Genomic DNA, 228,213 nt, shown 5'->3' with positions numbered 1-228,213 from the left:
CGGTGAACCTTGCATTCTGATCCGTCGCGAAACCAGCCCCGAAGACATTCGCGGGATGCATGCGGCCAGCGCGGTTTTGACGGAACGAGGCGGGATCACCAGCCATGCCGCCGTGATTGGACGCGGGCTTGGCCTGCCTTGCGTTGTTGGCGCGTCTTCGATGAAGCTGAACCTGAAGAAAAAGCAGATCACCGCGCCGGATGGCCGGGTGTTCAATGCAGGTGACGAGATCACACTGGATGGGTCAAACGGCGAAGTTCTGGCGGGCAGTGTGAAAATGCAAGAGGCCGCGCTGGACGAAACCTTCAACAAACTGCTCGACTGGGCAGAGCAGGTCGCGGATATCGGCATTCGCGCCAATGCGGACACGCCAGCGGACGCGCAAACCGCCCGCAATTTTAACGCCCATGGCATCGGGCTGTGCCGCACGGAACACATGTTCTTTGATCCCGGCCGCCTGACCGTGATGCGTGAAATGATCTTTGCCGAAACCGGCGAGGATCGCCGTGCGGTGCTGGAACGGCTTTTGCCGATGCAGCGGGATGACTTCACCCAATTGTTCCGCATCATGCAGGGGCAACCGGTGTGCATTCGTCTGTTTGATCCACCCTTGCACGAATTCCTGCCCGCCGATCGGATTGGCCAGCGCGAGCTGGCCGAGGCGCTGAACCTGCCCTTGTCGGATGTGACCCGCCGCATCGAGGCAATGAGCGAATACAATCCGATGCTGGGTCTGCGCGGTGTGCGTCTTGGCGTCACCGTGCCAGAGATTTACGAGATGCAGGCGCGGGCGATTTTTGAGGCGACGATTGCGGCAAGCAAGGATGGCGAACCTGTCGTGCCTGAGATCATGATCCCGCTGGTCAGCGCCAAACGCGAGGTTGAGCTGATCAAGACCTCCGTGGATGCGGTGGCGGCGGCGGTGCGCACCGAAAGCGATGCCAGCTTTACCTACCGGTTGGGTGTAATGGTGGAAACGCCGCGTGCGGCGTTGCGCGCGGCGGAAATTGCACCGCATTGCGCCTTTCTCAGCTTTGGCACCAACGATTTGACCCAGATGACCTATGGGTTGTCGCGCGACGATGCCGGGCGGTTCATGTCCGATTATGTGCAACAGGGGGTCTTCCCAGAAGATCCGTTTCATGTTCTGGATATTGAGGGTGTGGGCGAGCTTTTGCAGTTGGGTGCGGAGCGCGGGCGGGCGGCGCAGCCCGGCCTCACGCTGTCGATCTGCGGTGAGCACGGCGGCAACCCCGAATCGATTGCATTCTGCCGGGAATCGGGGTTCGATTACGTTTCTTGCTCTCCATTTCGTGTTCCGGTAGCAAGGTTGGCTGCTGCACAACTCGCAATTCAGCACAAGATCGGGTAGAAATCCCCAGCGGATCAACAATACCGGCCAATTTTTTCCACAAATGTCGCACCCGTTAACGGGTGGGTTTACCAGAACGCGGATTCTGGATAGGCGCTCAGCTGAGTTAACAGCACACGAGGCGCAGCATGCGTTGGTTTCAGACTTCGATTTTCGCGGCACTTTTGTCGGCCATTGTGATCACGCCTGTGGTCGCAACAGCCAACGCAGAAAAGGCTGAAGAGCTGGCAAAAGTAGAGGCAAAAGGCCTCAAGTCTGCCGGGGACAAACGATTGAAGTCGTTGGTGACAGCACCGAAAGAAGCCAAGTCCAATGTCGAGTTTTCGCGCAAGTGGATCGACGCACAGCCAAAGGCCTCAGGATCGGCACAGTGGCGTTGTCTGGCCGAGGCGCTTTACTTTGAGGCGCGTGGTGAGACCGTTAAGGGCCAGTTTGCTGTGGCCGAGGTGATCCTGAACCGGGTGGAAAGCAAACGCTTTCCCAGCACCCCTTGCGGTGTGATCAATCAAGGGACGGGCCGCAAGTACCAGTGTCAGTTCACCTACACCTGTGATGGCCACAAAGAGGTGATCGCAGAGCCGCGCGCCTTTGCCCGCGTGTCCAAAGTGGCCCGCGCCAGCCTTGACGGCAAAGCGCCGGAGCTGACGGATGGCGCCACCCATTACCACACCACGGCGGTCAAACCGCGCTGGTCGCGCGTTTACACCCGCACGGCCCGCATTGGTGTGCATCTGTTCTACCGTCACACATGGCGTACTGCGTCCAACTGATTTTTGCCCAAAAGGGCGTGTTCCGGTGCTGGTCTGCCGGAAAAATGGCTGCTAATGCGGCTCGGATCGGCTATGCCCGCATCTGAATACACCCATTGAAGGCCAGAACCATGTCGAACGAAGTCCGCCTTGCCTTTGCGCATCCCTCAGAGCGTGCAGAGGCCATGGCCGATGACACCCCGCTGGATCGCATTTCCCTGCGCGATCATATCGTCGAGGTCGAGATCGGCGCGTTTCAGGCTGAACGCGGCGTGACCCAGCGCATCTGCTTTAACGTCGTCGTCGAGGTGCAGCCGCTGACCGGACCGATTGAAGACGATGTGGACCGCATTCTCAGCTATGACCGTGTGACCGAGGCGATTGCCGCCGAACTGGCTGTGGAACGTCTGGCATTGCTTGAAACACTGGCCGAACGGGTTGCGGATCGCATTTTGTTGGAACCGCAGGCGATGCGGGCCTTTGTCCGCATCGAAAAGCTGGACCGTGGCCCCGGCGCATTGGGGGTCGAGATCGTCCGCGCCCGCGTGGCAGCGGCACCCGTGGCCGAGGTGGCCCAGGAGGCCCCGCCGCAGCCTCAGATGGTGTTTCTGGGCAATGCCGCAATAGCCTCGCCCCATTTGACCGGCTGGTTGGATCAACTGACCGCGCAGGGCAAACCACTGATCATTTGTGTCGGGCCCGCGGATGCGGCAGCGCCGCAGTTGTCGCACAAGATGGCACAGCGCCGGATTGATCTGTTGGCGATTGAACAAAACGCATGGGTTCTGGCGTCCAAAGACGACCGCTGCGTTGTGGTGGACACGCGCACCGAACTCGACTGGGCGATGAAGAATGGGCAGACCTGTGTCTGGGCACCGTCCAAGATTGTACTGGATTCCGTTGACACCCCCTCAGCGCAGCCGCGCGATGCGGTGGCGCTGGCCGCGTGGTTTGCCGCCTCGATGGAGGCCGAAGATATGCTGGTGATCGGTGCCGATCTGCCTGATGCCGCAACGGTGCCGCTCAAGGCTGTTCCGGTCGACCAAGGCACGCTGTGACCGGGCGCGACTACTTCCGCCCGCTTGTGCAGTGCGGCCCGGCGCGGCCCGATCATGCGCTAGAGCTTGCGGGGGGGTGGGGCTGGTTTTCTGAAGTCGAAGTGCTGCGCCGGGGCGCGTCCGCCCGGATCATTCCGGCACGAGACCTGCCAGCAGAGGCCGCAGGCCGCCTGACCACGACGCGCCCGCAAGTGGCGATGATGACCATGGACCGCCCGCGGGTGATGGGCATCTTGAACACCACACCGGACAGTTTCTCGGATGGCGGCGTTCACGCGGCGGAACAAGACGCCGTGCGTGCCGGATTGCAGATGCAGGCGGCAGGCGTTGATCTTCTGGACATCGGCGGCGAATCTACGCGCCCCGGCGCAGAAACCGTGGCTGTGGACGAAGAAATCCGCCGCACCGCCCCTGTGATCGAAAGCTTGCGCGCCACAGGCGTAGATTTCGCCATTTCCATCGACACCCGTAAGGCGACCGTGGCCGAAAGCGCCATGCGGGCGGGGGCAGATCTGGTCAATGATGTCTCGGGCCTGACCTATGATGATGCGCTCGCGCCTTTTTGCGCGGCGCGATCCTTGCCGGTCTGTGTGATGCATGCACAAGGCGATCCCGAAACCATGCAACAAGATCCACGATATGATGATGTGTTGTTGGATGTGTTCGACTACTTGGCGGGCCGCATTGACTCGCTTGAGGCACAAGGCATCCCGCGCAGCCGGATCATCGCTGATCCCGGTATCGGCTTTGGCAAGACGCTGGATCACAACCTGACCCTTCTGGCGCGGCTGAGCCTGTTTCACGATCTTGGGGTGCCGATCCTGCTGGGCGCATCGCGCAAGCGGTTTATCGGCACCATCGGCAATGCCCCACAGGCAGATCACCGCGCACCGGGGTCGATTGCGGTTGCCCTTGCAGGTCTTGCCCATGGTATTCAGATCCTGCGTGTGCATGATGTGGCGCAAACGATACAGGCAATTGCGCTGTGGCGGGCTGCCATGGCAGGAAGACAGGCATGACAAAGCTTTTTGGCACAGACGGCGTGCGCGGCACCGCCAACACCTATCCTATGACCGCCGAGATGGCCCTGCGCATTGGCGCGGCTGTGGGGCAGTATTTCCGGCGTGATAACAAAGGCGTGCACCGCGTCGTGATTGGCAAGGATACGCGGCTGTCGGGCTATATGTTTGAAAACGCACTGACCGCCGGATTGACCAGCACAGGTATGAACGTGCTGCTGTTGGGGCCGGTGCCGACCCCGGCGGTGGGGTTGTTGACCCGGTCCATGCGGGCCGATCTGGGCGTGATGATTTCGGCCAGCCACAATCCGGCCCATGACAACGGTATCAAATTCTTTGGGCCTGACGGGTTTAAGCTGTCGGATCAGGCTGAGGCCGAGATTGAGGCGCTTGTGGCCGAAGGAGTTGAGCCCTCTGACGCCGCAGACATCGGCCGCGCCAAACGCATCGATGACAGCCGCTTTCGCTATATTGAGCGGGTGAAATCTTCCTTCCCGCGCCAGATGCGTCTGGACGGGCTGAAGGTGGTGATTGATTGCGCCAATGGCGCGGCGCACCACGTCGCCCCGATGACATTGTGGGAGCTGGGCGCAACCGTGATCCCGGTGGGCGTGGCCCCAAACGGGCATAACATCAACGAAGGCTGCGGATCGACGCATCCACAATCGGCGGCAGAAACTGTTGTGGCCCACGGCGCGGATGTCGGGATCTGTCTGGACGGTGATGCCGACCGGGTGATCCTGATCGACGAAAAAGGCAATGTTGGCGATGGCGATCAGTTCATGGCGCTGATGGCCGCCCGCTGGGCAGAAGAAGAGCGGCTGAAGGGCAACGCCCTTGTTGCAACGGTCATGAGCAATCTTGGATTGGAGCGGTTCCTGGACGCCCGCGGTCTGCGGCTCGAACGCACCAATGTTGGCGATCGCTATGTGGTTGAACGGATGCGGCAGGGTGGCTTCAACCTTGGCGGCGAACAATCGGGACATATTGTGATGACCGATTATGCCACGACCGGTGACGGACTGATGGCGGGCATGCAGTTTCTGGCGGAATTGGTGCGTGGAGAGCGCAGGGCGTCAGAGCTTTTGCATCAGTTCGATGCGGTGCCGCAACTCCTTAAGAACGTGCGCTTTGGCGCGGGACAGACACCGCTTGATATGGCCCCGGTGAAGGCCGCGATTGCGCAGGCCGAGGCGGATTTGTCCGGTGGTGGGCGGTTGCTGATCCGCAAGTCGGGCACAGAACCTTTGGTCCGGGTGATGGCAGAGCACGAAGATGCGGCGCTGATGGAGCGTTGTGTGGATGGTGTCGTGGCGGCTGTGACAGAGGCCGTCGGCGGTTAAGTCCCGGCCCGGCCAAACAACCGGCGCAACGCGCCGAATTGGCTGATCGCAACACCGGCCAAGATCAAGACCATCGCATAGAGCAGCGAGGGCGGCATTGGTTCGGCCAAGATCCACGCGCCCAGCACCACAGACCAGACCGGCACCTGATAATTGACCAAAGACATAAAGACCGGACCGGCGCTGCGCACCACCAGCACTCGCAGAATATTGGCGGCGGCGGTTGGGATCAGCCCTAAAAAGGCAAGCACAACAAGGGTTTGATTGTCGGGCAAGGGCGGTAGGCCTTCGGTGATAAGGGCCAGCGGCACGGTGATCGCAGAGGCGATCAACAGCAAGACAGTGGCAAGACCGATCGGGTCAACCGCTGGAAGGCGACGCATCAGGATCGAGCTGATGGAATAACAACAGGCCGCCCCAATACAGGCGGTACGCCCTATGGGTTCCAGCAAGCCACCCGAGGTCTCAAAAGCCTGCCCGCCGATCAGAACCACAACCCCGCAAAATCCGATGGCAAACCCGATAGAGCGGCGCAGGGTCAACCGTTCGCCGGGCACAAAGAAATGCGCCAGCACCAGCATGATCAGCGCGGTTGAGGCCATGGACACACCCGCAAAGCCAGAGGTCACATGTTGTTGGCCCCAGGCCAGCAAGGAAAAAGGCACCGCAGAGCTGGCCGCGCCAATTGTGAACAGGGCCGCCCGCTGTGGCCCGCTTAATGGCGCTCGAAACAGCGCGAACCCGCGTAAGCCCCATACGGCCACCATGACCAGCGCCGCAAACACAATGCGCGATGCCGCCAGCCAGAACGGGGTGATGCCGCGCAGCGCGACTTCGGTGACCATAAACGTGCCGCCCCAGACAAAGGCAAGCGTGGCCACCATCAGCCAGCTATAGACGGTGATGCGCGGGGTGGTGTCAGGTGCCATTGTCGTCGATCACATAAGGAGAGGTTGCAGGCGCACCCTGCGCAGTGACATAGCGGCGTTCGACAGTTTCGCCCGCATCATCTCTGGCAAAATGTAGCACTCTGTCATGGTCTGGATAGGTCACGGTGTCGCCGCTGCTGCGTGTGCCGATGACCAGATAGCTCAGCGGTTTGTCAGATCTGTTTTGAACACAATGCCCCAAGGGGGCTCCAGCCTTGAAAGTTGCGGCGTCACCAGGGGTTAGCTGATGTTCTTCATCCCCCTCAAGCACCGTCGCAATGCCGTCCAGAACATAAATCATCTCGTCCTCATGCGCGTGCCAATGCTTGACCGATGACGCCGATCCCGGTGGCAGGGTTTCGACAAAAGCGCCGAACTGGCTCAGCCCGCCGCTGTCGGAAAAAAGGATCGCCTCGAACGGCCCGCAGGGGTTGTTCTTGCCATCACCGCTATCGCGTTTTGCGTCGGCTTTCTTGATGATGGGCATTTTGACTGTCCTTGACCTAGGGGTGATGCGTCCACGCAAAAGACCCCGGCAGAGGGGCGGGGTCAATGAGTTTCACTTCGCCATGGGGCGAAGGATGGCTGGCCTGTTTGCGTTAGCGGGCCAGTCCGAGTCTACGGGGAATCCGAGCTTGCAGATTTACCAGCCGTTGAACCTTGGCCAGAACCCGCCTTGCAGCAGATGGTATCCCTCATAGCCACCCGCCGCTGTGAGGCAGGCATGTCCGGGCAAGATCCGCACCTGTGTGCCAATGGGCAGGCGGTCAAAAATCGCCGGGTCTTTGACCGTGACCGTTCCGTGTTCCTGATGCACGGTGTTGATGCTCAGCCCTAGCGGGGTCAGATCTTTGGCATCGCACAGCCAGCCAAAGCGGGCATCGGGCAGAAAGATGTTGGCGCCAATGTCCTTTGACATGGCCAATGCGCCCGCATCGACGGTCAAAACGCCCGCGCTGCGGTTGTGGCCAATCACGGTGGCCAGAACAGTCAACGCGATATCCTCACGCTCGCAGACGCCGCGGCCAAATTGGCTCAGATCCCAGACCATGTAGATCCCGCAACGCATTTCATCGATGCCATCTAGGTTTTCTGCATGCAGGACCGTCGGTGTCGACCCGGCAGAGACTATCGGCACCTCAATCCCGGCGGCCCGAAGACGCTTTGCCGCGGTGGTGGCGGCGTTGACCTCATCATCTGCAATCTCTTTGATCCGCGCGATCTGGTTGGTGCTGTAGGAATGGCCCGCATGGGTCATGATACCCGCAAGTTGGCCGCCCAACACCCGCGCAATACCCTCCAAGTCGTTGTTACCGCTTTCGATTCCGCCGCGATGTTCGCCGCAGTCAATCTCGATCATGGCACGGTTGGGCAGGCCGCTTTGCACCAGGGCCTGCGCCATCTCGATCGAATCGAGGGTCAGTGTCAGCTGCTTGCCGGTTTCAGTGTTGATCCGCCGGACGTGATCAAACTTGTTGGGTGTGATCCCCGCCGCATGCAGGATGTCATCAAAGCCCGCGCGGGCAAAAACCTCGGCCTCGCGGAGCGTAGAAACCGTGATCCGCGCCATCTTTCCGTCCGTCGCAAGTTTGGCCGCTTCAATGGATTTGAGCGTTTTCAGATGTGGGCGCAAGGCGACACCGCGGGCCGCGCAATGGCTGCGCATCTTGGCGGCATTTGCCTTCAACCGCTCCTGGTCGAGGATAAGGCAGGGCGTTTCCATGTCCGCGAATTGCATGGTGTCTTACTCCTGAAATACGGTGGCCTCGGCAGAGAAGGCCCAAAAAAAAGCGCCCAGCAGAAAGGGCTGCTGGGCGCTGAATTGTCGTGATCTAAAGCCTTAGTTCTTGGCTTTGTCGACCATCTTGCCGGCAGAGATCCAAGGCATCATGTCGCGCAGCTTGCCGCCGACGACTTCGATCTGGTGCTCGTCGTTTGCACGGCGCGAGGATTTGATTGTTGGCTGGCCAACAGCGTTTTCCAACATGAAGTCACGCACAAATTTTCCGGACTGGATGTCGCTCAGAACCGCTTTCATACGGGCCTTTGTCTCGTCATATGGCAGAATGCGCGGGCCGGAGACGTACTGGCCGTACTCAGCTGTGTTGGAGATGGAGTAATCCATGTTGGCGATGCCGCCTTCATAGATCAGGTCCACGATCAGTTTGGTTTCGTGCAGGCATTCGAAATAGGCCATCTCAGGCTCATAGCCCGCTTCGACAAGTGTCTCGAAACCCATGCGGATCAGCTCAACGATACCGCCGCACAGAACGGCCTGTTCGCCAAAGAGATCGGTTTCGCATTCTTCGCGGAAGTCGGTTTCGATGATGCCAGAACGCCCGCCACCGATGGCAGAGCAATAGGACAGGCCGATTTCCAGCGCCTTGCCGGATGCGTCTTTGTCAACGGCCACAAGGCAAGGCACGCCGCCGCCTTTGGTGTATTCGCCGCGCACAGTGTGACCGGGGCCTTTTGGCGCCATCATGATTACGTCGATGCCTTCTTTGGGTTCAATCAGGCCAAAGTGGACGTTCAAACCGTGGGCAAATGCGATTGCTGCGCCTTCACGGATGTTGTCGTGAACATATTTTTTGTAGGTTTCGGCCTGCAGTTCGTCGGGCATGGTGAACATGATCACGTCGGCCCATGCTGCGGCTTCGGAGATTTCCATAACCTTGAGGCCTTCGCCTTCGGCTTTTGCCTTGGAGGCAGAGCCGTCGCGCAGGGCAACAACGAGGTTTTTCGCACCGCTGTCACGCAGGTTCAGCGCGTGGGCGTGGCCCTGAGAGCCATAGCCGAGGATGGCGACTTTTTTGTCTTTGATGAGGTTAACGTCACAGTCACGGTCGTAATAAACGCGCATTTTGGCGGTCCTTTCGAGGTCATAAATCTGAGGTTCAACATACCCATTGTTGTGAGAGGGGCCATTGCTGTTTTATGAGTTTATTTGGCCAAATGAAGATGATAATGCGTGATATGTGAGAAAAGTGGAAAAATCATGCTTGATGACATGGATCGCCGTTTGTTGCGCTATTGGCAGGCAGAACCAAGCCTGAGCCCGGGTGAATTGGCCGAACGTTGCGGCATGACACCGGGCAAGGCGGCGCGGCGGATTGCCAAGATGGAAGATGACGGCATCGTGCAGGGGGTGAGCGCGGTGGTGAACTGGGCCGCGCTTGGCTATGCGGTGGAGGTGTCTTTGCGGGTGACGCTCGACAAAACCCAAAGCAATGCCTTTGACGCCTTTCTCGCCGAGGCGCGACAGGTGCCCGAGGTGATCGAGGTGCAGACCTTTCTGGGCCGTGTTGATGTGCGCCTGTCGATCATTGCCCGTGACATGGCCCATTATCAGCAGATTTACCGCAGCCGCATCCTGACCCTGCCGCATATTGCGGACATTGAGGCCTTGATGCAGGTGGCGCGGATCAAATCAGAACAGACTTTGCCGATATGATTGATCTGGATGACATTGACCATCAGTTGATCCGGTCACTGGCGCGGGACGCGACACAAAGCGCCTCTGCATTGGGGCGGCGCTATGGGCTCAGCCAGCCTGCCACATGGCGCCGCATCCGGCGGCTTGAGGAGGAGGGGATCTTGCGCGGGCGCAGGCTGCGGCTGAACGCAGAAAGCCTTGGCTTTGGGGTGACGGTGTTTTTGGGCATCAAACTGGCCACCAAAGGGCGCGTGAGCCTTGAGGATTTCGAGCGTGCGGTTGCGGCGATCCCCGAGGTGCAGACGGTGGAGCATGTGCTGGGCCTCTATGATTACCGTTTGCGGGTTGTGGCGCGGGATTTGCCGGATTTTGAACGGGTGCTGCGGCGGCGCATCATGACCTTGCCCGGCGCGGGTGAAGTTGAGGCCAATGTGCTGCTGAGCGAAGAGCGCCTGCCGGGGCCGCTTGGTCTTTAGGCGGGGTGCAGAAGGGGCCAGACAACCATGATTTTCGTGTTAGCATGATCCCAAGGAGGAGCCATATGCCCCAGATCAAAGCCAATGCTGCCTTGCAGACCGTCATCACCACATTCGAATGCTCGCCCGGAACATGTCAGGATTTGCTGGACCTGCTGACGCAGGCCTATGCCGAGTTTATCTCGAAACAACCGGGGTTCACCGGCGCGGGTCTGCATGTGAATGACGCGGAGACGCGGATTGCGAATTATTCCCAATGGGCCACCCGCGATGATTTCAAGGCGATGCTGCGCACCGACGAGATGCGCCGCCGCAACCGCGAGATTGCCAAGCTGTGTACCCGGTTTGAGCCGGTGATGTACGAGGTCGCCGCCGCCTTTCCCGAATAGGGGTGCAGGGCAGGGGCGCTTGAGTTATGCATTGTGTAAAACTTGAGTGCAAAGGATCGCGGCATGTTTATTCAGTTGCTTTTGGGAAGTGGTTTGATCGCGATCACGGCCATTGCCGCTGCGATGTCGTGGTGGGGGTTGGAGCTGGCACTGGCGCGCAGTCACCGCTGGGTGATCCGTCCGCCGCACGGGCCTAAGCTGACCATTTTGTTGTCTTTTGCGATGCTTTGGACATTGGTGATGATGACAGCGGCGGTCTGGATCTGGGCCGTGGCGCTGTGGTTGTTGCAGATTTTTGTGACCTTTGAGGCGTCGGTGTATTTCTCGCTGGTCGCTTTCACGACGCTCGGCTTTGGCGACGTCCTGTTGCCGGTGGAATGGCGGCTGCTGGGCGGGCTTGCTGCGGCAAACGGCCTTTTGATCTTTGGGTTGCTGACTGCGATGTTGGTCGAAACCCTGCGCCAGATCCGCACCCGCCAGCGCGGCGGATCGGTCTGACGGGCCGGGCGCCAATTGCGGCTATGAAACCCCAGGGCCTGCGCGGCGAGGGATGACCAAATCAGAAGGGGAACAACCTATGGCTTTGCTCGACACAATTGACCCAAGCGGGTTGGATGAGTTTTCCGTGGTCTTCACGGACCGGTCGCTCAACCATATGTCCGCCAGTTTTCAACAGGTAATGCGCGATATCTCCGAGTTGATGAAGGAGGTCTACAACGCCGATGCGGTGGCCCTGATCCCCGGCGGCGGCACCTACGCGATGGAGGCCGTGGCGCGCCAGTTTGCCCGTGGCGCCGAGGTATTGGTGGTGCGCAACGGCTGGTTCTCCTATCGCTGGAGCCAGATCATCGAAAGCGGCGATCTGACCGGCAATGCCACGGTGATGAAAGCGCGGCCGCAGGGCAATGCGCCGCAAAGCCCCTTTGCGCCTGCACCGATTGAAGATGTGATCGCGGCCATTCACGAAAACAAACCGCAGGTGGTCTTTGCCCCGCATGTGGAAACCAGCGCCGGGGTGATCCTGCCCGATGATTACATCACCACGATGGCGCAGGCGGCGCATGAGGTTGGGGCGCTGATGGTGCTCGATTGCATCGCGTCGGGTTGCGCGTGGGTGGACATGAAAGCCCTTGGCGTGGATGTGGCAATCTCGGCGCCGCAAAAGGGGTGGAGCGCCTCACCAAGTGCGGGCATTGTGATGATGTCCGCCGCCGCTGAGGCGCGGCTGGCAGAAACACAATCGGACAGTTTCGCCATTGATCTGGCGAAATGGCGCAGCATCATGAAGGCCTATGAAGATGGCGGTCATGCCTATCATGCCACAATGCCGACCGATGCCTTGCGGGCGTTCCGCGATACGGTGGTCGAGACCAAGGAATACGGATTTGACCGCTTGAAAGAGGCGCAATGGCGGCTTGGTGATGGGGTTCGGGCGATGTTGGCGGCCAAGGGCGTGACCTCGGTCGCGGCGGATGGCTTTGGTGCGCCGGGGGTCGTGGTCAGCTATACCTCCGACCCGCAGGTGCAGAACGGCAAGGCCTTTGCCGAGAGGGGCATGCAGATCGCCGCTGGTGTGCCGTTGCAGGTGGGCGAGCCGGAGGGGTTCAGCACATTCCGTCTGGGGCTGTTTGGTTTGGACAAGCTTTATGATGTGGACGCCACATTGGCGCGGCTGGCGGCTGTGTTGGATGAGGTTGTTTGAGGGGGTGGTTCTTGGGGGGGAAATGTCGGCTTTGCGGACAAAGTGACGTTGGCGCAACGCTCTTTTTTTGATAAAAGCCGCCTGCGAAGTACCCTAAAGAAAGTGCTGGCCAGATGAAGATGAAATGCAGGCTTGGAGAGCCGCATAATGGTTGGCTCCCTTTCAATTTGACTATCAACGATTATCGGCTCGAAATTGAGGTTTCAGATGTACCCCAAAATCCTGTTGATAATCTGGTCACAGGATTAGGTCGGGCGCTGGATGGCCTTGAGTCCGAAACTTGGCTTAATTTAGAGCCCGCTAGCTATTATCTAAGATTTACGCCCGTTTCATGCCAAGGAATCTGCTTCCGCATAGAATTCGCTGACCAAGATACCCAACAGCGGAAACACCGAACAACAGAGCTTGAACTAAGAGGAACCAGAGAGGAAATCATTCTTCCGTTTTGGCGGGCAGTCAAAGAGTTCGAGAGCCATTCCTTTTCGGAAAGTGCTTGGCCCAGAACCGATGGTACCGCACTCACAATGCTAGAAAAAACTATCAAGAGCTAGTGAGAGCAAAGGGCTCATAGTTGCCATCTGACAACGCAGGTCGGGTTTCGAAGGATAGCTGCCGCCGAATGTGCGGAGCGAAGTGCCATTCCTCGCAGGTCCGAAAGCTGGATGCTGGTTTTGGGCCGCGCTAGCTTAGGTTGGAAGTCTGAACACTCGCTTAAACCTCTTGTCTGCGTCCAGATCATCAACCAATTTTGCGACAGCTCTCCATTCTGACCATTTTTGACCGGCAAGACGGTATTTTACTGCGATAGTTCGAAAATCCGCGTAGGCAACCAAGTATCTTTTGTTTCTTTCAGAGAGTTCTGCGCTTAACTCGATGAGCTCTTCGGTAGCTTCATATTGTTTCCGGGCGTTTTCCAAATTTCCAGAAAACAACTCTATGTCAGCGAGCAACAAATTGAAGCCAACTGAATGTGGGGCCCGTTGAACCAAATTTTGCGCCGCCTTTTTTGCCTTGGAGAATTCGCCTTGTCGAGCGAGCTCTTGCGCCCGGTAAACTCGAAAATTGTTGATTAGTCTCATTTGAATTTGGTCTCGTAAGTCCTTGCGGAAGCTAGCACCTAGCCTGTGCCAGTCAAAAAGATTTAGATGAGGGCTCAAGGCCGACATCTGGCAGCTTCGGTAAGCCTTGCCAACCGGTAAGGTGGGGCACGACATATAGGAGCGGCAGGCGAAGGGCGGCTGTGTGGACTAAGCGGCTGCCCATTCTTGTGATCTGGTGGCTTATGTCCTAAGCCTCGTCATACTCGCCCAACGTGTGCAAAGCATGAGGCATAACATGAAACGACTCTACTTTTCTTTCGCCGTTGTTTTGTTGGTAGCTTCGTATGTATCGTACTACCGATTTTATGACGAAATGTATTGGCCGGGGTCAGCGCATGAAAGAATCCAAAGTGCTGCTCGTGCAATACAAGAAAACGGCAAAACGGTAGGTGGGTGCTATTCTTCTCAGAATGCCTTAAATATCGCAGATAAGGCTCCAGAAGCCCTCAAAGCCTGCTTGCTACTGATCGAGCCGATAGGTGAATTCATTGAAGAGCACCCTAGAGAATACATCAAGCGCTTCTACCGTGCACAACAAGGGGGGCGCGTGTGCGAAATCACGCTCTCCACAACTTGGAATGAACAAAGGATTGTTGGTTCGGACTGCTACTATGGGTTGTTCGAAGGCAGTTCCTACGAAGGAACCGGGATGACCGACGATCCATTTGGATAACAAAAGTCGTTCCTGTAACTCTGGGCTCAAAACGGACATCTGGCAGCTTCAGTCTGCGAAAGGCGCTACACAACAAGAACAAGCGTCCCCCGAGCCGACCAACGTGGTGGGATGACCCAATTACCGCACCCCGAGGCCCATTTGCATCAGCATTTTACGCACCTGCGGCATCGCATAAAGTGCATTGAGACCGGCCGCGCGGGCGTCGCGGGCCAGAGGGCTGCTGGCTTGGCTGGCGCGGTTGAGCAGATCAATGCCGCGCACCCGCAGTTGGATATCGGCATAGCGGGCCTTGTGATATTTCTCCAGCATCGCCGCATCGCCCAGCGTTTCGGGATGCGCCACTGCCAGATCAAGCAGGCATGCCAGATCATTGAGCGACATGTTCAGCCCCTGCGCCCCGATAGGCGGCACCACATGGGCGGCCTCTGCGATAAGCGCCAGACGTTCGCCGCTGAGCCGGTCCGCGTGTTGGTTGATGATCGGCCAGACATTGCGCGGGCTGGCCAAGGTGAGAGGACCAAACAGATGGCAGGACCGCTCTGACATTTCGGCCTCGAATGCGGCGGTGTCCGTTGCTGCGCGGGCGACTGTCAGGGGGCCATCGTCCATCCAGACCACCGCCGATGAGGGCATGCTATTCAGATCGGGCAGGGGCACCAGCGTGAACGGCCCGCCTGTGCGGTGCACCTCGGTTGAGACATTTTCGTGTGGGATCGGATGGGTCACGGCAAAGGCCAGTGCCTTTTGCCCATAACGCCGGGTGCTGACGGAAATGCCTGCCGCCTCGCGCATCGGGCTGGCGCGGCCATCGGCGGCGACCACCAGTTTGCAGCGCAGGCGGCTGCCATCGGTCAGGCCCACGCGGGCCTCTGCGGTGCGGGTGAACAGCGATGTTGTGCCAGTACCGGGCCGGAAATCCACATTGGGCAGATCATCCAGCCGCGCCACCAGTTCCCGGCGGAGCAGCCAGTTGGGAAAGTTCCAGCCGAAGGGCTGGTCCGAGATGTCGCTGGCATCAAATTCGCGGGTGACGCGCGGTTCAGCCACCTCGCCGCCCGCATCCACGATCCGCATGATTTGCAAAGGGGCCGCATGGGGGGCAAGCGCGGGCCATATCTCGGCCGATTCCAGCACCCGCCGGGCCGGTTGCAGGAATGCCGTGGTGCGCATGTCGGCGCCTTGTGCATCCTTTTCGACAACGGGCGGGGCCGGATCCACACAGATCACATCAAAACCAGCGGTGCCAAAGGCCGCCGCTGCCGTCAGCCCGGCAATCCCGCCACCCGAGATCAGAATATCGCAATCAAAAGCCATGAGTTACACTTATGCTTTCACCCGTTCGAGGAAACCCCGAAGATCATCGGTATGGTAGTCAATATGCGCGGCATGCTGTCGCGCAGGGGCCACATGCACCGTGCGCATGCCCATTTCAAAAGGTGCGGACAGGTTGCGGGCATCATCCTCAAACATCGCGGCACTGGCGGGATCAAGCCCGTCGGCGGCGAACACTTTGTCAAAGGCTTCGCGATCCGGTTTGGGCAGAAAATCGGCGTGTTCAACGCCATAGATCGCGTCAAACAGGCCAGAAAGCCCCCGCGCGGCCAGCACCCTTTCGGCATAGGGCGCACAGCCGTTGGTATAGACAATGCGCCGCCCCGGCAGGCTGCGGATTTCGGCGGCCAAGTCGGGATCGGGGGTCAGGCTGTCCATGGAAATATCATGCACGTCCACCAAATAGGGCGCGGGATCCACGTCATGTTCGCGCATCAACCCGGCCAATGTGGTGCCGTGTTCGTGCCAGTATTTGCGGCGCAGACGGTCCGCCTCGGGTTGGTCCACCTTGAGTTCCTGCATCACCCAGTTGGTCATGCGCACCTCAATCAGGTCAAACAGCCGCGCCTCGGGCGGGTACAGCGTATTGTCCAGATCAAAGACCCAAGTGTCGATATGAGAGAAAGCATCACGTGGCATATGTTTGGCTTAGGCGCTTGGCGGGCGCTTCGCAAGGGTGCTGCGGGCTTGCGCCGAAAGGATCAAACAGTAAGGTGGCGGCAATCAAAGGAAGATTGCCATGGCCGCGCCCAAACCTGGATCAACAGACGCTTATTCGATGATACTTGAGGCCATCGATGTGGGCACCTATCGCCCCGGTGATCGGCTGGTGGAAAGTGAATTGGCAGACCGCTTTGGCGTGTCACGCACACCGGTGCGCGAGGCGTTGCAGCGGCTTGAAACCCAATCGCTTTTGACGCGGGACGGGCGCAGCTTGATCGTGGCGTCGTTGGATCACAACCAAACCGCCGAGCTTTATGTGGTCCGCGGTGAGCTGGAGGGGCTGGCGGCCCGTCTGGCCGCGCGCCATGCCACCGAGGAAGAGGTGCGCGTGTTGCGCGAAATGGTCGAGGCGGACAACAAGCTGGTTAATGACCCTTCGGCCCTGTCGCGCAGCAACCGCCGGTTTCACAAGCAGATCCATCTGTCCTCGCACAACCGCTATCTGGTGCAACAGCTTGACCTTTTGTACCGCTCCATGGCGCTTATGGCGACGACATCCCTGGCCGCCGAAGGGCGCGGAGAACTGGCGCAGGCCGAGCATGACAAGATCGTATCAATGATCGAAGCGCGGGATGAAGATGGCGCAGATGAAGCGTTGCGCAGCCATATTTCGGTGGCTTTTGTGACCCGGCTCAAGCAAGAAGCGGCGCGGCGCGAAGACGAAGGATAGGCCCTTCGCCTTGGCGCGATGCGTCGCTGGTTAGCTGAGATGGGCAGCGTTGGCAGGCAAATGCGGTTGCGGGTCCGGCGTCACGCCGTGTTGTGTTTTGTCCCAGAAAAACGGGCTCACCACAAATTCATGCAGCGCTTTGAACGCGGCCAGCGCCCCCAGCGGGAAATAGAAGGGCGTGGTGAAGACCCAAGGCATCAGATGGCGATGTCTTTCGCCAGAAGTGGCGATCATCCCGATCAAAAGGTTCAACGTTTCTGACAGGATGAACAGGGTCACCATTGCCCAAAGCATGCCATTGCCCATGGTCATTGGCACCGGATGCGGTAGCCCCGCCAGCGCCAGCCAGAATGACCACAGCAGCGGCGCGGCGGCAAATTGGGCAAAGGTGGCAAGCAGCATGGTCTGCACACCCATAAACCGCAGCCACCCCAGATCGCGTAGCAAGGCCGCCGGATCGCGCATATGCACCGACCATGTGATCAAAAACCCCTTGAGCCAGCGCGAGCGTTGCCGCACCCAAGGCCACGTTCGGCAGTTGGCCTCTTCGAACGTGACGGTATCTATCAGCTCCGTGCGGTATCCGTGCCGGGCCAGCCGCACACCAAGATCGGCGTCTTCGGTGACGTTGTGGGCGTCCCAGCCACAGAGTTTCTCCAGCAGATCCCGGCGGAAAAACAATGTTGTCCCGCCCAAAGGCAACACCAGCCCCAGCCGCGCCACGCCGGGCAAAAGCACCCGCCACCATGCCGCATATTCGATTGTAAAACAACGTGATAGCCAATTTGCGCTGCTGTTGTAATAATCCAGAACCCCCTGCAAACAAGCGACATCCGGCGGGGCAGATTGGAAACGGGTCACAACCTTTTCGATCTGATCGGCCTCGGGCGCATCTTCGGCGTCCCAAACGCCGATGATCGATCCTTGGCAAAAATTCATCGCATAGTTTAGGGCCCGTGGTTTGGTGGTCAATTGATTGGCTTCGGGCACCTCGATCACGCTGATCCATTCGGGCAGGGTGGTGCGCGCCAATGTCTCTCGTGTCAGATCATCTGTGGCCTCAAGCACCAGCACAATTTCGAGCAGCGATTTGGGGTAGGTCAACCGTTCAAGCCGTTTGATCAACGCGCCGGCGATTTCTCGTTCGTGCAACAGCGGGACCAATACGGACACGCGCGGCATCCGAAATGGCACAGTTGGCTGAGTCCGGGATTGGCGCGGCGTCCGGTAGCGGTGCATCAGTTCCGCCCAAAGAGCGGCAGCCTTCAGCGTGGTAGACATCACCAAAGTCACAACCGCCATCAGCATCAACACGCTCAGCGTCCAAAGCGGTGTGTAGATCAGTGCAATCATCAGACCTGCAATGATCGCCACAGCCCAATTGCGCCGCCTTGGTCCGGTGATCTCCCACATGCGGCAGCTTTCTGCGGCGGGCACCTTGCTGGCGGCCTTTTGTGCGAGTTCAGCACCATACAGGCGGTTGATGTGTTGTTTGATCTGCGCAGGTGCGGCGATAGCTGGGAACATCCGCTTTCCAGCGTCGCCCATGCATAGGCGTAACCGGTCAAAATCGCCCGGATCACTGGTGGCGACAAGGACAATGCCATTCAGTGAAATCCACGGAACCACCTGAAATTGCAGGCAAATCGAGGCGGGTAGATGATGGGCCATCAAAAAGGTCGGGGGCTGTTCATCCAGATCGGCCAATTGCGCTGCCGATTGGCGCGACAGGGCCAGCAAAACCTCGTCGCGCGTGGCTAATCCTTCGGCAACAAGCACTTCGCCCAAGGGCGCATCGACATGCCGCTGAAGATCCAGCGCATGGATCAAATCCCGATCCCCGATCACCCCCGCCGCCATCAGGTGTTGCCCCAAAGGCAGCCTTTGTGTGACCGGGCCTGCGATCTGCGGGTCAGTCAGCGCCAACCGAAGATTGCTCATAACCAAATAACCTAACCTGAGACACAGGTTAGCTTTGGCCAAACAGGGTTAATTTTCCCTTAACCAGAGTAAACTCTAGCCCAAAACCGGGTCGCAACGCGCCTCAGGCGCGGTTTTCCATCGCGTCGGCAAAACGCTCGAACAGGTAAAAACTGTCCTGTGGCCCGGGGGAGGCTTCGGGGTGGTGCTGCACCGACCAGACCGGGCGATCCGCCAGACGAATACCACAGTTGGACCCGTCAAACAGCGACACATGGGTTTCCACTACCCCTTCTGGCAAGGTCTGGGCATCCACGGCAAAACCGTGGTTCATCGAGGTGATCTCAACCTTGCCGGTGTCGTTGTCCTTGACCGGATGGTTGGCGCCATGGTGGCCGTGGCTCATCTTGATGGTTTTGGCACCCAAAGCCAGCGCAAGCATTTGATGCCCAAGGCAGATACCAAAAACCGGCAGATCTGTCTTGTCCAGCACATCGCGGATCATGGGCACGGCATATGCGCCTGTTGCCGCCGGATCACCGGGGCCGTTGGACAGGAAAACCCCGTCAGGATTATGCGCCATCACATCATCATAGGATGCCGTGGCGGGGAGCACTGTTACATCACATCCAGCCGAGGCAAGGCAGCGCAGGATGTTGCGTTTTGCACCATAATCAACCGCGACAACCTTGTATTTGGGGTTCTCATTTGGGGCATAGCCATCAGGCCAGGCCCAGCGGGTTTCATTCCAGCGGTAGGATTGGGCGCAGGTCACTTCCTTGGCCAGATCCATGCCTTCCAATCCGGCAAAGGCGCGGGCCTTGGTCACCAGATCTTCAATGTCGAAATTGCCCTCCGGATCATGGGCGATGGCCACATGTGGCGCGCCGCTTTGCCGGATGGCGCGGGTCAGGCGGCGGGTGTCCACGCCACCAATGGCGATGCGGCCCCGCGCCGAGAGCCATTCCGACAAGGTCTGCACGTTGCGCCAGTTGCTGGGGTCCGTCGGCATCCATTTGACCACCATGCCCGCGGCAACCGGATCACCGGTCTCGTCATCCTCGGGGTTGGTGCCGGTATTGCCGATATGGGGAAAGGTGAAGGTCACGATCTGGCCCGCATAGGACGGGTCGGTCATGATCTCCTGATAGCCGGTCATTGCTGTGTTAAAACAAAGCTCTGCAACCGTTTCACCGGTGGCACCAAAGCCCATGCCGTAGAAAATTGAACCGTCCGCCAGTACAAGACAGGCAGTCGGGCGAGGTGAAGTGGGCGCGGACATGGGCAGCCTCCGGGCGGGATGTGTATGGATAAATCTGCGCGAACCTAATGCCGGGGCGGGCTGTGGTCAAGCCTTGTTGAAAAATGAGATTTCGTTGAAAAACAATATCTTAGATGCTTTGATGCCCATTGCCTGCCGCGCAGTCTACAGGTATGGTCCGAAGCTTAGTATCGATCAGAGCACAGGACCGACCCCATGACTTTGCGCACCCGCATCTCAGATGCCCTTAAACAAGCCATGCGAGACAAGGCGGCAGCACGGCTTTCGACGCTGCGCCTGATCAATGCGGCAATCAAGGACAAGGACATCGCCAGTCGCGCCACCGGCAGTGACGATGGCGCAAGCGAGGCCGAAGTTCTGGCGATCCTTGGCAAAATGGCCAAACAACGGATGGAATCGGCGCGGGCCTATGAAGAGGGCGGGCGTCTGGATCTGGCAGAGCGGGAGCGTCAGGAAATCACCGTGATCGAAGAATTCCTGCCGCGGCAGCTTGACGATGCCGAGGTTGAAGCCGCGGTTGAGGCGGCAATTGCAGAGGTCGGTGCCTCCTCCATCCGGGATATGGGCAAGGTCATTGGCCTGCTCAAAACCAAGTACACCGGGCGGATGGATTTTGGCGCTGTTGGGCCCAAGGTGAAGAACCGTCTGGGTTGAGTTGTCCACAAGGCAGCGTTTGGTACTTACATTATTCTTAACAATGGCTTGATGGCGTCACCTCATGCGCCGCATGAGGTGTTTGTCCACAGGCATTAGCGCTTAATTTTCTGGCTTCTGTGCGATCAGAAACACGGCTTTACGCTTGCCGGGCCGCCAGCAGGTATGGATCTTCAAGCCCGCATCCTGCACCGCGCTTTCCAGTTCACGTTTGCGCAAGAAGTTGATGCGCGGGAGCAAGCCAACCGCCCGTCCGGGCCATGCGATCAGTTTGAATGCAGACATCCCTTCGGACATGCAGATGGTGCTGGTCACGAGATAGCCACCGGGGGCCAGCATATCGGCCATGTTGGCAATCACCTTGCGATGATCCTTGACCAGATGCAGCAGGCTATGGGCCATGATCATGTCATAGGGTTGATCAGGGTGCGGGACATCCTCGGCGGCACATTCGACAAAGGTGATGTTGGACACCGAAGCATTCCATGCCTTTTCACGGGCAATATCCAACATGCCCGATGACAGGTCCGTCGCTGTGATATGCGCGACATTGGGCGCATGATGAATCGCCGTAGACCCGGTGCCACAGCCAATCTCAAGCACCTGCATGTCTCGGCGCATCAATGCTGCGGTTTCGCGCAGCTTGCGTTCATAGTTTTCAACGTCGGAAATGGTGCTGCGGGCATAGCCGGGGGCCATACGATTCCAGAACCGGCTTTCGGGGTGAGGTTTGCTGAGATTGGTCATTGGAGGTCCATGCATTTGAGGCTTGCGGATTGGCTACATCATAAGAAAATTTTGGGGAATTGACTAAATCTGGTGAATTGCTATGCAAATTTGTATGGATTGGCGATTGATCAATTTCGATTGGAACAGGGCGCGGGCGTTTTTGGTCACCGCCGAAGAAGGGTCGCTGTCTGCCGCGGCGCGGGCGCTTGGCCTGACGCAGCCGACCTTGGGCCGGCAGGTGGCCGCGCTGGAAGAAGAACTGGGAGTGGCCTTGTTTGAGCGGGCCGGGCATGGGCTGATGCTGACGCCCTCTGGGCTTGAGATGATGGATCACGTGCGCGCCATGGGGCAGGCCGCTGGCGGGCTGTCGCGTGTGGCATCGGGGCAATCGCAGACAGCGGAGGGGCTGGTCAGCATCACCGCCAGCGAGATCCTGTCGGTCTATAATCTGCCGCCTGTTTTGGCCAAGTTGCGGCAGGCGCATCCGGGCATTCGCATTGATATCGTGGCCAGCAATGAGTTGCGGGATCTGCGCCGCCGCGAGGCCGATATCGCCCTGCGCAATGTCCGGCCCACCGATCCGCAATTGATCGCCCGAAAGCTGCGCAATGGGCGGGCCAGCCTCTATGCCGCGCGGAGTTATGTGCAGGCGCAGGGGCCGTTTGAAACGCTCAAGTCTCTGGTGGCGGCCGATTTTATCGGCTTTGCTGACAATGATGTCTTGATTGACGGCTTGAACGCGGCGGGCGTGCCGGTGACAGCAGACAACTTTGTTCTGACCAGCGCGACCCATCTTGTGCAATGGCAAATGGTTCAACAGGGGCTTGGTATCGGGATCATGACCGACGATGTGGCGGCGCAGACGGCGGATGTGGTGCAGTTGATGCCGGGGATTGATCCTTTTGAGATCGAAACTTGGCTGGTGGCGCACCGCGAGTTGAGCACAAGTCGGCGGATGCGCATTGTGTTTGATTATCTGGTTGAGGCGCTTGGCTGATCGGGAGGCAGACGGCGTTGCAGGTCTTCAAAAAGGGCGATGCGTTCGTCCTCGGACAGGAAGGCACCGATCTCGACCTCGCGCCCCTTGCCGCGCAGGGTCACGTAATGCGGGACCGGCCCGTCGCTGTCGTATTTCGTGACCTGAGCCCAATAGCGGTTGCATTCCCAGTCTTTCACATCGCCTTTTGCCGTGGTGTGGCGCAGGTGGGTCATCTCCTGATCGAGGGTCAGCACCTCTTCGATCAGGCGGGATTTGTGATTGCGTTGCAGGGCAAAGTACATCCCCGCCACCGCCAGCAGGACAAAGGGCAACAAACCCCACAGCAGCGCCGTGCCCAGCAAGGGCAGGGTCGGGATGAGGATCAGCGTGAACGTCACGAGGATGAAACCGGCAAAGCCGCGTGGCGGCAGCGATTGGTGCGGCCAAAGGCGCAGTTGCTGGGGTATCTCGCCGGGCTGTGTGGTCCATTTGTAGGGCATTGGATCCGTGCCTTTGATTGCGTGGAAGGCCAAAGATAGCGGTGCGCGGCGCCGGGGCAATGCGGCACGGCGCAGCAGCGTTCAGGTGCCGATCAGATCCCAGCGATTGCCAAAGATATCGCGGAACACGGCGACGGTGCCGTAAACCTCGTGGCGCGGTTCTTCTTCAAAGGTGACGCCAGCCGCCAAAAGCCGCGCATGATCTTCGGCAAAATCATCGGTTTGCAAGAACAACCAGACGCGGCCCGCACCTTGATCACCAATCGCGGCGGTCTGCCGCGCGTCCGCCGCCTGGGCCAGAATGAACCCCGCACCGCCGCCGGGCGGTGTGACCCGGACCCAACGTTTGTGCCCCTGATCAATATCTTCGCTGAGTTCAAACCCCATTTGCCCGCAGTAAAAGGCAATGGCGGCATCATAGTCGGGGACAATCAAGGTCAGGGCAGAAAGGCGCATGGCATGTCAATGCAAGGTTCGCGCCAGATGATCAAGGCAGGGCATGTAGGAAGGCAGGATCAGTTGCACGCAGCCGCACCAGCCCCCATATTGCCCCTATGCAGCCAGACCCAAACCTCAGCAGTCATGACGCCATCGCCGAATGGCTTGTCCTTCAGGGCATCTATGGAACCTCGCAGGAAGATCTGCTCGAAGGGTATTGCACCCGGATACTACAGGCCGGATTGCCGGTGCAGCGGGTGCATGTGGCACAGCGGGCCTATCATCCCGAGTATGGCGGTTTTGGCTATAACTGGCAGCGCGATGCCGGCATGGACCGCGCTTCCTATGAACACACAGAAGCACCGCTGGACGTCTGGTTGGCCAGCCCGCTTTATTATCTGCTGAGCGTAGATGAAGCCGATTTGCGGATCAGCCTCGAAGACGGCGACCCGCCCGCCCGGTTTCCGTTTCTGTCCGAATTGAAAGACCGCGGGTGTACCGACTATTTTGCCGCCAAGGTCAGCTTTGAACAGCCGCGCAATTCGCTGGCCACCAACCCGGACGATCCTGCCGAGGGATTGATGATGTCCTGGACCAGCGACAGCGAAGGCGGGTTTTCAGCTGAAAATCTTGCCACCTTGCGCCGGTTGTTACCCTACTTGGGGTTGGCGCTGAAATCGGCGTCGAACCGGCAAATGGCCAGCGATATTGTACAAACCTATCTGGGCGCGGACGCCGGCGAACGGGTTTTGTCGGGCGACATCGTGCGCGGCTCGTCCGAGACGATACATGCGGTGATCTGGTATTTCGATCTGCGCGGCTTCACCAAACTGTCGGAACGGATTGCCGGTCACGCGGTCATTGATATGCTTAACGACTATTTTGGCGAAGTTGTCGGGCTGGTCGAAGGGCACGGCGGTAACGTCTTGAAATTTATGGGCGATGGCCTACTTGCGATCTTTGACTGTAGCAAAGATGCGGGGGCGGTGGACAACGCGCTGGAGGCGGCGATCCAGGTGGGAGAGCGGATGGCGGCGGTCAGCGCCCGGCGGGCAGCAGACGGTTTGACCACCACCGATTACTCTCTCTCGCTGCATGTTGGCGATGTGCTTTATGGTAATATCGGCGGCAAGGCGCGGCTGGATTTCACGGTGATCGGCGCTGCGGTCAATCAAACCGCCCGCATTCAGGGCATGTGCGGGCCGTTGGATCGCAATTTTATCATGTCCGCGCAGGTCGCGCGGCAGGTGACAAGCCGCAAGGCGCAGGTGGTCTCGCTTGGCCCCTATATGCTGCGCGGGGTCGAAGGGCCGCAGGAATTGTTCACGCTTTATTTGGGCAGTTAAACGCAGGGCGGCGGTGAACCGCCCCGCTGATGTCCCTTATTCCAACTCGACCAACAGGTCTTTGGCGTCGATCTGACCACCGGCTTGCACATGCACGGCTTTGACAACCGCGTCACGCTCGGCGTGGATGCCGGTCTCCATCTTCATCGCTTCGATGGTCAAAAGCAGATCGCCCGCATGCACGGTTTGCCCGACCACAGCCCCGACAGAGGCCACAACCCCCGGCATTGGTGCGCCGATGTGATTGTCATTGCCCGCCTCCGCCTTTGGCCGTTGCAAAGTCGTTGATTTGACCAGACGGTTCGGCACCCGGATCACACGTGGCTGGCCATTGAGTTCAAAGAACACCTTAACTTCGCCATCCTCGGTGGTCTCGCTCATCGCTTGCATGCGAATTTCGAGGGTCTTGCCGGGGTCAATCTCGGCAGAGATTTCTTCGCCCGGTTCCATGCCGTAAAAGAACGTCTGCGTGGGCAGGGTGCGGACCGGGCCATAGCTGCGGTGGCGTCCCATGTAATCAAGGAAGACCTTGGGATACATCAGATAACCGCAGAGATCCTCATCGTCGATGGCCATGCCGTCCAGCTCTGCCGACAGCTCGGCGCGGACGGCTTCGAGGTCAACCGGCTCAAGGTGTTTGCCGGGGCGTTCGGTGTTGGGCGCTTCGCCCTTGAGCACCTTTTTGACGATCCCGTCAGGGAAGCCGCCGGGAGGCTGGCCCAAATTGCCGCGCATCATGTCGATGACACTGTCAGGGAAGGCCACATCGGTTTCGGGGTCTTCCACATCGGGGCGGCTCAACCCTTGGGACACCATCATCAGGGCCATGTCACCCACAACCTTGGAGGAGGGCGTCACTTTGACGATATCACCAAACATCTGGTTCACATCCGCATAGGTGCGGGCAACCTCGGGCCAGCGGTCGTCAAGGCCAAGCGAGGCGGCCTGCGCTTTGAGGTTGGTGAACTGACCGCCGGGCATTTCGTGCAGATACACCTCGGAGGAAGGGGCCTGCATGCCGGTTTCAAAGGCGCTGTATTGGCCGCGTACGGCCTCCCAATAGTCGGAGATTTCGCGCACCGCGTTCATATCCAGCCCGGTGTCACGGTCGGTGTGTTTGAGCGCCTCAACCACAGACCCAAGCGTCGCCTGAGAGGTGTTGCCGCTGAGCGCGTCCATGGCGCAATCCACCGCATCCACGCCTGCGTCCGCTGCGGCCAGAATGGTGGCGCTGGCGATGCCGGCGGTGTCATGGGTGTGGAAATGGATCGGCAGACCCACCTCGGTCTTGAGCGCCTTGATCAGCACCCGCGCCTGCGCCGGTTTCAGCAGCCCGGCCATATCCTTGAGGCCCAGCACATGGGCGCCCGCGGCCTTCAGATCCTTGCCCATCTGGACATAGTATTTCAGGTCATATTTGGCGCGGTTCGGGTCAAAGATATCGCCGGTGTAGCAGATTGTGCCTTCGCAGACCTTGTTCGCCTCAACCACCGCGTCCATCGCAACGCGCATGTTCTCCACCCAGTTCAGGCTGTCAAAGACGCGGAACACATCAACACCGGTGTCGGCGGCTGTGGCGACAAATTTCTGCACCACGTTGTCCGGATAATTGGTATAGCCCACGCCGTTGGAGGCACGCAGCAACATCTGGGTCATCACATTGGGCAGGGCGGCACGCAAGTCGCGCAGGCGTTGCCACGGGCATTCCTGCAAGAACCGGTAGGCCACATCAAACGTCGCGCCGCCCCAGCATTCCATCGAGAACAGCTGTGGCAGGTTGGCGGCATAGGCCGGGGCGACCTTGATCATGTCATGGCTGCGCATCCGCGTGGCGAGCAAGGATTGGTGGCCGTCGCGCATCGTGGTGTCAGTGATCAACAACTGGCGTTGTTGGTCCATCCAATCGGCCACGGCTTGCGGGCCTTTTTGTTCCAACAGGTTGCGTGTGCCCATCATCGGCTCTGCCGTGGTGGCAGGCGGTTTGGGGTCGCGCAATTGCACCGGCGGGCGCGGGGTTTCCTTGGTTTCAGGATGCCCGTTCACGGTGATGTCGGCGATATAGGTCAAAACCTTGGTGCCACGGTCCTTGCGCTTCTTGAACTGGAACAGCTCGGGCGTCTCGTCGATGAATTTGGTGGTGTATTCATTGCTCAAAAACGTCGGATGTTTCAGCAGGTTTTCCACAAAGGCAATGTTGGTGCTGACGCCGCGCACACGGAATTCGCGCAGGGCGCGGTCCATCCGCGAGATGGCTTTTTCCGGGGTCGGTGCCCAAGCGGTGACCTTGGTCAGCAGGCTGTCATAATAGCGGGTGATTACCCCGCCCGCATAGGCGGTGCCGCCATCAAGGCGGATGCCCATACCGGTGGCCGAACGGTAGGCGGTGATACGGCCATAGTCAGGGATAAAGTTGTTGAGCGGATCTTCGGTGGTGACGCGGGTTTGCAGGGCGTGACCATTGAGGCGGATCTCGTCCTGGGCGTTTTTGCCTGTGGCCTCGGCAATGGTCTTGCCTTCGGCGATCAGGATTTGTGCCTGCACGATGTCGATACCGGTCACCTCTTCGGTGACGGTGTGTTCCACCTGTACGCGCGGGTTCACTTCGATGAAGTAGAATTTGCCGGTTTCCATATCCATCAGGAATTCAACGGTGCCTGCACATTCATAACCAACATGGGCGCAGATTTTGCGGCCCAGCTCGCAAATCTCTGTGCGTTGGTCTTCGGTCAAGTAGGGGGCAGGAGCGCGTTCCACGACCTTTTGGTTGCGGCGCTGCACCGAACAATCGCGTTCAAACAGGTGGTAGATTTCCCCGTGTTTGTCGCCCAGGATCTGTACCTCGACGTGGCGGGCGCGGATGATCATCTTTTCCAGATAACCCTCGCCATTGCCAAAAGCTGCTTCGGCCTCGCGGCGGCCTTCGAGCACTTTTTCCTCAAGCTCGGCCTCGCCGTGGATCGGGCGCATGCCGCGTCCGCCGCCGCCCCATGACGCTTTGAGCATCAGCGGATAGCCAACCTCGGCCGCTTCGGCGCGGATCGCATCCATGTCATCGCCCAGAACTTCGGTGGCCGGAATGACCGGAACGCCGGCCTCCATGGCCACGCGGCGGGCCGATGCCTTGTCGCCCAATGCCCGCATGGTTTCGGCCTTGGGGCCGATAAAGGTGATGCCGTTGTTTTCGCAGGCATCGACAAAATCGGGGTTTTCCGACAGCAGGCCATAGCCGGGATGGATCGCATCCGCACCGGATTCCTTGGCCACGCGGATAATCTCATCAATCGACAGGTAAGCGGCCACTGGCCCCATGCCTTCGCCAATGCGGTAGGCCTCATCCGCCTTGAACCGGTGCAGACCCAATTTGTCCTCTTCGGCGTAGATGGCCACTGTTGTCTTGCCCATCTCGCTGACGGCGCGCATGACGCGAATGGCAATTTCGCCGCGGTTGGCGATCAGGACTTTGGAAAAATCGGGCATGGGGCAGATCCTCGACGATTGAATTTCGCCGCACTTTAAGGATGCTGCGATGCAGCGCAATCCCTCCTGCGACGGTTTTGTAACAATTGCGAAAGGTTTCGTAAGGATTGACGCGGGGCGCAAGCTGCCGCGGCGTCAATTTTTCCTTTACGGGGCTGGTTTTACAGGATTTTCCGTTAGCGCCATCGGGGCGGGCAGGTTTTTTAGGTCTGTCGCACCCAATTGGCCCATATTGGCGCTGAGGTCTTTGGAAAGCAGATCAATCAGGTGATCAACACCCTTTGGACCAAGTGCTGCAAGCGCGAAATGAGCAGCGCGGCCCAGCATGACATAATCCGCGCCGAGGGCCAGCGCACGCAGGATATCGAGGCCGCTTTCCACGCCGCTGTCAAAGATCACCGGCAGGTTTGTTGCGGCGCGAATGCCCGGAAGCGCGGCGATGCTGGAGGGGGCACCGTCGAACTGGCGGCCCGCGTGATTGGAGACCCAGATGCCGTCAACACCAAGGGTTTGCAGCTGTGCTGCATCTTCGGGGCGCAGCACGCCTTTGATGACAAAGGGACCGTCCCAATGATCGCGCAGCCATTTGACGTAGTCCCAATCCGGCGCCGTGCGCAGCAGGTAACCCACATGGGCGGTGGGCGACAGATTGGCGGTGGCGTCGCTGGTGTATTTGTCCAGCATACGCATATGCGGCATGCCGCGCCGGACCATACCCATGGCCCAGGCCGGGCGCATCGCCACCTGAGCCATCAGGCGGGGCGTCAGCCTTGGCGGATTGGTCAAGCCCGAACGCACCTGCCGTTCGCGGCGGCTGGCCACGGGCACATCCACGGTCAGGATCAGGGTGTTGAACCCGGCGGTTTTCGCCCGCTCCAGCATATCCTTGCGGATCTCGGGATCGCGCGGCGGATACATCTGGAACCAGCCGTGGTCTCCGAGGTGCGGCGCGAGGTCTTCGGGGCTTTGCGTGGCGACCGTTGACAGGGAATAGGGAATGCCTGCCTTGGCCGCCGCGCGGGCGAGGTGGCCTTCGGCATCTGGCCAGATCAGGCCGGACATGCCAATGGGCGAGAAGCCAAATGGCAGCGGGAGCGTCTGGCCAAAGAGGCTGGTGCTCAAATCCGGTGTAAATTCGCCCCCCAGCACCGCAGGCATCATGCCGATTTGGTCGAGGTCCGAACGGTTGCGGGCTTTTGTCGCCTCATCTCCGGTGCCGCTGTCGAGGTATTCCCAGACAAATTTGGGAATCCGTCTTTGGGCGCGGCGGCGCAGGTCAGACAGGGCGGGGTAAGTGGCGTGCAGATCCATAGATGCATTTGCGCGAAGGATGAGGCACTTGTCTAGCGCCAGTTGGGGGCCAGCCCGCAAACAAGACAACATTGGGGGCCAGCCCCCAAACAAGACGACATTGGGGGCCAGCCCCCAAACCCCCGGAGGTATTTCGGGCCAAAAAGGGAGATGGGTTGGGAAAAATTGGGGGGAACATCCCAAGAACATGGGTTTTCCTGTGCGGTGAAAGCGGGTAGGTTAACCGCCATGAGCAGTTTTGATGAAATGGACGCCTTTGAAGGCGCATCTTTGTCCGCACGTGCAATGGCGGCGCGGCCCCAGCCTTATCTTGACGGGCTGAACCCCGCGCAGCGGGCAGCGGTGGAGCAGATGGACGGGCCGGTGTTGATGCTGGCTGGTGCGGGAACGGGCAAGACCAAGGCCCTGACCGCGCGGATTGTGCATCTGATGAACACCGGGCGGGCGCGGCCAAACGAGATTTTGGCGGTCACATTCACCAACAAGGCGGCGCGGGAAATGAAAAACCGCGTTGGGCATATGTTGGGTCAACAGGTTGAGGGGATGCCCTGGCTTGGCACCTTTCATGCGATCTGTGTGAAACTGTTGCGGCGACATGCGGAACTGGTTGGTTTAAAGAGCAATTTCACCATTCTGGACACCGATGATCAGCTGCGACTGCTGAAACAGTTGATCCGTGCCGAAAGCATCGACGACAAGCGTTGGCCGGCGCGGATGCTGGCGGGGATCATTGATGGCTGGAAGAACCGGGCGCTGACACCAGGCAAGGTGCCGGCGGCGGATGCGGGTCTGTACAATCATCGCGGAACAGAGGTTTATGACCAGTACCAGCGGCGTTTGAAAGAGCTGAACGCGGTGGATTTTGGTGACCTGCTTTTGCATATGGTCACGATTTTTCAGACCCATCCGGATATTCTGGAGCAATACCAGCGCTGGTTCAAATACATCCTTGTGGACGAATACCAAGATACCAACGTGGCCCAATATCTGTGGCTGCGTCTGCTGGCGCAGGGGCATCGCAATATCTGCTGTGTGGGCGATGATGATCAGTCAATCTATGGCTGGCGCGGGGCCGAGGTGGGCAATATCCTGCGGTTTGAGACGGATTTTCCCGGTGCGCATGTGGTCAAGCTTGAGCAGAATTACCGCTCCACGCCGCATATCCTTGCCGCTGCCTCTGGCGTGATTGCGGGCAATGAGGGGCGTCTGGGCAAGACCTTGTGGACCGAGGCAGAGGACGGCGAGAAGGTGCGCCTGATTGGTCATTGGGACGGTGAGGAAGAGGCCCGCTGGATCGGGGATGAGATCGAGGCGATGCAGCGCGGCACCCGCGGGCAGGACGCGATCAGCCTTGATCATATGGCGATTCTGGTGCGGGCCAGCCATCAGATGCGCGCCTTTGAGGACCGGTTCTTGACCATTGGATTGCCCTATCGGGTAATCGGCGGGCCGCGATTTTATGAACGTTTGGAAATTCGCGACGCGATGGCCTATTTCCGTGTTGTGACGAGCCCTGACGACGATCTGGCCTTTGAGCGGATTGTGAACACGCCCAAGCGCGGGCTTGGTGACAAGGCGCAGCAAAAGATCCAGGTTACGGCCCGTGAACATGGCACCAACCTTGTGGAAGGGGCGCGGATCTTACTGGCTCATGACGGGTTGGGCGGCAAGGGCGGTGCGCAGCTGCGCCTGTTGGTGGATGGCATTGACCGCTGGGGCCGGATGGTGGGCGATGAGGCGATGTCTCACGTGGAATTGGCCGAGATCATTCTCGACGAAAGCGGCTATACCGGCATGTGGCAGAACGACAAAACGCCCGAGGCGCCGGGGCGATTGGAGAACCTCAAGGAACTGGTCAAAGCACTTGAGCAATTCGAGAATCTGCAAGGATTTCTCGAACATGTCAGCCTGATCATGGACAATGAAAGCGATGACGGCGGCGCAAAGGTGTCGATCATGACCCTGCATGCGGCCAAGGGGCTTGAGTTTCCTGCGGTGTTCCTGCCCGGCTGGGAGGATGGTTTGTTCCCCTCACAGCGGTCGATGGACGAAAGCGGGATCAAGGGATTGGAAGAAGAGCGGCGGCTGGCCTATGTCGGTATCACGCGGGCCGAGGCGATTTGTACGATTTCCTTTGCCGCGAACCGGCGGGTGTTTGGGCAATGGCAAAGTTCCATGCCGTCGCGGTTTATCGACGAATTGCCAGAGGAAAACGTTGAGGTGCTGACGCCTCCGGGTCTTTATGGTGGGGGCTTTGGCGCGGCGATGCCGACCAGCAATCTGCATGATCAGGCGGCCGAGGCGAATGTCTATAACTCGCCGGGATGGCGGCGGTTGCAGGCGCGGGCCGGGGAGCGGGGCATGAGCCAGCCCAAAGAGACCCGTAATGTCACAATCGATATGAACGCGGTCAGCAGTTTCACGATGGGCGAACGGGTGTTCCACCAGAAATTCGGCTATGGTGCGGTGATCGGGATTGAAGGCGACAAGCTGGAGGTCGAATTTGAAAAAGCGGGCACAAAGAAAGTTGTGTCCCGCTTTTTGTCAGGTTGCGATGATGTGCCGTTCTAAAGTCTGATCAATCGGGGGAATGGGTGTCGATGACACGGCATTTGTCCAATCCCTTGGACTGCGCCCATTTGCGCCCCTCGATGCCAAGTGATGCCAAATCCCTTGCGCTTTGAGCGTTGCAATAGGCTTTGGCGGCTTCGTTTGCTTCGGCCGCGTTGGGCCAGCCAAAAGACACGCCATAGCCGTTTGCCCCGTTGATCGCGAAAGCGCCGAATTTTCCGTTCTTCTGGCGTTTGGGATACCGGGTATTGAATTCCTTGGCTGTGCGTTGGCTGAGCCCGCCGAGTTGGGTTGCGTTTGGATCGGTGCCTTTGGGGTAAAGCAGCGCATAAAGTTTGCAGGTTTTACCCTCTGATACGATCTCGCAGCCCTTTTTGGCAGCCGCTTTGGCCGTGTCCAGGTTGTGGAAATTACGGGTCCAGAAAAAGTTGTCGGTGCCGGGGACCACATAAAACGCGCCGAAATAGGCTTTCTTTCTGCTGTAATTCTTGAGCGCTTTGCGCTGACCGGTGGTCAATTCAACACCGGGTACTTTTGCCATGTTTACGGCATTGCCAAAGGTTTTGACCTCCGAAATAGCCGGGCCTGCAAACACAGCAGCACATAAAAACACAAATGACATGCGGGATAGGCGCATAAAATTCTCCTCTCGCTTGAACTGACTATAATAATGCTGGACAAAACTTATTTTGCAATTCTAAATTATCGTGTAACAATAATTATTATGGGTACAGCATGACAAAGATACGTCGATTGTCCACATTTGCCTTGATCTGCATTTTGCCGATGCTGGTCTATTATCCCTATGAGGCGCTCAGTTGGAATCTGGATCTGTCATTTCTGGACTGGGGGCGCTGGACACGAAATGACCGCTGGGTTGACCCCTATGCAGAGATCCCCCTCACGACGCGCATTGTTTTCTTTTGCGTCTGGCTTGTGCCGACTGCCTTGGGGTGGCTGGCCTATGCAACGGGCGCGTCAATGCTTTGGCTGCTTCGCGGGGGTACGGTTTTTGATTTTCGTATCGCAAACCGGTTGGTTTGGGTGGGGCTTTTGATCTTTGGCTCTGCGACCGCTTCGCTTTTGGCAGGTGCGGTTAGCCCGATGATACGCTCCTGGCACAATGCGGGTGGTCATTTGCCCCTGCGGTTCTGGTACGACAGCGGCAATATCGGTCTGGCCTTTAGTGGATTGGCGTTCTTTTTTCTTGGGCTGGTGATGCGCGAAGCCATTCGGATCGCCCGCGAGAATGAGGAGTTTATCTGATGCAGATCATCGTCCGGCTTGATGTGATGTTGGCCAAACGCAAGATGAAGTCCAAAGATCTGGCCGAAGCGGTGGGGATCACCGTGCAAAACATGAGCTTGCTCAAGTCCGGCAAGGTCAAAGGGGTGCGGTTTGAAACGCTGGCCAAGATTTGTGAGGTGCTGGAATGCCAGCCCGGAGACCTGCTTGAAGCGGCGCCCTGAGGTCACCTCTGCCCCCGAAAACGAAAAACAGCGACGCCTTGGGAGGAAGGCGTCGCTGTTTCTATGTCGGCCCGAAGCGTCGAGGGAGGGTCGGCTTCGGGTCTATGCGCAGGGTCACGCAGCATCAGGGAGGAGGAAGGTGATGCGGACCTCTGCTTTGGACGCAAGGGCAGGGAGGTGCGCTGCGTCCAATCTGGGTGTCTTAGACGCGGGAGGCTTCGAGCGAAACGCGGCGCAGGTCAGAGCGGTTCAGGCCCAGATCGGCCAGTTCACGGTTGCTCAGGGCGCTGAGTTCATCAAAGGTTGCGCGGTAAAGACGGTGTTGTTTGTAACGTGTTGCTGCGCCTTCGAAAAATGCACCGATTTGTGCAAATACGGAAGGGTGAGCGGCGGTTGTTGTGTTCATGTATGCCATCGGGGCACCTCGTATATGTTTGACGTTATCGTCTTGTCTGATGAGGGGTACATACGCCTTTCCCAGAGCCTTACAACGGTTGTAAGGGCAAACCCGATATGCAGTTTTTGCATGGGCGACGCAGGGGCAACCTATTGTTATTAAAATGGAAACGAACGGCGGTGCGGATGACGCGCTGTGCGGTTGTCGGGTGCAACTGTTTTGGAGAGGGGGGAGAGGAGAAAGAAAGGGCGACGACATTAGGGAGGAGGAAAATGTCGCCGCCAAATTCAAACAAGCCCGGGAGGAGGTAGGCTTGTTTGGTAACTTTCTCAAGGCACCTTGCGGCGTCCTGATGCATTCAAGATGGGGTAAATGCTGCATCTGCACAATAATTAAATTTGCAATGCTGCCATGCAGCAATCGCATGGATTGCAACGGACCACTTGCGCGGCGCGCAGAACCATCGCGCAAAACGCCGCGCCCCTCTTGTGATTTGGGCAGAACCTGCCATTTCAGGATCAAACAAGAGGAGAGTTCGCCATGTCCATCACCAAAGCCGAGGTAGAGGCCGCGCTGGCCCGTGTGGCCCTGCCGGATGGCAAAAGCATTCTGGATCACGATCTGATCCGTGCATTGACGATCGACGGGGATGTGGTGCGCTTTGTGATTGAGGCGCCAAATGCTGATGTGGCCCGTTCCATGGCGCCGCTGCGCGATGCGGCAGAGAAGGTCGTGGCGGATTTGCCCGGTGTGTCTCAGGCCACTGTGGCTCTGACGGCGCATGGCCCGGCGGCGAAACCCGCAGCGCCGCCATCGCTTAAGGTCGGCGGCCACCCCAAGCCGCAGGACGGTCCAACCAAACCCTCTGGCGTGAAACGCATTTTGGCCATCGGATCGGGCAAGGGCGGCGTTGGCAAATCCACCGTCAGCACCAATCTGGCTGTGGCGCTGGCACGGGCCGGGCGCAAGGTTGGTCTTTTGGATGCCGACATCTATGGGCCCAGCGTGCCGCGCATGATGGGTATCAACAAAAAGCTCGCCAGCCCGGATGGCAAGACGATCATTCCGTTGCAGGCCCATGGGGTCACGCTGATGTCCATCGGGTTCATGATGGAAGAGGGCAAGGCCGTAGTCTGGCGCGGACCAATGCTAATGGGCGCCTTGCAGCAGATGCTGGGTCAGGTGGAGTGGGGCGAGCTTGACGTGCTGCTGGTTGATTTGCCGCCGGGCACCGGCGATGTGCAACTGACCCTCTGCACCAAATCTGAGCTGACCGGTGCGATTGTGGTCAGCACCCCGCAGGACGTGGCCCTGATCGATGCCCGCAAGGCATTGGACATGTTTGGCACGCTCAAGACACCGGTGCTGGGACTGATCGAGAATATGTCGATGTTTGTTTGCCCTGATTGCGGGTCTGAGCATCAGATCTTTGGGCGCGGCGGTGTGGCGGATGAGGCGGAAAAGATCGGCGTGCCATTGTTGGGCACCTTGCCGATTGACCTTGAAACCCGGCTTGCAGGCGATGGCGGCACACCGGTGGCGGCGGGCGACAGTGCGATGGCCAAGGCTTATGGGCAGATCGCCGAAGGCTTGATCAAAGGTGGCATGGCCTAAGCGCAGTAGGCGCATATTACCCCAATGTGCGCCTTTCGATCAGGTGGCCATATAGGGTTGTCAGCACTGAGACGAAGACCAGGCCTTCGATCAGGTAAACACAAGCAGCGATCAGAGCTGAGGCCACGGCGGCCTCAGGCAAGATCATTGCGGCCAGACCGTTGATGCCGATGTTGATCGCCGCCAACAGGGCCGCAACCCCCCAAAGCGGGCCGGCAATGGGTGCCGTTTCGCGCCAGCTTTCAAAGATCCGCATAGAGTGACCCAAAGCGGCGGCGGGCAACACAACGGAGAGCCGCAGCGCAATCCAAACAAAGACCACACCGGACAACAGCCCAATGATCAGGCCCAGAAAGGCGCTGCCACCCAGACCTGCGGTCATGCCGATCACCGCGCCAAGGGCCGCGGTACCAATGACGATGGGAACCGTGGCAAGCAATTGCATCAGCCCGACAAGGATCGCCCGCCAGACATAAGACAGCACAATCGACGGGGTCGGGCGCAATTCATCGACATTGTCTGTCCCGCTGAGCAAGACATGCCGGTGCCACAGGATCGCCATCAGCACATACCCCAGCAAAGCACCAAGCCCGAATACCGCGAGCAATCCAATCTCGCCCGCAGAGGGCAGGATCATATCCTCAGGGTCCGCTTGCAGGGCGGCGATGGTATCGGGCAACAAGACCACGGACGCCAACGTGCTGCCCAGCACCAGCAGGATGGCAGGCATCACAACTTTGAACGTTGTGCCGGTTTCGAACACCAACATGCGAATGGCATGTGAAATCAGCGCCAGTGCGGTGGTCATCTCAAACTCCTTTGCCAAAAATCCCGTAATGCGGGTCGGCCCGCCTGTTTTGGCGGTTTGGCGCGGTGGACGCAAGGTAAGGCAGGATTTACCGCCGGTTAGGCGGGCAGAGCTGGGATCAGATGGCACACATGGGATCTGATGGGATCGCCTATGGGAATGGATGGGCCATTCGCGGATCGGCGGCGCGGAATTTGCCCGAAACCTGCTGAAACCGAATCAATTTCACGGGAATGAGGTTGAAATCTGGCTTAGTTTACAGATATCTATGAGAACAAGAAGTGAACATTGCATGTGGATAAGTTTGTGGGTGAAAATTTCTGGGAAATTACCCCACCTTTTTCAATTTGCTCGGTCGCTACTATATGTAGTGTTTCGAGCGTCGCTTACTGCAAGTTGAGCCAATTTTTCGAAGCTGAAACTCTCTAAATCTTGTTTTTGGACCTTGTGCAAAACCATATATTGTGCGGATAGGGCGTAAAAAATGTAGACACCCATGATTTCCCGTGGCATCCCTTGTTCATCGGATGAGAACGGGACACGGGGCACCAAACGACCCCAAACAATAAAAACCACGCAGGTTTCATACAGGCCCTCGATTTCATCAGACCAAGAGATCCGGCGCGCGAGCGAGCAGACATCCCCCCAGGTGGCGCGCGCAGTCGGACTTCCCCGCAACAGCGGGACGAGGGCGGCGGGTTGATCAGTGGCAGCAGATCAACCCGCCGTTTCCATTTCAAACACCGGGGGACATTCGCGGGGGCGCGACAACAGCAAGGCGCAATCAAGCGCAGGCAGGACAAAGACAGTGAGCCGCAGGTTCAGAGGCGAGAGCCAACACAAGGTCGATACGAAGGGGCGGGTGTCTATCCCGGCCTCTTTTCGCCGTGTGCTTGAGGCTGGCGACCCGAACTGGAAGTCGGGCGACAACCCCGAACTGGTCATTGTCTATGGCGATCACCGCCGCAGCTATCTGGAATGCTATACAATCGACGCCATCAACGAGGTGGACGATAAGATCGACGCGCTGCCGCGCGGATCTATGGAGCGTAAGATGCTTCAGCGTCTGTTCCACGGGCAGTCTTTTCCCACCAATGTGGATGAAACCGGGCGTTTGGTCCTGCCGGCCAAACTGCGCAAAAAGATCGAGCTGGATAAAGAGGCCTTCTTTATCGCGGCAGGTGACACCTTCCAGATCTGGAAGCCCGAGACCTACGACACCGTAGAGCGGGCAAAAGAGGAAGAGTGGTTAGATGAATTGCCCGAGGACTTTGATCCTCTGGTCTTTCTGGACGGAAAGTCGGGGGAGTAACGGATATGGCTGCTGCGGCCACTGATCATCCCTCTGCCCCACACACCCCAGTATTGTTGCGCCCGTTGTTGGCGGCTGTTGCGCCGGTTGAGGGCGTTTGGCTGGACGGCACTTTTGGCGCTGGCGGCTATACGCGCGGCCTGCTTGAGGCGGGCGCGGATCGTGTGATTGGCGTGGACCGTGATCCGCTGGCCTTTGAGATGGCGGCGGAATGGGCGGGCGATTATGGCGACCGCATCGTGATGCAGCAGGGCGTGTTTTCGCGGATGGATGACTATGCGCAGGATCTTGATGGCGTTGTGCTGGATCTTGGGGTGTCCTCGATGCAGCTAGATCTCGCGGAACGCGGGTTTTCGTTTATGAGGGACGGCCCGCTGGACATGCGGATGTCACAAGACGGGCCATCGGCGGCAGATCTGGTCAATGAGGCCGAAGAAGAATTGCTGGCCAACATTCTGTTTCAATACGGCGAAGAACGCGCCAGCCGCCGCATTGCCAAGGCTATTGGCCGTGCGCGTGCCGAGGCGCCGATCACCACCACGCTCGAGCTGGCATCGCTGATCGAAGGGGTTCTGCCGCGCAGTAAACCGGGGCAGTCCCATGCCGCCACGCGCAGCTTTCAGGCGCTTCGGATTGCGGTGAACGATGAATATGGCGAATTGTTCCAAGGCCTTATGGCCGCCGAGCGGGCGCTGAAGCCCGGCGGGCAATTGGCCGTTGTTACCTTTCATTCTGTAGAAGACAGAATGGTCAAACGGTTCCTGACCGCGCGGTCAGGCGGGGGCGGCAACGCAAACCGCTATGCCCCCGAGATGCAGCGCGACGCGCCGCAGTTCACCGTGAAATCGCGCAAGGCGATTGGACCGGATGCCGAAGAATTGGCAGACAACCCGCGCAGCCGCTCGGCCAAGCTGCGGGTGGCGACACGCACCGACGCGCCCTCGGGCGGCGTTGATGCAAAATCCATCGGGATGCCGATGGTAAAGGGGCTCTGATCATGCGAGCGGTGTTATACATCCTGACGTCTTTGGCGGTGATCGGTCTGGCCTTCTGGGCCTACCGCGAGAATTATGCGACCCAATCGGCACTGAGTGAGGCAGACAAACTGCACGCCAGCATCCGGCAGGCCCATGCAAGGCTGGCGGTGTTGCGGGCCGAGTGGGCCTATCAGAACCGTCCGGACCGGTTGCGCGATTTGTCGGTGATCAACTTTGACCGGTTAGGCCTGCTGCCCTTGCAGCCTGATCAGTTCGGTCTGGTGGATCAGGTGGCCTATCCGCCTGCGCCGCTGTTGCCGATCACCAACCCGGTGGATGTCTCCACCATGAACTCTGGCACTTCTTCTCAGGATGATCCGCTATGATCCGCACGCCGCTCCGCCCGCTTGCCCGTATTCTGGATGCCCGCCTGAAGGGCGAAAACCCCGATGCGATTGAACGCGAGAACAAGCGTATCCGCCATGAGCAGATGCGCGATCAGTCGCGGCAACGCGCAGAGGGGCGGTTGTTGATCATGGGCGTGTGTTTCTTTTGCGCGTTCTCCGTTGTTGGCGGGCGTATGGGCCTTTTGGCGATGTCCGAACCGGTTGAGCCGCGCACCCATGCGCCGGGCGCCGTTATTTCGGCCAGCCGTGCTGATATTGTCGACCGCAACGGCAGCCTTTTGGCGACAAACTTTGACACCCATGCGCTTTATGCCCAGCCGCGGCATATGGTGGATCCCAATGCCGCCGCCGAAGGTCTGGTCAAGGTCTTCCCCGATCTGGATCTGGCGCGGCTGAAAAAAGACTTCTCCGGCAAGCGTAAGTTCTTGTGGATCAAAAAGAAAATCAGCCCGGAGCAGATGCAGGCCGTGCATGATATCGGTGATCCCGGTCTGCTGTTTGCGCCGCGCGACATGCGGCTTTACCCCAATGGCAAGCTGGCCGCGCATGTGATGGGCGGTGCCAGCTATGGCAAGGAAGGCGTGCATGCCGCCGAGGTGATCGGCGTTGCGGGTGCTGAAAAGTACTTTGACAAATACCTGCGCGATCCGGCCAACGGGAACAAACCGTTGCAACTGTCGCTGGACCTAACGGTGCAGGCCGCAGCCGAACAGGTGCTGTTTGGCGGTATGAAACTGATGAATGCCAAAGGCGCGACATCGGTATTGATGGATGTGAAAACCGGCGAAGTGATCAGCGTGGCGTCTTTGCCAAGTTTTGATCCCAACGACCGCCCGCGCCCTGCTGTTGAGGGCGATGCCTCTGACAGCCCGCTGTTCAACCGGTCTGTGCAAGGTGTCTATGAACTTGGCTCGACCTTCAAGATCTTTGCCGCCGCGCAGGCCGTTGATCTGGGGCTGGTGAATCCGGACACCGTGATCGACACCAAAGGCCCGATGAAAGTTGGCGGTTTCCGCATTGGCGAGTTCCGCAACAAGAACTACGGCAAGCTGTCTGTCACTGACATCATCGTCAAATCCTCGAACCGAGGCACCGGGCGGATGGCGCTGGATATTGGCGTGAAACGCCAAAAAGAGTTCCTCAAAAGCCTCGGGTTCTTTGAACCGACAGGCTTTGAGATTGTCGAGGCCGCAGGGGGTAAGCCCTTGTTGCCAAAGAAATGGACGGATCTGTCCAGTGTGACGATCTCTTACGGGCACGGGATTTCCACCAGCCCGATGCATCTGGCGGCGGGTTATGCGGCCATCGCCAATGGCGGTTTCAAGGTGGAACCGACATTGATCAAACAACCTCGAACCAAGATGGGCGAGCGGGTGATGTCCTCCAGCGCGGCCAAATCGGCCCGCATGATGTTGCGCAAGGTCGTCAGCAAAGGCACCGCCAGCTTTGGTGAGGTGCCGGGCTATCACGTGGGCGGCAAGACCGGCACAGCCGACAAACCCAAGCCCACGGGCGGCTATTATGAGGACAAGGTGATCGCCACTTTTGCCTCGATCTTTCCCGCGCATGATCCCAAATATGTGCTGATCGTAACGCTGGACGAACCTGTCGAAAGCTCGGGTGATAAACCGCGCCGCACTGCCGGTTGGACGGCGGTTCCGGTGGCGGCAGAAATGATCCGGCGTGTGGCGCCGCTGTTGGGGGTGCGACCAACTGTTGAACCTGCAAACAACGCTGTGCTAACGCTGACCAGCAGCAACTGACAAAAGACATTCCTATGGCCAGCCCGTGCGTTTCCCTCTCCTCCCTTGGTCTGACGGCGCGGGGTGGCGCCAATCCTGACATTACGGGTATCGCTGTGGACAGCCGCGCAGTGAAAGAGGGCTATTTGTTTGCCGCCATGCCCGGCAGCCGGGTGCATGGGGCGGAGTTTATCCAATATGCCCTGCGCATGGGCGCGGTTGCGGTTCTAACCGATGCTGAAGGGGCTGAGATTGCCGCAGAGGAACTGGCCGCTGCTGGCGCTGCCGTGGTCATCACAGACGCCCCGCGCGAGGCTCTTGCCCTGACCGCTGCAATTTGGTTCGGTGCCCAGCCCAAAACCATGATCGCGGTCACGGGCACCAATGGCAAAACCTCGGTCTCGACATTCGTGCGGCAAATCTGGATCGAGATGGATCTGCCAGCGGTCAATCTGGGCACCACCGGCGTTGAAGGCGCATGGGCGGCCCCGTTGGCCCATACCACGCCAGAGCCGATCACCCTGCATCGCACGCTGGCTGAGGCTGCGCTAAACGGGATCACCCACGCCGCGATGGAGGCCTCGTCACATGGGTTGGATCAACGGCGGCTTGACGGTGTGACCCTGCGGGCGGCTGGATTTACCAATTTCACTCAGGATCATCTGGACTATCACGAAACCTTCGAGGCCTATTTTGACGCCAAGGCCGGGCTGTTTTCGCGGGTTCTGCCCGAAGATGGCACGGCGGTGATCAACATTGACGATCCCAAAGGCGTGGACATGGCCGCAATTGCCAAGGCGCGGGGGTGCGAGGTGATCACCGTGGGCCGCGATGGCGGTGATCTGCATCTGACGGCACAAAGGTTTGATGCCACGGGTCAAGATCTGCGGTTTGATTGGCGCGGCAAGACCTTTCAAAAGCGTCTGAACCTGATTGGCGGCTTTCAGGGCGACAACGTGCTGCTGGCGGCGGGGCTGGTCATCGCTTGCGGTGGTGATCCGGCGGATGTGTTTGACACCATTCCGCATCTGACCACAGTGCGTGGCCGGATGCAGCTTGCCGCCACCCGCGACAATGGCGCAGCGGTGTTTGTCGATTTTGCCCATACGCCTGATGCGGTGGCGACTGCTCTGGCGGCAATGCGGCCGCATGTGATGGGGCGGTTGATTGCCATCGTTGGGGCAGGCGGCGATCGCGATGCAGGCAAACGCCCTTTGATGGGGGCCGCAGCGGCACAAAACGCCGATTTGGTGATTGTGACCGATGACAACCCGCGCTCCGAAGATCCGGCGAGCATTCGCGCAGCGGTTTTGCAAGGCGCGCCTGAGGCAACCGAAGTGGGCGACCGCGCCGAGGCGATCCTGCGCGGGGTCGATATGTTGGGGCCTGGGGACGCTTTGCTGATTGCTGGCAAAGGCCATGAAACCGGGCAGGTCGTTGGCGATGACATCCTGCCTTTTGATGATGTGGAACAGGCCAGTGTGGCCGTTGCGGCACTGGACGGGAGACTGGCATGACACTTTGGACCAGCGCAGAGGCGCAGGCGGCAACGGGCGGTACGGCGCAGGGCGTTTGGTCTTGCACAGGCATCTCCATCGACACCCGCACGCTTGAACCGGGTGATTTGTTTGTGGCGCTTAAAGATGTACGCGACGGCCATGACTTTGTGGCGAATGCCTTGGCCAAGGGCGCAGCGGCAGCATTGGTCAGCCGCGTGCCAGAGGGCGTGGCGCCGGATGCGCCTTTGCTGATTGTTGAGGACGTTTTGACCGGTCTGGAACAGCTTGGCGTGGCAGCGCGAGCACGGACCGCCGCTAAAGTTGCCGCAATCACCGGCAGCGTTGGCAAAACTTCGACCAAGGAAATGCTGCTTTCGATGCTGGGGGATCAGGGGCGGACCCATGCGTCCGTCGCCAGTTACAACAATCATTGGGGTGTGCCGCTGACGTTGGCGCGGATGCCGCAAGACACAGAATTTGCGATCATCGAGATCGGCATGAACCACCCCGGCGAGATTGCACCGCTGGCCAAAATGACCAAGCCGGACGTGGCCATGGTCACAACTGTTGCCGCCGCGCACCTGGAGGCCTTCGAGGATGTGGCTGGTATCGCCGTCGAAAAGGCATCGGTGTTCGAAGGATTAGCGCCGGGCGGCGTTGCTGTGATCAACACCGATATCGAACATGCCGCGATCCTGATGGCCAAGGCCGTTGATTGCAAATTGCGCGATGTGGAATTTGGCACCCATGCGATGCATTTCAAATTGAACGACGTGCAGGTATTGGCCGACACAACCGTGGTGCAGGCCGAAGCCAATGGCACGCCGCTGTTGTTCAAAATCGCAACACCGGGGCGGCATTTTGCGATGAACGGGCTGGGCGCATTGGCGGTGGCCGAGGCAATGGGGGCCGATCTGGCCCTGGCGGCGCAATCGCTGGGCCGCTGGTCACCCTACAAGGGGCGGGGCGTGCGCGAGACGGTGCAGCTTGATCCGGTAGAAAACCACCTGACGCTGGATCTGATTGACGACAGCTACAACGCCAATCCGACGTCGATGGCGGCCTCGCTTGAGGTGCTGGCCGCCTCTGCCGTGGGGCAAAATGCGGTTCACAACCGGGCAGGGCGGCGCATTGCCATTCTGGGCGATATGAAAGAGCTGGGCAGCGACGAGATCGCGCTGCATGCGGGACTTGCGCATCTGGAAGCGATGGAAAACGTCGATGTGGTGCATTGCATCGGGCCGCTGATGAAATCGCTCTACGATCTTTTGCCCGAACACCGGCGCGGCGACTGGATGGAGAGCTCCGCCGAGATGCTGACCGGGCTCACGGGACGGTTGCATGCCGGTGACGTGGTGCTGGCCAAGGGATCACTTTCGATGAAACTGGGCGCTGTTGTTGACGCCATACGCAAAATGGGCCATCGCAACGGCCAGAGTTGAACAGGGCCACGCGGCCCTTGGATCATGAGTAAGGACGCATTTTATGCTCTATTGGTTGACCCTGCTGTCGGATGGTGGCGACTTTTTTAACCTGTTTCGCTACATCACCTTCCGGGCCGGCGGCGCGTTCCTGACGGCGTTGATCTTTGGGTTCCTGTTTGGCAAGCCCTTGATCGCCGTGTTGCGCCGCAAGCAGGGCAAGGGCCAACCGATCCGCGATGATGGCCCAGAGGGGCATTTCGTCAAGGCGGGCACGCCGACGATGGGCGGGCTGCTGATCGTAGGGGCGCTTTTAACTTCGACCCTGCTGTGGGCGCGGCTCGACAATCCGTTTGTCTGGCTGGTGCTGTTTGTCACCATGAGCTTTGCCGCGATTGGCTTTGCCGATGATTATGCCAAGGTCAGCAAACAAAACACCGCCGGTGTCTCGGGCAAGCTGCGGCTGTTGTTAGGGCTGATTATCTCGGGCATTGCGGGCTATTGGGCGGCACAATACCACCCTGAGGCGCTGCAGTACAAACTGGCGCTGCCGGTGTTCAAGGACACGCTGATCAATCTGTCGGTGCTGTTCATCCCCTTTGCCATCATCGTGATTGTGGGCGCGGCCAATGCGGTGAACCTCACCGATGGTCTGGACGGGCTGGCAATCATGCCGGTGATGATTGCCGCCGGCACCCTTGGCATCATTGCCTATGCTGTTGGCCGCGTGGATTTCACCGAATATCTGGATGTGCATTACGTGCCGGGCACCGGGGAAATCCTGATTTTCACTGCTGGCATATTTGGCGGCGGACTGGGCTTTCTTTGGTACAACGCCCCGCCTGCGGCAGTGTTTATGGGCGATACCGGATCACTGGCGCTTGGCGGCGCATTGGGCGCGATTGCGGTGGCGACCAAGCACGAGCTGGTACTGGCGATTGTCGGCGGTTTGTTTGTGGTCGAAGCGCTGAGCGTGATCATTCAGGTGCTCTATTTCAAACGCACCGGCAAGCGGGTGTTCCTGATGGCACCGATCCACCACCATTATGAGAAAAAGGGTTGGGCCGAGCCGCAGATCGTGATCCGGTTCTGGATCATTTCGCTGATCCTGGCGATGATCGGGCTGGCGACGCTGAAAATCCGGTAAGGGTCTGATCCTAGAAAATCGACCAGTTCATCTGGCGGGCAAGGATCGCCAAGGCTTCGGTGCCTTTGTGCGAATTGCCATAACGGTTGAGCCCCGGCGACCAGACCGCGATGCTGGCCTGACCGGGGACGATGGCCAGAATGCCGCCGCCAACCCCGGACTTGCCCGGCAGGCCCACACGATAGGCAAAATCGCCCGATCCGTCATAGTGGCCGCAGGTCAGCATCAGCGCGTTCAGACGCCGGATGCGCCCGGCAGAGACAAGACGCGGCAACCCCGGTGCATCGACAAGGAACCGGCCCGCCATGGCCAGTTGCCGGACGGACATCTCTATCGCGCAATGGTGAAAATAGGTGCCCAGCGTCAGCTCGGGCGCATTCTTGAGATTGTCAAAAGACGCGAGGAAATGCGCCAAAGCAAAGTTGCGATGACCAAAGGCGGTCTCTGACGCGGCCACAGCGTCGTTGATGTGGATGTCATCGGTGCCAGCGGCGGCGCGGACAAATTGCACAATCTCCGCCAAAGCCTCGCGCGGGGGGCGGTGGCCCAGCACCTCGTCCGTGGTCACGATGGCGCCGGCGTTGATGAAGGGATTGCGCGGGCGGCCTTGTTCCTGTTCGAGCTGCACGATAGAATTAAAGGCGCGGCCCGAGGGTTCGCGGCCAACCCGCTGCCACAGCTGATCGCCCGACCGACCAAGGGCGATGGCAAGGGTGAAGACCTTGGTGATGGATTGCACAGAGAAAGGCACTTCGCTGTCGCCCGCCACATGGCAGGTGCCGTCTGCCGTGACCACGGCAATGCCAAACTGGTGCGGGTCTACATGCGCCAGTTGCGGAATATAGGCAGCGACATCGCCCCAATGGTCATCCTCGCGCATGCGCCCATTGAGGCGCGACAGCAGGCCGGGCAGGTCAAGGGCATTTGATCTTGGCATGGGCGGGTCTTTCTGGCGGAGGCGCATGTGGTTCGGTCGAGGTTGGGTAGCAGGGGCAGGCGGGTGTTTCCAGTGGCGGCAGGGGGCCAGCCCCCATCGCGGCAGGCCGCGATTCCCCCGGAATATTTAGGGCCAAAAAGGGACAGGGTGGATGGTCTTCGCCGCGCCCTTGCGCCATCTTGCCTGCAAAAGAAGGGGATGGCGATGATTCCGGTGCAAGGATTGGCGGGGACGCAGGTTGCGGTTTTGGGGCTGGGCCGGTCGGGGCTTGTGGCCGCGCGGGCCTTGGCCGCAGGCGGGGCTGTGCCGCTGTGCTGGGATGACAATCCGGCGGCGCGGGAAAAGGCCGAGGGTGAAGGGTTTGCCTGTGTTGACCTCAAGCGCGTTGGTTTTGAGGGTATTGCCCGGCTGATCGTCAGCCCCGGCATTCCGCATCTTTACCCTGATCCCAACCCAGTGGTGGCCGCGGCACTGGAGGCAGGGGTGCCGGTGGACAATGACATCGGCTTGTTTTTCCAAAGCTTTGCCACCCGCGATTGGGACAGTTTTGACATCAGTCCGCGGGTGGTGGCTGTCACCGGATCGAACGGGAAATCCACCACATCGGCCTTAATCCATCACATTCTGGAGCAGGTGGGCCGGCCATGCCAACTGGCGGGCAATATTGGGCGCGGAGTTCTGGATTTGGACCCGGCGATTGACGGCGAAGTGGTTGTGCTAGAACTGTCGAGCTATCAAACCGATCTGGCCCGCAGTCTGACGCCGGATGTGGCGGTGTTCACAAATCTCAGCCCGGATCATCTGGACCGGCATCATGGGTTGGGGGGATATTTCGCGGCCAAGCGGCGGCTCTTTGCAGAAGGCGGACCGGACCGTGCAGTGATCGGTGTGGATGAGGCCGAGGGGCGTTTTCTGGCCGGTCAGTTGACGGAGGGGCCAACCGATGACCGGGTGATCCGGATCAGCGTGGCGCAAAAGCTGACCGGGCCGGGCTGGCAGGTGTTTGCCCGCAAGGGGTTTTTGTCTGAGTACCGCAAGGGCAAACAGGTGGCGTCGGTTGATTTGCGCGGGGTTGCCGGGTTGCCCGGTGCGCACAACCATCAGAACGCCTGTGCCGCCTATGCGGCCTGCCGGACGCTGGGTCTGGCGCCCAAGGTGATCGAGGCGGCGTTCCACAGCTTTGGCGGTCTTCCGCACCGATCCCAGACCATCGCCGAGAAAGATGGCGTGCGGTTTGTCAACGACAGCAAGGCCACCAACGTGGACAGCGCGGCCAAGGCGCTTGCGGCGTTCAGCAACATCCGCTGGATCTGCGGCGGGCTTGAGAAAGAGGGCGGTCTTGGCGGGCTGGCCGGGGCCACGGGCGGGGTACGCAAAGCCTATGTGATCGGGCGCGAGGCGGCGGGATTTGCCATGCAACTGGACGTGGAGGCCGAGGTTTGCGGTGATATGGCGACGGCGGTTGCCCGCGCGGTGGCGGAGGCAGAGGCGGGCGATGTGGTCCTGCTGGCCCCGGCGGCGGCGAGTTTTGACCAATACGACAGTTTCGAGCGGCGCGGCGATGATTTTGCGGCGCAGGTGACAAAACAGCTGGGCTAGGTCAGGCCACCTGCGCGGGCAGCGGCCATTGCAGAAGACCATGCCCATTGGAAGTTGTAACCGCCGAGCCAACCGGTCACATCCACGGCTTCGCCGATGAAATAGAGGCCCGGAACGGTTTTTGCCATCATGGATTTGGAGGACAGTGCATCTGTGTCTACCCCGCCGAGGGTCACTTCGGCGGTGCGGTATCCTTCGGTGCCGGAGGGGACCATTTGCCAGTTTTGCAGGGCGTCACAGAGGGCCATGAGCCGCGCATCGGACCAATCGGCCAGATTTCCGGTCAGGTCATGCATCGCGCCAAGATGATCTACCAATCTGGAAGGCAGGTGGGCGGACAGTTCGGTGGTGAAATTGCGGCGGCCATAGTTTTGACGCTGGTCTCGGAGCGCGTCGAACAGCGCGGTGTGCGGGTCCAGATTGACGGTGATCGGCGCGCCATCCTGCCAATAGGAGGAGGCTTGCAAGACCGCTGGTCCTGACAGCCCGCGATGGGTGAAGAGCAGTGCCTCATCAAAGCTGGTGCCGCCAGCGCCTACACGGGCAGGGACCGCGGTGCCTGAGATCGGGGCGAACCGCGCATCGGTGAATGTGAAGGGCACCAATCCCGCGCGGGTCTCTGTCACCGGAAGGCCAAACGCAGCGGCGACATCATAGGCAAAGCCCGTTGCGCCCATCTTGGGGATGGATTTTCCGCCTGTTGCGATCACGAGGTTATTTGCGGTCACTGATGTATCGCCCTCAGGTCCATGCAGGGTCAGGGCAAAGCCGCTAACTGTCTTACGGATGTCTGTGGCATGGCTTTGCAGGTGCAGATCGACACCGGCCTTTTGCATCAACGCGCGCAGCATGGCGATGATCTCTTTGGCGGAGACATCACAAAAGAGCTGGCCCAAGGTCTTTTCGTGCCATTTGATGCCGTGTTGATCGACCAGTTCAACAAAGTCCCATTGGGTGTAACGGGCCAGGGCGGATTTGACGAAATGCGGATTGCCAGAGAGGAAACTGCCGGGATCGCAATACATATTGGTAAAATTGCAGCGCCCGCCACCGGAAATGCGGATCTTTTCACCGGGCGCCTTGGCGTGATCAATCAGCAGCACCTTACCGCCCGCATGGGCTGCGCACATCATGCCTGCCGCGCCTGCACCTATGATTGCTGTATCCACCTGCATGGGGCGGCTCTGCCTGCTTTGGTCGGGGTGGTCAAGATGCTGTGAGGGGGATTGCCGCCCCGGTATGGGGCGTTAAGTCGGTTGAGAAACGCAAGAAAGGACAAAACATGAAAACGCTAGAGGCCGGACAGGCATTCCCCACCATGACCGCAGAGAGGCTGGGCGGGGGGCAAGTGAACCTTGGCACGCCCTCAGATGGGTTCGACTGGCAGATGGTGGTGGTTTATCGCGGGCTGCATTGCCCGATCTGTAAAAGATACCTTGCCAAGCTCGAAAATCTGGCGCCGCAATACCACACCGAGGGCATCGAAGTGGTCGCAGTGTCTGGCGATCCTGAGGAAAAAGCGCAGGCGATGGTGGACGAAAAAGAACTGACCCTGCCGATGGGGTATGGGCTGAGCATTGCGCAGATGCGAATGCTTGGGCTTTATGTCTCGGACCCGCGCAGCGCCAAGGAAGCCGACCGGCCCTTCCCCGAACCTGGCCTGTTTGTGATCAACGAAAAAGGCAATGTGCAAATCCTTGATGTGTCCAATGCCCCCTTTGCCCGGCCAGAGCTGGAGGGCATCCTGAACGGCATCAAATTCATCCGCGCCAATGACTATCCGGTGCGCGGAACCCACAGCGCGGCGTAATTCGCGGAGAACTGCCACCGGGGGATCATCCTCCGGTGGAAATCCACTAGATTACAGGGGCTTTTCGCGTTATGCTGCCTTTTAGACCCCGAAAAGGGGCGACGTGCCGGGCAGAAGCCAGGACGCGGCAGTTGAAGGCAGTGTAAGGCAGAGCCCATGACAGAAATGGTCTATGGTGCGGTCCCGGTACGGGATGGCGAACCGATTCTTCCAAAATGGTGGCGTACAGTTGATAGATGGGCGATGTCCTGCATCCTCATGCTGTTTCTGGTTGGCATGTTGCTGGGGCTTGCGGCATCGCCGCCCTTGGCCGCCAAAAACGGGTTTGAACCCTTTCATTATGTGCAGCGACAGGCGTTTTTTGGCGCTCTGGCGATGATCGCGATGGTGCTGACCTCGATGATGTCGCCGGTTCTGGTGCGGCGGTTGGCGGTGCTTGGGTTTATTTGCGCCTTTGTGGCGTTGGCGTTGCTGCCGTTTCTGGGTACGGATTTTGGCAAGGGCGCGGTGCGCTGGTATTCGCTTGGCTTTGCCTCGATCCAGCCATCCGAATTTCTCAAACCCGGTTTTGTCGTGGCGGCGGCCTGGATGATGGCCGCAAGTCAAGAGATTAACGGTCCTCCGGGGCGGCTGTGGTCTTTTGCGCTGTGCATTGCGATTGTGCTGATGCTGGCGATGCAGCCTGACTTTGGGCAGGCCTGTCTGGTGCTGTTCGGTTGGGGCGTGATGTATTTTGTGGCTGGTGCGCCGATCACACTGTTGGTCGGTATGGCTGGTCTTGTTGTTGTTGCTGGCACGGTGGCCTATTCCAATTCCGAACACTTCGCCCGGCGCATTGATGGCTTTCTCAGCCCCGATGTCGATCCCACAACGCAGCTTGGCTATGCCACCAATGCGATCCGCGAGGGCGGGCTCTTTGGTGTGGGTGTGGGCGAGGGGCAGGTGAAATGGTCCTTGCCGGATGCGCATACGGATTTCATCATCGCGGTGGCGGCCGAAGAATACGGGCTGATCCTCGTTCTGTGTATTATCCTGCTGTATTCCGGTGTGGTGGTGCGGTCGCTGCTGCGGCTGGTGCGCGAGCGTGATCCATTTATCCGGCTGGCGGGCACGGGACTGGCTTGTATGTTTGGGGTTCAGGCGATGATCAATATGGGTGTTGCAGTGCGTTTGCTGCCGGCCAAAGGCATGACCTTGCCGTTTGTCAGCTATGGCGGTAGTTCGGTGATTGCATCCGGGATCGCGGTTGGCATGTTGCTTGCCTTTACCCGCACAAGGCCCCAGGGCGAGATTTCTGATATACTGGGCCGCGGCCGGGCACGCTGACCGTGCCAGAGGGCGGCACAAGGAGACGGCCATGACGGCACCGCTTTTGATTATCGCAGCCGGAGGCACCGGCGGGCATATGTTCCCCGCGCAGGCGCTGGCCGAGGTGATGCTGGCCCGCGGCTGGCGGGTGCGCCTGTCGACGGATGCGCGCGGGGCGCGTTACACGGGTGGCTTCCCGGATGCGGTTGAGATTGTGCAGGTCAGCTCGGCGACCTTTGCCCGTGGCGGTTTGGCGGCCAAGGCAATGGTGCCGCTGCGCATCGGTGCGGGGGCGCTGAGCGCTATGGCGCGGATGCTGCGCGACCGGCCTGCGGCGGTTGTAGGATTTGGCGGCTATCCGTCCATTCCGGCGCTGGGCGCGGCTTGGGCCTTGCGGCTGCCGCGGATGATTCATGAACAAAACGGTGTCCTGGGCCGGGTGAACGAGGTGTTTTCCAAACGCGTCGATGCGGTGGCCTGCGGCACATGGCCCACGACCCTGCCCGAAGGGGTGGAGGGCGTGCATGTGGGCAATCCGGTGCGCGGTGCGGTACTGGACCGCGCGGGCGCTGGCTATATCGCGCCGGGGGACTATCCGATGGAACTATTGGTGATGGGCGGCTCGCAGGGCGCGCGTATCCTGAGCGACGTTGTTCCGCCTGCCATTGCCAACCTGCCGATGGAGATGCTGCGCAATATCCGGGTCAGCCATCAGGCGCGGGATGAGGATGGTGAACGGGTGTCCGCGTTTTATGCCGAACACGGAATTTCCGCTGATGTGCAGCCGTTCTTTGACGATGTGCCGCGCCGGATGAGCGAGGCACAGCTGGTGGTCAGCCGCGCGGGCGCCTCTTCGGTTGCGGATATTTCGGTGATTGGCCGGCCCTCGATCCTGATCCCCTTTGCTGCGGCCACCGGCGATCACCAAACCGCCAATGCGCGAGGTCTGGTAGAGGCAGGCGCGGCAATCATGGTGCCGGAAGACGCGGCGAACCCCGAAAGCCTGACAGAACAAATCCACATGGTGCTTGGCAACTCTGATGCGGCCATGCAAATGGCGCTGGCCGCGCTGTCGGTCGGCAAGCCCGAAGCGGCCGAGGCATTGGCACAGATGGTCGAAGCGCTGGCCCAAAAAGGAAAACAGACATGAACGCAGCCGCCACCAAATTGCCCACCGATGTAGGGCCCATCCATTTTGTCGGTATTGGCGGCATTGGCATGTCCGGCATCGCCGAGGTGTTGCTGAACCACGGCTATACCGTGCAGGGCTCTGACCTGAAGGCCAGCAAGATCACCAACCGGCTGGTCGAATTGGGCGCAACGGTGTTTGAAGGCGGTCAAAAGGCGGAAAACATCGAACATGCCGAGGTTGTGGTGATCTCATCCGCGATCAAGCCGGGCAACCCGGAGCTTGACGCCGCGCGCGCCGCTGGTCTGCCGATCGTCCGCCGGGCCGAGATGCTGGCCGAACTGATGCGCCTGAAATCCAACATCGCGGTCGCAGGCACCCATGGCAAGACAACAACCACAACGCTGGTGGCGGAACTGCTGGTCAAAGGCGGGATCGATCCAACGGTGGTCAATGGCGGGATCATTCACGCCTATGGGTCCAACGCCCGGATGGGGCAGGGCGAATGGATGGTGGTGGAGGCCGACGAAAGTGACGGTACTTTCAACCGCCTGCCGGCTACCATCGCGATTGTCACCAACATCGACCCTGAACATATGGAACATTGGGGCGATTTTGACACGCTGCGGCAGGGTTTTCTTGATTTTGTGTCGAACATTCCGTTCTACGGGCTGGCTGTGTGCTGCACCGATCACCCTGAGGTGCAGGCGCTGGTGGGCAAGATCACCGACCGCCGTGTTGTGACTTATGGCTTCAACGCGCAGGCCGATGTACGGGCCAGAAACCTGCATTACAAAAATGGCGTGGCGCATTTTGATATCTATCTGCAAGCTGAAGACATCGTGATCGAGGATTGCAGCCTGCCGATGCCGGGGGATCACAACGTCTCCAACGCCCTATCGGCGGTGGCCGTGGCGCGGCATCTGGGCATGAAAGCCGAAGAGATCCGCGGCGCATTGGCCAGCTTTGGCGGCGTTAACCGCCGGTTCACAAAGGTGGGCGAAGTTGATGGCGTGACGATCATTGATGACTATGGCCACCACCCCGTTGAGATTGCCGCCGTCCTTAAGGCCGCGCGGCAAGCGACCGAGGGTCGTGTCATCGCGGTGCATCAGCCGCACCGTTACAGCCGTCTGCATGATCTTTTTGACGACTTTTGTGCCTGCTTCAACGATGCGGATGTGGTTGGCATCGCCGATGTCTATTCCGCCGGAGAAGACCCCATCGAAGGGGCGGACCGCGACGGTCTGGTGGCTGGTCTGATCCGCCACGGCCACCGTCATGCCCGCGCCGTGCAGGATGGCGATGATCTGGCGCGGTTGGTGCGTGAACAGACAAGTCCGGGGGACATGGTTGTCTGCCTTGGCGCTGGTACAATCAGCGCTTGGGCCAATGAGCTTCCAGACCGGTTGAAAGCCATGAAAGGCGCGGCGGCGTGACCTTGCTTTGGCTCTGTGTGTTGTGGGTCTTTGCCTCCGTTGGGGTGGCGATGTTGCCCATGCGGCGGCAATATGTGCCGGGGGTGGCGCTTTTGCTGGCGGCACCTGTTCTGATCGTGATGATCGGATTGCAGATGGGCTGGCTGATTGCGGCACTGGCGCTGGCTGCATTTGTCTCAATGTACCGTAACCCGCTGAAATTCCTGATCGCAAAGCTGCGCGGGCAAAATCCGCAGGTGCCGGAATGAGTCTTTCCCTGACGTTGGCCTGTTTGTGGGCCGTAGTGGCCAATGTGCTGGCCATGACACCCAGCAAAGACCAGCATTGGCGCAACGCCTATATTCTTATCGCATTGGGCCTGCCGGTCGTGGGTTACGTTGCCGTTCAACATGGGCCTTGGGTGGCGCTTTTGGTTCTGGCGGGGGCCTGTTCGGTGCTGCGCTGGCCGGTGATCTATCTGGGCCGGTGGTTGCGCCGTGTGGTGCTGCGCCGGGATGGCGCGGCGGAATGAGCCTGCTGGTTGCCTCGCTTGTTGCGGTGCTGGCGGTCTGGATGGCAGCTTGCGCTTGGACTGGATTTCATTTCAATATCAAACGGTTCATTGCGGTTTTGATCATCGGATTAGGGCTCAATATGATCTGGATGATGGGCTGGCTGAACGCGCATCCCTTTGAGATCAACGCGTTGATTGCCCAGGCCTCGGCGGTTCTTTATGCGCTTTGCGCCTTTGGGGCGGGTTGGTTTGCTGGACGCATTCACCGCGCTTGGGTGGCCAGCCGTGTGGACCAAAGCGATGTTTGACCCGCACCAGATTTGCCGCTAGTCCCGCGACATGACTGATGAGAATTTCCCCCCCGTGCGCGGCAAGCTGACGCCGCAACGTCCCTTGAACGATCTGACCTGGCTGCGTGTGGGCGGGCTGGCAGATTATCTGTTTCAACCGGCCGATTTGGACGATCTGCGCGATTTCCTGCGTGAATTGCCGCAAACAGTGGCGGTTTTCCCCATGGGCGTGGGCAGCAATCTGATTGTGCGCGATGGTGGCTTGCGGGCTGTGGTGATCCGTCTGGGGCGCGGTTTTAACGGGATCGACGTGGACGGTGATCAGGTCACCGCAGGCGCGGCGGCGCTGGATGCCCATGTGGCCCGCAAGGCGGCGGACGCAGGGCTGGACCTGACATTCTTGCGCACCATTCCGGGCAGCATCGGCGGTGCAGTGCGCATGAACGCTGGGTGCTATGGCAGCTATACCGCCGATCATTTTGTGTCGGCCAAGGCTGTCACTCGTGCTGGAGAGCTGATCACCCTGACAGCTGATAATCTCAATTTTCGCTATCGTCAAAGCGACTTAGCGGCTGGCGCGGTGATCGTGAGTGCCACCTTTGCTCCGCCAAAGGGCGATCCAGAGACATTGCACGCCCGTATGGAAGATCAATTGCGCAAGCGCGATGAGACCCAGCCGACCAAAGACCGCAGCGCGGGCAGCACATTTCGCAATCCAGCTGGCTTTTCCAGCACAGGCAAGGCCGATGATGTGCATGATCTCAAGGCATGGAAGGTCATCGACGACGCAGGCATGCGCGGGGCCCGTGTTGGCGGCGCCCAGATGAGCCCGAAGCACTCCAATTTTATGATCAATGCCGATCAGGCCACCGCCGAAGATCTGGAAAGATTGGGCGAAGAGGTGCGGAAAAAGGTTTACGCAACCAGTGGGATAAGGCTAGAATGGGAAATCATGCGCATCGGTGAATTTTTAGGCGATCCGGTGCCTGAGGCATAAGCCGAAAATCGGCAAATAAACTGAAAATAAGGGCCGCAAAAGGTCCGGGACAAAAGGCACTCCGGTGGGTACGTCGAGCAGGACAACCCCGACAGTGGCGGTATTGATGGGTGGCCCCTCGGCAGAGCGCGAGGTCTCGCTGTCCAGTGGGCAAGCCTGCGCAGCCGCACTAAGGGAACGGAACTACAAGGTGATCGAGGTCGATGCAGGCCCCGACCTTGCTGCCGTTTTGACACAGATAAAACCAGACGCTGTTCTCAACTGCCTGCATGGCCGTTGGGGCGAAGATGGCTGTGTGCAGGGTTTGCTGGAATGGATGCAGATCCCCTACAGCCATTCGGGGGTGCTGTCATCGGCGTTGGCGATGGACAAACAGCGCACCAAAGAGATTTACCGCAGTGTTGGCCTACCGGTTGTGCAAAGCACAATTGCCGCCGCCGATGATGTGCGCCGCGATCACGTGATGACGCCGCCCTATGTGGTCAAACCCAACAACGAAGGATCCTCCGTTGGGGTCTATCTGGTGGGCGCGGAAAACAACGGCCCGCCGCAGCTTGGCCCCGAAATGCCAGAGTTTGTGATGGTCGAAGCCTTTGCGCCGGGGCGCGAATTGACCACCACAGTGATGGGCCAGCGGGCGTTGACGGTGACGGATATCCTGACCACCGGTTGGTATGATTATGACGCCAAGTACAAAGAGGGCGGATCATCCCATGTGGTGCCTGCCGATGTGCCGGCTGAAATTTTTGAGCTCTGCCTTGAGTATGCTTTGCGGGCGCATAATGCTTTGGGGTGCCGGGGTGTCAGCCGCACGGATTACCGTTGGGATGAAAGCAAGGGCGCCGACGGTTTGGTGCTGCTTGAGACCAACACGCAGCCGGGCATGACTGCCACATCACTGACGCCGGAACAGGCTGCGGCTTGCGGCATCTCTTTTCCCGAGCTTTGCGCCTGGATGGTGGAGGACGCGACATGTTCCCGCTGACCCTGCGCCGCAGCTCTGCCAAATCGGCCAAGGCCAAGGCCGATCCCGCGCCATCGCGCTGGTCGTGGCGCATGCAGCGGTTGATGCTGACGCCGGGGTTTCGGCTGGGTCTGCGGGCCGGGGTTCCATTTTGCCTGACCTTGATGGCCGCTACGATTTACCTGTCGAGTGAGGAACGCCGCGAGGCGATTGCGCTTGCGGTGTCCGATGCGCGGCGCAGCATCGAAGAGCGCCCTGAATTTATGGTCAAGCTGATGGCTGTAGATGGGGCGACAGGGGCGCTTGCCGCAAATGTGCGGGCGCTGGTTCCGGTCGAATTTCCCGCCAGTTCCTTTGACCTTGATGTGACAGAGTTGCGCCAGCAGATCACCGATCTGGACGGCGTCAAGAATGCCAGTGTGCGGATCAAACCGGGCGGAATTTTGCAGGTGGATGTGACACCGCGCATTCCGGTTGCGGTTTGGCGCACCGAAGATGAATTGGTTCTGGTGGATGAGGGCGGCGCGCGGGTCGAAGTGATTGGCAGCCGCGGCGCACGTCCTGATCTTCCATTGATCGCGGGACCGGGCGCAGAAGCGCAGGTACCGCAGGCGTTGCGCCTGATCAACGCAACCGCGCCGATTGGAAAGCGCCTGCGCGGTTTGGTCCGTGTGGGCGAGCGGCGCTGGGATGTGGTTCTGGACCGTGATCAGCGGATCATGTTGCCCGAAACCGGCGCGGTACAAGCGTTGGAACGGGTGATCGCTCTGGAAGGCGCACAAGAGGTTCTCAGCCGTGATGTGTTGGTTGTGGATATGCGGTTGGCCCAAAGGCCGACCGTGAGGATGAGCGAAGAAGCCACAAAACAATGGTGGCAGATCAAACAGATTTCGGGCCAGTGATGCTGGACCTGCGACATGAGGCGGTGAGACGATGACAAATCTATATGACAGCCAACGGTCTATGCGGCACATGCGAAAACTCGCCATGCAGCGCGGTGTTGTGGCCGTTTTGGATGTGGGCAGTTCCAAGATCGCCTGCCTTGTTCTGCGCTTTGACGGGGCGGGGCAGTTGGGCGATGAGGGCGAGATCGGATCGCTGGCCGGGCAGGCGGGCTTTCGGGTCATTGGTGCCGCCACGACACGGTCTCGCGGGGTCCGCTTTGGTGAGATCTGCGCAATGGGTGAAACCGAACGCGCCATTCGCACTGCCTTGCAGGCCGCACAGAAGATGGCCGGCATCCGCGTCGATCACGTGATCGCCTGTTTCTCCGGGGCAGAGCCGCGCAGCTATGGGCTGGATGCGCAGATCGAATTGGATGGGCAAACCGTGTCCGAACAGGATGTCGCGCATGTTCTGGCTGGCTGCGAGGTGCCGGAATACGGCGAGGGCCGCGAAGTGATGCATGCGCAGCCGGTGAACTTTGCGCTCGATCATCGGTCTGGCCTTAGCGATCCGCGCGGGCAATTGGGCAATACACTGTCAGTGGATATGCATATGCTGACGGTCGATGCGGCAGCGGTGCAGCATCTGGCACATTGCATCAAGCGTTGTGATCTGGAACTGGCGGGCATTGCTTCTTCTGCCTATGTGTCGGGGATCTCAGCGCTGGTTGAGGACGAACAAGAGCTGGGCGCGGCCTGTATCGACATGGGCGGCGGATCAACCAGCGTGTCGGTGTTCATCAAAAAACACATGATTTTTGCGGATAGCGTGCGCATGGGCGGCGATCACGTCACCAGCGATATTTCGATGGGCCTTCAGGTGCCGACGGCCAATGCCGAGCGCATCAAAACGTTTTATGGCGGCGTGCACGCCACCGGGATGGATGACCGCGAGATGATCGAAATTGGCGGCGATACTGGCGATTACGAACATGACCGGCGCACCGCCAGCCGCGCCGAACTGATCGGCATCATGCGGCCTCGGGTCGAAGAGATTCTGGAAGAGGTGCGCGTGCGCCTTGATGCGGCGGGCTTTGACCATCTGCCCAGCCAACAAATCGTTCTGACAGGCGGCGGCAGCCAGATCCCCGGCCTTGACGGGCTGGCGAGCAAGATTTTGGGACAACAAGTGCGCCTTGGCAGGCCCCTGCGTGTGCATGGGTTGCCGCAAGCCGCAACCGGGCCGGGCTTTGCCTCGGCGGTGGGGCTTTCGCTCTTTGCGGCGCACCCTCAGGACGAATGGTGGGACTTTGCGATACCGGCGGACAGCTATCCGTCAAAGTCGCTCAAGCGCGCGGTTAAATGGTTCCGCGACAATTGGTGACCGCAATATGCGGTGGAAGGCCCGAAATGCATGGCAAATCGGCGAAAAAATGCCCATATTTAGCTGGTTTTAATCGATTAATGGGTGACGGTGCGGGTGTAGACCGTTAAGATTACCCGCAATTGGTGGCGAAATAAGCCTGCGAACGTGGGCACATAAACAGGCGGACAGCATTATGACACTCAATCTTTCCATGCCGGGGCATGACGACCTGAAACCACGGATCACCGTTTTCGGTGTGGGCGGGGCAGGCGGCAACGCGGTCAACAACATGATCGACAAATCGCTTGAAGGCGTCGAATTCGTGGTGGCGAACACCGACGCGCAGGCCCTGCAACAAGCCAAGGCGGAAAGTCGGGTGCAGCTGGGCATCAAAGTGACCGAAGGGTTGGGCGCGGGCGCGCGGGCCACAGTAGGCGCCGCGGCGGCCGAGGAAAGCATTGAACAGATCGTGGATCATCTGGCGGGCGCACATATGTGCTTTATCACCGCTGGCATGGGCGGCGGCACCGGCACCGGAGCGGCCCCGATCATTGCCCAAGCGGCGCGTGAACTTGGTGTTCTGACCGTTGGCGTTGTGACCAAACCTTTCCAGTTTGAAGGCAACAAGCGGATGCGTCAGGCCGAGGAGGGCGTTGATGCCCTGCAAAAGGTCGTGGACACGCTGATCATCATTCCAAACCAGAACCTGTTCCGTTTGGCCAATGAAAAGACCACCTTTACCGATGCCTTCTCCATGGCGGATGATGTTCTTTATCAAGGGGTTAAAGGCGTTACCGATCTGATGGTCCGCCCCGGATTGATCAACCTCGATTTTGCCGATGTACGCGCCGTTATGGACGAAATGGGCAAAGCCATGATGGGCACAGGCGAGGCCGACGGCGAAGATCGCGCCATTCAGGCCGCCGAGAAAGCCATTGCCAACCCGCTGTTGGATGAAATCAGCCTGCGCGGTGCAAAAGGCGTATTGATCAACATCACCGGCGGTCAGGATCTGACCTTGTTCGAACTGGACGAAGCGGCCAACCGCATTCGCGAAGAAGTCGACCCAGATGCCAATATCATCGTCGGCTCCACGATGGACGACACGCTGGGCGGCATGATGCGCGTCAGCGTTGTGGCCACCGGGATCGATGCCGTTGAGGTCAACACAGATATCCCTGTGCCGCGCCGCTCTATGAGTGCACCTTTGACGCCGCAGACCGTGGCCGAAGAGGCGCCTGTCGATGTGGCTGAAGAAACACCAATGGTGGCCGAGGTCGCACAGGCCGAAGATCAGGCCCCGCTGTTTGAAGATCTGGACGTGCAACGCGCCGCCGAGGAAGAACAGGTGGATCACCTGTTTGCCGAAGAAAACGCCGATGCGGACGATCTGCCTCCTCCGGCCTATCAGCCTCAAGTCGCAGCTTTTGAACCACGTCAGGAAGAAAGTCTTGAGGCCGAGCCTGATACCTTTGTCGCACCACGCGCCCCGGCCCCCGGAACTCCATCCCCAGAGGCGCTGGCGCGTCTGCGGGCCGCGGCCCAGAAAGCCGCACCAGAGCAACAGCAAGCCCCCGCTGCCGCCCCGCAAGCGGCACCGCAGGCGGAGAAGCCACGCTTTGGAATCAACTCGCTGATCAACCGTATGACCGGCCATGCAGAAGGCGAAGCGCAGCAGCGTCCAGCCCGCCAGCAACCGCAAATGCAGCCTCAGCACGGGCAGGCGGCCGCCGCGCCTCAGCCACAAGAAACCTCTGATCCCGATCAAGAACGGATCGAGATTCCTGCGTTTTTGCGGCGTCAGGCAAACTGATCGCCTCACAAATGAGCCATGAAGGGTCGCTTTTCAGCGGCCCTTTTTCGTTGTAAATCAGCGATCTAGTTTGCCGGTGGCGTCTTTGCGCTCAATCATTACAGCCATGTTTCAGTCCGTTACAAAGATTGAGTTGAGGCTGCGGTGTCTGCCGCTTACTTCCATGGCAACCGCTGCGGCGGGATTCGGATACAGGCGGACTGCGTGCAGAACACGATCAAATCTTCCATCAGCTTTACGGGCAAAGGCCTGCACTCCGGTGCACCGGCCACCGTGACCGTGCGCCCCGCCGGGGCCCATCACGGCATCTGGTTTTCCCGCAGCGATGTTTTGGTTGGTGACCGTCTGATCCCCGCCCGTTGGGACGCGGTGAACCGTTCGCCATTGTGTACCAAGTTGGAAAATGCCTCTGGTCTGGCCGTTTCGACGGTTGAACATTTGATGGCGGCGCTGGCCGGTTGCGGCATCCACAACGCGATGATCGACATCGACGGACCCGAAGTGCCGATCCTTGATGGTTCTGCGATCCCGTTTGTGCGCGGCTTTATGCAACGCGGCATTCGGCAGCTGTCCGCGCCCGTGATGGCGTTTGAGGTGCTCAAGACCGTTACCGTTCAGGACGGCGAAGCAACCGCAACAATCGCGCCAGCGGACACGCTGCGCATTGATTTCGAGATTGATTTCACCGATGCGGCCATTGGGCATCAGAAAAAGTCTTTGGTGATGAACAACGGATCCTTCGCCCGTGAACTGTGTGACAGCCGTACGTTCTGCCGTCAGGCTGATGTGGATGCGATGCAGGCCAATGGTCTGGCGCTGGGTGGCGATTCTGGTGAAAACGCGGTTGTCTTTGACGGTGACCGCGTGATCAGCCCCGGCGGCCTTCGCTATGCCGATGAACCCGTGCGCCACAAGATGCTGGATGCCTTGGGTGATCTGGCTTTGGCCGGTGCGCCGATTTTGGGCCATTACACCGGATTTCGCGCAGGTCATTCCCTGACCAACACCTTGCTGCGTGCGCTCTTTGCCACGCCCGGTGCGGTGCGGTTGATCACTTGTGATGCACAGACAGCAGCGCGGTTGCCGGGTGCAGGCCTGATCTGGGACGAAATTCCGCAGGTTGCCTAACAGTTGTGATCTTGTGTGATCATAGCGCTATTGCCATTGAAGCATGGCTCAAGTGCATGTAATTCCTTACAGATAACGACGACGGTGTGGCAATTCCTCGGACTTTTCCCTGCGGGACACCACAAAGTGCGGAATCGGCGTTTTGCAACGCAAATTATTGTGCTAGGCAAGGTCGCAAGAAGGGTCGGGTGACCATGTGTTTAACGATACAAAGGGTGGGGGCATGACAGTGGCGGGGTCGCGTAAGCGGATGATCGGTGCGGTGCTTGTGGTTGCGGCTTTGACGGCTTGCGGCGCACGGGATGCCGGGCGCACCACGACGAATTTCTTCAACCCTCAGGAAATCCCGCTTGAGACCTATTCCGCCGAGCAGATCTTTGAACGGGGCGAGTTTGAGCTGAACCGCCGCCGCCCTAAAGAGGCCGCGTTCTATTTCGCCGAGATTGAGCGGCTTTACCCCTATTCAGATTGGGCCCGCCGCGCATTGATCATGCAGGCCTTTGCCTATCACAAGAACAAAGACTACCCCGACAGCCGGTCTGCCGCGCAGCGTTTCATTGATTTTTACCCTGATGATGACGATGCCGCCTATGCGCAGTATCTGCTGGCGCTGAGCTATTACGACCAGATTGACGAAGTGGGCCGTGATCAGGGTTTGACCTTTCAGGCGCTGCAATCGCTGCGTGACGTGATCGAGCAATATCCGGACAGCGAATATGCCAAATCCGCGATCCTGAAATTTGATCTGGCCTTTGACCATTTGGCTGGCAAAGAGATGGAAATCGGCCGCTATTACCTGCGCCGCAATCACTACACCGCTGCAATCAATCGTTTCCGCGTTGTTGTTGAGGATTTCCAGACCACGACCCACACTGCGGAAGCTTTGCACCGTTTGGTTGAAGGATACCTGTCGCTTGGTCTGACCAATGAGGCCCAGACCGCCGCAGCGATCCTTGGTCATAACTATCAATCCTCGGATTGGTATGAGGACAGCTATAAACTGCTGACCGGGCAAGGGCTTGAGCCGAAGTTCTTTAAGGACAACTGGCTGGGCAAGATTTACCGCCAGACCATCAAGGGCGAGTGGTTGTAACGCGTGGGGTAATTCCCCACTCTACGGGCTGATCTGATGCTGCGCGGGCTTGATATATCGGACATGCTGATCATTGACCGGCTGGAGCTTGGCTTTCAACCGGGGTTGAATGTGCTGACCGGTGAGACCGGGGCGGGCAAGTCTATCCTGCTGGATTCATTGGGTTTTGTTTTGGGCTGGCGTGGGCGTGCCGATCTGGTGCGCCAAGGAGCGGAGCAGGGCGAGGTCACCGCATGGTTTGATCTGGCCGAGGGCCATCCGGCCCGCGCGGTTCTGCAAGAGGCAGGGCTGCCGGACGGCGATGAGCTGATCCTGCGGCGGATCAATGGACGGGACGGGCGCAAGACCGCCTGGGTCAATGACCGGCGTTGCTCGGGCGAGGTGTTGCGGGCGCTTTCGGAAACCTTGGTGGAATTGCACGGGCAGCATGATGACCGGGGTTTACTTAACCCGCGTGGGCATCGCGCCATTCTGGATGATTTTGCGGGCAACGGGGCGGCACAGGCCAAGGTGCGCAAGGCATGGTCGGCCCTTGCAGCGGCGCGAAAAGCCGCCAAGATCGCCGCCAGCGAACGCGAAGCTATTGAAGCCGAAGAAGAATTCCTGCGCCATGCGGTCGCCGAGCTGGACAAGCTGGACCCGCAAGAGGGCGAAGAGGCGACGCTGGATACCAAACGCCGGATGATGCAGAGCGCGGAAAAGATCCGCAGTGATGTGGTCAACGCCTATGAGATGATGGGCCAGAACGGCGCAGAGCGGCATATGGGTGATGCGTTGCGCTGGCTTGATGGGGCGGCGGCACAGGCCGAAGGGGCGCTTGAGGCACCGATGGCGGCGCTAAACCGTGCGATGGTGGAACTGGATGATGCCATGTCCGGCGTGGCCGATGCGATTGATGTGATGTCGTTTAATCCGATTGAGTTGGAAGAGACCGAAGAACGCCTGTTTGCCATCCGCGGACTGGCCCGCAAACATGACGTGGCTCCTGATGAGTTGGCAGGCTTTGCCGATACCCTGCGGGCCAAGCTGGATGCGCTGGATGCGGGCGAGGCGGCGCAGGCGGCGCTGGAGCAAGAGGTAAAGGATGCAGAAGCCGCCTATGAGGCGGCGGCGGACGCCCTGAGCCGTAGCCGTGCCAAGGCGGCGGCCAAGCTGGACAAGGCAGTCGCAGCGGAACTGGCCCCTCTCAAGATGGAGCGGGCTGTGTTTGAAACGCAGATCACCACCGAAGAACCGGGACCGGACGGCCGTGATGGCGTGTCTTTTACCGTGGCCACAAACCCCGGTGCGCCTGCTGGCCCGCTGGGCAAGATCGCATCAGGCGGTGAACTCAGCCGGTTTTTGCTGGCGCTCAAGGTCTGTCTGACCCAAGGCCAAACAGGTTTGACCATGATCTTTGACGAAATTGACCGCGGCGTGGGCGGCGCAACCGCCGATGCGGTCGGGCGGCGTCTTTCGGCGCTGGCCGAAGGCGGGCAGGTTCTGGTTGTCACCCATTCACCGCAGGTGGCGGCCCTCGGGGCGCATCACTGGCGCGTGGCCAAGGGCGTGGCCAAGGGCGTCACAACCTCAACGGTGGTGCCGCTGGCCCCAGAGGAACGGGTGGATGAAGTGGCGCGGATGTTGTCGGGCGATGTGATCACCGACGCCGCCCGCGCCGCCGCCGAGGCCTTGTTGGCGGGGTAGGCGGGATGGGGCAACGTCATAAGTCTTTGCTCCGATCTGTGCGATCCCTTATGGCGGTGGTGTCATGACCCAGCGCCCGCCTTCCTTTCTGGCAGAACAATTTGATCAGGCGGTCTGCGCCTGCCGCGATGGTATCAGGGTCATCCGCACCCGTGGTCCGGGCAAGATTACCTTTTGGTTTATTGCTCTGCTGATCGGCATCGCCGCAGGATTTGCCGCGCTGTTTTTTCGAAAAGGGATCAATTGGTTACAGGCCGCTCTTTACGGCACAGAAGATGTGCAGAACCTGCACAGCTTTCTCACGGGGTTGCCGTGGTATTACATCGTTCTGATCCCGACCATTGGCGGTTTGATTGTCGGGCTGATCCTGCATTTCTTCACCCATGATGCGCGGTCGCGGTCCGTCAGTGACGTGATCCTTGGCGCCGCGATGCATGATGGCCGTGTCGAGACCCGCGCCGGTCTGGCCTCGGCCCTGTCGTCGATGATCACGCTCAGCACTGGTGGGTCGTCAGGCCGTGAAGGGCCGGTTGTGCATCTGGCGGGGGTTATTTCCACCTGGGTCAGCCGCCGCATCAACGCGGATGGCATCACCGGACGGGATCTGCTGGGCTGCGCCGTGGCGGCGGCGGTGTCGGCCAGCTTTAATGCGCCCATCGCCGGGGCGCTCTTCGCGCTGGAGGTGGTCTTGCGCCACTTTGCCGTTCATGCCTTTGCGCCCATCGTCATCGCCTCTGTCGCAGGTACAGTCATCAACCGCTGGGAATTTGGCGGCGTCACTGAGTTTATCCTGCCGACTTACGGCGATCTGCAATTTTACGTCGAACTGCCCGCGTTTTTGCTTTTGGGCCTCACCTGCGGTCTGGTCTCGGTCATCCTAATGCGCGGCATCTTTTGGGCCGAAGATTTTGGCGATGTCATAGAAAAGGCAACGAAACTTCCGCGATGGCTGCGCCCGGCGGTGGCGGGGGCGATCCTTGGCGTGATTGCGATCTGGTTCCCGCATATTATTGGCGTTGGCTATGAGACGACCTCACATGCGCTGACCGGGCAGTTGGTGCTGCATGAGGCGATTATTTTTGCGGTGCTCAAGGTTGCGGCGGTGTCGATCACCTTGGGCGGGCGCATGGGCGGCGGGGTGTTTTCACCCTCGCTGATGATCGGGGCACTGACGGGGCTTGGCTTCGGGCTGATTGCAACGGGGGTGTTTCCCGATGTCTCCGGTTCATCCTCGCTTTATGCGCTGGCGGGCATGGGTGCGGTGGCTGCTGCGGTGCTTGGTGCGCCGATTTCCACCACTTTGATCGTCTTTGAACTGACTGGGGATTGGCAGACCGGCCTCGCGGTGATGGTTGCGGTCAGCATGTCCACCGCGCTGGCCTCGCGCATCGTGGATCGCAGTTTCTTCCTGACCCAGATTGAGCGGCGCGGCATTCATCTGGCAGCGGGACCGCAAGCCTATCTGCTGTCGATGTTCATGGTGGCGCGGATCATGCGCCGCCCCGATGATCCGAGGGCGGCGGATGACGCCGCTTGCTGGGATCTGATCAACGAAGGCACCTATATCGACGGTACGGCGACACTAGAGGCGGCGCTGCCGGTGTTTGAGCAATCAGGGGCGCGGTTCATTCCGGTCGTAACACTCAGCGCCGATGCGCCGCCCGAACTGCTTGGGGCGCTGTTCCACGTCGATGCGCTGAAGGTCTATAACAGGGCCTTGGCCGCCACAGCGGCAGAGGAACATTCCTGATCTAGTGCCAGATCAGATCTGCTCAACGGTGATCTCTTCGATGGGATAAAACGCCAGATGATCCTTGATCGCGGCCACGGCCTCATGCGGATCTTCATAGGACCAAACGGCATTTTCAAGCGTCCGGCTTTTGGTCACCACTGAGAAATAGTGGGCATCGCCCTTGTGCGGGCAATGGGTGGTTTTGTCGGTGCTGTCGAGAAACGCCATCGCGATATCGCCGCGCGGGAAATAGATGACCTCGGGATAGTCGCCCTCTTGCAGGATCAGGGCGTTGGTGGTCTCGCCCAGAACGGCACCACCGGCACGCACGGTCCAATTGGCATCGGATTGTGTAATTGTGATGTGATCGGCCATGCTGTTTCTCCCCACAAGCGTTCATCTGCCCCTTCAGATCGGGGCCGTGGCCGCATCCAACCATAGTTTTGTAACAGGCGATACCCGCGGTCCGATTTTTTCTGCAACCTCCGCATGGTAGGCGTTAAGCCATGTCCGCGCTGCAGGGTCCAAAAGCGCAGGCACAATCAGCCGCCGGTCGATGGGCGCAAAGCTGAGCGTGCGCCAGTGCAACATCTTGCGGTGCGCGTCGCCGCCGGCCAAATCTGGCGCATCTTCGACCACCAATAGGTTCTCGATGCGGATGCCAAATGCGCCCTCGCGGTAGTATCCCGGCTCATTCGACAGGATCATGCCTGTATCCAGTGGCACATGGCTGACCTTGCTGAGCCGTTGTGGCCCCTCATGTACGCTGAGGTAAGCGCCAACACCATGCCCCAGCCCATGATCAAAGTCCTGCCCGGCCAGCCATAGTGGCATCCGGCCAATCGCCTCGATGTCACGCCCCGCCAGCCCGCGCGGCCAGCGCAGGCGGCTCATGGCGATCATCCCGGACAACACACGGGTGAAGGCGGCGCTGGCCTCCTCGGGCGGGGTGCCGATGGCAATGGTGCGGGTGATGTCGGTCGTGCCATCCAGATATTGCCCACCCGAATCCAGCACCAACAGATGCCCGTCCTCAAGGCGGCTGTCGGTGTCTTCGGTGACGCGGTAATGCATGATCGCGCCATTGGGGCCGGTGCCCGCGATGGTCTCAAAACTGATGTCTTGCAGCGCGTTGTCCTTGCGCCGCGCGGCCTCCAGCTGGCTAACCACCTGGGTTTCGGACAGGCTGCCAGCGGGCTGCGCGTCGAGCCACGCCAACACCTCGCAGAGCGCCGCACCATCGCGCAGATGCGCCTGAGCCGATCCGGCAATTTCGGCGGCATTCTTGCAGGCTTTGGGTAGGGCGCAGGGATCATCGCCAAAGGCAGCTGCATCGCCCAAAGCTTCGGCAAGGATGACCGGGACGCTTTGCTTTTCAATGCGCACGAGGTCGGTGATTTGTCCCAGAAAGGCGATCAGCGTTGCAGGGTCATGCACCGTGACCTGCGGACCCAAATGGTCCAGTGCCGTCTCCAGCTTGGACGCGGCGGCGAACAGATCTACCGCACCGTCCTGATGCAGCACGGCAAAGCCATGCATCACCGGATTGCGCGGGATATCCGCGCCGCGCAGGTTCAGCAGCCAGCACAGGCTATCGGGCAGGGTGATCAAGGCCGCCGCATGGCCCGCATCCTGCAAGGCCTTGCCCAGCCGCGTACGTTTATCCTCATGGTTTTCCCCTGCAAATTCAAAGGGGTGCACCTTGGCTGGGGCCATTGGCGGGGCTGGTTGATCTGTCCAGATCCGGTCCACCAGATTGGCGCAGGCCCGCATGTCAATGCCGGTGCCGGACAGCGCCTCAGCCAGTTGTTCCAGCTGCCCTGCGGTGTGCAGCCACGGGTCAAATCCGACCACGCCGCCACCCGGCAATTGTTCCTTGAGCCACTGCGCCAAAGACACTTCTGGCCAAGGCACCGGCGTAAAATCCGCTGCGACCTGCGTCTTGACCTGAGTGCGATAGCGCCCGTCAATGAACACGCCGGCGACGTCTTTCAGCGCCGCACAAAAGCCTGCGGAGCCGGTGAAACCCGTCAGCCAGGCCAGCCGGTCATCATGGGGGGCAACATATTCGCCCTGATGGGCATCGGCGCGGGGAATGAGAAACCCATCAAGGCCCGCTGCAGCCAACTCTTGGCGCAGCGCGGCCAGACGGGGCGGCCCCTGTTCCGGGCGTGCGGTGACCTCGAAACTCTGGAACATCCGCCCCTCCTTCATTTGGCTTAAAAAAACTCAATCCCGCGCTCTCAACCGGCGCGGCGCATCCCCATGACGCGGGCCCGTGCCCGTGGATCACTGTCAAACAGCGCCGCCAGTTGTTCGGTCATCGCACCGGCCAGCTGTTCCACATCCGTGATCGTTACCGCGCGGTCATAATAGCGGGTGACGTCATGGCCGATACCGATGGCCAGCAGTTCCACCGCTTTGCGCTTCTCGACCAAAGCGATCACATCGCGCAGGTGCTTTTCCAGATAGTTGGCCGGGTTAACCGACAAGGTGCTGTCATCCACCGGCGCCCCGTCAGAGATCACCATGAGGATTTTGCGGGCCTCGTGCCGCGCCAGCATCCGGCGGTGCGCCCATTCCAGTGCCTCACCGTCGATGTTTTCCTTGAGCAGACCCTCTTTCATCATCAGACCAAGATTGGGCCGGGTTCGCCGCCACGGGGCGTCTGCGGATTTGTAGATGATGTGGCGCAGGTCATTCAGGCGGCCCGGCTGCACGGGGCGCCCTTCGTTCAGCCATGCCTCACGGGCTTGGCCACCTTTCCACGCGCGGGTGGTAAAGCCAAGGATCTCGACCTTGACGTTGCACCGTTCCAACGTGCGGGCCAGAACGTCGGCACAGATCGCAGCAATGGAAATCGGCCGCCCCCGCATTGAGCCGGAATTGTCCAGCAGCAGCGTCACAACAGTATCGCGGAATTCGGTGTCTTTCTCGACCTTGAAGGAAAGTGGCGTTGTTGGATTGGCCACAACCCGTGCCAGACGGCCCGCATCCAGCATGCCTTCTTCAAGGTCAAATTCCCAAGATCGGTTCTGTTGGGCCTGCAAACGGCGCTGCAGCTTGTTGGCCAGACGGCTCACCGCGCCCTTGAGCGGTTCAAGCTGTTGGTCGAGATAGGCCCGCAAGCGTTCCAGTTCGACAGGATCGGCCAGATCCTCGGCGCCAATCACCTCGTCGTGGGTGTCCATATAGACCAGATAATTGGGATCCGCGTCCGAAACCGGCTGCGGGGCAGGCGGCTCAAGCGGCGCCTCGCCCTCTGGCATTTCCGCCTCTTCGCCCAACTCTTGGTCGGCCATTTCGTCCATCGAGACCTGCGCCTCGGCGCTGTCTTGCTGTTCTTCTTGTGACTGCTCGGCGCTGCCTTCGGCGTCGTCTTCGTCCTGATCGTCCTCGCCGGTGCTGTCGGGGTCTTGTTCTTCTTCCGCGCCTTCTTCGGCCTCGTCTTCCATATCTTCGTCAACCTGGTCGGGATCATCACCCAACTGATCGCCATAGCCCAGATCACTGATCATCTGGCGGGCAAATTTGGCAAATGCGGATTGGTCGTCGAGAATATCACCAAGGGTGTCCAGCGTGCCGCCGGCCTGTTCCTCGATATAGCCGCGCCACAGCTCCATTGCGTTGTCCGCGCCGGGGGGCAATTCGCGCCCCGTCGCCAGATGGCGCACCAGATAACCCGCAGCCGTGGCCAGAGGCACATCGCTGGCCTGTCTGGCCTGATCATAACCCTTGCGCAGGGCCTCGTGCTTGATCTTGACGTCAATGTTGCCTGCGGTGCCGGGCATGTCGCGTGCGCCCACCGCTTCGCAGCGGGCAGTTTCCATTGCCTCATAAAGATCGCGGGCCATTTCGCCTTGTGGTTCATAGCGGGCGTGGGTCTGGCCGTTGTGATAGCGCCGGTTCAGCGCCAGCGCGTCTGCGGTGCCGCGGGCCAGCAGAACCTCTTCGCGGGTCATGCGGCGGGTCACTTGCGGCAGGCGCATTGTGTCGCCGGACAGGCCGGAGGGGTCCACCGAATAGCTGACCGTCAGTTCAGGATCATTGGCCATGACCTTGGACGCCTCGGCCAGCGCCTTTTTGAATGCGTCTGCGGGATTGTCGGATGGTTTAGACATTGGTTGCCCCCATTGCATGCTCGTTCAGATCAGCTTTGCCCGTGGCCAGCTTGACCAAAAGGTCGATATGTATGTCTAGCGCGTCAATCACCCTATAGCCAACGTCGCGCCCGTCAAACGCGAGGTTCAGGTCGGTGCCAGCGAGGACAACTGCATCCGCGCCAGCGTCGATCAGGCTTTGACCCTGGGCAAAGAAATAGCTGCGCTGCGCGTCGGTACAAATACTGGACAGCGCCATATCCAGATAGGTTTGGCCTGAGCCTGCGATATCATCGGGCGCGATGGCTGCGGTGTTTTCAAGCTGGCCGTATAGTTTTGTGCGCATCACCACAGCGGTGCCCAAAAGGCCAACCGTCTTGATGCCCTGCTGGGTAAAGAACCCGTCCAGCGGGGTCACGCCGCTGATCAAGGGCAGGGCGGACAGCGGCACGGTTTCCTCAATGCAGAAATGCCCACCCAGCGAGGTGATCACCGCGCAATCGGCGCCAGCCGCCTGTAGCCGGTCAATCAATCCCGCATAGACTTTTGCCTGCGCGGCGCGGTCATCCGCCAGATTGTTTTTCACCAGAACATTGGCATCCGCGTTCACGATGGTCAGTTCCAGCGGCTGCCCCAATGCGCGCAGGGCTGCCGTCAGTTTTTGATAATAGACAACCGTGGATGCCGGACCGATGCCGCCGATCAAACCTAAGTGCATGACGCCTCCTTAGGCTTTGGCTTACCCCAAGCTGACGCTGGCCGCGCTTTCGGGCAGTTCTTCGTCGAACAGACGCTGATAGAATTCTGCCACGGTCTGGCGCTCCAGCTCGTCACATTTGTTGAGGAAGGACAGGCGGAAGGCATAGCCCACATTGCGGAAAATCTCGGCGTTCTGGGCCCAGGCGATGACGGTACGCGGCGACATGACGGTGGAAAGCTCACCGTTCATAAACGCCGTGCGCGTCAGATCCGCCACTGTCACCATCTGCTTGACCGTTTTGCGGCCCGCTTCGGTGTTGTAATGCGGGTTCTTGGACAGAACGATGGCTGTTTCTGCGTCAATGGACAGATAGTTCAGCGTTGCCACCAGTGACCAACGGTCCATCTGGCCTTGGTTGATCTGCTGGGTGCCGTGATAAAGGCCAGTTGTATCGCCCAGACCCACGGTGTTGGCGGTCGCAAAAATGCGGAAATAGGGGTGCGGTGTGATGACCTGATTTTGGTCCAGAAGCGTCAGCTTGCCGTCCACTTCCAGCACACGCTGGATCACGAACATCACATCGGCGCGGCCTGCGTCATATTCATCAAACACAATCGCGGTCGGGTTGCGCAGCGCCCAAGGCAGGATGCCTTCTTGGAAGTCTGTAACCTGCTTGCCATCTTTGAGCTTGATCGCGTCCTTGCCGATCAGGTCGATCCGGCTGATGTGGCTGTCGAGATTGACGCGCACCGCAGGCCAGTTCAGGCGGCTTGCCACCTGTTCGATATGGGTCGATTTGCCCGTGCCGTGATAGCCTTGGATCATCACGCGGCGGTTGTGGCTAAAGCCTGCAAGGATCGCCAATGTCGTATCGGGATCAAACTTGTAGGTGCTATCAAGATCCGGCACGCGGTCGGTGCGTTCGGCAAAGCCTTTTACAACCATGTCCGTATCAATACCGAAAACCTCGCGGACGCTGATTTCTTCGGTGGGTTTGGTGTCGATATCCAGCGCGCCGTCGGCCATCTGTCCTGTCCTTTTCTCTGGTGCGCCCCAAAGGGCGGCTCAAGCCGGACCGTTGTTCACCATTCGTCCGATGGGTGCAAGGGTTGGGCTAATGGTTTGTCAGACTTTAAGGCCAGTTATTTGGTGCAACATTGCGTCACGGCAACCTGGGCACATCCACAGGCCGCCAAAATGGGCCGGTCTGCGCGGGCGTTGGCCAGATCGAGGCGCAGTTTGATATGGGGTGACTCTTCGGTTTTTCCCTGCGCGATCAGACAGTCATAAAGCCCGCGCAGCGCCCAAACGTTGTCCGGATGCACACAAGCGCGGGGCAGGCCGGGGGCAAGGCCCAGATCCTCGCGAAAGACCTGTTCCGCCGCTGCATATTGCCCCTGTTCATAAAGCAACGCGCCAAGGGCATGGCGGGTGGGCTGGATCCAGCCCCAGGGTTCGTCATAGGGCAGCGCATCATCCAGCATGACGGCCTGGCGAAGATGCGCAAAGGCGGTGTCATAGTCGCGCTTGCGATAGGTCAGCTCCCCGCGCAGCATCGCCTCGGCCACTTCCAACAGGTCAACCCCGCGCACGTTGTGCGACAGGCGGCTTTCCGGCACACGCGCCTTGGCGGCCAGAAACACCTCAAGCTGCGCTTCGGCCTGCGGTACATTGCCAAGTGCGGAATGGGCCAGTGCCTTGGCGTATTCGATAAAGGCCGTGGTCATGCAATAAAGTTCGGTGTCGGCAGGCAGATCCAGTTCCAGGATCTCGTTCCACATGCCAAAGCGGATCAGGACATGGGGCTCTTTGCCCAGGTCCGTTTCGAAATAATCGGCCATCGGAGGCGATTGAATTTCCAACAGTTCGTGCGGGATGGTTTCTGCCATTTGCCGCACCGCGCGCATCGCTGGTTCGAACTGGCCCAGAAACATCGCCCCGTAGATCACAAAGTGATAATTGTGCTGGCGATAGCCGGTGTAGATGTTGAAGGCGCCTTCCGCCTCGAAATACTTCAGATCCGCCACGATCGCCTTTTCGTTCCATCGCACGACGTTCTCATAATGCCCGCACAGCACGTCAATATGGCTGGGCATATGCACCAGATGGCCCGCATCGGGCACCAAGGTGCGCAGGACATCCGCCGCCTTCAGCGCCTTTTCGGGGAAGGGGGACATCTCCATCAGGTGCACATAAAGATGCAGAATGCCGGGGTGCACCATGCCGCCGGTCAGGGCCATGTGCCGCTCAAGCACTTCCTGCGCCTCTTCGGTGGCCGCGTCAAAGGCCACTGCGCCGGTTTCAAGGTTCCACATGTTCCATGGGGTCAGGTTCATCAGCGCATCGACAAAGATGGTTGCGACATCGGCGTCATCGGGAAAGGCATGATGGGCAACGCGCATGGCATCGGCAAAGTCATAGTCCCATTGGTGCATGTCCTCGGTCACGTCCCGCTGTGGGTAGCGTGCGGTCAGCGCGTTGATCAGGGCCGCTTCGGGCGCTGTGATATGGGCAATCTGCGCCAAGGCGGCTTGGGTGGCGTCGTAGGCGGCAGCAAGGGCCTCGGCCCGGCCTTTGTCATCGAACAGGTCCCAAGACATGTTGTAATTGGGGCCAGCCGCATAACCATGACCCCAAAAAGCCATGGCACATTGTGGATCTGCGGCGGCGGCTTTGATAAAACAGGCCGCTGCCTCTTCGTGGTTGAACCCGTAGATCCAGTTGAGACCCCGATCGAACCATGTCTGCGCATCTTCCGCGCTTGTCGTCACGGTGCGGCCATAGCGGCCCAAATCATAAGGGTAGTCCATGTGCGCGGCTCCTGCTGTTTGGCGCAGGATGGCAATTGCAGTGGGATTTGCCTAGACCCAGCAGATCAAAAAGCAAAAGGACCGCCAAAGCGATCCTTTAAGGTATTGTTGTCAAACTACTTTTGTTAAACTCAGTCCTTGAAATTCCGGCTGCCTTTGATCTGGTCCCATGCCCAGACAACTTCTTGCAGCTGCTCTTCCTGGGATCGGTCACCACCGTTCATATCGGGGTGCAGCACCTTGATCAGCGCCTTATAGGCCTTGCGCACTTCGGGTTTGGACCATGTATCTTTGGCCTCAAGTATCTCGATGGCGCGGCGTTCGGTGGGCGGCAGGCGGCGACCCGCCTGCGGTCCGCGACCGGGGTTCTGCGTGGCGTTTTTGCCCAATACCTGATGCGGATCTTCGATGCCAAGACGCGCCCATGCGCGGGCCTCGGGATCGCCCAGCGGCTTGGTCTTACGCTCCCAGACTTTGTCTTCGGACAGTTGTGCATTCATCTCGGCCTCAGTGGTGCCGTCAAAGAAGTTCCACTTGAGATTGTATTCGCGCACGTGCTGCTGACAGAACCAGAAAAAATCATCCAGAACATCAGGCGCCTTGGGCGCGCGGAACTTGCCCGCCTCTTCGCAGCCCTCATGATCGCAAACCCGTGTTGATGTCTCGGACGCGCCGGACATGCCACGGCGACCGCGGGGATTTTTCTTTTTCGATGTGGACACGGACATGTCAAATCCGAACGGATCTGGTTTGGGCATAGTGATAGACCTTTAAGACTCAGGCGGCAGAGTTTAGACTTTGTGCAGCGAGATTGAAGGGGCTTCGGAAAAAAAATGTCGAAAACGCAAGAGATCGAAGACCGGCTGACGGCGGCCTTTCCCGGCGGCGAGGTTTTGGTGGTTGATGACAGCGAAAGCCACCGGGGCCATGCGGGGTATCAGGACGGCGGCGAGAGCCATTTCAATGTGCGCATCCGGTCACAGGCATTCGAGGGCAAAAACCGGTTGGCGCGGCACCGTGCGGTGCATGCTGCCTTGGGGCCGGATCTGATTGCGCGTATTCACGCGCTGGCACTGGATTTGGACGTTTAAGAACGCCTCTTAATTATCTGATTTTGGTTTATTTCTTGCTTTTGCAAGAACCTCGAGCGGTGATCCGATCCCGGCCACATCATCGGTGTCTTCGACGCCGTTATCCACCGGGTTATCCACAGGCTTTGCGGGCTGTTCCTCGGGGGCGTCTAGAGCCTCGTCCTCCGCTTTTTCGGGCGAGTCTTTCGCAGGCTTTTCCGCTTCGGAAACCTCGGCCTTTTCGGGCGTTTCGGAGGCAGGTTCCTTGGGCATTTCGACCGCGACAGGGGCCGGCAGCAGTTCGGGCGTAAAGGTTTCGGTTTGGGTTTCTAATGCGCGGCGGAACACCAAAACGTGACGCCACTCCGTTGTCGAAGAGGTGAGCCCGGAGCGTTCAACGCTCGGCAGGGTTTCTGCACGTTGATATTCCCAGCCATCGCCTCCAAGTGTGTTCATCAAAGCCTGAAGCGCATTGGAAAACCGCGCCTCTGGCGTTTTGAGACCCTTGGCTTTGAGGCCCTTGGTTGGGGCGGGTACAACTTTGTATTCGTAACGGGGCATATGAACATCTCTTTAAAATCTGGGCGCTGTCTACCTTATGACGCGGCCAAAGGGAATGTTGTCTGTTCAAGGGGCAAGCAAGCTGGCCAATGTGCCGCGATTGGCCGAGACCTCAGCGAGGCTGTAAGGGTCCAACGCGGCAAAGAACGCTTCCTTGGCCTGAGCCAGCGGTTCGCGCAGACCGCAGGCAGATTCGATCCGGCATTGGCAGTTGGGGCCAAAGCATTCCACCACGGGCTCGTCTTCCTTGAGATGACGAATGACCGCCCCGATGCTGATTTCATTTGCCGTTCTGGCCAGCGTCAGCCCCCCCGCGCGACCCCGTTCGGACTGTAGGAATCCGCCCCGAACGAGGGCTGAGGCCACCTTTGACAAGTGGTTTTCTGACAGGTCATACAGCTTGGCGATGCGGGCCACGGGCATCTTTTCGGGATGGTGCACGGCCAAAGCCATCAGGATGCGCAGTGCGTAGTCTGAGAATTTATCGAGCTGCATGGCTTTATTTAGCATTTACAATGCGTATTTAGAAGCGTTATAAAACCCGCATCAAAAATACCGATTATAGGTGCGACATGACTTTGGCAGATCTGATCCTTTGGCCCGGAACGCAATTTTGCAAATGGATCGGTGTGGAGCCGACCTCTGATGCGGGGTTGATCCGCTGGATGATCAACACATTGGTTTACACAGTTGTGATGTTGATCGGCGTCTGGATATTTGCGGTATGAGCATGCCTCCGAGATTTGATGTGAATGCCGATGACATTACCCGTGTTGTGCGCAGTTTCTACAGCGCTGTGCGGGGCGATCCGGTGCTTGGTCCGGTGTTTGGCGGGCATGTTGCCGACTGGCCAAACCACGAAGACAAAATCGTGCTGTTCTGGCGCAATGCGATTCTGGGAGAGCGGTGTTATTCCGGCAATCCGATGCAGGTGCATCTTAAGGCGAAAACGGTGGATCCGGATCATTTTTCCGGTTGGCTGGCGCTGTTTGATGAGGTGCTGCACCGCGAATTGCCGCAAACCCCGGCGCGGGCTTGGTCGGCGCTTGCGCACCGGATCGGGCAGGGGCTGCGGTCTGGTCTGTTGGCGCAGCGTGGCGGGTTCGGGGCCCTGCCAGATCTGGGGTGATCAGGTTTTGCGCTTGATCCCGATACTGCGGCCCACACGGTCTGGCAAAGGCATATCGCCCTGCGCGGTCTTGAACGCCGCCAGCTTTTTCTGAATGTCATCCGGCATCGGCGCGACGCGCGGGCCGGATTGATCCACATGCAGGGTCAGCCCCTCGGCGGTGGCGGCACACCAGCCATCCGCATGCCACATCTCTTGATAATAATGGAACCGTTTCTCATCATAATCAATGAGTTGCAGCGTGACCGTGACCTCGTCACCCTCGTGCAACTCACGCAGGTAGCAGATATGAAACTCGGCCACATAGGTGGTGCAGCCGGTCTTTTGATACTCTGGCCCAAAGCCGAGCTGTTCGTAGGCGTGATCCACCGCGTGATCAAACAACACGTTGTAATAGGCCATGTTGAGATGGCCGTTGAAATCAATCCACTCTGGCAAAACCTTGAGCGGACGGGATCTGAAAAGCTGGGACATTGGCGCTCCTGCGGGTGGCCCCGTTTATGAGTTCAGCTTTTTCGCAACCAGTTGGTTCACAGCCTTTGGATTGGCCTTGCCGCCCGTGGCCTTCATCACCTGACCCACAAACCAGCCTGCCAGCTTGGGGTTTTCCTTGGCTTTGGCGACCTGATCGGGGTTGGCGGCGATGATCTCGTCCACTGCGGCCTCAATCGCGCCGGTGTCGGTCACCTGTTTCATGCCTTCGGTCTCGACAATCTCGCCCGGTTCGCGGCCCGTGGTATAGCTGATTTCAAAGACGTCTTTGCCGATTTTGCCAGAGATTGCGTCAGACGCGATCAGATCCACGATGGCACCCAAATGTGCGGGGGACACCGGGCTTTGTGTGATGTCCTTGTCGTCTTTCTTCAGACGGCCAAACAATTCGTTGATCACCCAGTTCGCGGCCATTTTCCCGTCTCGGCCCTTGGCCACGGCTTCAAAGTAACCTGCCGAGTCCAGATCGGCGGTCAGGACAGAGGCGTCATAATCGCTGAGCCCGAAATCGGCGATAAAGCGGGCCTTCTTGGCGTCAGGCAGTTCGGGCAGATTGGCCGCGATGTCATCCACCCAAGCTTGTTCAATCTCAAGCGGCAGCAGATCGGGATCAGGGAAGTAGCGATAATCATGCGCCTCTTCCTTGGACCGCATGGAGCGGGTTTCCTGTTTGTCTGGGTCAAACAGGCGGGTTTCCTGCACCACTTCGCCGCCCGCCTCGACAATTGCGATCTGGCGGCGGGCTTCGACTTCAATTGCCTGCTGGATAAAGCGCATGGAATTCATGTTCTTGATCTCGCAGCGGGTGCCGAGGTGGGAAAAGTCCTGTGTTTCCTGATACTTCTCATACTGGCCCGGACGGCAGATCGACACGTTCACATCTGCGCGCATCGCGCCCGACTGCATGTCACCGTTGCAGGTGCCCAAGTAGCGCAGTATCTGACGCAGTTTGCCCAGATAGGCGGCGGCCTCTTCGGGGCCGCGAATATCCGGTTGGCTTACGATCTCCATCAGGCAGACGCCTGTGCGGTTCAAATCGACGAAAGACATGTTCGGGTCCATGTCGTGGATGGATTTACCAGCGTCCTGTTCCATGTGGATGCGTTCCACCCGGACCAGACGCGCCGTGCCATCGCCCATCTCGACCAAAACTTCGCCTTCACCGACAATCGGTTCATAAAGCTGGGAGATCTGATAACCCTGCGGCAGATCGGGATAGAAATAGTTTTTGCGGTCAAAGGCCGACTTCAGGTTGATCTGCGCTTTCAGGCCAAGGCCGGTGCGCACCGCTTGTTCCACGCAATATTCGTTGATCACTGGCAACATGCCGGGCATTGCCGCGTCCACGAAGGCCACGTTGCTGTTGGGCTCTGCGCCGAATTTTGTGGATGCGCCGGAGAAAAGTTTGGCGTTGGATTGCACCTGTGCGTGCACCTCCATCCCGATGACCAGTTCCCAGTCATTCTTGGCCCCCGCGATCACGCGTGGTTTCGGGGTGTCGTAAGTCAGATCAAGCATGGAAGGCCCTCGTGCGTTGGCGAACGTCGAAGGTCATAGGACAGGGGGCGGGGTGCTGCAAGAGGCTGCGGCTTATCCGGCGCGTGCAATTGGCCCTGTGTCGGTGAAAACGATGCGTTTTCCGGCAGCAATTTCGCGTTGGAACAGTTTTGTGATGATCCGCACGGCATCTTCGCGGCCCGCTTCGGCAAAACGTGTGGCAGAGCGGATGCGCAGATTGTTGTCAAACCCGCGGGCGGCATGGGCCCAGATCATCGGGTGCAGTTCGGTCAGGTGGCGGCGTACGATCCAATGGGCGCAATCCGCAATTTGCGAGCGGATCTGATCCACGTCATCATTGCCAGAGATTGCCTGCCCAATGGCATTGGCGCAATAGGCAGCCAGCAGATTGGCGGTATAGGGATCGGGGCGGCGTTCAAGGATGTCGTGCAAGCCCTCGATAAAGAACGGCAAATCGAGATTGGCACAGGCCCCTTCGTCGTTGAAGATCGCGTCGAAATAGACCCATGTATAGGCACCTGCGCCCCATGTGTCTGTGGTCCGGGATGCGGTGCGGCGCGCCTCCAGCTCAAGCTCTTCGTAAGATCCGTACCAGCGCGGCAACAGGTGGTTGCCCATCGCCCGCATCACGCGCGGATTGGCGGGGTTCAGATCAATCAGTTTTTCATACCGATCAGACACCGGCAGTCTGCCGGGTGCTGTGCCGCCCAAAAGCGCACAGGCTGTGCCTGCCAACAGCGCCGATTGGTGGATCTGGATGTTAAAGTCGGAAATGATATCCGTTGCCCGGTCAAAATGTGCGGCAAAGGCGCTGGCGTTCAACTCTGGCACGTCTGCGTCCCAGCCTGTACCGCGCCACGCCCAGCCGATATCCATATGCGCCTGTGCAACGATAGATCCGATGATGTGATCGCCCTTGTTTTCGGCCAGAACATGTTCAAGCGCTTCGATCCCGGCCAGAAGCGGTGCGCCCTTGGCCGGTTTGCCATCCATCAAAGCGTGTTCGGCGGCGGCCACAACATCGGCGCGGGCGCCGTAGGCCATCAGATCGGCCACAGGCATCGCGCCCGGTGTCATCTCACGGCGCATGTCGGCGTCTTTGATGGTCTGGGTCAGTTCGGCCCAGCGTTCCTGGCGCACCAATGTCTGGGCCTGCCGGATATGGCGATCGCGCAGGGTGTCCTCGGTGGTGGGGTCGGGGCAGGCAATGCGCAGGGTGTCACGTTTGACCAATGGCGCCAGCGGGACAATCGGATCCATCGCATCCTCTTGGCGCAAAGATTTGCCGCGACGGCTGCCAACACGCGATTTACCCAACAGCCCAAGCAGGGGGCTGGCGTGTTTTTGCAGAATGTCGTTCAGCGATTTCATCACGGGTTTGGTCCTAGTGATTTGTGTTCGAGGTCCAATCTGCCCATGATTTGGGGCGGAACCGTGACCGCTGTGGGGTGTTCTCGCGGAGAATTCGGGCTGGAACCCGCTCTATGGCGCTGTCTGGCGCAGAATGTGCCGGATTGTTGCAAAGGGCAGGACAGTTGCTCAAATGCCGCCTTTTTGTCGCCCCGAAGTGTTAACCGGCGTTAAGAAACTTGAAAATAGCATCGCGGGGCACCCATAGTCGCGCGATGAAATCTAAGTTCCTTGGGGGGGCGCTGGCGATCTGGATGGGTGCGGGGGCAGTCCTTGCACAGACCGATACGCCTGTTGCCGTGGCATTGGTGGCCCCTTCCGATCAGACTGTGCCGGCAGATACGGGGCTGAAAAAGCTGCGCCCGCCGCTGCGCCGTGCGGTGCTGCCGCGCACACGGTGGCAACATATGAAGGGACACAGCACATGGACACGCGGTGCCTTGTCGGCGCTGGCGACCCACGGCAGACCGCTGACCGATCTGGTGCCTGCCGATATTGCCAAATGGTGCCCTGCCTATCCGGCAGCGGATGCACAGCAACGGGCCGATTTCTGGGTTGGCTTCATGTCTGCACTGGCCAAACACGAAAGCACCTATCGGCCTTGGGCCGTGGGCGGCGGCGGGCGCTGGTATGGATTGCTGCAAATCCTGCCAGCAACGGCGCGGGGCTACAAATGCAACGCCCGCACCGGTCAATCGCTCAAAGACGGCGCGGCCAACCTGAGCTGCGCTGTGCGGATCATGGCCCATACCGTTCCGCGTGACGGGGTGATCCATGGTTATCGGGGCCGCAAGGGGCAGGGGGTAACGGCCGATTGGGGGCCTATGCATTCCGCATCCAAACGCCGCGACATGGCCGGTTGGCTGCGCAAACAGGCCTATTGCACCCGTCTGGACAAACAGCGGCCCAAGGCGCGACCTGCCTCCCCTGACTACTGACGCAGTTGGAAATGGGTGCGCCGCACCTGTATCCCTAGTGCGCTCAATGCATCCTCAAAGGCTTGATGCGGCGGTGTGCATTCAAAGGGCAGGCGGACCTTGCGACCTGTCTTGAGCACTGCAGTGGCCCGCACCGAAAAATCCAGCCGAGTGTCCAGACGCATATGATCAATGTCCTCAAGCGCGATCTCGGCGCTGCGGCGCCCTGTGAACCAACTGAGATCGGTCTCTGACAGATCCAGCCCGCTTTGCGTGTCGCGGGCCAGATCCCATAGCGCGGGTAGGGTGAAGGCCCCCAGAAAGGCAATGATCCACCATGCCGCATCCAGCATCAAAAGAGCGGCAAGCAGCACCACCCAGATCACACCAAGGGTGATGACGGTGCCGCGGTTGCGGGCGGAGCGGCGAAAGCGCAGCCCGATTTCAACGGGTTCAGCGGCCTCCGGTGACATCCAGAACCGATCCTGTGACATAAGACGCCTCGTCTCCCAGCAGCCAGATCACCGCATTGGCGACCTCTTCGGCGCTGCCAGCGCGGCCCAAAGGTGTGCCGCCGCCCAGCCGCGCGGCGCGGTCCGGCTGGCCGCCTTTCATGTGGATGTCGGTTTCAATCAGGCCCGGTGCCACGGCCATCACCCGTATGCCCGACGGCGCAACCTCATCCGAAAGCCCCTTGGTAAAGGTGTCGATCGCGCCTTTGCTGGCGGCATAGTCGAGGTATTGGTTGGCCGATCCAAGCCGCGCCGCAGCTGAAGATATGTTCACGATCACACCGCTGCCCGCAGGTTCCATCCGCGCCACGGCCCCCTTGGCCACCAGGATCGCGCCAATCACGTTGACGTCAAAGATCTGGCGCAGGCGGGCATGGTCCATTCCCGTCAGCCGTTCCGCCGGCGCAACAATGCCAGCGTTGTTGATCAGCGCATCCAGCCGCCCAAAGTGATCATCCACACCAGAATACATAGCGTCAATCGCTTCAGGGTCCGCCACATCCAGTTGCAAGACCAGCACCTTTGCCCCGGCTGCACGGGCCTGATCGGCGATATCCTCTGCGCCCTTGGGGTCAGAGTTATAGGTCAGCGCAAGATCATAACCGCGATTGGCCGCTAGCACAGCGCAGGCCGCGCCGATGCCCGCAGAGGCCCCTGTGATCAGACAAACCGGGCGCATCTTACACCCCCCGGATGCGGGTCAGCATCTCTGTTGTGTCGGGGCTAAGGTCTGGGGTTGCAAGGATACGGTCCAATGCGGCGGCGGCCTTGGCCTGGCGATCCGCATCATAGCGTTTCCATGTTTGAAAGGCGGTGCACATCCGCGCCGTTGTTTGCGGGTTCACCGCATCCAGTTTGATCAACCAGTCAGCCAGCAGGGTATAGGCATCGCCGCTGGCGTGATGAAATCCGGCGTGATGCACCGACAGGCTGCCAAAAACAGCGCGGAAGCGGTTCGGGTTCTTCCAGTTGAAATCGCTATGCTTGGTCAAGGTATCGGCGACGGCGGCGGCCTCGTCCGGCTTGGCCTCAAGCACCTGAAGGCCGAACCATTTGTCCATCACCAGCCGGTCATCGCGCCATTGGCTTTCAAACTTGGCGAGGGCTGTCTCGCCGTCACCCGCGTGGATCAAACAGGCCAGCGCACTGAGCTGTTGGGTCATGTTGTCTGCCGCGTCATATTGCGCCTGCGCCAGATCCCCATTTGTGCGGCGGGTGATCAGCGACAGCATGGCATTGCCAAGGCTGCGTTTGCCCGCCTGCTCGGCGCCCGGATCATAGGGCGCGCCGATCTTGCAAGCGTCATAGATCGACTGCGCTTTATCGGCAAAACGCGCGGCCATGGCATCGCGCATGGCTTCACCGGCGCGGTAGATCGCGGCGGGGTCTGGCACTTGCCCTTGGTCATGCAGGGCGGAGGCCAGATCAGATTGGCTGGGCAGGCCCAGCATCAAGGCGCGGTAGGCCGGATCAAGCGAAGCGTCACAAACCACCGCATGAATGCCATCCAGATAGGCGCTGTCAGGGGCGGCGCCCTTGGTGATCATCGCCAGCAGGGATTGCCGCGCCATGGTGCGTCCGGCCTCCCAACGGTTGAATGTGTCGGTGTCATGGGCCAGCAAATGCGCACGATCCGCGTCAGACAGCTCATGAGTCAGGACAACAGGAGCCGAGAACCCGCGCAGGATCGAGGCCACAGGCTGTGCGCCCAGCCCTTCAAAGACAAAGCTTTGTCTGGCTTCGGTCATTTCCAGAATGCGGGTTTCAGCCAGTTCGTTTCCATTGGGGCCAATCAGGCCGGTGGCAATCGGGATCACCTGCGGTTGCGGATCGGGTGTGGCGACACTGGGCGGGGTGTGCTGCGCAAAGGTCAGGGTCAGCGTGCCGTCCTCCCAAGCCTCTTCAACGCTCAGGCGCGGGGTGCCGGCCTGCCCATACCAACGCTTGAACTGCGACAGATCACGGCCTGTGGTGTCTTCAAACACCTTCAGCCAATCCTCAATCGTGGCCGCATCGCCATCGTGGCGCTCAAAGTAAAGATCCAACGCCTTGGCATAGGCGTCATCGCCAACAAGGGTTTTGAGCATCCCGATCACTTCGGCGCCCTTTTCATAAACGGTGGCGGTGTAGAAGTTGTTGATCTCTTGAAAGCTCTCGGGGCGCACCGGGTGGGCCAGTGGCCCTTGATCCTCGGCGAACTGGCGCCCGCGCAGGTCAATCACGTCGGAGATCCGTTTGACCGCCGCAGAGCGCATGTCAGAGGTGAACTGGCTGTCGCGATAGACGGTCAGCCCCTCTTTGAGGCACAGCTGGAACCAGTCACGGCAGGTGATGCGGTTGCCGGTCCAGTTGTGGAAATACTCATGGGCGATAATCGCCTCGATCCGTTCAAAATTCATGTCGGTTGACGTCTCGGGGGAGGCGAGGACGGCGGAGGAGTTGAAGATGTTCAGCCCCTTGTTTTCCATCGCGCCCATGTTGAAATCGTCCACAGCAACGATGTTGAACAGATCAAGATCATATTCGCGACCGTAAACCTCTTCGTCCCATTTCATCGAGGCGATCAACGCCTCCATGCCGAAGGCGCATTTGCCCTCGTCGCCGGGACGCACATAGAGGTTCAGATCCACCTTGCGCCCGCTTTGGGTGGTAAATTCACCCGGATGGGCGATCAGATCACCGGCAACCAATGCAAAAAGATAGGCGGGCTTGGGCCATGGATCATACCACTCGGCGTGATGCTCTGAGCTGCTGACAGGATTGCCATTGGACAAAAGCACCGGATGCGGGCCGTTAATCTTCACCTTGAAGGTGGCCATGACATCGGGGCGGTCGGGGTAATAGGTGATCTTGCGAAAGCCTTCGGCCTCACACTGGGTGCAATACATGCCGTTGGACATGTAAAGCCCCTCAAGCGCGGTGTTGCCGGTTGGATCAATCTCGACCTCCGCCTCAAACACAAACGGGGTGTCCGGCACATCGCAGCTTAGCCCTTTGTCGGTGATCTTGGGCGAAACCGCTGCGCCGTCGATCTTGGTCGAGATCAGCTTGAGCTGTTCACCATGCAGGAAGAAATCAAAATCCGAGGCCTCTGGATTGCGCCGAAAGGCGATGCGGCTGGTCACACGGGTGGCGCGGGGATCCAGATCAAAGGTCAGCGCCACGCTGTCCACGATGAAACCGAAGGGGGTGTAATCGGCAAGATAGATGGTTTCGGGGGCAGTGTCAGGCATGGGGCAGATCCTTGAGATGGAACAATTTGTTTTGCCGCACGTTATGTCCCTGAACGGAGACCCGCAACCGGGTCTGAACCGAAGCTGATGAGAGGAAGAGCCAATGTCTGCACCTGACACAAATATCGAGACCCAGAAAGAAAATCACCGTCCGCCGCTTTTGGGGATCAAAGGCGCGATGATCTTTGGCGGGCTGATGCTTTTGGGGGTTGTTATCTTTGCGCTGATGAATGGCTCTGAGCCAAGCGCGGAGACCTTGATCGGGACGGAAACAACTGTTCAGCCGAGCAACTGACGCAAACGACAACCAAGTCACAAAGCACATCCTTCGGGGTGTGCTTTTTGCGTTTGCGGGGCATGCTCTGGCGATGACATGGCTGAAAAGAATCGCTGCCTTTAAGAATTGGTAATATTATTTTACCGCCCTAACTTGTATCACTGCGACAATATGGATAAATGCGGCAAAGCCGAACACTGCACTGGAGGAGCGCATCGTGACAAACAGGACCGATAAACACGGGTTGCAGGTTGACCCGCTGCTGGCGGATTTTATCGAAACCAAAGCCTTGCCGGGCACCGGCGTGGACGCAGATGCGTTTTGGTCCGGGTTTTCATCGCTTGTTCACGACTTGGGGCCAAAAAACCGCAGCTTGCTGCAGGCCCGTGCGGAGATTCAGGCCAAAGTCGACGGCTGGCACAAGGATCACAAAGGTCAGGCCCATGACGCGGCGGCCTATACCGCATTTCTGCGCGACATTGGGTATCTGGTGCCTGAGGGCGGCGCGTTTTCCATTGAGACCACCAATGTTGATCCCGAGATCGCTCAGGTGCCGGGGCCGCAATTGGTGGTGCCGATCACCAACGCCCGCTTTGCGCTGAACGCCGCCAACGCCCGTTGGGGCAGCCTCTATGATGCGTTTTATGGCACCGATGCGCTGGGCGATCTGCCTGAAAAGGGCGGCTATGACCCAGAGCGCGGTGCGCGTGTTGTAGCCAAAGCCAAGGCGTTTCTGGATGAGGTTGCGCCGCTGGCCGGTGGCAGTCATGCGGATGTGAGTGGATATAGTGTTGTGGACGGGGCATTGGCGCCCGCATTGGCCAACCCCGACCAGTTTGCCGGATATCGCGGCGGGGTGGATGCGCCATCGGCGATCCTGCTCAAGAACAAGGGTCTGCACATCGAAGTACAGATCGACGCGGAGCATGCCATCGGCAAAACTGATCCTGCGCATGTGTCCGACATGATCATGGAATCGGCACTGTCCACGATCATGGATTGCGAAGACAGCGTTGCCGCCGTGGACGCCGAAGACAAAGTGGTCGCCTATGGCAATTGGCTGGGCCTGATGAAAGGCGATCTGGAAGAAACCTTTGAAAAGGGCGGGGCGCAGATGACGCGCCGGATGAACGCTGACCGCGATTATACCGCGCCGGATGGATCCACGCTGACGCTTAAGGGCCGGTCCCTGATGCTGGTGCGGAACGTGGGCCATCTGATGACCAATCCGGCCATTTTGGACCGTGACGGGCTGGAAGCGGGCGAAGGGTTGATGGACGCGATGATCACCAGCCTGATCGCCATGCATGATCTGGCCCGTGAGGGCGGCAATTCTGTCAAAGGCAGCATCTATGTGGTGAAACCCAAGATGCACGGGCCGGAAGAAGTGGCCTTTGCGGATGAGATTTTCAGCCACGTGGAGGCGGCGTTGGGCCTGCCTTCCAACACTGTAAAGCTGGGTATCATGGACGAGGAACGCCGGACCTCTGCCAATCTGGCCGAATGTATTCGCGCCGCGAAAAAGCGGGTCGCCTTCATCAACACCGGGTTCCTCGACCGGACCGGCGACGAGATCCACACCTCAATGGAGGCCGGGCCAATGGTGCCCAAGGGCGAGATGAAAAACGCCGCCTGGATTACCTCTTACGAGGATCGCAACGTCGATATCGGTCTGGCCTGCGGGCTTCAGGGCCGTGCGCAGATCGGCAAAGGCATGTGGGCGATGCCCGACCTGATGGCCGATATGCTGGAGGCCAAGATCGGCCACCCCAAATCCGGCGCCAATTGTGCATGGGTGCCATCACCGACAGCGGCGACCCTGCATGCCACGCATTACCACCACGTGGATGTTCTGGCGCGGCAGGACGAGATTAAGGCGGGCGGCGCGCGCGGCACGCTTGATGATCTGTTGACCATCCCGGTGATGGACGGCCGCAACCTGAGCGCCGAAGAGATCAACCGCGAGATTGAGAACAACGCGCAAGGCATCCTGGGCTATGTGGTGCGCTGGGTCGATCAGGGCGTGGGCTGTTCCAAGGTGCCGGACATCAATGATGTTGGCCTGATGGAAGACCGCGCCACCTGCCGGATTTCGGCGCAGGCGATGGCGAACTGGCTGCATCACGGGGTGATCAGCGAGGCCGAGGTTCTGGCCGGGCTGAAAAAGATGGCAGCAGTGGTGGACCGGCAGAACGCGGGTGATCCGCTTTATCAGCCGATGGCGCCGGGGTTTGACGGGATCGCGTTTCAAGCGGCCTGTGATCTGGTGCTGAAAGGGCGGCAGCAGCCGTCAGGTTATACCGAACCGGTGTTGCATGCCCGGCGGTTGGAGTTGAAAGCCGCAAAGTAAGCGGCGCGGAACAAGCGGTGGATGCGAGGGGCCAGCCCCTCGCGCACCCCGGAGTATTTAGAGCCAAAAAGGGAAGAGGAAGATCGAGATGGGTATTTCATTGCGCAAGGCGCGGACAATTATTCGCAAATCACTGGAAAAAGGCCGCGAGATGGAGCTGAAGCCTTTGTCCGTGGTGGTTTTGGATGCAGGTGGCCATGTTCAGGCGTTTGAGCGCGAAGATGGCGCAGCGCCGGGGCGGTTTTCAATTGCCCATGGCAAGGCTTACGGCGCGGTGATGTTGGGCATGGCGGGCACGGCGCAGATGAAGCGGGCCGAGGATCAGGCCTATTTCATGGCGGCGGTGAACGGTGTCTATGGCGGGCAGGTGATCCCGGTACCGGGCGGTGTGCTGTTGCGCGACAAAAAAGGCGCGGTGATTGGTGCGGTTGGCGTCACGGGTGATACCTCTGACAATGACGCGGCAGCGGCGCTGGCGGGGATCGAAGCGGCGGGTCTGACCGGCGAGATCTGATGGGTGGTTGAGGGCGGGAACATCCCGCCCTATATTGCCTCGAACCTTCTAACCATTTGGTGATTTATGGCCCGTCCAGTTGTTGGTATTATCGGCAATTCCTATTTGTTGAATGATCAGTATCCGGTTCATGCGGGCGGGCAGATGAACGCCGACGCGCTGGCCGAAGTGGCCGGTTGCATGCCGTTGATCATTCCCAGCGACCCCAAACATGTGAGCGTTGCTGAACTGCTGGAGGTTTGTGACGGGTTTTTGCTGACCGGCGGGCGGCCCAACGTACATCCTGAGGAGTACGGCGAAGACGCGACCGAGGCGCATGGGGATTTTGACCGGGCCCGCGACGCGATTGTTTTGCCCCTCGTGCGGGCCTGCGTGGAGCGCGGCCAGCCGTTTCTGGGCATTTGCCGCGGTTTCCAAGAGGTCAATGTCGCAATGGGCGGCACGTTATACCCCGAGATCCGCGATTTGCCGGGGCGCATGAACCACCGGATGCCGCCCGAGGGCACCATCGAGGAAAAGTTCGAGCTGCGCCATGATGTGACCTTTACCGCAGGCGGCGTCTTTCACGAGCTGATGGGGGCGCCGGTGGTGCGGACCAACACGCTGCATGGGCAGGGGATCAAACATGCCGGGCAACGGATTGTGATTGATGGCCATGCCGAAGATGGCACGCCTGAGGCGATCTATGTCGAGGGCGCGCCGGGGTTCACCTTGGCGGTGCAATGGCATCCGGAATGGAATGCAGCGGGTGATCCTGTGTCGCGGCCATTGTTTTCCGGATTTGGTGGTGCGGTGCGCCAATGGGCAGAGAATGGCGCCGCGCCAGCCCTCAAGGCGGTCTGAATTCACAAAGCAACACGCGCCGTCTTTTGGCATTGCGGTACAGCGGGGCCAAGCGGCGGGGGCAGGGGATATCCTCGCGCGAGGTCGCGGTGGATGGATGAATACTGCCAATCTTGCGGGGTATCGCACAGACCGGCTTCAACCGGGCTGTGATAGATCAATCCGCGATGACGGACATAATCGGCGTTGCCCCGGAGGGGCTGGCACCAATAGCCGCGTTGCCAGATGCCTTTTTCACCCTTTTTGATTTGTGAAGGGCTGCGATAAGGCGCGGGCGGCAGATGCCTGGAAAACCGCGCTTTGAGCATGCCAATCCGGTTTGCGATATCTGCATCATCCGGTGGCAGGCTCCAGATCATGTGGATCGTTGCGGGCAGAACTGCGATCGCGTCTATCCGGAAACCATGATGGCGCAGGGTACTGCGCATCGCGCTGCGCAACTTGCCAATGCGGCGGAGCAACAGATCACTGCCAGGATCGGCGAGACGGAGCGTGAAAAAGAAGCGTTTGGGATCAAAGAGGGACGGAGGCAAATCTTGCATGGCGTTCAAGCTACGCGGATCACAGTTAACACTTGGCTAACGCAGAACGGCAGTGCCGAGATCGGCGGCAGAGCACCCGAGCCGCCCCTGGTGCGGGCGCGACCTGCGGCGATTCACCCCTGCAAATGCGGTCAGCGGGGCCATAACATTCTGATCACGACACTTTGCGCCTAAGAAACAGCATTTTTGGGAAGGATTTCCCCGGTTTGACGCCCCGAAACATGGTCTGCCGCTTGTACAATTGTGGTCCGCACGGTATCGGATACGCAACAAAGTTGCGCCAATGGGGTGCGGCTCATTTGCGGGGGATTTTGAATTGAAGATCGGAACGCCAAAAGAGATTTTTGAAGGGGAAGCCCGCGTTGCAATGACGCCGGAGTCGGCCCTTCAGTTGCAAAAACTCGGGCATGATTGTGTGGTTGAAACGGGGGCGGGCGCCGCTGCTGGTTTTGATGATGCGTCATATAAGGCTGCGGGCGTGGAGGTGGTCAAAACCGCCGCTGCGCTTTGGAAAGCGGCGGATGTTGTGGCCAAGGTGCGGGCGCCAAATGACGCCGAGCTGAAACGCCTGCGGGCCGATCAGACGCTGATTTCGTTCTTCAACCCGGCGGGCAATAGCGAAGGCATGGAAGCGGCAGCCAAGAAGGGCGCAACTGTCATCGCGATGGAGATGATCCCGCGTATTTCCCGCGCTCAGAAAATGGATGCCCTGTCTTCGATGGCCAATATCGCGGGTTACCGCGCTGTGATCGAGGCGGGCAACAATTTCCCACGCTTTTTCACCGGGCAGATCACGGCGGCGGGCAAGGTGCCTCCGGCCAAGGTTCTGGTTGTTGGTGCCGGTGTGGCCGGCCTTGCGGCGATTGGCACGTCCACTTCGCTTGGTGCGATCACCTATGCCTTTGACGTGCGTCCAGAAGTGGCCGAGCAGGTCGAATCCATGGGCGCAGAATTTGTCTATCTCGACTTTGAGGAAGAACAGCAGGACGGCGCGGCCACAGGCGGCTATGCCTCTGTTTCCTCACCGGAATTCCGCGAAGCGCAGTTGGCCAAATTCCGCGAGCTGGCACCGGAAGTGGACATTGTGATCACAACGGCGCTGATCCCCAACCGCGAAGCGCCGGAGCTTTGGACCGAAGACATGGTCAAGGCGATGAAGCCGGGCTCTGTCATCGTGGATCTGGCGGCGGAAAAGGGCGGCAATTGCAAGCTGACCGTGGCAGATGAAAAGATCGTGACCGACAATGGCGTGACCATCATCGGCTATACGGATTTCCCAAGCCGGATGGCGACGCAGGCCTCAACGCTTTATGCGACAAACATTCGCCATTTGATGACGGATCTGACCCCTGAAAAAGACGGTGTGATCAATCACGACATGGAAGATGACGTGATCCGCGGCGCGACCGTGACCCACGCCAAGGAAATCACCTTCCCGCCGCCGCCGCCCAAGATTGCGGCAATTGCGGCAGCCCCCAAGAAGGAAGCGCCCAAAGAGCTGACGGCCGAAGAAAAGGCCGCGCAAGAGGTCGCCGCGTTCAAACAGCAGACCAAAAACCAGGTTACATTGCTGGCCGTGGGCGGCGCGTTGCTCTTGGCGGTTGGCCTTGTGGCGCCAGCCAGCTTTATGCAGCACTTTATCGTGTTTGTTCTGGCGGTCTTTGTTGGCTTCCAGGTGATCTGGGGCGTGGCACACAGCCTGCACACGCCGCTGATGGCGGTGACCAATGCGATTTCGTCGATCATCATTCTGGGGGCGCTGATGCAAATCGGTTCCAGCTCATTCCTGGTGATATTACTTGCTGCCTTGTCGGTCTTTATGTGTGGGATCAACATCTTTGGCGGCTTCCTCGTGACACGGCGCATGCTCGCCATGTTCCAGAAATCTTAAGGGAGCGGGTTCATGGATTTTGGTTTTACAACAGCAGCTTACGTCGTTGCAGCCGTTCTTTTCATTCTCAGCCTTGGCGGGCTGTCCGGACAGGAAAGCGCCAAGCGGGCGGTCTGGTACGGGATTGCTGGCATGGCGCTGGCGGTTGCGGCCACATTGATCGGGCCGGGCTCTGGCTTTTGGCTTTTGTCGTTGGTCCTGATCGCGGGCGGCGGTGCCATTGGGTATCAGCTGGCGACACGGGTGCAGATGACCCAGATGCCGGAACTGGTGGCGGCGATGCACTCGCTTGTCGGTCTGGCGGCGGTCTTTGTCGGCTTTAATGCGCATCTTGAGATGGGCAATGTTCTGGCGATGGACGAGGCCGCAAAGAAGGCGACCGAAGGCTTTGCCGCGCTTTTGGCCAAGAAAGACGGTGTTGAGATCGCCATTTTGCGGGTCGAGGTTTTCTTGGGCATCTTCATCGGTGCGGTGACCTTTACCGGTTCTGTGATTGCTTATGGCAAGTTGGCGGGCCGTGTGGATTCAGCAGCGAAAAAGCTGCCGGGCGGGCATTTCCTGAATGCGGCAGCGGCGGCGCTCTCTGTCGTTTGTCTGATCTGGTATTTCAATACTGGTGGTTTCCTGCCGCTCTTTGTGATGACGCTGGCCGCCTTGTTTATCGGCTACCATCTGATCACTGGGATCGGCGGCGCGGATATGCCGGTGGTTGTTTCAATGCTGAACTCCTATTCGGGTTGGGCAGCGGCGGCGATTGGCTTCTCGCTTGGCAACGATCTTTTGATCGTTGTTGGTGCGCTGGTCGGTTCCTCCGGTGCGATCCTCAGCTATATCATGTGTAAGGCGATGAACCGGTCGTTTGTCTCCGTTATTCTGGGCGGCTTTGGCGGTCCGGCAGGCGAACAGATGGCGGTTGAGGGCGAACAGATCGCGATTGAAGCGGATGGCGTTGCAACGGCCTTGAACGAGGCCGACAGCGTGATCATCATTCCGGGTTACGGCATGGCAGTGGCGCAGGCCCAACAAGCGGTGTCTGAGCTGGTGAAAAAGCTGCGCGCCAAGGGCAAGAATGTGCGTTTCGCCATTCACCCCGTTGCGGGGCGTTTGCCGGGCCACATGAACGTGCTGCTGGCGGAAGCCAAGGTGCCATATGACATCGTTATGGAGATGGACGAGATCAATGATGATTTCCCGGATACCGACGTGGCAATCGTGATCGGCTCCAACGACATCGTGAACCCTGCGGCGCAGGACGATCCGAACAGCCCAATCGCTGGCATGCCGGTGCTGGAATGCTGGAAGGCCAAGCAGGTGTTCGTGTCCAAACGCGGGCAGGGCACGGGCTATTCCGGGATCGAGAACCCGTTGTTCTTTAAAGACAACACGCGGATGTTCTACGGCGATGCCAAAGCGTCTTTGGACAAGCTGTTGCCGATGATCGACTGACGTTTTCTTTCAAAGAAAACGGCGCGGAATTTTTGAAAAATTCCGGTGCATCAAGATCAAACGCCCTGCCAGAATTGGTGGGGCGTTTTTCTTTGGCGCAGACCGTGTAATTGACGCTGCGCCAATGACAGTCCTGCCCATTCACGTCACCACCAAGCCGCTGGCGTAAGCGGCGTTGTGTGATCGGCTCTTGGTCATAACAACCACTCCAGATATTGCTGGTAGAGGAGCCAACATGACCATTCTTGCCAATATCCCGATTTGGGTTTTTCCGCTGTTCATCTTGTTGCTGGTGGTGGGCCTGCGGGCGATGCAGCGCAGGCACTTGCCTGTGGCGTTGATCTATTCGATCCCTCTGCTTGGGGTGCTGGGTCTTCGGGCGATCATCGCCTTGCCAGCTGGCATGTGGATCTGGTTCGTGTTTGCAGGTTTTGGCGCCTTCGGGGTGAGGGCCGGGATGGCGTTGCAAAAGCGTTGGTTGATTGCGCGGGACGGCAACCGGGTTGAACTGGAGGGAGAGCCGCTGACGCTGATCTTGATGATGAGCGTGTTTGCGGGAAACTTTGTCGTTGGTCTGGTGTCGGAAGTGGCGCCGGAGGTTTTGACTATGGCTTTGTTTCAGTTTGGATTTGCCGCGCTGCTGTCCACCGTTTCGGGGGTCTTTTGCGGTCGGGCGCTTTGGGTCTTTCGGGCGTCAGGGGCGTGATAACGGCAAGCCATTGGTGCTCAGTATACCGAAGTACACCGCCAAGGTGCTGATTTATAACATTTTTCTCTATTCAGATCGAAAAATTTCCCTATGGTGGGCGAAATGTCCCCGACTGCCCGGATTTGACCCATGGCCCCGATCAAAGACCACCCCAACCGCTATGCCCTCTCGGGGGAGCTTCACGCGCGGCCCTTTCCATCGCTTGCTGCGCCCTCAACGGCGGTTTTTCTGGCGATCCAACCCTCACCCGATCCGGCCAAGCGTGACCGCAGCGCCGATCACGCGCATTTGGTCGCCCTGCTGGATCACTACGGTGCGCCGCATCCCGGTGCGGATGCCACGCATTACTACGGCGAGATGGGGAAATACTGGCTCAAGTGGGAACAGCACACGGAATTTGTGACCTACACCGTGTTTTCGCAAGACGTGTCGGACAGGCCCTTTGATCCAGCGGAGTTTGACGTTTTCCCCGACTATTGGCTTGAGGCCGTGCCGGGCGGGCGCATCACATCGGCGCTGCTGCGGTTGATGCCGCGCCCCGAAGAAGACACAGCCATCGCCGATCAACTGCGCAATTGGTTTGTGCCAGAAAGCCTTGCGGTGGCCACGGTGCTGGAGGGGGCTGCGGTGGTGGCCACCGATTTCCGGATTGATCCGGCGGGCCATCTGCGCATGGCAATCTTCACGGCCGAGACCACAGGCAAACGCCGCATCGGACGTATTCTGCAACGGCTTTGTGAGATCGAGACCTACAAGGCGGCCTCGATGCTGGGGTTTGCGATGGTCAAGGAAATGTCGCCGCAGCTGAACCGGCTTGATAGCAAGTTGACCGATCTGATGGCGCAGATGCGCGGATCCTCAGCGGTGGCGGAGGACACGCTGCATGCGCTTTTGGATATCTCGGTCGAGCTTGAGACGCTGTCGGTGCAATCGGCCTACCGGTTGGGCGCGACGGGGGCCTATCAGGCCTTGGTCAACCAGCGGATTCTGGCGCTGCGCGAGACGCGGTTCATGGGGCGGCAAGGCTTTGGTGAGTTCATGATGCGCCGCTATGAGCCAGCGATGCGCACCGTGCAATCTACCGAGGCGCGGCTCAAGGAAACATCGGCGCGGGCGATCCGTGCCAGTGAGTTGCTCAGAACGCGGGTGGATGTGGAGCGCTCGGCCCAGAACCAGGCCATTCTGGCCAGTATGGACCGCCGCGCCGATCTGCAACTGCGCCTGCAACACACTGTTGAGGGGCTGTCCGTGGTGGCGATCAGCTATTATGCGGTCTCGCTGACCGGATATCTGCTCTATCCATTGGCGGGGGTGATGGGGATGAGCAAGGGCATGCTCATCTCACTGATCACTCTGCCGGTAGTGGGGGCTGTTTGGTGGATGGTGCGGCGCCTGCGAAAGCGCCTTGGCTGAGCAGGGCATGGGTCAGTTTGGCCCCGACCGCGATCATCACAATCGCCAGAATGGCAGCGACAGACAGTGTCGGCACACCTGACAGGCCTGCACCAAGGGTACAGCCGCCGGCCAATACACCGCCGACGCCCATCAGGGCCGCACCCAGCAGGTAACGCCCCGTCTGACGCGGCGCTTCAAAGCTTTGCCACTGGAAGCCGCCAAACAGCAGGCTGGCCAGCAAGGCGCCGACAAACACGCCACCCAGAAGGCCGGTTCCGAAACCGGCGGGGATCGAACTGCTGGCGATGCTCCAGAACAGGGTTTCTGATGCCGGAGAGGTGAACGACAGGCTTTCCATTGCGATGGGGTCAAAATCATCAAAGAGGACAAAGCCAGTGCCAACCCATGCTGCAGGCACCAATAGGCCGATCAAGGCGGCCATGACCAATTGCCCAATTGGATTGCCGGACTGAAGGGCAAAGATCAGGGCGACCATGACAATCATGCTGGTCCAGACCCATGCGCCGCCGGGCAGGGCGGCGAGGCTGATGTAATCGCCCATTTCAACAGTGACACTGCCCAGAGCCACGCGCAGGGGCGCCAGAACGCCCTTCAGCGTCATATGGGCCACCACGGCAAAGACCAGCACCACCAGCGCCGCACGCAGGTTGCCAGAGCCGGAGAGAACCGTCAGCCTAGAGATACAGCCACGTGTCAGCACCATGCCAGCGCCAAACAGCAGGCCACCGGCCGCGATGGCGAGAATGGGCAGGGCAGAGGACATAAAGCGGTGCTCGTCAAAGCTGATCCATTCGGCGGCAACCGCGCCTTGGGTGCCGACCAGCGCAAATGCCAATGCCATCAACCAGACGCCGCCCGCGGCACGGCGATCTTCGCCCACAAGAGAGCGGCGGAAACAGAACTTGGTGCGCTGCGCCAGAACGCCAAACACCAGACCAATCATCGCCGCCAGCAGAACAGACGCCTGCCGCGCAGTGGTTTCTTCAAAGCCAAAAGACTCAAACATCGCCGTAATCTCCAAAATCGGAATATTTTCCCATTTGGCGCGATATACATTGCCAATCAAGCATATGAGAATGTGATTGGTGGCTATTGGGCGGGAGATTGTTCTGAAAAAGGGTGGAGGATCAAAACATCCTCCACCCTTTGTTGATATGTCAGAACGTTGTTTGGCTCAGCGCGCCAGAGGTGGCGCATTGATCCTTATTTGCCTATCGGCCGCGGATCCGCGGATCGAGCGCATCGCGCAGGCCATCGCCAAGATAGTTCACGCTCAGCACCGTCAGAGAGATCGCGATGCCGGGCAGCAAAACCCGCTCAGGGAAGTCCTGCATCCGCTGCACCGCATCCGCGAGCAGCTTGCCCCATGTCGGGTAGTCCGACGGGAAGCCAACGCCGAGAAAGCTGAGCGCGCTTTCGGTGATGATCGCGGTGGCAAGGCCAAGGGTGGCAGACACCATAATGGGCGAGATCACATTGGGCAGCAGGTGCCGGCGGATGATCTTGCCCGAGGTGGTCCCGATGGAGCGGGCGGCGAGGATGAACTCGCGTTCCTTGAGCGCCAGAATGTCGCCGCGCACGATCCGCGCGGTTTGCATCCATGACGTCAGGCCGATCACCGCAACGATCAGGATGAACATGCCGCCCTCGGGGCCAAAGCGCGAGTTCAGCGGCTGCCGGAACAAGGTCACGGCCAGCAGAACCAGTGGCAGGATCGGCAGCGACAGCACCAGATCGGTAAAGCGCATAAGCCAGAAGTCCATCCGTTTGAAGTAGCCGGAAATCACACCAATGGCGGTGCCAATCACGAGGGCCAACCCCATGGCCAGCCAACCTACAGACATGGACACACGGCCACCGGCAATCATCTGGGCCATGATATCGCGGCCCAATTGATCGGTGCCAAAGGGATGGGCCCAACCGGCTTTTGCATCAGCTTCCCACAGCAGGGTGTAAATCGGCCGCCAATTCTTGTTGCGAATATCAAGCCCCTTGGGATCAACATCCCACAGGTAGGGGCCAAAGATCACGGCAAAGGTGATGAAGATCAGGAACCCACCACCAAAGACCGCGCCTTTGTGTTTGCGGAACTGGTCCCAGACATCACGCCACTGGCTGCGCGGCGGCTTTTGCGGCTCTTTGTCGGTGAGCGCGCCAAAGGTCTCGATATCGGCCTCGATGGGGCTTGCGGGGATAGGTTGCTCAGTCATAGCGGATCCTCGGGTCAAGCGCGCCATAGAGGACGTCGGCAATCAGGTTAAACAGAACGATCAGGATGGCGAAGATAAAGGTCAGGGTCATCACCATGGGCAGATCGTTGGCAAAAAGCGCGGTCAGCAGAAGCTGGCCGATGCCGTTCACCTTGAAGACGTTCTCGGTGATGATCGCACCGCCAAAGATCGCGGGCATGCCAAGGGCAATCACTGTCACAACCGGGATCATCGAGTTGCGCAGCACATGCACCATGACCACCACGCCCTCGCGCAGGCCCTTGGCACGCGCTGTGCGCACATAGTCCTGATTGAGGTTGTCCAGCATCGCACCGCGCATATAGCGGCTGATCTGGGCGGTGGTTTGCAGCGCCAGCACCATCACGGGCATGATCATCTGAAAGAACTGCACCTTAAAGCTGGCCCAGTCAGTCACCACATGGGTGGTGTCATAGATTGACGGCAGCCAGCCCAGATAGACCGAGAAGATCACGATCAGCAGAGGGCCGGTAAAGAAGGGCGGGATCGAAAAGCCGATCATGGTGATAAACGTACCGGCCTGATCAAAGACCGAATAGTGTTTGTAGGCCGAATAGATCCCGATCGGGATCGCAATCACGATGCCAACAACATAGCTCAGGCCAACAACCCAAAGAGTTTGCGGCATCCGCTGCACCACGATGTCCATCACCGGAGAGCGGGTTTGCCAGCTGATCACGCGCAGCTTGCCTTCGGAGAATGCGGTGTCGGGCAGCCAGCTAAACAGGGTCGAGGTGTTGGTCAGGTAATCGACAAAGACCAGCGGTTCGATCCAGAAGAACTGTATCAGCCACTTGTAGTACTGGACATGGATCGGCTGACCCAGACCCAGCGCCTCGCGCATCTTTTGTTTAACCTCGGGCGGCACCGTCAATGGCACCTGTGCCATCGGATCGCCCGGAGCGAGTTGGAGAAGAAGGAAAATAACGAGACTGATGAACAAAAGTGTCGGGATCGACAGCAACAATCGTCGTAGGGTGAAGGTCAACATAAGCGTCGCCTTTGCAATTCAGTCTGATGGGGTGGGTGAAGGTGCAGGGCGAGACAAATCCCGCCCTGCCGCAAAAAGAGAGAGGCGGGCCAGACGACCCGCCACTCTATTATTCCTTGATGCGATACCAGTCAGCAACGTTCCACAGTTCGCTGTCCCATGTGTTCAGGACAACACCGCCCAATGTGTTGGACGCAGCGGAAACACGACCACGGTCAACCAGTGGCACAATTGTCATCGTGTCTTTGGTGAGCATGTTGTTCAGCTTCTTGGAGATTTCACCGCGCTTGTCCAGTTCACCTGTGCGGGACAATTCGTCCAGCAGGGCGTCATATTCTGGATCACAGAAACGGTTGATGTTTTCACCCTGCCACTGGCTGGATGGTTTTGGCTCGTTGCCACAACGGTAGGCCGACAGATAGGCCTGTGGGTCTGTGCCGTCGAAGTTGTTGGCGTACATTTCAACGTCCGCATAGAACTTCTGGAAGGTGTCAGGGGAACCTGGGTCACCACCAAAGAACACGGAAGCGTCCAGGTTGCGCAGTTCAACTTCTACGCCGATCTGGTTCCACCAGTCTTTGATCAGGGCTTGGAAATCCTGACGAACGGCATTTGTCGATGTCTGGTACAGGATCGACAGTTTCACGCCGTCCTTGTCACGTACACCGTCGCCATCGCTGTCCACCCAGCCAGCTGCGTCGAGCATGGCTTTGGCACCGTCGATGTCTTGTGTCAGACACTCGGTGTTGTCGGATGCATAAAGCGCAGGCGCAGGCACCAGGTTACAGGTCGGACGACCCGCCTGGCCGTAGCCAACTTCGACCAGCAGTGGACGGTCAATTGCCATGGACAATGCCCGGCGGACCGCTTCGTCAGACAGGAACGGGTGCGGATGCGCAACTGTTGCGCGCTCGCCCTCGGCCAGATCTGGCGATGGGTTGGTCAGGTTCATTTCCAGACGCTCAACCAGCGTACCGAATGCAGAGATCGGCTTGCCTTTGCCCGCTTCGGCCATTTTGGCCAGAACATCGGGTGCCAGCTGCATGTTCCATGCATAGTCAAACTCGCCGGTTTCCATAACCGCACGGCCCGCTGCAACCGCATCACCGCCACCTTTGAAGGTCAGCGACGCAAAGGCAGGTTTGCCTTCTTCGCGGAAGTTTTCGTTGGCTTCCATGGTGATCACGTCATTTGGACGGAATTCAACAACTTTGAAAGGACCGGTGCCAATTGGGTTAAAGTTGGCTTCGGTACATTCTGGGGCCTTGGCGCCGAGGCATTCAGCAAACTGAGCTTTTTGAATGATCGGGGACTGGCCGCCCATGAATGGGCCATATGGGTTTGGTTTGGCTTCGGAGAAATTCACCGTGACCGTCAGGTCATCCACAACTTCGACCGAATCAACGCCGTCAAACTTGGAACCCTGCGCACAGCCACCTTCAGGGTGCATACAGTATTCCGCCGTAAATGCGACGTCGGCAGATGTCACAGGAGAGCCATCAGACCAGACAAGGCCGCTTTTCAGCTTCCATGTGATGGATTTGAGGTCTGCGCTTACGCCGCCATTCTCAACTGTTGGGATTTCTTCCGCCAGATAAGCGACCAATGCGCCGGTTTCGTTGTAGCGGCCAAGTGGTTCAACCACGAGCGAGGCCGATTCGAGATCCTTGGTGCCGCCGGACAGGTATGGGTTCAGGATCGATGGCGCTTGCCAATAAATGATCTTGACCTCACCGTCGCGCCCGCGTTCGCCGGAATGGCCGTCCGCGAGGGCGAAAGGTGCAAAGGCAGCTGAGGCAATTGCACCCATCAAAAGGGTTTTCATTTTCATTTTTTACTCCTTGTTGGACACGTGTTGCGTGTCGCGTTTTGGGGTGGGGTTGGTCCGCACCCTTTCTTGTCGCATTGAGTTTGGTTTAAGAACGACGGCTAACGTGGCGTAAAGCCCGTGTAAAAACCGATTTGTTTGTTCACTCCCCCAAAGCGCATGAGGCGTATCGAAACAGGTTTGGCCAGAAATGCAACCCCAGACATCATCACAGGTTCAAATTACGCATGGGCAACGGCTGTTGTTTGACAGTCTTGGTGCAATCGCCGTAGCGTCCATCAACCCAGACGACAAATAACAATAGGAAACGTGATGCTGGATCAGACGACCAACGGCCCGATTGCCCAAATTAAAGGGCTTCGCGTAGAATTTCAGACAAAAGATGGCCCCGTGGTCGGTGTTGAGGACGTCAGTTTTGACATCAATCCGGGCGAAACGGTCTGTGTTGTGGGCGAATCTGGGTCCGGTAAATCGGTCTCGTCGCTGTCTTTGATGCGTTTGGTCGAATACGGCGGCGGCGAAATTGCCGGTGGGCGTTTGTTGTTTGACCGCGCTCAGGGCGGCGAGGTTGATCTGGCTCAGACCAATCAACCCACGATGCGCCATATTCGCGGCAACGAGATCGGGATGATCTTTCAAGAGCCGATGACCGCGCTGAACCCGGTGTTCACCGTGGGCAAGCAGTTGACCGAGGGCCTTCGTTTGCACAAAGGCATGAGCAAATCACAGGCCGAAGAACGGGCGCTGGATCTGCTGCGCCAGGTGCGCATTCCTGAGCCTGAGCGGCGTTTGCAGCAGTTTCCGCACGAATTGTCCGGCGGCATGCGCCAGCGTGTGGTCATCGCCATGGCATTGGCCTGCGAGCCGCGCTTGTTGATCGCGGATGAACCGACAACGGCGCTGGATGTGACCATTCAGGCCGAGATCCTTGCGCTGATGGACCGTCTCAAGCGGGAAACCGGGACAGCGGTGATGTTCATTACCCACGACATGGCGGTTGTGGCCCAGATGGCCGACCGCGTGGTGGTCATGTTCCGGGGCAACAAGGTCGAAGAGGGCACGGTCGAAGAGATTTTCGAGAACCCGCAGCATCCTTATACCAAAGCGCTGCTTGCAGCGGTGCCCAAGCTGGGCGAGATGACCGGCAAGGCCTATCCCGAACCGATGAAGCTGATGGGCAGCGAGGACAAAGAGATCCTGCCGATCAAGGGGTCGGATGAGGTTTTGCTAACGGTCAAAAACCTGACCACGCGGTTTCCGGTGACGGGTGGCTTCTTCCGGCGGACGGTGGCCAATGTACATGCGGTCGAGGATGTCTCGTTTTCGATCAACAAGGGGGAGACCCTCAGCCTTGTGGGTGAATCCGGTTGTGGTAAATCCACAGCAGGCCGTTCCATTTTGCGACTGGTTGAGCCGCAGGAAGGCGAGATCGACCTTGGCGGCAAAGACATCATGGCGCTCAACCAACAGCAATTGCGCAATGCACGGCTTGATATGCAGATGATCTTTCAAGATCCCTTTGCCTCGCTGAACCCGCAGATGCAATTGTCCGATCAGGTGGCCGAACCTATTCACAACTTTGCCACGCTCAAGGGCGCTGATGTGACGAAACGGGTCGAGATGTTGTTTGACCGGGTGGAGCTGCCGCGCAGCTTTATGCGCCGATTCCCGCATGAGCTGTCCGGTGGTCAGCGCCAGCGGGTTGCGATTGCCCGTGCGCTTGCCCTCAATCCCAAACTGATCATCGCAGATGAGGCCGTGTCGGCGCTGGACGTGTCGGTGCAGGCGCAGGTGCTCAACCTGATGATGGAGTTGCAACAAGAGCTTGATCTGTCGTTCTTGTTCATCAGCCACGACATGGCGGTGGTTGAACGGGTCAGTCACCGTGTGGGCGTGATGTATCTGGGCCGGATCGTCGAGATTGGAAACCGGTCTCAAGTGTTTGAAAACCCGCAACATCCCTATACGCAGGCCCTGATGAAAGCGGTGCCGATTGCCGACCCACGCCAGCGCAAGGACGAAAAAGACCTGAACTTCAAACCGATCCCGTCCCCGATCCACCCAACCAGTTACAAGCCGCAGAAATCCATTTACCGCCAGATCGAGCCGGGCCACGAGGTGTTGCTGACTGACAGCGGTTATTGATCCTATGCGCCTGACGCAGATCACACCGTTTGTGCCCTGCACCGCACTGGCAACGCAAATCGGGTTCTATCGCGATACGCTGGGTTTTACACTCGGGTTTGAAGCAGACAACTATGCCTTCCTTCGCCGTGACAGCGTCGCGGTCCGGCTGGTTGAGGTCTGCGCGGATATTGATCTCAAAGACCCCGCCCGCGAGGGATCGTTTTACATTGATGTGCAAGGGATTGATGCGCTTTATGCCGATCTCAAACCGATGCTGGACAGGCTGCCCGCAGGCCGGGTCCGCGCGCCCTTTAACCAAGACTATGGCCAACGTGAATTTCACGTGGCGGACGAAGACTGCACCTTGGTCTTTTTCGGAGAAGGAATAAACTCAGATGGCTGAACGGCTTTCCCCATTTGCCTTGATGGAAAAACTCATCAGTTTTCCCACCGTTTCACGCGACACCAACATCCCGCTGATTGATTGGGTGGCCGATTATCTGGACAGCCACGGCATCGAAAGCCATCGCTATGTGGACCCAGAAGAGCCCAAGCATGCGCTTTTTGCCCATGTCGGCCCTTGGGAGGAAGGCGCAATTGTGTTGTCGGGACATACCGACGTTGTGCCGGTCGATGGCCAACCTTGGGACACCGATCCGTTCAGTGTTGTGGAAAAAGACGGCAAATACTACGGGCGCGGCACCTGCGACATGAAGGGGTTTGATGCGCTGGCGCTTTGGGCCTTGGTTGAAGGCAAATATATGGGGCTCAAACGCCCGTTACAGATCGCGCTCAGCTTTGACGAGGAGATTGGATGTACGGGCGCGCCGCCGATGATTGAGGCGATGCAGCCCGTGTTGCCCAAGGGATCTGCTGTGATTGTGGGTGAGCCGTCTACCATGCAAGCGGTGACCGGCCACAAGGGCGGAACGGGGTTTGACACCCATGTGGTGGGCTTTGAGGTGCATTCCTCATTGATGCACACCGGCGTCAACGCGATCATGGCAGGGGCCAAATTGATCGAATGGGCCAATGAGATGAACACCCAAAGCATGGCACAAAAGCCAAGTGCGATTGCCGCGATGTTTGATCCCCCCTTTACCACCACCCACGTTGGTATGATTGAAGGCGGTACAGCCCATAACATCACCGCCAAAGACTGCAAATTCGCGATGGATTTCCGTGTGGTGCCGGGCGAGGACAAAGATGCCTGGGGCACCGCCTATCTCAAGAAAGTGCGCGAGGTTGAGGCGCAGATGCAGGCCGTCGTGCCGGAGACCTACATCGAGGTCACGCCGCGCTTTGATGTGCCGGGGCTCAAGCCCGAAGACAATGGCGAGGCCGAAACACTGGTGCGCCAGATCACCGGTGACAATGCCAGTCACAAGGTCAGTTATGGTACCGAGGCCGGGCAGTTTCAGGACGCCGGATATTCGGCGGTGATCTGCGGGCCGGGCGACATTGCGCAGGCGCATCAACCCAATGAGTTCATTGAGATATCTCAATTCAACGCCGGGCATGATTTTATGAAAAGCCTGCTGTCGCGGTTGGCCTCTTAAGCCGCCGGACATCTGCGAATGCCCGCGTTCCCATTCCGCGCCCCGATGCCGCAACGCTTTGCCGGACCTATGCCGGAGGCGGCGGATGTGGTTGTCATCGGCGGCGGGGTGATCGGGGTGACCACCGCGCTTTATCTGGCGCGGGACGGGCATCGGGTGGCCTTGCTTGAAAAAGGGCGCATCGCCGCCGAGCAATCCTCGCGCAACTGGGGCTGGATTCGCCAACAGGGCCGTGACCCGGATGAATTGCCGATCATGATGGAGGCGATAGGTCTTTGGCAGGATCTGGCCGCCGACTGCGCGGTTGATATCGGGCTGCATCAGGGCGGCGTGACCTATTTTGCGGAAACCGAGAAAGATTTGTCGGGGTTTGCCAACTGGCACTCGATGGCGGCGGATCACGATCTGGACACCCGCATGTTGTCCTCGCGCGAGGCGGCGGCGCTGTTTCCTGACATGGGCCAGCGCTACAAGGGTGCGATGGTGACGCCCTCAGACATGCGGGCAGAGCCGTGGCTGGCGGTGCCGGCCTTGGCGGATCTTGCGGCGGCGGAAGGTGTAGATATTGTCGAAAACTGCGCGGTGCGTTGCCTTGATCTGGCGGGGGGCAAAGTGGCAGGCGTGGTCACAGAAAGCGGCCGTATCGCTGCGCCGCGTGTGGTTTTGGCCGCTGGCGCGTGGTCATCGCTGTTTTTGCGCAATCATGGCGTATCCCTGCCGCAGCTTTCGGTGCGCGAAAGCGTTTTGTCGACCGCACCTTTGCCGCATCTGTGCGAAGGTGCCGCCGCTGATAGCAAAGTGGCGTTTCGCCGCCGGGCCGATGGCGGTTACACCTTGGCGCCCACGGGCGTCACCGAACTGTTTATTGGCCCGGATGCCCTGCGCCATTTTGGCAAATATCTGACCCAGCTCAGGGCCAATCCACTTGGACAATCCTATCATCTGGCAGCGCCAAACGGCTTTCCCGATGGCTGGGGGACCAAGCGCCGCTGGACCGCTGATGAGCAATCCCCGTTTGAGCGGATGCGCATACTAGATCCTGCCCCCAACATCAAAAAACTGGACCGTTTGGTGGAAGATTTTGCTGCGCTATTCCCGGCCTTGCCCGAGGTCAAGGTCAGCGCACGCTGGGCAGGGATGATCGATACAATGCCCGATGTGGTGCCCGTGGTGGATCATTGTGATGCGCTGCCGGGGCTGGTGATTGGCACGGGCATGTCCGGTCACGGCTTTGGCATTGGCCCTGCCATGGGCCGCGTGTTGGCAGCTCTGGTCACTGGCGACCCGCTGGGGCATGATCTGGATAGGTTTCGCGCAGCCCGATTCACCGATGGCAGCGCGATCCGGCTGGGCCCATCTGTCTGAGCCCGCCAATTTAGGGGGACATATGCCAATTAAGAACCGTTTTGCCGAAACCCATGCCGAGATCACCGCATGGCGCCGCCACTTGCACCAATATCCTGAGCTGCAATTTGACGTGCATGAAACCGCGAAATTTGTTGAGGGCAAGCTGCGGGAGTTTGGCATCACGGATATCACCACAGGCATTGGCCAAACCGGTGTTGTGGCGGTGATTGAGGGCAGGACCAACACATCGGGACGTGCGGTTGGTTTGCGGGCCGATATGGATGCGCTGCCGATCGAAGAGGCGACGGGGCTTGAATACGCCTCCAAAGTTCCCGGAAAAATGCATGCTTGCGGCCATGATGGCCATACCGCGATGTTGCTTGGCGCGGCGCAATATCTGGCGGAGACCCGCAATTTTGATGGCCGCTGTGTCTTGATCTTTCAGCCCGCCGAAGAAGGCGGCGGCGGCGGCAATGAGATGGTCAAAGACGGGTTGATGGATCGTTGGTCCATTGATGAAGTCTACGGCATGCACAACATGCCAGACTATCCCGTGGGCAAATTTGCAATCCGCCCCGGTGCCTTGCTGGCTGCGGCGGATCAATTTGACATCGTGATCGACGGGCAGGGCGGTCATGCCGCCGCGCCGCATGAGGCGGTGGATACCAATCTGGCGGCGGCGCATGTGGTGGTTGCACTGCAATCCATCGCCAGTCGCAATGTTGATCCGATCAAACAGGTCGTTGTGTCGGTCTGCACCCTGCGCAGCGACACCGACAGCCACAATGTCTTGCCGCAAACCGTGCGCCTGCGCGGCACCGTGCGCACCTTGGACGAAGACGTGCGTGATCTGGCCGAACAGCGCCTGCGCGATCTGGTGACACATACGGCGGCGGCCTATCAATGCCGCGCCAATATCGACTATGAGCGTGGCTACCCTGTGACCGTCAACCACGATCAGGAAACCGTCTATGCCGCTGATGTTGCTGAAAAAGTTGTGCCGGATGTCTGGCGCGACACGCCGCCGATCATGGCGGGCGAGGATTTTTCCTATATGCTGAACGCGCGTCCGGGTGCCTATATCATGATCGGCAACGGCGATGGCGCGACGGTGCATCACCCGATGTATGATTTCAACGATGACGCGATCCCGGCAGGCTGTTCTTGGTTTGCCGAAATGGTTGAGACTCGTTTGCCGTCAAACTGACCCTACATACCAAACAGAGGCGGATGAAACCGCCTAAACAAGAATAAAAGGAAGACACCCAATGCCCGTTAAGAACCGATTTGCCGAATTGCATGATGACATCACCGCATGGCGACGTGATTTGCATGAACATCCCGAAATCCTGTTTGAAACTCACCGGACCTCTGCCACCGTGGCCGAAAAACTGCGGGCGTTTGGTTGCGACGAAGTGGTCGAAGGCATCGGGCGCACCGGCGTTGTGGGCGTGATCAAGGGCAAATCCACCGCCTCGGGCAAGGTGATTGGCCTGCGGGCCGATATGGACGCGCTGCCGATCCATGAACAGACCGGCGTTGAATATGCTTCCAAAACCCCCAATGCGATGCATGCCTGTGGCCATGATGGCCATACCGCAATGCTGCTGGGGGCGGCGCAATATCTGGCGGAGACCCGCAATTTCGATGGCACGGCGGTTGTGATCTTTCAGCCTGCCGAAGAGGGCGGCGGCGGTGGCCGCGAGATGTGCGAAGACGGGATGATGGACCGTTGGAACATTCAAGAGGTCTACGGCATGCACAACTGGCCGGGTGTGCCGACAGGCAAGTTTGGTATCCGCTCGGGCCCGTTCTTTGCGGCAACCGATCTGCTGGATATTGAGATTGAGGGTCTGGGCGGCCATGCGGCGAAACCCAATGAGACCATTGATACAACCGTTGTTGCCGCGCATATTGTGACCGCGTTGCAAACCATTGCTTCGCGCAATGCCGATCCGGTGGGCAGCATCGTCGTTTCGATCACCTCATTTGAAACTTCATCCAAGGCGTTCAACGTGATCCCGCAGCGGGTCAATATGCTGGGCACGGTCCGGACCCTGTCCAATGAGCTGCGCGATCTGGCGGAAAAGCGGGTTGTGGAAATTTGTGAAGGCATCGCCAACACATTTGGCGCAACGGCGCGGGTAAACTACAAGCGCAACTATCCGGTCATGGTAAACCACGACGAACAAACGGAATTTGCCGCCGAAGTGGCGCGATCGGTCTCTGGAGATTGTGACGAGGCACCGCTGGTCATGGGCGGCGAAGACTTTGCCTTCATGCTTGAAGAGCGGCCCGGCGCCTACATCCTTGTGGGCAATGGTGATACCGCTGCCGTGCATCACCCGATGTACAATTTCAACGATGAGGCAATCCCAGCAGGATGCAGCTGGTGGGCGGGCATTGTTGAACAGCGCATGCCGGTGATGAACTAAGCGGCGGGCGCTAGCCCTGCCAAAGCGATTGGTAGACGGCATCAATGCCGTCTGCTTCTCTCGTGGCGCTGAAACTGTTTAGCGCCACATCGCGGGCCGCAGCCGCGGCATTTTTACGGTCCAGAATCTCTTGCGCGGCAAATGCGGCCGCTTCGGCATCTTCCAGCGGCACAATGGCCCCGACGCGGCCCTGCGCGGAAAAATTGCGGTAATAGCCTGTATCGCTGCCCACGAATGGTACGCCAGAGGCGAGGCCCTCAAGCGGCACCATGCCATAGCCCTCATAGCGCGGCAGTTGCATCACCAGTGACAGGGACCGCATCACCATGGGCAATTTGTCCGCTGGGGTCTCTCCGGGAAATAGCAAACGATCTGCCAATCCTGCCGCTGCAACTTTGCCCTTCAAGCCTTTGAGAAAGCTTTCGTATTTACCGCCTGCACGGCCAATGACCAATGCCACCGTTCCGGGCCGTTCAGGCAGCAGGCGCAGCATGGCATCGACAAAAATATCTGTGCCTTTTTCGGGGCGGATACGCCCGATGGTTGCGACCCCTGACGTGCCGCCATAGCCCAGATTGGCCCATGCGGCGGCGCGATCCTTGGCGGGATAGAATGCCTCGGTATCGACCCCATGCGGCACCACGGCGCGCACATGCGGGACATATTCGGCGGCTTTGTCAGTGGTGGCAATCACCGCGTCCATGCGGCTGATCAGCCAGCGGGGATAAGCCGAATGCAGACGCTGCGCGGCAGAGGTGAAGACGATTTTGATCGGCGCGCGGCGGATGTCGCGCAGCCAGATCGCGCTGCGCATTTCGGGATTGCGCCGCACGTGCCAGATCGCGAATGGCCGGCCATCGGGTGCGGTGCGAGACATGCCATGGGCCACGCCCGGTGTGATCGGGTCAGGACAGCCGGGCAGGGGTTGGCCGACAAAAGCCAGATCATAGCGCCGCCGCTGTTGGCGGATCACATTGGCCGCTGTGGCCGAAACGCCGGTGAAATTCGGGTTGTAGTTGGTGACAAAAAGCTCAGCCATTTGCGCCAAGGTCCAATGCTTTGATCAGGCGCTGCGCGATACTGTCCAACTTGTCCGTTTGCGCGGCGGTAAAAGCGGCAACCGCAGTTTTCATCGCGCCGCGCTGTGCCTCACCCTCAATCAATGTGGCGACTTGCCCGGCGAGGTCTTCGGCCGTGTCCACCAAGCGGGCAGCGCCGATTTTCTCCATCTCTTCATAGGTTTCGGCAAAGTTCTTCACGTGATGCCCCGACAGAACCGCCGCCCCTGATTGCGCCACCTCAAACGGGTTATGCCCGCCGATAGGGTGCAAAGACCCGCCCAAAAACACCAGATCGCTCAGCCCATACCAGCTGCCCAGTTCGCCCATGGTATCGGCCAGAAAAACCTGCCCGCCCGGCATCTCGCCTGAGGTGCGGCGGGTCATGCTGAGGCCGGATTGGGCAACCATTGCGGCCACGGCATCGCCGCGTTCGGGGTGGCGGGGGGCAAGGATCAGGCATAGATCGGGGATCTGCTCCAGCAACGCTTGATGGGCTGCCAGCACGGTTTCCTCTTCGCCGTCATGGGTCGATGACGCGACCCAGACCGGGCGATGGCCAAGCGCGGCGCGGGCCTCAAACAAGAGGTCTTCGTCCACTGGCAGCGGGCCTGCCATGGATTTGAGGTTGATGCCCCGCGCCACCCGATCCGGCGGCGCGTTTATTGCCACCATCGCCCCGGCCATTGCATCGTTCTGGGTCAGGATCAGGGAAAACACATCAAAGATATAGCGGGCGGTCTGCGGGAACCTGCGCCATTGCGCGATCGACCCTTCGGACAGGCGGGCGTTGACCAGCGCCATCTTGGCACCGCCCTCATAGGTCCGGCGCAACATTTGCGGCCAAAGCTCGCTTTCCACAAACACCGCCGCGTCCGGGCGCCAGTGGCGCAGAAACCGTTTCAGCGGTCCGGGGGCGTCCAGCGGGGCAAACTGGTGCACGGCGCGGGGCGGCATGCGCTGCGCCAGTAGGCGGGCCGACGTGGCGGTGCCGGAGGTGATCAGAAACTGTGCATTCGGCAGGGTCTTGCCCATGCGGTCAATCAGCGCCAGCACTGATAGGCTTTCTCCGACGGAGGCGGCGTGAAACCAGATCAGCGGGCCGGAGGGATTGCGCGGTTCTGTGGCATGGCCCAGCTTTTCATGGGCGCGGTCCACAGGCAGCCCGGCCTCGCGCAATTTGCGCACCTCGCGGCGGGCAAAAAACGGCACAAGCAACATGCTTGCCCCCACCCAGGCACGATAAAGAAAGGGGGCAGGCATGGGAGATCAGCCGCCTGTATGGCTCATGTGGCGTGACATCTGGCCATCGGCACGCTGGCGCGAATAGTCAAAGTCATGGCCCTTGGGCTTGCGTTCGATCGCGGCGCGGATCGCGGCCTCAAGCGGGGCGCTGTCGGTGGGGTGGGCCCGCAATGGGCCGCGCAGGTCGGCGACGTCCTCTTGGCCGAGGCACATGTAAATCTCGCCGGTGCAGGTGATCCGCACGCGGTTGCAGCTTTCGCAGAAATTATGGCTCAGCGGGGTGATAAAGCCGATCTTCTGGCCGGTTTCCTCAAGGCGGACGTAACGCGCAGGCCCGCCCGAGCTTTCTGCCAGATCGGTCACGGTGTAATGATCGGCATAGCGGGCGCGGACATCTTCGAGGGACCAATATTGGTCCAGCCGGTCCTCATTGCCCAGATCACCCATTGGCATCACTTCGATCCATGTCAGATCCATGTCCCGCTCGGCGCACCATTTGGTGATTGTGGGCAGTTCTTCTTCGTTAAAGCCCTTGAGGGCAACAGCGTTGATCTTAACCCGCAGACCGGCCTTTTGCGCCGCATCAACACCGCGCAGCACCTGCGCCAGACGGCCCCAGCGGGTGATCTCGGCAAATTTGCCCTCATCCAGCGTATCAAGCGAGATATTCACGCGCCGCACACCCGCAGCATAAAGATCGCCCGCGAAACGCTCCAGCTGGCTGCCGTTGGTGGTGAGCGTCAGTTCCTTGAGCGTTCCAGCGTCAAGGTGGCGGCCCATTGCGTTGAAAAATGTCATGATGTCGCGGCGCACCAAAGGCTCCCCGCCGGTGATGCGCAGTTTTTGCACGCCCAGTCCCACGAAAGTGGAACACATCCGGTCCAGCTCTTCGAGGGTCAGCAGCTCCTTCTTGGGCAGGAAGGTCATGTTTTCCGACATGCAATAGACACAGCGGAAATCACAGCGGTCCGTGACAGAGACCCGCAGATAGGTGATTGCGCGCGCGAAGGGATCAATAAGAGGTGCGTTCATGGGATAATAGGTAATGCCCCGCTTATTGCGGGGCAAGCGCCAATTGGTTGATTGCTGGTCCGGGGGACGGGGGCTAGGATGGCGGGATGAAGCAGTTTGCCATGATCAGTTTGTCCTGTCTCTGCCTGAGCGGTTGTGCAGGCGTGATGGACAAGATCGGGATTTCCATGCCCGGAGGAGATAAGCCAAGCACAGCAGCCAATGATGCGCCGCTTGATCCCTTTGTTGCCAGCGATCCGGCGGTGCCGGATGCTACGTTGACCCCGGCCACAGCTGCGCCGCCGCCCGCGCCAAATGCCCAATCGGCAGAGGCGCTGGACACCACCACGCCCGAACAACGTGCCGCTGCGGCTGCGCCTGCTGCCGCGCCGACCCGTGATCTGGGGCGCACAGTGGCCAGTCTGGGCAGTCCGACAGAGCCGGGACTGTGGCTCAAGACGCCACTGGTCAAGGTTGAGACGCAGGGCCGGGTGACCAACCCCGCCAATGGGAAATCATCGCGGGTCACGCTGATCCCTTTGGATGGCCCCGCCACGGGCGGCAGCCGGATGTCATTGTCCGCCATGCGTTTGATCGGCGCGTCACTGACCGATTTGACCGAGGTTACCGTCGCGCTGGAAGGTTAACCGCCCGCCTTTTTCAGATGCCGCATCGCTTCTTTTACGGCGAAGGGTTTCATGGCCTCCCGGTGAGCCTCGACAAAGGCGATGGTGCGTGCCGGATCATGGCGTGAAAGATCGCGCAGCCACCAGCCGATGGCCTTTTGAATAAACCACTGATGATCTGTCACCAGCGTGGCCGCCCAACCCAGAATGCGATCGCGAGCGGCCAATTCATGGGGTTTAGGGTGGTTTTGCTTGGTCCAGGGCAGGGTCGAAACAAACGCCGCCCGGCGGGTCCACATGTGATCTGACGCGATCCATGTTTCCACCTCGTCCAAACGGTCAGGGTTTGCTACCAGCCGTTTCTGCGCCGCCATGGAGGCATGATCGGCGATGGCCCAACTGTCAAAATCCGGGGTCCAGGATGCAATGAGGCGCCATGCCGGGGCATCATCAGGGCGCAATCGCGCTTGGGTCAACAGTTTGGCCGCGGCCAAGCGCCCTTCAAAGATATCGGTTTTCCACAATGCATCGGAAAGGGCGATCCGGTCTTCCAGATCCAGCTCTGCCCGCCAGGACTTGGTCAGCCCGTCAATCTGCGGATTGGCAAGGCCAAGATATCGGCGGTCTACCTTGTGGTATTTGCGCATTTGCACGGCGCGTTCGGGGTCTGACAGCGCCTCCAATGCTTCAAGATAGGGCTCAATCATCAGATGGACCAAGAATATGGGTCGGCAGCCCGTCAATGGTGCGCTGGTTGCGGGTGTCCCAATAGGTCTGAATGTCCTCCGGGCTCTTGTCCAAAGTCCATTTTTCAAGCGTGTCGCGCGGCCCTTGGTGATCATAAAAGGGCACGGCATAGCCACAGCTGGTTTGCACAAGGTCGATCTGCATATCGTAGATCTGCCTTGCGCCATCCGAGGGCGGGAACTGTTCGTTAAAAGCGGCGAAATCCGCATCGCGGGGGTGCAATGTGCGGGCAGATCCAAAACAGCGCAGGATCATCGGCCGTTTCTCAAAGCCACACCACATCAAGGTCATGCGGTTCACCCGTGCCAAATGACCGGCGGTTTCGTTGCCCGATCCGGTCAGATTGCGCCAGATGATCCGGTTGGGGCCAAGCACCCGCAGGCTGTCCATCCCCTTGGGCGAAATGTTCACACGTCCATCTGTCGCTGCGCTGCCACAAAAGAACATGTGCTGTGCGGCGATAAAGCCGGTGTGATCGTCGCTGAGTTCATCAAATTGCTTGGCCATTATTCCACCGTTACCGATTTCGCCAGATTGCGCGGCTGGTCCACATCGGTGCCTTTGGCAACTGCGGTGTGATAGGCCAGCAATTGTGCCGGGATTGCATAAAGGATCGGGGTCAGGGCATCGCTGATTGAGGGCATTTCGATACTGGACCAGACCCCTTCATTGGCCTCGCTCAAACCCTTGTTGTCAGACACAAGGATCACCTTGCCCTTGCGGGCCATGACCTCTTGCATGTTGCTGACTGTTTTGTCGAAAAGCGGGTCGCGGGGGGCGAGCACCACCACCGGCACGTTCTCATCCACAAGGGCAATGGGGCCGTGTTTTAGCTCACCTGATGCATAAGCTTCGGCGTGTATATAGCTGATTTCTTTTAGTTTAAGCGCACCTTCAAGAGCAAGCGGATACATGTGGCCGCGCCCCAGAAACAGCACATCTCGGGCCGAGGCCAGCTTGCGTGCGGCATCGCGCAACGCATCGTTTTGTTCCAGCGCGGTGTTCAAAACCGCAGGCAATCCGCGCAGGTGGCTGATGTGGTCTGCGATGGCTGCGTCGTCCAATGCGCCGCGATCCTTGGCCGCTTTGAGGACCAACAGGAACAGCACGGTGAGCTGACAGGTGAAGGCCTTTGTCGAGGCCACGCCAACCTCAACCCCTGCAAAGATCGACAGGGCCAGATCGCTTTCGCGGGCAATAGAGGATTCCGGCACATTGATCACCGATGTGATGGATTGCGCCTTGCCTTCGCAATAGCGCAGGGCGGCCAGCGTGTCGGCGGTTTCGCCCGATTGGCTGACAAACAGGGCCAAAGTGCGCTCCGGGATTGGCGGTTCGCGATACCGGAATTCAGAGGCCACATCGACCTCAACGGGCAGGCGGGCAATCTGTTCAAACCAGTATTTCGCGGTCAGGCAGGCGTAGAAGGCCGTGCCGCAGGCCACCATGGTGATGCGGTCTATCTTGCTGAAATCAATGCCTTTCTCGGGCAGGTTAATCTCGCCTTCGGCAGTGATGTACTGCTGCAAGGCATCGCCAATCACGCCGGGCTGTTCGGCAATTTCCTTGGCCATAAAGTGTTTGTGCCCGGCCTTGTCGATGCGGGTGCTGTCAATCTGAATGGTACGGATCGCGCGGTTGGCCAGCGCGCCGTTTGCGTCCGTCACCTCGACCGATGTACGGGTGATCACCGCAACATCGCCTTCTTCCAGATAAGAAATCTTGTCTGTGAGGGGCGACAGGGCAATCGCGTCACTGCCCACAAACATTTCGCCCTCGCCATAGCCAAGTGCGAGGGGCGATCCTTTGCGGGCGGCAATCATCAGATCGTCATGACCATCAAACAGGAACGCGAGGGCAAATGCGCCGTCCAAACGGGCAATTGTGCGTTTCGCGGCCTCAACGGGGTCATGGCCCTGAGACAAATAGTGCTGCGCCATCAGTGCAACTGTTTCGGTATCCGTCTCGGTGATAAATTCGACACCATGTTCGGCCAGCTCGGCCCGCAATTCGCGGAAATTTTCGATAATCCCGTTGTGCACCACGGCAACTGGCCCAGCCTTGTGCGGGTGCGAGTTGTTGACGGTCGGCGCGCCGTGGGTGGCCCAACGGGTGTGGCCGATGCCGGACTTGCCCGCCAACGGTTCATGCACCAGCAGATCGCTGAGGTTCACCAGCTTACCAACCGCGCGGCGGCGATCCAGGGTGCCGTCGTTGACCGTTGCGATACCGGCGCTGTCATAGCCGCGATACTCAAGCCGTTTGAGGGCTTCAACAAGGATTGGCGCTGCTTCGTGGTTGCCGAGAACCCCTACAATTCCGCACATTTTTAGCTGCCCCTCTGCATTTTGGCCTTCTTGGCCTTTAACATTTCGAACAATTTGCGTGCCATGCCCGGTTTTTCGACTTGCGGTGCGCGAGCGAGCGCGAGCGCGTCCGGTTCCACGTCCGAGGTGATCACAGAGCCGCTGCCGGTCATCGCGCCATCCCCGATAGAGACCGGCGCGACCAGCATGGTGTTCGATCCGATAAATGCGTTCTCGCCGATATGGGTGTGATGCTTCATCACGCCGTCATAGTTGCAGGTGATCGTACCCGCGCCGATGTTTGTTTTGCGGCCCACAGTGGCATCGCCGATATAGCTCAGGTGGTTGACCTTGGCCCCTTCGGCAAGCTGCGCGTTCTTGACCTCGACAAAGTTGCCGATGCGCACGTCTTCGGCCAGTTCCGCGCCGGGGCGCAGGCGGGCGTATGGCCCGACGATGGCGCCGCGGGACACATGGCACCCCTCCAAATGCGAAAACGCACGGACGGTTGTGCCAGATTCGACCGTTACGCCGGGGCCAAAGACCACATTCGGTTCAATCACCGTGTCGCGGCCAATAACGGTATCACGGGCCAGATAGACGGTTTCGGGGGCCATCATCGTCACACCGTCTTCCATCAAGGTTTGACGGGCGCGGGCCTGAAATGCCGCATCGGCGGCGGCCAGATCGACGCGCGAATTGACGCCCATGGTTTCCTCTTCGGCGCAGGTAACCGCCGTTGCGGACAATCCGCGGGTCCGGGCAATTTCAACAATGTCGGTGAGGTAATATTCGCCAGCCGCATTGTCATTGCCAACGGCATCGATCAGGTCAAACAATAGGTCCGATTTGCAAGCAACAACACCGCTATTACAAAGAGTTATGGCGCGTTCTTCATCTGATGCATCTTTGTATTCAACAATCCGGTCAAGGCGATCCCCTTGCAAGATCAAACGCCCATAACGGGCAGGATCTGCCGCTTCAAAGCCCAGCACAACTAGATCATGCGAGGTCAGGGCCTCTTGCATTTTTTCTAGTGTTTCGGCCCGAACAAAAGGCGTATCGCCATATAGCACCAGCGCCGTACCATCAAAGCCTTCCAGTGCCTTGCGAGCCTGAGCAACCGCATGGGCGGTGCCCAGTTGTTCGTCCTGGGCGACGACAGTCACATCGGGATCATATTCCAGCGCTGCGGCTTCGACCTGTGCGGCGCCATGTCCGGCGACAATTACGGTGCAATCCGGCGCCAGCACTGCGCCCGAGGCCATCGCATACACCAGCATCGGCTCTCCGGCGATGGGGTGCAGCACCTTTGGCAGCTCCGAATTCATCCGCGTGCCTTTGCCTGCGGCAAGGATGATCAGTCCAGTTTTCATGTCTGTCTCTTTATTCTGATACTTGCTTTCTCTTTACGCCCTTCGCACAAAGGCGCAAGGCTACGCGGCATCAAACAAGGTTGCGGGTTGCAACATGTACGGGCGGGGTTCCGCTTAGCAGAGGTTTTCATGAAGACAGTTGTTTTTGATCTCGACGGCACATTGGCGGACACCAGCGGTGATCTGATCGCGGCGGCAAATGCCTGTTTCCGGCAGATGGGTGAGGGCGATTTGTTGGATGCGTCTCGTGATGCCGGCACGGCACTGCGGGGCGGGCGGGCGATGCTGACCCTCGGAATGCAGCGTTTGGGCCGGCCCCTGGATGATGCAACGATTGATGTGTTCTACCCCAAGCTGCTTGAGGCCTATGCGCAGGACATCGACAGCCGAACCTATTTGTACCCCGGCGCGATGGACGCGGTTGAGACCTTGAAATCAAGCGGTTACCGGGTGGCGATCTGTACAAACAAGCCCGAGGCGCTGGCCGATCAATTGCTGCGGCGCTTGGGCGTCCGGGACATTTGGCAATCCATGCTGGGGGCCGACAGCCTTGCGGTGCGCAAGCCCGATCCGGAGCATTTGCACGAAACCACCCGGCGGGCGGGCGGTGATCCGGCGCAGTCGATGTTGATCGGGGATTCCATCACTGATCGCAAGACCGCGCAGGCCGCCGGGGTGCCATGTGTGCTGGTGACCTTTGGTCCGGCTGGCGGGGATATGTCGGCGCTGAAGCCTGAAGCGCTTTTGCACGATTATGCCGACCTGCCGGGTATTGTCGCAGAACTGATCGGAAAGGCGGCATGATGGCGGAGGTGTTCAAAGGCAGCTTTACCCAGCAAGAACCTATTCCCGAGGCCGGGATTGAGGCGGCCGTTGCCGTGATGCGCCATGGACGTTTGCATCGCTATAACACTGTCGCGGGCGAGATCGCGGAAACCGCGCTGCTGGAACAGGAATTTGCCGCGCAAGTCGGGGCGAAATATTGCCTTGCGGTGGCATCGGGCGGTTATGCCATGGCCACGGCGATGCGGGCCGTCGGGGTGAAACCCGGAGATAAGGTTTTGACCAATACCTTTACTTTAGCCCCGGTTCCGGGGGCGATTGCGGCCTTGGGGGCTGTGCCGGTGTTTGTGGGGGTCACGGACCAGTTGGTCATTGATCTAGATGATCTTGCGGCCAAGGCCGATCAGGCCGATGTTCTGTTACTAAGCCATATGCGCGGCCATTTGGCCGATATGACCGCGCTGATGGCGATCTGTGATGCAGCGGGGATCACCGTGATCGAGGATTGCGCCCATACCATGGGTGCGGCGTGGGACGGGGTGGCATCGGGAACCCAGGGCAAGGTCGGATGTTATTCCTGCCAGACCTACAAACACGTCAACTCGGGCGAGGGCGGGTTGCTGGTCACGGATGATGCTGAAGTGGCAGCGCGCGCAATCATGCTGTCTGGGTCATATATGCTTTATGAGCGTCATGCTGCGGGTCCGCCGAAAGAGGCGTTTGAGACCATTCGCTATGAAACCCCGAACATTTCTGGCCGGATGGACAATTTGCGGGCGGCGATCCTGCGCCCGCAGCTGCGCGATCTGGATCGGCAGGTGGCGCGTTGGAACGAGCGGTATTTCGTGATCGAAGCGGGGCTGCGCAACACGCCCGGCCTGACGGTTATCGACCGCCCCGAGAAAGAAAGCACCGTCGGCTCCTCCATCCAGTTCCTGTTGAAAGAGTGGAGCGAGGCCGCCGTACATGAGGTGCAAAGCAGTTGCGCGGCACGCGGGGTCGAGCTGAAATGGTTCGGCGGGGCAGAGCCGGTGGGCTTTACCAGCCGTTACGATTCATGGCGTTACGTGGATGCGCCGCGGATGCCCAAAAGTGATGCGGTGCTGGCGGGCATTGTGGACATGCGGGTGCCGCTGACGTTTTCCCTTGAGGACTGCGCTTTGATTGCGCGGATCATCCGGTCCGAGGTCAGCCGGGTTTTTCAGGCAGCAAAGTGAAACGCCTCCTCCGGTGGGAGAGGGCGCGCCATTGAGTTAGAAGTGAACCGTGCCGTGCTGGCCAACATCAGGTTGTTGGTCCGTCAGATGCGCCTTGGCCACCTCGAACAGGAACTTGATGCTGCCATCGGTTAGCCAAATCTCGGCCTGTTTCAGATCCATCCGCAACAGTTGCACATCGCTGTCGTGTTGCCCGCCGTCGAACCAGACATCTGCCATCACATTCCAGATCCGGTCAAGTTGTGCGGGGTCATTGACCGCCTGCACATGACCATCGATCCGAGCGTAAAGATGTTCGTCCTTGGTTGAGACGATATATTGCGCGTTTGCTCCGCTGTTTGCGGCCTCTGCCAGTGCGGTGCCTTTGGCCGTGATAAACCACAAGACCGGCGCTGTGCTGTCGTCCTCAACGAAATGGCTCATTGGCACGGCGGGGGCTGATCCCGCCGCCAACATGCCTGTACGCGTGTCTTCCAAACGGTCCCAGAATTCCTTTTTCAAACTGTCGGTCATGGTCTCTCTCTTTCCATTGAAATTGCGTTGCTGTGGGACCAACGGGCAGCGCGGCAATTGGTTCCACCCTGCCAAGACGCTTGACCGGTGGATGTTTGATCTGTAGGTAATGAACAAGTGTTCAATAAACGGGAGAGAACCATGTTCAACGCCAGTATGCAGTTTGATCTGGGTGAAGATGTTGGCGCATTGCGCGAGATGGTACATCGCTGGGCGCAAGAGCGGGTCAAGCCGATGGCGGCAGATATCGACGCCAACAATGATTTCCCGCCCGAGCTTTGGACCGAAATGGGCGAGCTGGGCCTGCTTGGCATGACCGTTGATGAGGAATTTGGCGGCACCGGCATGGGCTATGTGGCGCATACGGTCGCGGTTGAGGAAATCGCCCGCGCCTCGGCCTCGGTTTCGCTGTCCTATGGGGCGCATTCGAACCTGTGTTTGAACCAGATCAAATTGAACGGCACGCAAGAGCAGAAAGAGAAATACCTGCCCAAGCTGTGTTCCGGTGAACATGTTGGCGCTTTGGCGATGTCAGAGCCATCTGCGGGCAGTGACGTGGTCAGCATGAAGCTGCGCGCCGAAAAGCGGAACGATCACTACCGCTTGTCGGGCAATAAATACTGGATCACCAATGGTCCGGATGCCGATACTCTGGTGGTCTATGCCAAAACAGATCCCGATGCGGGGTCCAAGGGGATCACGGCATTCCTGATTGAAAAGTCGATGAAGGGTTTCACCACCAGCCCGCATTTTGACAAACTGGGCATGCGCGGATCCAACACGGCAGAGCTGATCTTTGACGATGTCGAAGTGCCGTTTGAGAACGTTCTGGGCGAAGAGGGCAAAGGCGTGCGCGTTCTGATGTCCGGTCTGGATTACGAACGTGTGGTGCTGGCTGGTATTGGCCTTGGTATCATGGCCGCCTGTCTGGATGAAATCATGCCATACATGGCCGAGCGCAAGCAATTCGGCCAGCCGATTGGCAACTTCCAACTGATGCAAGGCAAGATGGCGGATATGTACACGGCAATGAATTCATCCCGTGCTTATGTCTATGCGGTGGCGCAGGCCTGTGATCGTGGCACAGTGACCCGTCAGGATGCGGCGGCCTGCTGTCTTTATGCGTCCGAGCAGGCGATGGTGCAGGCGCATCAGGCAGTGCAGGCCATGGGCGGCGCGGGCTATTTGTCCGACAACCCGGTGGGCCGGATCTTCCGCGATGCCAAACTGATGGAAATTGGCGCGGGCACTTCGGAAATCCGCCGGATGCTGGTGGGCCGCGAGATGATGTCGTCAATGGGTTGAACGGGTGCCGCGCTGGTTTGACTTGCATCTCGCATGGTGTTGGCAACCATAACGCGGCAACCACGCCTTCGGCCAGAAGGGTCAGCTTGCAACGGGTAGAGCCTGTTTGACGATCGCCGCAGGCGCAGCGCTTTCCAAAGACCCGTTCTTTGGGCAGCCACCACTCAATGACATAAAATTGGGAGTATCACAGCTGATGAATTTGCCGGGCCTGCATAATGACCACAGTTGGGACATTCCTGTGCGGCTGAACATGGCTGCGCAATGCTTGTCGCAGCCGGACGGGGCCACGGCAATCATTGATCTGACAGGGCCGCAACGGCGCGATGTCAGCTTTGGCCAGCTGCATAGCATGGCCGATGATCTGGCCCGCGCCTTGTTGCAACAGGTGCAGGCCGGCGACCGTGTGGGCGTTTTGCTCAGCCAAAGCCCGTGGTGCGCGGCGGCACATCTGGCGATCTGGAAAATAGGTGCGATTTCAGTGCCTTTGTTCAAACTTTTCAAGCATGATGCGCTGGCCAGCCGGGTCGGGGATGCAGGCTGTGCCATTGTCCTGACGGACGATGAAGGGGCGTCACTGCTGGGCGATCTGGCAGAAGCGTGGATTGCTGAAAGCGCTGGCCTTGCCGGTGACCCCGTAGGTTTTTCCGACACGGCCGCGGATGACCCTGCCGTGCTGATTTACACCTCCGGCACCACCGGCAGCCCCAAAGGGGCGCTGCATGGACATCGGGTTCTGACCGGCCATTTGCCCGGCGTTTCGATCAGTCACAACCATCTGGGACAGGACGGTGATTGCCTGTGGACCCCGGCGGATTGGGCATGGATTGGCGGGCTGTTTGATGTGCTGATGCCGGGGCTGGCGCTTGGCATTCCTGTGGTCGCGGCGCGGATGAGTAAATTCACGGTAGAGGGCTGCGCCGAGGTGATTGCACAGGGCGGTGCGCGAAACGTGTTCTTTCCGCCCACGGCACTGCGCATGCTCAAGGCCGCTGATGTCGCGATCCCCGGTTTGCGGTCCGTGGCCAGCGGCGGCGAGCCGTTGGGCGGCGAGATGCTGGCCTGGGGGCGCAAAGCCTTCGGGTTGGAGATCAACGAATTTTATGGCCAGACCGAATGCAACATGGTTGCCTCATCCTGCGCCGCCGATTTTGCAGCGCAGCCGGGATGTATCGGGAAGCCGGTGCCGGGCCATGATGTTGCCGTGATTGACGCAAACGGCCAGCCCACAACGGGCGAAGGCGGCGTGGCGGTGCGGCGCGGGTCGGCCTCGATGATGTTGCGCTATTGGAACCGGCCCGAAGCCACGGCAGAGAAGTTTATCAGCGATTGGCTGATCACCGGAGATCGTGGCATCTGGGATGGTGATTACCTGCGCTTTGTCGGGCGCGAGGATGATGTGATCACCTCAGCCGGATACCGCATCGGTCCGGCCGAGATTGAGGACTGCCTGCTGACCCATCCCGGCGTCGCAACCGTCGGCGTGGTGGGCAAGCCCGATGCGCTGCGCACGGAAGTGGTCAAGGCCTATGTGGTGCGCAAAGACGGCGCTGATGTGGGTGAAGCTGAGCTGCAAATTTGGGTCAAAGAACGGCTGGCAAGCTATTCTTATCCAAGGGAAATCGCTTTTCTTGATGCGCTGCCGATGACCGTAACCGGCAAGGTGATCCGCAAGGATCTCAAGGCACGCGCAGCGGCGGAGGCGGAGGTATGAATTTGCCAATGAACCATCCGCCCACAGAACAGATTTATTCAGAACAACCGGCACCCTCGTGCCAAGATATTCCGCGAAATGAAGGAGATGAAACGTGAAACTCACTTCGCAGGCGCTGCCTTCGTCTGAAGGCTACAAGACCAACGAAACCGCCCATTTGGAGGCGCTGGATCAGGTGCGTGAGGCGGCGCAGGCCGCGGCACTGGGCGGCGGCGAGAAATCCCGCGCCCGCCACGAAAGCCGGGGCAAGATGTTGCCGCGGGAACGTGTCGCCAACCTGCTGGACCCCGGCAGCCCGTTTCTGGAGATAGGCGCAACGGCGGCGCATGGGCTTTATGATGGGGCGGCGCCCTGTGCGGGTGTGATCGCAGGCATTGGCCGGGTGCAGGGGCAAGAGGTCATGGTGGTGTGTAATGATGCCACCGTGAAGGGCGGCACCTACTATCCGATGACGGTGAAAAAGCACCTCCGCGCTCAGGAAATTGCCGAGACCAACCATCTGCCTTGTGTCTATCTGGTCGACAGCGGCGGGGCGAACCTGCCCAATCAGGATGAAGTGTTTCCCGACCGGGATCATTTTGGCGCGATTTTTTACAATCAGGCCCGGATGAGCGCCAAGGGCATTCCGCAGATTGCGGTTGTGATGGGCTCTTGCACCGCTGGCGGAGCCTACGTTCCGGCGATGTCTGACGTGACGATCATTGTCAAAGAGCAAGGCACGATTTTTCTCGCTGGTCCGCCGCTGGTGAAGGCGGCAACGGGCGAAGTGGTCTCTGCCGAAGATCTGGGCGGCGGTGACGTACACACCCGCCTGTCCGGCGTGGCCGACTATCTGGCCGAGGATGATGCCCACGCCCTGTCACTGGCCCGCCGTGCCGTGGGGCAGCTGAACCGCAGCAAACCCAAGACCGTGGAATGGGCCAGCCCCGAAGAGCCGGCCTATGATCCATCCGAACTGCTGGGCGTGGTGCCCGCCGATCTGCGCACGCCTTACGACATTCGCGAGGTGATCGCGCGTTTGGTGGATGGCAGCCGCTTTGATGAGTTCAAGGCCCGCTTTGGCGAAACCCTTGTGACCGGATTTGCCCATGTCAAAGGATGCCCGATCGGGATCGTGGCCAACAATGGCGTGCTGTTTTCGGAGGCAGCACAAAAAGGCGCGCATTTCATTGAACTGTGTTCGCAGCGCAATATCCCGCTGGTTTTCCTGCAAAACATCACTGGCTTTATGGTGGGGCGCAAGTACGAGAACGAAGGTATTGCCCGGCACGGCGCCAAGATGGTGACGGCTGTGGCCAGCACCAATGTGCCCAAAATCACCATGTTGGTTGGCGGCTCCTTCGGGGCGGGCAACTATGGCATGTCGGGCCGGGCCTATCGCCCGCGTTTCTTGTGGACCTGGCCCAACAGCCGGATTTCCGTGATGGGCGGCCCGCAGGCGGCGGGGGTTTTGGCGACGGTCAAACGAGATGCCATCGAACGGGCAGGCGGCACCTGGTCCGCCGAAGAAGAGGCCAGTTTTAAACAGCCGACCATTGATATGTTCGAAGAGCAGAGCCATCCGCTTTATGCTTCCGCGCGGCTTTGGGATGATGGGATCATTGATCCACGCAAGAGCCGCGATGTGTTGTCGCTGTCGCTCTCCGCCAGTTTGAATGCACCGATTGAGCCGACACGCTTTGGCGTGTTCCGGATGTGATGGCGATGGATCACAAAGGCGCAGGGGTTTTTTTTGGGACAGAGCTGGGGGCCAGCCCCCAGACCCCCGGAATATTTAAGGCCAAAAAGGAAGACAAAGTAGAAAGTGAAGGAACGGCGAATGTTTGACACGATCCTTATTGCGAACCGGGGCGAGATTGCTTGCCGGGTGATGGAAACGGCGAAGGCCATGGGTGTGCGCTGTGTGGCGGTGTATTCTGATGCGGACCGGTCGGCAAAACATGTGCAGATGGCGGATCTGGCCGTGCATATTGGCGGCTCGGCCCCGGCGGAGAGCTATCTTAAGGGTGATGTGATCATTCAGGCGGCGCTGGAGACCGGCGCACAGGCGATCCACCCCGGCTATGGGTTCCTGTCCGAGAACCCCGATTTTGTCGAGGCGGTCGAGAAGGCCGGTTTGACCTTTATCGGGCCATCGGCATCGGCCATTCGGGCGATGGGCCTGAAGGATGCGGCCAAGGCATTGATGGTGGAGGCCGGAGTGCCGGTGGTGCCGGGCTATCACGGGGCGGATCAGGATGATGCGCTTTTGGCGGCAGAAGCGGGCAAGATCGGCTATCCGGTGTTGATCAAGGCGGTTGCGGGCGGCGGCGGCAAGGGTATGCGTTTTGTGGAAGAGGCGGGCGGGTTTCAGGCGGCGCTGGAGTCGGCCCGCTCTGAGGCCAAGACCGCCTTTGGCAATTCGGATGTTCTGGTTGAGAAATTTGTGACCAAGCCGCGCCATATCGAGGTGCAGGTGTTTGGCGATGGCACCAAGGCGGTACATCTGTTTGAGCGTGATTGTTCATTGCAGCGTCGCCATCAGAAAGTGATCGAAGAGGCACCCGCGCCGGACATGCCGCAGGACGTGCGCGATGCCATGGGTCAGGCGGCGGTGCGGGCCGCAGAGGCGATTGGTTATGCCGGGGCCGGCACGGTCGAGTTCATCGTGGATGGATCGGGCGGCTTGCGGGCAGATGGGTTCTTTTTCATGGAGATGAACACAAGGTTGCAAGTGGAACACCCTGTGACCGAGCTGATAACAGGTGTGGATCTGGTTGAATGGCAGCTGCGCGTGGCGGCGGGCGAGAGCCTGCCCAAGCAGCAGGGTGAATTGTCGATCAGCGGGCATGCTTTTGAGGCGCGGCTTTATGCCGAAGACGTGCCCAAGGGTTTTTTGCCAGCGACCGGCACGTTGACGCATTTGCAGTTCACCCCGCAGACCCGCGCCGACAGCGGTGTGCGGGCAGGGGACACGATCAGCCCGTTTTACGATCCGATGATTGCCAAGGTGATTGTGCATGGGCCGAACCGCGATGTGGCCTTGTCGCGCTTGCGGGCCGCGCTTAGCGGTTGTCAGGTGGGCGGTACGGTGACCAATCTGGCCTTCCTCGGGGCGCTTGCGGGCCATGAAGGCTTTGGCAAAGGCGAAGTGGATACCGGGTTGATTGCCCGTGACATTGATGCGCTCACAGCCGCACCGGAGATTGCACCGCGGCATGCGGCATTGGCTGGGATGGCGGCGCTGGGGCTTTTGGACACCCAAGCAGAGACTGGTTTTACCCTGTGGCGGGCGCTACGGCGTCAGATCATGCTGGGTTGGGGCGGAGAGGAACATTTTCTGAAAGTGCGGGTGATTTCGCCGGATGAGCAGCATTGGACCGTTGGCGAGAACGAAGTGCAGGCGTTGCGCCGGGGTGGTCGGTGGACCATTGGCGGTTTGCCTGCCGCGGATGTGGCCACAGCGGGCGCAACGGTCACAGTGTTCGAGGGCTACGGCATGGCCTTTGAGGTGATTGATCCGCTTTCGCGGGCTGCAGGGGCGCAGGGCGATGGCAATCTCATCGAGGCGCCGATGCCTGGTCTTGTCCGTGCTGTGGATGCCAAAGTGGGGCAGGCCGTGGCCAAGGGCGACCGTCTGGCGGTGCTGGAGGCGATGAAGATGGAACATTCCTTGCTGGCGGCCCGCGATGGCATCGTGGCCGAAGTTCTGGCCACAGCTGGCGATCAGGTTGAAGCCGGGGCAGCACTTGTTAGGTTGGAGGCCGAAGAGGAGGCCGCTGCATGATCACATTGCACCACTGCCCGCAGACCCGCTCGATGCGCACCCTTTGGTTGCTCAACGAGATGGATGTGGAGTTTCAGCTTAAGCTGCACGCGTTTGACAAGTCGCTGCGCGATCCGGAGTACCTGAGCCTGTCACCGGCAGGCCGGGTGCCTGCGCTTGAGATCGACGGAGAGCGGATGTTTGAGACCGGCGCGATCACGCAATATTTGTGCGAACGCTACAGCCCTGACCGGTTGGGCCGTCCGGTGGATGATCCCGACCGTATGGCCTGGCTGGTCTGGGTGCATTTTGCCGAAACCATCAGCCAGCACACGGCGGCATTGACCCAGCAACATGTGGCGCTGCGCGAGGACCATATGCGCAGCCCCATCGTGATGAAGCTGGAGGCGGCGCGGATTGCCAAATGTTATGATGCGCTTGAGGCACGGCTGAGCACGCCGGTGGAGAACCGCGACTATCTTTTGACCAGCGGGTTTTCGGCTGCGGATATTTCTGTTGGTCAGGCAGTTTATATGTCACGCTACTTTGTGAAGCTGGATCAGCACCCTGCGGTGGCTGAATGGTATGCACGGATCACGGCGCGGGACAGCTTTGCCAAATCCCTGCCCACAGAGGGCGGGATCTATGAACAGGAATTTTATCCGCCTTGGCCAATAGAAAAGGTCTGAGGCGGATGCGGCAACGAAGGGGAATGCCATGAGCTTGGGACCATGTGAGATTTTTGAGGTCGGCCCCCGGGACGGATTGCAAAACGAGGCACGGGAAATACCTGTGTCTGAAAAGGTCGCGCTGGTCGACCGGCTGAGCGATGCGGGCTTTCGCCGGATTGAATGCGCCAGTTTTGTCAGCCCCAAGTGGGTGCCGCAGATGGCAGGGTCGGGCGAGGTTCTGAGCCAGATCAAGCGGGCCAAAGGCGTGCGCTATGCCGCTCTGACGCCCAACTTGCGCGGCTATGAAGATGCGCTGGCGGCCAAGGCTGATGAGATCGCAGTGTTCGGGTCTGCCTCCGAAGGGTTCAGCCAGAAGAATATCAACGCCAGCATCGCAGAATCGCTCGAACGGTTTGTGCCGGTGCTCGAAGAGGCGCGGCATCTGGATATTCCGGTGCGCGGCTATGTGTCATGTGTGGTGGAATGCCCCTATGACGGAGCGGTTGATCCCTCTGCCGTGGCGATGGTGGCGGACAAGCTGTTTGCCATGGGATGTTACGAGGTTTCGCTGGGCGACACGATTGGCGCGGGCACACCGGACAGCATCGCAAAGATGCTGCTCGCGGTGCGCGATGTGGTGCCGGTGGGGCGTCTGGCGGGGCATTACCATGACACTCACGGGCGGGCGATGGCCAATATTGATGCCTCTCTTTCGATGGGGGTGCGGGTCTTTGATGCGGCCGTTGGCGGCTTGGGGGGGTGCCCCTATGCGCCGGGGGCGGCGGGGAATGTCGCCACTGAGGCGGTGAATGCGCATTTGACCGCGCTGGGCTATGAAACCGGTCTGGATCAGGCGGTGATCGAAGAGGCCGCCGAGATGGCCCGCGCAATGCGCGGCTAGTGCCGCCGGTGCGGCAGTGGAAAAAGTAAAGTAGGAACAACATGTTCGAGACCATTGAGATAACAACCGACACGCGCGGTGTGGCGACGCTGACGCTGAACCGTGCGGAAAAGCACAACGCCATGTCCGCGCAGATGCTGGCCGATCTGACGCAGGCAGCGGCGGACCTAGCGGCGGATGATGCCGTGCGGGTGGTGGTGTTGACCGGTGCGGGCAAATCGTTTTGCGCGGGCGGGGATCTCGGCTGGATGCGCGATCAGGCCGAGATGGACCCGGAAACCCGCAGCAAAGAGGCAGGCAAGCTGGCGACAATGCTCGGGGCGCTCAACAGTCTGCCGAAACCTTTGATTGGCAAGGTGCAGGGCAATGCCTTTGGCGGCGGGGTTGGCATGGCATCAGTCTGTGACGTGGCGATTGGCGTGGACAGCCTCAAGATGGGGTTCACGGAAACCCGGCTGGGGATCATCCCGGCGACCATCGGACCCTATGTTCTGGCCCGGATGGGCGAGGGTCGGGCGCGGCGCGTGTTCATGTCGGCGCGTCTTTTTGGTGCGGATGAGGCGATTGATCTGGGCCTGCTGGCCCGCGCGGTGCCAGCGGATGATCTGGATGCGGCGATAGAGGCCGAAGTGGTGCCCTATCTGTCCTGCGCACCGGGGGCGGTGGCAGCGGCCAAGAAACTGGCCCGTGATCTGGGACCACGGATTGATGATGAGGTCGTAGCGCATACCATCGCCGCACTGGCGGAACGTTGGGAGACAGAGGAAGCCGCCGAAGGCATCGGTGCGTTCTTTGATCGGCGCAAGGCGGCTTGGATGGCGTGAGGGGCAGGGGCGCGACCCTTTGTCTGCTCGCGGCGCTTGGCGCTGTAATCTGCGCCGTGCCTGCCAGCGCTTTGAGCTGTCGATACCCCGAGGCCTTCTATGGCGCAGATCCTGACACGCAAACCAAGGATGACTATGTGCGGCGGTTCGCTATGGCCCATCGCGATTTGGCACAAGGGACGTTTCTGGTCTGGGGTGTCTTTGAAAAGGTGAAATCCGGGCCGTTTACCCATGAGGTCGAGGCCGATGCCCGGTTTGCGCGTTGGGTCGATCCCGGCACCGCGGCAGATGAAGTTAAGGCTGATGTCACCTATACCTACCGGCGTGCCATTCGATTTTCGGGCGTGCGACTGAACAACGGATCAGCCGAGCCCTTCTCGACCAGACAGACGATCATTAACTTGCCGGTTCGAGAGCAGTTCATCGGATCACTGCCTGCGTTTGATGAGCCGGTGTTTGGCATGATGCGGTCATTGGGGCAGGGGGATTGGGTCGAAATTCGCGCTGATCTGTGTGACGCTTATTTCCCGCTTTCTGAAACGATGTACCAGAAGGTCCGGGCCTGTTTGGCGGACCCAGATTGCACGATTGCGGATTGATCGACTGCACTGGGGTAAACCGCGAACGCGGCCAAGCCCTTGCGGTCAATCCGCGCGAGGCACCCCATATCCATCCAATTGCGCCTGATAACAGCCCATCTGAGGCCATTTCCACCCATCCTCCCGTTGACCCTGACCACCACCTTGGCTAAACCCGTTCCAAGTCTGTTCTGCCAGCGTCTTTGACCAATCCAAAGACTGCCAAGCTAAAGGAGCCTCCCCTTGGACGACATGCTGCGGGAATATCTGCCCATCCTTGTTTTTCTGGCCGTGGCCATCGGGTTTGGCGTTGTGCTGATCCTTGCCGCTATTGTGGTTGCTGTGCGCAACCCGGATCCTGAAAAAGTGTCCGCCTATGAATGTGGGTTCAACGCCTTTGACGATGCGCGGATGAAGTTCGACGTGCGATTCTATCTCGTCTCGATCCTGTTCATCATTTTTGACCTTGAGATTGCCTTCCTGTTCCCATGGGCAGTGGCGTTCAAGGATATATCCATGGTCGGCTTTTGGTCGATGATGGTGTTCCTGGGGGTTTTGACCGCCGGATTTGCTTATGAGTGGAAGAAAGGGGCGCTGGAATGGCAGTGACCGCAACGGCAGGGCCCGACCGCGAGGTTGCAACGCAGGCCCTGAACGCAGAATTGCAGGACAAGGGGTTCCTTGTCACGTCAACCGCAGACATCATCAACTGGGCCCGAACGGGGTCGTTGCACTGGATGACCTTTGGTCTGGCGTGCTGCGCGGTCGAGATGATGCACACCTCGATGCCCCGCTATGATCTTGAGCGTTTCGGCACCGCGCCGCGCGCCAGCCCGCGCCAGTCGGATCTGATGATCGTGGCTGGCACGCTGACCAACAAGATGGCACCGGCGCTGCGCAAGGTATACGACCAGATGCCAGAGCCGCGCTATGTGATCTCGATGGGGTCTTGTGCCAACGGCGGTGGCTACTACCACTATTCCTACAGCGTTGTGCGCGGCTGTGACCGGATCGTGCCGGTGGACGTCTATGTGCCGGGCTGCCCGCCCACGGCCGAGGCGCTGCTTTATGGTCTGTTGCAATTGCAACGCAAGATGCGCCGGACAGGGACAATTGTAAGATGAGCGAGCAACTGCAAGAACTCGGCGCCTATATTGAGGCCAAACGCCCCGATTGTGTGCTGTCATGGGAGATTGCCCATGGTGAGCTGAACGTGGATGTCACGCTGACCAACATCACTGGTCTGGTGGAATTTCTCAAAGGTGATGCGACCTGCCGGTTTTCGACATTGATCGACATCACGGCGGTGGATTACCCGGGCCGTGCCAAACGCTTTGACGTGGTGTACCACTTCCTCAGCATGTACCAGAACCACCGCATCCGCCTGCGCGTGGCCGCGCGGGAAAAGGATATGGTGCCATCGCTGGTCGACGTACATCCCAGCGCCAACTGGTTTGAACGTGAGATTTTCGACATGTTCGGCATCCTGTTTTCCGGCCACCCGGACCTGCGCCGCATCCTGACGGATTATGGCTTCCGCGGGCACCCGCTGCGCAAGGATTTCCCGACCACGGGTTATACCGAAGTGCGTTATGACGAGGCGCAAAAGCGCGTGGTCTATGAGCCGGTTAAGCTGGTTCAGGAATACCGCCAGTTTGATTTCATGTCGCCATGGGAGGGGGCTGAATACATCCTGCCCGGCGACGACAAGGCGGAGGCGAAGTAATGGGCGGTATCTGGTGGTTGATCCTGTCTGCACTGACCGCCATCCCGATGGTCAAGCTGCTGCCATTCTTTGGCATCAACAAATACTGGGCGGCTGTGTGCCTTGTCCCGCTTGGCACAATTGCCTTGCTGTGGTGGATGGGTCTCAAGCTGCAAGAGTTGGAGAAACTGTGATGATTGCGTTTCTGGAAAAGATGATGGCCGAACTGTTTGGGCAAAGAGAGAGATTGACCATTCCTGTGGAAACAAGCGAGCAAGAATTGCGCGGCTGGCACATGCGGTCGAGGGGGTGGAAATGATCTCCATTTCGGACTATTTCTTGCTTCTCCTTCTCACTGGCGGTGGTTTGCTTCTATTGACAGTGACTATTCTCGCCCCGGTTCTTATCTGGAGCACATATCGGATCATTGTCCGGAGCTACCCTTACAAGAAGGTGCTGAAATAATGGACGGCGATATTCGCGTGAACACCTATGATGACGGCTCGACCGATGCTGTCACCGGGGAACAGAAGATCCGCAATTTCAACATCAACTTCGGCCCGCAACACCCTGCGGCGCACGGGGTTCTGCGTCTGGTGCTGGAACTGGACGGCGAGATTGTAGAACGCTGTGATCCGCACATCGGCCTGCTGCACCGCGGCACGGAAAAGCTGATGGAAAGCCGGACCTATCTGCAAAACCTGCCGTATTTTGACCGGCTGGATTATGTGGCACCGATGAACCAGGAACATGCCTGGTGTCTGGCCATTGAAAAGCTGACCGGCACCGAAGTGCCACGCCGCGCCAGCCTGATCCGGGTGCTTTATTCCGAGATTGGCCGGGTATTGAACCACCTGCTGAACGTGACCACGCAAGCCTTGGACGTGGGGGCGCTGACGCCGCCGCTCTGGGGTTTTGAGGAACGCGAAAAGCTGATGGTGTTTTATGAGCGGGCCTGCGGCGCGCGTTTGCACGCAGCTTACTTCCGCCCCGGCGGTGTGCATCAGGATCTGCCCGAAGACCTGATCGACGATATTGAGACTTGGGCCAATGAATTCCCCAATCTGCTGGCGGATATTGACGGGTTGCTGACCGAAAACCGGATTTTCAAACAGCGCAACGTTGATATCGGTGTGGTCAGTGAACAGGACATTCTGGATTATGCCTTCAGCGGCGTGATGGTGCGCGGCTCTGGCATGGCATGGGATCTGCGCCGGTCGCAGCCCTATGAATGCTATGACGAGTTCGATTTCCAGATCCCGGTTGGCAAGAACGGCGATTGTTTTGACCGCTACCTCTGCCGCATGGAAGAGATGCGCCAATCGGTCAGCATCATCCATCAGGCGATTGCCAAGTTGCGCGCGCCCGAGGGCAAGGGCGATATTCTGGCACGGGGCAAACTGACCCCGCCAACCCGCTCCGCGATGAAGACCAACATGGAAAGCCTGATCCACCACTTCAAGCTTTATACCGAAGGGTTCCACGTGCCAGCGGGCGAGGTGTATTGCGCCGTCGAAGCGCCCAAAGGCGAGTTTGGCGTGTTCCTTGTGGCGGATGGATCCAACAAACCCTACCGCGCCAAGATCCGCGCACCGGGCTATCCGCATCTTCAGGCGATGGATCACATCAGCAAAGGCCACCAGTTGGCCGATGTTGCCGCGATCATCGGCACCATGGACGTGGTGTTCGGGGAGATCGACCGCTGATGCGGCCGATGGCCCATCACCTATTTGAATACACTCATGGCGGGCCATCGGTCCGCCAAACAAACGAAAGCTAGAGACTATGCTGCGCCGTTTGCACCACGAACAACCAGAAAACTTTGCCTTCACCCCCGCCAATCAGGCATGGGCCGAAGCGCAGATGACCAAATACCCCGAAGGGCGTCAGGCCAGCGCGATCATTCCGCTGCTGTGGCGTGCGCAGGAACAGGAAGGCTGGCTCAGCCGTCCGGCGATTGAGCATATCTCTGACATGCTGGGCCTGGCCTATATTCGCGGGCTTGAGGTCGCGACCTTTTACTTCATGTTCCAGTTGCAGCCTGTCGGCTCTGTTGCGCATATCCAGATTTGCGGGACCACAACCTGCATGATTTGCGGCGCCGAAGATCTGGTTGGCCTGTGCAAGGAACGCATTGCACCGAACCCGCACGAGCTGTCGGCGGATGGCAAGTTTTCCTGGGAAGAGGTCGAATGCCTTGGTGCCTGCGCCAATGCGCCGATGGCGCAGATCGGCAAGGACTATTACGAGGATCTGACCCGTGACAAGCTGATTGCGCTGCTGGATGATCTGTCTGCTGGCAAGGTGCCGGTTCCGGGCCCGCAAAACGGGCGTTACGCCTCTGAACCGCTTAGCGGTCTGACAAGCCTGACGGGTCATGACAGCGGCAAGACGCAATACAACGCCAGCGCGCAGCTGGCCGTGGACATTGGCGACAGCGTTAAACGCATTGATGGCACCGAAGTGCCGTTGCTGACCCCATGGCTCAAGGGTGCAAACGCGGACAAGAAACCTGCGGCGGCGAAAAAGACCAAAGCGGCGGCAAAACCCGCGGCGTCCAAACGCGCGGTGGGCGAAAGCTCTGACAAGCATTCCGAAACACCGGGCGAAGCGCCGAAAGCCAAGGCAAAAGCCAAGCCCAAGACGGGCAGCGTTGCGCCAGCACCGGCCAAGGCTGACGCTGCTCCGGCTGCGGGTAAGAAGCCACGCACCATGAAAGCGCCGCGCAAGGCGGGCGCGGATGATCTGAAAATGATCAAAGGTGTCGGACCTAAGCTTGAGGGTTTGCTGAACACCATGGGTTATTTCCACTACGACCAGATTGCGAAGTGGGACGCACAGGCGGTGGCTTGGGTGGATGAGAATTTGGAAGGCTTCAAAGGTCGTGTGAGCCGCGACAATTGGGTCGAACAGGCGGTTAGACTGGCCGCAGGCGAGGAGACAGAGTTTTCCACGCGGGCCAGCAAGGGGAATATCTACAAAGACTGAGACATAAAAAACAACGGGAAGAGGGACGAAAATGACAGATAACACAGACGGCGCCGATTGCGCGCGTAACTGTTGGATCATGGGTGCCGTGGGCGGCGTGATCTGTGCACTGCTGCTGCTGGCTCTGGCGGGCTGGTCGTTCCTTTCATCGGTGTTTGCAGGGATCGTGATTGCGATCATTCTCGGCTATTTGTTGATCCAGTTCCGCTGTAGCAGCAGCGGCAATGCCTCTGCCTCAGGTCCAGCAGCGACATCCGTCTCTGCGGCCAGCGCAGCCAGCACGGACACCACAACCTCTGCGGCGCCGGCTGCCTCCTCTGCCGCTGCAACCGCCCATGCGGCCCCGGCCAAGGCTGTGGATTTGGTGGATGATGCGCCAGAGACCAGCCCGGCCGATGAAGCAGCCCCCGCAGCAGCCGCACCCGATGCGGCAACTGCCAAACCGGCAGCAGCGGCCAAGCCCAAGGCCACTGCCAAACCCAAGGCAAATGCGAAACCCAAGGCGGCGGCCAAGCCCAAGGCGCCGGCGAAACCCAAAGCGGCAGCCAAACCCAAAGCTGCGGCAAAGCCAAAGGCGGCTGCCAAACCCAAGGCAGCCACCGCATCCGCCGCCAAGCCCAAACGTGCCGCTGTTGCGGCGGATGGCAAACCCGAATTGATGACTGCGCCGCGTGCAACCGGTGCGGATGATCTCAAACTGATCAGCGGCGTTGGCCCCAAGTTGGAGCAAACCCTGAACGAAATGGGCATCTGGCACTACGATCAGGTGGCGGGCTTGCGCAAGAAAGAGATCGCTTGGGTCGATGACCGCCTGCGTTTCAAAGGCCGGATTGAACGGGACGATTGGATCAGCCAGGCCAAAATTCTGGCCAAAGGCGGCGAGACAGAGTTCTCGAAGCGTAAGAAGAAATAGACCGGAGCGTCCCGCAGATGAGCGTTGAGACAGACAAAGCGATTGCACGCAAGGGCCAGAGTGTTGCTCTGGTCATTGCCGTGACGATGGTGCTTTGGATTATCGCGCAATGGGCGGGGCCTGCTTTGGGGCTGCCGGGGCGCTATGCGCTTTTGTTCGATTTTGCAGCTTTGGCCGCGCTCTTTTGGGCGTTGGTTGTGATTTATCAGATATGGCAGGCCCGGCGGGCCGCCAAAGCAAGTGAGTAGGTAGGCAGTTATGCTTCAGGACCAAGACCGCATCTTTACCAACATCTACGGGATGCATGACCGTACCCTTAAGGGCGCACAGGCGCGTGGCCATTGGGATGGCACGGCGGGCATCATCAAGAAAGGCCGCGACTGGATCATCGACCAGATGAAAACCTCCGGCCTGCGCGGGCGCGGCGGTGCGGGTTTCCCCACCGGTTTGAAATGGTCCTTTATGCCCAAAGAAAGTGATGGCCGTCCTGCCTATCTGGTGATCAACGCGGACGAATCCGAGCCGGGCACCTGCAAAGACCGTGAGATCATGCGCCATGATCCGCATACGCTGATCGAAGGCTGTCTGATCGCCAGTTTCGCGATGAACGCCAACGCCTGTTACATCTACATTCGCGGGGAATACATCCGCGAGCGTGAAGCGCTGCAAGCCGCGATTGATGAGGCGTATGACGCTGGTCTTGTCGGCAAGAACGCGTCAAAATCCGGTTGGGATTTTGACATCTATCTGCATCACGGGGCTGGTGCCTATATCTGCGGTGAAGAAACTGCACTGCTGGAAAGCCTTGAGGGCAAAAAGGGCATGCCGCGGATGAAGCCGCCGTTCCCTGCGGGCGCGGGCCTTTATGGGTGCCCGACCACGGTGAACAACGTGGAATCGATCGCGGTTGTGCCAACGATTCTGCGGCGCGGGCCAGAATGGTTTGCCGGTTTTGGCCGTCCGAACAATGCGGGCACCAAGCTGTTTGCGATCTCGGGCCACGTCAACAACCCTTGTGTGGTTGAAGAGGCGATGTCGATTTCCTTTGAAGAACTGATCGAGACCCATTGCGGCGGTATTCGCGGCGGTTGGGACAATCTCAAGGCGGTGATCCCGGGCGGGTCGTCGGTGCCGATGATCCCAGGTGCGCAGATGAAAGACGCGATCATGGACTTTGACTATCTGCGCGAACAACGGTCGGGCCTTGGCACGGCGGCGGTCATCGTGATGGACAATTCCACCGATGTGATCAAAGCGATCTGGCGGTTGTCGAAGTTCTACAAGCACGAAAGCTGCGGCCAGTGTACGCCCTGCCGCGAGGGCACGGGCTGGATGATGCGGGTCATGGACCGTCTGGTCACAGGCGATGCGGAACCCGAAGAGATCGACATGCTGCTGGATGTGACCAAACAGGTCGAAGGCCACACGATCTGTGCGCTGGGGGATGCGGCGGCATGGCCCATTCAGGGTTTGATCCGTCACTTCCGTGACGAGATCGAAGACCGGATCAAGCACAAGCGCACCGGGCGCGTTTCAGCAGTGGCGGCAGAATAATGGAAGGCTTTTCAGAGTATAGCCACGCCATCCTGTCCTTGGCACTTTGGTCGGTGATTGTGGCGCTGCTGGCCGGGGCATCGACCATGGGCCGGTCCGCCGAGAAACGTTGTGAGTGCGGCAAGCCCAAGCGGGATTATTCCGATGTAGTCTACCGCCGCGAACGGGCGTTTATGAACGCGGTTGAAAACTCCGGCCCGTTTGTGGCTGCGACCGTCGCTGCAATGCTGGCTGGCGCGCCTGCGTTCTGGGTCAATCTTCTGGCCTCGTTGTTTATTGTGGCGCGGATCGCCATGGCGATCGTGCACATCAAAACCGAAAACCAGAGTCTGCGATCGACCTGTTTCGCAGTGGGTTGGTTCTGCATGTTGGCCTTGGCTGTTCTTGCCGTAGTGGCGGTGCTTTGATCTGATGAAACACCCTGCCGGTCATCATCTCGCAGAGCTGAACCTGGGCATTCTCAAATACGATTGGGATGATCCAAGGGTGCAGGACTTTGTGAATGGGCTGGATCTGGTCAATGGGGTTGCGCAACGCGCACCCGGTTTTGTCTGGATGATGAACGAAGAAACCATGGACAGCGAACAGAATGACCCAGAGGGCGCGATGGGTGGCAACCCGCGCATGGCCTCGACCCTTTCTGTTTGGGAAAGCGTTGAAACGCTTGAACATTTCGTCTGGAACACGGTCCACAAACGGTTTTATGACCGTAAAGACGAATGGTACGACATGGGCGCGGCAATGCGGTTTGTGATGTGGTGGGTGCCAGAGGGGCATCAACCGACCATGGCCGAAGCGATGGAACGGTTCCGCCATCTGGAAAAAAACGGCGAAAGCGATTTTGCCTTTGGCTGGTCATCGATCAAATCCGCAGAGCTTTGGAAAACCAAGGCTTGCGGTACGGGGCAGGCGGCGTGATGACGATGAGCGGGCAACATAAGATGATGCGGGGGCTGCGGCCTCTTCGTATTCTGGCGGAGAAGTAAGATGAAGATAATTGTTCCGGCCTTGATGGTTGTCGCACTTTTGGCGGGCTGTACGAACAAGGACAAGCTGACCCCGTTCGAGGGGTTCTATTATCGCACCAAGGTGGCGAAGGTGGACAAACAGCTGGATGTTTTCACTGTGACAGTGCGCGACGCCTCCCAATCGGTAGAGGGCGCGCGGCAGGCGGGTGAGCACGCGGCGATCTCGCATTGTGTGCGCTTTTATGGCACCTCCGACATCGAATGGACGGTTGGGCCGGACACCCCCGCAGAGGAGTTGAGAATTGTGGATGACCGGCTGATTTTCAGCGGCCGTTGCCCACAGTAAAATTTGGCGCGTAAAACCCGCCTGAGGCTTTGCATTTTGTGATGTTATTGCCTATCAGACACCAAAACCGCATGTGCAAGGCGGGCCCGTTTGCCCGCACCACATGAGGAGAAGTAAGAATGCGATTTATCGTGATTGCAATAACTGGATTGAGTTTGATGGCGGCGCCCGCCATGGCCAAGCCCCCACTGCGGGAGGTGGCTGTGATTGATGATGCGCTGCTTGATCTTGGAATTGCTGACCGGATCCGCAAAACCTGCCCTACGATCTCGGCGCGGATGCTCAAAGCGGTCAGTTATGTTTGGGATCTGAAGGCCCAGGCGCGGGCGCTTGGCTATTCCGAGGCAGAGATCGACGCCTACGTGGACAGCGAGGCCGAAAAAGACCGGATGCGTGCCCGTGGAAGGGCGTTTTTCAAGGCAAAGGGGGTCGATACTTCTGACCCGCAAAGCTATTGTGCGCTAGGACGTGCAGAGATTCAAAAATCGAGCCGGATCGGTTCGTTACTGAAAGCGAAGTGAGCATATGAGCGATACCCGCAAGATCATCATCGACGGCAAAGAAATCGAAGTCGATGGGGCGATGACCCTCATTCAGGCCTGTGAGCAGACCGGCGTCGAAGTGCCGCGGTTTTGCTACCATGAACGGCTGTCGATTGCCGGGAACTGCCGGATGTGTCTTGTGGAAGTTGTGGGCGGCCCGCCCAAGCCTGCGGCCTCTTGTGCGATGCAGGTGCGCGATCTGCGCCCCGGCCCAGAAGGGCAGCCGCCCGTGGTCAAGACCAACTCGCCCATGGTCAAGAAGGCCCGCGAAGGGGTCATGGAGTTTCTGCTGATCAACCACCCGCTGGATTGCCCGATCTGCGATCAGGGCGGCGAATGCGATCTGCAGGATCAGGCGATGGCTTATGGCGTTGATTTCTCGCGTTACCGCGAACCCAAGCGCGCCACTGAAGATTTGGATCTGGGGCCATTGGTTGAAACCCATATGACCCGCTGTATTTCCTGCACCCGCTGCGTGCGTTTCACCACTGAGGTGGCGGGCCTGCACATGATGGGCCAGACGGGCCGCGGCGAGGATGCCGAAATCACCTCGTATCTGGGTCAGACACTCAACAGCAACTTGCAAGGCAACATCATTGATCTGTGCCCGGTGGGCGCGTTGGTGTCGAAGCCTTACGCCTTTACCGCCCGTCCGTGGGAATTGTCCAAAACCGAAAGCATTGATGTGATGGATGCGCTTGGCTCCAACATCCGGGTGGACACCAAGGGCCGCGAAGTGATGCGTATTCTGCCGCGCAACCATGACGGCGTGAATGAGGAATGGATTTCCGACAAAACCCGTTTTGTCTGGGACGGTCTGCGCCGCCAACGTTTGGACACGCCTTATATCCGTGAGAACGGCAAGCTGCGAAAAGCCAGCTGGCCCGAGGCGCTGTCCGCTGCGGCGGCGGCGATGAAGGGCAAGAAAGTTGGCGGTCTGATCGGGGATCTGTCTTCGGTTGAGGCGGCCTTTGCCCTCAAGCAATTGATCGAAGGACTGGGCGGCAACGTTGAATGCCGCACTGATGGCGCGAAATTGCCTGCGGGCAACCGCTCTGGCTATGTGGGCTCGGCCACCGTTGAAGACATCGACAACGCACAGGCGATCATGTTGATCGGCACCAACCCAGCGGTTGAAGCGCCGGTGTTGAACGCACGTATCCGCAAGGCCTGGACCAAAGGCGCGGGCATTGGTGTGATCGGCGCAAATGTTGATCTGACCTATGAGACCATGCACATCGGCGATGATCCGTCGATCATGTCCGACCTGATGAAGCGGGATCATTCTGATGTGGCTGATAAGCCGTCGGTGATCATCATCGGGCAGGCGGCCCTTGCGCGTGAAGACGGCGCGGCGATCCTGGCCGAAGCAATGGCGCTGGCCGACAGCACCAAATCCACCTTCATGGTGCTGCACACTGCAGCAGGCCGGGTGGGCGCGATGGACATTGGCGCAACATCCGAGAACGGCATCGCCGATGTTCTGGGCGCAGAGGTGATCTATAACCTTGGCGCGGACGAGGGCGACATTCCCGCCGGTCCGTTTGTGATTTACCAAGGCAGCCATGGCGACCGGGGCGCGCACCGCGCTGACATCATCCTGCCCGGTGCGGCCTATACCGAAGAGCCGGGCCTGTTTGTGAACACAGAAGGACGGCCGCAAATTGCACAGCGTGCCGGTTTTGCCCCCGGTGAGGCCAAGGAAAACTGGGCTATCCTGCGGGCGCTGTCTGCTGAGCTTGAGGCAACCTTGCCGTTTGATTCCATTGCGGCCCTGCGTCAGCAATTGGTCGCGACGCATGGGCATCTGGGCGATGTGGACGAGGTTGCCGCAAATGAATGGCAACCCTTGGAGCGCGGCAAGATCACGGCCAACCCGTTTGATGCGGCGATCAAGGATTTCTATCTGTCCAACCCGATTGCCCGCGCCAGTCAATTGATGGCGGAACTGTCCGCCAACGCCGCCGCACGCGCCGCTGCACCACTGGCGGCGGAGTGAAGCGGGTGGCAGCACTTTTTCCTCTTGCCTTGGCGGCCTGCGAGACACCGCCGCCCACGGCGGAGGATTTCATCCCGGAATACAAAGGGGTGGAAACCAAGCTTTTGGAGGGCGATCTGGTGCAGTTCAATGTCGCCATGACCAAAGCACAAAGTACAAAAGACGTGGCGAATTACGCCAGATGCGCAGCTGCGCAGTACACGTTAATCCGTGGTTACGGTTTTGCGCGTCATGTCCGCACAAATGTGAGCCAAGAGGGTAGCATATGGCGGGCAGATGCTGTTTACACAATCTCGCCGAGCCTGCCGCGCGGCTTGAGGACAATTGATGCCGAAGTGACTGCGCAAGACTGCGTAGAACGCGGCATACCGACGGTGTGAGGGACTAATGGCTGATTTCTTTTACAACACGGGTCTGGGCATTGCCTTGCTGACATTGGGGCAGGTTCTGTTGATCCTTCTGCCGCTTTTGGTCGCGCTGGCCTTTTTGATGTATGCGGACCGCAAAATCTGGGCGGCGGTGCAGATGCGCCGGGGTCCAAACGTGGTGGGTGTCTTTGGCCTGCTGCAAAGTTTCGCGGATTTGCTGAAATATGTGGTGAAAGAGGTTGTCGTCCCTGCAGGCGCTGACAAGCCGGTGTTCTTTCTTGCGCCGATGGTGTCGCTGGTGATGGCACTGATCGCCTGGGCGGTGATCCCCTTTAACGAGGGTTGGATCCTGTCGGACATCAACGTGGCGATCCTGTATGTTTTTGCGGTCTCCTCGCTTGAAGTTTACGGCGTGATCATGGGCGGTTGGGCGTCGAACTCCAAATATCCGTTCCTCGGCTCGCTCCGCTCTGCGGCGCAGATGATCTCTTATGAGGTTTCGATTGGCCTGATCATTATTGGTGTGATCCTGTCCACCGGATCGATGAACTTTAGCTCTATTGTGAACGCACAAGACGGCGATTGGGGGATCTTCAACTGGTACTTCCTGCCGCATTTCCCGATGCTGTTCCTGTTCTTTATCTCGGCGCTGGCCGAAACCAACCGCCCACCTTTTGACCTTCCCGAAGCGGAATCAGAACTGGTGGCGGGCTATCAGGTTGAATATTCCTCCACGCCGTTCCTTTTGTTCATGATCGGTGAACTGGTGGCTGTGGTGCTGATGTGCGCATTGGTATCACTGTTGTTCTTCGGTGGCTGGTTGTCTCCGGTGCCGTTCCTGCCCGATGGCTTCTTTTGGATGTTCATCAAGATGCTGTTTGTCTTCTTCATGTTCTCCATGGTGAAGGCGATCACACCGCGCTACCGCTACGACCAGTTGATGCGTTTGGGGTGGAAAGTGTTCTTGCCGTTCAGCCTGTTCTGGGTGGTGTTCGTGGCCTTTGCCGCAAAATTCGAATGGTTCTGGGGTGTCTATGCCCGCTGGACCGTAGGGGGCTGATATGACGCAGATCGACTATTCCCGCGCCGCCAAGTATTTCCTGCTGCAGGATTTTGCCAAAGGCATGATGCTGGGCCTGAAATATATGTTCCGGCCAAAGGCGACTATCAACTACCCCCACGAAAAAGGCCCGCTTTCTCCGCGTTTTCGCGGTGAACACGCGCTGCGCCGTTATCCAAACGGCGAAGAGCGTTGCATTGCATGTAAATTGTGCGAGGCTGTTTGCCCCGCGCAGGCGATCACCATCGACGCCGAGCCACGCGAGGATGGCAGCCGCCGCACCACGCGCTATGACATCGACATGACCAAATGCATCTACTGTGGTTTCTGCCAAGAGGCTTGCCCGGTGGATGCCATTGTCGAAGGGCCAAACTTCGAGTTCTCAACAGAGACCCGCGAAGAGCTGTATTACGACAAGACCAAGCTGCTTGAGAATGGCGACCGCTGGGAAGCTGAAATTGCCCGCAACCTAGAAATGGATGCACCTTACCGATGAGCGATCCCAAAAACCCCTTTGAAGCGATGATGAACCAGGCGCAGGAAATGGCCAAAGGCTTTCCTGCGATGGATGCGTTCACGCCCAAAGGGTTTGAGGCGATGATGGGCACCATGCCCAAGGACATGATGGAAATGATGTTCGGCAATACGCTGAACGATGGCGGGCTTGATGCGCGCACACGGCTGCTGCTGACACTGGCCGGACTGACCATGCAGGGCGCGCAAAACGATATGGCCGTGCGCCAGACCGTGCGCCACGCGCTTGAGGCCGGGGCGACCAAGCAGCACATCGTAGAAACAATCGGGCAGATGTCGGTGTTCGCCGGTATTCCCGCAATGACCCGCGCGCTGGAACTGGCGCAGGCGGTGTTGGACGAAAAAGAGGGCGACGCATGAGTGTCTTTTCATTCTACCTGTTTGCAACCTGCGTGATCGCGGGCGGACTGTTCACCGTGATCAGCCGCAACCCCGTACACTCGGTGCTGTGGTTGATCCTGTCATTCCTAAGCGCGGCGGGTCTGTTTGTCCTGCTGGGCGCGGAATTTGTCGCGATGCTGCTGATCATTGTCTATGTCGGCGCTGTCGCGGTGTTGTTCCTGTTCGTGGTGATGATGCTGGATGTCGATTTTGCCGAGCTAAAGGCAGAGATGGCCCGCTATATGCCGCTGGCCTTGCTCATCGGTCTGGTGATCTTGATGCAATTTGTCATGGCGTTCGGCGCTTGGGAAAGCAACGTAGCGGCCGAAGGGCTGCGCACGCAGGTGACGGACCCGACAGTGCACAACACGGCGGCGCTGGGGCTCATCCTTTATGATGACTACTTCCTGCTGTTCCAACTGGCGGGTCTGATCCTGCTGGTGGCGATGATCGGGGCGATTGTGCTGACGCTGCGCCACCGGGTGGATGTGAAACGCCAGGACGTGGTGGCGCAGATGATGCGCGATCCGGCAAAGGCGATGGAATTGAAAGACGTGAAACCGGGGCAGGGGCTCTGAGCCCCGATTTTTCGGAAAAATCGGACCGGTTTCTTCGAAGAAACCGGCGCAAGACGGAAAGTGTAAGAATAAGATGATCGGACTTGAACACTATCTGACAGTAGCGGCGACGCTGTTTGTCATTGGCATCTTCGGGCTTTTTCTGAACCGTAAGAACGTGATCATTTTGTTGATGAGCATCGAATTGATGCTCTTGGCGGTGAACATCAACTTTGTCGCTTTCTCCAGTTTTCTGGGTGATCTGGTCGGGCAGGTTTACACGTTGTTTGTCCTGACCGTTGCGGCGGCTGAGGCGGCCATCGGTCTTGCCATTCTGGTCTGTTTCTTCCGCAACCGCGGCACGATCGCGGTCGAAGATGTCAACGTGATGAAGGGCTGAGACCATGGAAACCACACTCCTTTTTGCCCCTCTGGTTGGCGCATTGATCTGCGGCTTTGGCTGGAAGATCATCGGCGAACGCCCTGCACAGGTGGTTGCGACGGCGCTTTTGTTCCTGTCCGCCGCGCTAAGCTGGGTCACGTTCCTGACCTTTGACGGCCCGACAGAGCATATCCAGATCCTGCGCTTTATCGAAAGTGGCAGCCTGAGCACCGATTGGTCGATCCGTCTGGACCGTCTGACAGCAATCATGCTGATTGTTGTGACCACGGTCTCCAGCCTCGTGCATCTTTATTCTTTCGGATACATGGCCCATGACGAGAACTTTGGCGAAAACGAAAGCTATCGCCCGCGTTTCTTTGCTTATTTGTCGTTCTTTACCTTCGCGATGCTGATGCTCGTGACCTCTGACAACCTTGTGCAGATGTTCTTTGGTTGGGAAGGGGTTGGCGTTGCCTCCTATCTTTTGATTGGTTTCTACTTCAAAAAGCCAAGCGCCAATGCCGCCGCGATCAAGGCCTTTGTGGTCAACAGGGTGGGCGATTTTGGCTTTGCGCTGGGGATATTCGCGCTGTTCTACCTGACCGACAGCATCCGTTTTGACGATGTGTTCGCCGCGGCACCGCAACTGGCCGAACAGACCGTCGGCTTTCTGTGGACCGAATGGAATGCAGCCAACCTGATCGCCTTCCTGCTGTTCATCGGCGCGATGGGCAAATCGGCGCAGCTTTTCCTGCACACATGGTTGCCGGACGCGATGGAAGGCCCGACACCTGTTTCGGCCCTGATCCACGCTGCGACCATGGTGACCGCAGGTGTGTTCCTTGTCTGCCGTATGTCGCCGTTGATGGAATTTGCGCCCGAGGCCATGACTTTTGTGACCGTGATCGGCGCAACGACAGCGTTCTTTGCCGCAACCGTGGGTCTGGTTCAGACCGACATCAAGCGCGTGATCGCCTATTCCACCTGTTCACAGCTGGGCTATATGTTCGTGGCTGCGGGTGTCGGCATGTACTCCGCCGCGATGTTCCACCTCTTTACCCACGCGTTTTTCAAGGCGATGTTGTTCCTTGGTGCCGGTTCGGTGATCCATGCGATGCACCACGAGCAGGACATGACCAACTATGGCGGTCTGCGCAAAAAGATCCCCTATACCTTTGCCGCGATGATGATCGGTACCTTGGCGATCACCGGTGTTGGCATCCCGCTGACGCATATCGGTTTCGCGGGCTTCCTCTCGAAGGATGCGATTATCGAAAGCGCTTGGGGCGGTGGGTCCATGTATGGTTTCTGGCTGCTGGTTGTGGCCGCCGCGATGACCAGCTTCTACAGCTGGCGCCTGATCTTCCTGACGTTTTATGGCACGCCGCGCGGCAACAAACACACCCATGAGCACGCCCATGAATCGCCCATGACCATGCTGATCCCGCTGGGGGTTCTGGCCTTGGGCGCGGTGTTCTCTGGCATGTTGTGGTACGGCAGCTTCTTCGGGCACACCGACGAGATTGCGGAGTTCTATGACATTCCTCTGGCCCAAGAGGCCGGACATGGCGACACCCATGTGGATGGCGCGTCAACCGATCATGGCGAAGGTGATCATGGCGCCGCTGACGGGGAACATCACGCGGCCTTTGGTGGCAACCCCGGTGATGGCGGATTGTACTTTGGTGTCGACAATCACGTGCTGGAGGCAGCGCATGCTGCACCAACATGGGTCAAGGTCAGCCCGTTCATTGCGATGCTGGGCGGCTTTCTCATGGCGATGTGGTTCTACATCTGGAACCCGACCCTGCCGGCGCGTTTGGCCGAAAACCAAAAGCCGCTTTATCTATTCCTGAAAAACAAATGGTACTTTGATGAGATCTACAACGTGGTCTTTGTCGGCCCTGCCAAGGCACTTGGCCGCTTCTTGTGGAAGCGCGGAGATGGCAACGTGATTGACGGCACTTTGAACGGCGTCGCCATGGGCATTGTCCCCTTCTTCACCCGTCTGGCCGGTAAGGCGCAATCGGGCTACATCTTTACCTATGTCTTTGCCATGGTGATCGGGATCGCGGTCCTTGTCACATGGATGACGATGAGCGGGGGGGCAAACTGATGGACACGCATCTGCTTTCCATTGTCACGTTCATGCCCGCCTTTGCGGCGCTGATCCTGGCCATTTTCCTGCGCGGTGATGATGAGGCTGCGGGGCGCAACGCCAAGTGGCTGGCGATGATCACCACCACGGTGACCTTCCTGATCTCGCTGTTCATTCTGTTTGAATTTGATCCAAACGACACCGGTTTTCAGTTTGTCGATGAGGCCGACTGGCTGTTGGGGATGAAATACCGCCTTGGTGTTGATGGCATTTCGATCCTGTTTGTGATGCTCACCACCTTTATGATGCCGCTGGTGATTGCCGCCAGTTGGAACGTGAACACCCGCGTCAAAGAATACATGATCGCCTTTCTGGTGCTCGAAACGCTCATGCTGGGTGTGTTCATGGCGCTGGATCTTGTGCTGTTTTACCTGTTCTTTGAGGCGGGCCTGATCCCGATGTTCCTGATCATCGGCATCTGGGGCGGGGCCAACCGCATCTATGCCAGCTTCAAGTTCTTCCTTTATACCTTCCTCGGCTCGGTGCTGATGCTGGTGGCCATGGTGGCGATGTTCACCGAGGCAGGCACCACATGTATCGGCGGTTGCGAATTGAGCTTGCTGACGCATACCTTTGGGTCCGAAACCTTCAGCGTGATGGGCGTGCAGATCATCGGCGGGATGCAAACACTGCTGTTCCTCGCGTTCTTTGCAAGCTTTGCGGTGAAAATGCCGATGTGGCCGGTGCACACCTGGTTGCCGGATGCCCACGTACAGGCGCCAACAGCAGGTTCCGTGGTACTGGCCGCGATCCTGCTCAAGATGGGCGGTTACGGATTCTTGCGCTTCAGCCTGCCAATGTTCCCGGTGGGATCTGACGTGATGGCGCCGCTGGTGCTGTGGATGTCGGCGATTGCGATCGTCTATACCTCGCTGGTCGCGCTGGTGCAGGAAGACATGAAAAAGCTGATTGCCTATTCATCGGTTGCGCATATGGGCTTTGTCACCATGGGCATCTTTGCCGCGAACCAACAGGGCATTGATGGCGCGATCTTCCAGATGATCAGCCACGGCTTTATCTCTGGTGCGTTGTTCCTCTGCGTGGGCGTGATCTATGACCGGATGCACACCCGCGACATCGACGCCTATGGCGGTCTGGTGAACCGGATGCCGGCCTATGCGATGATCTTTATGCTGTTCACCATGGCCAATGTCGGCCTGCCGGGCACCTCCGGATTTGTCGGGGAGTTCCTGACACTGATGGCGACCTTCCAGGTCAACACCTGGGTTGCGGCGATTGCCACAACGGGTGTGATCTTCTCGGCGGCCTATGCGCTTTGGCTGTATCGCCGGGTGGTCATGGGCGACCTGATCAAGGAAAGCCTGAAGGCGATCACCGATATGACCCCGCGTGAGCGCTGGATCTTTGCGCCGCTGGTGGTGATGACCCTGCTCTTGGGGGTCTATCCGGCACTGGTGCTTGATATGATCGGCCCGTCCGTTGCGGCGCTGGTTGAAAACTACACTGTGGCGCTGGATGCGGCTGATACCGCTGTCCAATCCGCCGAAGCCACTCATTAAGAAGGACCACGCGATGATTTCCGCTGATCTGAATATCATCCTGCCCGAGATCCTGCTCTCAGCCTTTGCGCTGTTGGGGCTGATGGGGGCGGTCTATACCACCAAGGACAAAACCGGTGGTCTGCTGGTCTGGCTGACGGCCATCGTCTTTGTCGCGCTGGCGGCATGGATCGGCCTGACGGGTGAGGGCACGCGCGTGGCCTTTAACGGTATGTTCATCGAAGACGGCTTTGCCCGGTTTGCCAAGGTCACGATCTTGCTGTCCGCAGCGGCGGTTCTGGTGATGTCCGAAGGTTATATGAAAGCGCGCGGTTTGCTGCGGTTTGAATATCCGATGCTGGTGGCTCTGTCCGCCGTGGGCATGATGATGATGGTCAGTGCGGGCGACCTGATGGCGCTTTATATGGGCCTTGAGCTGCAATCGCTGGCACTTTACGTCGTTGCCTCCCTGCGCCGCGACTCAGTCAAATCCACTGAGGCGGGCCTGAAATACTTTGTGCTGGGCGCGCTCAGCTCTGGTGTGCTGCTTTACGGTGCGTCGCTGGTTTATGGCTATGCGGGCACAACGCTGTTCTCCGGTATCATCACCACCGCGCAGTCGGGCAACGTCTCGCTGGGGCTGCTGTTTGGTCTGGTGTTCCTGATCTCGGGCATGGCGTTCAAGGTGTCTGCGGTTCCGTTCCACATGTGGACACCGGACGTTTATGAAGGGTCTCCAACCCCGGTCACAGCTTTCTTTGCCACCGCGCCCAAGGTTGCAGCGATGGGTCTGTTTGCCCGTGTGCTGCATGATGCCTTTGGCAACGCGATCAGCGACTGGAGCCAGATTGTTGCGCTGCTCTCGGTGTTGTCGATGTTTCTTGGTGCCATCGCGGCGATTGGTCAAACCAACATCAAACGTCTGATGGCATTTTCCTCCATTGCGCATATGGGCTACGCCCTGATGGGCTTGGCGGCGGGGACTGTGCTGGGTGTGCAGGCGATGCTGGTCTATATGGCGATCTATGTGACGATGAATGTCGGCACCTTTGCGTTCATCCTGATGATGCAAAAGGACGGCGCACCGGTCACGGATATTTCGTCGCTGAACATGTATTCCAAAACCAATCCGGGCCGTGCCCTGGCGATGCTGGTTCTGCTGTTCTCGCTTGCGGGCGTACCGCCGATGCTGGGCTTCTTTGGCAAGCTTTACGTCCTGCGGGCGGCCTATGAGGCCGATCTGGTCTGGCTGGCGATTGCGGGTGTGATCGCCTCGGTGATCGGTGCCTATTACTATCTGCGGATCGTGTTCTACATGTACTTTGGTGAGGAACAATCCGAACAGCTCGACAATTCCCGTGGTGGCATTCTGGGCGGTTTCCTGATTGCTTCGGCGCTGATCATGGTGCTCGGCATTGCCAATATGTTTGGCTTGGAAGGGGCCGCAGCGGCGGCGGCGGGTGCGCTTGTCAACTGACGGCGCCTGCCTGCCAGATGTGATGCTGTGCTTTGAAGACATGGTGAAAACATGACCGCCTGGCCGGAGGGCTATGGGCGGCATGTTTTTGACGTGCTGGATTCAACCCTGTCAGAGGCGGCGCGTATGGCGCCCACGTTGTCCGGACCTGCGTGGATACTGGCGCTGGAGCAAACCAACGCCCGCGGACGGCGCGGACGGGCATGGTCCACCCCGCGTGGCAATTTTGCAGGCACCCTGATCATGCGCCGCCGAGAAGAGCCGGGCGTGGCAGCGTTGCGCAGCTTCGTGACCTCGCTGGCGCTGTATCGCACCTTTGTTGCAGTGACAGGGCAGGCGGAGGCGTTTGCGCTCAAATGGCCAAACGATGTGCTGCTGAAGGGCGGCAAGGTCGCAGGCATCCTATTGGAGAGCATTGGCGATCATCTGGTGATCGGCATTGGCGTCAATCTGGCCCATGCCCCCGGCGCGGATGAGGTTGAGGCGCGGGCGCTGACGCCGATGGCGCTGGCTGAGACGCTGGATATTGATGTTGCGCCAGAGGTGTTTCTGGACGTGCTTGCGGCGGAATATGCAGCGCTTGAGGCCCAGTTCACCGCCCATGGGTTTGCCCCGATCCGCCGGGCGTGGCTCTCTCATGCGGCCAAGCTGGGCGAAGTGATTACCGCCCGCACCATGCGCGATGAGACCATTGGCACCTTTGAGGATGTCGATGAGGCGGGCAATCTGATCTTGCAAACGGCCAATGGCCGCGCCGCGATCACAGCGGCGGATGTCTATTTCTAACCCAAAAGGAGGCCAAGATATGCTTCTGGCCATTGACTGCGGCAACACCAACACGGTTTTTTCGATCTGGGACGGGGAGAAATTCCTCTGCACCATGCGGACCTCTACCCATCACGCCCGCACGGCGGATGCCTATTTCACCTGGTTCTCGACCCTGCTGGAACACTACGGCATCGATCCCGAGATTACCGAGGTGATCATTTCCTCAACGGTGCCGCGGGTTGTGTTCAATCTGCGGGTGTTCTCGGATCAGTTCTTTGGCTGTCGTCCATTGGTGGTGGGCAAGCCCGATTGCCTGTTGCCGGCACTTCCACGTGTGGATCAGGGCACGATTGTCGGCCCGGACCGGCTGGTCAACACCGCAGGGGCCTATGACCGCCATGGTGGCAACCTGATTGTGGTGGATTTTGGCACCGCGACGACCTTTGATGTGGCGGGCAAGGATGGCGCCTATGTGGGCGGCGTGATTGCCCCCGGTGTAAATCTGTCACTCGAAGCGCTGCACATGGCTGCCGCTGCACTGCCGCATGTGGACATTACCAAGCCGCAGCGTGTAGTAGGCACCAACACCGTCGCCTGTATGCAATCGGGCGTCTTCTGGGGCTATGTCGGGCTGGTCAAAGAGATCTGCGCCCGGATCAAGGCCGAACGTGACCAGACAATGAAAATTATCGCGACCGGCGGGCTGGCCCCGTTGTTTGCGCAAACCGAAGATCTATTTGATGTCATCGAAGATGACCTGACGATGCACGGGCTGACCGTCATCCATAAATATAACAAGGAAAATGCTGACTAATGAGCAGTGAAAGATTAATCTACCTGCCCCTCGGTGGGGCCGGTGAAATTGGCATGAATGCCTATGTCTATGGCTACGGGAAACCGGGTAAGGAACGGCTGATTGTCGTGGACCTTGGCGTGGCCTTCCCCGACATGGACGGCAGTCCCGGCGTGGACCTGATCCTGCCGGATATTGCCTGGCTGAAGGAACGCCGTGATCAGATTGAGGCGGTGTTTATCACCCACGCCCATGAGGATCATATCGGTGCCGTGGCCCATACCTATGACATGCTGCGCGCGCCGATCTATGCGCGCCGGTTCACCGCCAATATCGCGCATCGCAAGATGTCCGAACATGGCCACCCCGAAGACGCGGTGAGCGTGGTTGGCGCCTATCCCGAACAGATCAAAGCCGGTCCGTTCAGCATCAGCTTTTTGCCGATCTCGCATTCGATACCTGAATCCTCGGCCATGGTGATTGATACACCTGCGGGCCGGGTGATCCATTCGGGTGATTTCAAGATCGACACCACACCGGGTGTGGGTGAGGCCTATGATGCCGATCTGTGGGCCGAGGTCTGTAAGGACGGCGTCAAGGCGCTGGTCTGCGACAGTACCAATGTCTTTTCGCCCGCGCCGGGCCGGTCCGAAGTGACCGTTGGTCCCGAGATCGAGAAACTGGTCTCAAGCGCCGAAGGCATGGTGGTTGCGACCACTTTTGCCTCTAACGTGGCACGGGTGAAGACCCTTGCCGTGGCGGGGGACAAGGCAGGGCGGTCAATTGTCCTGCTGGGCCGCGCCATGAAACGCATGGTCGAGGCGGCGCTGGAAACCGGGGTGATGAAAGATTTCCCCAATGTGATCAGCCCCGAAGAGGCCCGCGCGGTGCCGCGTGAAAACCTCATGCTGCTGGTTACCGGATCGCAAGGCGAACGCCGCGCGGCCTCGGCGCAATTGGCGCGGGGCAAGTATCAGGGGATCGAGATGAAGGAAGGGGACATGTTCCTGTTTTCCTCCAAGACAATCCCCGGCAACGAACGCGGTGTTATTCGCATCATCAACCAGTTCTCTGAAAAGGGTGTGGATGTGGTCGATGACAGCTCAGGCCTTTATCACGTGTCCGGTCACGCCAACCGCCCGGATCTGGAGGTGCTGCACGATGTGGTCAAACCGCAGGTGTTGATCCCGATGCACGGCGAACACCGCCATCTGCGCGAACATGCCAAGCTGGCCGATGCCAAGGGTATCAAAGGTGTGCTGGCGGTGAACGGCATGATGATCGATCTGTCCGGCAATGAGCCGAAAGTGGCAGAATACATCGAGACCGGCCGCACCTATCTGGATGGTTCGGTGCAGATCGGGGCGCTGGATGGTGTGGTACGGGATCGTATCCGCATGGCGCTGAACGGTCATGTGACCGTGACCGTGATCATGGATACCGATGATGAGCCTTTGGGCGACCCATGGGTGGATATGATGGGCTTGCCCGAAACGGGCCGGTCCCATGCGCCGCTGGTGGATGTGCTGGAAGAAGACCTGCGCCAATGGCTGGGCCGTTCCAAGGCGGCGACGTTGCGCGATGATACGAAACTGCATGATGGGCTCAAGCGTGTGGTGCGCCAGTCCGCGCAGGACGAGATCGGCAAAAAGCCCGAGGTGACAATTGTGGTGAGCCGGCTGTCCTAAGCTGGATCTCTACCGCTCCAATACAAAAGGCCCCGCAAATTGCGGGGCCTTTTTTGTAGGAATGTCCGTTTGATCAGGTCGCGTTGCGACGATCATCAAAGCTGAGGCCGATGAACTCCGGCGTGTGATCGCCCAGACCCACCACCTGATTGCCGCCGCGATGGTCATTGCGGCCGCGGCCACGTTTGTCATTGCGGCCCTTCTGGCTGTTGTCATGGCCACGCGATTCACGCGGCTTTTCATCGCGCTTGGGCTTGCTTTCGGCCTTGGGCTTGGGCGCGGCCTGTTCCTGAACGGGCTGTGCTGCGGTCTCTTCTGTCGATTGAACCGCCTCTTTGGGCTTGTCATCAGATCTGCGAGACCGCGAGCGGCTGCGCTTGGGCTTTTCGGTTTCCGCAGCTTCGGAAGGGGCGCTTTCGGCCTTGGCTTCGTCTTGCGGTTTGCCTTTGGACAGCGGGTTGTCCATGCGCGGGATTTCGTTTTGAACCAGACGTTCCACGTCTTCGAGGTTTTTCTCGTCGCGCGGCACGCAGATCATGATCGCGGTGCCGTCACGTCCGGCGCGGCCCGTGCGCCCGATGCGGTGGACATAATCCTCGGCATGGCTGGGCACATCGTAGTTGAACACATGGCTCACCGACGGAACATCCAAACCACGGGCGGCCACGTCAGAGGCCACAAGGATTTTCAATGCGCCTTCGCGGAAACCATCAAGGGTACGCGTCCGCTGGCTTTGATCCAGATCACCGTGGATCGGTGCAGCATCATAACCGTATTTTTTCAACGACTTGGCAACGATATCCACATCCATCTTGCGGTTGCAGAAGATGATGCCATTGGTCAGTTTCTCGCCCTCTGCGTCGATCAAGGTGCGCAGCAATTTGCGTTTCTCCGACCCTTCGCGGTCCTTGCGGGAGGCTTTGAACTTGACCACAGCCTGGGTAATGTTCTCGCTTGTGGTGGCCTGACGGGCCACTTCGATGCGTTCAGGATTGCTGAGGAACGTGTTGGTGATCCGCTCAATCTCGGGGGCCATCGTGGCCGAGAAAAACAGCGTCTGGCGGGTGAATGGCGTCAGGCCAAAGATACGTTCGATGTCTGGGATGAAACCCATATCGAGCATCCGGTCAGCCTCGTCCACCACCATGACTTTCACGTCATTCAGGATCAGCTTGCCGCGCTCGAAATGATCCAGCAAACGGCCCGGCGTCGCGATCAGAACGTCAACGCCCTTGTCGATCAGCAGATCCTGTTCCTTGAAGGAAACACCACCGATGAGCAGCGCCTTGGTCAGTTTGACGTGTTTGGCATAAGTATCGAAATTCTCGGCCACCTGCGCGGCCAGTTCCCGTGTAGGGCACAGAACCAACGACCGGGGCATCCGCGCCCGCGCCCGGCCACGCGCCAAAAGCGTGATCATCGGCAGCGTAAAGCTGGCGGTCTTGCCGGTGCCGGTCTGGGCAATGCCCAAAACGTCACGGCCAATCAACGCGGGGGGAATAGCGCCCGCCTGAATGGGGGTAGGGGTTTCGTACCCGGCCTCTTCAACGGCTTTGAGCACTTTGGGATTCAGATTCAGATCAGAAAATTTTGTCATGTGTATCCGATAAAAGCGGACACGCTTGGCCCGCAGCAGCAGTTCATGTCGGCCCGCATGGCCCAAGGGGCGGCCACCCGGCCGCTACATGTTGCGTTCGCATAGCAACTTGGTGCTATCGCGTCAAACAGATGTGCGATTACAGCAAAAACTGCGGAAAATGTGTGGACAATGTTGCCTTTAAGCCAAGATTGGCCCGTTTGAGCAGGCCAAAACCGGCCAGTTTGTCCCGCATTTGCGGCGTATCTGCGCATAGCTCGTCAAAGAAGGCGCGCAACCCTGCTTCTCCGTCGTCTGCCTCGATCGTGGTCAAAAGCTCATGCATCGACAGCCCGCCTTTGTCGCGCGGTTTGTTGGGGGCCAGCTCTGCCCGGTAGGATCCTTTTGCAACGCGGAACCGGTAGGCGGCAATCCAGGCGTCCCAGTTGGCGGCATGCAGATGGGCGAGATCGATATCAGGGTGCTGTTCCGGCCCTTTGAGCATCTCATCGTTTTGAAAGGCATTGTGAATTTGCACACGGACATCGGGCAGACCTGTGCGCACAAACAGCTTGCCGGCCAGATGGCTGAGGAATCCACCTTTCACATAGGCGCCATAGGTCGGGTAAAGCGCGCGCACGGTTCCGGCCCGATCTGGCCCGTTGGGAATGAAAGCTTTGAACGCGGTTCCGTCACCCGCCAGCACCTCCATTGGCCGGATGCGGGCGATTGTCTGGTTTGCGGGGCAAGCGTAGAGGGCGTCTGCAATGGGCCGTTGCGGCACCAGAAATTCATCCACATCCATATGGATCAACCAATCAACATCGCCTGCCCGTTGATAGGCATGGGTAGCATTGGCCGATTGCCGGACCTGATGTTTGCGCGGCCGTTTCATGCCCAGACGGTCCCAATGGCTGTCATCGCAATGTGTCACGCGGACCTTGGGATGGGCCTTGAGCGCGTCAAAGGCAGCGGGGTTGTCATCGTCCAGATAGAGGTAGAGCAGATGCGCGCCCGCCTCCAGATGATAGGCGGTAAAGCGTAGTATCTCCGTGGCGGGGGCGAGGATTGTCGCGCTCAGCCCCCAGGTGGTCATCACACCATCATTTCCTTGGTCGCGGTCAACCGCACGTCCGGATAGTCCCGTTCAACCCGGTCAATGTCCCACTGCAAACGGGTGAGGTAAACGATGTCACCGTCATGGTCGTGGGCGATGTGCTGTTTGTTGCTATCTGCAAATTTTTCAACAGCTTGCGTGTCACCGTTCACCCAGCGTGCAGAGGTGAATTGCGACGCCTCAAAGCGAACAGGCAGGCCATATTCCAACTCGATCCGGCTGGCCAGAACTTCAAATTGCAATTGCCCCACAACACCCACGATAAAGCCCGACCCGATGGAGGGTTTGAACACTTTTGCCGCGCCTTCCTCGGCAAATTGCATCAGGGCTTTCTCAAGGTGCTTGGCCTTCAACGGATCACCGGCACGCACCCCTTGCAGGAGTTCCGGCGCAAAAGACGGGATGCCGCTGACGCGCAGCGCCTCGCCTTCGGTCAGGGTATCGCCGATGCGCAATTGGCCGTGGTTGGGGATGCCGATAATGTCGCCGGCCCATGCCTCCTCGGCCAGTTCCCGGTCAGAGGCGAGGAACATCACCGGATTTGTGATCGACATCGGTTTTTTGGTACGCACATGGGTCATTTTCATTCCCCGCAAGAAATGCCCCGAGGCAAGCCGGACAAACGCCACGCGGTCGCGGTGCTTGGGGTCCATGTTGGCCTGCACTTTGAATACAAAACCAGTCACTTTGGTTTCTTCGGGCAGGATTTGGCGGGGTTGCGCGGTTTGAATCTGTGGCTCCGGCCCGAATTTAGCGATGCCTTCCATCAGTTCTTTGACACCAAAAGAATTGATCGCAGAACCAAACCAGATTGGTGTCAGTGACCCTTCGGCCATCAGTTCAGCGTCCAAGGGCGGCATCAATTCACGCACCATTTCAAGGTCTTCTTGGAGCTTTTCCAGCAGGTCGCTGGGCACATGTTCGGCCAGTTTCGGATCATCCAACCCGTTGATTTCGATGGATTCCGAGACTTTGTTGCGATCTGCGCGGTCCATGAGTTCCAACCGGTCGCGCAGGATGTCATAGCAACCGATAAAATCACGGCCAATGCCGATGGGCCAACTGGCGGGGGTCACGTCGATGGCGAGGTTTTCTTGAATTTCGTCGATGATCTCAAACACATCGCGGCTTTCGCGGTCCATCTTGTTACAGAAGGTCAGGATCGGCAGATCGCGCATGCGGCAGACCTCAAACAGCTTTTGGGTCTGGCTTTCCACACCTTTTGCGCCGTCAATCACCATCACCGCCGCATCCACCGCTGTCAGCGTACGGTAGGTGTCTTCGGAAAAATCCGAGTGGCCGGGTGTGTCAACAAGATTGAACCGGAACTCTCTGAAATCAAACGACATTGCCGAGGCTGACACAGAAATGCCCCGATCCTTCTCCATCGCCATAAAGTCAGAGCGCGTGCGCCGCGCTTCGCCCTTGGCGCGGACCTGTCCGGCCATCTGGATCGCCCCACCAAACAGCAGAAATTTCTCCGTCAGCGTGGTTTTGCCCGCATCAGGGTGACTGATGATGGCAAAGGTCCGGCGACGGGCGATTTCCGGGGGCAATTCGGGGCGGTTATTGAGGTTATCCAACATGGATTGGCATATAGCGATGGCGCAGCGCGGCGGCAAGCGGGCTTGGGGGCGGTGCTGGTCTGCTTTACGTCGGATCTGGTTGGCGCATGGCTGAACGGCCCGTTAGGGTGGCCGGATGGAATCAGATATTACCCTCCCGATCTCCCTTGCCGCCGCGGCATTGAACATGGCTTTGGCTCTCGTTTGTGGAGGGTTGATCGGATCCGAAAGGCAGGTACGCCAACGCATGGCAGGGCTGCGCACCAATGCGTTGGTCGCGCTTGGCGCGGCAAGTTATGTCGTGTTTTCAAGTCTTTTCCCCGATGAGTTAAGCCCGACGCGGGTCGGCGCACAGGTGGTGTCCGGCATTGGTTTTCTGGGCGCGGGCATCATTTTTCGGCACGGATTTACCGTGCATGGCCTGAACACAGCCGCGACCTTGTGGTGTTCCGCGGCGGTGGGATTGTTGGCCGGGGCGGGGGCGCCGCTGTTTGCGGTTTTGGCCACGGGTATGATCATTTTTGTGAATTTGGGCCTGCGTCCCTTGGTTAAATTTCTCAAAACCAAAACGTCCGCGGGCATGCCGATTGTTACAGAGGCCCATATTACGGTCTCTTGTCAGTCCAAGCATGAGGCGGATGTGCGGTCTTTGCTTCTGAACCGTTTGCCGCCGCCCGAATTTCACGTCAGCGGCTTGGAACGTCAGCGCGACGATGACAGCGGGGCATTGCGGCTGGATCTCAGTGTGACTGTGGCGGGCCCGTCGGATGCGCCACTCAAAGAAGCGCTTGATCCGCTGATGCTGGACCTCAAGATCAGCAGCCTGCGGTATGAGGCGGCTGGCGACAGCTAACCCCGGCTGGCGCGGCGCAGCAACTGCGCTGGGTTTGCCTTGCCAAAGGGGGCGTCAGCGATTTCAAAAGCGGCATGAGGCCTGTCGGAATGGCCAGGGATCGCCGGCCCCCATCGGCGCGACATCTTGGCCGGCAGCAATGCTCGATTGCGGCGGGTGATCCGCATGGTTTCCACGGCGATTCCTTCGGCAAAGATGATCTGGTGATTGTCGAAAACCAGTTGAAAATACTCAACAAAACCGCGCTCTTGCCGGGTGATGGTCTCGTCGTCGACAAGATGCTCTGCTTTGATCATCACCTCGGCGCGGCCAAGGCCCAAATGATCGTCCCGTTGATAGATGAACAGGCTTTGGTCCTTGCTGAGCATCAGGTCATTTCGATTGTGCAAAGCATCTGCGGAAATCACAACCGGGGCCAGATCCCCAGTTGCCCGCAGGGTCTGTTGCCCGATCCAGCGCAGGGGCTGCGGACCATCGTCGCGGGTCATAATTAGATCACCGGATTGCAGGTTCTCAACCGGCGTTTGCAGGCCGCCCGCCAGCGTGATCAATGTGCCGCGCCCCAGTGACACCGTGCCGGATTGCGCAAAGAAGAGGCGGGCGTTTCTCTGGTCAATATCCACCAGCGCGTAGGGCACGCCGGGCATCAAGGGCGTAAAGGGGTGCAGAAAAACCGCGCCCTGTGCACCGGAAATGCCTTGTTCGGTAAACAACAGCGCATCCATCATCATCCCCATCGGTGACATCAGACACAGCCGCGCCTCAAGCGTGAGGAAGGCGCCCTCATGCGAAACGCTTGCGCCCTGCGTCACTTCGAACCGGTTGCCCGGGCCGGGATGCGCCGCCAGAACCCCGATGGTCGCGTTTTTGGCCAAGGTATATTGATCGTCCAGAACCAGATCGGCGGCGCCCGATAGCCCATCCCCCTGATTTGCGCCTTGGCTCACGCAGAAGTCATCGCCACGTATCACGGCAAGCTGATGCGGATCGGCATGGGATGGGGCAGGCATGGCGGTATCCTTTGTGGTTTTGCAATCATTTGCCTGAAACTGTGAGAATTTCGTTAACCTCGCCGAGTCCGCATGGGTGCTGGCTTCGGGTCGTTGTCGTGCTAGGACTTGCACAACAGATGGAGGGAATCGCGTTATGGATCTTGGTATCAAAGGTAAAAAAGCACTGGTGTGCGCATCGTCAAAGGGCCTCGGCCTTGGCTGCGCCGAAGCTTTGGCAGCGGCGGGCGTCAATCTTGTGATGAATGCACGCGGTGCTGAGGCCTTGCAGGCCTCGGCAGAACGGCTGCGTCAGGCTTACGGGGTTGAAATCACCACCGTCGCGGCGGATGTGTCCACCGCAGAGGGCCAAGAGGCCGTGATCGAAGCGGCGGGCGACATTGATATTCTGGTCAACAACGCGGGCGGCCCACCTCCGGGCATGTGGCATGACTGGGACCGCGAGGATTTCATCAAGGCGCTGGATGCCAATATGCTGGCCCCAATTGCCCTGATCAAAGCCAAAGTGCCGGGCATGATGGAGCGTGGCTGGGGCCGGGTGGTCAATATCACCTCGCAATCCGTGCGTGCGCCCATTGGCGTTCTGGGGCTGTCCAATTCGGCCCGCACCGGGCTGACCGGTTATGTCGCGGGCACCTCGCGGCAGGTGGCCGGCAAGGGCGTCACAATCAACAACCTGTTGCCCGGCATTCACGCGACCGACCGCGCCGATATGCTGGATGGCGGTGTGGTAAAAGCACGGGGGATTTCGATAGATGAGGCCCGCGCCGAACGCGCCGCAACCATTCCGGCGGGGCGTTATGGCACTTCGGACGAATTTGGCGCGACCTGTGCATTTTTGTGCTCGCAACATGCGGGCTTTATCGTCGGGCAGAATATTCTGCTGGATGGCGGCGCAACCAATATCACCATGTAATGGCTGAGAAGTTTTCGCTGAAGGATCACCTGTTCAATCCGGATTCGGTGGGTGATCTGGCATCCGAGTTCGCCAGTGCCTTACCCGACTTTGATGCCGCCCGTTTTCAACGGGAGGCGCTGTCAGGTTTTGCTGAACGCGAGCTGTTGGCGCGGATGGACTGGATGGCCGATTGCCTTGAGGGGCAGTTGGCCAGCGATTTTCCCACCATGGCGGCACAGCTTGAGGCCGCGATGCCGCCCGTGCTTGATCCGTCATTGACCGACGATGATTTTGGCCGCTTTATCCACGGCTTGCCCGGCATTCTTGCGGTGCGACACGGGTTGGAGGATCACCGGGAACGGGCGCTTGATCTGCTGTATGAAGCGACAAAACGGTTCTCGATGGAGTTCTATATCCGGCCGTTTCTGAACCGATGGCCGGATGAGACACTGGCGCGGATGGACCGCTGGGTTGAGGATGAAAACTATCACGTACGCCGCTTGGTCAGTGAGGGCACGCGCCCGAAATTGCCATGGGCCAAGGCTGTCACGCTGAGAACTGATCAAACCCTTCCATTGCTGGTACAATTGCATTCGGACAAGACCCGATATGTGACAAGGTCGGTCTCTAACCATCTGAATGATATTGCCAAACTTCAACCGGATGTCGTGGTTGATTTGCTTGGATCTTGGGATGCGATAAGTGACCAAAACACCAAAGAACTGGCGTGGATGACCCGCCATTCCCTGCGCACCTTGATCAAACAAGGACATGGCGGGGCGCTGGATCTGCTTGGCTATCGCGGTGATGTCGATGTGGCCGCGCAGATTAGGCTGGGACAAGACCGCTATGCGATCGGTGATGTCCTCAGTTTTGAGGTGGAGCTGGCCGCCAAGCAAGAGCTGCCTGTGCTGGTGGATTACCGCCTGCGATTTGCGCGGCCGCAGGGCAAGAGCGCGGAAAAGGTGTTTAAGCTCAAGACCGGCAAGATCACTCCCGGCAAACCGCTCAGCCTGTCGAAAAACCATCGGCTCAAGGGGGATGCGACGACGTTTACCCTGCATCCGGGTGCGCATCAGATCATCGTGCAGGTCAATGGGGTGGATGTGGCCACAGCGGATTTTGACCTGACCTGAGGGATGACAGCCCATCACATTCGTGACAGCAAAGCCCGTGGCAACTGGCGGGGCCGGGTGGGCTGCACTAAGGCTGATCGCAAATGTGATCTGCGAAAGGCCCTGCCATGCAAACCCCTGTTCTGATTGCGCTCTTTGCGGCAATCCTTATTGCCAGCCTGCTGGTTGCACCGCGCCGCGCCAGCGTTGAGGGGTTCTTTGGAGGGCAGGGGGCGGATGGCCGTGCGCCCGGTCTTTGGGTCTTGGTCCTGTCGCAGGTGACCACGTGGATATTTGCCCGATCCCTGATGAACGCGGCGATTTTAGGCTATTATTACGGGATCGCGGGCACATTGGCCTATGCCGCCTATTACGGATCGTTTCTGACGGGCGGCTATATTGTCGGCCATTTGCGGCGCGGTGGTGCTGGGTCGATGCAGGATTGGTTGCAGGGACGTTTCGGCGCGGTTGGGACAGGTTGCTATAACCTCGTGATTGCGCTGCGACTGTTGTCAGAGGTGTTTGCCAACCTGCTGGTGGTCGGGCTGATTTTCAACGCTGTGCTTGCGGGCAGCGGCACGGGCGCGATCTTGATCGTTGCAGTGCTGGGGCTGGCCTATTCGGCGTGGGGCGGATTGTCTGCGGCATTGCGCACGGATGTTTTGCAAATGGCCGTATTTCTGGTGGTGTTTGGTCTGGCCTTCGGGGCGCTTGTGACAGCACCGGGGTTTGACTTGCCCGCCGTTTTGAGCGCACCGGGTGTGTCGGGCGCCTATAATGGCTGGGTGCTGCTGGCAGTCGCCGCCTTGCAGGTATTCTCATATCCCGCTCATGACCCGGTGATGATGGATCGGGGATTTATCGCGGATGCGGCGACGACAAAGCGGTCGTTTCTGCACGCTTTCTGGATTTCGACCCTCTGCATCATCGGTTTTGGCTTTTTCGGCATTCAGGCCGGGCTGTCCGGCGCGGCTTATGAAGGGCAATTGATTGGCACCTGGGCTGGTATGTTTCCGCCTTGGGTCTTTGTGGCGCTGATGATTTCGCTGCTGGTCTCGGCGCTCAGCACTTTGGATTCGGCCCTGTCCTCAGCGGCGCGGCTGGTGGTTGAGGAGCTGCGCCTCGCGCCGCGATCTTTGGGAGGCGGGCGTATTGTGATGCTTGCATTTATGGCCGCTGGCACGGCGCTCACGCTGTGGGGCAATGCAACGCTGTTTGATGCAGTGGCGGTGTCTGGCACCGCTTCGATGTTTCTCACGCCGGTTCTGATCGTTGGGTTGGTGATGGGGCGGCCTGTGGCGCTTTGGGCCTATGTGGTGGCCTTTGGCGCGGCGATCTTGGGCGCGTTTGCCTATTTCGCCCGCAGTTGGCCGACGCTGGCGGCATTCCTGCCGGAGGGGCATAAATACGAACAACTGCTGGTGATCTGCGTGGTGGTTTTGGTCGCAGGCTTTGCCGCAGTGCTTGCGGGGATGCGGCGGGGCTGATAGCTGGTTTCCGAGTGATTTTATCGGATACCCATGACTGCCCCTGTTCCCCGCCTTGAGATCAAAGACCTGCGCCGCACCTATGAGGGGCGTCCGGTTGTAGATGGTGTGTCCTTGCAGATCATGCCGGGGCAGGTGACCTGTCTGCTTGGCCCGTCTGGCTGTGGCAAATCCACGACATTGCGCATGATTGCAGGCGTCGAAATGCAGGACAGCGGCACGATCAATGTGGATGGCAAGCTGATCTGTGACACGGTGTTCCGCGTCCCGCCCGAGCGGCGCGAGATTGGTCTGATGTTTCAGGACTTTGCGCTGTTCCCGCATCTGAGCGTGGCCGACAATGTGGGTTTTGGCCTGAAGACCGGCACCAAGGCAGAAAAACGCAAGCGGATCGAAGAGCTTCTGGAACGTGTTGATCTAAAACGGTTTATCGACGGATATCCGCATCAGCTTTCGGGCGGCGAACAACAACGTGTGGCACTGGCCCGCGCCCTTGCACCGCGCCCGCAGATCATGCTGATGGATGAGCCGTTCTCGGGCCTCGACAACCGGTTGCGCGATGGCATTCGCGATGAAACCCTGAGCATCCTGAAAGAAGAAGATACCGCCGTTTTGCTGGTGACGCATGAGCCCGATGAGGCGATGCGCATGGCCGATGAAATTGCCCTGATGCGCAACGGCAAGATCGTGCAACAAGGTGCGCCCTACAACGTTTACACCCGTCCAATTGACCGCGCCTCGGTGGCGTTTTTCAGTGATGCCAATGTGTTGCGGGCATCGGTGTCGGGCGCCTTGGCGCAGACCCCATTTGGCCGGTTTCTGGCCCCCGGTGTGCCCGATGGCACCGCAGTTGATATCGTATTCCGGCCCCAGCACGTGCGCATCGACTTTGATCGCGGTGGCAAAGGGCCAGCGCCCACCGCAACGGATGGTGCGGCGGCGCGGGCCGTGGTGGAGCGGGCGCGCTTTATGGGCAACGAAAGCCTGGTGGAATTTCGCATGGATCACGACGGTTCGATGCTCAAGGCGACTGTACCCAATGTGTTCCTGCCCCAACCCGGTGCAGTGATGTGGCTGACCATTCGGCGCGATAAATGTTTTGTGTTTCCAGTCGCTTGACCGGAGGCAGGTCTAGGAGGGATTGATCATGGCGCAGACGTTGCTGGTGGAATTTGGCATGGGGTCGTCGCTGCGGCGGGGTGATTATACCCAAGCGGCAAAACGCGCGGTGCAAGACGCGCTTTGGCACAATTCGATCAATCTGGCAGAGCTGTTCGGCTTTGACAAAACCGACATGCAGATCACCCTCGATGTGGGCGTGCAAAAGCCCGAAGAGGTGGATGCCGATGCTCTGCGGGAGGTGTTCCCCTATGGCGAGGTGACGGTGAACGTCCAACGCGGCGGCTTGGACGTGCCACGCCCCGATGGCGATGGCCATCCGACGATCATGGCCAATGTGGCGCTGTCCGTCGGCTTCGAGATGGAGCGGGAAGATGCGTAATACCAAAGACCATCAGCGCGTCATCATCGAAATGGGCATGGGCAATGATCTGCACGGTATGGATTATACCAAGGCCGCCGCCCGCGCGATTGAGGATGCGTTTCGCCATTCCTCACTGCCGATCTTTGGCGTCACGGGGCTGGATCACGCGGATATGCGGGTGCAGGTGACGGTCGCAGTGCAGGAGCCGGACAAGCTGGATCTGGATGTGCTCACGGCGAAACTGCCCCGCGGCAAGGCGGTGGTCACAGCCGTGTTTGGCGGATTGAACGTGCCGGCGGGCGGTGAGACTATTGTGATTGCCCAAGCCAGTGTTGAGGCGTTTTTGCCGCCGCAGACCGGTTGGAAAATCAAGGGCTGATCAACTGTCCGCGTATGGCTGATAATCTGCAATGGTTTTGCCCGGCTCATCAACAAACAGCTCCGGCAGGGCCTCGGTTGTTTCAATAAGGTCAAGCCGGAACACCCTGAAACCATTGCGCAATTCGCACCACGATGTGAGCGTCCAGACACGGCCCCAGTATTCCATATGCAAAGGCCGGATCACCCGGCTGGTCACATTCCCCTCGCGCGAGGTATAGGTCAGACGCACTTTCTGCCGGGCTTTGATGGCGCTGCGTAGCAAGGCCATGTGGCTGAGGTTCCGGGTCGCATCGGCAAAGGGATAGACCGCAAATTTCCACGCCTGCGCCTCGGCGATGGTGCGGGCGGGCAGCACGGCGTCGATCTTGTCGGCCAGCGTGTCGGCGGCGGTTTTGAGATCCTGATCGGCGGCCTGCGCCACAACCGCGAGCCCAAGGTTGAGCGCCTCCAGCTCGGCTGAGGTCAAGGTCAGCGGCGGCAGGCTGATCGCTTCGGTGATCATATAGCCGACACCGCGCTCCCCCTCGACAGGCACGCCGGAGCCAACCAGCGTGTCCATATCGCGGTAGATCGTGCGAGTGGACACCTCCAGACGTGCGGCGATGTCCTGCGCGCGGTGCAGTTTGCCGTCGCGCAGGATCTGGATGATGTCAAAAAGACGGTCGCTGCGGCGCATATTACTCCTTTTGGTACATGATCTTGGCATGACGGAGGGCCACGTCATCCGGGGCAATCATCGACATCATTGGCGCGGCGGCGGGATCGGCCATCATCTGTTCGGCAACTGTCTGGGCGGATTGCAAGTCAGTCCAGACAATGTGGTCGGTCCACAAACCATCGTTGTCCATCGAAAGGGTTCGCCCCAGAACAGCGCCACTTTTGCGCAGGATCGGATCAATGGCCGCCGCAGCGCTGACAAAGGCAGCGGGATCGGCACCGTCGAGCAGGCGAAATGTGACAACTTCGGCAACTTGGGTGGTCTCAGACATGGGATACTCCTTTTCATGTGTGAGGCCGTCTTACCCATCTGCAACTGACATAAACCTGTCAGTTGAGTGTCGCAAGTGCCTGATTTTTTGCGTTGCAGGCCCATGCAACCCGCCACAAATGGCGTTTGCCCTTCCTGTCTTGGGGCAAGCGGCCTAAAACCAATGCTGAAAAACGGTCGCCTCCGGGGCGGCGGACAGAAACGGAGAAGCAAAATGTTGAATAATATCGGATTGCCGGGCCTGCTGCTTATTGCGGTTGTGGTGCTGGTTCTTTTTGGTCGCGGCAAAATCTCATCGTTGATGGGCGAAGTCGGCAAGGGCATCACCAGCTTTAAAAAGGGCATCAACGAGGGCGAGAAGGAGCTGGCGGACCAGTCCGAGATCGCTGAAGAAGAGACCGCTTCGGAAAAAGACAAGGTCTAAGGGATGTTCGATCTGGGCTGGACCGAACTATTGGTCGTTGGCATCGTTGCGTTGATCGTGGTGGGGCCAAAGGATCTGCCTGTGTTGTTCCGGCGTGTCGGGCAATTTGTGGGCAAGGCCAAAGGCATGGCGCGTGAATTCAGCACGGCGATGAATGACGCCGCAGATGACAGCGGCATGCGCGAGATGTCCAGCAGCATCAACAAATCCATTAAGGCGGCCACCAATCCGGTGGGGACGGCGATGGATGGTGTCAAATCCGCAGCCTCATCGTTGACCAACCTTGATCCCGAAAGCGAAACCGGAAAGCTGGCGGCAGAGCGGGAGGCGGACCGCAAAAAGATCGAAGCTTCCACCGCACGCGCCGCAGCAGAGCGCAAGCAGCGTGAGGCGACCGAGGCCTTGGCCAAAGCCGAAGCGGCAGAGGCGGATGTGACCGCTCCTGCGGCGGAAAAGCCAGCTACCAAGAAACCTGCCGCCAAGAAACCTGCCACCAAGAAACCTGCCGCGAAAAAGCCGGCTGCGAAAAAGGCGCCGGCCAAGAAGCCTGCTGCCAAAAAAGCGCCAGCCAAGAAAACCGCTGCCAAGACCGCCGCGACCAAAAAAGAGTAAATCATGAGCGCCACCGAAGACATCGACGACAGCGCCGCGCCGCTGATTGAACATCTGGCAGAATTGCGCACGCGGCTGATCCGGTCGGTGCTGGCGTTTTTGGTCGGGATGATCATTTGTTTTGCCTTTGGTAGTGCGATCCTCGATTTTCTCTTGGTGCCAATTGAAAACACCATGCGGAACCTCGGCAATCCCAACCCGGTGATGCAGTACACAGCGCCGCAGGAATACTTTTTCACCTTGATCCGCATCTCGATGGTGGGCGGTCTCGCGATCAGTTTTCCGGTGATTGCCAACCAGTTGTGGCGCTTTGTTGCGCCGGGCCTTTACAAGAACGAAAAATCGGCGTTCCTGCCGTTTCTGGTCGCATCACCTGCGTTGTTTTTGCTGGGGGCGGCGTTTGCCCATTATGTGGTTGTGCCGCTGGCGATGCAATTCTTCCTTGGGTTTTCTGATGCGGCCTCCTACCTCGCGGCGCTGGTTGTAGATGGGGATGGCCGCAAAAGCGGTATCGACATCGTGTTCAACGGTAAGGTCAACGAGAGCCTTGATATCACACTGAAAATGATCGTCGCCTTTGGCCTTTGTTTCCAGCTGCCTGTGCTTTTGACCCTGATGGGCAAGGCCGGTCTGGTCAGCACCGAAGGTCTGCGCAATGTGCGCAAATATGCGGTCGTCGGCATCCTTTTGCTCGCCGCACTGGTGACACCGCCGGATGTTGTGACCCAGCTGATCCTGTTTGTTGTGGTTTACGGTCTTTACGAGGTGTCGATCTTCCTAGTGAGCCGCGTCGAGGCCAAACGTGAGGCACGTCTGCGGGCCGAAGGGTTCTATGACGACGAAGACGATCTGTTGGCCGAATTCGACGACGAAGAGGTGGACGACGAGGACGACCTGAAGTGACCATAGATCCGATGGAACGTATCGCAGCGGCGCTAGAACGCATGGCCCCTGCGCCTTTGGACGCGCCTGATTTTGACGCCGCCACTGCCTTTGTCTGGCACACGGATCCAGATCGGCTTGAACCGGTTGGGAACGTGTCGCGTGTCGATCTGGGGCTTTTGGTCGGCATAGACCGGTCGCGCGATACATTGCATGCCAACACCCGCCAGTTTGCGGCGGGCCTGCCAGCCAACAATGCGCTGCTTTGGGGGGCGAGGGGCATGGGGAAATCCAGCCTTGTCAAAGCGATACACGCCGATGTTCACGCCAGCCATGACCGGCTGCGGATTGTGGAGTTGCAGCGCGAAGACCTGCCATCAGTGGGGCGTTTGCTGTCGCTACTGCGCGGTGCGCCGCAGCGGTTTATCCTGTTCTGTGATGATCTGAGCTTTGGTCATGATGACGCGCATTACAAATCGCTCAAAGCGGTTCTGGATGGCGGGATCGAAGGGCGGCCGGACAATGTGGTGCTGTATGCCACCTCAAATCGTCGCCATCTGATGCCGCGCGATATGATCGAAAATGAACGTGGATCGGCGATCAACCCGTCTGAGGCGGTCGAGGAAAAGGTATCCCTATCGGATCGCTTTGGCCTTTGGCTTGGTTTTCATCCCTGCGATCAGGACCAATACCTGGCGATGATCCGGGGCTATTGCGACGCCCATGGGGTGCAGATCAGCGATGATGATCTGCGGGCCGAGGCGATTGAATGGCAGGCCACACGCGGCGCACGGTCGGGCCGCGTGGCGTGGCAGTATTTTGTCGATCTGGCGGGCCGCAAGGGTGTGACGCTGGGCTAAACCCTTGATCAGCCGTTGATAAACGGCTCGGGATCGACGCTATCAAACCCTTTGCGCACTTCGAAATGCACATAGGCATCATCGCCGCTGCGCAGCTTGGCGATGGATTGACCGCGCGCGACCTTGTCACCTTTCTTAACGCTGACATCGGTGACGTTTGCATAGACCGTGAGCAAATTGTCGGCGTGGCGGACCACTACAATCGGCACGCCCTCAGCGTTCTTGGTGATCGCAGCAACGGTGCCCTTGTCGGCGGCTTTCACCGCGGCGCCCGCAGCGGCTTTGATGTTGATGCCTTCATTTCGGCCCTTGGAATAGCCCCGAATGATGCTGCCCTTTACCGGCGTCAAAAGCTTGCCTGCCTTCGCTGTTTTGGTGGGCTTTCCGACATCGGCCACAGGTTTGGCTGGCGCGGCTTTTTCCTTTTGGGTCAGCGGCTTGGCCGTGCTGTCTTGCGGCAATGGTTTGGCCGCAGAGGGCGGTGTTGGTGTTGGCGATCCGGCACCGGGCAGGGTGGTGGTCGCGGCGGCCTTCGGCGCAGCGGCTGCGGTCTTTTTGGCCGTGGTGGGCTGCGGTTTGCGCTTTGGCGGGGCCTGTTGCGGCACGGGGATCAGCAGGAACTGACCCTCACGCAATGCGAAATCGGCACCAAGTCCGTTCCATTCGGCCAGATCCTTGACCGGCACCGCATAAAGCCGCGCGATGGTATAGGCGGTCTCGCCGCGCTCTACCTGATGGCGGATTGGCTCTTTGCCGGTTTGCACAGGCTCAGCCTTTGGCTTGGCTGCGGGTTTGGAAGGCGGCAGGGCGGCGGTTTCCACGGCCGGTGTTTCCGGCGCACGGGCAATGGCCCCTTCGGCAATGCTCGTGATATCCAATGGTTTGATGGGTCCGGTGCCTGCTGCGCCTGTCGCGGGCGAAGGCTCGGCAACGCGGTTGGGCAGCGCGATGATCTCACCTTTGCGCAGGGCCACGTCGACCTCGATCCCGTTGTAGCTGGCCAATGTGGACGCATCTGCGCCGACCCGTGCGGCCACGTCATCCAACGTGTCGCCGCGCCGGGCGACCGCAACCTGATAGCTGGGATAAGAGATGATCCCGCGATCGTCGGGCTTGGGGCGTTTGGCCAGAGGGCCGGTGGCCGCTTCGGCGGTGCTGAAACCGCCGCCGAGGCCGCGCAGGTCGAAATCAAGTGGCTGATCGCCGCAAGCGGCCAGAATAACGGCGCTGCCGCCTGCCAACAGGGTCAGCCGCGCGCGGCGGCGTATCAATGAACGGTGCATCTGCATGTCCTCATCCGCGTCTATTCCGTGTCGTCCGGAATTTTCGCATACCATAATGTATTTATCCGTCTTTGCCCAACCCTTCCAACAGGGGAACAAAGCGGACAGAGCGTAATTCGTCATATTCGAGGCCATCGGCGGATTTTCGCACGCGGATCAGGTGCTGCACCGCATCCGATTGGCCCACAGGCAGCACCATGATGCCGCCTTCCTTGAGCTGTGCCAGCAGCGGACCGGGCGGGTCTTCGGCGGCGGCGGTCACGATGATGCGGTCAAACGGTGCCTGTTCGGACAAGCCAAAGCTGCCGTCGGCGGTGATGGCGGTGATATTGTGCATGTCCAGCGCGTCAAAGATGCTGCGGGCCTCCTGGACCAAACGGCGGTGCCGGTCGATGGTGTAGACTCGGCGCGCCAGTTTGCTGAGGATGGCCGCCTGATAGCCAGAACCGGTGCCGATCTCCAGCACCTTGTCGCGCGGGCTGATTTCAAGGGCTTGGGTCATCAGGCCCACCACAGAGGGCTGGCTGATGGTCTGGCCGCAGGCAATCGGCAGCGGCATGTCCTCATAGGCGCGTTCGGAAAACAGCCCCTTGATGAACGGCCCGCGATCCACCGCTTCCATGGCCGACAGCACACGGTTGTCCGTCACCCCCTTGGAGCGCAACGCATATAGGAACTGCATCTTGCGTTCGGCATCAGAGGTGGCGGGATCACTCATGTGTTGATGCCATCCAGCGATTGCATCATGTCATGCGCGGTCAGATCGGCCCGCATCGGCGTGACCGAGATATAACCCTCAAGGTTCACGGCTGCATCGGTGCCGGGGGCGGTTTTGATCTGTTGATCACCGCCTCTGATCCACAAAAAGCGGCGGCCCGAGGGCGACAGATGCGGCTCTGTTGAAAAGCCGGTGCCGGGGCGGCGGCCTTGTTCGGCCAGACGGATGCCTTTGACATCCGCGCCGGGTACGGGCGGAAAATTCACGTTGTAAAACAGGCGGTAACCATCGGTCTCGGCTGGTGTGGCGGACAGGATACGGCGAATGACGTCAACGCCGTGCTTGGCGGATGCGTCAAAGGGATTGTCCATGTCGCGGTTGGCGGGGCCATAATACTGCGACAGGGCAATGGCCGGCACACCTTGCAGCGCTGCTTCCATCGCGCCACCAATTGTCCCGGAATAGAGCGTGTTTTCAGCCGAGTTATTGCCACGGTTCACACCTGACAGCACCAGATCGGGTGGGGTGTCCGGCATCACGTCATGCAGCGCGGCCAAAACGCAATCGGCGGGGGATCCTTCGGCGGCAAAGCTGCGCTCGTCCATCTTGGCGATCATCATCGGGTGGGTATAGCTGATGCAATGGCCAACGCCGGATTGCTCAAACGCAGGCGCACAGGTCCAGACCTCGCCGTCCGGTCCGGCAAGGGTTTTGGCAATCTCTTCCAGCACCTTCAGTCCGGGCGCGTTGATACCATCGTCATTTGTGATCAGAATACGCATGAAAGCCCCTTTTTCGCCTTGATAGGCGAGGGGCAGCGACTGGGCAAGGACGGGGGCCTTGCCGAGCTGCAATTAACCCAACAGCAGCGGCTAGAGTTGCGCCAATACCGCAGCGGCCTGGGTTTTGGTGTCGCTCAGCGGGCTGCGATCCTCGCCGGGGAAGAACCGGGCGCGGGTGCCGGTGGGCATAGGCGCGGGTGTGGCGATCTGGATCTTGGGGCCGATGTTGGCGGTTTCGGCCTGCCAAGAGCGGGCCAATGCCATCTGCGCGGCCTTGGAGGCACCATAGCTGCCAAAGAACTTCTCTCCCGCGCAAGGGTCGTCAAAGAACACCGCTTGACCGGATTGCCCCAGCAAGGGCGCAACATAGGTGATCAGCCGCGATGTGGCGGTGACGTTGATGTCCATGGATTTGGCCAGATGTTTGGCATCCACATGATCGGCAGGGGCCAAGGGCGCGGCGTGAATGGCGGTGTGCATCCAAAGATCAAGGCTGCCCCAACGGCCATGGATGCCCTTGCACAGCACCGCCATGGCATCGGCGGTGGTGATGTCCATCGGCGCCAGCGTGGCGCTGCCGCCTGCGGCTTGGATGCGGTCGTCCAGCTCTTCCAATGCGCCGGTGGTACGGGCCACAGCGATGATGTGATGGGTGGGGGCCAATGCCTCTGCCAGAGCGGCACCGAGGCCGCGCGAGGCGCCAGTGATCAATACGGTTTTTGTCATGGGCGCGGTTTGCACCTCGCGGCCTTGCGCGTCAAGGCTGCTGTCAGGTTTGGGGCAGTTTCATCAAGGTGGTTTTGCCGCGTTTGGCCAAGACCAGACTGTCCTCACTGATCGCGGCCACGATGCCCCCTGCGACCTTATCACCCACGGCAACCCGTTCAAACTTGCCACGGTTGGTGCGGATCAATGCGCCGGGGGCGGCGTTGCTTCCAAAAATGCCGATCAATGCGGTGCGTTCCAAGCGAACTTGTTCAGTGGCCAGCTTGGCCACTTGTGGGGGCGTCTGCCCCTGTGATGTCTGCGATGTCATATGTGCCTTCTTGCGCCCGCTGCTTTGCGCGGAGTGCTTAACTGGTGTCGTGTTAACGGGCAGCTAACAACGGTTGTGAGAAGGTAAAAGGGGGGTGCCTTGACGTCAGCCAAAGCCTGCCAGTGGGACGGCGGAGATTAGCCGACCGAGGCGGTTTTCAGATGATAACAAAAGGTCATCTGCGCCAGATGGGCAATGGCCTGTTCCGGCAGAGGCTGGGTGAGATCCACTGCCAGACGCCGCCGCCCGTCATTTTGTGGCAAATCGGGGTAGAGGCTCTGCATCCGGCTGGCCAGATCGGTTTTGCAATCGACAAACAGGGGCAGGTGATCGGGATCACCACTGTCCCAGCTGACGCGCAGGGTCGATCCCGTGCGCGGTTTGATTGGCCGCCATGAAGGCTGCCCCCATTTCAGACTTTCATCCAGATCGCCAATGCCAGCGGCCCCTGCCACATCGTGAAAAATGGCGCGGCAGGCCCAAAGCCCTTGCTGGGCTGGGCCGGACCATTTGGCAATCAAAGCCAAAAGCGGGGCGGGAGCATGTTCCATGCTGTGGGTTATGTCATGAGATGCTGACAAAACCTGGCAGGAGGTTGGCCCCCGACCTGCATCGCGGGTTAGGGGCCAACCGGTCAAAGGCGCTTGCGAAAGATCACCTTGTCATCGCCATCGGCCCAAAAGTCCCGGATACGGGCCTCTTGGTCATATCCGGCGGCGTCATAAAACCGGCGCGTGGATGCGAATGCCTCCAACCCGGAGGTTTCCACAATCAGCAATCGCTGAGCGGTCTCGCGCAGCTGTGCCTCTGTGGCGCGGACAAGGTCTGCGCCGTGCCCTTTGCCCTGATGCTCCGGCGCGATGGCGATGGCCAGCATGTTCCACGCCCCTTCGGCAAGCATTTCAGGTTCGCTATAGCTGAACCCGATGGCGGTGCCGTCCAGCTGTGCGGTCAGCCACAGCGCAGGGCTGCTGCCGTCCAAGGCAGGTTCCAGCATATCCTTGAGCATGTCGGAAGGAAAAAGCTCTGTCTGATCAAGGATTTGCCCAAGGGCAGGGATGTCATCGGCGCGGGTTGGTGTGATGGTCATAGTCATATCATTGCCTATCTGTTGTCGAGTTGTGCGCGGACACAGGCCAGACCCTGCTGTGTGACCCTGTAGGGACGTCCGCGTGTAGATTTGATGAACCGCCGTTTCTTGAGGCGGTCAAAGAGGGAAAGCGTGCAATCGTCCAGCAGATGTCCCTGCCGTGTGTAACAACTGACGCTGTTGATTTTGCCGTTCGGCATACGTTCGAAATGAATTGCGCCGCCCTGTGCAAGGACGTGCAAAACACGTTGTTCGTGTTTTGAGATGTTCACTGTGATGTCTCGTGGATTTACGTCAACACAAAACGCCCACCGGCCTGACGCGCGGTAGGGGTTTGGGTTAGGTCGATCCGGTTGGCCGGATCTTAGTGGCGGACCACAATCGTAGACATAAACACTCCATCATATCGCGGCTGGGCGATACGTTGAGGCTCAGATAGGGGGCAGTGCAGGATCACGCAAGCGCCGCCATGGGGCTTGCGCACAAGTGTTGCTATTCCGCCGCTGGCTTCATCTCAAAGCCGTGGCTGATCTGATCGGCAGGGGTGACCGGATATTCGCCCGAGAAACAGGCATCGCAATATTGTGGGCAATTCTTATCGCGGCCCTTGGTTTCACCCACCGCACGGTACAACCCGTCGAGCGAGATGAACTTGAGGCTGTCCACTGCCAGATGTTCGCGCATTTCGTCTTCGGACATGGTCGCGGCCAGCAATTTTTCCCGCTGCGGTGTGTCGACCCCATAAAAACAGGGCCATGCTGTGGGCGGCGATGCAATACGGAAGTGCACTTCCTTGGCGCCTGCATCAAGGATCATTTCCTTGATCTTACGGCTGGTTGTGCCGCGCACAACGCTATCGTCCACCAAGATCACCCGCTTGCCCTTGATCAAAGCGCGGTTGACGTTCAGCTTCAGGCGCACACCCATGTTGCGGATCTGTTCGGTTGGCTCGATGAACGTGCGGCCCATGTATTGGTTGCGAATGATCCCCATCGCATAGGGGATGCCGGATTCCAGCGAGAAACCGATCGCTGCGGGCGTGCCACTGTCCGGAACGGGGCAGACCAGATCCGCCTCAACCGGGCTTTCCTTGGCCAATTCGCGGCCAATGTTTTCGCGGGTTTCATAGACGGACCGACCACCCAGAATGCTGTCAGGACGGCTGAAGTAGACATGTTCAAAGATACAGAACCGCGAGGCCTGACGGCGGAAGGGGAAATGCGATTCAAGCCCTTTGGAGGTGATGACCACCATCTCGCCCGGTTCAATCTCACGTACAAATTCCGCGCCGATGATATCCAGCGCACAGGTTTCCGAACTCAATGCCCAGCCGTCACCGACCTTGCCCAGAACCAGCGGGCGCACGCCCAATGGATCACGCACACCAATCAGCTTGGTGCGGGTCATCGCCACCACGGAAAACGCACCTTCAACCCGCCGCAGGGCGTCTTCCATGCGTTCGGGGATGTTGCGTTGCAAGGAACGAGCCATCAGGTGAATGATGCATTCACTGTCGGACGAAGATTGGAAAATGCTGCCCCGTTCGATCAATTCACGGCGCAGGGCCTCGGCGTTGGTGATATTGCCGTTGTGGGCAATGGCCGCGCCGCCCATGGCAAATTCGCCAAAGAACGGCTGTACATCGCGGATCGCGGTGGGGCCTTTATTGCCGGACGTGGAATAGCGCACATGCCCGATAGCCAGCGGGCCGGGCAGGGTTTCCATGACGTCTTGCGAGGTGAAGTTATCGCGCACGTAGCCAAAGCGGCGGGCAGATTGGAAACCGGCGTCGGGGTGATGGCTGACAATGCCGCCGGCCTCTTGGCCGCGATGTTGCAAAGCGTGCAGGCCGAGGGCGACAAAATTGGCAGCGTCGGCAACGCCGATCACGCCGAACACCCCGCATTCTTCCTTGAGTTTATCACCATCGTCACTATCGCGCAGATAGGAGGTGTCAAAGGGATGGGCGGGAGGCATGATCTTGGACAACGGTGAGGCTCCGAATCCGGCTAACAGACAACGCCTGTTTAGGGGGAATGATCGCCCATGTCACCCCGCAAGAACGTCTGATCTGGGCGGTTTTCGACTTTGCCAGTAACCGTGACCGGATTGCCGTTGTCAGGGGGCAGGGCGCGGGGCTTATTGCCCGCAGTTGCCCACCAATGCCTCATAGCGCGAGGTGATCCAGCCCATGGCCTCTTCTGGGTTTTGGTCTTCGATCTGGCCGGTAAACTGACCAAACACAGCGGCAGAGCGGCTTTCGTCCACAATGGTGTATTGCTGGCCGGTGATCACGGTGTCGTAGACAAAGAATGCAATCGCAACCAGCAAGATGCCCCGCGCCACGCCAAAAACGAACCCAAGCCCCTGATCCAGACCGCCTAGAACCGAGCGTTGGACCAGCGAGGAAAACAGCGGTGTGAACAGGGATACAACGATCAGCGCAATGGCAAAAACGATGGCAAAGGCGCCAATGATCGACAATTCGCAACTGTCGGCCAGAAATTCACCGACAACCGGAATTTCGCGCACCAAGGGTTCGACGCGCGGCGCAAACAGAAACGCCAGAACCGCTGCCGCGACCCAGCCCACAATTGCCATGCTCTCACGCACCAGCCCACGGCCATAGGCCAGCAGGGCCGACAACACGATGACCAACGCCACCACGCCATCAATAATGGTAAAACCTTCCATCTGCCTTTTGCCTTCCGCTATGGGCCTCAGCCCGCTCCGAATATTTCGCCAACAAACCCGGTGAGATCGCTCATTGTGTTGAGGGTGATCCCAGAGGTGCCAACAGCTTTGCCGCCCGACGGAGCGATGGCGCTGGTAAAACCAAGTTTTTGCGCTTCTTTCAACCTGTTTTCGGTCTGAGAGGCCGGACGCAGGGCACCAGAGAGGCTAATCTCGCCAAAAACCACGGTTTCTGCGGGCAGGGCCACGTCTTCTCTGGCACTGAGAAGCGCGGCAGCGACGGCCAGATCTGCGGCAGGTTCCGAGATTTTCATGCCGCCCGCGACGTTGAGGTACACATCCAGCCCCGCGAACGGGATACCGCAGCGGGCCTCAAGCACCGCAAGGATCATCGCCAGCCGCCCCGAATCCCAGCCCACAACCGTGCGCCGCGCTTGTGAATGCGGTGAGGGGGCGACCAGCGCCTGAAGCTCCACCAACACGGGCCGCGTGCCTTCGATGCCCGCAAACACCACTGATCCGGCGGCGGGTTGCCCGCGTTCACTGAGGAAAAGCGCCGAGGGATTGGTCACTTCGGACAATCCGCGCCCGGTCATTTCAAACACGCCAATCTCGTCGGCGGGGCCAAAGCGGTTTTTCACACTGCGCAGGATGCGGAACTGATGGCCGCGTTCGCCCTCAAAATAGAGCACGGTATCGACCATATGTTCGACCACGCGGGGGCCTGCGATCTGGCCCTCTTTGGTGACATGACCCACCAAAATAACCGAGGTGCCGGTGCGTTTGGCGAAAGCGGTCAACTCATGGCTGGCGGCGCGGACCTGACTAACGGACCCCGGCGCGCTTTCGACGTTGTCGGCCCACATCGTTTGAATGGAATCGATGATCGCCAGTTGCGGGCGCTCTGCATCCAGCGTGGTCAGAATATCGCGCAGGTTTGTTTCGGCGGCCAGTTTCACCGGTGCATCGGCAAGGCCAAGGCGTTGCGCACGCATGCGCACCTGTGCGCTGGCCTCTTCGCCGCTGACATAGATGGTTTTGATGCCGTTTTTGGCAAAATGCGCCGCGGCCTGCAAAAGCAGGGTGGATTTGCCGATGCCCGGATCGCCGCCCACCAGAATGGCCGAGGCAGGAACCAGCCCGCCACCCAATACGCGGTCCAGTTCGGCAATGCCGGAATGGCTGCGCGGCGGCGGCGCTTCTTCGGTGGCCAGATCCGTCAACTCCAGAGAGGAACCGCGCCTTGCGCCCAGCGATTTGCTGGGCGGTCCGGCAGAGATGCCTTTGTCTTCTTGAATGGTGTTCCACTCGCCGCAGCCGTCACAGCGCCCTGACCATTTGTTGAAACTGGCCCCGCAGGCGGCGCAGGAGAATGTCTTGCTCGATTTTGCCATATCGTCTTGTGGCGGAGGTCATGCGCAGGGTCAAAGAAAAACCGCAAGGCAGGCGTGGATCAATTGGCAGAGGCGGATTTTGCCAATAGGTTCTGGGTGCGCCAGGAGATCAGCAATGAGGCCAGTACGCAGGCGGTGAACAGATACAGCCCCCATGCGGTTTCAATGCGGCCCAGCCCGATACCCTTGGTGAGTGTGATGTAAAGCGCGATCAGAAACACATCCGCCATCGCCAGTTTGCCGAGCACATGCAGCGCGGGCAGGCTGCGATCACTCAGCCATCCAAACTGCACCAGTGCGAGGCCTATCGTCTTGAGATATGGTGCAAAAAGCGCGAACACGGTCACCAGAAGCGCTAGAAAAATGTCGGACGCCCAAAGCGATTGCAGCCCCGTCAGAACCGAAATCTCACTCAGCGAAAACAGCGGCAGTAAACCTGCCCGCATCAAAGGGGCCGTCCATGCAATGGGGTAAAGGACCAGCAAGGACAAGTTGAGGAATTTCAAAAGTGCCATGGCAAAACAAACCCTTTGGCACTGTGGTCGCGCCCGTGATGTTATCCGATATAGGTACGATTGTACCGCGCCCCAAGCGAGGTCAGGATTTCATACCCGATGGTTCCGGCGAAACCGGCAACCGTATCAACGGATTGATGTTGCCCCAGCAGTTGCAATTGCGCTGGCGCGTGATCCAGCGCGGTAACGTCGATGGTCAACATGTCCATAGAAACACGCCCCACCACAGGCAATTTTTGCCCGTCGCAGGTAACAGTCGCGCTGCCGCCCATGGCGCGGATCAGCCCGTCGGCATAACCTGCGGCGACGGTCGCAATGCGGGTTGGCCGCTGCGCAACAAATGTATTGCCATAACCCACAGTTTCGCCCGGCTCCACGTCTCGGATTTGAATAACCGGCAGATCAAGCGTCACAACAGGGGCTGCATCTACAAAGGGCAGGCCACCATATAGGCCAACGCCGGGGCGGGTCAGATCAAAATGATAATCCCGGCCCAACAGGATACCGCCCGTGGCCGCGAGCGAGAGCGGCGCCTGAACCCCTTGGACCATCTCCTGGAAGCTGGCCAATTGCGCCGCATTCATCGGGTGATCCGGTTCGTCCGCGCAGGCCAGATGCGACATCACCAATCGCAAATCCTGTGCCTCTGCAATGTCGCGCAGGGCGGCCCATTCGGCGGGCTCCATGCCCAATCGGTTCATGCCGCTGTCCAGTTGCACGCCAAAATGATGTTGGGGCAAAGCTTCGACCTGCACCAGCAATTGATCCACCGAATTGATCATCGGCACCAGATCGGCCTGCTGCAACAGCGGCGCATCTCCGGGCATGTGACCCGACAGGATCAGGATCTCGGGGCCGGGGCCAAGCACGCGGCGCAGGGCTGCGCCTTCTTCGGTGGCTGCGACAAAGAACTGCCGCGCGCCAGCGGCGGCAAGGGCAGGGCCAACCTGTTCGATGCCAAGACCATAAGCGTCGGCCTTGATCACAGCTGCGGTGGCGCAATCTGTAAGGCGGTTCAGGGCTTGCCAGTTGCTTGCAATGGCAGAAAGGTCGATTGTGAGATGCGCAGTGGTCATGGGCATCTGCTGGCGCAAAACCTGCGGTGCGTCAAGCGATGGCAGGGCAAATACCGGCGAGCTACCGGTTCACCGCAGCATTTTCGCGTCAAGGTTATGCAAGCCGACCTCGCGTCAGGTAGTGCGCTGTGAGGTTTACAAAGACCGTACTGGCAAAGCACAGTTGACGGGAAAGGGGGCATTGAAGCCATGCTGCGACTGTCGATCATGTTCAAACATCCCGCGATCTGGATCATGGCGCTGGCCTGCGGGTTGGCGTTTGCCGCGATGATATTGGCCGCGCCAGCTTGGGTTTGGTGGTTGGTTCCTCTGGGCATCGGGGCGCAATTGTTGAATGAATACAACCTGCACCGCCATGTCTTTCACCTGGATCCGCCGCGCCGCCAATGGGCGTTTGATCTGCTTTATCAGGCGCATTACGGGCATCACGATTTTCCGACCAATCACGGGCTGTTCTTTGTCCCGATCTGGGTGGCGCTGCCTATGCTTGCGTTCAATTTCTTTGCGGTTTGGGGGATTGCAGCGGTCTTTGGGGCGGCGCATGCGATCTGGATTGCGGTTGCGATTGTGCCTGCGGGCGGGGTTTTGATGTTCATGGTGTATGAGTGGTTTCATTTGACCGCCCATCTCAACCTGCCCAAAACCGCCATTGAGCGGCACGTGACCAAGCTGCACAACCAGCATCATTTCCGCGACTTCAGCAAATGGTTCCACGTCAGCCCCGGCGGCGAGATTATCGACCGCGCCATGGGCACCGACATCGACCGTGAGGCGCTCAAATCGCAGCAGCGGATCGAGTTTATCCGCACGCTTGGCATGTCACCCGACGATCCGCGCCTTGTTGCGGCGCGGGTGCGGTTTGCCGGTAAATACGGGCTGAGCATGGCCGAAATAACGCAGGCGGCGCGGGTCTCGGCCTAGGCAAAAGCGCCGCAACGTCACCAAAGCATTCCTTGCTCTGTCCCTTTGGCGCTCTAAGCTGAAAGGGATATAGGGAGGACATCATGAACAGATCAACACCATTGGCGGCCCTTGCCGCCAGCGCCAGCCTGATCGGGAGCGCCAGCTTGGCCGAGAACCCCATCGACACACAATTGCCAAGCGCACCGGAACTGGCCGCTTACGGCGAGATGCCCGTGGGCGTGCGCCAGCTTGAGATGGTCAATGCGGACCAGATCAATATTTTGGCCATTGATCCGGCCGCGCCCAAGCCGGAAGAGATGCCGCGCTATGACCGGCCCTTGACGGTTGAGATGTGGTATCCGGCGGCGGCCGGGGCCAGCGGCGACACCACGCTCAAGGCGTTCTTGCGAGACGGCACCACCGAAGTGACCCTGACGGGCCGCGCTGTGCGCGATGCCGCGCCAGCGCAGTCAGACACGGCTTATCCGCTGGTGTTGATCAGTCATGGTTATCCGGGCAACCGGTTCCTGCTGTCCCATCTGGCGGAAAACATCGCGTCAAAGGGCTATGTCGTGGCCTCGATCGACCACACAGACAGCACTTACCGCACGCAAGCGGCATTTGGGTCCACATTGGTGAACCGGTCGCTGGATCAGTTGTTTGTGCTTGAAGAAATGGCACAGATGGCCGCAGAGGGCGGCGATTTTGCCGGACTCTATGACGCGGGCAACACCGGCTTGATCGGTTATTCCATGGGCGGTTATGGCGCGATCATCACGGCGGGCGGCGGTGTGACCGAAGCCTCTGTCGGCTATCCCTGGGGCGGGCCGCACGGCACGCTTGGCATCCACCTCGCGGGCAGTGACACCCATAACGCGCTGCCCGATGCGCGGATCAAAACCGCCGTGGCGTTCGGGCCATGGGGCATGAACACGGGGTTCTGGAACGCCGAAGGATTGGCAGGCGTACAGATCCCGATGATGTTTATCGCCGGATCACAGGATGACGTGTCGCTTTATGAAAACGGGGTGCGGGCGATCTGGGACAATGCCAGCAACGTGGACCGGGCTTTGCTGACTTATGTCAATGGCGGGCACAACTCTGGCGCGCCAATGCCTGCGCCGAAGGAAAGCTATTACTTTAATGAAAGTAAAGGCTTTGACATCTCCGAGCATTACACAGACCCGGTTTGGGATTCAGCGCGGATGAACAACATTGCGCAGCATTTCGTAACCGCCTGGCTGGATTCTCACCTGAAGGGCGATGCCGAAAAAGCCGCCTATTTGGAGCTGATCGAGGATTCAAATGCGGGCGTTTGGTCGATGAACGAAGACGGCACGGCCAAGGAAGACCACGGCTATTGGAAAGGTTTTGCCAAAGGCACGGCCAAGGGGCTGAATTATGAGGTCAAAAAGGCTGCTCAGTAAGTAATAACGGCGGGCTTGTCGGCCCGCCGTTCATTTCTGTTTGATGGATGCCAGTCCTTAAAACTGGTCAGGGCTTTGCTGCCAAGGCTTCGCAAGGTTACCGAAACGGGTGAATTCGCTTTCAAAGCTTAGCTCGACCGTGCCAATTGGGCCGTGACGCTGTTTGCCGATAATCACCTCGGCCTTGGCGTGCAGGCGGGCCATGCGTTCTTGCCATTCGGCCATTTCATCAAGCCGTTCTTCGCCGGGCTTTTCACGCTCGACGTAGTATTCTTCGCGGAACACAAACATCACAACGTCCGCATCCTGTTCGATAGACCCGGATTCCCGCAGATCTGAAAGCTGCGGACGCTTGTCTTCGCGGCTTTCCACCTGACGCGACAGCTGTGACAGGGCAATCACCGGAATATCCAGTTCCTTTGCGATGGCTTTGAGGCCCATGGAAATCTCACCAATTTCCTGCACCCGGTTTTCGGCCGTGCCGCGCACCAGCTGCAAATAGTCAACGATCAAGAGATCCAGCCCGTGGGTCCGCTTGAGCCGACGCGCCCGCGCAGAGAGCTGGGCAATCGGAATGGCAGCAGTATCATCAATGAAAAGCGGGCAGGCCTCCAGATCCTTGGCGGCGTTGACGAACCGGCGGAACTCGGTTTCGTCCATGTCGCCTTGCCTGATTTTGTGGCTGGAGATTTCTGACGCTTCCGCCAAAATCCTGCCCGCGAGCTGCTCGGCGCTCATCTCTAAGGAAAAGAACCCAACTACGCCGCCATCGACGGCCCCTTCGGTGCCATCGGGGCGTGTGCCCCGGCGGTAGGCCTTGGCGATGTTGAAGGCGATGTTGGTCGCCAGTGAGGTTTTGCCCATCGACGGACGACCCGCGAGGATCAAAAGGTCCGACTTGTGCAGCCCCCCCAATTTGCCGTCGAGATCATTCAGTTTGGTGGACAGGCCCGCAAGCCCGCCTTCACGCTGATAGGCGGCGTTTGCCACATTAACAGCGTCCGTTACCGCCTTGAGGAAGCTTTGAAAACCGCTTTCGGTTTGGCCTTGCTCGGCCAGTTTGTAAAGCTGCTGTTCGGCCTCGACAATCTGCTCGCGCGGCTCTGACGCGACATCAACCTGCGCGGCCTTGGCCGAAATATCGCGCCCCAGTTGGATCAGGTCGCGGCGCACGGCCAGATCATAGATCATCTGCGCATAATCGCGCACCGCAAAGGCAGAGATCGCAGCACCTGCAAGCCGGGCCAGATAGGCCGGCCCGCCCAATTCCTTGAGGCCTTCGTCGTCTTCCATGAAGGCCTTAAGCGTCACGGGCGAGGCAAGGTTGTTCTTGGCAATCCGGGCTGCGGCGATTTCAAAAATCCGGGCGTGGACGGGATCGTAAAAATGCTTGGGCGAAATCACCGAGGCCACACGATCATAGATGTCGTTGTTGGTCAGAATCGCACCCAGAAGCTGCTGCTCAGCCTCGATGGAATGCGGCATGGTTTCAGGGGCCTGCACAGCGATCTGGTTCGCGTTCAGCGATGTTATTTCGTTCATTGGTTTACCCCGTCTGTCCCGCTTCTGTCATAGACAGAGGTGCGGATTGGCGCAAATTGTATGTTTATGTGGATAAGTTGTGGAAGGCTTTGCGCACACTTCATCTTGCCCCGAAAGGGCCGATCACGTCAACATATTGTGGAATTTGGATCTCAGCCTTTTCGGGCGTCCTGCCATTCTTTTGGGGCGTTCAAAAACGCCTCAACTTCGGACAGGGTGCTTTCGTCAAAGGCGCCTTGCGCCTTGGCTTCGGCCAGAACGTCCCACCATGTGCAGAGGCTGTGCAGGGCAACACCGTGATCGCCAAGGGTCTTTTCGGTCTGCGGGAAAATCCCGTAGTAAAAGATCACCGCTGTGTGGGCGCAGGTCGCGCCGGTTTCGCGGATGGCATCGACAAAGCTCAGCTTTGATCCGCCGTCTGTGGTCAGATCCTCGACCAGCAGCACACGTTCACCTTCGCTCATTGCGCCTTCGATACGTGCATTGCGACCATAGCCTTTGGGCTTTTTGCGCACATAGGTCATTGGCAGCGCCATGCGTTCGGCAACCATGGCGGCAAAGGGAATACCTGCGGTTTCGCCGCCTGCGATGTTGTCAAACGCCTCAAAACCTGCGTTGCGCATCACGGTGACGGTAAGAAAGTCCATCAACGTGCTGCGGATGCGCGGATAGCTGATCAATTTCCGGCAATCGATGTAGGTCGGACTGGGCAGGCCGGAGGCCAGCGTAAACGGCTCATCCGCGTTGAAATGCACCGCCTTGATCTCAAGCAGCATCCGGGCGGTGAGACGGGCCATTTCTTCGGCAGTGGGGTAGCTGGAAGGGATCATGCGAGCGGTCCTTTGGTGGCAGGCTGGAAATGAAGGTTAGGCAACACGCCAATGCAGCGGCATATCGGGATCAAAGACGGTCACGGGGCCATCGGGCGTATCGATATGCGCCGGAAAGCTGGGGGTCTCGCGGATCAGGGTGATCTGGTCCTCATTCACGGGCAGGCCGTAGTAGGCAGGCCCGTTCAGCGATGCAAATGCCTCCAGCTGGTCAAGTTTACCTTCTTGTTCAAACACTTCAGCGAGGATCGACATGGTATTAGGCGCGGTGAAACAGCCCGCGCAGCCGCAGGGCAGCAGTTTGTTGGCGTCCGTGTGCGGGGCGCTGTCGGTGCCAAGGAAAAACCGTGAATCGCCGGATGTGGCGGCGGCCCGCAGAGCAAGGCGGTGGGTTTCGCGTTTGGCCACGGGCAGGCAGTAGTAATGCGGTTTGATACCCCCGGCGAGGATATGATTGCGGTTGATCACCAGATGGTGCGTGGTGATTGTCGCGGCGAGGTTCTGATCGGCGCTGCGTACATAATCAGCGGCGTCTTTGGTGGTGATATGTTCCATGATGACGCGCAGCGCCGGATGGTCCTTGCGGATCGGGTCCAGCACACGGTCGATGAACACGGCCTCGCGGTCAAAAATGTCCACGTCGCTGTTCGTCACTTCGCCATGGGTGCAGAGCGGCAGACCGATTTCAGCCATTTTTTCAAAGACTTTCGCAACCTTGCTAAAGTCACTGACACCGCTGGCGGAATTGGTTGTCGCCCCTGCGGGGTACAATTTCACAGCTTTGACCAGACCGCTGGCATGGGCGGCGGCCAGATCCTCGGGATCTGTATCTTCGGTGAGGTAGAGCGTCATCAAGGGCTCAAAATCACTGCCCTCGGGCAATGCGGCCATGATGCGTTGCTTGTAAGCGGCGGCATCGGCACCGGTCACAACCGGGGGCACCAGATTGGGCATGATGATGGCGCGGGCAAAGTGATTGGCGGTATGGGGCAGCACGGCGCGCAGCATATCGCCATCGCGCAGGTGCAGGTGCCAGTCATCGGGGCGGCGGAGTGTCAGGCTCTGTATCATGGCGCTTCGGCTAGCACAGAGCGTTTGGCGGGGCTAGCCTTGTTCTGCGGCTTTTTGCACTGGTTCCTCGTCATATTCGCGCAGCTTGTTGGCGAATTTGCGGGCGTTCATGCGGCCTGTCACATTGCGGCACAGCGCCAGAAGCATCGGAATGCGTTCTTCGGCTTCGAGGTGTTTCATCAGATTGCGCAGATATGGCCGATAGTCGCGGCGGGCGCGGTACATCTTGGCAAAGCGGCGCACGGTCAGCCGGTCGTCCGCTGCGGCGCACAGCAGCGCCTCCCATTGCTCCATCTCCAGCAGATCAGTTTGCAAGGCGCCGCCCATAAAGGGCATCCGCAGTTTGCGCACATTGGGGCGGGTAAAGAGGGCGGCATGAACCGCATCAAGCTGTTCGCGCGGGTCATACATCACATAGGCCTGTTCGGCAGCATCCAACATATCGGGAGCATAGCCATAGCGCGATGTGAAATCAGTGATCCGCATCTCGGTAAACCGGTTGTCCCATTCGGTCACCCGCGGGTCCAGCGTGGCTTGCGGCTGAATGGCCAAGACGCGGGCACCGGGGGCCGCGACAGAAAAGGCAGCGGCGGCATAACCGCAGGGGCCAGCGCCGTAAAACAAAATGGTCTCGAACTCATCAAACACGCCTTCGTCGATCAGGCGGTCAAAAAAACCGTAAACCTTGTTGTCGCGAAACCATGTGTCGCCATGGCTGATAATACTGAGGCTGGACCAATTGTGCTTGCGCGCCATGTCCCAGGCCAGTGGTTGGCCATAGTCAGACAGGGCGTGAATGCCTTGAATGGTCTCGAATGACACCACCAGAGTATCGCCCTTTTCGACATAGGCGGCAAAGTGGCGCTTGCCCAAAGGTTCGTAAAAACCTTCGTTTTCACAAATGCTTTCGATTGCACCAAGCCAGTCCCGCCGGGGCAGGTCAACCAGTGACGTCTGAAGTGTGGGCGTCTCGTTTGTCATTGCCACGTCCTCAATAGCATATCCGCGCTTATTTTGTGCGCATTTGTATGAGGATGTAGCGGCTCAATGCGGCGAAATTGCGGAAAATGCGTGTGAAAACAGTGAGGTTTAGTGGCGGTTTTGCGCCCTTCGTCCATAAGACATAAGGAATTTGGCGGTTTCAGACGAGACCGGTTCAGAGGCTGGCGTCATCACCAAACGGCCAAAAAGGGCGCGGTTCGGCTCTTCCAGCATCAGTGTTTCAAAGCGGTCTTTGCGCCATTGCACCGCCTGTTGGTGCAGCGGTCCCAGAAGGGGATCGGCGTGCAGTTCGGCCTGCAAAGTGTCGCGCCGGGGGGCCAATGCGGAGATGGAGGTGTCGGTTTCGCTGTTGAAGTTCCGTTCGACCCAATAGTCCATGCCCAAACGGTCATCGGCATGCACAGCGCGGCCACGATCCGCCTTGAGAATATAGCTCTCCATCGCGCCAAGGGGGTAATGGTTCAATTGCACCAGAGGTGTGTTGTCCTGCCGGAAGTCGGAAAAGATCCCCTTGGTGCGAAACCTGTCTTCTAACGCCTCTCCGCGCCCGCCGAACCATCGTGCCTCGCTCAGGCGGGTTTTGTCGGGGTCACGGGGCCGATGCACACCGGGTTTGCGGTAAATCCCATCATTGCGATAAAGCGTTTTGAACATCGCCGCCCGCCATGGCCAAGGCATCACCTTGGGGGCGCATTTGGTGAATGTCTCAGTCACCGACCGATCTGCGTAGCGGGCGATACCACCATTGCCGAACAACCGCCAGGTCAGTGTGATCGCCGTCGCCTCGGGCAGGGCGGTGTGCAGCGCGGCCAGCGTGTGATCGCCGCAGTGGATATTGACAAACTCGTCCACGTCCAGTGGCAAAATCCATTCGGCGCGTTTGACCAAGTCGAGTTTCGCAGCTTGTTTGAGTGCGGTAAACTGAATGCCGCCGCTGTCATAGGGGCCATCATTGCGGTGATGGGTCAACCAGCCGATGTCTTGCAATCGGTCCAGAATTTGATCGGTCCCATCGCCGCAATCATTTGAAAAGACGAGAAAATCGTCAAACCCACAGGCACGGTGATGCGCCAGCCATTCCAGCAGAAACGCGCCTTCGTTCTTGACGCAGAGAATGGCGAGATGGGTCACTTACCAATCCGTCCGGAACGCCAGCACCTTGCCGTGAGAGCCGCGATGATAATAGGCGAGGCCCGCATCCATAAAGGCGCGGAACACTTTGTTGATGCCCTCAGGGCCGATCCACTGTGGATGCGTTTCGATGATCGCGGCCCTGAGACCGGTCAGATCCAGCTGCGGGATCAAATCAACCTCGGCACCCTCAATATCGCAGATCAGCACGGTTGCGCCGATCTCTTTGAAAGTCGCTTTGGCATTTAGCACGTCCACCTTGACCGCGGGCGGGTCAACCTCGCCCTCTAGCACCTGCATGGATGAGCCGAGCATCGGCTCGCGCACGTAAAAATCCACCGATCCCTTGCGCGGACCAAGAATGGCGTTGGTCACATGGGCGTTGCTCACGTTATTGGCCGCATGAACCGACCGGATGTATGGGATCAAGTTCGGATTGGCCTCAAACACATGCACCGATTTGATCGCACGCTTGGTGGCCACCAGCGTGGACATATAGCCGATGCCGCCGCCCAATTCGACCACCACATCGCCCTCGCGGACCACGCGCAGGGCGGCTTCGGTTTCTTTCGCCTCATAGGAATTGCTGCGCAGCAGCCGGCGGATTTTGCCTTGCATGATCTCGGGGTGTTTTGGGAACTTCATCCCGCGAGACCGGATAAACCCTGTTTTTTCAGCGTCTTGCCCGTCCATGCTCAACTCTCCATATCCAGCGAAAGGGCATAGGCCACCCGTTCGGTTTCGTTCAGCTTGACCTCAAGCGCCTGGCGGTAAAGATCCTGAAACTCCGGCATCTGGTGCAATTCCCGCGCCTTCGCCTTGTGCCATTCAAAGCCGTCTTGATGGGCCTGCCGCAGAATGTCGTCCTTCATCAGATCGTCATATTCGGCCCGTACGCGGGGGATGTTGCGTTTGATGGTGATGTCGCGGAAATCGGACCAATCCATGCGGATCCAGTAGTTGATCCCGATGGACCGATCCACATGCAGGGCGCGGCCCCGTTGGCGTTTGATCAGGAAACTTTCGGCGGATCGCAGCGCATAATGGTTCAGCTGCAAAAGGTCGTATCCGATGTTGTTTTTCGAGGACCGCCAGCCGTTATGCGCGGCATCACGGGTCATGTCCTGACCTGATCCATTGACCCATTTAACTTTGTTTTCAAAGCTTTCGTCCAGCTTGTTGGGCCGGTGGCAAGAGATTTTGGCATAGGCGCCAATGTTGCGGAACATCGTTTTGAACCCCCAGACCGTATGCGGCTTGGGGCAGTATTTCGGCGCGCAGGCTTCAAACTGATCAATCACAAAGTCATCGTTCAACTGAGTGATCCCGTTGTGCCCAAACAGACGCCATGTCATCGCAATGTTGGTGGCATCAGGCACAGCGGCAAACAGATCATCCAAGGTGCCAATGCCGGTGCGCACGTTCATAAATTCGTCCACGTCGATGTGGATGATCCAATCCGCGTTTTGGATGACGGGCTCTTTCAGGGCTTGGTTCAGCGCGTATTGCTGCGGGGAATTGCCCTTCCAATTGTCGTTGTTGCGGTGCTGGATCACGCCCATATCCTGCAAGCGGCCCAGAACCTCATCCGTGCCATCGCTGCAATCATTGGTGTAGATCAAGAAGTTATCGACCCCGATGGCGCGGTGATAGGCGATCCATTCAACGATGTAGGGCGCTTCGTTCTTCATGCAGCCGACGATGACATTGCCACTGCTGCCGGGGGCCAGTTTGCGAGGCGGGGCGAGGGGATAGGCGGCGGCCAGCTCTTCCTCGTTGACCGCGCCAAGGTTGTTGTGCGGTTTGAATTGGGTGTTCAGGATCATCTCGTGGTTCAGCTTGACCCGATTGAGCAGACGCGCGTTGCTGGCCTGCTGCTCTGGCTCAGCCGCATCATCGGACAAAAGCGTGTCGAACTTTGCCGTGGCCTCCTTTGCCGCCGCCGCTTCGGCGCGTTTTTCGGCGACCGGGGTGCTGTTCTTGCGGATCTGATGGGCGTAGGCGGCGAGGTATTGTGTGGCGCGATATCCGTTGGTGGGGTCGGCCTCTTGCCAAGCCTCCGAGGGGGCATCGGGGGTCAACGCGCCCTTCAGATCAGGAAATGCTTTGATCAATTTGGCATTGCCTTTGGCAAAATGATCCGAGATCGCAAAGAGGCTGCCGGGATCTGTCGGCGGGCCGGGCACACGCAGGCCCATCCGCATCTGGTGCCACAGATCACGCGGGACAATGATATCCCTGGCTTGTGCATGGCGGATCAGCACATCGTTAAATTGCCGCATCCGGGTGAGCGAAGCCGCAGGTTCAGGATAGAACATCCGTTCTTCCAACATCTTGCCAAGGTTTGAGCCAAGGCCGAGCATATCCACCAGTTCGTCTGTGCAGGTTTCCGAACGGAGCGCCGCCAGATCAAGCGGGCGCAGTTGCACGTTATCTTTGCCAAAGGCCTGCGCCCAATGATCAAACAGCGCCGCATAATCCAGCCAATGCGGCGGGTGTTGCACATCGTCAAACAACCCGGCAAAGGCGTCCGGCCCTTGTCGCAGTGCCAAGGCGCCGGCCCACCATTCGGTATCTTGCGTCAGTTCCAACTCTTGCTGCAAGGAATGCCGCCGCCCATCCAAAACCGCTGTGATGTAATGCGCCGCCAAGGCCCGCGCTTGTTCCTCAACATGGGCAACGATCTGGATATCGTCGAAATTGGTGGCCAAAAGCCCATGCAAACGCTTGATTTCCAATGGGTCCGTCAGCAGAGATCCTAGCTGCGCCGCGCTGAATATCACGTGATCGGCAGGGGCGTCGGGCAGTTCCTTTTCAAACAGGGTCTGAAATTCATGCGCCATGGTCTGTTGCACCAAGGCGCTGTCCATCCCGCGTTTGTGGCGCAGCGAGGTGATATCGCCTGTCTCGGCGCAAGCGGCATAAAGCCGGACGTGGTTCCACTCAGGCGCCCAAATGCCCTGTTTCTCTAGCGCGGCGGCCTTTTGTTTGAACATCGCCCGAAATCGCGCGGCGGCTTTCTCATTGGGTCCGATCAGCAGTGTCAGACGCATCAGTTTGCCTCTCCCGCTTTGATCTTGCCGACATTGGCCTGTCCCCACCAAGGCAGTTCAATGCCCAGATAGGTGGCCAGTTTTACAGGCGCTTGGTCATCTTCAATGTCATAGGCGTGAAAATTGTCGCAGCCCTGAAAGACCCGATCACAAAAGGCGTAGTGCCCCTCCATCCAACGGGCAAGCTCCGCCTCGCTTTGGCCAAAGCCGCGCGGCAGGCCGGGGATATCAGCCTGTGGCAGCCGCCGTTTTCCCAGATTGTTCCAGCGCATCATGCTGTTGGCCGCTTTGGCCGGGTCGCGGCGGGTCAGCACAAATTTGACGCCGGGATGATGGCTTTGGATGGCGTTCAAAAGCCCCCAATCGGTTTGCGGCCACAAAGACCGATCCTCACGCACTGCTGACATTTCGTTGATGGCGTCAAATTCATCCAGCCGCGCCAAGGGATCGCCGCTGTCGAAATAATCGGAATAGATGATTTTGCCCAAGTGCTGGCGCGGAATGTCGCTGCGCGTGGATTGACCGGTGCGGATTTTCCAATCGGCGACCGTCAACCCGGCGGCCCGCAAGGCCTCGGTCAGGGTGGTGGTGCCGGTTTTGGGCAGGGCCAGATTGACAATGCGCAGGCGGGTCATGGCTTTGCCTCTTCGTCCAGTCCGATTTCTGCCCTGATCGCGGCCTCAGCGGCGCAAAACCTGCTGGCGTTGCGCAATTGGTCCTGCATGGCGCGGTAGCTGTCTTGCGCCAGCAATTCGTCCCGCTTGGCGCGGTGCAGGGTGACCGCCTCGTCATGCAAATCGGCGATGCCGGGCAGGGCTTTGAGGTGGTCCATCTCTTCGGTCAGCGCATCCTGGTAGCGCAGAATGCTATCGTCAAAGAACGCCCCGTCGTTGCGTTCGCGCCAATAGCTGTCGTCAAAGGCGCGGTGTTCGCGGTTCACATCACCCCGGTCGTTCTTGACCAGATAACTGTCGAGCGATCGTAGGGCGTAATGGTTCAACGTCGCAAACCGCCGGGCGCCATGGGCGGGAAAGGCGCGGATGCGGCGCTTGTTGGCGCGGCGGCGGAACGGGCCAGGCACCGGACGGCCCGCACCATCGGTCCAGCGCGGCCGCTCTTCCTTTGGCACGTCCTCGTCATGAAAGGGGCGGTGCGCGCCATAGTAGTCCAACGGGAAATCCCCGCGCACCAGACTTTTAACCTCAATCGCCGTATCCGCGCACCAGATGTCGGGATTATGACTGCGCAGGAACTGGGTGATCACCGGCTGATCCTCATAGGTCTCAACCCCATCATTGGCAAAGAATTGGAACGTGACCGAGATCGCCTGCGGATTGCCGCAAGCATGGATCAGCGCGGGGATCGTATGATCGCCCACATGGATGTTCAAAAACTCGTCCACATCCGCGACCCAGACCCAATCGGCCTTGCGGATCAACGGATGCCGCCGCGCCTTTTTCAACGCCTGCATCTGGTAATTGCGGTTGGTCGCCGGATTGGGTAGATGCGCGACGATCCCGTGATCCTCCAGCCGGTCCAGCAAACGGTCGGTCGCATCGGTGCAATCGTTGGAATAAAACAGAAAATCACTCACGCCGATCACACGGTGAAAGGCGATCCATTCCAGCAGGAACGGGCCTTCGTTTTTGACACAGGTCACAGCCGTGATGCGCATATCAGGCCGCACCACCCGCGATGGGGATGTAGAAAGTCTGTCTCATAGCCGCCTCTGGGCCGGGTGCGATATGCCCCGAAACCTCATATTATTCAAAGGCAAGTATGGCAGGGCGGCTGAATCGCGTCAATCTTTGCAGCAGCAGGCAGGCCGGGCGTGACATATCCGCCAGCACGGCTTGACGCTGCGCCGCCAAGATGCACCTTTGAAACAAAGGGAGCCATCATGCCAGACATATCCAGTATCGACGCTGTCCAGAAAATGCTGGACGATCAGGGCTATATCAGTGACCGGGCTTTGGGGACGGTGGTGTTTCTCAGCCTCTCGCTGGGCCGGCCGCTGTTTCTGGAAGGTGAGGCGGGCGTTGGTAAGACGGAGATCGCCAAAGCGCTGGCCGCTGGCCTGAACCGCCGCTTGATCCGCTTGCAATGTTATGAGGGGCTTGATGCCTCTTCGGCGGTCTATGAATGGAACTTTCCAACCCAGATGATCGCGATCCGCACCGCTGAGGCGGCAGGCGGTGCGGACAGCGCCGCGCTGAACACCCAGCTCTTTAGTGATGATTATCTGATCGAACGCCCTCTGCTTGAGGCGATGCGCCCGGATGAGAACGGCGCGCCGGTGCTGCTGATTGATGAGCTGGACCGCACCGATGCCCCGTTTGAGGCGTTCCTGCTCGAAGCGCTGAGCGATTTTCAGGTGACAATCCCCGAACTGGGCACGATCAAGGCGCCAGAGCCGCCGATCGTGATCCTGACCTCAAACCGCACCCGCGAGGTCCATGACGCCTTGAAACGGCGCTGCCTCTATCACTGGGTCGACTACCCCGGCTTTGAACGCGAGATGGACATCCTCGCCGCCCGCGCGCCCGAAGCATCAGAAGCGCTCAGCCGCGAGGTTGTCGCCTTTGTTCAACACTTGCGCACCGAGGATCTGTTCAAGAAACCGGGCGTGGCCGAAACCATCGACTGGGCCAAATGCCTGCTGGCTCTCGATGTGATCAGCCTCAGCCCCGAGGTGATTGCCGACACGCTGGGCGCAATCCTGAAATACCAGGACGACATCGCCAAACTGCAAGGGTCAGAAGCCAAACGCATCCTTGATCAGGCCAAGGCCACGTTGGAGGTGGCATGACCCCCTTTTTGGCCCAAAATACTCCGGAGGTTTGGAGGCAGAGCCTCCAATCAGCCATTCATGGCTGAACATCTGCCCCTCGATCTGCCGGATGACCCCAAGCTGGCCGGCAACATCACCCATTTCGCCCGCGCCCTGCGGCGGGCCGGGTTGCCGATTGGCCCCGGACGGGTGATCGACGCGATCCGCGCCGTGCAGGTGGCGGGGTTCACCGAGAAACGGGATTTCTATTGGACCCTGCATGCCTGTTTCGTGAACCGGCCCGAACACCGCCGGGTCTTTGCACAGATCTTCCGGCTGTATTGGCGCGATCCACGCTATCTGGAACATATGATGTCGGCGATGTTGCCTGCGATCCGCGGGGTACAGGAGGACAGACCGGCGCAAGCGGCAGAGAAACGCGCGGCCGAGGCTTTGTTAGACGGCGCAGAGGCGCCACTACCGCAGGATGAAGACGAGACCGCTCAGGATGATCCACTATTGGAAGTGGACGCCAGCCTGACCATGTCGGCCACCGAACGGTTGCGCCAACTGGATTTTGAACAGATGAGCCTTGCCGAAATAGCGCAGGCCAAACGCATGCTGGCGCGGCTCACGTTGCCGGTCAAACCCTTGCCATCGCGGCGGGCCATGGCCGCGCCGCGCGGTAGGATTGATGCCGCCCGCACCCTGCGCGGGGCGCTGCGCAAAGGCGGGGAGATGCATCATCTGGCGCTCAGAACTCCGCGACCGCGTTATCCCAATCTGGTGGTGCTTTGCGACATCTCAGGGTCCATGAGCCAGTATTCGCGGATGATCCTGCATTTTCTGCATGCGGTCAGTAACACCAAGGGGGCCGGATGGGCCAAGGTGCATGCCTTTACCTTTGGCACCCGGCTGACCAACATCACCCGCCATCTGGCCACCCGCGATGTGGATGCAGCGCTGGCGGCGGCGGGGGCCGAGGCGCAGGACTGGGAAGGCGGCACCCGGATCGGGGCCAGTCTGGAGGCGTTCAACCGCGATTGGTCGCGTCGGGTGATGGGGCAGGGCGCGGTTGTCTTGTTAATCACCGATGGGTTGGACCGGGACGCGCCCGAAGATCTGTCGCGGCAGATACAGCGTCTGCACCTGACGGCGCGGCGGTTGATTTGGTTGAATCCGCTGCTGCGTTGGGACGGGTTTGCGCCCAAGGCGGCAGGTATTCGCGCAATGTTGCCCCATGTGGACAGTTTCCGCGCCGGTCATTCGATTGGATCGTTGGAGGCCTTGGCCGAAGCCCTATCGCGGCCTGATGACAGCGGCGAAAAGCAGCGCCTGTTGCAGGCCATGGAGCATTGAGCGGCTGCGCCGCATTCGATTTTTGATTTTAAAGGTATTTCGCTGCGGGCTCACCTGACCCAAAGGGTCCGGGGCGCATCCCATGCTTGAGCCCTGTCTGCCCGATCATCCCGCCCCGCTCAAGTCAAATAGCCGTATCCCCTGCGGGGGCCCTCGGCGATTTGGCTTGATCGTGACGTGCGGATCGGGCCGCCCGTGCACAAGCAAGGGCGGCTCCGGACCCAAAAGATCAGGCGAAGGTGTCCGCAAAGGTATTGCGGTAGATGGTTTTGAGCTCTTCCAGCGGGGCCGAGGTGCCGCCGAAGGACACATCACGGCCGCCGAATTTGCCCACTGTGTGCAGGGGCAGACCTGCGGCACCTGCAGCTGTCATCAAAGCTTCGGCCTGATCAAAGTTGCAGGCGATCAGGTAGCGGGCCTGATCTTCGCCAAAGAGCGTTGGCGTGTCGGCGGCATCGAGGGTGATGCCCACGTCTGCGGCTTCGGCCATTTCAAAGGCGGCCAGAGCCAGCCCGCCATCGCTGAGGTCGGTGCAGGCTTTGATCAGGTCGCGGTTGGCGCGGATGAAATCGCCGTGGGCTTTTTCTGCGGCCAGATCGACATGGGGTGCATCGCCATCTGCGCGGCCAAAGACCTGCGCCAGAAGAGCCGATTGACCAAGGTGGCCCTCGGTGTCGCCCAGAACAAGCGCCACATGGCCTTCGCGGACTTCGCAGCCGATCAAATCGTCGGTGTGATCCAGCAGTCCTACTGCGCCGATGGTGGGCGTGGGCAGGATCGCGGTACCGTCGGTTTCGTTGTAGAGCGAGACATTGCCCGAGACGATGGGCATATCCAGCGCCTCAACCGCGGCGCCGATGCCTTTGATGGCACCCACGAACTGGCCCATGATCTGCGGCTTTTCGGGGTTGCCGAAGTTCATGTTGTCGGTGGTGGCCAAGGGCCGTGATCCTACGGCGCTGAGGTTCCGGTAAGCTTCGGCGACGGCTTGTTTGCCGCCTTCAAAGGGGTTCGCCTTGACATAGCGCGGGGTCACATCAGAGGTGAAAGCAATCGCCTTGTCGGTGCCATGCACCCGGATGATGCCCGCGCCAAGGCCGGGATTGCGCGCCGTGTCGCCCATCACCATGGTGTCATATTGTTCATAGACCCATGATTTCGCGGCATAGTTCGGATCACCGATCAGCGCCTTGAGCCCGTCAATCGGATCGACGCCCGGCACATCACCCATCGGTTCGGCGGGGGGCGTTTCGACCCAAGGGCGATCATATTCGGGGGCGGTGGAGGCCAATTTGCTGAGCGGCAGGTCGGCTTTGACTTCGCCGTTCAGCATGATCAAGAACCGGTCATCGGCCAGTGTTTCACCAACAATGGCAAAATCCAGATCCCATTTGTCAAAGACTGCCTTTGCTTCGGCCTCAAGCTCGGGGCGCAGCACCATGAGCATGCGTTCCTGTGATTCCGACAGCATCATTTCATAGGCGGTCATGTTCTCTTCGCGCGTGGGCACCTTTTCCAGATCAAGGCGCACGCCAAGCTTGCCCTTGTCGCCCATTTCCACAGCAGAGCAGGTCAGGCCTGCCGCGCCCATATCCTGGATCGAGATCACCGCACCTGTCGCCATCAGCTCCAGCGTGGCTTCCATCAGGCGTTTTTCGGTGAAGGGATCGCCAACCTGCACCGTGGGGCGTTTCTCTTCGATTGTGTCGTCAAATTCGGCCGAAGCCATCGTCGCGCCGCCAACGCCGTCGCGGCCTGTCTTTGCACCGAGGTAGACCACGGGCATACCAACGCCAGAGGCAGCGGAGTAGAAGATCTTGTCGGCATCAGCGAGGCCTGCGGCAAAGGCATTGACCAAACAATTGCCGTCATAGGCCGCATCAAAGCGCACTTCGCCGCCTACGGTGGGCACCCCAAAGCAATTGCCGTAGCCGCCGACGCCGGCCACCACACCATGCACCAACTGGCGGGTTTTGGGGTGATCGAGGCGGCCAAAGCTGAGCGCGTTCATCGCCGCGATGGGGCGGGCGCCCATGGTGAAGACATCGCGCAGGATGCCGCCCACGCCTGTGGCCGCACCTTGATAGGGTTCGATGTAGGAGGGGTGATTGTGGCTTTCCATTTTGAAAACCAGCGCCTGACCATCACCGATGTCCACGATGCCAGCATTTTCGCCGGGGCCGCAGATGACCTGCGGGCCTTCCGTGGGCAGGGTGCGGAGCCACTTTTTGGAGGACTTATACGAGCAATGTTCGTTCCACATCGCCGAGAAGATGCCCATTTCGGTATAGTTGGGGGCGCGGCCGAGGATCGCGTTCACTTCGGCGTATTCATCCGGGGTGAAGCCATGTGCGGCAATGATGTCTTCGGTGATGGCTGGTTCGGTCATGCGCGGTCCCCTTCGGCATTGATGCCGCGTCTCTTAGAGGATGGGCGGGCGCGGGGGAAGGGGGATACGCAAAAATGGGCGGCTTTCCGATGTGGAAAGCCGCCCCTTGGTGCAGGGATGCCCAATTGGGCGATCCGTTTACATCACGATGACAGTTGTGCGCGTTTCGTCATCGGCCTTGGAGCCCTGTTGGGCCTTGAGGTAAAGTTCGTCTGCCGTGGTGTCGATCACGATCTGGCCGTTGTCGAGGCGCAGACTGTCCGGCAGAAGGGTCACGACCAGAACTTCGGCGTCAATCTTGGTATCTTCTTCCAGATCCACGACCATTTCCGGGTTGCCTTGGCCGTCAAAACTGATGCCTTTGACCACGCCCAGCACTTCGCCGTCCTGGGTTTCAAAATTTGCACCTACGGAGGCTTTTACCGCCGCATATTCGGCGTCGGTGAGGCTCATGGTGGTGGGGTCATAATCGGCGATGCCGAGACCGTAGCGCTTGTTGTCCGTATCATAATTGTTGAGGGTCGAACCGCCATCGGTCGCTGGCACATTCGCGCTCACTTCAGGCGAGTTGGTTGGCAGCTCATCGGCGATGGTGCCGCTTGCATAGGCCATAGGGGCAGCGATCAGGGTGGCGATTGTGGTGGATGTCAGCAAAAACTTGCGTGTCATGGTGTAAACTCCTTCATTCGTTACTCGTGGTCCGCATCGTCAGCGGTGTACGGTGAGACAACGGATGCCTAGGTGGTAAGTTCCGAGAAAGTTTGGAGTTTCGGCTGAAAGTCGGCTTAATCAATTGTTTTTGCGTGGCAAAATTGGGGGATGTTTTCTGGGGCCGGTGCCGTTCTGTGCCGGACTGGATGCAGGTATCCGTCATATTCCGACGGGCGCGGAGGAAGCCATTGCGCATTTGCGCAAAAAAAAGGCCGAGCATAACGCTCGGCCAAGTCCAACAGGGAGGTATGAAGCGACGCGCCCTCGGGCTGTCAATCTTCATGATGGTCAATTAGGCAGCAGTGCTGCTTCGATCAAGTCAGTTTTGACCATTTAGTAAGCATGTCCGGTATGCGCTTGATGCATAGCTTAGTCTTTTTCTTTTTCTCTCAACTGCTTGCGGTAAGAAATGATCTCATCCTGAACAAAGTCTTTGAAGGCCGCAACGCGCTTGGATTGGCGCAATTCTTCGGGGTAGGCCAGAAAAACAGGCACATCTGCCGACTCAACTTCGGGCAGGACTTGCACCAGATCGGGAAAATCCTGTGTCAAATAGTCCGGTAAGACCCCGATCCCGAGATCATGCAGAACCCCCTGCAGCACGCCGAAGTAGTTGTTCACGGTGAGCATGGACCGCACATCATTCAGCATCAGTTGCTGTACTAGGTTCTGACCGGCCGCAACTTGATCGCTGTCGGTGTTCTGGCAAATCAGGCGGTGGTTTGATACTTCTTCGATGGTTTGGGGTGTGCCGTTTTCAGCCAGATACTTGGGGCTGGCATAAAGACACATGCGCACATTCATCAGGCGTTTGCGGATCAGGTCGGCTTGGGAGGGTTCTTTCATGCGGATAGCCACATCAGCCTCGCGCATCGGCAGATCCAGCACCCGTTCTTCAAGCATCAGGTCGACCTTCAGATCGGGGTATTTCTCATAAAGTTTCGGCAGGCGCGGCGCCAACCACAGGGTGCCAAAGCCGGTGGTGGTGGTGACGCGCAATTCGCCAAACACTTCTTCTTCGCTGTCGCGGATACGTGCAGCGGCGGCATCAACGCGTTTGGTCATCGCGGATGTCGCATCAAACAGAAGTTCGCCCTGTTCTGTCAGGATCAGCCCTCGCGCATGGCGGTGAAACAGGTTCGTGTTAAGCTGTTCTTCGAGGCCGCGAATCTGTCTTGATACGGCCGATTGCGACAGGTTCAGTTTCTCGCCCGCGTGGGTCAGAGAACCCGCATCCGCTACGGCGTGAAAAATTCTGAGTTTGTCCCAATCCATCGTCTCGCGATCCTATTCTTTTTTGCGTTAGTCCTAACCTAAATTGGACCAAAAGACAGGGGCTGGTTCGGCAGATTTGTACTTATGCACAAAAAATACGCTATACAGGTCAGTAATTGTGACCTATATAGCCGCCAATATCTGATTGCCATCGCGCCCTAAGGGAGGACCGCCATGACTGCCCCCAAGATTTCGCTGAACGACCGTTTTGATCTGGAAAAATCACCTGTGCTGCTCAATGGCACGCAGGCGCTTGTGCGTCTGATGATGATGCAATCGGCGCGGGACCGGGCCGCGGGCCTGAACACCGCCGGCCATTGCACCGGTTATCGCGGCAGCCCGCTGGGTGCGGTCGATTTGCAGATGAGCAAGGCACAAAAGCTGTTGGCGGATTATGATGTCAGCTTTCAACCGGGCCTGAACGAAGATCTGGCGGCCACTGCCCTTTGGGGGACACAGCAGGCCGAACTGCGCGGCGAAGGCAAATACGACGGTGTCTTTGGTCTGTGGTACGGCAAAGGCCCCGGTGTGGACCGCACAGGCGATGTGATGCGCCACGCCAATATGGCGGGCAGTTCCAAACATGGCGGTATCCTGATGGCGATGGGAGATGACCACACAGGCGAATCCTCCACCGTGCTGCACCAATCGGAATGGGCGATGGTGGATGCCTATATGCCCGTGGTCAGCCCTGCGGGCGTTCAGGAAATTCTGGATTACGGGATCTATGGCTGGGCTTTGTCGCGGTTCTCGGGCCTTTGGGTGGGGCTTAAGACGATGAAAGACACCGTAGAGGCCACAAGCGTGGTCAACGGTGATCCGAACCGGATGAAACTGGTCACGCCAGAGTTCGATATGCCTGAAGGCGGGCTAAACATTCGTTTGGGTGACACGCCGCATCTGCAAGAAACCCGGATGATTGATTACAAACGTTATGCCGCCGAAGCGTTTAGCCATGCCAACAAGATGGACAAACGCATGTGGGGCAAGCGGGGGGCCAAAATCGGCTTTGCCGCTGCGGGCAAGAACTGGTTGGATCTGCTGCACGCGATGAGCTTGCTGAACATCGACGAGAACGAAGCCGAGCGGCTGGGCATCACCCTGTATAAGATCGGGCAGACCTTCCCGCTTGATATGAAGGGCTTTCATGAGTGGGCCGAAGGGCTTGATCTGGTTGTGGTGGTGGAAGAAAAGCGCAAGCTGATCGAGGTGCAGATCAAAGAGGCACTGTTCTCGGACCAACACCGCCGTGTTTATGGTTGGTACAAGGGCGGCGGCGCAGGGCTTGAGCATGGCGAGGAACTGTTCCCGACGCGCGGGGCGCTTGATCCGATCCTGATTGCGGAAAAGATTGGTGGTATCCTGCTTGAAGAAGGGCGCGAGACCGATGGTATCCGTGCCGGGCTTGAGGCATTGGACAATGCCCGCCGCGCCGACAATGCTGAGGATATCGCAGCGCGTTTGCCGTATTTCTGCTCAGGCTGTCCGCATAATTCGTCAACCAAACTGCCCGAGGGCGCGCGCGCCTATGCCGGCATTGGCTGTCACTACATGGTGCAGTGGATGGACCGTGAGACAACCGGCTTTACCCATATGGGCGGTGAGGGCGCGAACTGGATCGGTGAGGCGCCGTTCTCAAACCGCAAGCATGTGTTCCAGAACCTTGGTGATGGCACCTACAACCACTCGGGTGTTCAGGCGATCCGTGCCGCCCTCGCGGCAGGCACCAACATCACCTACAAGATCCTGTACAATGATGCGGTTGCCATGACCGGCGGCCAGCACAACGAGGGTGATCTAAGCGCCCCGCGCATCGTTGCGGAATTGCGGGCGATGGGGGTCAAGAACCTTGTCGTGGTCTATGACGAGAAAGAAGACGTCGATTTTGCCGCATTCAAAGGCGTTGAACTGTTTGAACGCGCCGAGCTGATGAATGTGCAGAAACGCTTTGAAAAAATCGAAGGCGTGAGCGCGATTGTCTATATCCAGACCTGCGCCGCCGAGAAACGTCGCCGCCGCAAGCGGGGCCTCTTCCCTGATCCGGACAAGCGGGTGTTTATCAATGATGCGGTTTGTGAGGGATGCGGTGATTGCGGCGTACAGTCCAACTGTGTCTCGATCGTGCCTAATGAGACCGAACTGGGCCGCAAACGCGCCATTGATCAATCGTCTTGCAACAAGGACTTTTCCTGCGTCAAAGGGTTCTGTCCATCCTTTGTGACCCTCGAAGGGGCCAAGATCCGCAAAGACCCGACCACCGAGATCACGATCCCTGATCTGCCGATGCCAGAGCTGCCCAAGATCGACGGCACCCATAACGTGGTGATCACCGGCGTGGGCGGCACGGGCGTTGTGACCATCGGTGCATTGCTGGCGCAAGCCGCTCAGCTCGATGGCAAGGGTGCTGGCATGATGGAGATGGCGGGCCTCGCGCAAAAGGGCGGTGCGGTGCATATCCACTGCCGCTTGGCCGAGCGGCCCGAGGACATCAGCGCCATCCGCGTGGCCACAGGTGAGGCACATGCGCTGATCGGCGGTGATCTGGTGGTCTCTGCGGGGAATAAGACGCTGGGCTTGACCAAGATGGGGCAAACCGGTGCGGTGGTGAACTCGCATCAGATCATCACGGGCGATTTCACCCGCGATACAGAATTCCAGTTGCCTTATGACCGGCTTGAACTGGCATTGCAGGCGCGGCTCAAGGATGATGTGGCGCTGTTTGACGCCTCTGATCTGGCCAAAGCGGCGCTGGGCGATAGCATTTTCTCCAACATGATGGTGTTTGGTGCGGCTTGGCAGCAGGGGCTTTTGCCGCTGTCACTGGAAAGCCTGCAAGAGGCCATCCGCATGAACGGTGCCGCAGTAGAGCGGAACTTGCGGGCCTTCGAGATCGGGCGCTGGGCGGTTTTGTATCCGCAGGACGCCGCAGAGGTCAGCAAACCCAAAGTGATCGAACTGCCCAAGACGCTGAACGACAAGATCACTTATCGCAAAGAGCATTTGATCGCGTTCCAAGGCAAACGGTTGGCCAAACGTTATGGCAAAATGCTGGATGGGATTTCCGATGCGGCGGTCAAAGAGGCAGCCGCGCAAGGCTATCACAAGCTGCTTGCCTACAAAGACGAATACGAAGTGGCGCGTCTGCTGCTGCAAAGCCGTGACAAGGCGCGGGCCGAGTTTGACGGTGACTTCAAGATGACCTTCAACCTTGCGCCGCCAATGCTGGGGGGCAAAGGGCCGGATGGTCGCCCCAAGAAACGTGAGTTTGGCGAATGGCTGGAGACGCCTTTGCGCCTGCTGGCCAAGATGAAGGGCCTGCGCGGCACACCGCTTGACCCCTTTGGCCGCACATCAGAACGCAAGATGGAACGGGCGCTGATCAAACAATATGAGCGTGATATGGCTGAGGTTCTGCCGCTGCTCAGCGAACAGACACGCGATGCCATTGTTGCGCTTGCCGAATTGCCCTTGCAGATCAGGGGGTTTGGCCCGGTGAAAGAGGCCAATGAAACCAAGGCCGCCAAGCGCCGCGAAGAGCTGTTGTCGGTGATCCGGGCGGGCGGCACCAAAACATCCAAGGCGGCTGAATAACTTCGTCATGTAATCTTCGCAAAACCGTCGTAAAGGGGGGCAGGGTGCCTGCCTCCCTTAACGACCGGAAGACCGATGACCAAAGACACAGACGCATCCACCCGCGATATCTCTTACGCCTATTCCGCCGCGTCGCGCGGTGGGCGGGCCTTGATCCGGTTGATGGAGAACAGCACCGGGCGGCTTGGGCTGATCCGCCGTGCCTCTGGCTATGAAACTGAAATGCAGGGCGGACGCTGCTTTTTTGATGTGATGGCCGAGCGCTATGGGCTGAGCCTTGAGATCGCCGGTGGTTCTTTGGCCAATATCCCGCGCCATGGCCCCGTGATTGTGATTGCGAACCATCCCTACGGCATTCTGGATGGCCTGATGCTGGGGCGGATGCTCTCACAGGCGCGTGGGGATTTTCGGATTGTTGCGCATTCGGTGTTCGGACGTGCGCCCGATCTGGGCAAACACCTGCTGCCCATCAGTTTTGATGAGGATAAAGCGGCACTGGCGCTGAATATCCAGACCCGCAAAACCGCGCTTGATTATCTGGGGCAGGGCGGCGCCATCGGCATTTTTCCGGGGGGCACCGTTAGCACTGGGGCAAAACCGTTTTCCAAGCCGATGGATCCGGTTTGGCGCAGCTTTACCGCGAGGATGATTGCCAAATCAGAAGCCACTGTGGTGCCTGTCTTTTTTGATGGTCATACCAGCCGTATGTTCCAGATTGCCAGCCATTTGCACAGCACATTGCGCATGGGGCTGTTGATCAAGGAATTCCGCAAACGGGTTGATACGCCGGTCCGTGTGGCCATCGGCGCCCCAATCACCCGCGACATTCTGAACCCGCTTGCCAAAGACAGCAAAGCGATGATGGATTTCCTGCGAAAAGCCACCTATGAGTTGTCCGCAGAGCCAGATCTCGCTTGCGAGCTGGGCTTTGAATTTGAAGAGCGGCATCGCGCCGCAAGGTGACAGAGACATGGCAGTAGGTATTTTTGACAGCGGCCTTGGCGGGCTGACAGTTCTGGACGCGGTGCAAAAGCGCCTTCCGGATGCGGATTTTGTGTATCTGGCGGACAGCGCCCATGCGCCATACGGCGTGCGCACCGCCGATGATATCTATGACCTGACCGTGGCCGCCACGCAGCGGCTGTTTGATGCGGGCTGTGATCTGGTGATCCTGGCCTGCAATACCGCCTCTGCCGCAGCGTTGCGGCGGATGCAGGAAAGCTGGGTGCCCGAAGACAAGCGTGTTCTGGGTGTGTTTGTCCCGTTGATCGAAGCCATGACCGAACGGCAGTGGGGCGACAATTCGCCACCCCGAGAAGTTGGCCTGAAACATGTCGCGCTTTTCGCGACACCGGCGACCGTCGCCTCTCGCGCGTTTCAGCGCGAATTGGCGTTTCGGGCGATTGGCGTGGACGTTGAGGCGCAGGCCTGCGGCGGGATTGTCGATGCCATCGAGGATGGTGATTTCATTCTGGCCGAAGCGATGGTGCGCAGCCATGTTGATGCGCTCAAACGCAAGATGCCCGATCCAGAAGCGGCGATCTTGGGATGCACCCATTATCCCTTGATGCAAAAGGCCTTTCAGGATGCGCTGGGCGCGGATGTGAAAGTATTTTCGCAGGCCTCTTTGGTGGCCGAAAGCCTTGCCGATTATCTGGAACGGCACCCAAATATGATCGGCGGCGGCACATCGTCGTTTTTGACAACGGGTGATCCAAAACGGGTCAGCAGCCGCGCAACACAGTTTCTGCGACGAGAAATCACATTTACCGCCGCCTGAAACTCTTGCACATCATACCCAAAGTGGGACCGACACATGACCTATAATATCGCCATCCTTGGCGCGTCCGGCTATACCGGCGCAGAACTGATCCGGCTGATCGCTGGCCATTCTTCTATGACAATCAAAGCCTTGGGAGGGAACTCCAAGGCCGGGCAGCAGATGTCTGAGGTGTTTCCGCACCTGCGCCATTTGGACCTGCCCGAACTGGTGACCATCGAAGATATCGATTTTTCTCAGATTGACCTGTGTTTCTGCGCCCTGCCGCACAAGACCTCGCAGCAGGTGATCGCCGCATTGCCCAAAACCTTGAAAATTGTCGATCTGTCTGCGGATTTCCGGCTGCGCGATCCGGCGGAATACGAGAAATGGTATGGCAACCCCCATGCCGCGCTGGAACAGCAGAAAGAGGCGGTTTACGGGCTGACCGAATTTTACCGCAAAGAAATCGCAGCGGCGCGGCTTGTCGCTGGCACAGGTTGCAATGCGGCCACCGGGCAATTTGCACTGCGTCCCTTGGTGGCGGCAGGGGTGATTGATCTGGACGAGATCATTCTGGATCTGAAATGCGCGGTTTCCGGCGCGGGCCGGGCTCTGAAGGAAAATCTGCTGCATGCAGAGCTGTCAGAGGGCTATCACGCCTATGCGCTTGGCAGCACGCACCGGCACTTGGGCGAGTTTGATCAGGAGTTTTCGGCGATCGCGGGACGCACCGTTCAGGTGCAGTTCACGCCGCATCTTGTGCCTGCAAACCGCGGCATTCTGGCGACCTGCTATGTCAAAGGATCAGCAGACGAGATCCACGCGACCTTGCAAAAAGCCTATTCGGATGAGCCGTTTATCGAGGTGCTGCCGATGGGCGAGGCGCCCAGTACACGGCATATTCGCGGATCGAACTTCTGCCATATCGGGGTTGTTGCGGACCGCGTTGAAGGCCGCGTGATCGTGGTTGCAGCGCTCGACAATTTGACCAAGGGGTCCAGCGGGCAGGCCTTGCAGAACGCCAATCTGATGTTAGGTCTGGAAGAGACCGAGGGGCTTATGATGGCTCCGTTGTTTCCGTGAGGTGCTATGAAAAGCCTTAAAAAACAAAGGCGTATTCAGGTGATTGCAGTGACGGTGGTGGCGTTGATCGCCGCCACGGCGCTGATCGGTTATGCCTTGCAGGACGGTATCAATTTCTTCCGCTCACCCAGCCAGGTGATGGAGGAACCGCCCGCCGCAAGTGAGGTGTTTCGCATTGGCGGTCTGGTCGAAGACGGATCATTGGTGCGCGGCGATGGTGAGACTGTCCGCTTTAGCGTGACTGACGGCGGCGCGACCGTTCCGGTGACGTTTACCGGTGTTCTGCCGGATCTGTTTGAGGAAAACCAAGGTATGGTAGGCACGGGGCGCTACATCAATGGTGTCTTCGAAGCGACTGAAATTCTTGCCAAACATGACGAGACCTACATGCCCAAGGAGGTTGTGGACGCGCTTAAGGAACAGGGCGTCTATCAAGAGCCGGACAGCTAGACCGCGCGGTGCCCTGAGAGGTGATTAACCTTTCTGACCTTCCCTTTGCCGATCAATCGGTGAGGGACGGATGCAAACAGTCAGACAAATCGCAGAACAGATTGTCGCCCGCGAGGGCGGCTATGTGAACGATCCCGATGATCCGGGTGGCGCGACAAAATTTGGTGTCACGATCCACACCATGCGGCGCCTCGGCGTGGACTTGACGGGTGATGGCAAGGTGACCGCTGCGGATGTCCGCCAGCTTAGCCGGGCGCAGGCCACAGATATCTTTGTCCGACATTATTTTGAACAGCCGCGGATTGGTGATCTGCCCGAGGCGCTACAGCCAAGCGTTTTTGATATGTATGTCAACGCGGGCGCCAATGCGGTGAAAATCCTGCAACGGCTTTTGTGCGATATGGGGTTTCCGGTGGCGGTGGATGGGGCGCTTGGACCGCAAAGCATTGCCGCCGCTGCACAAGCGATGACAGCCGCCCCGGATCATCTGTTGGATGCCTACGGTATCGCGCGGCGCAATTACTATTTCCGCCTTGCGGATCGTCGACCTTCCAGCCGCAAATATGCTCGCACAAGGGCGGGGGGCAAAGGCGGCTGGATCAAACGGGCCGAAGAATTCATTGATCCCAAATACCATCTCAGCACAGTGGAATTTGAGCAAAGGACCGCAGCATGGGGATGATCGAACGCATTCTCGGATTTGTTTTTGGCAGCAACAGCAGGGCCTTGCGCGACACGGTTGAAGTGTTCCGCGAAAACGCAGAGGCTGGCGCAGGGCGCAGTGCCGAGGTCCAGAAACAAGCAATGAGCCAGCTGGGCGCGGAATTTGCCATGCCGCGTTTGGGCCGGTTTGATCGGTTTATGGATGGCTTGAACCGGCTGCCACGTCCGGCATTGGCACTTGGCACACTGGGGCTGTTCGTTTCCGCAATGGTCCATCCATTGTGGTTTGCCGAACGGATGCAGGGGATCGCGTTGGTGCCAGAGCCGCTTTGGTGGCTGCTGGGCGTGATCGTGTCATTTTATTTCGGGGCGCGACATCAGGTCAAAGCGCAGGATTTTCAGCGTGACATCGCCGCCAGTATGATCCGTGTGCCGCAGATGATTGAGAATGTACAAGCGCTTGAAAAGATGCGGTTTGTCAATGGTCAGGCCGCCCAGACTGGCCCTGATGCAGCCCTCGAAACCGCCAGCCTAGCGCCGCAAGAGAACCCGGCTCTCATCGCATGGCAGGCCGCGCGACGCTGACTGCGACGCTTTGCGCTGAAACGTGATGTAAAAGGCCATGGAAAGGGGGCAGCCTGCGCCCTATAACCATGGTATGACAACAGAACTTGGACATTTCGCGCTGATCCTCGCCTTTGCTGTGGCGATTGTTCAGATGATCGTACCGCTGATCGGAGCGCACAAACGCTGGCCGGGCTGGATGGCGGTGGCGGAACCTGCCGCCGGAGCGCAATTTGTGCTGACGGCGCTGTCCTTCGGGGCGCTGACATGGGCTTTTGTTGTCTCTGATTTCTCGCTGAATGTGGTGGTCGCCAACAGCCATTCGGCCAAGCCGATGCTCTATAAAATCAGCGGCACATGGGGCAATCACGAAGGGTCGATGCTGCTTTGGGTGCTGATTGTGACCCTGTTTGGCGCGATGGCCGCGTGGTTTGGCGGTGGATTGCCGCCCACTTTGCGCGCACGGGTTCTGGCGGTGCAATCGGCCATCGCAGTGGCGTTCTTTGCCTTTATCATTTTTACGTCCAACCCGTTTCTGCGCCTTGAGGTGCCCCCCTTCGACGGGCAGGATCTGAACCCGCTGTTGCAAGATCCCGGTCTCGCCTTTCACCCACCGTTTCTCTACCTCGGTTATGTCGGGCTGAGCATGGCGTTCAGCTTTGCTGTGGCGGCGCTGATCGAGGGGCGTGTGGATGCGGCCTGGGGGCGCTGGGTGCGTCCTTGGACCTTGGCGGCGTGGATTTTCCTGACCATTGGCATCGCTTTGGGGTCTTGGTGGGCTTATTACGAGCTAGGCTGGGGCGGTTTCTGGTTCTGGGATCCTGTTGAAAACGCTAGCTTTATGCCTTGGCTCTTGGCAGCGGCCTTGTTGCATTCGGCCATTGTGGTGGAAAAACGCGAAAGCCTGAAAAGCTGGACCATTCTGTTGGCTATTCTGGCGTTTGGCTTTTCTTTGATCGGTACGTTTATCGTCCGCTCAGGCTTGCTGACTTCGGTGCATGCCTTTGCCAATGATCCTGAACGCGGGGTGTTTATCCTTGCGATCATGGCGTTCTTTATGGGCGGGGCGCTGGTGCTGTTCACCTTGCGGGCTGGCGCGATGGAGGCCAAAGGCGTCTTTGGTTTGGTCAGCCGCGAATCCGCGCTGGTGGTGAATAACCTGTTGCTCGCCGTGGCCTGTTTTGTGGTGTTTGTTGGCACGATGTGGCCGCTTCTGGCTGAGATGTTCTTTGACCGCAAACTCAGCGTTGGGCCGCCGTTTTTCAATGCCGCTTTCACCCCCTTTATGGTTGCGCTTGGGCTGATCCTGCCAGTGGGCAGTGTTTTGCCGTGGAAACGGGCGCGGATATCCCGTGCGATGTGGCCATTGCGCTATGTCTTTGTGCTGGCTTTGGCCGTTGGTGGGCTGGCATTTGTGATGCAAACCGGGCGCAGCATGTTGGGCCCGATGGGCCTGTTCCTTGGCGCTTGGCTGGTCTCAGGTACCGTGGTCGAACTGATGCAGCGGACCGGGCGCGGGGATAACAGGCTGGGCCGGTTGCGCCGTCTGCCGCGTGCTGATTGGGGCAAGGCCGTGGCCCATGGCGGGCTGGGTGTGACGATGGCGGGCATTGCCGGTCTGACGGCCTGGACGGTAGACGATATTCGCGTGGCGCAGATCGGACAGCCGTTTGATGTGGGCAGCTACACCCTGACGCTGACGGATGTGCAGGAATTGCGCGGGCCGAATTATCTGTCGACCACTGGCTTTGTGACCCTGTCCAAAGATGGATCGGAGATTGCGCAGATGACGCCGGAGAAACGCTTTTATCCTGTGGCGCAGATGCCAACCACCGAAGCTGCGATTGATTACAACCTGTTGCGGGATGTTTACGTGGTGATTGGCGATCAGCAGGACAACGGTGGCTGGACCGTGCGGACATATATCAAGCCGATGACCAACTGGATCTGGATCGGCTGTGCCCTAATGGCGCTTGGTGGATTGCTAAGCCTTTCTGACAGACGTTTCCGCGTGGCCGCCGGCGCCCGCAAGTTCAGCGCGGTGCCTGCCGAATGAAACGTTTCGCCTTGATCTTGATGCTGCTGGCCAGCCCTTTGGCTGCAGTGCAACCTGATGAGGTGCTAGACGATCCTGCACTTGAGGCGCGGGCGCGTGAGCTGTCCAAAGGGCTGCGCTGTTTGGTGTGCCGCAACGAGAGCATTGACGAAAGCAACGCCAGCCTTGCACGGGATTTGCGGATCCTGGTGCGGGATCGGCTGTTGGCGGGCGACACCGACGCCGAAGCGGTGGCGTTTATTGTGGACCGTTATGGCGAATATGTTCTGCTGAAACCGGACAATTCCGGGGCCAATTGGCTGCTTTGGGGGGCGGGGCCGTTGATGTTGTTGCTTGCGGGCGGTGCTGGGATGATCTACCTGCGCGGCCGGTCCAAAGCGGCGGCGCCCGGTGACACCCCGCTTTCTGCCGAAGAACAGGCGCGGCTGGACGACATTTTGAAAGAGTAACGCGCGGTTTCGCTGGTCCCTCCCGCTGGCTTTGATAACCTGCGCCAAATGCCGGCAATCAAGGACTGACAAAATGGACTATCAAACGATCACCTATGACGTTTCGGACAACGTGGCCCTGATCACGATGAACCGGCCCGACAAGATGAACGCGCTCACCACCCAGATGCGTGCCGAGATTGCCCATGCGGTCACACAAGGCGGCAAAGACGCGCGTGTGGTTGTCATCACCGGATCTGGTCGGGCGTTTTGTTCCGGTCAGGATCTTGGCGATCGAGCATCTGGTGCTTCGGTTGATCTGGAACGCACTTTGCGGGACGAATATGCGCCGATGTTGCGGGCAATTGTGAATTGTCCGGTGCCAACCATTGCGGCCGTAAATGGTGCGGCGGCGGGGGCTGGGGCAAATCTCGCGCTGGCAGCGGATGTGGTTTTTGCAACGGAATCTGCCTATTTCCTTCAGGCGTTCACCCGGATTGGTCTGATCCCGGATGCGGGCGGCACCTATACGCTGCCGCGTCAGATGGGCATGGCCAAAGCGATGGGCGCGGCGTTGTTTGCCGATAAAATCTCGGCCCGTCAGGCCGATGATTGGGGTATGATCTGGGAGGCGGTGCCGGATGCCGATTTTGACGCCCATTGGCGCGGCAAGGCGGCGCAGCTGGGCGCAGGGCCAACAGCGGCCTATCAGGCGGCCAAGGACGTGATCCGTGCCAGCTGGGATAACACTTTGGAAGAACAGCTGACGCTAGAGGCGCAGCAACAGGGGGTCTGCGGCAAATCGCGTGACTTCAAAGAGGGTGTTCTGGCCTTTACCGAAAAACGCGCGGCCAAGTTCGAGGGCCGCTGATAACACCGCTGATCGAATGAGAGAGGCGTGCGGGGCTTGTTACAGGCTCCGCTCGACCAAAAGAACCTCATCCACACGTGGTGCAGGGCCGGTGGCCCGCGCCACAACGGCCACGGCCACTCCATCAGCCAAGACAGTGTGCACCGTGCCTGAAATCTCTTTGATGGTAATCTCGGGCGGTGGATTGCCTTTGTCATAGACCACGGCAATCTGGTCATGGTTTTCCTGGGTATTGGGCACCAGCACCCCTTGCGGGCAGGGCTCAGTTGCTGCGGCAACGGGCATCATATTGGCCGCGCTGTCCCAGCACAGATGGCGATGTGTCATTGTCTTGCTCATCGCTTTGTCCTTTGTGCGTTCTGCGCTTTTGCACAGACCGCTGCTGTGACCCAAAGACGGCCCGCCTGGACCGCGATACCTTTTAACACCAACAAGGCGCAGCATGTCGCCAGAATTTCGATCATTGGATAGCACCCTGATTACCGTTGATAAGACGATAGGGGGGCGGGGCGCGTCCGGTCAAGTTTGGGCAGGGCATTGTCACAGCGCCCGAAACAATGCCACACAGGCGCCTTATTTAGCGCCAAAGCAAGACAAAGTGTCAGTTTGCGGCATGCTGGCTGAGGGGATTTAGCCAGATAAACGGTTGATTTGATCAACGAATCAAACTGAATTTCGGCTTGGGGGTGTATTGCGGCCAATGGTATCAGGCTAGGGGGGAGTGCGGGACACTCTTGCCTTTGGTTCATTGTTTCCGGGTCGGAAACAGCCTGTTGAACGCAAAACGCCCCGGAATGACCGGGGCGTTTGTTGTTTCAGGCTTGATTGCAAGCTTAGCGGTTTTCGATATCCACATAGTCGCGGCTGGTGTCGCCGAGATAAAGCTGGCGTGGACGGCCGATCTTGTTTTGCGGATCGCCGATCATCTCTTTCCACTGCGAAATCCAGCCCACGGTCCGCGACAAGGCAAAGATCGGGGTGAACATCGAAGTGGGGAAGCCCATGGCCTCCAGGATGATGCCGGAATAGAAATCGACGTTCGGGAACAGTTTCTTTTCCGCGAAATACGGATCTTCGAGCGCCTGACGCTCAAGCTCCTTGGCGACCTGAAGCACTGGATTGTTCTCAACACCCAGCAGTTCAAGAACCTCGTCCGCGCTTTCTTTCATCACGGTGGCCCGTGGATCAAAGTTTTTGTAAACGCGGTGACCAAAGCCCATCAGACGGAACGGATCGTCCTTGTCTTTGGCGCGGGCGATGAACTCAGGAATGCGATCAGGCGTGCCGATCTCCTTGAGCATCTCAAGGCAGGCCTGATTGGCGCCACCATGTGCCGGACCCCAAAGACAGGCAATGCCCGCCGCGATACAGGCAAACGGGTTGGCGCCCGAAGAGGAGGCCAAACGCACGGTCGAGGTTGACGCGTTCTGTTCGTGATCGGCGTGCAGGGTAAAGATACGGTCCATCGCACGGCTCAGGATCGGGTTTACCTCATAGTCCTGTGCAGGCACAGCAAAGCACATGCGCAGGAAGTTGGACGCATAGTCCAGATCATTGCGCGGATACTCAAATGGCTGACCGATGGTGTATTTATAGGCCATCGCGGCAATGGTTGGCATCTTGGCAATCATACGGATCGAAGCAACCTCGCGCTGCCACGGATCAGAGATGTCGGTACTGTCGTGATAGAACGCGGACATCGCGCCCACGACACCAACCATGATGGCCATTGGATGCGCATCCCGGCGGAAGCCGCGGAACAGATACATCATCTGTTCGTGCAGCATCGTGTGGTTGGTCACACGCGATTCAAAATCTTCCAGTTCTGCAGGGGAGGGCAGCTCACCATAGAGCAGCAAATAGCACACTTCGAGATAATGCGATTTGCCCGCCAGTTGATCAATCGGATAGCCACGGTGCAGCAGAACGCCTTCTTCGCCATCAATAAAGGTGATGGTGCTGTCGCAAGACGCGGTTGAAGTGAAGCCGGGGTCATAAGTGAACACATCCGCTTGGGCATAAAGCTTGCGAATATCGAGCACATCAGGACCAGCCGTTGGCGAAAAGATGGGCAGATCGTAGCTCTTGCCATCAATTGTCAGCGTTGCGGATTTCTTTGTTTCAGTCATATGGTCCCTTCCCGAATGTTGTTGCGGTGCAGGTGACCGCCGTCTTAGTCAGCCCCGCAAAGGGCTGCCTTGTCTGTTATCCCGTCCCGCCTTGAGAAACGGTTAACCAGTTCTCAGGCAGAGGCCTCGGTCAATCGGGCCAGGGTTTCGTCACGTCCCAACACAAGCATCATGTCAAAAACAGATGGTGTGACGGCCCGTCCAGCAAGGGCCGCGCGGAGCGGCCCTGCCAACTTGCCAAACTTGGTGTCTTTCGCGGCGGCAAAGCCGTTCAGAACCTCTTCTAGCGTTTCTCTGTCCCAGCTAGCATTTTGCAGATGCGGCGTCAATTCCGTCAGTATACCACGGGATACCGTATCAAGGTTTTTTGCCGCTTTCTCATCCGGTTCAATCGGGCGGGACGCGAGGGCAAAGTGAGCCTTTTCAACAAGTTCCGGGAAAGTCTTGGCCCGCTCCTTGAGACAATAAAGCGCAGCTTCAAAAGCGGATGATTGTGCGGCAGAAAACGCCGGTTCGCCTGCTGCTTGCAAATATTCTTCGGTTTCACGCCGCAGTGCAGCATCATCCGTCACCGCAATATGTTGCCCGCAGATGTTCTCAAGTTTCTTGAGATCAAACTGCGCGGGGCTTTTGCGGATGCCGCTGAGATCAAACCACTCCTGCGCCTGCGCGTCTGTGAAGAACTCATCATCACCATGGCTCCAGCCCAGACGGGCCAGATAATTGCGCATCCCGGCGGCGGGATAGCCCATGGCCTGATATTCCTGCGCACCCAATGCGCCGTGACGTTTTGACAATTTCTTGCCGTCCGGCCCGTGAATCAGGGGAATATGCGCCCAGACAGGCACGTCCCAGCCCATCGCATCGTAGATCATCATCTGCCGCGCGGCATTGTTGAGGTGGTCGTCGCCCCGCACCACATGTGTCACGCCCATATCATGATCATCCACCACCACAGCCAGCATATAAACCGGCGTACCGTCAGAGCGTAACAATACCATGTCATCGAGTTGATCGTTGCGGATGGTCACATCACCCTGCACCTGATCGCGTATCACGGTTTCACCGCTTTGAGGGGCCTTGATCCGCACGACATATGGCGCATCGGGGTGGGTTTCGGGGGCGGCATCGCGCCATGGCGAATGATAGAGCGTGCTGCGCCCTTCGGCGCGTGCTGCCTCGCGGAAGGCGGTGATCTCGTCTTGCGTGGCAAAACATTTGTACGCCTTGCCCTGCGCCAACAAATCCAGCGCCACTTCGGCATGGCGCGGGGCGTTGTCAAACTGGCTGACGATGTCCCCGTCATGATCAAGGCCAAGCCATGCCATGCCCTGCAAAATGGCGGCGGTTGCCTCGGGGGTTGATCGCGCCCGATCCGTGTCTTCGATCCGCAACAGGAACTTGCCACCCCGGCCACGGGCATAAAGCCAGTTGAACAGGGCTGTACGGGCCCCCCCGATGTGCAAAAAGCCGGTTGGGGACGGGGCAAAACGGGTCACAACAGGTGCGGACATGACAGTGTCTTTCTTAACTGGATAAGGCGGCGCGGTGGCGGGAGCTGCTGGTGTTTACCATTTGCTAACCATCCGCGCCGTAGATTTCCCGTCTGTCTATCCAGTGCGGGGAACGGGGGCAAGCATGGGGCGGGCTGCGGCGCTGTCCATTTGGGTGAAATCGGTCCTGAGCCGGATGATGCTGGCGCAACGGGGCATGATGTTGGGCTGGGTGCCGGTCTGCCTTGCCATCGGTATTGGCGGTTATTTCAGCCTGCGATTTGAACCTGCATTGGTGTTCTACCCTGTCTTGCTGCTTGGCGTGGTCGGCTTGGCCGTGTCGGCGGCCTTTCTGTCCGAGGCATTGGCGCCGCTTGCCATTGCGGCGGCGCTGATTGTGGTCGGGTTTTCCGTTGCGGGTCTGCGGGCGCACAGCCTGTCCAATCCGGTTTTGGGTTGGCGCTATTACGGGGCGGTGGAGGGGCGGATCGTCGCGATGGATCGCAGCCAGTCAGACGCACTGCGCCTGACGCTGGATCAGGTGCAGCTGGAACGCGTACCGCCCGCCCGCACGCCCGCGCGTGTCCGTATTTCCCTGCACAGCAAAACTCAAGGCATCACGCCTGAACCGGGGTTGCGGGTGATGACCACGGCGCATCTGTCGCCGCCATCCGGCCCGGTGGAGCCGGATGGTTTTGATTTTCAGCGCCATGCGTGGTTTGCCCAACTTGGCGCGGTTGGCTACACCCGTGTCCCGTTGATGGGGACGGCCTGGCCGGAACGCGGGCAACTGGATCTGCTGCTGTTTCGCATGGGCATGACGATTTCGGCGCATATTCGCAACATTTTGCCCGGAGAGGTTGGCGGCTTTGCTGCGGCGCTGACCACTGGTGATCGCAGCGCCATTCCCCGCAGCACGCTGGAGGACTTGCGGGCCAGCAATCTGGCGCATCTGTTGGCGATCTCGGGCCTGCACATGGGATTGCTCGCCGCCGTGGTGCTTGGCGCATTGCGCGTCCTGCTGAGCGCGATTCCCTATACCGCGCTGCATTGGCCTACCAAAAAGATCGCCGCGATCTGTGCGTTGGTCGCGGCAGCCGGTTATCTGGCGCTCTCCGGGGGCAATGTTGCAACAGAACGGGCATTTATCATGGTGGGTACAGCGCTGGGGGCGTTGTTGATCGGGCGGCGGGCGATATCGCTGCGGGCGGTGGCGGTGGCGGCGACGATTGTCTTGTTGCTGCGACCCGAGGCACTGACCGGGCCGGGATTTCAAATGTCCTTTGCCGCAACGGTGGCCTTGGTCGTAGTCTTCGGCTGGTTGCGTGATGCGCCACTGCCGCAGATGCCGCGATGGGGCAGGGCGGTTCTGGCCACGGTGCTGTCATCAGCAGTGGCGGGCTTTGCCACTGCGCCGATTGCGGCGGCGCATTTCAACACTATCGCCCACTATGGATTGGTGGCCAATTTGCTGTCGGTGCCGCTTATGGGGGTTTTGGTGATCCCGGCGGCGGTTCTGGCGTTGGTCCTGTCGCCCTTCGGGCTTGAGGCGCTGGGGCTCTGGCCGATGGGTTGGGGATTGTCCTGGATTCTTTGGGTGGCGCATCAGGTGGCGGGGTTGGAGGGCGCGCGCGGCTACGTTATGGCGCCGGGGCAATTGGTGCTGCCGGTGCTGGCATTGGGATTTTTGATGTTGGTGTTGTGGCAGGGGCGCCTGCGCTGGGGTGGGGCGCTGATGATGGCGGCGGCGGTGGCCCTGTGGCAGGGCGCGGACCGGCCAGATGTGTTGATCGCAGAACAGGGTACCTTGGTCGGGGTCATGGGGCCAAATGCCCGCGCGTTGAGCAAGGCCAAGGGCGCCGGGTTCGTGGCCCAGATCTGGCTCGAAAACGACGGGGACGGATCACAACAGGATGAGGCGGCTGCGCGTTGGCAAAAAGGGCCGGTGGTGCATCTGTCGGGCAAGCGGGCGCTGGCGAAGTTCAACGGATGTTCGGCGCAGCAGATCATCGTGGCATCAGTGGATGCATCTGAGATCGCGGATGCAGAATGCCTGATTTTTGATCCCGCTACATTGCGGAAAACCGGTGCATTGGCGCTGCGCAAGGGGGCGCAGGATTGGCACATTACAACCGCGCGGTCCCGTGCGGGGGACCGGCTTTGGACCAATTGGCCCAAAGCGGAACGCAATCCTTAATAGGTGCGGATCAACCCGACCAAACGCCCCTGCACTTTGACCATGTCAGAGGGCAACACCCGCGTTTCATACGCCGGATTGGCGGCTTCAAGCGCGATGGAGCTGCCAGAGCGTTTGAAGCGTTTCAGCGTGGCTTCGCTGTCTTCGACCAATGCCACGACGATATCGCCATCATCGGCCACGTTGGTTTCGCGGATCACCACCACATCACCGTCGTTGATACCAGCCTCGATCATCGAATCGCCTTTGACCTCAAGGGCATAGTGTTGCCCGCTTCCGGCAAGCATCCCGCCGGGCACGGCCACGGAATGGGTCATCTGATTGATCGCCTCAATCGGTACACCCGCCGCAATCCGGCCCATAACAGGCAAATCAACCGCTTGGGCAGCTTGGGTTTGTATGGCGGCCGCCGGGGGCGGGCCATCGGGCCGGTCGCCATCGATAACCTTGGGCGTGAACCCTGCATTGGGTGTGCCGCCAAGGCTTTCGGGCAGTTTGACAACCTCGATCGCACGGGCGCGGTGCGCCAGACGCCGGATAAATCCGCGTTCTTCAAGGGCTGTGATCAACCGGTGAATGCCCGATTTCGACCGCAGATCCAACGCCAGCTTCATTTCGTCAAAGCTGGGCGGTACGCCATCGCGCTGCACCCGTTTGTGGATGAAAGCCAACAGATCGAGTTGTTTTTTGGTCAACATGTGCCGTCCCTTCGAACATCGGTTTTGTTTTGTTCTAGGGATGTTCCCGTTTTGTGTCAACAATTCATCGAGAATTGGATCGTCTGGGCGGGGAATGCGGGCCGCGGGTGCTAAATCGCGATGAAATGCGCCGTATCACCGGCCTTGCGCGGCGCGTCGTCCACGGGCCGCACCATCAGGGCATTTGCCGTGGCCAATACCGACAAAAGAGAGCTGTCTTGCCTGTCATCGGGGAACAATTGCCCGTCACGCAGATGCGCCCGCATATAATGGGTGCGCGGGCCGTTCTGTGGCAGATCCACGCCCAGCGGCGCCTCTTGCATTGGCAAGGGTTCGGAGCCAAGCCCCAGCATTTTACGCAAAAGCGGCACCCCAAAGACCGTGCCGCACACCATTGCGGACACAGGATTGCCCGGCAGGCCCAGCATCACCGCGTCGCCTAATCTGCCGGCCATCAACGGTTTGCCGGGGCGCATCGCAACCTTGTAAAAGCTCTGCTCCATGCCAATTTCTGCGGCCACTGGCGCGACCAGGTCGTGATCCCCAACGGACGCGCCGCCAATCGTGATGATCAGATCCACCCCTTTGGCAAGTGTGAAGGCCTGTTTGAGAGAAGCCGCATTGTCGCGGGCCACGGGCAGCATGCGCACGTCCGCGCCTTTGCCTTCAAACATCGCGGCCAGACCAAAGCTGTTGGAGGCGACAATCTGATCTTCTGCCGGGGTTTCTCCGGGCTGCACCAATTCATCACCTGTGGCGAGGATTGCAATGATGGGTTTGCGGGCCACTGGCACACGGGCGATGTTCATGGCGGCCAGCAAGGCAATATCCGCAGGGCGCAGCAACAGGGGGGCAGAGATCTTTTGACCCTTGGCAAAATCGCCACCAGCGGGGCGGATGTTGTCTTTGGTTCCGATCTTGTGCCCCAAGGTGATCAGATCACCGCGCCGCGTTGTATCCTCTTGAATAACAACAAAATCTGCGCCGTCAGGGATGGGGGCTCCGGTGAAAATTCGCACCGCTTGCCCGGCTTTCAATGTGCCCCGGAACCGATGGCCGGCTGCCGCTTCGCCCACGACCTTGAACATCGCGTCTGGCTCTACCTCGGCGCGGCGCAGTGCATAGCCATCCATTGAAGCTGCTGCAAAAGGTGGCTGCGTGCGGGTTGCGGTCACATCGCGGGCCAGAACCCGGCCAGCGGCTTGGCGCAACGGCACCTCTTCCACCTCAAGCGGCGCAACCAGATCCAACACCTGTTGCAGCGCCTCGGCGACAGGGATCATTCGGATGCCTCGTAACGCCCTGATTTTCCGCCATCTTTCAACATTACCCGGATGCCGCCGATCTCCATGGATTTGTCGACGGCCTTGGACATGTCATAAACCGTGAGCGCGGCGGTGGAGGCCGCGGTAAGCGCCTCCATCTCAACCCCGGTTTGGCCGGTGGTTTTCACAGTGGCGGTGATGCGGATGCCGGGCAGGGTTTCATCGGGCTCCAGATCGACGCTAACCTTGGTAATCGGCAAGGGATGGCACAGAGGGATCAGATCGGCGGTGCGTTTGGCCGCCATGATGCCTGCCAGCCGGGCCACGCCCAGCACATCGCCCTTTTTGGCGCGGCCTTCGGCAATGATATCAAAGGTTTCGCGCTGCATCTTGATGTGGCCTTCGGCCACGGCGATCCGCGATGTGATGTCCTTGTCCGAGACATCCACCATATGGGCGTCACCCTTGGCGTCAAAATGGGTCAGGGCCATCACATGCCTCCGGCGGTCAGGGGATTGGCGAGCAAATCGCGGGTCGCGATCTCAACATTCTCTTGCCGCATCAGGCTTTCTCCAATCAGGAACACCCGTGCACCATAGCGCGCCATATCGGCCAGATCGTCCGGGGTGTTCAGGCCTGATTCCGAGACCATCATGCGGTCCCCCGGCACCTGTTTGGACAAGGTGCGGGTCACATCAAGAGAGGTTTCGAAGGTCTTGAGATTCCGGTTGTTTATGCCGATCATCCGGCTTTTGAGGCGAGTGGCGCGTTCCAGCTCTTCGGCATCATGCACTTCGATCAGCGCATCCATGCCCCAATGGGCGGCGGCGTCTTCAAGCTCAGCCGCCTGTTCGTCAGACACAGACGCCATGATGATCAAGATACAATCGGCCCCCAGCGCCCGCGCCTCGGCGACTTGATAAGTGTCATACATGAAATCCTTGCGGAGCGCTGGTAGGTTGCAAGCTGCGCGTGCCTCGACGAGATAGTCCTTGGCCCCCTGAAAGCTAGGCGTGTCGGTCAGAACCGACAAACAGGTTGCGCCCCCCGCGGCATAGGCCTGCGCCAATGCGGAGGGATCGAAATCGGCGCGGATCAACCCTTTGGACGGGCTGGCTTTCTTAATCTCGGCGATCAGGCCGTAGCCCTGCCGCGAGGCATCAAAAAGCGCCTCGGCAAAGGGGCGCACGGGGCTCGCGGCCTGCGCTTCGGCTTCGACGTCGCTGAGCGGTTTTGCGGCCTTGTCGGCGGCAACTTCTTCCAGCTTGTAGGCTTTGATCTTGTCGAGAATTGTATCGGTCATGGCAGCTTTCTCATGGGTTGGCCCAGTTTATGACCCCCATGCCGCGGGCCTGCAACCATGCATTGCTGCGGCTAAAGGGGCGGGCGCCAAAAAAACCGCGATAAACGGACAGGGGCGACGGGTGGGCCGTTTCGATCTTGAGGTTCTGATCCGGGTCGATGGTGCGTCCGATCTTTTGCGCCGGACCACCCCAAAGCAGATAGACGCGCGGGCGATCTGCGAGTTTGGCCAAAACTTCCTGAACCAGCACGGACCAGCCCAGTTTGGCATGCGCCTTGGCCGCGCCCTGCGGCACAGTGAGCGCGGTATTGAGCAGCAAAACACCCTGATCGGCCCAATCTTGCAGATCGGTCTTGGTGCGGATCTGTCCAAGATCGGTCTCTATCTCTTTGAATATATTGCCAAGACTGTCGAGGCGTCCGCCAAAGTTCTGGGGGATGGAAAACGCCAGACCGTCGGCTTTGCCCGGTGTGTGATATGGGTCTTGGCCAAGGATCACGACGCGGGTGTCCTCCGGTTGGCAACGTTTCAACGCGTTAAAGACCGCATTGGCGGGCGGGAAGACCGGGCGCTCTTCTGCTGCGAGGGTGGCTTGGATCTGTGGCAGTGTGGTCTCAAAGAACGGCAGATCAGCCCAACCCCCAAGGCGGCTGAGGTCGAGGGCGGTCATTTCTGGTGCGACAGGGCCGCGCATTGGGTCAACCGGTCGCGGGCGGCACCAGAATCGATGCTGGCGCGGGCCATCTCTGCGCCGGTTTTCAAATCTGTTGCGGCATCGGCCACCACCAGCGCAGCCGCAGAATTCAGCAAGACCGCATCACGGTAGGCCGTCTGCGCACCGTCAAGCAGGGCATTGAAATCACGCGCATTTTCTTCGGGTGTGCCACCAATGATCGCCTCAAAGGGATGCACCGGCAGGCCTGCCTCTTCGGGGTGCAGTTCAAAATCGGTCACTGTGTCATCGGCCAAGGCTGACACCCAGCTGACCCCGGTGATGGTCAATTCATCGGTCCCGTCCGATCCATGCACGAGCCATGCTTTTTCAGACCCCAAGGCTTGCAGGGTTTCGGCCATCGGGCGGATCAGATCGCGGCGATAGGCGCCGGTCAACTGCCGTTTGACGCTGGCCGGGTTGGTCAGCGGGCCGAGGATGTTAAAGATCGTGCGGGTGCCCAGTTCGGAGCGTGTGGGCATCACATGGGCAATCGCAGGGTGGTGCATCGGCGCCATCATAAATCCGATACCCGCGCCTGCGAGTTCGCGTTCCACCACCTTGGGACCAACCATCACGTTGATACCCATTTGGGTCAGTGCATCCGCCGCGCCGGATTTAGAGCTGAGGTTGCGGTTGCCGTGTTTGGCCACGGTCACACCTGCGCCCGCGACCACAAAGGCCGTCGCGGTCGAGATGTTCAGGGTGCCTTTGCCATCACCGCCGGTGCCGACAATGTCCATCGCGCCCTCAGGTGCGGTTACCGCGTTGCATTTGGCCCGCATGACGCTGGCGGCGGCGGCATATTCATCCACAGTTTCGCCGCGTGTGCGCAGTGCCATCAAAAACCCGCCCATCTGGCTTGGCGTGGCCTCGCCATCAAACAGGATTTCAAAGGCTTCGGCGGCCTGTGCGCGGGTCAGGGGGCCATTGGCCGCGGCGTCAATCAGCGGTTTCAGCGCGTCACTCATGCGGGCACCTTCATTTCATTCAGGAAGTTCTGGAGCATGGCATGCCCATGTTCGGATCGGATCGATTCAGGGTGAAACTGCACGCCGTGCAAGGGCAGGCTGCGGTGTTGCAGGCCCATGATTGTCCCGTCCTCCAGCTCTGCGGTGATTTCCAACGTGTCAGGCAGGCTGTCTCGGTCCACCACCAGCGAATGATAGCGGGTCGCGGCAAAGGGGCTGGGCAGGCCTGCAAACATGCCCTTATTCGTATGGTGCATCTGGCCCATTTTGCCGTGCACAATGTCTTTGGCCCTCACCACTTTGCCGCCAAATGCTTGACCAAGTGTTTGATGGCCAAGACAAACACCCAGCAGGGGCAATTCCGCCTCAGCCGCGGCGCGTGTCAGGTCAAGGCAAATACCTGCCTGATCGGGGTCACATGGTCCGGGAGACAGCAAGATCCCCGCGGGGTTCATCGCCATGGCTTTGTCCACAGTGATCTGGTCATTGCGCACCACATGCACATCCGCGCCCAAAGCGCCGAGATAGTGCACAAGATTATAGGTGAAACTGTCGTAGTTATCGATAAGCAGCAACAATGGACAACTCTTTGTATTGGGGCCGGGCATTAGGGCTAGAGTAACCCCGCCGAGACGGAGTATACACGGTGCCATACATGTTCAGGCTTGTCCGCTGGCGTCAAGAGCGGGGCAGCCAGTTGAGGACAGAGACCGCATAGCATGTGGTCGTTTGAGCAGGAGAGTGCGCGATGGCACGGGGATTTCTTAGCGGTGTGCTTTGGGGCGGCGTATTGAGCGTCGCCGTGGCCGGTGTGGCCTCGGTGATGATGCCTGTGCCGCAATCACCTGTGGTGGATGATATGGCCCCCAGTGCGGTTGATGCCCCAGTGGCGGATCCCGCCGCGCCAGACACCCAGACCCAGACAGATACAGCGCCCGCATCTCTTGGCACCGCGCCGTTGGCCACAGCGCCCGACAGTGAGGCGGCGCTTGACGCTGAGGCGCAGTCCTCTGCCGTGCGGCCCGAAACCGGCACTGCGGATGGTTTGCAAGCGCCCGCCGGTGCCGAGGATACAGGCGGCGTGGCGGTTGCGCCCGATGCGCCAGTTCTGCCCAATCCGCAGGCTTTGGCACCAATGGCGCCGCCTGCAACTGATGATGTGGCGATCAACACCGATCCCGGCCTGCCGCAACAACCTGTCACCCAAAGCGACGATCCTGCGCTGTCCACGGCCCCTGATGCCGAAGATGGCATAGAGGCACCGGTGCAGATTGGCGATGCCCCAGCGGAGCCTGCCAAACCGGCATTGGCTGGCAACGCCGAAGCGGATCAAGCGCCCGAAGCACCCCAAACGGCGAGCCTGCCCGAAGCGCAGGCACCTGCGGCAGAACCAACCCAGCCGCAAACCGAAGACACCGAACCGGCGGATGACAACAATGGCCGCCCTAGCATCGGCAAGCCCGCGATCTCTTTGACAGATCGCGACAGCGGCGTGACCATCAATCGCGGACCGGCGGCGGATGCGGCGGCGGCGGAAACCGATGAGGTCAAACCCGAGGTCGTGGCGGATGTTGGGCCTGCGCTAGAGATCAACGCAGAAGCCTTTGAAAATTCTGAAAACAAACCCTTGATGGCGATTGTCCTGATTGATGATGGCGCGGCGCCAGTCACCGGCGCCGCAGGCATCGCCGCGTTGCGCAGTTTTCCCTACCCGCTGAGCTTTGCGGTCAATGCAAATGCCCCTGACGCTGCCGAACGGATCGCGCTGTATCGGGCCGAGGGGCTTGAAGTGTTGATCGAGGTGGACCTGCCCGAGGCCGCCACTCCGACAGATGCCGAGACCCTGCTTGGAACTGCGCTGGCTGGTTTGCCGGGGGCGGTGGCCGTGCTTGAAGGGTCCGAAACCGGTGTGCAAGGGTCCAAGGATCTGTCCGATCAGGTCACTGCGATCCTTGGCCAGACCGGGCACGGGCTGGTGACGCAGGACAAGGGCTTGAACACAATGCCAAAACTGGCCCGCAAGGCTGGTGTGGCTGCTGATCCGATCTTCCGCGATTTTGACAGCAAGGGACAGACCGCCACTGTGATCCGGCGTTTTCTGGATCAGGCGGCGTTTCGTGCGGGGCAGGATGGCGGCGTGATCATGCTGGGCCGCTTGCGGGCTGATACGATCTCGGCGCTTTTGTTGTGGGGCTTGCAAGACCGCGCGGGCAAAGTGGCATTGGCGCCCATATCTGCGGTGCTGAGCCGCGAACAATAAACGCGGTCTATGCGGCCGCCTTGCGGGCGGTGATCACGAACTGGCTGATTGAGAAAAAGAAATGCCCCCTGCGGGCCAGTTCTTCTTGCTCGGCAAACCAATCGTCTGCTACGCCCTGTGAAACATGACCGTTTTCAACGGCGTAGCGTGTCATCAGATGCATCATCATGCGCGCCAGCCCGTCCGGTTTGAGGCAATGGTCGGTGGTGGTGAAGGGATGAACCGCTTCGATCCTATGACCGGCGTTTTTCAGCAAAGGCAGCATCTTGTTTGGCAGATCACCGTGAACAAAATGCTGATCCCATGCGGCCCGCATACGGTCCATACGTTCGGGATGTTCACAGTGCCAGATCAAGCTGCCGAAATGCAGATCGCCGATCACCAGACGGCCGGCGGGCCTGAGACAGCGCATTGCGTCCTGCATGGCGGCGTCTAGATCTTCCACATATTCAAAGACTTGCAGCGCGACCGCTCCGTCCGCTGACCCGTCATCAACAGGCAATGCACCCGCCAAACCATCGAGAAACGTCACATGAGGTTGTCCGGCACATCGCACGGAGGCGGCCTTGAGCATATCCTGGCTCGGATCAATGCCAATGACCCGTCCGGCCGGGCCAGTGGCGCGGGCAAGGTCCAGCGTCAGCAAGCCATTACCGCACCCGATATCCAGAAGCGTCTCGCCCGGTTGTGGTGATAGGGCGCTGTAAGACGCCAGACGCCGCGCCGTGATATCGGCCCCTTGATAGGCGTTTTCAAGAATCCTGGTGGTTTCGGCGTCAAACCGGAGCATCTTGGCCCTCCCTTGCGGATTGCTGCACAGAGTCTAGCAGAAATAGCGGCATGTGGCGGGTTTGGTTGCTGATGCAGCAATTGTGTGTTGATCTGGCTAGATAATCTCATCTTCATCAAACAACGGATCACTTTCCAATTGTTCTGCAAGATCCTCAACCGTGTCTGCATTGGCACGGGGGCTAAGCTGCGCCAAATGAAACACGGCATCGCCTTCATTCACCACCGGCAGGATCGCACGGCCGATCAGGATGCCAGCGGTGGGTGCGATCAGATCAGCCTCCACATCGCCGAAAGGATCGGACACCGTGGCGAGCACATCACCTTCGGCCACGGTTTCACCCTCGGCGCGGAAGGTGCGCAGCAGACCGCCCGCCGGGGCGCGCAGCCATGTGGAAGAGGTGCAGATATGCGGTGCGCTTTTGGCCTTGGCGATGCCCTTGGCAGGTAGCATATCGCGCCCGCGCATGACCCGCAGGATACCGGCCACCCCGGCCCGCACGGCCATCTCATCAAACCGCAGCCCTTCACCCGCTTCATACAGCAGGATTGGCGTGCCATTTTTCGCGGCCACCGCCCGCAATGACCCGTCCCGCAGAGGGGAGGTCAGCACCACGGGGGCGCCAAAATCCAGCGCCATTGCAGCGGTCACCTTGTCCGAAGGGGAGACCCGCACCTGCGGCAGGTTGGTGCGGTGGATCGCAGCGGAATGCAGATCAATCCCGAAATCGCAGCGCAGGACCACCTCTTGCAAAAAGATATGCGCCAGACGTGATCCAAGCGAGCCCGAAGGATGGCCCGGAAAACACCGGTTCAGATCGCGCCGGTCGGGCAGATACCGCGAGCGGGACAAAAACCCGTAGGAGTTGACCACCGGCACCACCAAAAGGGTGCCGCGCAGGGATTTGAGCTGCGGTGCGCGCAGCAGGCGGCGCACGATCTCAACGCCAATCACTTCATCGCCGTGCACCGCCGCACTCACACACATGGTGGGGCCGGGGCGTTTGCCGTGATGGACCTGCACCGCAAGACCAACAGGGGTGTGATCGGGCAGGATCGAGACGGGCAGGGTGACAGATTGCGAGGTGCCGGGGGCAACTGAGATGTCGCCTATAGAAAAGGGTGCACGTGCCGCCATCGTTTTTGTCCTATTTACCTGAAACTGGATTGCGCTGTTGCACAAATTGGGCCCCGGATCGCCCGGCGATCCGGTTCGCGTCCGACCCCGCCCCCCAGGGCGGGCGCGAATGTGCCACGGTAGAAATTCTTGCAACCTTGATGCCTACATCAAGGGCCGTGCCAGACTGAGAACCGCCCTCGTGATCGGGCGCGAACCTTGCGGTGTTCCATGTGCGGTGCCGCAAGATCAAGGCGTCAATTCCGCCCCTTGCCATCAAAGCGTGCGGCATCTGCCGCTGCGCGGCGGATGGCACCGGATTTGTGTACGGTTTCCATGAATTCGGCCTCTGCGTCGCTGTCATAGACCACGCCGCCTCCGGCTTGGATGTACAGCGTTTCGTCCTTGATCACGGCTGTGCGCAGGGCAATACACATGTCCATATCGCCGCCCGCGCTGAAATAGCCGACACCGCCGCCATAGACGCCGCGCTTTTCCGGCTCCAGCTCGTCAATGATCTCCATCGCGCGGACCTTGGGTGCGCCGGATACGGTGCCTGCGGGCATTCCGGCAAAGAAGGCATCCAGCGCATCACAGCCCTCTTTCAATTCACCGACCACATTGGAGACGATGTGCATCACATGGCTGTAACGCTCAACGATGAACTCTTCGGTGGGGCGCACGGTGCCGATCTTGGCGACCCGGCCCACGTCATTGCGGCCCAGATCCAGCAGCATCAGATGCTCTGCCAGTTCCTTTTCGTCGGCCAGCAATTCGGCCTCTAGTGCGCGGTCCTCTTCGGGGGTTTCGCCGCGGCGGCGTGTGCCTGCGATGGGGCGGATCGTGACCTCGTTGCCGAAGACCCGCACAAGGATTTCCGGCGAAGCGCCAACGACATGGAAGCCGCCGAAGTTGAAGTAGAACATGAAAGGTGACGGGTTGGTGCGCCGCAAAGACCGATAGAGAGAGAAGGGCGGCTGGGTGAACCCTTGGGCCCAGCGTTGGCTTGGCACTACCTGAAAAATATCGCCAGCGACGATGTATTCACGGGCCTTTTCGACGGCGGATTTATATCCCTCGCGGGTGAAGTTGGACACTGGCGCTGCATCCTCGCCCGCATCGCCCAGATCGCGGGAGGCGCCGGGCATGGCGCGTTCCAGATCGCGCACCGCATCCATCACCCGTTCGGCAGCTTGGGCGTAGGCCGCGCGCGCCGATTGCCCGTCAGAGGCCCAAGCAGGAGAGACAATCGTCACCTCGCCTTTGACCCCATCCAGAACCGCAATCACCGACGGGCGCAGCATCAGCGCATCGGGCAGACCCAGCGGATCAGGGTTCACATTGGGCAGATGTTCAACAAGGCGGATGGTGTCATAGCCGAGATAGCCAAAAAGACCCGCTGCCGCTTGCGGCAGATCATCAGGCAAGTCGATTTTGGATTCTGCAATTACCCCGCGCAGAACATCCAAAGGATCGCCATCGATGTGCTCATACGCCTCCGCATCATAGCGGGCAGCGCGGTTGATGGCAGAGCTTTCGCCGCGGCAGCGCCAGATCAGATCAGGCTTCATGCCGATGATCGAATAGCGTCCGCGCACTTCGCCGCCAGTGACCGATTCCAGCACAAATGCATTCTCAGCTGCGCCCGTCAGCTTGAGCATCAAGGAAACCGGCGTGTCCAGATCAGCAGCCAAACGGGTGTAGACAATCTGATTTTGGCCGGCGGAATAGGCCTTGGCAAAGTCATCAAATTCCGGGGTCAGTGCCATGTATCAGTGCCTTAGGGAAAGTTGACGTGAACGGCCTGCAAGGCCCGTTGGTCGATTTGCGGGCCTGCGCGGCTGACCACCTCGTCGGCAAAGATCCCGTAGAGATCCTGCGCAAGGGTCTGGTTTAACTGCTCGCCGATCTGGGCAACAAGCGCGTTGGAGCGGTCATCGTCCTGCGCGGCGGCGGTGATACCGTCGAGCCGCAGGATGGTCACTGAGTCCTCGCCGGGCAGCACGGCAACATCGCCGACGTTCATGCCGAACACCTCGTCCATGAAACCCGCAGGTGCCCCGTCGATAAAGGCGTTGCGGTTCTGGTCAATCTCAACAGTGGCATCCAGGCCTGCGGCCTCAAAGGAGGCCTCGCCGCCCAATGTGGCGATCTGCGTTGTGGCCTGCGCGGTCAGGAGGCTGACCGTTTGCTGGGCTTGCCAGCTTTGCAGTACGGCCACGCGGGCGCTCTCAAACGGCTCCGGCCGGGCGTCCAGCGCAGTGTCGAGACGCATCGCATAAATACCACCATCCTCAAGCTGTTCGATCTTGGGAAAATCGCCTTCGCCAAGTGCGGCGGCGGATTGGCGGAACTCACCGTAAGCGGCGATGCCGTCAGAGCTATCCTCGGTCCATTCGATGGTGCCAAGGCTCATTTCGGTTTCTTCGGCCAGTTGTTCGAGCGTTGCGCCGCCCGCCAGTTGGTCATCAAGATCCTGCGCGCGGGCCTCGACCGCGCGTACGGCGCGGGTCAGGGCCAGTTCTTGGCGCAGGGCCGGCTTAGCCTCTTCAAGGCTGGTATTCTGTGCAGGCAGAACAGCGTTCACACGGAACAGGGCCGGGCCAAGATCGCTGGGCAGGGGGCCAACCACTGCGCCGACTTCGGCGTCAAAGACAGCCTCGCCAGCGGCGTCCAGCTCCAGTCGGCTGACATCGCCCAAATCCACATCAGCCAGCTGCAAACCGCGGTCTTCGACCAAGGCATTGAAGGTGGTGCCGCTCACCTCAAGCATGGCGGCGGCGCTGTCGGCGGCGTCACCGTCCGAGAACACCAAACGTTCGACCAAACGCCGCTCGGGCTGATTGTATTGATCGGCGCGGGCGTCATATTCGGCCTGAAGCTCTTCTTCGGGGACAACAACCTCGTCTGTGAGATCGTCTGGCGACAGCATCACATAGGTGATCTGTTTGCTGGCGGGCAGCATGAACAGGTCTGTGTTTTCATCGTAATAGGCCTGCAAAACATCCTCCGCCGGGGTTTCCAGCGGCGCGGCCAGATCATCGCGCCCCAGCTGCGACCAGGTAAAGCTGCGGGTCTCGGTCAGATAGCTGACGAGGGTTTTGGCATAGGTGTCGGGCATCTGCACGCCGCCAACAATCGCACCCTGAAGCAAGGTGCGCGCCGCCTCTTCGCGCAGGGAGGTTTCAAATTCCGCCTCACTGATGCCGCCCTGTTGCAGGGCAAAACGGTATCCCTCGCGGTCAAACTCGCCATTCACGCCCTGAAACGCGGGAATTTGCAGGATCTCATCGCGCAGGGTTTCATCACCGACGGAGAGGCCAAGCTGCCCTGTCTCGTGGTCTTGGGCACGGTTGCGCACCACGCGTTGCAAAACGGCGCGATCCAGACCCATTTCCTGTGCGCGGGCAAAGGGCAGTGCCTGTCCGGTTTGTTGTTCCAATGCACGGATTTCGTTCTGGATTTGCCGGGCGTAGGCATCAACAGGGATCGCCTTGTCCCCCACAGTACCGATGGAGCGGATGTTGCCGCTGAGGTTCACCGCGCCAAAGCCGCCAAGGCCCAACATCAGCAGACCCATCAGGATCCAGATTGCAGTTTTTGAAAGGCTAGAACCTTTGGCCATGTCAGCGCACCCGTAATTTTGTTTGTCGATTGTCTATGCCCTGCGTGGCAGGGGGGCAAGAGGCGGTTACGCCTGTGGCACCGCGGCCAGCCTGTCAAACAGCACACCGATGCCGTCCGCGTCGAGATTTGCAAAGGCGATCCGCAGCTGGCTTGCGCCGCTTGGGTCACTTTCGGGGCAAAACATGGTGCCGGGCAGGGTAAGGATACCCGCATCGCGCACCAGGCGCGGCGCCAGATCGGCGGAGCTTTCTGCAAAGGGATGCTGCATATAGGCAAAATAGCCTCCCAGCCCCAGCAGTTTCCAGCCCAGCGGTTCGAGCTTGTGCATATTGGCGGTGATCGCGGCGCGGCGGGCGAGGATCTCATCGCGTTCCCCGGCCAGCCATTGTTTGAGGTTCTGCATCCCCCAAAGCGCGGCATGCTGGCCCAGCTGCGCGGGGCAGATCGCGACCGTATCAAGGAACTTTTCCACCTCTGCCAGACGGGCCGCGCTTGAGATCATCGCGCCCACCCGGTGCCCGGTCAGGCGGTAGGCTTTGGAAAAGGAATAAAGATGGATCAGCGTGTCTTGCCAATCCGGGTCTTGGAACAGCGCATGGGGCGGGCCGCTGCGGCTGTCGAAATCGCGGTAGGTTTCATCAAGGATCAGGGCAATGCCCTTGTCGCGGGCCAGATCAAAGAAGGCCTGCACCAGTTCGGCGGGGTATTCGACGCCGCCGGGGTTATTTGGTGTGACCAGCGCGATGGCGCGGGTGCGCGGGGTGATCAAGGCCGCGGCGGCCGCCGGATCGGGCAACAAATCCGGACCGGTGGCCAGTGGCACCGAGGTAACACCGGACATATCGAGCCACATTTTGTGGTTGAAATACCATGGGGTTGGCAGGATCACTTCATCCGCTTCGCTGCAGAGCATGGCAATCGCGGCGGCAAAGGCCTGATTGCAGCCAGAGGTGATGCAGACCTGATCTGCGTTGATGGTGCCTGCGTAGTGCGCTGCGGTTTGTGCGGCCAATTCGGCCCGCAATTCAGGCAGGCCCAGCACCGGGCCGTAAAGATGCGCCCCATCATTGCCAAGTGCGACATCTGCCATTGCCTGACGCATGGGCGCCGGGGGCGGATCGACGGGCGCGGCCTGGCTGACGTTGATCAGCGGGCGATCTGCGGTAAACGTTACGCCCTCCAGCCAACGGCGGGCCTCCATCACGGGCGGCGGAAAGGTGGCGGCGGTGCGTGTCAGGGTCATGTGCGGCTCATGGGTGAGAGTTCGGAAGAGTATTTAAGGCCAAAAAGGCGGCGCAGAGGGGTCAGTCCTTGCCGCGATAGGGTTCGACATATTGCAAGGCCATGTCCCATGGGAAGAAAATCCAGGTGTCCTGGCTGACGCCGGTGATAAAGGTATCAACCTGCGGCTCGCCTTCGGGCTTGGCATAGACCGTGGCGAAATGCGCCTGCGGATAAAGGCTGCGCACCAGTTCGAGGGTTTTGCCGCTGTCCACCAGATCGTCGATGATCAGGATACCGGTGCCGTCGCCCATCATGTCTGCATCAGGCGCTTTGAGCACCTTGGCTTCGCGGCGCTGGTCGGCTTTGCCGCCGCCCGAATGGTAGGAGACCACCGAGATCGTATCGACCGTGCGGATGTCCAGCTCCCGCGCGACAATCATCGCGGGGGCCATGCCGCCACGGGTGATCGCCACAACCGCCCGCCATGCACCATCGTCGGGGCCTTTGCCATCAAGCCGCCACGCCAAGGCGCGGCTGTCGCGGTGGATCTGGTCCCAGCTGATGTGGAACCCTTTTTCGTGGGGCAGTCTGTTGTCAGTCATCGGGTGTTACCTTTCAAGAAGCAGCCGCAATCCAAACGCGCCCAGCAGCGAGGCGGCGATGCGGTCAAAAATGGGTTTCAGGCGCAGATAGCCTGCACGGGCGGCAGGGGCGCTGAGGGCGGTGGCCAAAACGCCGTAGAACAGCCATTCCAGCACAAGGTGGTTGAGCACAACAAAGGCGATCTGTCCGGCGCTCAGATCCTTGGGAAAGACCACGAGGATCACAGCGGCGGCGAAGAGCATGGATTTGGGGTTGCCGAAGTTGACCAGCAATCCGCCTGCAAAGCTGCGGGCGGATGGGGTTGGGGCATCGTTGAGCGGGGCGCGGGCGTGGCGCCATGTCTGCACGGCAATCCAGATGAGATAGAGAGCTCCGCCAGCTTTTAGCGCACCGTAAGCCCATGGAAACAGTGCAAAAACACTTTCGAGCCCCAGAAAGGCTGCAAGGGTCCAGCAGGCGGCCGCCGTGCCGAGGCCTATACCGGTCATCACACCAGCGCGGCGGCCTGCGCTGACGGTTTTCTTGACGGTGTAGAGCATGGCAGCGCCGGGGCTGGCCAGCGCGGCCAGCAGGACCAGATTGAATGCAATCAGGGCTTCAATAGACATTCAGCAGATCCTTCGCGGCGGTCATGACAGGGCAATCCGGACACCAAAGAGGCCCAGCAGCACGCCAAAGACCCGCTCTGCGCCAGTCTTGATCCGCACATAGACACGGCGCGGTCCTGTGCGGGAAAACAGCAGCGAGAGCGCGGCATACCAGCCGGTTTCGATGGCAAAGATCATGGCAAGCACGATCAGCGCCTGCACCCATGTCAGATCGGCGGGCAGCACACCGGTGAATACGGCGGCGAAATAGGCGAGAGCCTTGGGGTTGGCGAGGTTGGTCCAGATCCCAAGCCGCAGGATGGAAGCGGTGCTGCGTGGAACTTGCATGCGGGTCTCGGGCAGGGGGGCCGCGGCGTTGCGCCAGAGCGAGAGGGCGATCCAAATCAAAAACAGCCCACCGATAACCCGCAAACCGGTTTGCAGCCATGGCATGATCTCAAACACCAGCGACAGGCCAAGTAGGGCTGCCGCGGCCCAAAGCAGCACGCCAACCGCGAGGCCGACGCTAAGGGTCAGCGCGGGTTTCACA

Annotated in this window: 221 protein-coding genes (2 of these 221 cut by a window edge); 125 read left to right on the top strand and 96 right to left on the bottom strand. The window is 59.2% G+C overall.

Annotated features, from left to right (window positions below; translation table 11 throughout):
* From C8N31_RS05030 to glmM, 5 genes are all read left to right on the top strand, one after another.
* Positions 1-1,372, top strand: the 3' portion of a protein-coding gene (locus tag C8N31_RS05030) for a putative PEP-binding protein (RefSeq protein WP_051544628.1). 1,196 nt of this gene lie to the left of the window's left edge; 1,372 of the gene's 2,568 nt are visible here — the last part of the coding sequence; the start codon falls outside the window, past its left edge; its stop codon occupies positions 1,370-1,372.
* 128 nt (positions 1,373-1,500) lie between these two features.
* Positions 1,501-2,142 (top strand): cell wall hydrolase, encoded by a 642-nt coding sequence (locus C8N31_RS05025; RefSeq protein ID WP_025048817.1) that lies wholly within the window; start codon positions 1,501-1,503, stop codon positions 2,140-2,142.
* Positions 2,143-2,252: 110 nt separating this feature from the next.
* The gene (locus C8N31_RS05020) at positions 2,253-3,179 is read left to right on the top strand and encodes a dihydroneopterin aldolase (protein WP_025048818.1); all 927 of its coding nucleotides are present in this window, start codon (positions 2,253-2,255) and stop codon (positions 3,177-3,179) included.
* Positions 3,176-4,198, top strand: coding sequence for a dihydropteroate synthase (gene folP, locus C8N31_RS05015; RefSeq protein WP_025048819.1), 1,023 nt, complete (start codon positions 3,176-3,178; stop codon positions 4,196-4,198). The genes C8N31_RS05020 and folP overlap by 4 nt, the downstream gene beginning before the upstream one ends.
* Positions 4,195-5,541, top strand: coding sequence for a phosphoglucosamine mutase (gene glmM / locus C8N31_RS05010; RefSeq protein WP_025048820.1), 1,347 nt, complete (start codon positions 4,195-4,197; stop codon positions 5,539-5,541). The genes folP and glmM overlap by 4 nt, the downstream gene beginning before the upstream one ends.
* On the opposite strand, the gene C8N31_RS05005 is transcribed toward glmM, so the two are convergent.
* From C8N31_RS05005 to ilvC, 4 genes are all read right to left on the bottom strand, one after another.
* Positions 5,538-6,470, bottom strand: coding sequence for a DMT family transporter (locus C8N31_RS05005; RefSeq protein ID WP_025048821.1), 933 nt, complete (start codon positions 6,468-6,470; stop codon positions 5,538-5,540). The two genes, glmM and C8N31_RS05005, sit on opposite strands and share 4 nt — an antisense overlap.
* Positions 6,460-6,957 carry a cupin domain-containing protein gene (locus tag C8N31_RS05000; protein ID WP_025048822.1) on the bottom strand — a complete coding sequence of 166 codons (498 nt, stop codon included), beginning with the start codon at positions 6,955-6,957 and terminating at the stop codon, positions 6,460-6,462. The genes C8N31_RS05005 and C8N31_RS05000 overlap by 11 nt, the downstream gene beginning before the upstream one ends.
* A gap of 156 nt (positions 6,958-7,113) precedes the next feature.
* On the bottom strand, positions 7,114-8,208 hold the full coding sequence (locus C8N31_RS04995) for an alanine racemase (protein WP_025048823.1): 1,095 nt from the start codon (positions 8,206-8,208) through the stop codon (positions 7,114-7,116).
* 102 nt (positions 8,209-8,310) lie between these two features.
* Entirely contained in the window at positions 8,311-9,333 is a 1,023-nt protein-coding gene (gene ilvC / locus C8N31_RS04990; RefSeq protein WP_025048824.1) for a ketol-acid reductoisomerase, read from the bottom strand.
* A 135-nt stretch (positions 9,334-9,468) separates the two neighbouring features.
* On the opposite strand from ilvC, the gene C8N31_RS04985 reads away from it, so the two are divergent.
* From C8N31_RS04985 to C8N31_RS04965, 5 genes are all read left to right on the top strand, one after another.
* Positions 9,469-9,924, top strand: coding sequence for an Lrp/AsnC family transcriptional regulator (locus tag C8N31_RS04985; RefSeq protein ID WP_025048825.1), 456 nt, complete (start codon positions 9,469-9,471; stop codon positions 9,922-9,924).
* Positions 9,921-10,382, top strand: a complete 462-nt coding sequence (locus C8N31_RS04980) for an Lrp/AsnC family transcriptional regulator (RefSeq protein WP_025048826.1) — start codon at positions 9,921-9,923, stop codon at positions 10,380-10,382. Before C8N31_RS04985 ends, C8N31_RS04980 begins: the two co-directional genes overlap by 4 nt.
* 65 nt (positions 10,383-10,447) lie before the next feature.
* Entirely contained in the window at positions 10,448-10,771 is a 324-nt protein-coding gene (locus C8N31_RS04975) for an antibiotic biosynthesis monooxygenase family protein (protein ID WP_025048827.1), read from the top strand.
* Positions 10,772-10,834: 63 nt separating this feature from the next.
* Positions 10,835-11,269, top strand: coding sequence for an ion channel (locus C8N31_RS04970; protein ID WP_025048828.1), 435 nt, complete (start codon positions 10,835-10,837; stop codon positions 11,267-11,269).
* A 79-nt stretch (positions 11,270-11,348) separates the two neighbouring features.
* Positions 11,349-12,473 carry an aminotransferase class V-fold PLP-dependent enzyme gene (locus C8N31_RS04965; RefSeq protein ID WP_025048829.1) on the top strand — a complete coding sequence of 375 codons (1,125 nt, stop codon included), beginning with the start codon at positions 11,349-11,351 and terminating at the stop codon, positions 12,471-12,473.
* A 686-nt stretch (positions 12,474-13,159) separates the two neighbouring features.
* Here the strand turns inward: C8N31_RS04965 and C8N31_RS04955 are convergent.
* Entirely contained in the window at positions 13,160-13,630 is a 471-nt protein-coding gene (locus C8N31_RS04955; protein ID WP_156026906.1) for a tetratricopeptide repeat protein, read from the bottom strand.
* Between the two features lie 178 nt (positions 13,631-13,808).
* Between C8N31_RS04955 and C8N31_RS04950 the strand changes: the two genes are divergently transcribed.
* The gene (locus C8N31_RS04950) at positions 13,809-14,246 is read left to right on the top strand and encodes a hypothetical protein (RefSeq protein ID WP_107992348.1); all 438 of its coding nucleotides are present in this window, start codon (positions 13,809-13,811) and stop codon (positions 14,244-14,246) included.
* Positions 14,247-14,366: 120 nt separating this feature from the next.
* Here C8N31_RS04950 and C8N31_RS04945 read toward each other — a convergent pair whose 3' ends face one another.
* Positions 14,367-15,563, bottom strand: coding sequence for a UbiH/UbiF family hydroxylase (locus C8N31_RS04945; RefSeq protein WP_025048832.1), 1,197 nt, complete (start codon positions 15,561-15,563; stop codon positions 14,367-14,369).
* Between the two features lie 9 nt (positions 15,564-15,572).
* Positions 15,573-16,220: a pyrimidine 5'-nucleotidase gene (locus C8N31_RS04940; protein WP_025048833.1), complete on the bottom strand. Its 648-nt coding sequence runs from the start codon at positions 16,218-16,220 to the stop codon at positions 15,573-15,575.
* 100 nt (positions 16,221-16,320) lie between these two features.
* On the opposite strand from C8N31_RS04940, the gene C8N31_RS04935 reads away from it, so the two are divergent.
* Positions 16,321-16,974, top strand: a complete 654-nt coding sequence (locus C8N31_RS04935; protein WP_025048834.1) for a GntR family transcriptional regulator — start codon at positions 16,321-16,323, stop codon at positions 16,972-16,974.
* Positions 16,975-17,004: 30 nt separating this feature from the next.
* Here the strand turns inward: C8N31_RS04935 and C8N31_RS04930 are convergent, their stop codons facing one another.
* Positions 17,005-18,915, bottom strand: a complete 1,911-nt coding sequence (locus C8N31_RS04930; protein WP_025048835.1) for a glycosyltransferase family 2 protein — start codon at positions 18,913-18,915, stop codon at positions 17,005-17,007.
* Positions 18,916-19,018: 103 nt separating this feature from the next.
* Complete coding sequence (carA, locus tag C8N31_RS04925; protein ID WP_025048836.1) at positions 19,019-20,176, bottom strand: glutamine-hydrolyzing carbamoyl-phosphate synthase small subunit; 1,158 nt, start codon at positions 20,174-20,176, stop codon at positions 19,019-19,021.
* A 195-nt stretch (positions 20,177-20,371) separates the two neighbouring features.
* Between carA and C8N31_RS04920 the strand changes: the two genes are divergently transcribed.
* Entirely contained in the window at positions 20,372-20,830 is a 459-nt protein-coding gene (locus tag C8N31_RS04920) for a GatB/YqeY domain-containing protein (RefSeq protein ID WP_025048837.1), read from the top strand.
* A gap of 102 nt (positions 20,831-20,932) precedes the next feature.
* Here the strand turns inward: C8N31_RS04920 and C8N31_RS04915 are convergent, their stop codons facing one another.
* Positions 20,933-21,577: a class I SAM-dependent methyltransferase gene (locus C8N31_RS04915; protein WP_025048838.1), complete on the bottom strand. Its 645-nt coding sequence runs from the start codon at positions 21,575-21,577 to the stop codon at positions 20,933-20,935.
* Between the two features lie 94 nt (positions 21,578-21,671).
* On the opposite strand from C8N31_RS04915, the gene C8N31_RS04910 reads away from it, so the two are divergent.
* Entirely contained in the window at positions 21,672-22,556 is an 885-nt protein-coding gene (locus C8N31_RS04910) for a LysR family transcriptional regulator (RefSeq protein ID WP_025048839.1), read from the top strand.
* On the opposite strand, the gene C8N31_RS04905 is transcribed toward C8N31_RS04910, so the two are convergent.
* Positions 22,532-23,038, bottom strand: coding sequence for a DUF2244 domain-containing protein (locus tag C8N31_RS04905; RefSeq protein WP_025048840.1), 507 nt, complete (start codon positions 23,036-23,038; stop codon positions 22,532-22,534). The two genes, C8N31_RS04910 and C8N31_RS04905, sit on opposite strands and share 25 nt — an antisense overlap.
* Before the next feature lie 81 nt (positions 23,039-23,119).
* Positions 23,120-23,494, bottom strand: a complete 375-nt coding sequence (locus C8N31_RS04900) for a VOC family protein (protein WP_025048841.1) — start codon at positions 23,492-23,494, stop codon at positions 23,120-23,122.
* Positions 23,495-23,592: 98 nt separating this feature from the next.
* On the opposite strand from C8N31_RS04900, the gene C8N31_RS04895 reads away from it, so the two are divergent.
* Positions 23,593-24,822 (top strand): adenylate/guanylate cyclase domain-containing protein, encoded by a 1,230-nt coding sequence (locus C8N31_RS04895; RefSeq protein WP_025048842.1) that lies wholly within the window; start codon positions 23,593-23,595, stop codon positions 24,820-24,822.
* 36 nt (positions 24,823-24,858) lie between these two features.
* Here the strand turns inward: C8N31_RS04895 and C8N31_RS04890 are convergent, their stop codons facing one another.
* Entirely contained in the window at positions 24,859-28,299 is a 3,441-nt protein-coding gene (locus C8N31_RS04890; RefSeq protein WP_025048843.1) for a pyruvate carboxylase, read from the bottom strand.
* 147 nt (positions 28,300-28,446) lie between these two features.
* A complete protein-coding gene (locus C8N31_RS04885; protein WP_025048844.1) occupies positions 28,447-29,610 on the bottom strand; it encodes an alpha-hydroxy acid oxidase in 1,164 nt (387 codons plus the stop codon).
* 228 nt (positions 29,611-29,838) lie between these two features.
* On the opposite strand from C8N31_RS04885, the gene C8N31_RS04880 reads away from it, so the two are divergent.
* A complete protein-coding gene (locus C8N31_RS04880; RefSeq protein WP_025048845.1) occupies positions 29,839-32,181 on the top strand; it encodes an ATP-dependent helicase in 2,343 nt (780 codons plus the stop codon).
* Positions 32,182-32,188: 7 nt separating this feature from the next.
* Here the strand turns inward: C8N31_RS04880 and C8N31_RS04875 are convergent, their stop codons facing one another.
* Entirely contained in the window at positions 32,189-32,818 is a 630-nt protein-coding gene (locus tag C8N31_RS04875; protein WP_037918691.1) for a hypothetical protein, read from the bottom strand.
* Positions 32,819-32,916: 98 nt separating this feature from the next.
* Here C8N31_RS04875 and C8N31_RS04870 point away from each other — a divergent pair, with 98 nt between their 5' ends.
* Positions 32,917-33,447, top strand: coding sequence for a hypothetical protein (locus C8N31_RS04870; protein ID WP_146173104.1), 531 nt, complete (start codon positions 32,917-32,919; stop codon positions 33,445-33,447).
* Complete coding sequence (locus tag C8N31_RS04865; protein WP_025048848.1) at positions 33,447-33,650, top strand: helix-turn-helix domain-containing protein; 204 nt, start codon at positions 33,447-33,449, stop codon at positions 33,648-33,650. The genes C8N31_RS04870 and C8N31_RS04865 overlap by 1 nt, the downstream gene beginning before the upstream one ends.
* A 202-nt stretch (positions 33,651-33,852) precedes the next feature.
* Here the strand turns inward: C8N31_RS04865 and C8N31_RS04860 are convergent, their stop codons facing one another.
* The gene (locus C8N31_RS04860; RefSeq protein ID WP_025048849.1) at positions 33,853-34,065 is read right to left on the bottom strand and encodes a DUF1127 domain-containing protein; all 213 of its coding nucleotides are present in this window, start codon (positions 34,063-34,065) and stop codon (positions 33,853-33,855) included.
* A 522-nt stretch (positions 34,066-34,587) separates the two neighbouring features.
* On the opposite strand from C8N31_RS04860, the gene C8N31_RS04855 reads away from it, so the two are divergent.
* Positions 34,588-35,661 (top strand): Mrp/NBP35 family ATP-binding protein, encoded by a 1,074-nt coding sequence (locus tag C8N31_RS04855; RefSeq protein ID WP_025048850.1) that lies wholly within the window; start codon positions 34,588-34,590, stop codon positions 35,659-35,661.
* Between the two features lie 16 nt (positions 35,662-35,677).
* Here the strand turns inward: C8N31_RS04855 and C8N31_RS04850 are convergent, their stop codons facing one another.
* Positions 35,678-36,469, bottom strand: a complete 792-nt coding sequence (locus C8N31_RS04850) for a hypothetical protein (protein ID WP_146173103.1) — start codon at positions 36,467-36,469, stop codon at positions 35,678-35,680.
* A gap of 808 nt (positions 36,470-37,277) precedes the next feature.
* On the opposite strand from C8N31_RS04850, the gene mraZ reads away from it, so the two are divergent.
* Genes mraZ through mraY form a run of 7 tightly spaced genes read left to right on the top strand, consistent with a single transcriptional unit; the run spans position 37,278 to position 44,974 of the window.
* On the top strand, positions 37,278-37,781 hold the full coding sequence (gene mraZ, locus C8N31_RS04845; RefSeq protein WP_107992347.1) for a division/cell wall cluster transcriptional repressor MraZ: 504 nt from the start codon (positions 37,278-37,280) through the stop codon (positions 37,779-37,781).
* Positions 37,782-37,786: 5 nt separating this feature from the next.
* Positions 37,787-38,776 (top strand): 16S rRNA (cytosine(1402)-N(4))-methyltransferase RsmH, encoded by a 990-nt coding sequence (rsmH, locus tag C8N31_RS04840; protein WP_025048853.1) that lies wholly within the window; start codon positions 37,787-37,789, stop codon positions 38,774-38,776.
* Between the two features lie 2 nt (positions 38,777-38,778).
* Positions 38,779-39,144, top strand: coding sequence for a cell division protein FtsL (gene ftsL / locus C8N31_RS04835; protein WP_025048854.1), 366 nt, complete (start codon positions 38,779-38,781; stop codon positions 39,142-39,144).
* On the top strand, positions 39,141-40,928 hold the full coding sequence (locus tag C8N31_RS04830; protein ID WP_025048855.1) for a peptidoglycan D,D-transpeptidase FtsI family protein: 1,788 nt from the start codon (positions 39,141-39,143) through the stop codon (positions 40,926-40,928). Before ftsL ends, C8N31_RS04830 begins: the two co-directional genes overlap by 4 nt.
* 14 nt (positions 40,929-40,942) lie before the next feature.
* The gene (locus C8N31_RS04825) at positions 40,943-42,424 is read left to right on the top strand and encodes a UDP-N-acetylmuramoyl-L-alanyl-D-glutamate--2,6-diaminopimelate ligase (protein WP_025048856.1); all 1,482 of its coding nucleotides are present in this window, start codon (positions 40,943-40,945) and stop codon (positions 42,422-42,424) included.
* Positions 42,421-43,848 (top strand): UDP-N-acetylmuramoyl-tripeptide--D-alanyl-D-alanine ligase, encoded by a 1,428-nt coding sequence (locus C8N31_RS04820; RefSeq protein WP_025048857.1) that lies wholly within the window; start codon positions 42,421-42,423, stop codon positions 43,846-43,848. Before C8N31_RS04825 ends, C8N31_RS04820 begins: the two co-directional genes overlap by 4 nt.
* A gap of 43 nt (positions 43,849-43,891) precedes the next feature.
* Positions 43,892-44,974, top strand: a complete 1,083-nt coding sequence (gene mraY / locus C8N31_RS04815) for a phospho-N-acetylmuramoyl-pentapeptide-transferase (RefSeq protein ID WP_025048858.1) — start codon at positions 43,892-43,894, stop codon at positions 44,972-44,974.
* Positions 44,975-44,984: 10 nt separating this feature from the next.
* Here the strand turns inward: mraY and C8N31_RS04810 are convergent, their stop codons facing one another.
* A complete protein-coding gene (locus C8N31_RS04810; protein ID WP_025048859.1) occupies positions 44,985-45,911 on the bottom strand; it encodes a glutaminase in 927 nt (308 codons plus the stop codon).
* Between the two features lie 204 nt (positions 45,912-46,115).
* Here C8N31_RS04810 and murD point away from each other — a divergent pair, with 204 nt between their 5' ends.
* Positions 46,116-47,510 (top strand): UDP-N-acetylmuramoyl-L-alanine--D-glutamate ligase, encoded by a 1,395-nt coding sequence (gene murD, locus C8N31_RS04805; RefSeq protein ID WP_025048860.1) that lies wholly within the window; start codon positions 46,116-46,118, stop codon positions 47,508-47,510.
* On the opposite strand, the gene C8N31_RS04800 is transcribed toward murD, so the two are convergent.
* The gene (locus tag C8N31_RS04800) at positions 47,507-48,685 is read right to left on the bottom strand and encodes a BaiN/RdsA family NAD(P)/FAD-dependent oxidoreductase (protein ID WP_025048861.1); all 1,179 of its coding nucleotides are present in this window, start codon (positions 48,683-48,685) and stop codon (positions 47,507-47,509) included. The genes murD and C8N31_RS04800 overlap by 4 nt on opposite strands.
* 107 nt (positions 48,686-48,792) lie before the next feature.
* On the opposite strand from C8N31_RS04800, the gene C8N31_RS04795 reads away from it, so the two are divergent.
* The 16 genes from C8N31_RS04795 to C8N31_RS04720 all read left to right on the top strand — a co-directional run bounded on the left by C8N31_RS04795 (position 48,793) and on the right by C8N31_RS04720 (position 65,660).
* Positions 48,793-49,320: a redoxin domain-containing protein gene (locus tag C8N31_RS04795; RefSeq protein ID WP_025048862.1), complete on the top strand. Its 528-nt coding sequence runs from the start codon at positions 48,793-48,795 to the stop codon at positions 49,318-49,320.
* A 156-nt stretch (positions 49,321-49,476) separates the two neighbouring features.
* On the top strand, positions 49,477-50,646 hold the full coding sequence (ftsW, locus tag C8N31_RS04790; RefSeq protein ID WP_025048863.1) for a putative lipid II flippase FtsW: 1,170 nt from the start codon (positions 49,477-49,479) through the stop codon (positions 50,644-50,646).
* Between the two features lie 31 nt (positions 50,647-50,677).
* Positions 50,678-51,778 carry a UDP-N-acetylglucosamine--N-acetylmuramyl-(pentapeptide) pyrophosphoryl-undecaprenol N-acetylglucosamine transferase gene (locus C8N31_RS04785; protein WP_025048864.1) on the top strand — a complete coding sequence of 367 codons (1,101 nt, stop codon included), beginning with the start codon at positions 50,678-50,680 and terminating at the stop codon, positions 51,776-51,778.
* Positions 51,775-53,196 carry a UDP-N-acetylmuramate--L-alanine ligase gene (murC, locus tag C8N31_RS04780; RefSeq protein ID WP_025048865.1) on the top strand — a complete coding sequence of 474 codons (1,422 nt, stop codon included), beginning with the start codon at positions 51,775-51,777 and terminating at the stop codon, positions 53,194-53,196. Before C8N31_RS04785 ends, murC begins: the two co-directional genes overlap by 4 nt.
* Complete coding sequence (locus C8N31_RS04775) at positions 53,193-53,444, top strand: DUF2484 family protein (protein WP_025048866.1); 252 nt, start codon at positions 53,193-53,195, stop codon at positions 53,442-53,444. The genes murC and C8N31_RS04775 overlap by 4 nt, the downstream gene beginning before the upstream one ends.
* On the top strand, positions 53,441-53,707 hold the full coding sequence (locus tag C8N31_RS04770) for a DUF2484 family protein (RefSeq protein ID WP_025048867.1): 267 nt from the start codon (positions 53,441-53,443) through the stop codon (positions 53,705-53,707). The genes C8N31_RS04775 and C8N31_RS04770 overlap by 4 nt, the downstream gene beginning before the upstream one ends.
* A complete protein-coding gene (locus C8N31_RS04765) occupies positions 53,704-53,997 on the top strand; it encodes a hypothetical protein (protein WP_025048868.1) in 294 nt (97 codons plus the stop codon). The genes C8N31_RS04770 and C8N31_RS04765 overlap by 4 nt, the downstream gene beginning before the upstream one ends.
* Before the next feature lie 31 nt (positions 53,998-54,028).
* Positions 54,029-54,976: a UDP-N-acetylmuramate dehydrogenase gene (murB, locus tag C8N31_RS04760; RefSeq protein ID WP_025048869.1), complete on the top strand. Its 948-nt coding sequence runs from the start codon at positions 54,029-54,031 to the stop codon at positions 54,974-54,976.
* Between the two features lie 106 nt (positions 54,977-55,082).
* Positions 55,083-55,961 (top strand): D-alanine--D-alanine ligase, encoded by an 879-nt coding sequence (locus tag C8N31_RS04755; RefSeq protein ID WP_025048870.1) that lies wholly within the window; start codon positions 55,083-55,085, stop codon positions 55,959-55,961.
* Positions 55,949-56,842 (top strand): cell division protein FtsQ/DivIB, encoded by an 894-nt coding sequence (locus tag C8N31_RS04750; RefSeq protein WP_025048871.1) that lies wholly within the window; start codon positions 55,949-55,951, stop codon positions 56,840-56,842. The genes C8N31_RS04755 and C8N31_RS04750 overlap by 13 nt, the downstream gene beginning before the upstream one ends.
* A 31-nt stretch (positions 56,843-56,873) precedes the next feature.
* Positions 56,874-58,208, top strand: a complete 1,335-nt coding sequence (ftsA, locus tag C8N31_RS04745) for a cell division protein FtsA (protein ID WP_025048872.1) — start codon at positions 56,874-56,876, stop codon at positions 58,206-58,208.
* 175 nt (positions 58,209-58,383) lie between these two features.
* The gene (ftsZ, locus tag C8N31_RS04740; protein ID WP_025048873.1) at positions 58,384-60,003 is read left to right on the top strand and encodes a cell division protein FtsZ; all 1,620 of its coding nucleotides are present in this window, start codon (positions 58,384-58,386) and stop codon (positions 60,001-60,003) included.
* A 204-nt stretch (positions 60,004-60,207) separates the two neighbouring features.
* Positions 60,208-61,131 carry a UDP-3-O-acyl-N-acetylglucosamine deacetylase gene (lpxC, locus tag C8N31_RS04735; RefSeq protein WP_025048874.1) on the top strand — a complete coding sequence of 308 codons (924 nt, stop codon included), beginning with the start codon at positions 60,208-60,210 and terminating at the stop codon, positions 61,129-61,131.
* A gap of 223 nt (positions 61,132-61,354) precedes the next feature.
* The gene (locus tag C8N31_RS04730; RefSeq protein WP_025048875.1) at positions 61,355-62,224 is read left to right on the top strand and encodes an outer membrane protein assembly factor BamD; all 870 of its coding nucleotides are present in this window, start codon (positions 61,355-61,357) and stop codon (positions 62,222-62,224) included.
* Positions 62,225-62,260: 36 nt separating this feature from the next.
* On the top strand, positions 62,261-63,910 hold the full coding sequence (gene recN, locus C8N31_RS04725; RefSeq protein ID WP_025048876.1) for a DNA repair protein RecN: 1,650 nt from the start codon (positions 62,261-62,263) through the stop codon (positions 63,908-63,910).
* A gap of 64 nt (positions 63,911-63,974) precedes the next feature.
* On the top strand, positions 63,975-65,660 hold the full coding sequence (locus C8N31_RS04720) for a chloride channel protein (protein WP_025048877.1): 1,686 nt from the start codon (positions 63,975-63,977) through the stop codon (positions 65,658-65,660).
* A gap of 12 nt (positions 65,661-65,672) precedes the next feature.
* On the opposite strand, the gene C8N31_RS04715 is transcribed toward C8N31_RS04720, so the two are convergent.
* The 7 genes from C8N31_RS04715 to C8N31_RS04685 all read right to left on the bottom strand — a co-directional run bounded on the left by C8N31_RS04715 (position 65,673) and on the right by C8N31_RS04685 (position 74,010).
* Positions 65,673-66,017, bottom strand: a complete 345-nt coding sequence (locus tag C8N31_RS04715) for a DUF427 domain-containing protein (RefSeq protein WP_025048878.1) — start codon at positions 66,015-66,017, stop codon at positions 65,673-65,675.
* 33 nt (positions 66,018-66,050) lie between these two features.
* The gene (locus C8N31_RS04710) at positions 66,051-67,841 is read right to left on the bottom strand and encodes an aminopeptidase P family protein (protein ID WP_025048879.1); all 1,791 of its coding nucleotides are present in this window, start codon (positions 67,839-67,841) and stop codon (positions 66,051-66,053) included.
* 44 nt (positions 67,842-67,885) lie between these two features.
* Entirely contained in the window at positions 67,886-69,763 is a 1,878-nt protein-coding gene (gene cobT / locus C8N31_RS04705; protein WP_025048880.1) for a cobaltochelatase subunit CobT, read from the bottom strand.
* Positions 69,756-70,460 carry an aspartate/glutamate racemase family protein gene (locus tag C8N31_RS04700; RefSeq protein WP_025048881.1) on the bottom strand — a complete coding sequence of 235 codons (705 nt, stop codon included), beginning with the start codon at positions 70,458-70,460 and terminating at the stop codon, positions 69,756-69,758. The genes cobT and C8N31_RS04700 overlap by 8 nt, the downstream gene beginning before the upstream one ends.
* Before the next feature lie 21 nt (positions 70,461-70,481).
* A complete protein-coding gene (cobS, locus tag C8N31_RS04695; protein ID WP_025048882.1) occupies positions 70,482-71,468 on the bottom strand; it encodes a cobaltochelatase subunit CobS in 987 nt (328 codons plus the stop codon).
* Between the two features lie 116 nt (positions 71,469-71,584).
* The gene (locus C8N31_RS04690) at positions 71,585-73,252 is read right to left on the bottom strand and encodes a tetratricopeptide repeat protein (RefSeq protein WP_025048883.1); all 1,668 of its coding nucleotides are present in this window, start codon (positions 73,250-73,252) and stop codon (positions 71,585-71,587) included.
* Positions 73,253-73,383: 131 nt separating this feature from the next.
* Positions 73,384-74,010: a J domain-containing protein gene (locus C8N31_RS04685; RefSeq protein ID WP_025048884.1), complete on the bottom strand. Its 627-nt coding sequence runs from the start codon at positions 74,008-74,010 to the stop codon at positions 73,384-73,386.
* 75 nt (positions 74,011-74,085) lie between these two features.
* Between C8N31_RS04685 and C8N31_RS04680 the strand changes: the two genes are divergently transcribed.
* The gene (locus tag C8N31_RS04680; protein ID WP_025048885.1) at positions 74,086-74,343 is read left to right on the top strand and encodes a BolA family protein; all 258 of its coding nucleotides are present in this window, start codon (positions 74,086-74,088) and stop codon (positions 74,341-74,343) included.
* Between the two features lie 9 nt (positions 74,344-74,352).
* On the opposite strand, the gene C8N31_RS04675 is transcribed toward C8N31_RS04680, so the two are convergent.
* Both C8N31_RS04675 and C8N31_RS04670 read right to left on the bottom strand, forming a co-directional pair.
* A complete protein-coding gene (locus tag C8N31_RS04675) occupies positions 74,353-74,883 on the bottom strand; it encodes a DUF4177 domain-containing protein (protein ID WP_025048886.1) in 531 nt (176 codons plus the stop codon).
* Positions 74,884-74,949: 66 nt separating this feature from the next.
* Complete coding sequence (locus C8N31_RS04670; protein ID WP_025048887.1) at positions 74,950-75,378, bottom strand: RrF2 family transcriptional regulator; 429 nt, start codon at positions 75,376-75,378, stop codon at positions 74,950-74,952.
* 77 nt (positions 75,379-75,455) lie between these two features.
* Here C8N31_RS04670 and C8N31_RS20285 point away from each other — a divergent pair, with 77 nt between their 5' ends.
* The gene (locus C8N31_RS20285; protein ID WP_162933470.1) at positions 75,456-75,611 is read left to right on the top strand and encodes a hypothetical protein; all 156 of its coding nucleotides are present in this window, start codon (positions 75,456-75,458) and stop codon (positions 75,609-75,611) included.
* A gap of 2 nt (positions 75,612-75,613) precedes the next feature.
* Entirely contained in the window at positions 75,614-76,012 is a 399-nt protein-coding gene (locus tag C8N31_RS04665; RefSeq protein ID WP_420834951.1) for a group III truncated hemoglobin, read from the top strand.
* Here C8N31_RS04665 and C8N31_RS04660 read toward each other — a convergent pair whose 3' ends face one another.
* The 3 genes from C8N31_RS04660 to C8N31_RS04650 all read right to left on the bottom strand — a co-directional run bounded on the left by C8N31_RS04660 (position 76,013) and on the right by C8N31_RS04650 (position 79,393).
* The gene (locus C8N31_RS04660; RefSeq protein ID WP_025048889.1) at positions 76,013-76,486 is read right to left on the bottom strand and encodes a thioesterase family protein; all 474 of its coding nucleotides are present in this window, start codon (positions 76,484-76,486) and stop codon (positions 76,013-76,015) included.
* A 24-nt stretch (positions 76,487-76,510) separates the two neighbouring features.
* Positions 76,511-78,022, bottom strand: a complete 1,512-nt coding sequence (gene gatB / locus C8N31_RS04655) for an Asp-tRNA(Asn)/Glu-tRNA(Gln) amidotransferase subunit GatB (protein WP_025048890.1) — start codon at positions 78,020-78,022, stop codon at positions 76,511-76,513.
* 72 nt (positions 78,023-78,094) lie between these two features.
* A complete protein-coding gene (locus C8N31_RS04650; protein WP_025048891.1) occupies positions 78,095-79,393 on the bottom strand; it encodes a hypothetical protein in 1,299 nt (432 codons plus the stop codon).
* Between the two features lie 254 nt (positions 79,394-79,647).
* Between C8N31_RS04650 and C8N31_RS04645 the strand changes: the two genes are divergently transcribed.
* Entirely contained in the window at positions 79,648-80,370 is a 723-nt protein-coding gene (locus C8N31_RS04645) for a transglycosylase SLT domain-containing protein (RefSeq protein ID WP_025048892.1), read from the top strand.
* Here the strand turns inward: C8N31_RS04645 and C8N31_RS04640 are convergent.
* From C8N31_RS04640 to pepN, 3 genes are read right to left on the bottom strand one after another with little or no spacing between them, the layout of a single operon-like run.
* Positions 80,364-80,822 (bottom strand): hypothetical protein, encoded by a 459-nt coding sequence (locus C8N31_RS04640; protein WP_025048893.1) that lies wholly within the window; start codon positions 80,820-80,822, stop codon positions 80,364-80,366. The two genes, C8N31_RS04645 and C8N31_RS04640, sit on opposite strands and share 7 nt — an antisense overlap.
* Positions 80,803-81,540: an SDR family oxidoreductase gene (locus tag C8N31_RS04635; RefSeq protein ID WP_025048894.1), complete on the bottom strand. Its 738-nt coding sequence runs from the start codon at positions 81,538-81,540 to the stop codon at positions 80,803-80,805. The genes C8N31_RS04640 and C8N31_RS04635 overlap by 20 nt, the downstream gene beginning before the upstream one ends.
* Before the next feature lies 1 nt (position 81,541).
* The gene (pepN, locus tag C8N31_RS04630) at positions 81,542-84,094 is read right to left on the bottom strand and encodes an aminopeptidase N (protein ID WP_025048895.1); all 2,553 of its coding nucleotides are present in this window, start codon (positions 84,092-84,094) and stop codon (positions 81,542-81,544) included.
* A 103-nt stretch (positions 84,095-84,197) separates the two neighbouring features.
* On the opposite strand from pepN, the gene C8N31_RS04625 reads away from it, so the two are divergent.
* The 4 genes from C8N31_RS04625 to C8N31_RS04610 all read left to right on the top strand — a co-directional run bounded on the left by C8N31_RS04625 (position 84,198) and on the right by C8N31_RS04610 (position 88,078).
* Positions 84,198-84,389 (top strand): hypothetical protein, encoded by a 192-nt coding sequence (locus tag C8N31_RS04625; protein WP_025048896.1) that lies wholly within the window; start codon positions 84,198-84,200, stop codon positions 84,387-84,389.
* Between the two features lie 199 nt (positions 84,390-84,588).
* Complete coding sequence (locus C8N31_RS04620) at positions 84,589-86,721, top strand: malate synthase G (RefSeq protein WP_025048897.1); 2,133 nt, start codon at positions 84,589-84,591, stop codon at positions 86,719-86,721.
* A gap of 88 nt (positions 86,722-86,809) precedes the next feature.
* Complete coding sequence (locus tag C8N31_RS04615; protein ID WP_025048898.1) at positions 86,810-87,235, top strand: GlcG/HbpS family heme-binding protein; 426 nt, start codon at positions 86,810-86,812, stop codon at positions 87,233-87,235.
* A 66-nt stretch (positions 87,236-87,301) separates the two neighbouring features.
* Positions 87,302-88,078, top strand: a complete 777-nt coding sequence (locus C8N31_RS04610) for a gamma-glutamyl-gamma-aminobutyrate hydrolase family protein (RefSeq protein ID WP_025048899.1) — start codon at positions 87,302-87,304, stop codon at positions 88,076-88,078.
* A gap of 2 nt (positions 88,079-88,080) precedes the next feature.
* Here C8N31_RS04610 and C8N31_RS04605 read toward each other — a convergent pair whose 3' ends face one another.
* Positions 88,081-88,620 carry an REP-associated tyrosine transposase gene (locus C8N31_RS04605; protein ID WP_025048900.1) on the bottom strand — a complete coding sequence of 180 codons (540 nt, stop codon included), beginning with the start codon at positions 88,618-88,620 and terminating at the stop codon, positions 88,081-88,083.
* 316 nt (positions 88,621-88,936) lie between these two features.
* On the opposite strand from C8N31_RS04605, the gene C8N31_RS04600 reads away from it, so the two are divergent.
* From C8N31_RS04600 to C8N31_RS04585, 4 genes are all read left to right on the top strand, one after another.
* Positions 88,937-90,511 carry a Re/Si-specific NAD(P)(+) transhydrogenase subunit alpha gene (locus C8N31_RS04600; RefSeq protein WP_025048901.1) on the top strand — a complete coding sequence of 525 codons (1,575 nt, stop codon included), beginning with the start codon at positions 88,937-88,939 and terminating at the stop codon, positions 90,509-90,511.
* 12 nt (positions 90,512-90,523) lie between these two features.
* Complete coding sequence (locus tag C8N31_RS04595) at positions 90,524-91,957, top strand: NAD(P)(+) transhydrogenase (Re/Si-specific) subunit beta (protein ID WP_025048902.1); 1,434 nt, start codon at positions 90,524-90,526, stop codon at positions 91,955-91,957.
* Between the two features lie 235 nt (positions 91,958-92,192).
* Positions 92,193-92,663, top strand: coding sequence for a hypothetical protein (locus C8N31_RS04590; RefSeq protein ID WP_025048903.1), 471 nt, complete (start codon positions 92,193-92,195; stop codon positions 92,661-92,663).
* A 132-nt stretch (positions 92,664-92,795) separates the two neighbouring features.
* A complete protein-coding gene (locus C8N31_RS04585) occupies positions 92,796-94,079 on the top strand; it encodes a DUF3422 family protein (protein ID WP_025048904.1) in 1,284 nt (427 codons plus the stop codon).
* Here C8N31_RS04585 and C8N31_RS04580 read toward each other — a convergent pair.
* From C8N31_RS04580 to C8N31_RS04565, 4 genes are all read right to left on the bottom strand, one after another.
* Positions 94,015-95,088 (bottom strand): YeeE/YedE family protein, encoded by a 1,074-nt coding sequence (locus tag C8N31_RS04580; protein ID WP_025048905.1) that lies wholly within the window; start codon positions 95,086-95,088, stop codon positions 94,015-94,017. The two genes, C8N31_RS04585 and C8N31_RS04580, sit on opposite strands and share 65 nt — an antisense overlap.
* Positions 95,089-95,293: 205 nt before the next feature.
* On the bottom strand, positions 95,294-96,292 hold the full coding sequence (locus C8N31_RS04575) for an ABC transporter permease (protein WP_025048906.1): 999 nt from the start codon (positions 96,290-96,292) through the stop codon (positions 95,294-95,296).
* A complete protein-coding gene (locus tag C8N31_RS04570) occupies positions 96,285-97,322 on the bottom strand; it encodes an ABC transporter permease (protein ID WP_025048907.1) in 1,038 nt (345 codons plus the stop codon). Before C8N31_RS04570 ends, C8N31_RS04575 begins: the two co-directional genes overlap by 8 nt.
* Positions 97,323-97,431: 109 nt before the next feature.
* Complete coding sequence (locus C8N31_RS04565) at positions 97,432-99,153, bottom strand: peptide ABC transporter substrate-binding protein (protein ID WP_025048908.1); 1,722 nt, start codon at positions 99,151-99,153, stop codon at positions 97,432-97,434.
* A 309-nt stretch (positions 99,154-99,462) separates the two neighbouring features.
* On the opposite strand from C8N31_RS04565, the gene C8N31_RS04560 reads away from it, so the two are divergent.
* From C8N31_RS04560 to C8N31_RS04535, 6 genes are all read left to right on the top strand, one after another.
* Complete coding sequence (locus C8N31_RS04560) at positions 99,463-101,295, top strand: ABC transporter ATP-binding protein (protein ID WP_025048909.1); 1,833 nt, start codon at positions 99,463-99,465, stop codon at positions 101,293-101,295.
* 58 nt (positions 101,296-101,353) lie between these two features.
* Positions 101,354-101,680: a VOC family protein gene (locus C8N31_RS04555; protein ID WP_420834952.1), complete on the top strand. Its 327-nt coding sequence runs from the start codon at positions 101,354-101,356 to the stop codon at positions 101,678-101,680.
* Entirely contained in the window at positions 101,673-102,836 is a 1,164-nt protein-coding gene (gene argE / locus C8N31_RS04550; protein WP_025048911.1) for an acetylornithine deacetylase, read from the top strand. Before C8N31_RS04555 ends, argE begins: the two co-directional genes overlap by 8 nt.
* Positions 102,837-102,854: 18 nt before the next feature.
* Entirely contained in the window at positions 102,855-104,201 is a 1,347-nt protein-coding gene (locus C8N31_RS04545) for an NAD(P)/FAD-dependent oxidoreductase (RefSeq protein WP_025048912.1), read from the top strand.
* Positions 104,202-104,223: 22 nt separating this feature from the next.
* Positions 104,224-105,390 carry a M20 aminoacylase family protein gene (locus C8N31_RS04540; RefSeq protein WP_025048913.1) on the top strand — a complete coding sequence of 389 codons (1,167 nt, stop codon included), beginning with the start codon at positions 104,224-104,226 and terminating at the stop codon, positions 105,388-105,390.
* A gap of 61 nt (positions 105,391-105,451) precedes the next feature.
* Positions 105,452-106,618: a M20 aminoacylase family protein gene (locus C8N31_RS04535; protein WP_025048914.1), complete on the top strand. Its 1,167-nt coding sequence runs from the start codon at positions 105,452-105,454 to the stop codon at positions 106,616-106,618.
* Positions 106,619-106,628: 10 nt separating this feature from the next.
* Here the strand turns inward: C8N31_RS04535 and C8N31_RS04530 are convergent, their stop codons facing one another.
* From C8N31_RS04530 to moaA, 3 genes are read right to left on the bottom strand one after another with little or no spacing between them, the layout of a single operon-like run.
* Complete coding sequence (locus C8N31_RS04530) at positions 106,629-107,657, bottom strand: glycosyltransferase family 4 protein (protein WP_025048915.1); 1,029 nt, start codon at positions 107,655-107,657, stop codon at positions 106,629-106,631.
* Positions 107,650-108,939 (bottom strand): 3-deoxy-D-manno-octulosonic acid transferase, encoded by a 1,290-nt coding sequence (locus tag C8N31_RS04525; RefSeq protein ID WP_025048916.1) that lies wholly within the window; start codon positions 108,937-108,939, stop codon positions 107,650-107,652. Before C8N31_RS04525 ends, C8N31_RS04530 begins: the two co-directional genes overlap by 8 nt.
* Before the next feature lie 6 nt (positions 108,940-108,945).
* On the bottom strand, positions 108,946-109,953 hold the full coding sequence (gene moaA, locus C8N31_RS04520) for a GTP 3',8-cyclase MoaA (RefSeq protein ID WP_025048917.1): 1,008 nt from the start codon (positions 109,951-109,953) through the stop codon (positions 108,946-108,948).
* Between the two features lie 86 nt (positions 109,954-110,039).
* Here moaA and C8N31_RS04515 point away from each other — a divergent pair, with 86 nt between their 5' ends.
* Positions 110,040-110,579 carry a hypothetical protein gene (locus C8N31_RS04515; protein ID WP_025048918.1) on the top strand — a complete coding sequence of 180 codons (540 nt, stop codon included), beginning with the start codon at positions 110,040-110,042 and terminating at the stop codon, positions 110,577-110,579.
* Here C8N31_RS04515 and C8N31_RS04510 read toward each other — a convergent pair.
* Genes C8N31_RS04510 through glmU form a run of 4 tightly spaced genes read right to left on the bottom strand, consistent with a single transcriptional unit; the run spans position 110,576 to position 114,987 of the window.
* Positions 110,576-111,265 (bottom strand): DNA alkylation repair protein, encoded by a 690-nt coding sequence (locus tag C8N31_RS04510; protein WP_037918698.1) that lies wholly within the window; start codon positions 111,263-111,265, stop codon positions 110,576-110,578. The genes C8N31_RS04515 and C8N31_RS04510 overlap by 4 nt on opposite strands.
* Complete coding sequence (locus C8N31_RS04505) at positions 111,258-111,812, bottom strand: pyridoxamine 5'-phosphate oxidase family protein (protein ID WP_025048920.1); 555 nt, start codon at positions 111,810-111,812, stop codon at positions 111,258-111,260. The genes C8N31_RS04510 and C8N31_RS04505 overlap by 8 nt, the downstream gene beginning before the upstream one ends.
* Entirely contained in the window at positions 111,812-113,632 is a 1,821-nt protein-coding gene (gene glmS, locus C8N31_RS04500) for a glutamine--fructose-6-phosphate transaminase (isomerizing) (RefSeq protein ID WP_025048921.1), read from the bottom strand. The genes C8N31_RS04505 and glmS overlap by 1 nt, the downstream gene beginning before the upstream one ends.
* A 2-nt stretch (positions 113,633-113,634) precedes the next feature.
* Entirely contained in the window at positions 113,635-114,987 is a 1,353-nt protein-coding gene (glmU, locus tag C8N31_RS04495) for a bifunctional UDP-N-acetylglucosamine diphosphorylase/glucosamine-1-phosphate N-acetyltransferase GlmU (protein ID WP_025048922.1), read from the bottom strand.
* A gap of 129 nt (positions 114,988-115,116) precedes the next feature.
* On the opposite strand from glmU, the gene C8N31_RS04490 reads away from it, so the two are divergent.
* Complete coding sequence (locus C8N31_RS04490) at positions 115,117-115,791, top strand: HAD-IIIA family hydrolase (RefSeq protein WP_025048923.1); 675 nt, start codon at positions 115,117-115,119, stop codon at positions 115,789-115,791.
* Complete coding sequence (locus C8N31_RS04485; protein WP_025048924.1) at positions 115,791-116,987, top strand: DegT/DnrJ/EryC1/StrS family aminotransferase; 1,197 nt, start codon at positions 115,791-115,793, stop codon at positions 116,985-116,987. The genes C8N31_RS04490 and C8N31_RS04485 overlap by 1 nt, the downstream gene beginning before the upstream one ends.
* A 36-nt stretch (positions 116,988-117,023) precedes the next feature.
* Here C8N31_RS04485 and C8N31_RS04480 read toward each other — a convergent pair whose 3' ends face one another.
* Positions 117,024-117,500: a pyridoxamine 5'-phosphate oxidase family protein gene (locus tag C8N31_RS04480; protein WP_025048925.1), complete on the bottom strand. Its 477-nt coding sequence runs from the start codon at positions 117,498-117,500 to the stop codon at positions 117,024-117,026.
* A gap of 141 nt (positions 117,501-117,641) precedes the next feature.
* Between C8N31_RS04480 and C8N31_RS04475 the strand changes: the two genes are divergently transcribed.
* The 34 genes from C8N31_RS04475 (at position 117,642) to C8N31_RS04315 (ending at position 149,918) form a co-directional block, all read left to right on the top strand.
* Positions 117,642-118,805: an isovaleryl-CoA dehydrogenase gene (locus C8N31_RS04475; RefSeq protein ID WP_025048926.1), complete on the top strand. Its 1,164-nt coding sequence runs from the start codon at positions 117,642-117,644 to the stop codon at positions 118,803-118,805.
* A gap of 253 nt (positions 118,806-119,058) precedes the next feature.
* A complete protein-coding gene (locus C8N31_RS04470; protein ID WP_231476849.1) occupies positions 119,059-120,519 on the top strand; it encodes an AMP-binding protein in 1,461 nt (486 codons plus the stop codon).
* A gap of 94 nt (positions 120,520-120,613) precedes the next feature.
* Entirely contained in the window at positions 120,614-122,218 is a 1,605-nt protein-coding gene (locus tag C8N31_RS04465) for a carboxyl transferase domain-containing protein (protein ID WP_025048928.1), read from the top strand.
* A 120-nt stretch (positions 122,219-122,338) separates the two neighbouring features.
* Positions 122,339-124,285: an acetyl/propionyl/methylcrotonyl-CoA carboxylase subunit alpha gene (locus C8N31_RS04460; RefSeq protein WP_025048929.1), complete on the top strand. Its 1,947-nt coding sequence runs from the start codon at positions 122,339-122,341 to the stop codon at positions 124,283-124,285.
* On the top strand, positions 124,282-124,953 hold the full coding sequence (locus C8N31_RS04455; protein ID WP_025048930.1) for a glutathione S-transferase family protein: 672 nt from the start codon (positions 124,282-124,284) through the stop codon (positions 124,951-124,953). Before C8N31_RS04460 ends, C8N31_RS04455 begins: the two co-directional genes overlap by 4 nt.
* A 28-nt stretch (positions 124,954-124,981) precedes the next feature.
* Positions 124,982-125,836, top strand: a complete 855-nt coding sequence (locus C8N31_RS04450; protein ID WP_025048931.1) for a hydroxymethylglutaryl-CoA lyase — start codon at positions 124,982-124,984, stop codon at positions 125,834-125,836.
* A gap of 41 nt (positions 125,837-125,877) precedes the next feature.
* A complete protein-coding gene (locus C8N31_RS04445) occupies positions 125,878-126,660 on the top strand; it encodes a crotonase/enoyl-CoA hydratase family protein (RefSeq protein ID WP_025048932.1) in 783 nt (260 codons plus the stop codon).
* A 71-nt stretch (positions 126,661-126,731) separates the two neighbouring features.
* Positions 126,732-127,259: a hypothetical protein gene (locus C8N31_RS04440; protein ID WP_156026908.1), complete on the top strand. Its 528-nt coding sequence runs from the start codon at positions 126,732-126,734 to the stop codon at positions 127,257-127,259.
* Between the two features lie 222 nt (positions 127,260-127,481).
* Entirely contained in the window at positions 127,482-127,847 is a 366-nt protein-coding gene (locus C8N31_RS04435; RefSeq protein ID WP_025048934.1) for an NADH-quinone oxidoreductase subunit A, read from the top strand.
* Positions 127,838-128,362, top strand: a complete 525-nt coding sequence (locus C8N31_RS04430; protein ID WP_025048935.1) for a NuoB/complex I 20 kDa subunit family protein — start codon at positions 127,838-127,840, stop codon at positions 128,360-128,362. Before C8N31_RS04435 ends, C8N31_RS04430 begins: the two co-directional genes overlap by 10 nt.
* Positions 128,359-128,964, top strand: a complete 606-nt coding sequence (locus C8N31_RS04425; RefSeq protein ID WP_025048936.1) for an NADH-quinone oxidoreductase subunit C — start codon at positions 128,359-128,361, stop codon at positions 128,962-128,964. Before C8N31_RS04430 ends, C8N31_RS04425 begins: the two co-directional genes overlap by 4 nt.
* Entirely contained in the window at positions 128,964-129,137 is a 174-nt protein-coding gene (locus C8N31_RS20280) for a hypothetical protein (RefSeq protein ID WP_025048937.1), read from the top strand. The genes C8N31_RS04425 and C8N31_RS20280 overlap by 1 nt, the downstream gene beginning before the upstream one ends.
* Positions 129,138-129,407: 270 nt before the next feature.
* Positions 129,408-130,649: an NADH-quinone oxidoreductase subunit D gene (locus C8N31_RS04420; RefSeq protein ID WP_051544630.1), complete on the top strand. Its 1,242-nt coding sequence runs from the start codon at positions 129,408-129,410 to the stop codon at positions 130,647-130,649.
* A 79-nt stretch (positions 130,650-130,728) separates the two neighbouring features.
* Positions 130,729-131,931, top strand: coding sequence for an NADH-quinone oxidoreductase subunit E (locus tag C8N31_RS04415; RefSeq protein ID WP_025048939.1), 1,203 nt, complete (start codon positions 130,729-130,731; stop codon positions 131,929-131,931).
* 31 nt (positions 131,932-131,962) lie between these two features.
* Positions 131,963-132,844 (top strand): hypothetical protein, encoded by an 882-nt coding sequence (locus tag C8N31_RS20275; protein ID WP_025048940.1) that lies wholly within the window; start codon positions 131,963-131,965, stop codon positions 132,842-132,844.
* Between the two features lie 17 nt (positions 132,845-132,861).
* Positions 132,862-133,092: a DUF5337 domain-containing protein gene (locus C8N31_RS04405; RefSeq protein ID WP_025048941.1), complete on the top strand. Its 231-nt coding sequence runs from the start codon at positions 132,862-132,864 to the stop codon at positions 133,090-133,092.
* Positions 133,093-133,102: 10 nt separating this feature from the next.
* Positions 133,103-134,398 carry an NADH-quinone oxidoreductase subunit NuoF gene (gene nuoF, locus C8N31_RS04400; protein WP_025048942.1) on the top strand — a complete coding sequence of 432 codons (1,296 nt, stop codon included), beginning with the start codon at positions 133,103-133,105 and terminating at the stop codon, positions 134,396-134,398.
* A complete protein-coding gene (locus tag C8N31_RS04395) occupies positions 134,398-134,805 on the top strand; it encodes an MAPEG family protein (protein ID WP_025048943.1) in 408 nt (135 codons plus the stop codon). Before nuoF ends, C8N31_RS04395 begins: the two co-directional genes overlap by 1 nt.
* A 4-nt stretch (positions 134,806-134,809) precedes the next feature.
* Positions 134,810-135,316 carry a DUF3291 domain-containing protein gene (locus C8N31_RS04390; RefSeq protein WP_025048944.1) on the top strand — a complete coding sequence of 169 codons (507 nt, stop codon included), beginning with the start codon at positions 134,810-134,812 and terminating at the stop codon, positions 135,314-135,316.
* 69 nt (positions 135,317-135,385) lie between these two features.
* Positions 135,386-135,712, top strand: a complete 327-nt coding sequence (locus tag C8N31_RS04385) for a hypothetical protein (RefSeq protein ID WP_025048945.1) — start codon at positions 135,386-135,388, stop codon at positions 135,710-135,712.
* 173 nt (positions 135,713-135,885) lie between these two features.
* Positions 135,886-136,233: a DUF5333 domain-containing protein gene (locus tag C8N31_RS04380; protein ID WP_310437635.1), complete on the top strand. Its 348-nt coding sequence runs from the start codon at positions 135,886-135,888 to the stop codon at positions 136,231-136,233.
* 4 nt (positions 136,234-136,237) lie between these two features.
* Entirely contained in the window at positions 136,238-138,253 is a 2,016-nt protein-coding gene (gene nuoG, locus C8N31_RS04375; protein WP_025048947.1) for an NADH-quinone oxidoreductase subunit NuoG, read from the top strand.
* Positions 138,250-138,633, top strand: a complete 384-nt coding sequence (locus tag C8N31_RS04370) for a hypothetical protein (RefSeq protein WP_025048948.1) — start codon at positions 138,250-138,252, stop codon at positions 138,631-138,633. The genes nuoG and C8N31_RS04370 overlap by 4 nt, the downstream gene beginning before the upstream one ends.
* A gap of 7 nt (positions 138,634-138,640) precedes the next feature.
* Complete coding sequence (gene nuoH / locus C8N31_RS04365; RefSeq protein WP_025048949.1) at positions 138,641-139,681, top strand: NADH-quinone oxidoreductase subunit NuoH; 1,041 nt, start codon at positions 138,641-138,643, stop codon at positions 139,679-139,681.
* 1 nt (position 139,682) lies between these two features.
* The gene (nuoI, locus tag C8N31_RS04360; RefSeq protein ID WP_025048950.1) at positions 139,683-140,177 is read left to right on the top strand and encodes an NADH-quinone oxidoreductase subunit NuoI; all 495 of its coding nucleotides are present in this window, start codon (positions 139,683-139,685) and stop codon (positions 140,175-140,177) included.
* Positions 140,174-140,575, top strand: coding sequence for a carboxymuconolactone decarboxylase family protein (locus C8N31_RS04355; protein WP_025048951.1), 402 nt, complete (start codon positions 140,174-140,176; stop codon positions 140,573-140,575). The genes nuoI and C8N31_RS04355 overlap by 4 nt, the downstream gene beginning before the upstream one ends.
* Positions 140,572-141,174 carry an NADH-quinone oxidoreductase subunit J gene (locus C8N31_RS04350; RefSeq protein ID WP_025048952.1) on the top strand — a complete coding sequence of 201 codons (603 nt, stop codon included), beginning with the start codon at positions 140,572-140,574 and terminating at the stop codon, positions 141,172-141,174. The genes C8N31_RS04355 and C8N31_RS04350 overlap by 4 nt, the downstream gene beginning before the upstream one ends.
* Positions 141,175-141,247: 73 nt before the next feature.
* The gene (gene nuoK / locus C8N31_RS04345) at positions 141,248-141,553 is read left to right on the top strand and encodes an NADH-quinone oxidoreductase subunit NuoK (protein WP_025048953.1); all 306 of its coding nucleotides are present in this window, start codon (positions 141,248-141,250) and stop codon (positions 141,551-141,553) included.
* Between the two features lie 4 nt (positions 141,554-141,557).
* Positions 141,558-143,651, top strand: a complete 2,094-nt coding sequence (nuoL, locus tag C8N31_RS04340) for an NADH-quinone oxidoreductase subunit L (RefSeq protein WP_025048954.1) — start codon at positions 141,558-141,560, stop codon at positions 143,649-143,651.
* Positions 143,651-145,213: an NADH-quinone oxidoreductase subunit M gene (locus C8N31_RS04335; protein WP_025048955.1), complete on the top strand. Its 1,563-nt coding sequence runs from the start codon at positions 143,651-143,653 to the stop codon at positions 145,211-145,213. Before nuoL ends, C8N31_RS04335 begins: the two co-directional genes overlap by 1 nt.
* 13 nt (positions 145,214-145,226) lie before the next feature.
* A complete protein-coding gene (gene nuoN, locus C8N31_RS04330; RefSeq protein ID WP_025048956.1) occupies positions 145,227-146,669 on the top strand; it encodes an NADH-quinone oxidoreductase subunit NuoN in 1,443 nt (480 codons plus the stop codon).
* A 51-nt stretch (positions 146,670-146,720) separates the two neighbouring features.
* The gene (locus tag C8N31_RS04325) at positions 146,721-147,455 is read left to right on the top strand and encodes a biotin--[acetyl-CoA-carboxylase] ligase (RefSeq protein WP_025048957.1); all 735 of its coding nucleotides are present in this window, start codon (positions 146,721-146,723) and stop codon (positions 147,453-147,455) included.
* A gap of 19 nt (positions 147,456-147,474) precedes the next feature.
* Positions 147,475-148,251: a type III pantothenate kinase gene (locus C8N31_RS04320; RefSeq protein WP_025048958.1), complete on the top strand. Its 777-nt coding sequence runs from the start codon at positions 147,475-147,477 to the stop codon at positions 148,249-148,251.
* The gene (locus C8N31_RS04315; protein ID WP_025048959.1) at positions 148,251-149,918 is read left to right on the top strand and encodes a ribonuclease J; all 1,668 of its coding nucleotides are present in this window, start codon (positions 148,251-148,253) and stop codon (positions 149,916-149,918) included. The genes C8N31_RS04320 and C8N31_RS04315 overlap by 1 nt, the downstream gene beginning before the upstream one ends.
* A gap of 73 nt (positions 149,919-149,991) precedes the next feature.
* Here C8N31_RS04315 and C8N31_RS04310 read toward each other — a convergent pair whose 3' ends face one another.
* The 3 genes from C8N31_RS04310 to C8N31_RS04300 form a co-directional block, all read right to left on the bottom strand.
* Positions 149,992-151,515, bottom strand: coding sequence for a DEAD/DEAH box helicase (locus C8N31_RS04310; protein WP_025048960.1), 1,524 nt, complete (start codon positions 151,513-151,515; stop codon positions 149,992-149,994).
* 139 nt (positions 151,516-151,654) lie between these two features.
* The gene (locus C8N31_RS04305) at positions 151,655-152,590 is read right to left on the bottom strand and encodes a glycosyltransferase family 2 protein (RefSeq protein WP_025048961.1); all 936 of its coding nucleotides are present in this window, start codon (positions 152,588-152,590) and stop codon (positions 151,655-151,657) included.
* Positions 152,590-154,197: a peptide chain release factor 3 gene (locus C8N31_RS04300; protein WP_025048962.1), complete on the bottom strand. Its 1,608-nt coding sequence runs from the start codon at positions 154,195-154,197 to the stop codon at positions 152,590-152,592. The genes C8N31_RS04305 and C8N31_RS04300 overlap by 1 nt, the downstream gene beginning before the upstream one ends.
* Before the next feature lie 115 nt (positions 154,198-154,312).
* Here C8N31_RS04300 and C8N31_RS04295 point away from each other — a divergent pair, with 115 nt between their 5' ends.
* Positions 154,313-155,029 (top strand): MgtC/SapB family protein, encoded by a 717-nt coding sequence (locus C8N31_RS04295; protein WP_037918703.1) that lies wholly within the window; start codon positions 154,313-154,315, stop codon positions 155,027-155,029.
* Here the strand turns inward: C8N31_RS04295 and C8N31_RS04290 are convergent.
* Entirely contained in the window at positions 155,026-156,039 is a 1,014-nt protein-coding gene (locus C8N31_RS04290) for a Hint domain-containing protein (RefSeq protein ID WP_025048964.1), read from the bottom strand. The genes C8N31_RS04295 and C8N31_RS04290 overlap by 4 nt on opposite strands.
* 136 nt (positions 156,040-156,175) lie before the next feature.
* On the opposite strand from C8N31_RS04290, the gene C8N31_RS04285 reads away from it, so the two are divergent.
* The 6 genes from C8N31_RS04285 to C8N31_RS04260 all read left to right on the top strand — a co-directional run bounded on the left by C8N31_RS04285 (position 156,176) and on the right by C8N31_RS04260 (position 161,401).
* The gene (locus C8N31_RS04285; RefSeq protein ID WP_025048965.1) at positions 156,176-156,955 is read left to right on the top strand and encodes an SDR family oxidoreductase; all 780 of its coding nucleotides are present in this window, start codon (positions 156,176-156,178) and stop codon (positions 156,953-156,955) included.
* Positions 156,955-158,073 carry a hypothetical protein gene (locus tag C8N31_RS04280; protein ID WP_025048966.1) on the top strand — a complete coding sequence of 373 codons (1,119 nt, stop codon included), beginning with the start codon at positions 156,955-156,957 and terminating at the stop codon, positions 158,071-158,073. The genes C8N31_RS04285 and C8N31_RS04280 overlap by 1 nt, the downstream gene beginning before the upstream one ends.
* A gap of 107 nt (positions 158,074-158,180) precedes the next feature.
* Positions 158,181-159,539 carry an SLC5/6 family protein gene (locus C8N31_RS04275; protein WP_025048967.1) on the top strand — a complete coding sequence of 453 codons (1,359 nt, stop codon included), beginning with the start codon at positions 158,181-158,183 and terminating at the stop codon, positions 159,537-159,539.
* A 33-nt stretch (positions 159,540-159,572) separates the two neighbouring features.
* A complete protein-coding gene (locus C8N31_RS04270) occupies positions 159,573-160,658 on the top strand; it encodes an ABC transporter ATP-binding protein (RefSeq protein ID WP_025048968.1) in 1,086 nt (361 codons plus the stop codon).
* 28 nt (positions 160,659-160,686) lie between these two features.
* On the top strand, positions 160,687-161,040 hold the full coding sequence (locus C8N31_RS04265) for a Lin0512 family protein (protein WP_025048969.1): 354 nt from the start codon (positions 160,687-160,689) through the stop codon (positions 161,038-161,040).
* Positions 161,033-161,401 carry a Lin0512 family protein gene (locus C8N31_RS04260; RefSeq protein WP_025048970.1) on the top strand — a complete coding sequence of 123 codons (369 nt, stop codon included), beginning with the start codon at positions 161,033-161,035 and terminating at the stop codon, positions 161,399-161,401. Before C8N31_RS04265 ends, C8N31_RS04260 begins: the two co-directional genes overlap by 8 nt.
* Here the strand turns inward: C8N31_RS04260 and C8N31_RS04255 are convergent, their stop codons facing one another.
* Positions 161,402-162,079, bottom strand: coding sequence for a helix-turn-helix transcriptional regulator (locus tag C8N31_RS04255; protein WP_025048971.1), 678 nt, complete (start codon positions 162,077-162,079; stop codon positions 161,402-161,404).
* Between the two features lies 1 nt (position 162,080).
* Positions 162,081-162,392, bottom strand: coding sequence for a hypothetical protein (locus C8N31_RS04250; RefSeq protein ID WP_025048972.1), 312 nt, complete (start codon positions 162,390-162,392; stop codon positions 162,081-162,083).
* Between the two features lie 213 nt (positions 162,393-162,605).
* Here C8N31_RS04250 and tatA point away from each other — a divergent pair, with 213 nt between their 5' ends.
* Genes tatA through C8N31_RS04230 form a run of 4 tightly spaced genes read left to right on the top strand, consistent with a single transcriptional unit; the run spans position 162,606 to position 165,169 of the window.
* On the top strand, positions 162,606-162,815 hold the full coding sequence (gene tatA / locus C8N31_RS04245) for a twin-arginine translocase TatA/TatE family subunit (RefSeq protein ID WP_025048973.1): 210 nt from the start codon (positions 162,606-162,608) through the stop codon (positions 162,813-162,815).
* Between the two features lie 3 nt (positions 162,816-162,818).
* Complete coding sequence (tatB, locus tag C8N31_RS04240) at positions 162,819-163,427, top strand: Sec-independent protein translocase protein TatB (RefSeq protein WP_025048974.1); 609 nt, start codon at positions 162,819-162,821, stop codon at positions 163,425-163,427.
* Positions 163,428-163,430: 3 nt separating this feature from the next.
* A complete protein-coding gene (tatC, locus tag C8N31_RS04235) occupies positions 163,431-164,330 on the top strand; it encodes a twin-arginine translocase subunit TatC (protein WP_025048975.1) in 900 nt (299 codons plus the stop codon).
* Positions 164,327-165,169, top strand: a complete 843-nt coding sequence (locus tag C8N31_RS04230) for an ATP-binding protein (RefSeq protein ID WP_025048976.1) — start codon at positions 164,327-164,329, stop codon at positions 165,167-165,169. Before tatC ends, C8N31_RS04230 begins: the two co-directional genes overlap by 4 nt.
* A gap of 8 nt (positions 165,170-165,177) precedes the next feature.
* On the opposite strand, the gene C8N31_RS04225 is transcribed toward C8N31_RS04230, so the two are convergent.
* The 13 genes from C8N31_RS04225 to alr form a co-directional block, all read right to left on the bottom strand.
* Positions 165,178-166,452 carry a M23 family metallopeptidase gene (locus C8N31_RS04225; protein WP_025048977.1) on the bottom strand — a complete coding sequence of 425 codons (1,275 nt, stop codon included), beginning with the start codon at positions 166,450-166,452 and terminating at the stop codon, positions 165,178-165,180.
* 61 nt (positions 166,453-166,513) lie between these two features.
* Positions 166,514-167,170: a protein-L-isoaspartate(D-aspartate) O-methyltransferase gene (locus tag C8N31_RS04220; protein ID WP_025048978.1), complete on the bottom strand. Its 657-nt coding sequence runs from the start codon at positions 167,168-167,170 to the stop codon at positions 166,514-166,516.
* Positions 167,167-167,952 (bottom strand): 5'/3'-nucleotidase SurE, encoded by a 786-nt coding sequence (gene surE, locus C8N31_RS04215; RefSeq protein ID WP_025048979.1) that lies wholly within the window; start codon positions 167,950-167,952, stop codon positions 167,167-167,169. Before surE ends, C8N31_RS04220 begins: the two co-directional genes overlap by 4 nt.
* A gap of 90 nt (positions 167,953-168,042) precedes the next feature.
* On the bottom strand, positions 168,043-168,678 hold the full coding sequence (locus C8N31_RS04210) for an SDR family NAD(P)-dependent oxidoreductase (RefSeq protein ID WP_025048980.1): 636 nt from the start codon (positions 168,676-168,678) through the stop codon (positions 168,043-168,045).
* A 43-nt stretch (positions 168,679-168,721) separates the two neighbouring features.
* Positions 168,722-168,988 (bottom strand): pilus assembly protein PilZ, encoded by a 267-nt coding sequence (locus tag C8N31_RS04205; RefSeq protein ID WP_025048981.1) that lies wholly within the window; start codon positions 168,986-168,988, stop codon positions 168,722-168,724.
* A 137-nt stretch (positions 168,989-169,125) separates the two neighbouring features.
* Positions 169,126-169,539 (bottom strand): hypothetical protein, encoded by a 414-nt coding sequence (locus tag C8N31_RS04200; RefSeq protein WP_025048982.1) that lies wholly within the window; start codon positions 169,537-169,539, stop codon positions 169,126-169,128.
* Between the two features lie 83 nt (positions 169,540-169,622).
* Positions 169,623-170,078, bottom strand: coding sequence for a GNAT family N-acetyltransferase (locus C8N31_RS04195; RefSeq protein ID WP_025048983.1), 456 nt, complete (start codon positions 170,076-170,078; stop codon positions 169,623-169,625).
* 14 nt (positions 170,079-170,092) lie between these two features.
* Positions 170,093-170,350: a YjhX family toxin gene (locus C8N31_RS04190; protein WP_025048984.1), complete on the bottom strand. Its 258-nt coding sequence runs from the start codon at positions 170,348-170,350 to the stop codon at positions 170,093-170,095.
* 220 nt (positions 170,351-170,570) lie between these two features.
* Positions 170,571-172,055 (bottom strand): amidophosphoribosyltransferase, encoded by a 1,485-nt coding sequence (gene purF, locus C8N31_RS04185; protein WP_025048985.1) that lies wholly within the window; start codon positions 172,053-172,055, stop codon positions 170,571-170,573.
* 162 nt (positions 172,056-172,217) lie between these two features.
* A complete protein-coding gene (locus C8N31_RS04180; RefSeq protein ID WP_025048986.1) occupies positions 172,218-172,772 on the bottom strand; it encodes a CvpA family protein in 555 nt (184 codons plus the stop codon).
* 26 nt (positions 172,773-172,798) lie between these two features.
* Entirely contained in the window at positions 172,799-174,166 is a 1,368-nt protein-coding gene (gene radA / locus C8N31_RS04175) for a DNA repair protein RadA (RefSeq protein WP_025048987.1), read from the bottom strand.
* 59 nt (positions 174,167-174,225) lie between these two features.
* Positions 174,226-174,681 (bottom strand): paraquat-inducible protein A, encoded by a 456-nt coding sequence (locus C8N31_RS04170; protein WP_025048988.1) that lies wholly within the window; start codon positions 174,679-174,681, stop codon positions 174,226-174,228.
* A gap of 41 nt (positions 174,682-174,722) precedes the next feature.
* Entirely contained in the window at positions 174,723-175,757 is a 1,035-nt protein-coding gene (alr, locus tag C8N31_RS04165) for an alanine racemase (protein WP_025048989.1), read from the bottom strand.
* A gap of 189 nt (positions 175,758-175,946) precedes the next feature.
* Between alr and C8N31_RS04160 the strand changes: the two genes are divergently transcribed.
* On the top strand, positions 175,947-176,678 hold the full coding sequence (locus C8N31_RS04160) for a sterol desaturase family protein (RefSeq protein ID WP_025048990.1): 732 nt from the start codon (positions 175,947-175,949) through the stop codon (positions 176,676-176,678).
* 83 nt (positions 176,679-176,761) lie between these two features.
* Entirely contained in the window at positions 176,762-178,087 is a 1,326-nt protein-coding gene (locus C8N31_RS04155; protein ID WP_025048991.1) for an alpha/beta hydrolase family protein, read from the top strand.
* A 57-nt stretch (positions 178,088-178,144) separates the two neighbouring features.
* Here C8N31_RS04155 and C8N31_RS04150 read toward each other — a convergent pair whose 3' ends face one another.
* The 9 genes from C8N31_RS04150 to C8N31_RS04110 all read right to left on the bottom strand — a co-directional run bounded on the left by C8N31_RS04150 (position 178,145) and on the right by C8N31_RS04110 (position 188,391).
* Complete coding sequence (locus tag C8N31_RS04150) at positions 178,145-179,629, bottom strand: replicative DNA helicase (protein WP_025048992.1); 1,485 nt, start codon at positions 179,627-179,629, stop codon at positions 178,145-178,147.
* Positions 179,630-179,781: 152 nt separating this feature from the next.
* The gene (locus C8N31_RS04145) at positions 179,782-180,459 is read right to left on the bottom strand and encodes an orotate phosphoribosyltransferase (RefSeq protein ID WP_025048993.1); all 678 of its coding nucleotides are present in this window, start codon (positions 180,457-180,459) and stop codon (positions 179,782-179,784) included.
* 36 nt (positions 180,460-180,495) lie between these two features.
* Positions 180,496-181,530, bottom strand: coding sequence for a dihydroorotase (gene pyrC, locus C8N31_RS04140; RefSeq protein WP_025048994.1), 1,035 nt, complete (start codon positions 181,528-181,530; stop codon positions 180,496-180,498).
* A gap of 33 nt (positions 181,531-181,563) precedes the next feature.
* Complete coding sequence (locus C8N31_RS04135; RefSeq protein ID WP_025048995.1) at positions 181,564-182,511, bottom strand: hypothetical protein; 948 nt, start codon at positions 182,509-182,511, stop codon at positions 181,564-181,566.
* A gap of 108 nt (positions 182,512-182,619) precedes the next feature.
* On the bottom strand, positions 182,620-183,663 hold the full coding sequence (locus C8N31_RS04130; RefSeq protein ID WP_025048996.1) for a glycosyltransferase family 2 protein: 1,044 nt from the start codon (positions 183,661-183,663) through the stop codon (positions 182,620-182,622).
* The gene (locus tag C8N31_RS04125; protein ID WP_025048997.1) at positions 183,664-184,356 is read right to left on the bottom strand and encodes an FkbM family methyltransferase; all 693 of its coding nucleotides are present in this window, start codon (positions 184,354-184,356) and stop codon (positions 183,664-183,666) included.
* 2 nt (positions 184,357-184,358) lie between these two features.
* Positions 184,359-186,716, bottom strand: a complete 2,358-nt coding sequence (locus C8N31_RS04120; RefSeq protein WP_025048998.1) for a glycosyltransferase family 2 protein — start codon at positions 186,714-186,716, stop codon at positions 184,359-184,361.
* The gene (locus tag C8N31_RS04115; RefSeq protein ID WP_025048999.1) at positions 186,716-187,351 is read right to left on the bottom strand and encodes a sulfotransferase; all 636 of its coding nucleotides are present in this window, start codon (positions 187,349-187,351) and stop codon (positions 186,716-186,718) included. Before C8N31_RS04115 ends, C8N31_RS04120 begins: the two co-directional genes overlap by 1 nt.
* On the bottom strand, positions 187,348-188,391 hold the full coding sequence (locus C8N31_RS04110; RefSeq protein ID WP_025049000.1) for a glycosyltransferase family 2 protein: 1,044 nt from the start codon (positions 188,389-188,391) through the stop codon (positions 187,348-187,350). The genes C8N31_RS04115 and C8N31_RS04110 overlap by 4 nt, the downstream gene beginning before the upstream one ends.
* A gap of 225 nt (positions 188,392-188,616) precedes the next feature.
* On the opposite strand from C8N31_RS04110, the gene C8N31_RS04105 reads away from it, so the two are divergent.
* Both C8N31_RS04105 and C8N31_RS04100 read left to right on the top strand, forming a co-directional pair.
* Complete coding sequence (locus tag C8N31_RS04105; protein WP_025049001.1) at positions 188,617-189,525, top strand: AAA family ATPase; 909 nt, start codon at positions 188,617-188,619, stop codon at positions 189,523-189,525.
* Positions 189,526-189,585: 60 nt separating this feature from the next.
* Complete coding sequence (locus C8N31_RS04100; RefSeq protein WP_025049002.1) at positions 189,586-190,845, top strand: vWA domain-containing protein; 1,260 nt, start codon at positions 189,586-189,588, stop codon at positions 190,843-190,845.
* 229 nt (positions 190,846-191,074) lie between these two features.
* On the opposite strand, the gene purL is transcribed toward C8N31_RS04100, so the two are convergent.
* The 3 genes from purL to C8N31_RS04085 all read right to left on the bottom strand — a co-directional run bounded on the left by purL (position 191,075) and on the right by C8N31_RS04085 (position 195,220).
* On the bottom strand, positions 191,075-193,234 hold the full coding sequence (gene purL / locus C8N31_RS04095) for a phosphoribosylformylglycinamidine synthase subunit PurL (protein ID WP_025049003.1): 2,160 nt from the start codon (positions 193,232-193,234) through the stop codon (positions 191,075-191,077).
* A 138-nt stretch (positions 193,235-193,372) separates the two neighbouring features.
* Complete coding sequence (locus C8N31_RS04090) at positions 193,373-193,903, bottom strand: hypothetical protein (protein ID WP_025049004.1); 531 nt, start codon at positions 193,901-193,903, stop codon at positions 193,373-193,375.
* Between the two features lie 411 nt (positions 193,904-194,314).
* Complete coding sequence (locus C8N31_RS04085) at positions 194,315-195,220, bottom strand: LysR family transcriptional regulator (protein ID WP_025049005.1); 906 nt, start codon at positions 195,218-195,220, stop codon at positions 194,315-194,317.
* 174 nt (positions 195,221-195,394) lie between these two features.
* On the opposite strand from C8N31_RS04085, the gene C8N31_RS04080 reads away from it, so the two are divergent.
* The 10 genes from C8N31_RS04080 (at position 195,395) to C8N31_RS04035 (ending at position 206,688) form a co-directional block, all read left to right on the top strand.
* The gene (locus C8N31_RS04080) at positions 195,395-198,811 is read left to right on the top strand and encodes an indolepyruvate ferredoxin oxidoreductase family protein (protein ID WP_025049006.1); all 3,417 of its coding nucleotides are present in this window, start codon (positions 195,395-195,397) and stop codon (positions 198,809-198,811) included.
* A 75-nt stretch (positions 198,812-198,886) separates the two neighbouring features.
* Positions 198,887-199,774: a lysophospholipid acyltransferase family protein gene (locus C8N31_RS04075; protein WP_025049007.1), complete on the top strand. Its 888-nt coding sequence runs from the start codon at positions 198,887-198,889 to the stop codon at positions 199,772-199,774.
* 7 nt (positions 199,775-199,781) lie between these two features.
* On the top strand, positions 199,782-200,591 hold the full coding sequence (murI, locus tag C8N31_RS04070) for a glutamate racemase (RefSeq protein WP_025049008.1): 810 nt from the start codon (positions 199,782-199,784) through the stop codon (positions 200,589-200,591).
* 36 nt (positions 200,592-200,627) lie between these two features.
* Positions 200,628-201,656, top strand: a complete 1,029-nt coding sequence (argC, locus tag C8N31_RS04065; protein WP_025049009.1) for an N-acetyl-gamma-glutamyl-phosphate reductase — start codon at positions 200,628-200,630, stop codon at positions 201,654-201,656.
* 6 nt (positions 201,657-201,662) lie between these two features.
* Positions 201,663-202,106 carry a cytochrome c maturation protein CcmE gene (ccmE, locus tag C8N31_RS04060; protein WP_025049010.1) on the top strand — a complete coding sequence of 148 codons (444 nt, stop codon included), beginning with the start codon at positions 201,663-201,665 and terminating at the stop codon, positions 202,104-202,106.
* 70 nt (positions 202,107-202,176) lie between these two features.
* On the top strand, positions 202,177-202,788 hold the full coding sequence (locus C8N31_RS04055) for a holin-associated N-acetylmuramidase (protein WP_025049011.1): 612 nt from the start codon (positions 202,177-202,179) through the stop codon (positions 202,786-202,788).
* On the top strand, positions 202,779-203,354 hold the full coding sequence (locus C8N31_RS04050; protein WP_025049012.1) for a holin family protein: 576 nt from the start codon (positions 202,779-202,781) through the stop codon (positions 203,352-203,354). The genes C8N31_RS04055 and C8N31_RS04050 overlap by 10 nt, the downstream gene beginning before the upstream one ends.
* A gap of 73 nt (positions 203,355-203,427) precedes the next feature.
* A complete protein-coding gene (locus tag C8N31_RS04045) occupies positions 203,428-205,389 on the top strand; it encodes a heme lyase CcmF/NrfE family subunit (protein WP_025049013.1) in 1,962 nt (653 codons plus the stop codon).
* Positions 205,386-205,838, top strand: a complete 453-nt coding sequence (locus C8N31_RS04040; protein WP_025049014.1) for a cytochrome c-type biogenesis protein — start codon at positions 205,386-205,388, stop codon at positions 205,836-205,838. Before C8N31_RS04045 ends, C8N31_RS04040 begins: the two co-directional genes overlap by 4 nt.
* 73 nt (positions 205,839-205,911) lie before the next feature.
* On the top strand, positions 205,912-206,688 hold the full coding sequence (locus C8N31_RS04035) for an enoyl-CoA hydratase-related protein (RefSeq protein WP_025049015.1): 777 nt from the start codon (positions 205,912-205,914) through the stop codon (positions 206,686-206,688).
* Positions 206,689-206,727: 39 nt separating this feature from the next.
* Here the strand turns inward: C8N31_RS04035 and C8N31_RS04030 are convergent, their stop codons facing one another.
* The 3 genes from C8N31_RS04030 to gltX form a co-directional block, all read right to left on the bottom strand.
* A complete protein-coding gene (locus tag C8N31_RS04030; RefSeq protein WP_025049016.1) occupies positions 206,728-207,027 on the bottom strand; it encodes a hypothetical protein in 300 nt (99 codons plus the stop codon).
* Positions 207,028-207,521: 494 nt separating this feature from the next.
* On the bottom strand, positions 207,522-208,817 hold the full coding sequence (gene gltA, locus C8N31_RS04025) for a citrate synthase (protein WP_025049017.1): 1,296 nt from the start codon (positions 208,815-208,817) through the stop codon (positions 207,522-207,524).
* A 113-nt stretch (positions 208,818-208,930) separates the two neighbouring features.
* A complete protein-coding gene (gltX, locus tag C8N31_RS04020; protein WP_025049018.1) occupies positions 208,931-210,331 on the bottom strand; it encodes a glutamate--tRNA ligase in 1,401 nt (466 codons plus the stop codon).
* 34 nt (positions 210,332-210,365) lie between these two features.
* On the opposite strand from gltX, the gene C8N31_RS04015 reads away from it, so the two are divergent.
* Positions 210,366-212,507 carry a ComEC/Rec2 family competence protein gene (locus tag C8N31_RS04015; protein WP_338063666.1) on the top strand — a complete coding sequence of 714 codons (2,142 nt, stop codon included), beginning with the start codon at positions 210,366-210,368 and terminating at the stop codon, positions 212,505-212,507.
* Here C8N31_RS04015 and lexA read toward each other — a convergent pair.
* From lexA to C8N31_RS03980, 7 genes are all read right to left on the bottom strand, one after another.
* On the bottom strand, positions 212,504-213,205 hold the full coding sequence (lexA, locus tag C8N31_RS04010; RefSeq protein ID WP_025049020.1) for a transcriptional repressor LexA: 702 nt from the start codon (positions 213,203-213,205) through the stop codon (positions 212,504-212,506). The genes C8N31_RS04015 and lexA overlap by 4 nt on opposite strands.
* A gap of 110 nt (positions 213,206-213,315) precedes the next feature.
* Positions 213,316-214,488, bottom strand: coding sequence for a molybdopterin molybdotransferase MoeA (locus tag C8N31_RS04005; protein ID WP_025049021.1), 1,173 nt, complete (start codon positions 214,486-214,488; stop codon positions 213,316-213,318).
* Positions 214,485-214,961 (bottom strand): cyclic pyranopterin monophosphate synthase MoaC, encoded by a 477-nt coding sequence (gene moaC / locus C8N31_RS04000; RefSeq protein ID WP_025049022.1) that lies wholly within the window; start codon positions 214,959-214,961, stop codon positions 214,485-214,487. Before moaC ends, C8N31_RS04005 begins: the two co-directional genes overlap by 4 nt.
* The gene (gene trpC, locus C8N31_RS03995; RefSeq protein ID WP_025049023.1) at positions 214,961-215,773 is read right to left on the bottom strand and encodes an indole-3-glycerol phosphate synthase TrpC; all 813 of its coding nucleotides are present in this window, start codon (positions 215,771-215,773) and stop codon (positions 214,961-214,963) included. Before trpC ends, moaC begins: the two co-directional genes overlap by 1 nt.
* Positions 215,774-215,783: 10 nt before the next feature.
* Positions 215,784-216,443: a uracil-DNA glycosylase gene (locus tag C8N31_RS03990; protein WP_025049024.1), complete on the bottom strand. Its 660-nt coding sequence runs from the start codon at positions 216,441-216,443 to the stop codon at positions 215,784-215,786.
* Entirely contained in the window at positions 216,440-217,456 is a 1,017-nt protein-coding gene (gene trpD / locus C8N31_RS03985) for an anthranilate phosphoribosyltransferase (RefSeq protein ID WP_025049025.1), read from the bottom strand. The genes C8N31_RS03990 and trpD overlap by 4 nt, the downstream gene beginning before the upstream one ends.
* Complete coding sequence (locus tag C8N31_RS03980) at positions 217,453-218,034, bottom strand: anthranilate synthase component II (protein WP_025049026.1); 582 nt, start codon at positions 218,032-218,034, stop codon at positions 217,453-217,455. The genes trpD and C8N31_RS03980 overlap by 4 nt, the downstream gene beginning before the upstream one ends.
* Positions 218,035-218,204: 170 nt before the next feature.
* On the opposite strand from C8N31_RS03980, the gene C8N31_RS03975 reads away from it, so the two are divergent.
* Positions 218,205-219,716, top strand: a complete 1,512-nt coding sequence (locus C8N31_RS03975) for a polysaccharide deacteylase family 2 protein (protein WP_025049027.1) — start codon at positions 218,205-218,207, stop codon at positions 219,714-219,716.
* A 7-nt stretch (positions 219,717-219,723) separates the two neighbouring features.
* Here the strand turns inward: C8N31_RS03975 and C8N31_RS03970 are convergent, their stop codons facing one another.
* From C8N31_RS03970 to C8N31_RS03935, 8 genes are all read right to left on the bottom strand, one after another.
* Positions 219,724-220,506 (bottom strand): methyltransferase domain-containing protein, encoded by a 783-nt coding sequence (locus tag C8N31_RS03970; protein WP_025049028.1) that lies wholly within the window; start codon positions 220,504-220,506, stop codon positions 219,724-219,726.
* Between the two features lie 96 nt (positions 220,507-220,602).
* Positions 220,603-221,643 carry a succinylglutamate desuccinylase/aspartoacylase family protein gene (locus tag C8N31_RS03965; protein WP_025049029.1) on the bottom strand — a complete coding sequence of 347 codons (1,041 nt, stop codon included), beginning with the start codon at positions 221,641-221,643 and terminating at the stop codon, positions 220,603-220,605.
* Between the two features lie 236 nt (positions 221,644-221,879).
* The gene (gene trpE / locus C8N31_RS03960) at positions 221,880-223,391 is read right to left on the bottom strand and encodes an anthranilate synthase component I (RefSeq protein ID WP_025049030.1); all 1,512 of its coding nucleotides are present in this window, start codon (positions 223,389-223,391) and stop codon (positions 221,880-221,882) included.
* Between the two features lie 11 nt (positions 223,392-223,402).
* On the bottom strand, positions 223,403-225,247 hold the full coding sequence (locus C8N31_RS03955; RefSeq protein WP_025049031.1) for a peptidyl-prolyl cis-trans isomerase: 1,845 nt from the start codon (positions 225,245-225,247) through the stop codon (positions 223,403-223,405).
* Positions 225,248-225,313: 66 nt separating this feature from the next.
* Positions 225,314-226,492: an aminotransferase gene (locus tag C8N31_RS03950; protein ID WP_025049032.1), complete on the bottom strand. Its 1,179-nt coding sequence runs from the start codon at positions 226,490-226,492 to the stop codon at positions 225,314-225,316.
* Between the two features lie 61 nt (positions 226,493-226,553).
* Positions 226,554-227,075, bottom strand: coding sequence for a xanthine phosphoribosyltransferase (gpt, locus tag C8N31_RS03945; protein ID WP_025049033.1), 522 nt, complete (start codon positions 227,073-227,075; stop codon positions 226,554-226,556).
* Positions 227,076-227,081: 6 nt separating this feature from the next.
* Positions 227,082-227,684: a LysE family translocator gene (locus C8N31_RS03940; RefSeq protein WP_025049034.1), complete on the bottom strand. Its 603-nt coding sequence runs from the start codon at positions 227,682-227,684 to the stop codon at positions 227,082-227,084.
* Between the two features lie 21 nt (positions 227,685-227,705).
* Positions 227,706-228,213, bottom strand: partial view of a LysE family translocator gene (locus tag C8N31_RS03935; RefSeq protein ID WP_025049035.1) — the 3' portion only. It continues 104 nt past the right edge of the window; 508 of the gene's 612 nt are visible here — the last part of the coding sequence; its start codon lies off the right edge, out of view — the gene reads right to left on this strand; its stop codon occupies positions 227,706-227,708.

It is taken from the genome of Sulfitobacter mediterraneus, from assembly GCF_003054325.1.
Taxonomy (GTDB): domain Bacteria; phylum Pseudomonadota; class Alphaproteobacteria; order Rhodobacterales; family Rhodobacteraceae; genus Sulfitobacter; species Sulfitobacter mediterraneus.
The sequence above is the reverse complement of the archived record's forward strand: the minus strand, read 5'-3'. Positions and strand labels throughout refer to the sequence as shown.

Bases quoted from the DNA above. Each gene is read 5' to 3' on its own strand.
- C8N31_RS04770 (WP_025048867.1), top strand. From the start codon at position 53,441: ATGAGTCTTTCCCTGACGTTGGCCTGTTTGTGGGCCGTAGTGGCCAAT.
- murB (WP_025048869.1), top strand. From the start codon at position 54,029: ATGACTGATGAGAATTTCCCCCCCGTGCGCGGCAAGCTGACGCCGCAA.
- nuoK (WP_025048953.1), top strand. From the start codon at position 141,248: ATGATCGGACTTGAACACTATCTGACAGTAGCGGCGACGCTGTTTGTC.
- C8N31_RS04930 (WP_025048835.1), bottom strand. From the start codon at position 18,915: ATGAGCAATCTTCGGTTGGCGCTGACTGACCCGCAGATCGCAGGCCCG.
- moaC (WP_025049022.1), bottom strand. From the start codon at position 214,961: ATGGCCCTGACCCATTTTGACGCCAAGGGTGACGCCCATATGGTGGAT.
- C8N31_RS04870 (WP_146173104.1), top strand. From the start codon at position 32,917: ATGACAAAGATACGTCGATTGTCCACATTTGCCTTGATCTGCATTTTG.
- C8N31_RS04295 (WP_037918703.1), top strand. From the start codon at position 154,313: ATGGAATCAGATATTACCCTCCCGATCTCCCTTGCCGCCGCGGCATTG.
- nuoG (WP_025048947.1), top strand. From the start codon at position 136,238: ATGAGCGATACCCGCAAGATCATCATCGACGGCAAAGAAATCGAAGTC.
- moaA (WP_025048917.1), bottom strand. From the start codon at position 109,953: ATGAACGCACCTCTTATTGATCCCTTCGCGCGCGCAATCACCTATCTG.
- C8N31_RS04940 (WP_025048833.1), bottom strand. From the start codon at position 16,220: ATGCCACGTGATGCTTTCTCTCATATCGACACTTGGGTCTTTGATCTG.
- rsmH (WP_025048853.1), top strand. From the start codon at position 37,787: ATGGCTGCTGCGGCCACTGATCATCCCTCTGCCCCACACACCCCAGTA.
- C8N31_RS04385 (WP_025048945.1), top strand. From the start codon at position 135,386: ATGAAGATAATTGTTCCGGCCTTGATGGTTGTCGCACTTTTGGCGGGC.
- C8N31_RS03975 (WP_025049027.1), top strand. From the start codon at position 218,205: ATGGCACGGGGATTTCTTAGCGGTGTGCTTTGGGGCGGCGTATTGAGC.
- recN (WP_025048876.1), top strand. From the start codon at position 62,261: ATGCTGCGCGGGCTTGATATATCGGACATGCTGATCATTGACCGGCTG.
- murD (WP_025048860.1), top strand. From the start codon at position 46,116: ATGATTCCGGTGCAAGGATTGGCGGGGACGCAGGTTGCGGTTTTGGGG.
- C8N31_RS04160 (WP_025048990.1), top strand. From the start codon at position 175,947: ATGCTGCGACTGTCGATCATGTTCAAACATCCCGCGATCTGGATCATG.
- C8N31_RS04265 (WP_025048969.1), top strand. From the start codon at position 160,687: ATGGCGCAGACGTTGCTGGTGGAATTTGGCATGGGGTCGTCGCTGCGG.
- C8N31_RS04685 (WP_025048884.1), bottom strand. From the start codon at position 74,010: ATGCCCAAACCAGATCCGTTCGGATTTGACATGTCCGTGTCCACATCG.
- C8N31_RS04645 (WP_025048892.1), top strand. From the start codon at position 79,648: ATGAAATCTAAGTTCCTTGGGGGGGCGCTGGCGATCTGGATGGGTGCG.
- C8N31_RS04355 (WP_025048951.1), top strand. From the start codon at position 140,174: ATGAGCGATCCCAAAAACCCCTTTGAAGCGATGATGAACCAGGCGCAG.
- C8N31_RS04935 (WP_025048834.1), top strand. From the start codon at position 16,321: ATGGCCGCGCCCAAACCTGGATCAACAGACGCTTATTCGATGATACTT.
- C8N31_RS04050 (WP_025049012.1), top strand. From the start codon at position 202,779: ATGGGGATGATCGAACGCATTCTCGGATTTGTTTTTGGCAGCAACAGC.
- C8N31_RS04545 (WP_025048912.1), top strand. From the start codon at position 102,855: ATGCCCGCGTTCCCATTCCGCGCCCCGATGCCGCAACGCTTTGCCGGA.
- C8N31_RS04865 (WP_025048848.1), top strand. From the start codon at position 33,447: ATGCAGATCATCGTCCGGCTTGATGTGATGTTGGCCAAACGCAAGATG.
- glmU (WP_025048922.1), bottom strand. From the start codon at position 114,987: ATGAAAACTGGACTGATCATCCTTGCCGCAGGCAAAGGCACGCGGATG.
- gpt (WP_025049033.1), bottom strand. From the start codon at position 227,075: ATGACTGACAACAGACTGCCCCACGAAAAAGGGTTCCACATCAGCTGG.
- C8N31_RS04250 (WP_025048972.1), bottom strand. From the start codon at position 162,392: ATGTCTGAGACCACCCAAGTTGCCGAAGTTGTCACATTTCGCCTGCTC.
- C8N31_RS04320 (WP_025048958.1), top strand. From the start codon at position 147,475: ATGCTTCTGGCCATTGACTGCGGCAACACCAACACGGTTTTTTCGATC.
- C8N31_RS04755 (WP_025048870.1), top strand. From the start codon at position 55,083: ATGGGTGGCCCCTCGGCAGAGCGCGAGGTCTCGCTGTCCAGTGGGCAA.
- C8N31_RS04785 (WP_025048864.1), top strand. From the start codon at position 50,678: ATGACGGCACCGCTTTTGATTATCGCAGCCGGAGGCACCGGCGGGCAT.
- C8N31_RS04195 (WP_025048983.1), bottom strand. From the start codon at position 170,078: ATGACCATCACACCAACCCGCGCCGATGACATCCCTGCCCTTGGGCAA.
- purL (WP_025049003.1), bottom strand. From the start codon at position 193,234: ATGACCGAACCAGCCATCACCGAAGACATCATTGCCGCACATGGCTTC.
- C8N31_RS04920 (WP_025048837.1), top strand. From the start codon at position 20,372: ATGACTTTGCGCACCCGCATCTCAGATGCCCTTAAACAAGCCATGCGA.
- C8N31_RS04170 (WP_025048988.1), bottom strand. From the start codon at position 174,681: ATGGCACTTTTGAAATTCCTCAACTTGTCCTTGCTGGTCCTTTACCCC.
- C8N31_RS04890 (WP_025048843.1), bottom strand. From the start codon at position 28,299: ATGCCCGATTTTTCCAAAGTCCTGATCGCCAACCGCGGCGAAATTGCC.
- C8N31_RS04315 (WP_025048959.1), top strand. From the start codon at position 148,251: ATGAGCAGTGAAAGATTAATCTACCTGCCCCTCGGTGGGGCCGGTGAA.
- ccmE (WP_025049010.1), top strand. From the start codon at position 201,663: ATGAAAAGCCTTAAAAAACAAAGGCGTATTCAGGTGATTGCAGTGACG.
- C8N31_RS04710 (WP_025048879.1), bottom strand. From the start codon at position 67,841: ATGTTCCAGAGTTTCGAGGTCACCGCACGCCCGGAACAGGGGCCGCCC.
- C8N31_RS04080 (WP_025049006.1), top strand. From the start codon at position 195,395: ATGACTGCCCCCAAGATTTCGCTGAACGACCGTTTTGATCTGGAAAAA.
- C8N31_RS04580 (WP_025048905.1), bottom strand. From the start codon at position 95,088: ATGTTTGAGTCTTTTGGCTTTGAAGAAACCACTGCGCGGCAGGCGTCT.
- C8N31_RS20280 (WP_025048937.1), top strand. From the start codon at position 128,964: ATGGGCGGTATCTGGTGGTTGATCCTGTCTGCACTGACCGCCATCCCG.
- C8N31_RS04690 (WP_025048883.1), bottom strand. From the start codon at position 73,252: ATGGACTACCCTTATGATTTGGGCCGCTATGGCCGCACCGTGACGACA.
- C8N31_RS04970 (WP_025048828.1), top strand. From the start codon at position 10,835: ATGTTTATTCAGTTGCTTTTGGGAAGTGGTTTGATCGCGATCACGGCC.
- C8N31_RS04105 (WP_025049001.1), top strand. From the start codon at position 188,617: ATGCCAGACATATCCAGTATCGACGCTGTCCAGAAAATGCTGGACGAT.
- C8N31_RS04055 (WP_025049011.1), top strand. From the start codon at position 202,177: ATGCAAACAGTCAGACAAATCGCAGAACAGATTGTCGCCCGCGAGGGC.
- C8N31_RS04980 (WP_025048826.1), top strand. From the start codon at position 9,921: ATGATTGATCTGGATGACATTGACCATCAGTTGATCCGGTCACTGGCG.
- C8N31_RS04005 (WP_025049021.1), bottom strand. From the start codon at position 214,488: ATGATCCCTGTCGCCGAGGCGCTGCAACAGGTGTTGGATCTGGTTGCG.
- ftsW (WP_025048863.1), top strand. From the start codon at position 49,477: ATGACAGAAATGGTCTATGGTGCGGTCCCGGTACGGGATGGCGAACCG.
- C8N31_RS04615 (WP_025048898.1), top strand. From the start codon at position 86,810: ATGGGTATTTCATTGCGCAAGGCGCGGACAATTATTCGCAAATCACTG.
- C8N31_RS04820 (WP_025048857.1), top strand. From the start codon at position 42,421: ATGACACTTTGGACCAGCGCAGAGGCGCAGGCGGCAACGGGCGGTACG.
- C8N31_RS04285 (WP_025048965.1), top strand. From the start codon at position 156,176: ATGGATCTTGGTATCAAAGGTAAAAAAGCACTGGTGTGCGCATCGTCA.
- C8N31_RS04855 (WP_025048850.1), top strand. From the start codon at position 34,588: ATGTCCATCACCAAAGCCGAGGTAGAGGCCGCGCTGGCCCGTGTGGCC.
- C8N31_RS04325 (WP_025048957.1), top strand. From the start codon at position 146,721: ATGACCGCCTGGCCGGAGGGCTATGGGCGGCATGTTTTTGACGTGCTG.
- C8N31_RS04570 (WP_025048907.1), bottom strand. From the start codon at position 97,322: ATGTTGACCTTCACCCTACGACGATTGTTGCTGTCGATCCCGACACTT.
- C8N31_RS04810 (WP_025048859.1), bottom strand. From the start codon at position 45,911: ATGCCAAGATCAAATGCCCTTGACCTGCCCGGCCTGCTGTCGCGCCTC.
- C8N31_RS04530 (WP_025048915.1), bottom strand. From the start codon at position 107,657: ATGGCTGAGCTTTTTGTCACCAACTACAACCCGAATTTCACCGGCGTT.
- C8N31_RS04425 (WP_025048936.1), top strand. From the start codon at position 128,359: ATGAGCGAGCAACTGCAAGAACTCGGCGCCTATATTGAGGCCAAACGC.
- C8N31_RS04795 (WP_025048862.1), top strand. From the start codon at position 48,793: ATGAAAACGCTAGAGGCCGGACAGGCATTCCCCACCATGACCGCAGAG.
- C8N31_RS04505 (WP_025048920.1), bottom strand. From the start codon at position 111,812: ATGGCCAAGCAATTTGATGAACTCAGCGACGATCACACCGGCTTTATC.
- C8N31_RS04100 (WP_025049002.1), top strand. From the start codon at position 189,586: ATGGCTGAACATCTGCCCCTCGATCTGCCGGATGACCCCAAGCTGGCC.
- C8N31_RS04305 (WP_025048961.1), bottom strand. From the start codon at position 152,590: ATGACCACCTGGGGGCTGAGCGCGACAATCCTCGCCCCCGCCACGGAG.
- C8N31_RS04275 (WP_025048967.1), top strand. From the start codon at position 158,181: ATGCAAACCCCTGTTCTGATTGCGCTCTTTGCGGCAATCCTTATTGCC.
- C8N31_RS04700 (WP_025048881.1), bottom strand. From the start codon at position 70,460: ATGCACTTAGGTTTGATCGGCGGCATCGGTCCGGCATCCACGGTTGTC.
- C8N31_RS04335 (WP_025048955.1), top strand. From the start codon at position 143,651: ATGGACACGCATCTGCTTTCCATTGTCACGTTCATGCCCGCCTTTGCG.
- C8N31_RS04640 (WP_025048893.1), bottom strand. From the start codon at position 80,822: ATGTCACCGGAGGCCGCTGAACCCGTTGAAATCGGGCTGCGCTTTCGC.
- C8N31_RS05000 (WP_025048822.1), bottom strand. From the start codon at position 6,957: ATGCCCATCATCAAGAAAGCCGACGCAAAACGCGATAGCGGTGATGGC.
- C8N31_RS04525 (WP_025048916.1), bottom strand. From the start codon at position 108,939: ATGCCTGCCCCCTTTCTTTATCGTGCCTGGGTGGGGGCAAGCATGTTG.
- C8N31_RS20285 (WP_162933470.1), top strand. From the start codon at position 75,456: ATGACTTTGGCAGATCTGATCCTTTGGCCCGGAACGCAATTTTGCAAA.
- ilvC (WP_025048824.1), bottom strand. From the start codon at position 9,333: ATGCGCGTTTATTACGACCGTGACTGTGACGTTAACCTCATCAAAGAC.
- C8N31_RS04595 (WP_025048902.1), top strand. From the start codon at position 90,524: ATGGATTTTGGTTTTACAACAGCAGCTTACGTCGTTGCAGCCGTTCTT.
- C8N31_RS03990 (WP_025049024.1), bottom strand. From the start codon at position 216,443: ATGACCGCCCTCGACCTCAGCCGCCTTGGGGGTTGGGCTGATCTGCCG.
- gltX (WP_025049018.1), bottom strand. From the start codon at position 210,331: ATGTCCGCACCTGTTGTGACCCGTTTTGCCCCGTCCCCAACCGGCTTT.
- cobS (WP_025048882.1), bottom strand. From the start codon at position 71,468: ATGGCCGACGGCGCGCTGGATATCGACACCAAACCCACCGAAGAAATC.
- C8N31_RS04765 (WP_025048868.1), top strand. From the start codon at position 53,704: ATGAGCCTGCTGGTTGCCTCGCTTGTTGCGGTGCTGGCGGTCTGGATG.
- C8N31_RS04800 (WP_025048861.1), bottom strand. From the start codon at position 48,685: ATGCAGGTGGATACAGCAATCATAGGTGCAGGCGCGGCAGGCATGATG.
- C8N31_RS04445 (WP_025048932.1), top strand. From the start codon at position 125,878: ATGTTCGAGACCATTGAGATAACAACCGACACGCGCGGTGTGGCGACG.
- C8N31_RS04605 (WP_025048900.1), bottom strand. From the start codon at position 88,620: ATGCAAGATTTGCCTCCGTCCCTCTTTGATCCCAAACGCTTCTTTTTC.
- tatA (WP_025048973.1), top strand. From the start codon at position 162,606: ATGTTGAATAATATCGGATTGCCGGGCCTGCTGCTTATTGCGGTTGTG.
- murI (WP_025049008.1), top strand. From the start codon at position 199,782: ATGGCAGTAGGTATTTTTGACAGCGGCCTTGGCGGGCTGACAGTTCTG.
- ftsL (WP_025048854.1), top strand. From the start codon at position 38,779: ATGCGAGCGGTGTTATACATCCTGACGTCTTTGGCGGTGATCGGTCTG.
- C8N31_RS04850 (WP_146173103.1), bottom strand. From the start codon at position 36,469: ATGACCACCGCACTGGCGCTGATTTCACATGCCATTCGCATGTTGGTG.
- C8N31_RS03950 (WP_025049032.1), bottom strand. From the start codon at position 226,492: ATGACCCTGACACGCACCGCCGCCACCTTTCCGCCGCCCGTGATGGAG.
- C8N31_RS04090 (WP_025049004.1), bottom strand. From the start codon at position 193,903: ATGACACGCAAGTTTTTGCTGACATCCACCACAATCGCCACCCTGATC.
- C8N31_RS03955 (WP_025049031.1), bottom strand. From the start codon at position 225,247: ATGGCCAAAGGTTCTAGCCTTTCAAAAACTGCAATCTGGATCCTGATG.
- C8N31_RS04225 (WP_025048977.1), bottom strand. From the start codon at position 166,452: ATGCACCGTTCATTGATACGCCGCCGCGCGCGGCTGACCCTGTTGGCA.
- C8N31_RS04110 (WP_025049000.1), bottom strand. From the start codon at position 188,391: ATGCGCATCACGGCTGTGACCTGTGTCAAAAACGAAGGCCCGTTCCTG.
- C8N31_RS05005 (WP_025048821.1), bottom strand. From the start codon at position 6,470: ATGGCACCTGACACCACCCCGCGCATCACCGTCTATAGCTGGCTGATG.
- ftsA (WP_025048872.1), top strand. From the start codon at position 56,874: ATGACAAATCTATATGACAGCCAACGGTCTATGCGGCACATGCGAAAA.
- C8N31_RS04460 (WP_025048929.1), top strand. From the start codon at position 122,339: ATGTTTGACACGATCCTTATTGCGAACCGGGGCGAGATTGCTTGCCGG.
- C8N31_RS04220 (WP_025048978.1), bottom strand. From the start codon at position 167,170: ATGAGTGATCCCGCCACCTCTGATGCCGAACGCAAGATGCAGTTCCTA.
- C8N31_RS04860 (WP_025048849.1), bottom strand. From the start codon at position 34,065: ATGGCATACATGAACACAACAACCGCCGCTCACCCTTCCGTATTTGCA.
- C8N31_RS04965 (WP_025048829.1), top strand. From the start codon at position 11,349: ATGGCTTTGCTCGACACAATTGACCCAAGCGGGTTGGATGAGTTTTCC.
- C8N31_RS04450 (WP_025048931.1), top strand. From the start codon at position 124,982: ATGAGCTTGGGACCATGTGAGATTTTTGAGGTCGGCCCCCGGGACGGA.
- C8N31_RS04380 (WP_310437635.1), top strand. From the start codon at position 135,886: ATGGCCAAGCCCCCACTGCGGGAGGTGGCTGTGATTGATGATGCGCTG.
- C8N31_RS04290 (WP_025048964.1), bottom strand. From the start codon at position 156,039: ATGCCTGCCCCATCCCATGCCGATCCGCATCAGCTTGCCGTGATACGT.
- trpD (WP_025049025.1), bottom strand. From the start codon at position 217,456: ATGAGTGACGCGCTGAAACCGCTGATTGACGCCGCGGCCAATGGCCCC.
- C8N31_RS04260 (WP_025048970.1), top strand. From the start codon at position 161,033: ATGCGTAATACCAAAGACCATCAGCGCGTCATCATCGAAATGGGCATG.
- C8N31_RS04895 (WP_025048842.1), top strand. From the start codon at position 23,593: ATGCAGCCAGACCCAAACCTCAGCAGTCATGACGCCATCGCCGAATGG.
- C8N31_RS04475 (WP_025048926.1), top strand. From the start codon at position 117,642: ATGTTCAACGCCAGTATGCAGTTTGATCTGGGTGAAGATGTTGGCGCA.
- C8N31_RS04205 (WP_025048981.1), bottom strand. From the start codon at position 168,988: ATGACATCGCAGACATCACAGGGGCAGACGCCCCCACAAGTGGCCAAG.
- C8N31_RS03970 (WP_025049028.1), bottom strand. From the start codon at position 220,506: ATGCTCCGGTTTGACGCCGAAACCACCAGGATTCTTGAAAACGCCTAT.
- gltA (WP_025049017.1), bottom strand. From the start codon at position 208,817: ATGACTGAAACAAAGAAATCCGCAACGCTGACAATTGATGGCAAGAGC.
- C8N31_RS04420 (WP_051544630.1), top strand. From the start codon at position 129,408: ATGGACGGCGATATTCGCGTGAACACCTATGATGACGGCTCGACCGAT.
- gatB (WP_025048890.1), bottom strand. From the start codon at position 78,022: ATGCTTGATCTGACTTACGACACCCCGAAACCACGCGTGATCGCGGGG.
- C8N31_RS04300 (WP_025048962.1), bottom strand. From the start codon at position 154,197: ATGTTGGATAACCTCAATAACCGCCCCGAATTGCCCCCGGAAATCGCC.
- C8N31_RS04480 (WP_025048925.1), bottom strand. From the start codon at position 117,500: ATGACCGACAGTTTGAAAAAGGAATTCTGGGACCGTTTGGAAGACACG.
- C8N31_RS04575 (WP_025048906.1), bottom strand. From the start codon at position 96,292: ATGACTGAGCAACCTATCCCCGCAAGCCCCATCGAGGCCGATATCGAG.
- C8N31_RS04255 (WP_025048971.1), bottom strand. From the start codon at position 162,079: ATGCGCCGCAGCGACCGTCTTTTTGACATCATCCAGATCCTGCGCGAC.
- C8N31_RS04585 (WP_025048904.1), top strand. From the start codon at position 92,796: ATGGCCCCGATCAAAGACCACCCCAACCGCTATGCCCTCTCGGGGGAG.
- ftsZ (WP_025048873.1), top strand. From the start codon at position 58,384: ATGACACTCAATCTTTCCATGCCGGGGCATGACGACCTGAAACCACGG.
- C8N31_RS04490 (WP_025048923.1), top strand. From the start codon at position 115,117: ATGAAGACAGTTGTTTTTGATCTCGACGGCACATTGGCGGACACCAGC.
- C8N31_RS04390 (WP_025048944.1), top strand. From the start codon at position 134,810: ATGAAACACCCTGCCGGTCATCATCTCGCAGAGCTGAACCTGGGCATT.
- alr (WP_025048989.1), bottom strand. From the start codon at position 175,757: ATGACCACTGCGCATCTCACAATCGACCTTTCTGCCATTGCAAGCAAC.
- C8N31_RS04670 (WP_025048887.1), bottom strand. From the start codon at position 75,378: ATGCAGCTCGATAAATTCTCAGACTACGCACTGCGCATCCTGATGGCT.
- C8N31_RS04915 (WP_025048838.1), bottom strand. From the start codon at position 21,577: ATGACCAATCTCAGCAAACCTCACCCCGAAAGCCGGTTCTGGAATCGT.
- C8N31_RS04485 (WP_025048924.1), top strand. From the start codon at position 115,791: ATGGCGGAGGTGTTCAAAGGCAGCTTTACCCAGCAAGAACCTATTCCC.
- C8N31_RS04660 (WP_025048889.1), bottom strand. From the start codon at position 76,486: ATGTCCCAGCTTTTCAGATCCCGTCCGCTCAAGGTTTTGCCAGAGTGG.
- C8N31_RS04515 (WP_025048918.1), top strand. From the start codon at position 110,040: ATGAAGCAGTTTGCCATGATCAGTTTGTCCTGTCTCTGCCTGAGCGGT.
- C8N31_RS04565 (WP_025048908.1), bottom strand. From the start codon at position 99,153: ATGAAAATGAAAACCCTTTTGATGGGTGCAATTGCCTCAGCTGCCTTT.
- glmS (WP_025048921.1), bottom strand. From the start codon at position 113,632: ATGTGCGGAATTGTAGGGGTTCTCGGCAACCACGAAGCAGCGCCAATC.
- C8N31_RS04610 (WP_025048899.1), top strand. From the start codon at position 87,302: ATGGCCCGTCCAGTTGTTGGTATTATCGGCAATTCCTATTTGTTGAAT.
- C8N31_RS04900 (WP_025048841.1), bottom strand. From the start codon at position 23,494: ATGCGCCTTTCTGCCCTGACCTTGATTGTCCCCGACTATGATGCCGCC.
- C8N31_RS04200 (WP_025048982.1), bottom strand. From the start codon at position 169,539: ATGGAACATGCTCCCGCCCCGCTTTTGGCTTTGATTGCCAAATGGTCC.
- C8N31_RS04455 (WP_025048930.1), top strand. From the start codon at position 124,282: ATGATCACATTGCACCACTGCCCGCAGACCCGCTCGATGCGCACCCTT.
- C8N31_RS04650 (WP_025048891.1), bottom strand. From the start codon at position 79,393: ATGAAATCGCTGAACGACATTCTGCAAAAACACGCCAGCCCCCTGCTT.
- C8N31_RS04040 (WP_025049014.1), top strand. From the start codon at position 205,386: ATGAAACGTTTCGCCTTGATCTTGATGCTGCTGGCCAGCCCTTTGGCT.
- C8N31_RS04085 (WP_025049005.1), bottom strand. From the start codon at position 195,220: ATGGATTGGGACAAACTCAGAATTTTTCACGCCGTAGCGGATGCGGGT.
- C8N31_RS04880 (WP_025048845.1), top strand. From the start codon at position 29,839: ATGAGCAGTTTTGATGAAATGGACGCCTTTGAAGGCGCATCTTTGTCC.
- C8N31_RS04125 (WP_025048997.1), bottom strand. From the start codon at position 184,356: ATGGACGGGCAAGACGCTGAAAAAACAGGGTTTATCCGGTCTCGCGGG.
- C8N31_RS04910 (WP_025048839.1), top strand. From the start codon at position 21,672: ATGGATTGGCGATTGATCAATTTCGATTGGAACAGGGCGCGGGCGTTT.
- cobT (WP_025048880.1), bottom strand. From the start codon at position 69,763: ATGTCTAAACCATCCGACAATCCCGCAGACGCATTCAAAAAGGCGCTG.
- argE (WP_025048911.1), top strand. From the start codon at position 101,673: ATGGCTGAACGGCTTTCCCCATTTGCCTTGATGGAAAAACTCATCAGT.
- C8N31_RS04675 (WP_025048886.1), bottom strand. From the start codon at position 74,883: ATGCCCCGTTACGAATACAAAGTTGTACCCGCCCCAACCAAGGGCCTC.
- C8N31_RS04590 (WP_025048903.1), top strand. From the start codon at position 92,193: ATGACCATTCTTGCCAATATCCCGATTTGGGTTTTTCCGCTGTTCATC.
- nuoL (WP_025048954.1), top strand. From the start codon at position 141,558: ATGGAAACCACACTCCTTTTTGCCCCTCTGGTTGGCGCATTGATCTGC.
- C8N31_RS04995 (WP_025048823.1), bottom strand. From the start codon at position 8,208: ATGCAATTCGCGGACATGGAAACGCCCTGCCTTATCCTCGACCAGGAG.
- C8N31_RS04045 (WP_025049013.1), top strand. From the start codon at position 203,428: ATGACAACAGAACTTGGACATTTCGCGCTGATCCTCGCCTTTGCTGTG.
- C8N31_RS04875 (WP_037918691.1), bottom strand. From the start codon at position 32,818: ATGCGCCTATCCCGCATGTCATTTGTGTTTTTATGTGCTGCTGTGTTT.
- nuoN (WP_025048956.1), top strand. From the start codon at position 145,227: ATGATTTCCGCTGATCTGAATATCATCCTGCCCGAGATCCTGCTCTCA.
- C8N31_RS04945 (WP_025048832.1), bottom strand. From the start codon at position 15,563: ATGGCTTTTGATTGCGATATTCTGATCTCGGGTGGCGGGATTGCCGGG.
- C8N31_RS04905 (WP_025048840.1), bottom strand. From the start codon at position 23,038: ATGCCCTACAAATGGACCACACAGCCCGGCGAGATACCCCAGCAACTG.
- C8N31_RS04395 (WP_025048943.1), top strand. From the start codon at position 134,398: ATGGAAGGCTTTTCAGAGTATAGCCACGCCATCCTGTCCTTGGCACTT.
- C8N31_RS04730 (WP_025048875.1), top strand. From the start codon at position 61,355: ATGACAGTGGCGGGGTCGCGTAAGCGGATGATCGGTGCGGTGCTTGTG.
- C8N31_RS04975 (WP_025048827.1), top strand. From the start codon at position 10,448: ATGCCCCAGATCAAAGCCAATGCTGCCTTGCAGACCGTCATCACCACA.
- C8N31_RS05025 (WP_025048817.1), top strand. From the start codon at position 1,501: ATGCGTTGGTTTCAGACTTCGATTTTCGCGGCACTTTTGTCGGCCATT.
- C8N31_RS04635 (WP_025048894.1), bottom strand. From the start codon at position 81,540: ATGCGCCCGGTTTGTCTGATCACAGGGGCCTCTGCGGGCATCGGCGCG.
- C8N31_RS04405 (WP_025048941.1), top strand. From the start codon at position 132,862: ATGAGCGTTGAGACAGACAAAGCGATTGCACGCAAGGGCCAGAGTGTT.
- C8N31_RS04680 (WP_025048885.1), top strand. From the start codon at position 74,086: ATGTCGAAAACGCAAGAGATCGAAGACCGGCTGACGGCGGCCTTTCCC.
- C8N31_RS04075 (WP_025049007.1), top strand. From the start codon at position 198,887: ATGACCAAAGACACAGACGCATCCACCCGCGATATCTCTTACGCCTAT.
- C8N31_RS04120 (WP_025048998.1), bottom strand. From the start codon at position 186,716: ATGCGTCTGACACTGCTGATCGGACCCAATGAGAAAGCCGCCGCGCGA.
- argC (WP_025049009.1), top strand. From the start codon at position 200,628: ATGACCTATAATATCGCCATCCTTGGCGCGTCCGGCTATACCGGCGCA.
- C8N31_RS04115 (WP_025048999.1), bottom strand. From the start codon at position 187,351: ATGACCCGCCTGCGCATTGTCAATCTGGCCCTGCCCAAAACCGGCACC.
- C8N31_RS04180 (WP_025048986.1), bottom strand. From the start codon at position 172,772: ATGGAAGGTTTTACCATTATTGATGGCGTGGTGGCGTTGGTCATCGTG.
- mraY (WP_025048858.1), top strand. From the start codon at position 43,892: ATGCTCTATTGGTTGACCCTGCTGTCGGATGGTGGCGACTTTTTTAAC.
- nuoH (WP_025048949.1), top strand. From the start codon at position 138,641: ATGGCTGATTTCTTTTACAACACGGGTCTGGGCATTGCCTTGCTGACA.
- pepN (WP_025048895.1), bottom strand. From the start codon at position 84,094: ATGCCTGACACTGCCCCCGAAACCATCTATCTTGCCGATTACACCCCC.
- C8N31_RS04540 (WP_025048913.1), top strand. From the start codon at position 104,224: ATGCCAATTAAGAACCGTTTTGCCGAAACCCATGCCGAGATCACCGCA.
- glmM (WP_025048820.1), top strand. From the start codon at position 4,195: ATGACAAAGCTTTTTGGCACAGACGGCGTGCGCGGCACCGCCAACACC.
- C8N31_RS04720 (WP_025048877.1), top strand. From the start codon at position 63,975: ATGACCCAGCGCCCGCCTTCCTTTCTGGCAGAACAATTTGATCAGGCG.
- surE (WP_025048979.1), bottom strand. From the start codon at position 167,952: ATGCGTATTCTGATCACAAATGACGATGGTATCAACGCGCCCGGACTG.
- lexA (WP_025049020.1), bottom strand. From the start codon at position 213,205: ATGTTGACCAAAAAACAACTCGATCTGTTGGCTTTCATCCACAAACGG.
- pyrC (WP_025048994.1), bottom strand. From the start codon at position 181,530: ATGATACAGAGCCTGACACTCCGCCGCCCCGATGACTGGCACCTGCAC.
- C8N31_RS04150 (WP_025048992.1), bottom strand. From the start codon at position 179,629: ATGAACGAAATAACATCGCTGAACGCGAACCAGATCGCTGTGCAGGCC.
- C8N31_RS04830 (WP_025048855.1), top strand. From the start codon at position 39,141: ATGATCCGCACGCCGCTCCGCCCGCTTGCCCGTATTCTGGATGCCCGC.
- C8N31_RS04030 (WP_025049016.1), bottom strand. From the start codon at position 207,027: ATGAGCAAGACAATGACACATCGCCATCTGTGCTGGGACAGCGCGGCC.
- C8N31_RS04665 (WP_420834951.1), top strand. From the start codon at position 75,614: ATGCCTCCGAGATTTGATGTGAATGCCGATGACATTACCCGTGTTGTG.
- C8N31_RS04415 (WP_025048939.1), top strand. From the start codon at position 130,729: ATGCTGCGCCGTTTGCACCACGAACAACCAGAAAACTTTGCCTTCACC.
- C8N31_RS04035 (WP_025049015.1), top strand. From the start codon at position 205,912: ATGGACTATCAAACGATCACCTATGACGTTTCGGACAACGTGGCCCTG.
- C8N31_RS05020 (WP_025048818.1), top strand. From the start codon at position 2,253: ATGTCGAACGAAGTCCGCCTTGCCTTTGCGCATCCCTCAGAGCGTGCA.
- trpC (WP_025049023.1), bottom strand. From the start codon at position 215,773: ATGACCGATACAATTCTCGACAAGATCAAAGCCTACAAGCTGGAAGAA.
- C8N31_RS20275 (WP_025048940.1), top strand. From the start codon at position 131,963: ATGACAGATAACACAGACGGCGCCGATTGCGCGCGTAACTGTTGGATC.
- nuoF (WP_025048942.1), top strand. From the start codon at position 133,103: ATGCTTCAGGACCAAGACCGCATCTTTACCAACATCTACGGGATGCAT.
- nuoI (WP_025048950.1), top strand. From the start codon at position 139,683: ATGACGCAGATCGACTATTCCCGCGCCGCCAAGTATTTCCTGCTGCAG.
- C8N31_RS04985 (WP_025048825.1), top strand. From the start codon at position 9,469: ATGCTTGATGACATGGATCGCCGTTTGTTGCGCTATTGGCAGGCAGAA.
- C8N31_RS04560 (WP_025048909.1), top strand. From the start codon at position 99,463: ATGCTGGATCAGACGACCAACGGCCCGATTGCCCAAATTAAAGGGCTT.
- tatC (WP_025048975.1), top strand. From the start codon at position 163,431: ATGAGCGCCACCGAAGACATCGACGACAGCGCCGCGCCGCTGATTGAA.
- C8N31_RS04280 (WP_025048966.1), top strand. From the start codon at position 156,955: ATGGCTGAGAAGTTTTCGCTGAAGGATCACCTGTTCAATCCGGATTCG.
- C8N31_RS03965 (WP_025049029.1), bottom strand. From the start codon at position 221,643: ATGGCGGCACGTGCACCCTTTTCTATAGGCGACATCTCAGTTGCCCCC.
- C8N31_RS04145 (WP_025048993.1), bottom strand. From the start codon at position 180,459: ATGATCCCTTCCAGCTACCCCACTGCCGAAGAAATGGCCCGTCTCACC.
- C8N31_RS04825 (WP_025048856.1), top strand. From the start codon at position 40,943: ATGGCCAGCCCGTGCGTTTCCCTCTCCTCCCTTGGTCTGACGGCGCGG.
- C8N31_RS04135 (WP_025048995.1), bottom strand. From the start codon at position 182,511: ATGACAAACGAGACGCCCACACTTCAGACGTCACTGGTTGACCTGCCC.
- C8N31_RS04210 (WP_025048980.1), bottom strand. From the start codon at position 168,678: ATGACAAAAACCGTATTGATCACTGGCGCCTCGCGCGGCCTCGGTGCC.
- C8N31_RS03940 (WP_025049034.1), bottom strand. From the start codon at position 227,684: ATGTCTATTGAAGCCCTGATTGCATTCAATCTGGTCCTGCTGGCCGCG.
- carA (WP_025048836.1), bottom strand. From the start codon at position 20,176: ATGTCCGCGCCCACTTCACCTCGCCCGACTGCCTGTCTTGTACTGGCG.
- C8N31_RS04715 (WP_025048878.1), bottom strand. From the start codon at position 66,017: ATGGCCGATCACATCACAATTACACAATCCGATGCCAATTGGACCGTG.
- C8N31_RS04510 (WP_037918698.1), bottom strand. From the start codon at position 111,265: ATGATTGAGCCCTATCTTGAAGCATTGGAGGCGCTGTCAGACCCCGAA.
- purF (WP_025048985.1), bottom strand. From the start codon at position 172,055: ATGCCTCCCGCCCATCCCTTTGACACCTCCTATCTGCGCGATAGTGAC.
- C8N31_RS04310 (WP_025048960.1), bottom strand. From the start codon at position 151,515: ATGACAAAATTTTCTGATCTGAATCTGAATCCCAAAGTGCTCAAAGCC.
- C8N31_RS04155 (WP_025048991.1), top strand. From the start codon at position 176,762: ATGAACAGATCAACACCATTGGCGGCCCTTGCCGCCAGCGCCAGCCTG.
- C8N31_RS04430 (WP_025048935.1), top strand. From the start codon at position 127,838: ATGGCAGTGACCGCAACGGCAGGGCCCGACCGCGAGGTTGCAACGCAG.
- C8N31_RS04470 (WP_231476849.1), top strand. From the start codon at position 119,059: ATGGCTGCGCAATGCTTGTCGCAGCCGGACGGGGCCACGGCAATCATT.
- C8N31_RS04750 (WP_025048871.1), top strand. From the start codon at position 55,949: ATGTTCCCGCTGACCCTGCGCCGCAGCTCTGCCAAATCGGCCAAGGCC.
- C8N31_RS04950 (WP_107992348.1), top strand. From the start codon at position 13,809: ATGAAACGACTCTACTTTTCTTTCGCCGTTGTTTTGTTGGTAGCTTCG.
- trpE (WP_025049030.1), bottom strand. From the start codon at position 223,391: ATGGCACTGACCCCGGAATTTGATGACTTTGCCAAGGCCTATTCCGCC.
- murC (WP_025048865.1), top strand. From the start codon at position 51,775: ATGAACGCAGCCGCCACCAAATTGCCCACCGATGTAGGGCCCATCCAT.
- C8N31_RS04535 (WP_025048914.1), top strand. From the start codon at position 105,452: ATGCCCGTTAAGAACCGATTTGCCGAATTGCATGATGACATCACCGCA.
- C8N31_RS04885 (WP_025048844.1), bottom strand. From the start codon at position 29,610: ATGGATCTGCACGCCACTTACCCCGCCCTGTCTGACCTGCGCCGCCGC.
- tatB (WP_025048974.1), top strand. From the start codon at position 162,819: ATGTTCGATCTGGGCTGGACCGAACTATTGGTCGTTGGCATCGTTGCG.
- radA (WP_025048987.1), bottom strand. From the start codon at position 174,166: ATGGCAAAATCGAGCAAGACATTCTCCTGCGCCGCCTGCGGGGCCAGT.
- C8N31_RS04350 (WP_025048952.1), top strand. From the start codon at position 140,572: ATGAGTGTCTTTTCATTCTACCTGTTTGCAACCTGCGTGATCGCGGGC.
- C8N31_RS04270 (WP_025048968.1), top strand. From the start codon at position 159,573: ATGACTGCCCCTGTTCCCCGCCTTGAGATCAAAGACCTGCGCCGCACC.
- C8N31_RS04625 (WP_025048896.1), top strand. From the start codon at position 84,198: ATGTCTGCACCTGACACAAATATCGAGACCCAGAAAGAAAATCACCGT.